This is a genomic window from Pseudoramibacter faecis, from assembly GCF_036289405.1.
Classification (GTDB): domain Bacteria; phylum Bacillota; class Clostridia; order Eubacteriales; family Eubacteriaceae; genus Pseudoramibacter; species Pseudoramibacter faecis.
Genome location: NZ_JAYFFI010000001.1, coordinates 115,344 through 346,029 on the forward strand (window position 1 = coordinate 115,344; position 230,686 = coordinate 346,029).

At 53.7% G+C, this 230,686-nt stretch carries 201 protein-coding genes, 6 tRNA genes, 1 other RNA gene, 1 riboswitch and 1 other annotated feature (1 of these 210 running past the window's edge); of the genes, 42 read left to right on the plus strand and 166 right to left on the minus strand.

Features of this window, described 5'->3' with window-relative positions; translation table 11 throughout:
- Positions 1-12: 12 nt before the first annotated feature.
- The 23 genes from V3C63_RS00550 to hslO form a co-directional block, all read right to left on the minus strand.
- Positions 13-591 (minus strand): lysophospholipid acyltransferase family protein, encoded by a 579-nt coding sequence (locus tag V3C63_RS00550; RefSeq protein WP_329885872.1) that lies wholly within the window; start codon positions 589-591, stop codon positions 13-15.
- On the minus strand, positions 591-1,244 hold the full coding sequence (gene cmk, locus V3C63_RS00555) for a (d)CMP kinase (RefSeq protein ID WP_329885873.1): 654 nt from the start codon (positions 1,242-1,244) through the stop codon (positions 591-593). Before cmk ends, V3C63_RS00550 begins: the two co-directional genes overlap by 1 nt.
- A gap of 1 nt (position 1,245) precedes the next feature.
- On the minus strand, positions 1,246-2,469 hold the full coding sequence (locus V3C63_RS00560) for a BaiN/RdsA family NAD(P)/FAD-dependent oxidoreductase (RefSeq protein WP_329885874.1): 1,224 nt from the start codon (positions 2,467-2,469) through the stop codon (positions 1,246-1,248).
- 35 nt (positions 2,470-2,504) lie between these two features.
- On the minus strand, positions 2,505-3,077 hold the full coding sequence (gene mnmM, locus V3C63_RS00565) for a tRNA 5-(aminomethyl)-2-thiouridylate-methyltransferase MnmM (RefSeq protein WP_329885875.1): 573 nt from the start codon (positions 3,075-3,077) through the stop codon (positions 2,505-2,507).
- The gene (locus V3C63_RS00570; protein WP_329885876.1) at positions 3,070-3,810 is read right to left on the minus strand and encodes a pseudouridine synthase; all 741 of its coding nucleotides are present in this window, start codon (positions 3,808-3,810) and stop codon (positions 3,070-3,072) included. Before V3C63_RS00570 ends, mnmM begins: the two co-directional genes overlap by 8 nt.
- The gene (gene scpB / locus V3C63_RS00575; RefSeq protein ID WP_329885877.1) at positions 3,807-4,388 is read right to left on the minus strand and encodes an SMC-Scp complex subunit ScpB; all 582 of its coding nucleotides are present in this window, start codon (positions 4,386-4,388) and stop codon (positions 3,807-3,809) included. The genes V3C63_RS00570 and scpB overlap by 4 nt, the downstream gene beginning before the upstream one ends.
- The gene (locus tag V3C63_RS00580; protein WP_329885878.1) at positions 4,381-5,118 is read right to left on the minus strand and encodes a segregation and condensation protein A; all 738 of its coding nucleotides are present in this window, start codon (positions 5,116-5,118) and stop codon (positions 4,381-4,383) included. Before V3C63_RS00580 ends, scpB begins: the two co-directional genes overlap by 8 nt.
- A gap of 3 nt (positions 5,119-5,121) precedes the next feature.
- Positions 5,122-5,763: a site-2 protease family protein gene (locus tag V3C63_RS00585; protein ID WP_329885879.1), complete on the minus strand. Its 642-nt coding sequence runs from the start codon at positions 5,761-5,763 to the stop codon at positions 5,122-5,124.
- A gap of 3 nt (positions 5,764-5,766) precedes the next feature.
- On the minus strand, positions 5,767-7,035 hold the full coding sequence (gene lysA / locus V3C63_RS00590; RefSeq protein ID WP_329885880.1) for a diaminopimelate decarboxylase: 1,269 nt from the start codon (positions 7,033-7,035) through the stop codon (positions 5,767-5,769).
- Positions 7,036-7,154: 119 nt separating this feature from the next.
- Positions 7,155-7,682, minus strand: a complete 528-nt coding sequence (locus V3C63_RS00595; RefSeq protein WP_329885881.1) for an NUDIX hydrolase — start codon at positions 7,680-7,682, stop codon at positions 7,155-7,157.
- A gap of 9 nt (positions 7,683-7,691) precedes the next feature.
- Complete coding sequence (gene nrdR, locus V3C63_RS00600; protein WP_329885882.1) at positions 7,692-8,144, minus strand: transcriptional regulator NrdR; 453 nt, start codon at positions 8,142-8,144, stop codon at positions 7,692-7,694.
- A gap of 3 nt (positions 8,145-8,147) precedes the next feature.
- Positions 8,148-9,248 (minus strand): cell division protein FtsZ, encoded by a 1,101-nt coding sequence (gene ftsZ / locus V3C63_RS00605; protein ID WP_329885883.1) that lies wholly within the window; start codon positions 9,246-9,248, stop codon positions 8,148-8,150.
- Positions 9,249-9,481: 233 nt separating this feature from the next.
- Positions 9,482-10,264, minus strand: coding sequence for a cell division protein FtsQ/DivIB (locus V3C63_RS00610; RefSeq protein WP_329885884.1), 783 nt, complete (start codon positions 10,262-10,264; stop codon positions 9,482-9,484).
- Between the two features lie 33 nt (positions 10,265-10,297).
- Complete coding sequence (gene murG / locus V3C63_RS00615) at positions 10,298-11,407, minus strand: undecaprenyldiphospho-muramoylpentapeptide beta-N-acetylglucosaminyltransferase (protein WP_329885885.1); 1,110 nt, start codon at positions 11,405-11,407, stop codon at positions 10,298-10,300.
- Positions 11,404-12,534: an FtsW/RodA/SpoVE family cell cycle protein gene (locus V3C63_RS00620; RefSeq protein WP_329885886.1), complete on the minus strand. Its 1,131-nt coding sequence runs from the start codon at positions 12,532-12,534 to the stop codon at positions 11,404-11,406. The genes murG and V3C63_RS00620 overlap by 4 nt, the downstream gene beginning before the upstream one ends.
- Before the next feature lie 62 nt (positions 12,535-12,596).
- The gene (murD, locus tag V3C63_RS00625) at positions 12,597-13,970 is read right to left on the minus strand and encodes a UDP-N-acetylmuramoyl-L-alanine--D-glutamate ligase (protein WP_329885888.1); all 1,374 of its coding nucleotides are present in this window, start codon (positions 13,968-13,970) and stop codon (positions 12,597-12,599) included.
- A 33-nt stretch (positions 13,971-14,003) separates the two neighbouring features.
- On the minus strand, positions 14,004-14,969 hold the full coding sequence (mraY, locus tag V3C63_RS00630; RefSeq protein WP_329885889.1) for a phospho-N-acetylmuramoyl-pentapeptide-transferase: 966 nt from the start codon (positions 14,967-14,969) through the stop codon (positions 14,004-14,006).
- Complete coding sequence (locus V3C63_RS00635; RefSeq protein WP_329885890.1) at positions 14,966-16,402, minus strand: UDP-N-acetylmuramoyl-tripeptide--D-alanyl-D-alanine ligase; 1,437 nt, start codon at positions 16,400-16,402, stop codon at positions 14,966-14,968. The genes mraY and V3C63_RS00635 overlap by 4 nt, the downstream gene beginning before the upstream one ends.
- A 35-nt stretch (positions 16,403-16,437) precedes the next feature.
- On the minus strand, positions 16,438-18,873 hold the full coding sequence (locus V3C63_RS00640) for a penicillin-binding transpeptidase domain-containing protein (RefSeq protein WP_329885891.1): 2,436 nt from the start codon (positions 18,871-18,873) through the stop codon (positions 16,438-16,440).
- Between the two features lie 10 nt (positions 18,874-18,883).
- Entirely contained in the window at positions 18,884-19,270 is a 387-nt protein-coding gene (locus tag V3C63_RS00645; protein ID WP_329885892.1) for a septum formation initiator family protein, read from the minus strand.
- 124 nt (positions 19,271-19,394) lie between these two features.
- Positions 19,395-20,339, minus strand: coding sequence for a 16S rRNA (cytosine(1402)-N(4))-methyltransferase RsmH (gene rsmH / locus V3C63_RS00650; RefSeq protein WP_329885893.1), 945 nt, complete (start codon positions 20,337-20,339; stop codon positions 19,395-19,397).
- A gap of 10 nt (positions 20,340-20,349) precedes the next feature.
- Positions 20,350-20,778: a division/cell wall cluster transcriptional repressor MraZ gene (gene mraZ, locus V3C63_RS00655; protein ID WP_006598491.1), complete on the minus strand. Its 429-nt coding sequence runs from the start codon at positions 20,776-20,778 to the stop codon at positions 20,350-20,352.
- Positions 20,779-20,925: 147 nt separating this feature from the next.
- Positions 20,926-21,837 carry an Hsp33 family molecular chaperone HslO gene (gene hslO / locus V3C63_RS00660; protein WP_329885894.1) on the minus strand — a complete coding sequence of 304 codons (912 nt, stop codon included), beginning with the start codon at positions 21,835-21,837 and terminating at the stop codon, positions 20,926-20,928.
- Between the two features lie 240 nt (positions 21,838-22,077).
- Here hslO and V3C63_RS00665 point away from each other — a divergent pair, with 240 nt between their 5' ends.
- Positions 22,078-23,421, plus strand: a complete 1,344-nt coding sequence (locus V3C63_RS00665; protein ID WP_329885895.1) for an MATE family efflux transporter — start codon at positions 22,078-22,080, stop codon at positions 23,419-23,421.
- A gap of 71 nt (positions 23,422-23,492) precedes the next feature.
- Here the strand turns inward: V3C63_RS00665 and V3C63_RS00670 are convergent, their stop codons facing one another.
- The 33 genes from V3C63_RS00670 to V3C63_RS00830 form a co-directional block, all read right to left on the minus strand.
- On the minus strand, positions 23,493-23,855 hold the full coding sequence (locus V3C63_RS00670; RefSeq protein WP_329885896.1) for a VOC family protein: 363 nt from the start codon (positions 23,853-23,855) through the stop codon (positions 23,493-23,495).
- Positions 23,856-24,113: 258 nt separating this feature from the next.
- Complete coding sequence (locus V3C63_RS00675; RefSeq protein WP_329885897.1) at positions 24,114-25,652, minus strand: LTA synthase family protein; 1,539 nt, start codon at positions 25,650-25,652, stop codon at positions 24,114-24,116.
- Complete coding sequence (locus V3C63_RS00680; RefSeq protein WP_329885898.1) at positions 25,633-26,241, minus strand: hypothetical protein; 609 nt, start codon at positions 26,239-26,241, stop codon at positions 25,633-25,635. Before V3C63_RS00680 ends, V3C63_RS00675 begins: the two co-directional genes overlap by 20 nt.
- 111 nt (positions 26,242-26,352) lie before the next feature.
- A complete protein-coding gene (locus tag V3C63_RS00685) occupies positions 26,353-27,447 on the minus strand; it encodes a hypothetical protein (RefSeq protein ID WP_329886255.1) in 1,095 nt (364 codons plus the stop codon).
- Between the two features lie 148 nt (positions 27,448-27,595).
- Positions 27,596-28,186 carry a ComEA family DNA-binding protein gene (locus V3C63_RS00690; RefSeq protein ID WP_329885899.1) on the minus strand — a complete coding sequence of 197 codons (591 nt, stop codon included), beginning with the start codon at positions 28,184-28,186 and terminating at the stop codon, positions 27,596-27,598.
- 130 nt (positions 28,187-28,316) lie between these two features.
- Entirely contained in the window at positions 28,317-29,558 is a 1,242-nt protein-coding gene (locus V3C63_RS00695; RefSeq protein WP_329885900.1) for a DUF1015 domain-containing protein, read from the minus strand.
- Positions 29,559-29,567: 9 nt separating this feature from the next.
- A complete protein-coding gene (locus tag V3C63_RS00700; protein WP_329885901.1) occupies positions 29,568-30,737 on the minus strand; it encodes a phosphoglycerate dehydrogenase in 1,170 nt (389 codons plus the stop codon).
- A gap of 150 nt (positions 30,738-30,887) precedes the next feature.
- Positions 30,888-31,979, minus strand: a complete 1,092-nt coding sequence (gene serC / locus V3C63_RS00705) for a 3-phosphoserine/phosphohydroxythreonine transaminase (protein WP_329885902.1) — start codon at positions 31,977-31,979, stop codon at positions 30,888-30,890.
- Positions 31,980-32,207: 228 nt separating this feature from the next.
- Entirely contained in the window at positions 32,208-33,575 is a 1,368-nt protein-coding gene (gene mgtE, locus V3C63_RS00710) for a magnesium transporter (RefSeq protein WP_329885903.1), read from the minus strand.
- 146 nt (positions 33,576-33,721) lie between these two features.
- Positions 33,722-34,417 (minus strand): YoaK family protein, encoded by a 696-nt coding sequence (locus V3C63_RS00715; protein WP_329885904.1) that lies wholly within the window; start codon positions 34,415-34,417, stop codon positions 33,722-33,724.
- A 227-nt stretch (positions 34,418-34,644) separates the two neighbouring features.
- Entirely contained in the window at positions 34,645-35,367 is a 723-nt protein-coding gene (locus V3C63_RS00720; RefSeq protein WP_329885905.1) for a GntR family transcriptional regulator, read from the minus strand.
- Between the two features lie 376 nt (positions 35,368-35,743).
- Positions 35,744-36,895: an iron-containing alcohol dehydrogenase gene (locus tag V3C63_RS00725; RefSeq protein WP_329885906.1), complete on the minus strand. Its 1,152-nt coding sequence runs from the start codon at positions 36,893-36,895 to the stop codon at positions 35,744-35,746.
- A 28-nt stretch (positions 36,896-36,923) separates the two neighbouring features.
- Entirely contained in the window at positions 36,924-38,501 is a 1,578-nt protein-coding gene (locus V3C63_RS00730) for an FGGY-family carbohydrate kinase (protein WP_329885907.1), read from the minus strand.
- A 79-nt stretch (positions 38,502-38,580) separates the two neighbouring features.
- Complete coding sequence (deoC, locus tag V3C63_RS00735; RefSeq protein WP_329885908.1) at positions 38,581-39,273, minus strand: deoxyribose-phosphate aldolase; 693 nt, start codon at positions 39,271-39,273, stop codon at positions 38,581-38,583.
- Between the two features lie 174 nt (positions 39,274-39,447).
- A complete protein-coding gene (gene deoC / locus V3C63_RS00740) occupies positions 39,448-40,161 on the minus strand; it encodes a deoxyribose-phosphate aldolase (RefSeq protein WP_329885909.1) in 714 nt (237 codons plus the stop codon).
- Position 40,162: 1 nt separating this feature from the next.
- A complete protein-coding gene (locus V3C63_RS00745) occupies positions 40,163-40,498 on the minus strand; it encodes a hypothetical protein (RefSeq protein WP_329885910.1) in 336 nt (111 codons plus the stop codon).
- An 86-nt stretch (positions 40,499-40,584) separates the two neighbouring features.
- On the minus strand, positions 40,585-40,743 hold the full coding sequence (locus V3C63_RS00750; RefSeq protein WP_329885911.1) for a hypothetical protein: 159 nt from the start codon (positions 40,741-40,743) through the stop codon (positions 40,585-40,587).
- Between the two features lie 211 nt (positions 40,744-40,954).
- Complete coding sequence (locus V3C63_RS00755) at positions 40,955-41,896, minus strand: transketolase family protein (protein ID WP_329885913.1); 942 nt, start codon at positions 41,894-41,896, stop codon at positions 40,955-40,957.
- Positions 41,893-42,750 (minus strand): transketolase, encoded by an 858-nt coding sequence (locus V3C63_RS00760; protein ID WP_329885914.1) that lies wholly within the window; start codon positions 42,748-42,750, stop codon positions 41,893-41,895. Before V3C63_RS00760 ends, V3C63_RS00755 begins: the two co-directional genes overlap by 4 nt.
- A gap of 1 nt (position 42,751) precedes the next feature.
- Positions 42,752-44,050: a transaldolase family protein gene (locus tag V3C63_RS00765; RefSeq protein ID WP_329885915.1), complete on the minus strand. Its 1,299-nt coding sequence runs from the start codon at positions 44,048-44,050 to the stop codon at positions 42,752-42,754.
- Between the two features lie 123 nt (positions 44,051-44,173).
- Positions 44,174-45,700 carry a xylulokinase gene (locus tag V3C63_RS00770; RefSeq protein ID WP_329885916.1) on the minus strand — a complete coding sequence of 509 codons (1,527 nt, stop codon included), beginning with the start codon at positions 45,698-45,700 and terminating at the stop codon, positions 44,174-44,176.
- A gap of 38 nt (positions 45,701-45,738) precedes the next feature.
- On the minus strand, positions 45,739-46,461 hold the full coding sequence (deoC, locus tag V3C63_RS00775; RefSeq protein WP_329885917.1) for a deoxyribose-phosphate aldolase: 723 nt from the start codon (positions 46,459-46,461) through the stop codon (positions 45,739-45,741).
- A gap of 17 nt (positions 46,462-46,478) precedes the next feature.
- Positions 46,479-47,213 (minus strand): deoxyribose-phosphate aldolase, encoded by a 735-nt coding sequence (gene deoC / locus V3C63_RS00780; RefSeq protein ID WP_329885918.1) that lies wholly within the window; start codon positions 47,211-47,213, stop codon positions 46,479-46,481.
- A gap of 100 nt (positions 47,214-47,313) precedes the next feature.
- The gene (locus V3C63_RS00785) at positions 47,314-47,979 is read right to left on the minus strand and encodes an HAD family hydrolase (RefSeq protein ID WP_329885919.1); all 666 of its coding nucleotides are present in this window, start codon (positions 47,977-47,979) and stop codon (positions 47,314-47,316) included.
- Between the two features lie 13 nt (positions 47,980-47,992).
- Positions 47,993-49,768 carry a ketose-bisphosphate aldolase gene (locus tag V3C63_RS00790; protein ID WP_329885920.1) on the minus strand — a complete coding sequence of 592 codons (1,776 nt, stop codon included), beginning with the start codon at positions 49,766-49,768 and terminating at the stop codon, positions 47,993-47,995.
- Between the two features lie 237 nt (positions 49,769-50,005).
- Positions 50,006-51,106, minus strand: coding sequence for a glycerol dehydrogenase (locus V3C63_RS00795; RefSeq protein ID WP_329885921.1), 1,101 nt, complete (start codon positions 51,104-51,106; stop codon positions 50,006-50,008).
- Positions 51,107-51,319: 213 nt separating this feature from the next.
- Positions 51,320-51,396, minus strand: a tRNA-Arg gene (locus V3C63_RS00800).
- Between the two features lie 54 nt (positions 51,397-51,450).
- Positions 51,451-52,230 carry a prolipoprotein diacylglyceryl transferase gene (gene lgt, locus V3C63_RS00805; protein ID WP_329885922.1) on the minus strand — a complete coding sequence of 260 codons (780 nt, stop codon included), beginning with the start codon at positions 52,228-52,230 and terminating at the stop codon, positions 51,451-51,453.
- Complete coding sequence (gene recN, locus V3C63_RS00810; protein ID WP_329885923.1) at positions 52,227-53,945, minus strand: DNA repair protein RecN; 1,719 nt, start codon at positions 53,943-53,945, stop codon at positions 52,227-52,229. Before recN ends, lgt begins: the two co-directional genes overlap by 4 nt.
- 40 nt (positions 53,946-53,985) lie before the next feature.
- Positions 53,986-54,444 (minus strand): arginine repressor, encoded by a 459-nt coding sequence (locus V3C63_RS00815; RefSeq protein WP_329885924.1) that lies wholly within the window; start codon positions 54,442-54,444, stop codon positions 53,986-53,988.
- Between the two features lie 42 nt (positions 54,445-54,486).
- Positions 54,487-55,371, minus strand: coding sequence for an NAD(+)/NADH kinase (locus tag V3C63_RS00820; RefSeq protein ID WP_329885925.1), 885 nt, complete (start codon positions 55,369-55,371; stop codon positions 54,487-54,489).
- Positions 55,372-55,393: 22 nt separating this feature from the next.
- Entirely contained in the window at positions 55,394-56,266 is an 873-nt protein-coding gene (locus V3C63_RS00825) for a TlyA family RNA methyltransferase (RefSeq protein ID WP_329885926.1), read from the minus strand.
- Positions 56,266-56,907, minus strand: a complete 642-nt coding sequence (locus V3C63_RS00830) for a hypothetical protein (protein WP_329885927.1) — start codon at positions 56,905-56,907, stop codon at positions 56,266-56,268. The genes V3C63_RS00825 and V3C63_RS00830 overlap by 1 nt, the downstream gene beginning before the upstream one ends.
- Positions 56,908-57,823: 916 nt before the next feature.
- Between V3C63_RS00830 and pyrE the strand changes: the two genes are divergently transcribed.
- On the plus strand, positions 57,824-58,492 hold the full coding sequence (gene pyrE / locus V3C63_RS00835; protein ID WP_329885928.1) for an orotate phosphoribosyltransferase: 669 nt from the start codon (positions 57,824-57,826) through the stop codon (positions 58,490-58,492).
- A 73-nt stretch (positions 58,493-58,565) separates the two neighbouring features.
- Here the strand turns inward: pyrE and prfB are convergent, their stop codons facing one another.
- The 4 genes from prfB to hpf all read right to left on the minus strand — a co-directional run bounded on the left by prfB (position 58,566) and on the right by hpf (position 64,941).
- Positions 58,566-59,675, minus strand: a complete 1,110-nt coding sequence (gene prfB / locus V3C63_RS00840) for a peptide chain release factor 2 (protein ID WP_329885929.1) — start codon at positions 59,673-59,675, stop codon at positions 58,566-58,568.
- Between the two features lie 20 nt (positions 59,676-59,695).
- Positions 59,696-62,197: a preprotein translocase subunit SecA gene (gene secA, locus V3C63_RS00845; RefSeq protein WP_329885930.1), complete on the minus strand. Its 2,502-nt coding sequence runs from the start codon at positions 62,195-62,197 to the stop codon at positions 59,696-59,698.
- Between the two features lie 194 nt (positions 62,198-62,391).
- Complete coding sequence (locus V3C63_RS00850) at positions 62,392-64,197, minus strand: DUF5317 family protein (RefSeq protein WP_329885931.1); 1,806 nt, start codon at positions 64,195-64,197, stop codon at positions 62,392-62,394.
- A gap of 207 nt (positions 64,198-64,404) precedes the next feature.
- Positions 64,405-64,941 carry a ribosome hibernation-promoting factor, HPF/YfiA family gene (hpf, locus tag V3C63_RS00855; RefSeq protein WP_040639929.1) on the minus strand — a complete coding sequence of 179 codons (537 nt, stop codon included), beginning with the start codon at positions 64,939-64,941 and terminating at the stop codon, positions 64,405-64,407.
- Positions 64,942-65,342: 401 nt separating this feature from the next.
- On the opposite strand from hpf, the gene V3C63_RS00860 reads away from it, so the two are divergent.
- Complete coding sequence (locus V3C63_RS00860; RefSeq protein ID WP_329885933.1) at positions 65,343-66,563, plus strand: LCP family protein; 1,221 nt, start codon at positions 65,343-65,345, stop codon at positions 66,561-66,563.
- A gap of 55 nt (positions 66,564-66,618) precedes the next feature.
- Here V3C63_RS00860 and V3C63_RS00865 read toward each other — a convergent pair whose 3' ends face one another.
- The 6 genes from V3C63_RS00865 to V3C63_RS00885 form a co-directional block, all read right to left on the minus strand.
- Positions 66,619-66,900, minus strand: a complete 282-nt coding sequence (locus tag V3C63_RS00865) for an integrase core domain-containing protein (RefSeq protein WP_329885934.1) — start codon at positions 66,898-66,900, stop codon at positions 66,619-66,621.
- A 45-nt stretch (positions 66,901-66,945) separates the two neighbouring features.
- Entirely contained in the window at positions 66,946-67,143 is a 198-nt protein-coding gene (locus V3C63_RS11900) for a hypothetical protein (protein ID WP_483434121.1), read from the minus strand.
- A gap of 628 nt (positions 67,144-67,771) precedes the next feature.
- The gene (locus tag V3C63_RS00870; RefSeq protein WP_329885935.1) at positions 67,772-68,416 is read right to left on the minus strand and encodes a BMC domain-containing protein; all 645 of its coding nucleotides are present in this window, start codon (positions 68,414-68,416) and stop codon (positions 67,772-67,774) included.
- A 48-nt stretch (positions 68,417-68,464) separates the two neighbouring features.
- Positions 68,465-69,352 carry a 16S rRNA (adenine(1518)-N(6)/adenine(1519)-N(6))-dimethyltransferase RsmA gene (gene rsmA / locus V3C63_RS00875; protein WP_329885936.1) on the minus strand — a complete coding sequence of 296 codons (888 nt, stop codon included), beginning with the start codon at positions 69,350-69,352 and terminating at the stop codon, positions 68,465-68,467.
- Entirely contained in the window at positions 69,349-70,590 is a 1,242-nt protein-coding gene (locus V3C63_RS00880) for a CCA tRNA nucleotidyltransferase (protein ID WP_329885937.1), read from the minus strand. The genes rsmA and V3C63_RS00880 overlap by 4 nt, the downstream gene beginning before the upstream one ends.
- Positions 70,583-71,272: an HAD hydrolase-like protein gene (locus tag V3C63_RS00885; RefSeq protein ID WP_329885938.1), complete on the minus strand. Its 690-nt coding sequence runs from the start codon at positions 71,270-71,272 to the stop codon at positions 70,583-70,585. Before V3C63_RS00885 ends, V3C63_RS00880 begins: the two co-directional genes overlap by 8 nt.
- A gap of 293 nt (positions 71,273-71,565) precedes the next feature.
- Between V3C63_RS00885 and V3C63_RS00890 the strand changes: the two genes are divergently transcribed.
- The 9 genes from V3C63_RS00890 to hisIE are packed head-to-tail and all read left to right on the plus strand — an operon-like array spanning position 71,566 to position 79,256.
- The gene (locus V3C63_RS00890; protein WP_329885939.1) at positions 71,566-72,831 is read left to right on the plus strand and encodes an ATP phosphoribosyltransferase regulatory subunit; all 1,266 of its coding nucleotides are present in this window, start codon (positions 71,566-71,568) and stop codon (positions 72,829-72,831) included.
- Position 72,832: 1 nt separating this feature from the next.
- Positions 72,833-73,474 (plus strand): ATP phosphoribosyltransferase, encoded by a 642-nt coding sequence (gene hisG / locus V3C63_RS00895; protein ID WP_329885940.1) that lies wholly within the window; start codon positions 72,833-72,835, stop codon positions 73,472-73,474.
- A 30-nt stretch (positions 73,475-73,504) separates the two neighbouring features.
- Positions 73,505-74,794 (plus strand): histidinol dehydrogenase, encoded by a 1,290-nt coding sequence (gene hisD / locus V3C63_RS00900; protein ID WP_329885941.1) that lies wholly within the window; start codon positions 73,505-73,507, stop codon positions 74,792-74,794.
- The gene (hisC, locus tag V3C63_RS00905) at positions 74,795-75,868 is read left to right on the plus strand and encodes a histidinol-phosphate transaminase (protein WP_329885942.1); all 1,074 of its coding nucleotides are present in this window, start codon (positions 74,795-74,797) and stop codon (positions 75,866-75,868) included. It begins immediately after the preceding gene.
- Positions 75,865-76,452, plus strand: a complete 588-nt coding sequence (hisB, locus tag V3C63_RS00910) for an imidazoleglycerol-phosphate dehydratase HisB (RefSeq protein WP_329885943.1) — start codon at positions 75,865-75,867, stop codon at positions 76,450-76,452. Before hisC ends, hisB begins: the two co-directional genes overlap by 4 nt.
- On the plus strand, positions 76,449-77,063 hold the full coding sequence (gene hisH / locus V3C63_RS00915; protein WP_329885944.1) for an imidazole glycerol phosphate synthase subunit HisH: 615 nt from the start codon (positions 76,449-76,451) through the stop codon (positions 77,061-77,063). Before hisB ends, hisH begins: the two co-directional genes overlap by 4 nt.
- Entirely contained in the window at positions 77,060-77,767 is a 708-nt protein-coding gene (hisA, locus tag V3C63_RS00920) for a 1-(5-phosphoribosyl)-5-[(5-phosphoribosylamino)methylideneamino]imidazole-4-carboxamide isomerase (RefSeq protein ID WP_329885945.1), read from the plus strand. The genes hisH and hisA overlap by 4 nt, the downstream gene beginning before the upstream one ends.
- A gap of 9 nt (positions 77,768-77,776) precedes the next feature.
- The gene (gene hisF / locus V3C63_RS00925; RefSeq protein ID WP_329885946.1) at positions 77,777-78,538 is read left to right on the plus strand and encodes an imidazole glycerol phosphate synthase subunit HisF; all 762 of its coding nucleotides are present in this window, start codon (positions 77,777-77,779) and stop codon (positions 78,536-78,538) included.
- Positions 78,539-78,563: 25 nt separating this feature from the next.
- Complete coding sequence (gene hisIE, locus V3C63_RS00930) at positions 78,564-79,256, plus strand: bifunctional phosphoribosyl-AMP cyclohydrolase/phosphoribosyl-ATP diphosphatase HisIE (protein WP_329885947.1); 693 nt, start codon at positions 78,564-78,566, stop codon at positions 79,254-79,256.
- A 63-nt stretch (positions 79,257-79,319) separates the two neighbouring features.
- On the opposite strand, the gene V3C63_RS00935 is transcribed toward hisIE, so the two are convergent.
- From V3C63_RS00935 to V3C63_RS00945, 3 genes are all read right to left on the minus strand, one after another.
- Positions 79,320-80,063 (minus strand): arginase family protein, encoded by a 744-nt coding sequence (locus V3C63_RS00935; protein ID WP_329885948.1) that lies wholly within the window; start codon positions 80,061-80,063, stop codon positions 79,320-79,322.
- Between the two features lie 45 nt (positions 80,064-80,108).
- Positions 80,109-81,512 carry an RsmF rRNA methyltransferase first C-terminal domain-containing protein gene (locus tag V3C63_RS00940; protein WP_329885949.1) on the minus strand — a complete coding sequence of 468 codons (1,404 nt, stop codon included), beginning with the start codon at positions 81,510-81,512 and terminating at the stop codon, positions 80,109-80,111.
- Positions 81,513-81,579: 67 nt separating this feature from the next.
- Positions 81,580-82,695, minus strand: coding sequence for a PIN/TRAM domain-containing protein (locus V3C63_RS00945; protein WP_329885950.1), 1,116 nt, complete (start codon positions 82,693-82,695; stop codon positions 81,580-81,582).
- Between the two features lie 346 nt (positions 82,696-83,041).
- On the opposite strand from V3C63_RS00945, the gene glmS reads away from it, so the two are divergent.
- A complete protein-coding gene (gene glmS / locus V3C63_RS00950) occupies positions 83,042-84,868 on the plus strand; it encodes a glutamine--fructose-6-phosphate transaminase (isomerizing) (RefSeq protein ID WP_329885951.1) in 1,827 nt (608 codons plus the stop codon).
- 167 nt (positions 84,869-85,035) lie between these two features.
- Here glmS and V3C63_RS00955 read toward each other — a convergent pair whose 3' ends face one another.
- Complete coding sequence (locus tag V3C63_RS00955) at positions 85,036-85,812, minus strand: DeoR/GlpR family DNA-binding transcription regulator (RefSeq protein WP_329885952.1); 777 nt, start codon at positions 85,810-85,812, stop codon at positions 85,036-85,038.
- 286 nt (positions 85,813-86,098) lie between these two features.
- On the opposite strand from V3C63_RS00955, the gene V3C63_RS00960 reads away from it, so the two are divergent.
- Both V3C63_RS00960 and V3C63_RS00965 read left to right on the plus strand, forming a co-directional pair.
- Complete coding sequence (locus V3C63_RS00960; protein WP_329885953.1) at positions 86,099-88,000, plus strand: PTS mannitol transporter subunit IICBA; 1,902 nt, start codon at positions 86,099-86,101, stop codon at positions 87,998-88,000.
- A 122-nt stretch (positions 88,001-88,122) separates the two neighbouring features.
- Positions 88,123-89,409: a zinc-binding dehydrogenase gene (locus V3C63_RS00965; RefSeq protein WP_329885954.1), complete on the plus strand. Its 1,287-nt coding sequence runs from the start codon at positions 88,123-88,125 to the stop codon at positions 89,407-89,409.
- 209 nt (positions 89,410-89,618) lie between these two features.
- Here the strand turns inward: V3C63_RS00965 and V3C63_RS00970 are convergent, their stop codons facing one another.
- Both V3C63_RS00970 and V3C63_RS00975 read right to left on the minus strand, forming a co-directional pair.
- The gene (locus V3C63_RS00970; protein ID WP_329885955.1) at positions 89,619-90,098 is read right to left on the minus strand and encodes a CarD family transcriptional regulator; all 480 of its coding nucleotides are present in this window, start codon (positions 90,096-90,098) and stop codon (positions 89,619-89,621) included.
- Positions 90,099-90,239: 141 nt separating this feature from the next.
- Complete coding sequence (locus V3C63_RS00975; protein WP_329886256.1) at positions 90,240-92,180, minus strand: Tex family protein; 1,941 nt, start codon at positions 92,178-92,180, stop codon at positions 90,240-90,242.
- Between the two features lie 161 nt (positions 92,181-92,341).
- On the opposite strand from V3C63_RS00975, the gene V3C63_RS00980 reads away from it, so the two are divergent.
- The 6 genes from V3C63_RS00980 to V3C63_RS01005 all read left to right on the plus strand — a co-directional run bounded on the left by V3C63_RS00980 (position 92,342) and on the right by V3C63_RS01005 (position 97,912).
- Entirely contained in the window at positions 92,342-93,232 is an 891-nt protein-coding gene (locus tag V3C63_RS00980; protein WP_329885956.1) for a DegV family protein, read from the plus strand.
- Positions 93,233-93,383: 151 nt separating this feature from the next.
- Positions 93,384-93,830 carry an RrF2 family transcriptional regulator gene (locus V3C63_RS00985; protein ID WP_329885957.1) on the plus strand — a complete coding sequence of 149 codons (447 nt, stop codon included), beginning with the start codon at positions 93,384-93,386 and terminating at the stop codon, positions 93,828-93,830.
- Positions 93,831-94,569: 739 nt separating this feature from the next.
- A complete protein-coding gene (locus V3C63_RS00990; RefSeq protein ID WP_329885958.1) occupies positions 94,570-95,103 on the plus strand; it encodes an RNA polymerase sigma factor in 534 nt (177 codons plus the stop codon).
- Entirely contained in the window at positions 95,100-95,858 is a 759-nt protein-coding gene (locus V3C63_RS00995) for a hypothetical protein (RefSeq protein WP_329885959.1), read from the plus strand. The genes V3C63_RS00990 and V3C63_RS00995 overlap by 4 nt, the downstream gene beginning before the upstream one ends.
- Entirely contained in the window at positions 95,839-96,723 is an 885-nt protein-coding gene (locus V3C63_RS01000; protein ID WP_329885960.1) for an ABC transporter ATP-binding protein, read from the plus strand. The genes V3C63_RS00995 and V3C63_RS01000 overlap by 20 nt, the downstream gene beginning before the upstream one ends.
- On the plus strand, positions 96,713-97,912 hold the full coding sequence (locus V3C63_RS01005) for an ABC transporter permease (RefSeq protein ID WP_329886257.1): 1,200 nt from the start codon (positions 96,713-96,715) through the stop codon (positions 97,910-97,912). The genes V3C63_RS01000 and V3C63_RS01005 overlap by 11 nt, the downstream gene beginning before the upstream one ends.
- 139 nt (positions 97,913-98,051) lie before the next feature.
- Here the strand turns inward: V3C63_RS01005 and V3C63_RS01010 are convergent, their stop codons facing one another.
- The 24 genes from V3C63_RS01010 to spoVG all read right to left on the minus strand — a co-directional run bounded on the left by V3C63_RS01010 (position 98,052) and on the right by spoVG (position 120,121).
- A complete protein-coding gene (locus V3C63_RS01010; RefSeq protein WP_329885961.1) occupies positions 98,052-99,536 on the minus strand; it encodes a UDP-N-acetylmuramoyl-L-alanyl-D-glutamate--2,6-diaminopimelate ligase in 1,485 nt (494 codons plus the stop codon).
- A gap of 37 nt (positions 99,537-99,573) precedes the next feature.
- Positions 99,574-100,338, minus strand: coding sequence for a hypothetical protein (locus V3C63_RS01015; RefSeq protein ID WP_329885962.1), 765 nt, complete (start codon positions 100,336-100,338; stop codon positions 99,574-99,576).
- Positions 100,331-101,299 (minus strand): tRNA dihydrouridine synthase DusB, encoded by a 969-nt coding sequence (gene dusB / locus V3C63_RS01020; protein WP_329885963.1) that lies wholly within the window; start codon positions 101,297-101,299, stop codon positions 100,331-100,333. The genes V3C63_RS01015 and dusB overlap by 8 nt, the downstream gene beginning before the upstream one ends.
- A 2-nt stretch (positions 101,300-101,301) precedes the next feature.
- Positions 101,302-102,090 (minus strand): type III pantothenate kinase, encoded by a 789-nt coding sequence (locus tag V3C63_RS01025; protein ID WP_329885964.1) that lies wholly within the window; start codon positions 102,088-102,090, stop codon positions 101,302-101,304.
- 9 nt (positions 102,091-102,099) lie between these two features.
- Positions 102,100-102,513 carry a thioesterase family protein gene (locus tag V3C63_RS01030; RefSeq protein WP_329885965.1) on the minus strand — a complete coding sequence of 138 codons (414 nt, stop codon included), beginning with the start codon at positions 102,511-102,513 and terminating at the stop codon, positions 102,100-102,102.
- Positions 102,514-102,567: 54 nt separating this feature from the next.
- A complete protein-coding gene (gene ftsH, locus V3C63_RS01035) occupies positions 102,568-104,613 on the minus strand; it encodes an ATP-dependent zinc metalloprotease FtsH (protein ID WP_425355311.1) in 2,046 nt (681 codons plus the stop codon).
- A gap of 55 nt (positions 104,614-104,668) precedes the next feature.
- The gene (hpt, locus tag V3C63_RS01040) at positions 104,669-105,205 is read right to left on the minus strand and encodes a hypoxanthine phosphoribosyltransferase (protein ID WP_329885966.1); all 537 of its coding nucleotides are present in this window, start codon (positions 105,203-105,205) and stop codon (positions 104,669-104,671) included.
- Positions 105,195-106,655, minus strand: coding sequence for a tRNA lysidine(34) synthetase TilS (gene tilS / locus V3C63_RS01045; protein WP_329885967.1), 1,461 nt, complete (start codon positions 106,653-106,655; stop codon positions 105,195-105,197). The genes hpt and tilS overlap by 11 nt, the downstream gene beginning before the upstream one ends.
- 80 nt (positions 106,656-106,735) lie before the next feature.
- Positions 106,736-106,810: transfer RNA gene (locus V3C63_RS01050), tRNA-Glu, on the minus strand.
- Positions 106,811-106,826: 16 nt separating this feature from the next.
- Positions 106,827-106,903 (minus strand) — tRNA-Met (locus tag V3C63_RS01055).
- Between the two features lie 8 nt (positions 106,904-106,911).
- Positions 106,912-106,988: transfer RNA gene (locus tag V3C63_RS01060), tRNA-Met, on the minus strand.
- A gap of 25 nt (positions 106,989-107,013) precedes the next feature.
- Positions 107,014-107,102, minus strand: a tRNA-Leu gene (locus tag V3C63_RS01065).
- Between the two features lie 83 nt (positions 107,103-107,185).
- The gene (locus V3C63_RS01070) at positions 107,186-108,127 is read right to left on the minus strand and encodes a Ppx/GppA phosphatase family protein (RefSeq protein WP_329885968.1); all 942 of its coding nucleotides are present in this window, start codon (positions 108,125-108,127) and stop codon (positions 107,186-107,188) included.
- Positions 108,127-108,594: a septum formation initiator family protein gene (locus V3C63_RS01075; RefSeq protein ID WP_329885969.1), complete on the minus strand. Its 468-nt coding sequence runs from the start codon at positions 108,592-108,594 to the stop codon at positions 108,127-108,129. Before V3C63_RS01075 ends, V3C63_RS01070 begins: the two co-directional genes overlap by 1 nt.
- 59 nt (positions 108,595-108,653) lie before the next feature.
- Positions 108,654-108,896, minus strand: a complete 243-nt coding sequence (locus V3C63_RS01080) for an RNA-binding S4 domain-containing protein (RefSeq protein ID WP_329885970.1) — start codon at positions 108,894-108,896, stop codon at positions 108,654-108,656.
- A gap of 81 nt (positions 108,897-108,977) precedes the next feature.
- Positions 108,978-109,253 carry an HU family DNA-binding protein gene (locus V3C63_RS01085; protein ID WP_329885971.1) on the minus strand — a complete coding sequence of 92 codons (276 nt, stop codon included), beginning with the start codon at positions 109,251-109,253 and terminating at the stop codon, positions 108,978-108,980.
- Positions 109,254-109,363: 110 nt separating this feature from the next.
- Positions 109,364-110,218 (minus strand): nucleoside triphosphate pyrophosphohydrolase, encoded by an 855-nt coding sequence (mazG, locus tag V3C63_RS01090; protein WP_329885972.1) that lies wholly within the window; start codon positions 110,216-110,218, stop codon positions 109,364-109,366.
- Positions 110,215-111,861, minus strand: coding sequence for a putative polysaccharide biosynthesis protein (locus tag V3C63_RS01095; RefSeq protein WP_329885973.1), 1,647 nt, complete (start codon positions 111,859-111,861; stop codon positions 110,215-110,217). The genes mazG and V3C63_RS01095 overlap by 4 nt, the downstream gene beginning before the upstream one ends.
- A gap of 18 nt (positions 111,862-111,879) precedes the next feature.
- Positions 111,880-113,409 carry a peptidyl-prolyl cis-trans isomerase gene (locus V3C63_RS01100; RefSeq protein WP_329885974.1) on the minus strand — a complete coding sequence of 510 codons (1,530 nt, stop codon included), beginning with the start codon at positions 113,407-113,409 and terminating at the stop codon, positions 111,880-111,882.
- A 93-nt stretch (positions 113,410-113,502) separates the two neighbouring features.
- The gene (gene mfd / locus V3C63_RS01105) at positions 113,503-116,937 is read right to left on the minus strand and encodes a transcription-repair coupling factor (RefSeq protein WP_329885975.1); all 3,435 of its coding nucleotides are present in this window, start codon (positions 116,935-116,937) and stop codon (positions 113,503-113,505) included.
- 25 nt (positions 116,938-116,962) lie between these two features.
- Entirely contained in the window at positions 116,963-117,529 is a 567-nt protein-coding gene (pth, locus tag V3C63_RS01110) for an aminoacyl-tRNA hydrolase (RefSeq protein WP_329885976.1), read from the minus strand.
- Complete coding sequence (locus tag V3C63_RS01115; protein ID WP_329886259.1) at positions 117,529-118,488, minus strand: ribose-phosphate diphosphokinase; 960 nt, start codon at positions 118,486-118,488, stop codon at positions 117,529-117,531. Before V3C63_RS01115 ends, pth begins: the two co-directional genes overlap by 1 nt.
- 48 nt (positions 118,489-118,536) lie before the next feature.
- Positions 118,537-119,559 carry a bifunctional UDP-N-acetylglucosamine diphosphorylase/glucosamine-1-phosphate N-acetyltransferase GlmU gene (locus tag V3C63_RS01120; protein WP_329885977.1) on the minus strand — a complete coding sequence of 341 codons (1,023 nt, stop codon included), beginning with the start codon at positions 119,557-119,559 and terminating at the stop codon, positions 118,537-118,539.
- Positions 119,560-119,788: 229 nt separating this feature from the next.
- Entirely contained in the window at positions 119,789-120,121 is a 333-nt protein-coding gene (gene spoVG, locus V3C63_RS01125) for a septation regulator SpoVG (protein ID WP_329885978.1), read from the minus strand.
- Positions 120,122-120,322: 201 nt separating this feature from the next.
- Between spoVG and murC the strand changes: the two genes are divergently transcribed.
- Complete coding sequence (murC, locus tag V3C63_RS01130; RefSeq protein WP_329885979.1) at positions 120,323-121,786, plus strand: UDP-N-acetylmuramate--L-alanine ligase; 1,464 nt, start codon at positions 120,323-120,325, stop codon at positions 121,784-121,786.
- Complete coding sequence (locus V3C63_RS01135; RefSeq protein ID WP_329885980.1) at positions 121,786-123,045, plus strand: patatin-like phospholipase family protein; 1,260 nt, start codon at positions 121,786-121,788, stop codon at positions 123,043-123,045. Before murC ends, V3C63_RS01135 begins: the two co-directional genes overlap by 1 nt.
- 101 nt (positions 123,046-123,146) lie before the next feature.
- On the opposite strand, the gene addA is transcribed toward V3C63_RS01135, so the two are convergent.
- Both addA and V3C63_RS01145 read right to left on the minus strand, forming a co-directional pair.
- The gene (gene addA / locus V3C63_RS01140; RefSeq protein WP_329885981.1) at positions 123,147-126,689 is read right to left on the minus strand and encodes a helicase-exonuclease AddAB subunit AddA; all 3,543 of its coding nucleotides are present in this window, start codon (positions 126,687-126,689) and stop codon (positions 123,147-123,149) included.
- Positions 126,673-130,005, minus strand: a complete 3,333-nt coding sequence (locus tag V3C63_RS01145) for a PD-(D/E)XK nuclease family protein (protein ID WP_329885982.1) — start codon at positions 130,003-130,005, stop codon at positions 126,673-126,675. The genes addA and V3C63_RS01145 overlap by 17 nt, the downstream gene beginning before the upstream one ends.
- Before the next feature lie 397 nt (positions 130,006-130,402).
- Between V3C63_RS01145 and V3C63_RS01150 the strand changes: the two genes are divergently transcribed.
- Positions 130,403-131,116, plus strand: a complete 714-nt coding sequence (locus tag V3C63_RS01150; RefSeq protein ID WP_329885983.1) for an MIP/aquaporin family protein — start codon at positions 130,403-130,405, stop codon at positions 131,114-131,116.
- Positions 131,117-131,393: 277 nt separating this feature from the next.
- On the opposite strand, the gene V3C63_RS01155 is transcribed toward V3C63_RS01150, so the two are convergent.
- The 6 genes from V3C63_RS01155 to V3C63_RS01180 all read right to left on the minus strand — a co-directional run bounded on the left by V3C63_RS01155 (position 131,394) and on the right by V3C63_RS01180 (position 136,041).
- On the minus strand, positions 131,394-131,735 hold the full coding sequence (locus V3C63_RS01155) for a hypothetical protein (protein ID WP_329886270.1): 342 nt from the start codon (positions 131,733-131,735) through the stop codon (positions 131,394-131,396).
- Positions 131,681-131,806: a hypothetical protein gene (locus tag V3C63_RS01160; protein WP_329885984.1), complete on the minus strand. Its 126-nt coding sequence runs from the start codon at positions 131,804-131,806 to the stop codon at positions 131,681-131,683. The genes V3C63_RS01155 and V3C63_RS01160 overlap by 55 nt, the downstream gene beginning before the upstream one ends.
- On the minus strand, positions 131,794-132,258 hold the full coding sequence (locus V3C63_RS01165) for an apurinic/apyrimidinic endonuclease family protein (protein ID WP_329885985.1): 465 nt from the start codon (positions 132,256-132,258) through the stop codon (positions 131,794-131,796). The genes V3C63_RS01160 and V3C63_RS01165 overlap by 13 nt, the downstream gene beginning before the upstream one ends.
- Complete coding sequence (gene mtnA / locus V3C63_RS01170) at positions 132,248-133,276, minus strand: S-methyl-5-thioribose-1-phosphate isomerase (RefSeq protein ID WP_329885986.1); 1,029 nt, start codon at positions 133,274-133,276, stop codon at positions 132,248-132,250. The genes V3C63_RS01165 and mtnA overlap by 11 nt, the downstream gene beginning before the upstream one ends.
- Positions 133,276-134,034, minus strand: a complete 759-nt coding sequence (locus V3C63_RS01175) for an MTAP family purine nucleoside phosphorylase (protein WP_329885987.1) — start codon at positions 134,032-134,034, stop codon at positions 133,276-133,278. The genes mtnA and V3C63_RS01175 overlap by 1 nt, the downstream gene beginning before the upstream one ends.
- A gap of 81 nt (positions 134,035-134,115) precedes the next feature.
- A complete protein-coding gene (locus V3C63_RS01180) occupies positions 134,116-136,041 on the minus strand; it encodes a DUF2284 domain-containing protein (protein ID WP_329885988.1) in 1,926 nt (641 codons plus the stop codon).
- Positions 136,042-136,431: 390 nt separating this feature from the next.
- On the opposite strand from V3C63_RS01180, the gene V3C63_RS01185 reads away from it, so the two are divergent.
- Together V3C63_RS01185 and V3C63_RS01190 are read left to right on the plus strand one after the other, a co-directional pair.
- The gene (locus tag V3C63_RS01185; RefSeq protein ID WP_329885989.1) at positions 136,432-137,124 is read left to right on the plus strand and encodes an iron-sulfur cluster assembly scaffold protein; all 693 of its coding nucleotides are present in this window, start codon (positions 136,432-136,434) and stop codon (positions 137,122-137,124) included.
- A gap of 11 nt (positions 137,125-137,135) precedes the next feature.
- Positions 137,136-138,134, plus strand: a complete 999-nt coding sequence (locus tag V3C63_RS01190; RefSeq protein WP_329885990.1) for a GGGtGRT protein — start codon at positions 137,136-137,138, stop codon at positions 138,132-138,134.
- Between the two features lie 110 nt (positions 138,135-138,244).
- On the opposite strand, the gene V3C63_RS01195 is transcribed toward V3C63_RS01190, so the two are convergent.
- From V3C63_RS01195 to allE, 10 genes are all read right to left on the minus strand, one after another.
- Positions 138,245-139,075, minus strand: a complete 831-nt coding sequence (locus tag V3C63_RS01195) for a FadR/GntR family transcriptional regulator (protein WP_329885991.1) — start codon at positions 139,073-139,075, stop codon at positions 138,245-138,247.
- A gap of 320 nt (positions 139,076-139,395) precedes the next feature.
- Positions 139,396-140,640, minus strand: a complete 1,245-nt coding sequence (locus V3C63_RS01200) for a M20 family metallo-hydrolase (protein ID WP_329885992.1) — start codon at positions 140,638-140,640, stop codon at positions 139,396-139,398.
- Positions 140,589-140,849 (minus strand): hypothetical protein, encoded by a 261-nt coding sequence (locus tag V3C63_RS01205; RefSeq protein ID WP_329885993.1) that lies wholly within the window; start codon positions 140,847-140,849, stop codon positions 140,589-140,591. Before V3C63_RS01205 ends, V3C63_RS01200 begins: the two co-directional genes overlap by 52 nt.
- Entirely contained in the window at positions 140,846-142,105 is a 1,260-nt protein-coding gene (locus tag V3C63_RS01210; RefSeq protein WP_329885994.1) for a dicarboxylate/amino acid:cation symporter, read from the minus strand. The genes V3C63_RS01205 and V3C63_RS01210 overlap by 4 nt, the downstream gene beginning before the upstream one ends.
- 137 nt (positions 142,106-142,242) lie before the next feature.
- Positions 142,243-142,446 (minus strand): hypothetical protein, encoded by a 204-nt coding sequence (locus tag V3C63_RS01215; RefSeq protein WP_329885995.1) that lies wholly within the window; start codon positions 142,444-142,446, stop codon positions 142,243-142,245.
- A 21-nt stretch (positions 142,447-142,467) separates the two neighbouring features.
- On the minus strand, positions 142,468-144,042 hold the full coding sequence (locus tag V3C63_RS01220) for an L-lactate permease (RefSeq protein WP_425355312.1): 1,575 nt from the start codon (positions 144,040-144,042) through the stop codon (positions 142,468-142,470).
- 80 nt (positions 144,043-144,122) lie between these two features.
- Complete coding sequence (gene arcC / locus V3C63_RS01225) at positions 144,123-145,058, minus strand: carbamate kinase (protein ID WP_329885996.1); 936 nt, start codon at positions 145,056-145,058, stop codon at positions 144,123-144,125.
- Between the two features lie 63 nt (positions 145,059-145,121).
- A complete protein-coding gene (locus tag V3C63_RS01230; RefSeq protein ID WP_329885997.1) occupies positions 145,122-148,139 on the minus strand; it encodes a bifunctional FdrA/YlbE family protein in 3,018 nt (1,005 codons plus the stop codon).
- A gap of 61 nt (positions 148,140-148,200) precedes the next feature.
- Positions 148,201-149,253, minus strand: a complete 1,053-nt coding sequence (allD, locus tag V3C63_RS01235; protein ID WP_329885998.1) for an ureidoglycolate dehydrogenase — start codon at positions 149,251-149,253, stop codon at positions 148,201-148,203.
- A 105-nt stretch (positions 149,254-149,358) separates the two neighbouring features.
- Positions 149,359-150,147 (minus strand): (S)-ureidoglycine aminohydrolase, encoded by a 789-nt coding sequence (allE, locus tag V3C63_RS01240; protein WP_329885999.1) that lies wholly within the window; start codon positions 150,145-150,147, stop codon positions 149,359-149,361.
- 243 nt (positions 150,148-150,390) lie between these two features.
- Between allE and V3C63_RS01245 the strand changes: the two genes are divergently transcribed.
- Positions 150,391-151,242, plus strand: a complete 852-nt coding sequence (locus V3C63_RS01245) for an alpha/beta hydrolase (protein ID WP_329886000.1) — start codon at positions 150,391-150,393, stop codon at positions 151,240-151,242.
- A 125-nt stretch (positions 151,243-151,367) separates the two neighbouring features.
- Here V3C63_RS01245 and V3C63_RS01250 read toward each other — a convergent pair whose 3' ends face one another.
- From V3C63_RS01250 to allB (V3C63_RS01265), 4 genes are read right to left on the minus strand one after another with little or no spacing between them, the layout of a single operon-like run.
- Positions 151,368-152,738, minus strand: coding sequence for an NCS1 family transporter (locus V3C63_RS01250; protein WP_329886001.1), 1,371 nt, complete (start codon positions 152,736-152,738; stop codon positions 151,368-151,370).
- 19 nt (positions 152,739-152,757) lie between these two features.
- A complete protein-coding gene (gene allB, locus V3C63_RS01255) occupies positions 152,758-154,167 on the minus strand; it encodes an allantoinase AllB (RefSeq protein ID WP_329886002.1) in 1,410 nt (469 codons plus the stop codon).
- A gap of 38 nt (positions 154,168-154,205) precedes the next feature.
- Positions 154,206-155,567: an NCS1 family transporter gene (locus V3C63_RS01260; RefSeq protein ID WP_329886003.1), complete on the minus strand. Its 1,362-nt coding sequence runs from the start codon at positions 155,565-155,567 to the stop codon at positions 154,206-154,208.
- Positions 155,568-155,596: 29 nt separating this feature from the next.
- Positions 155,597-156,970 carry an allantoinase AllB gene (allB, locus tag V3C63_RS01265; RefSeq protein WP_329886004.1) on the minus strand — a complete coding sequence of 458 codons (1,374 nt, stop codon included), beginning with the start codon at positions 156,968-156,970 and terminating at the stop codon, positions 155,597-155,599.
- A gap of 241 nt (positions 156,971-157,211) precedes the next feature.
- On the opposite strand from allB (V3C63_RS01265), the gene V3C63_RS01270 reads away from it, so the two are divergent.
- Both V3C63_RS01270 and V3C63_RS01275 read left to right on the plus strand, forming a co-directional pair.
- Positions 157,212-158,081 carry an oxamate carbamoyltransferase subunit AllH family protein gene (locus V3C63_RS01270; protein WP_329886005.1) on the plus strand — a complete coding sequence of 290 codons (870 nt, stop codon included), beginning with the start codon at positions 157,212-157,214 and terminating at the stop codon, positions 158,079-158,081.
- Between the two features lie 75 nt (positions 158,082-158,156).
- A complete protein-coding gene (locus V3C63_RS01275; RefSeq protein WP_329886006.1) occupies positions 158,157-158,687 on the plus strand; it encodes a nitroreductase family protein in 531 nt (176 codons plus the stop codon).
- 438 nt (positions 158,688-159,125) lie between these two features.
- On the opposite strand, the gene V3C63_RS01280 is transcribed toward V3C63_RS01275, so the two are convergent.
- Positions 159,126-160,493, minus strand: a complete 1,368-nt coding sequence (locus V3C63_RS01280) for a B12-binding domain-containing radical SAM protein (RefSeq protein WP_329886007.1) — start codon at positions 160,491-160,493, stop codon at positions 159,126-159,128.
- 134 nt (positions 160,494-160,627) lie between these two features.
- Here V3C63_RS01280 and V3C63_RS01285 point away from each other — a divergent pair, with 134 nt between their 5' ends.
- On the plus strand, positions 160,628-161,212 hold the full coding sequence (locus V3C63_RS01285) for a TetR/AcrR family transcriptional regulator (protein WP_329886008.1): 585 nt from the start codon (positions 160,628-160,630) through the stop codon (positions 161,210-161,212).
- Positions 161,213-161,311: 99 nt separating this feature from the next.
- On the opposite strand, the gene cysK is transcribed toward V3C63_RS01285, so the two are convergent.
- The 3 genes from cysK to V3C63_RS01300 all read right to left on the minus strand — a co-directional run bounded on the left by cysK (position 161,312) and on the right by V3C63_RS01300 (position 165,585).
- On the minus strand, positions 161,312-162,232 hold the full coding sequence (cysK, locus tag V3C63_RS01290; RefSeq protein ID WP_329886009.1) for a cysteine synthase A: 921 nt from the start codon (positions 162,230-162,232) through the stop codon (positions 161,312-161,314).
- A 71-nt stretch (positions 162,233-162,303) separates the two neighbouring features.
- Positions 162,304-163,584, minus strand: a complete 1,281-nt coding sequence (locus V3C63_RS01295; RefSeq protein ID WP_329886010.1) for an O-acetylhomoserine aminocarboxypropyltransferase/cysteine synthase family protein — start codon at positions 163,582-163,584, stop codon at positions 162,304-162,306.
- 360 nt (positions 163,585-163,944) lie between these two features.
- Positions 163,945-165,585, minus strand: coding sequence for a malolactic enzyme (locus V3C63_RS01300; RefSeq protein ID WP_329886011.1), 1,641 nt, complete (start codon positions 165,583-165,585; stop codon positions 163,945-163,947).
- 140 nt (positions 165,586-165,725) lie between these two features.
- Between V3C63_RS01300 and V3C63_RS01305 the strand changes: the two genes are divergently transcribed.
- Positions 165,726-166,616 (plus strand): LysR family transcriptional regulator, encoded by an 891-nt coding sequence (locus V3C63_RS01305; protein ID WP_329886012.1) that lies wholly within the window; start codon positions 165,726-165,728, stop codon positions 166,614-166,616.
- Positions 166,617-166,652: 36 nt separating this feature from the next.
- On the opposite strand, the gene V3C63_RS11695 is transcribed toward V3C63_RS01305, so the two are convergent.
- The 7 genes from V3C63_RS11695 to rny all read right to left on the minus strand — a co-directional run bounded on the left by V3C63_RS11695 (position 166,653) and on the right by rny (position 173,228).
- The gene (locus V3C63_RS11695; RefSeq protein WP_425355313.1) at positions 166,653-166,922 is read right to left on the minus strand and encodes a hypothetical protein; all 270 of its coding nucleotides are present in this window, start codon (positions 166,920-166,922) and stop codon (positions 166,653-166,655) included.
- On the minus strand, positions 166,895-167,356 hold the full coding sequence (locus V3C63_RS01310) for a flavodoxin family protein (RefSeq protein ID WP_425355314.1): 462 nt from the start codon (positions 167,354-167,356) through the stop codon (positions 166,895-166,897). The genes V3C63_RS11695 and V3C63_RS01310 overlap by 28 nt, the downstream gene beginning before the upstream one ends.
- A gap of 72 nt (positions 167,357-167,428) precedes the next feature.
- A complete protein-coding gene (gene purB, locus V3C63_RS01315; protein ID WP_329886013.1) occupies positions 167,429-168,862 on the minus strand; it encodes an adenylosuccinate lyase in 1,434 nt (477 codons plus the stop codon).
- A gap of 22 nt (positions 168,863-168,884) precedes the next feature.
- Complete coding sequence (upp, locus tag V3C63_RS01320) at positions 168,885-169,559, minus strand: uracil phosphoribosyltransferase (protein WP_329886014.1); 675 nt, start codon at positions 169,557-169,559, stop codon at positions 168,885-168,887.
- A gap of 64 nt (positions 169,560-169,623) precedes the next feature.
- Positions 169,624-170,832 (minus strand): pyridoxal phosphate-dependent aminotransferase, encoded by a 1,209-nt coding sequence (locus V3C63_RS01325; protein WP_329886015.1) that lies wholly within the window; start codon positions 170,830-170,832, stop codon positions 169,624-169,626.
- Positions 170,829-171,641: a TIGR00282 family metallophosphoesterase gene (locus V3C63_RS01330; RefSeq protein WP_329886016.1), complete on the minus strand. Its 813-nt coding sequence runs from the start codon at positions 171,639-171,641 to the stop codon at positions 170,829-170,831. The genes V3C63_RS01325 and V3C63_RS01330 overlap by 4 nt, the downstream gene beginning before the upstream one ends.
- Positions 171,642-171,695: 54 nt before the next feature.
- Complete coding sequence (gene rny / locus V3C63_RS01335; protein ID WP_329886017.1) at positions 171,696-173,228, minus strand: ribonuclease Y; 1,533 nt, start codon at positions 173,226-173,228, stop codon at positions 171,696-171,698.
- A 414-nt stretch (positions 173,229-173,642) separates the two neighbouring features.
- On the opposite strand from rny, the gene V3C63_RS01340 reads away from it, so the two are divergent.
- Together V3C63_RS01340 and V3C63_RS01345 are read left to right on the plus strand one after the other, a co-directional pair.
- Positions 173,643-174,560: a DMT family transporter gene (locus V3C63_RS01340; RefSeq protein ID WP_329886018.1), complete on the plus strand. Its 918-nt coding sequence runs from the start codon at positions 173,643-173,645 to the stop codon at positions 174,558-174,560.
- A gap of 51 nt (positions 174,561-174,611) precedes the next feature.
- A complete protein-coding gene (locus tag V3C63_RS01345; RefSeq protein WP_329886019.1) occupies positions 174,612-175,259 on the plus strand; it encodes a hypothetical protein in 648 nt (215 codons plus the stop codon).
- Here the strand turns inward: V3C63_RS01345 and V3C63_RS01350 are convergent.
- The 3 genes from V3C63_RS01350 to V3C63_RS01360 are packed head-to-tail and all read right to left on the minus strand — an operon-like array spanning position 175,213 to position 177,585.
- The gene (locus V3C63_RS01350; RefSeq protein ID WP_329886020.1) at positions 175,213-175,668 is read right to left on the minus strand and encodes an acyl-CoA thioesterase; all 456 of its coding nucleotides are present in this window, start codon (positions 175,666-175,668) and stop codon (positions 175,213-175,215) included. The two genes, V3C63_RS01345 and V3C63_RS01350, sit on opposite strands and share 47 nt — an antisense overlap.
- Positions 175,665-176,180, minus strand: a complete 516-nt coding sequence (locus tag V3C63_RS01355) for a pyridoxamine 5'-phosphate oxidase family protein (protein WP_329886021.1) — start codon at positions 176,178-176,180, stop codon at positions 175,665-175,667. The genes V3C63_RS01350 and V3C63_RS01355 overlap by 4 nt, the downstream gene beginning before the upstream one ends.
- Before the next feature lies 1 nt (position 176,181).
- Complete coding sequence (locus tag V3C63_RS01360) at positions 176,182-177,585, minus strand: AMMECR1 domain-containing protein (RefSeq protein ID WP_329886022.1); 1,404 nt, start codon at positions 177,583-177,585, stop codon at positions 176,182-176,184.
- A 164-nt stretch (positions 177,586-177,749) separates the two neighbouring features.
- Between V3C63_RS01360 and V3C63_RS01365 the strand changes: the two genes are divergently transcribed.
- Both V3C63_RS01365 and msrB read left to right on the plus strand, forming a co-directional pair.
- Positions 177,750-178,766 (plus strand): hypothetical protein, encoded by a 1,017-nt coding sequence (locus V3C63_RS01365; RefSeq protein WP_329886023.1) that lies wholly within the window; start codon positions 177,750-177,752, stop codon positions 178,764-178,766.
- A gap of 48 nt (positions 178,767-178,814) precedes the next feature.
- Positions 178,815-179,759 carry a peptide-methionine (R)-S-oxide reductase MsrB gene (msrB, locus tag V3C63_RS01370; protein WP_329886024.1) on the plus strand — a complete coding sequence of 315 codons (945 nt, stop codon included), beginning with the start codon at positions 178,815-178,817 and terminating at the stop codon, positions 179,757-179,759.
- A 125-nt stretch (positions 179,760-179,884) separates the two neighbouring features.
- Here the strand turns inward: msrB and V3C63_RS01375 are convergent, their stop codons facing one another.
- The 17 genes from V3C63_RS01375 to V3C63_RS01450 form a co-directional block, all read right to left on the minus strand.
- The gene (locus tag V3C63_RS01375; protein ID WP_329886025.1) at positions 179,885-181,120 is read right to left on the minus strand and encodes a phenylacetate--CoA ligase family protein; all 1,236 of its coding nucleotides are present in this window, start codon (positions 181,118-181,120) and stop codon (positions 179,885-179,887) included.
- Between the two features lie 50 nt (positions 181,121-181,170).
- Positions 181,171-181,396, minus strand: a binding site (T-box leader).
- Positions 181,397-181,557: 161 nt separating this feature from the next.
- Positions 181,558-181,656, minus strand: coding sequence for a hypothetical protein (locus tag V3C63_RS11700; protein ID WP_425355325.1), 99 nt, complete (start codon positions 181,654-181,656; stop codon positions 181,558-181,560).
- Between the two features lie 40 nt (positions 181,657-181,696).
- A complete protein-coding gene (locus V3C63_RS11705) occupies positions 181,697-182,065 on the minus strand; it encodes a 4'-phosphopantetheinyl transferase family protein (protein WP_425355315.1) in 369 nt (122 codons plus the stop codon).
- A 20-nt stretch (positions 182,066-182,085) separates the two neighbouring features.
- Positions 182,086-183,597 (minus strand): class I adenylate-forming enzyme family protein, encoded by a 1,512-nt coding sequence (locus V3C63_RS01385; protein WP_329886027.1) that lies wholly within the window; start codon positions 183,595-183,597, stop codon positions 182,086-182,088.
- A gap of 61 nt (positions 183,598-183,658) precedes the next feature.
- Positions 183,659-185,905 carry an ABC transporter permease gene (locus tag V3C63_RS01390; protein ID WP_329886028.1) on the minus strand — a complete coding sequence of 749 codons (2,247 nt, stop codon included), beginning with the start codon at positions 185,903-185,905 and terminating at the stop codon, positions 183,659-183,661.
- An 18-nt stretch (positions 185,906-185,923) separates the two neighbouring features.
- Positions 185,924-186,622 carry an ABC transporter ATP-binding protein gene (locus tag V3C63_RS01395; RefSeq protein WP_329886029.1) on the minus strand — a complete coding sequence of 233 codons (699 nt, stop codon included), beginning with the start codon at positions 186,620-186,622 and terminating at the stop codon, positions 185,924-185,926.
- A gap of 63 nt (positions 186,623-186,685) precedes the next feature.
- Positions 186,686-196,363, minus strand: coding sequence for a non-ribosomal peptide synthetase (locus V3C63_RS01400; protein WP_329886030.1), 9,678 nt, complete (start codon positions 196,361-196,363; stop codon positions 186,686-186,688).
- Positions 196,360-197,079: a thioesterase II family protein gene (locus tag V3C63_RS01405; RefSeq protein WP_329886031.1), complete on the minus strand. Its 720-nt coding sequence runs from the start codon at positions 197,077-197,079 to the stop codon at positions 196,360-196,362. The genes V3C63_RS01400 and V3C63_RS01405 overlap by 4 nt, the downstream gene beginning before the upstream one ends.
- The gene (locus V3C63_RS01410) at positions 197,076-198,377 is read right to left on the minus strand and encodes a class I adenylate-forming enzyme family protein (RefSeq protein WP_329886032.1); all 1,302 of its coding nucleotides are present in this window, start codon (positions 198,375-198,377) and stop codon (positions 197,076-197,078) included. The genes V3C63_RS01405 and V3C63_RS01410 overlap by 4 nt, the downstream gene beginning before the upstream one ends.
- Before the next feature lie 14 nt (positions 198,378-198,391).
- The gene (locus V3C63_RS01415; protein ID WP_329886033.1) at positions 198,392-199,687 is read right to left on the minus strand and encodes a radical SAM protein; all 1,296 of its coding nucleotides are present in this window, start codon (positions 199,685-199,687) and stop codon (positions 198,392-198,394) included.
- The gene (locus V3C63_RS01420) at positions 199,680-200,522 is read right to left on the minus strand and encodes a thioesterase II family protein (protein WP_329886034.1); all 843 of its coding nucleotides are present in this window, start codon (positions 200,520-200,522) and stop codon (positions 199,680-199,682) included. Before V3C63_RS01420 ends, V3C63_RS01415 begins: the two co-directional genes overlap by 8 nt.
- Positions 200,519-200,758, minus strand: coding sequence for a hypothetical protein (locus V3C63_RS01425; RefSeq protein ID WP_329886035.1), 240 nt, complete (start codon positions 200,756-200,758; stop codon positions 200,519-200,521). Before V3C63_RS01425 ends, V3C63_RS01420 begins: the two co-directional genes overlap by 4 nt.
- A complete protein-coding gene (locus V3C63_RS01430) occupies positions 200,759-200,998 on the minus strand; it encodes an acyl carrier protein (RefSeq protein ID WP_329886036.1) in 240 nt (79 codons plus the stop codon). It abuts the gene before it with no gap.
- Positions 200,999-201,601: 603 nt separating this feature from the next.
- Complete coding sequence (locus tag V3C63_RS01435) at positions 201,602-203,773, minus strand: ATP-dependent helicase (protein ID WP_329886037.1); 2,172 nt, start codon at positions 203,771-203,773, stop codon at positions 201,602-201,604.
- 106 nt (positions 203,774-203,879) lie between these two features.
- Complete coding sequence (locus V3C63_RS01440; protein ID WP_329886038.1) at positions 203,880-205,049, minus strand: 1-propanol dehydrogenase PduQ; 1,170 nt, start codon at positions 205,047-205,049, stop codon at positions 203,880-203,882.
- Positions 205,050-205,268: 219 nt separating this feature from the next.
- Positions 205,269-205,536, minus strand: an RNA gene (gene ffs, locus V3C63_RS01445) — signal recognition particle sRNA large type.
- A gap of 46 nt (positions 205,537-205,582) precedes the next feature.
- Positions 205,583-206,251, minus strand: a complete 669-nt coding sequence (locus V3C63_RS01450) for an NUDIX hydrolase (protein WP_329886039.1) — start codon at positions 206,249-206,251, stop codon at positions 205,583-205,585.
- Between the two features lie 130 nt (positions 206,252-206,381).
- Here V3C63_RS01450 and V3C63_RS01455 point away from each other — a divergent pair, with 130 nt between their 5' ends.
- Positions 206,382-206,756, plus strand: coding sequence for a desulfoferrodoxin family protein (locus tag V3C63_RS01455; RefSeq protein ID WP_425355316.1), 375 nt, complete (start codon positions 206,382-206,384; stop codon positions 206,754-206,756).
- Positions 206,757-206,898: 142 nt separating this feature from the next.
- On the opposite strand, the gene V3C63_RS01460 is transcribed toward V3C63_RS01455, so the two are convergent.
- Together V3C63_RS01460 and V3C63_RS01465 are read right to left on the minus strand one after the other, a co-directional pair.
- A complete protein-coding gene (locus V3C63_RS01460) occupies positions 206,899-208,569 on the minus strand; it encodes a DEAD/DEAH box helicase (RefSeq protein ID WP_329886040.1) in 1,671 nt (556 codons plus the stop codon).
- A 109-nt stretch (positions 208,570-208,678) separates the two neighbouring features.
- Positions 208,679-209,338 carry an ECF transporter S component gene (locus tag V3C63_RS01465; protein WP_329886041.1) on the minus strand — a complete coding sequence of 220 codons (660 nt, stop codon included), beginning with the start codon at positions 209,336-209,338 and terminating at the stop codon, positions 208,679-208,681.
- 289 nt (positions 209,339-209,627) lie between these two features.
- Between V3C63_RS01465 and V3C63_RS01470 the strand changes: the two genes are divergently transcribed.
- Positions 209,628-210,878 (plus strand): glycosyltransferase family 2 protein, encoded by a 1,251-nt coding sequence (locus tag V3C63_RS01470; protein ID WP_329886042.1) that lies wholly within the window; start codon positions 209,628-209,630, stop codon positions 210,876-210,878.
- Between the two features lie 193 nt (positions 210,879-211,071).
- On the opposite strand, the gene V3C63_RS01475 is transcribed toward V3C63_RS01470, so the two are convergent.
- A complete protein-coding gene (locus V3C63_RS01475) occupies positions 211,072-212,610 on the minus strand; it encodes an ICP22 family protein (RefSeq protein ID WP_329886043.1) in 1,539 nt (512 codons plus the stop codon).
- A gap of 230 nt (positions 212,611-212,840) precedes the next feature.
- On the minus strand, positions 212,841-213,068 hold the full coding sequence (locus tag V3C63_RS01480; RefSeq protein ID WP_329886044.1) for a hypothetical protein: 228 nt from the start codon (positions 213,066-213,068) through the stop codon (positions 212,841-212,843).
- 185 nt (positions 213,069-213,253) lie between these two features.
- On the opposite strand from V3C63_RS01480, the gene V3C63_RS01485 reads away from it, so the two are divergent.
- A complete protein-coding gene (locus V3C63_RS01485) occupies positions 213,254-214,279 on the plus strand; it encodes an LCP family protein (protein ID WP_329886045.1) in 1,026 nt (341 codons plus the stop codon).
- A gap of 61 nt (positions 214,280-214,340) precedes the next feature.
- Here the strand turns inward: V3C63_RS01485 and V3C63_RS01490 are convergent, their stop codons facing one another.
- The 9 genes from V3C63_RS01490 to V3C63_RS01530 form a co-directional block, all read right to left on the minus strand.
- The gene (locus V3C63_RS01490) at positions 214,341-214,895 is read right to left on the minus strand and encodes a DUF3793 family protein (protein WP_329886046.1); all 555 of its coding nucleotides are present in this window, start codon (positions 214,893-214,895) and stop codon (positions 214,341-214,343) included.
- 36 nt (positions 214,896-214,931) lie between these two features.
- On the minus strand, positions 214,932-215,363 hold the full coding sequence (locus V3C63_RS01495) for a flavodoxin (protein ID WP_329886047.1): 432 nt from the start codon (positions 215,361-215,363) through the stop codon (positions 214,932-214,934).
- Between the two features lie 229 nt (positions 215,364-215,592).
- Positions 215,593-217,683: a heavy metal translocating P-type ATPase gene (locus tag V3C63_RS01500; protein ID WP_329886048.1), complete on the minus strand. Its 2,091-nt coding sequence runs from the start codon at positions 217,681-217,683 to the stop codon at positions 215,593-215,595.
- Positions 217,684-217,692: 9 nt separating this feature from the next.
- Positions 217,693-217,971: a DUF6110 family protein gene (locus V3C63_RS01505; RefSeq protein WP_329886049.1), complete on the minus strand. Its 279-nt coding sequence runs from the start codon at positions 217,969-217,971 to the stop codon at positions 217,693-217,695.
- 280 nt (positions 217,972-218,251) lie between these two features.
- Complete coding sequence (locus V3C63_RS01510) at positions 218,252-218,461, minus strand: FeoA family protein (protein WP_040639942.1); 210 nt, start codon at positions 218,459-218,461, stop codon at positions 218,252-218,254.
- Between the two features lie 454 nt (positions 218,462-218,915).
- Complete coding sequence (locus tag V3C63_RS01515; protein ID WP_329886050.1) at positions 218,916-219,125, minus strand: FeoB-associated Cys-rich membrane protein; 210 nt, start codon at positions 219,123-219,125, stop codon at positions 218,916-218,918.
- Positions 219,126-219,127: 2 nt separating this feature from the next.
- Positions 219,128-221,281, minus strand: a complete 2,154-nt coding sequence (feoB, locus tag V3C63_RS01520) for a ferrous iron transport protein B (RefSeq protein WP_329886051.1) — start codon at positions 221,279-221,281, stop codon at positions 219,128-219,130.
- A 45-nt stretch (positions 221,282-221,326) separates the two neighbouring features.
- Positions 221,327-221,548 carry a FeoA family protein gene (locus V3C63_RS01525; protein ID WP_006598659.1) on the minus strand — a complete coding sequence of 74 codons (222 nt, stop codon included), beginning with the start codon at positions 221,546-221,548 and terminating at the stop codon, positions 221,327-221,329.
- Positions 221,549-222,105: 557 nt separating this feature from the next.
- A riboswitch (cobalamin riboswitch) is annotated at positions 222,106-222,291 on the minus strand.
- Positions 222,292-222,332: 41 nt separating this feature from the next.
- Positions 222,333-223,070, minus strand: coding sequence for an NAD-dependent protein deacylase (locus tag V3C63_RS01530; protein WP_329886052.1), 738 nt, complete (start codon positions 223,068-223,070; stop codon positions 222,333-222,335).
- Positions 223,071-223,211: 141 nt separating this feature from the next.
- Here V3C63_RS01530 and V3C63_RS01535 point away from each other — a divergent pair, with 141 nt between their 5' ends.
- Positions 223,212-223,430, plus strand: a complete 219-nt coding sequence (locus tag V3C63_RS01535; RefSeq protein ID WP_329886053.1) for an RDAC family protein — start codon at positions 223,212-223,214, stop codon at positions 223,428-223,430.
- Between the two features lie 166 nt (positions 223,431-223,596).
- Here V3C63_RS01535 and V3C63_RS01540 read toward each other — a convergent pair whose 3' ends face one another.
- From V3C63_RS01540 to V3C63_RS01550, 3 genes are all read right to left on the minus strand, one after another.
- The gene (locus tag V3C63_RS01540) at positions 223,597-224,370 is read right to left on the minus strand and encodes a zinc ribbon domain-containing protein (RefSeq protein WP_329886054.1); all 774 of its coding nucleotides are present in this window, start codon (positions 224,368-224,370) and stop codon (positions 223,597-223,599) included.
- Between the two features lie 496 nt (positions 224,371-224,866).
- Positions 224,867-225,463, minus strand: coding sequence for a nitroreductase family protein (locus V3C63_RS01545; protein WP_329886055.1), 597 nt, complete (start codon positions 225,461-225,463; stop codon positions 224,867-224,869).
- A gap of 24 nt (positions 225,464-225,487) precedes the next feature.
- Entirely contained in the window at positions 225,488-226,399 is a 912-nt protein-coding gene (locus tag V3C63_RS01550; RefSeq protein WP_329886056.1) for an HAD family hydrolase, read from the minus strand.
- Positions 226,400-226,575: 176 nt separating this feature from the next.
- On the opposite strand from V3C63_RS01550, the gene V3C63_RS01555 reads away from it, so the two are divergent.
- The 3 genes from V3C63_RS01555 (at position 226,576) to V3C63_RS01565 (ending at position 229,943) form a co-directional block, all read left to right on the plus strand.
- A tRNA-Ala gene (locus V3C63_RS01555) sits at positions 226,576-226,651 on the plus strand.
- A 475-nt stretch (positions 226,652-227,126) separates the two neighbouring features.
- Positions 227,127-228,482, plus strand: a complete 1,356-nt coding sequence (gene trkA, locus V3C63_RS01560) for a Trk system potassium transporter TrkA (protein WP_329886057.1) — start codon at positions 227,127-227,129, stop codon at positions 228,480-228,482.
- A 9-nt stretch (positions 228,483-228,491) separates the two neighbouring features.
- Entirely contained in the window at positions 228,492-229,943 is a 1,452-nt protein-coding gene (locus V3C63_RS01565; protein WP_329886058.1) for a TrkH family potassium uptake protein, read from the plus strand.
- A 73-nt stretch (positions 229,944-230,016) separates the two neighbouring features.
- Here the strand turns inward: V3C63_RS01565 and csm6 are convergent, their stop codons facing one another.
- Positions 230,017-230,686 carry the 3' end of a type III-A CRISPR-associated CARF protein Csm6 gene (gene csm6, locus V3C63_RS01570; RefSeq protein ID WP_329886059.1) on the minus strand. 740 nt of this gene lie beyond the right edge of the window, so 670 of the gene's 1,410 nt are visible here — the last part of the coding sequence; the start codon falls outside the window, past its right edge; its stop codon occupies positions 230,017-230,019.

Below are 230,686 nucleotides of genomic sequence, written 5' to 3' on the forward strand. Positions count from 1 at the left end.
AACAAAAAATATTCAAAGCGAATAAATCTGCGCCATGATATGTTCACCGACCGCTTCACTTTCCTCCGAACGCATTTTTTTGTCATAATATTCGCTGAGCCAAATGGGTTCTCCGATCGTCACCTTCACTTTTCCGCGCCATTTGTATTCGCCGGTAATGTGGATCGGCAAAATCGGCGCGCGGGTCTTCTGGGCGAAGACGATAAAACCGTCAGCCGGTTTGACCTTCTGCCCTTGCTTGACGCGGGTGCCCTCCGGAAAGATTCCGATTTGCTCGTCGTTGCGCAAATACCCCAGCGTGGTCTTGAGCGTCTCCACCGAAACGTGATGGCGGTCCACCGGGAAAACGTGCACTTTGGTTAAAATCCAGCTCACAAAGCGGCCGGAAAAAATTTCTTTTTTGGCCATCCAGTGAATCGGGCGGCGAATCGGAAAAACGGTATCGATCAGCAGCGGGTCGTACCAATACGTATGGTTGGCGCACACCACGGCACGCCCGCTCTTCGGGATGTTCTCCCGCCCCTCAACGCTCACATTGATCCAGCACCAATTGACCAGACGAAAAAGCCAATGCGCAATCCGGTAAATCATCAACAATCCTCCCCGATAGCTTTTAAAATCGTCGCGCACACGTCGGGAATATCCAACCCGGTCGTGTCTATCCGGACGGCGTCGTCGCAGCAGACAAGAGGACCGACCTCCCGATGGGCATCGTTATAGTCTCGCTGCGCGATGTCCACTTCAATGGCCGCCAACGTTTTGTCGCCCAGCTGACTTTTTTCCTTTAATTCGTCGAAACGGCGTTTAGCACGCTCTTCCACGGTGGCGTCCAGATAAAACTTATAATCGGCTTCAGGCAATACCACCGACCCAATATCCCGGCCGTCCATGATCACGTCGGTATCTCCGGCGATTTTTTGCTGCTGAGCCACCAAAAGCGCGCGCACTTCGGGAATCGCCGCCACCTTCGAGGTGAAACGGCTTACTTCGGGGTCCCGAATCGCCGTGGTCACGTCTTCGCCGTTTAAAAAAACTTGCTGGCCTTCAAAACGAATAACCGCCGTCTCGGTCAACGCCGCCACCGCCGCCGTATCGTCAAAATCAAGCCGATGGCTCAATGCCGCGTAGGTAATGGCGCGATACATCGCACCGGTATCCAAATACACAATGTTCAGCTGCGCTGCCACCATCTTCGCAATGGTGCTTTTGCCGGCCCCCGCCGGCCCGTCAATGGCTATTTGCATGCTACTCTCTCCGTGTTCCCGCCGCAAAGCCCGTGCTCGCGGCAATTTGAATATTAAAGCCACCGGTGAACCCGTCGACATCGATCATCTCCCCGGCAAAATAAAGGCCGGCGATCCGTTTAGAAGCCATGGTTTTAGGATTGATCTCCGCGGTGGATACCCCGCCGGCCGTCACAATCGCCGTATTGGGATCATAAAAACCCCGAATGGTAAGGGGCAGATGTTTTAACACCGCCGTTAAGGATTTGCGTTCAACCCGACTGATCTGGTTGATTTTTTTATCGCCGACGACACCCGCCGCCGCCAAAATCACGGGGATCATCCGCTTGGGCAAAAGCGCTTTCAGGGTGTGATCGATTTGACGGTTTTTGAATTGATCAAAATCCCGCAACAGCCTGGCATCCAACTGCGCTTCGGTCAGTGCCGGTTTGAGATCCAGCACCACTCGATAGCGCTCCGGCGCTTCGTCCATCAGTGCCGAAAACGTCAAAATCAACGGGCCGGAAAGTCCAAAATGAGTCATCAGCACTTCGCCGCGCAATTTGGTCTGGAGCCGCTCTCCGCAATAAAGCGCCGCCTCAATGTTTTTAAGTGTCAGCCCCTGAAGGACCTTTAGCCAGGTTTCTTTGATCTCTATCCCCACAAGGGATGGCCTGCAGGGCGCCAGGGTATGACCCAGCCGCTCGGCTTCCCGCAAGCCCCAGCCGTCGGACCCTGTCGAGCGATAGCTCAGTCCGCCGGTGGCCATCACAACCTTGTCGGCTGCCAGTGTCTCGCCGCCGACCAGCGCCACCCCGACGGCCCGGTCCGCCGCCACCAAAATCGCCGTCACCTCGGCATGCAGGCGCACATCCACCTGGGCCGCCCCCAGCGCTTTGCCAAAGGCGCGGATAATATCGCTGGATTTGTCGCTCACCGGGAACACCCGATTGCCCCGCTCCACCTTGAGCGGGCAGCCCTGGGACTCGATCAGCGCCATCAGGTCCCAGTGACTGAACCCCGCGATGGCCGAATACATGAACCGGGCGTTGTGCACCACATTGTCGAGAAAAGTGTGCTCGTCGCAATCGTTGGTCAGATTGCAGCGTCCCTTTCCCGTGATATACAGTTTTTTGCCGAGCTTTTCGTTTTTTTCAAGCAGAGTCACCGAATCTCCGCTTTTCGCCGCGGCCAGGGCCGCCGTCATGCCGGCCGGCCCGCCGCCGATTACGATTGTCTTTTTCATATGGAGCCATTATATCACAGGGGCGGCCGATCCGCTCATCCTTTTTTGCGGATCACATAGGCCACCGGCGCCCCGTGATGATTCTCGACACTGAAGCGATAGGCCTCAAAACGGCGATCGAGCGCCCGCACCCATCCGGCCACGCCCTCGGCCTCCGCGCAGCCAGAGGCGTGCGCATAGGCGCAAATCGTCAGGATTCCGCCCTCGGCCAGCACCTTCGCCGCCGCGGTCAGCGCGGTCATCGTCGTTTCCCGCCGGGTCACCACAGCGGGATCGCCCCCGGGAAAATAGCCGAGATTAAACATCGCCGCGCGAATCTGGGCATCGCGAACGATCGCCGGCACCGCCCCCAAAGTCTCGTGCCCCTGATGATACCAATGCACCGGCCCCGCCCATTGGCGTTCGGCCAGTTTGTCCCGGGCCATCATGAGTGCCGCTTCCTGAATATCAAAGCCGTATACCCGGCCAGTCACCCCAACGGCTTCGGCCAGAAAACAGGTGTCTTCACCGGTGCCCACCGTCGCGTCAAGGGCACTGTCCCCGGGGATGAGCACCTCGGCCACACAGGCGCGCACAAAATCCGTCTGTCTGCGAAAATGCTCAAGCATCGGCTTCCCCCTGAACTTCCCGGCGCAATTTTGCCACTTCATCCGGGCGCAGATGCCGCCATTCCCCCGGTTTGAGGGTGTCGTCCGCAATGTCGCCGATGGCCGTTCGCCGCAGCGCCACCACCGGGTGGCCCACCGCCGCGCACATCTTGCGAATCTGACGCTTTTTGCCTTCGTGAAGGGCAATGGACAGCCGTGTGGAGCCCCGCTTGTGCTGCAGCACGGTCACTTCCGCCGGTTGGGTTCGGTAGGTTTTTGTGCCTGCATCGTCCAGCGGGATCGCAACCCCTTCGCGCAGCGCCGCCAATGCCGGCGCCGTCACCCGGCCCTTCACCACCGCCTCATAAACCTTGCCAAGATGATAACTGGGGTGGGTCAGCCGAAAGGTGAGATCCCCATCGTTGGTCAAAATCAAAAGCCCCTCCGTATCCTTGTCGAGGCGACCGATGGCATAAAGCCGCGCGTCCGCCGCCACCAAATCGAGAATCTTGCGCTCGGCGTGGGCATCTTCGCTGGTGGTCACCACTCCCCTGGGCTTGTTGAGCAGAAGATAGACTTTTGTCTCCGGCGCGATGGGCTTCCCATCCACGAGCACCGTATCCCCAGGCCGCACCTGCTGCCCCAGAGTGTCGATCACGACCCCATTAACGCGCACCCGTCCGGCGGCAATTATCGCCTCGGATCTGCGGCGGGAGGCCACCCCGCATTGGGCCATGTATTTTTGAAGTCTCATGCATCCTCCTGTGTTTCGGCCGGCGCTTCCTCTTCTTCCGGCACTTTAAAATCAGCTACCGGCGGCAAATCGTCCAGGCCCTCAATGTCCAACGCTTTTAGAAAGGCCGGCGTCGTCACATAAAAAAAAGGCCGCCCCGGCGCTTCCTTTCGCCCTGCTTCGGCAATGAGCTCGTGATCCAGAAGATTTTTGATGGAGCTCGCCGAAGAAACCCCGCGAATCCGCTCGACATCCACCCGGGTTACCGGCTGCTGATAGGCGATGATTGCCAGGGTTTCCATCGCCGCCCGGGACAGCGCCCCGTTTTTACCGAAGTGCTGGACCTTTTTGATTACCGGATACAGCGAAGGTTTGGTCGAAAGCTGCCAGCTGTCCCCGACGCGCGCCAGCCGCAGCCCACGGTCTGCCTCGCCGTAGCGCGCCTGAAGCGCCGCAAGATACCCCAGGATCTCTTCCTCGGTCAGGCCCACCGCATCGGCCAGCGCCGAAGTCGCCACGGCGTCGCCACAGGCAAAAAGAATGCCTTCCAGCCAGCCGAAAATCGGCGCTTCAAAATCATTGTGATTGAGTTCATCCATAGGGTTCCCTCCGATTGCCAATTAAAATATCCGCAAACTGCCGGCGCTGCTGTGCCGTGATGCGCCCCGTTTTAAACAGTTCCAATACCGCCAAAAAGGATGTCACCACTTCCCCGGTTTGATGGTCGCGCACAATCCGCGAAAAAGCGACCGATTGCCGCGGGGCACCGGTCAATGCGGTCTCAATGCGCGCAATTTGCTCCTCGGTGGTGTAAAGGTCCTGGACGAGCTTCGTCTGGGGCACATCTTTAAAGGAATGATCTTCCCGCCACCGGTCTATCAGGCGCCGATAACCGGCGGCCAGAGCTCCGGCCTCGACGCGCACCGCCTTTTCTTCCGCAGTCAGCGGCAGATACATCGGATCCCGATACACCGCCCCGCTGTAACGGGCGAGCTCCCGTTCCAGATAAAAACTGGCTGCTTTATAAAGCTGATAAGCTGCCAGCTGCTGCATCAACAGCGCTTCTGAATCTTCTTCTTCCGCTGTTTCGGTCTCTTGCCGCGGCAAAAGGCGCTTGGCTTTAAGGGCGATCAGGCGGGACGCCATCACGATAAACGCACTGGCAACACTTAAATCCATTGCCTGCCAACTCCGAATCGTTTCCAGATACTGGGTGGTGATGGTCGAAATGGACACATCATAAATGTCCATTTCGTTTTTTCGGATCAGAGTCAAAAGCAAATCCATCGGTCCCTCGAAATCATTGATATGCACCTGATAACTCTGCACAGTTCACCCCAGGATCCATAAAAAAATAGGATTTAAAATCGCGCCGTAAAGATTCAGAATCCCGCTGACAATCGGCGTGATGACGGCGCCGAAAACCCCGGTGAACATCAAAATTAAAAGCACCCAATAGCCGTAATGGGAAAACGCCGCATAGCGCCGCTGTGTTTCATAGGGTAAAAACTCCCGAAGCACCTGGGATCCGTCCAGCGGCGGAATCGGAATTAAATTGAAAATACCGAACATCACGTTGTACAGATAAATGTTCTGCAGGATCAGCTGCAAAATCATATTGTTTAGCGGCAGGCACGCGTCATAGGCTGCCATTCCGATAAAACCCAGAAAGAGATTTGTCAGACAGCCCGAAAGGGCCACCGCGATCATTCCCTTGCGCCGGTCTTTAAAATTGTCGGGGTTGACCGGCACCGGCTTGGCCCAGCCAAAGCGAACGAAAATCAGCGCCAGCAACCCGATGGGATCAATGTGTTTGAGCGGATTAAGGGTCAATCGGCCGGCCAATTTCGGCGTGTCATCGCCCATGGCTTCAGCGGCATAGCCGTGGGCCGCTTCGTGAAAACAGATCGCGATGAGAATGCCCGGAATCGAAAAGATTAGATTTAAAAAATAGTCGCTTGAAAAATGAAACATTGTCTATAACCATTCCGGAACCCGGTCAAAGCGCAGGAGTTCCTCATCCGTTTCTCGCTCGACGATCACCGCATCCCGATCGCCGGACAACAGCACCACCGCCGGCCGCCCAAAGCGGTTGTAAACGCTGGCCATCGTGTAATTGTAGGCCCCGGTGTTGGTCACCATCAGGGTGTCGTCCACTGTCGGCTGATTGAGCGGCATTTCCGCGATAAGCTGATCGTTTTCGCAGGCGCGTCCGCTGATCCGGCAGAGTTCCGGCCGCTCCTCCGTCTTGCCGTTGCAGATAAATGCTTCGTATTGCGCCCCGTAGAGGGCCGGCCGCGGATTGTCGTTCATACCGCCATCAATCGCCACGTACTTGCGAATCCCGGGGATGGTTTTCACCGTTCCCACCGTATAAAGGGTTACCCCCGCTTCACAGGCGATAAACCGACCGGGCTCCACCACTAGTTTCGGGCAGGCGATTTTGTTTTCATCGCACCAATTTCTGACATGGCTGACCATCCGCGGAATGTATTTTAGGGTATCAAAGCTTTCATCGCCGGTCAGATAGGGGATGCCGAAGCCGCCGCCGAGATTGAGATCCGTCAGCGGCACTCCGTCTTCAAGCAGGGCCTTGTAGAGTTTTAACATGCGATCCGCTGCCAAAACAAAGGGCTTATCGTCCACAATCTGCGAACCGATATGACAATGCAGCCCATCGACAGTTATGCCGCGCATCTGCGATGCCTTGCGCACCACGGCCTTCGCCTGCTGATAGGGAATCCCAAATTTGGAATCCTCTGTCCCGGTCTGGATCAGCTCATGGGTATGGGCCTCCACGCCGGGCGAAATGCGAAACATGACGGCGATTTCTGCCCCGGTTTCTGCCTGAATCGTTTCAAGGCGGGCCAGTTCATCCTCGCTGTCGACAACAATGTGCCCGACCCCATGTTCAACCGCATAGCGCAGTTCGTCCACACGCTTGTTATTGCCGTGAAAACAAACGCGTTCCGCCGGGAATCCCGCTTTTAAAGCGGTCATGATTTCCCCGCGGGAGACCGCGTCCAGCGAAACGCCTTCCGAAGCGATAATCCGGCACATCGCCAGGTTGATAAAGGCCTTCCCCGCATAATTGATATCGTAAGCCGCGCCGGTCAGATTAAACGCCTTTTTGATCGCCTTAATGCGACCGCGGATCATATCTTCGCTCATCACATAGAGTGGGGTTCCGTATTTTTTTGCCAGGGCAACCGTATCAAATCCTGCAAATGTTAAATTCTCTGCCATGTGTTAACTCCTCGTCATCGATTTATTTGTGTGAATTCGCCACAATCATGGCCGTAACGCAATAGAAAATAAGAGGTGATCTGTGGCCGTTTCGACGCCATCGATCACCTCAATAATGTTTAAGAATGTGAGAAATAATAACCTAAGGCGCAAACGGTTTTTGCGTCTGTAAAATACTGTTTGTCGTAAAGTGCACGGACCGTTTGAATAGGCAAGCGAACCACCTCAATAAATTCATCGTCATCGGCTTCAAGCGATTGATGCTCAAGCTGCGTGGCAATAAAAAGAAAGGTCTCTTCATCGCAGCAACCGGGTGTCGGCCAGACTTTACCGCAGGGAATTAACACTGTCGGTTTCAGTCCAATTTCCTCCTGCAATTCACGCGTACCGGTCATCTCCGGTGTCTCTTTGCCTTCCATCAAACCAGCCGGAATCTCCAGCAGATAATCTTCAATCGCGGAGCGATATTGCTTGACAAAAAGCATCGTGTCACCATCAACCGGCAATACACCAACACCGTTGCGATGTTTAACGATTTCCCGCTTGGCCAATTTGCCGTTGGGCAGCTTGACGGTGTTCAACTTTAAATCGAGAATTTTCCCCGCGTAAAGCACTTCCGATGTGACGATTTTCTCTTCATTATCCAAAGGACCTCCTCATTCGGCCATGAGCTTATCCAGTTCACTTTTAAAAGTTTCGACGTCTTTGAACTCGCGATACACGGACGCAAAGCGTACATAAGCCACTTGGTCAATCTTCTTGAGCTCATCCATCACCCGCTCGCCGATATAAATGGATGATACTTCTTTGTCTTCAATCTGATACAATTCCCGTTCCAGATTGTCAACCAGCTTTTCAATCGTCGCAATGGCAACCGGACGTTTTTCACAGGACTTGATGATCCCATTGTAAATTTTATTGCGGTCATAGGCTTCCCGCTGTCCGCTTTTTTTCACAACAATGAGCGGAATGTTTTCAATCCGCTCATAGGTCGTGAATCTTTTTTTACAATGTTCACATTCCCGTCGGCGTCGAATCATCGTGTTGTCATCGGCAGGTCTGGAATCAATGACTTTGCTGCCGTCGTAATTGCAAAACGGGCACTTCATACCTTAGTCTTCTTTATTTAAAAACGTCGGAATGGTGAACAGATCTTTCGAATCGTTTCTGGCCGGCTGTACGTTTCTGTTCGGCTGTTTCTGAGCACGCTGCTGGGACTGGGTGCCTTCTTTGATCGCCTTTAATTCTTCGCTTTCTTCTGCCGGCAAAAATCCGGTTGCAATCACCGTGATCTGGATTTCGTCGCCCATGCTTTCATCGATGGTAGCCCCAAAGATTACGTTAGCGTCTTCGTCACAGGCTTCGCGGGCGATAGTTGCCGCTTTATCCACTTCAAACAGGGAAAGATCATCACCAGCTGTGATATTGAGCAGCACACCGGTTGCCCCGTTGATTTCGGTTTCGAGCAGGGGGCTCAGAATCGCTTCCTTGGCAGCTTCTTCCGCTCGGTTTTCGCCGGTGGCGCGGCCAACACCCATGTGCGCCAGGCCCGCATCCTGCATGATGGTTTTCACATCGGCAAAGTCAAGGCTGACAAGACCCGGCATAGAGATCAAATCAGAGATGCTCTTAACCCCCTGGAGCAGAACGTCATCCGCCAGCTTAAAGGCTTCTCTTAACGAGGTGGATTTATCTGCCATCCGCAGCAAACGGTCATTTGGAATAGTTACCAATGCATCGACGTTATCTTGAAGGAAGTCACAGGCAATTTGCGCATTGCGCATGCGAACCCGCCCCTCGAAAGAGAATGGTTTCGTCACAACGCCAATGGTCAAAATACCCATTTCCTGCGCAATTTTAGCAATAATCGGTGCAGCACCGGAGCCAGTGCCGCCGCCCATGCCAGCCGTTACGAAAAGCAGGTCCGTACCCTGAATGACTTCGGCAATGGCATCTCGGCTTTCCTCCGCGGAGCGCTGCCCCATTTCCGGGTTTCCGCCGGCACCCAGACCGCCGGTTGTTTTTTCGCCGATTTGCAGACGCTTTTCTGCCAATGTCAGGGCAAGCGCCTGATTGTCCGTATTGATCGAAACAAAATCCACGCCCTTCAACCCGGATTCAATCATGCGGTTAACGGCATTATTGCCGCCGCCGCCAATGCCGACAACACGAATTTGAGCAAAATTATCGTTGTAGTTGTCCAGTTCTATCACTTTACTTCCTCCTGGTTCTCACATCTATATTGCTTATTTTAATGGGTTTGCTTTATTTTCTCATGGTTTATACCGTTTTATTGTATCGTTTTCTACTGGATATTTCAAGCGCGTAAACAATTTTTACAGTATTCTTTTTTTATAATAACCCTTCTTTTTTAACTTTGCAATACAGCAAGATTTTTTTTGCATTTTTTATGAATGTTTTTGCATTTTTGTGCCACACAACCTAACTAACGATTCCTGACAATTGGATAAGGGCCGGTTGTCAAATCTACGTTCATATTGCTTTGCTTCTGAGAAAACAATGTTTGAATATAATCCATGTGCTTCTGCAGATTCCCGACGCCAACCACCTCGACATTGAGATTCGATTTGGTAATGATTCGATAGGTATTGTCCGACGTATAGGCCACTTCGGATACCTTTGTCAACATGCCACCGGCTTCCAAAGTCTTTAGAATAGCAAACGCTTCATCTTGCCTGCGCCAGGGTGCAAGCGACAAGGTCTCGCCCGCACGATAACGTCCCTTCAACGTCAAACCCGAGAGCAAAGGCACATTCGTGTTGCTCAAATAAGGCGACGTCATCACCACTTTCCGCCGATTGCTGACGTAATAAATCTGCGATCCATCGTTGATGGCGCACAAAATCGGCATCTCTTTCACATCGACAACCAGCGTATCTGGAAACGCCCGAACGATGGCAACGCTTCGCACGTGAAGACTATCTTTGATGTTGGCCGCCAACTCGTTGAGATTGACCGTTAGAATGTTCTGACCGATGACCGTCGCCGCTTGATCCTTCACGCTCTGGTCATCAATGGTGACGTTACCCCGAATCTTGATGTTGCGAATGGTCAAATCCACAGGCCGCACCGTCCCGGAAAGCCAGTAACCGCCAACGCCCAAAATAGTGCCTAACACAATCATGATAAGCAGAATACGCAAAAACCGCTTGCGTTTGCTTTTTTTTAAACGCTTGGCAATACGCGCTCGTTTTGGGTCCTCTGCCACCGGCTCACCCCCCTTCACCATTTTGCGCGGTGCCTACTCGCCCATCAGAGCGAGCGCCTTTTCAACAATGCGTTCATCTGCATCCAGTTTTGCGTAGGCCAGTGCCTTTTGGGCCATCGCCTGACGCTTGTCCGCATCGCCGATCAGCGTCTCAGCTGCCGCGATCAATCTTTCACCGCTCAGATCCTTTTCCTCGATGACGACGGCCGCCCCGGCTCTCGCCATGGCCACCGCGTTAAATTTCTGATGATCTCCTGCCGCATAGGGATACGGGATCAAAATGCACGGCGTCCCGGACGCAGCCATTTCTGCAATGGAGGAGGCTCCGGAGCGCCCGATGATCAGATCCGCCGCCCCTATTAATGTCGGCATCTCGTTGGAATAGGCCAGCAAGTGGCAGTTGGTGCCATCGCCCCAGGGAATATGATCGGCATCCAGTGCCCGCGTCATCGCTTCCCATTGCTTCTTTCCTGTCAGTTGGTAAAGCTGAACCTGCGGCCGACCCGCGTAATGCGCCATCACCGCGCGCATCGCGCCATTGATCGCGACCGCACCCTGGCTGCCGCCCATAGCCAACACCATGACGGTGTCATCAGCCAGTCCCAGTCGCTCCCGCATCACCTGCCGGTCGATATGTTTAAAATCATCCCTCACTGGATTCCCGCAAAGCACGGTTTTTCCCGCCGGGAAATAGGCCGCCGCTTCTTCAAAAGTCAATGCGACACAATCGGCCGTCTTGGCTGCCATACGGTTGGATTTTCCCGGATAGGCATTTTGTTCGTGGATCAGCGTCGGCACTTTCATTCTCGCCGCTTCCCGCAGCAGAATCCCGGAGGTAAACCCGCCGGTACCGATTACCAGCTGCGGCTGGTACGCCTTGATAAGCCTCCGCGAATCCAGCGCGCTGAGCAGGATATTTTTAACCGCAATCGCCTTTTTAATCAAGCCGCGTTGAAAGCCGCTGGCGTTAATAAACGCCATCGGATAACCGTATCGGGGAACGATATCCTTTTCCATTCCCACGTGCGATCCCACAAAGGTGATCTCGACATCCGGCCGATGCTTTTTCAGGCAGGCCGCAATGGCCAAACCCGGATAAATGTGACCGCCGGTTCCCCCGGCTGCAATGAGCACGCTTTTCATTTTTGACCTCTTTTCGTTCGCCGCCGATCCCTTCGCCGGCGTTTCCCCGAATGCATTCCTCGCGAAAGATTGACAATCGGCCCGACCATCATGAACAAAATGACCATGGAGGTGCCGCCGGCGCTGATAAAAGGCAATGCCATGCCCGTTACCGGCATAATGGATGTGGCCACACCGATGTTCACAATCACTTGAAAGCCCAGCAAAGCGATGACCGAGCTGGTGTATAGATAACCGAATTCATCCTTTGAGCTATTGGCGATTTTAACGCCGCGATACAAAATATAGCCGAAGAGAATAAGCAGCAACACGCAGCCGATCAGGCCGCACTCTTCGCCGATATTCGCAAAGATAAAATCGTTCTGCAGCTCGGGCAGAAAAAGCAGCTTTTGTTTGCCGTTGCCCAGGCCCCGGCCGAAGATCCCGCCGGAACCAATGGCCAGAAGTGACTGGGAAATCTGATAATTGAGGCCGTTCTGCCCGAAAAAGACGTTCAATCGCTCCATTCGCCAGGGTTCTTTAATCAACAACGCGCCAATCCCCGCGCCCATCATCGCGATATAGGGCAGAAAAAAGCGGAAGGGAATCCCGCCGAAAAACATCACGAAGAGCATCGCGACCCCGATGGCCATCGCCGCGGACAATGACGGCTCAATTGCGGCCAAGACACAGATCACGAGCATCGGCACGATGCAGTACAAAGTATATTTCGAAAAGCTCTTCTTAATCTCCGGCTTTTGCGAGATCACCGTGCTTAAATACAAAACGCCGGTGAATTTCGCAAACTCCGAGGGCTGAAAGGTTATAAATCCCAAGGAAATCCATCGCTTAGCGCCGTTCACCTCCATGCCGGCGACCAAAACCGCCGCCAGCAGCAAAATCGCAACGATGAGAAGCGTACAGGCCAGCCTGAAATTATTCCACCTGCGGTAATCCCTTCGGCTTACCAGCCACATCACAAAAATCCCAAGAACCACGAAAAAGGCTTGCTTGAGAAAAAGCGACAGCCCGCTGCTGCTCTCCACACTCGACGTGTACATACTGGCCGAGAAAACCATGAGCAAACCAAAGCCACTCAAAATCAGCAACGCGGTCACAAAATATTTATCCGGCTGGCGGCTTCCCATGCCTGCCTCCTTCAGTGAATGCATCGATTGTCAACGACACGCCGATGAACAGTGCTTCCATCTCATCCGCGGACCAATCGCTTAAATAGATTGCCTCGGTCTTCGTAATCCGCAAACATATCCCAGCTGGCACAGGCCGGCGAAAGCAGCACCGTATCCCCCGGCGCGGCCGCCGCCTTAGCCTTAGCCACCGCTTCCGGATAGTCTGCCACAAGCGAATAATCTTTAAAGCCTGCCGCCTCCGCCGCCTCCGCCATGGCCTTGGCTGTATCCCCGATGAGCAGCAGCTTCTTGACCTTTGCCATTACAAGCTGCATCATCTGGGTGTAGTCTTCCTGTTTATCGTAGCCGCCGGCGATGAGAATCGTCGGCTTCGTCATGGCGTTAAGCGCCGTGATGGCCGCGTCGGTATTCGTCCCCTTGGAGTCGTTGATATAATCCACGCCGCCAATGGTCGCCACAAACTCCTGACGGTGTTCTACGCCTTTAAACGCCCTGAGCGTTTCCTGGATGATGGCCAGCGGCACCCCCATAAAATACGCCAGGCCGATCGCCGCCATGGCGTTCATCACATTGTGCGGTCCTTTAATGCCCAGCGCTTCCGTCGTAATCACGGCCGTATCCTGATCGGCGTCCGTGCCCTCCGCAATCATCAGTGTCTGATCCTTCAGGTAAACTCCTTTTTCCGGCCGTGCTTTCAGGCTGAACCAGATTTTCCGAGACGGGGCCTTTCCAGCGTAGCGCACCACGTCTGCATCGTCCGCATTGACCACCAGAATATCTTCTGCCGACTGATTTTCAAAAATGCGGGCCTTTGCCGCATAGTAATTTTCCAGGGTACCATGCCGGTTGAGGTGGTCCGGTGCCAGATTCAAAATCGCCGCTGCTTTCGGCGCAAAGGTATCGATGGTTTCCAGCTGAAAGCTGGAGAGCTCGCTGACAAAAAGATCCGCCGCCGTGGAGGTACGCACATGCTTGGATACGGCTTCGCCAATATTCCCCACGATATACACATGGGCATAGCGGGGATCCTGCTCGAAAATTTTGCCCGTCAATGTGGTCGTGGTGGTTTTGCCGTTGGTCCCCGTAATCCCCACAAAGGGCGTATCCGTCAGGCGATAAGCCATTTCCACCTCGCTGATCACCGGGATTCCCCTGCGATAAGCCTCCTGGATGGCCGGAATCGTCAGCGGCACGCCGGGACTCGGCACCACGGCATCGACACCGGCAAGGGCTTTTTTCGGCAACTGACGGCCCAAAAGGCAGGTCAGATGGGTTTTGGGCAACGCTTCAAAAGGTTCCAAAAAATTTTCCGAAGCCGAAAGCGTCTCAAAATCCTTCGTATCTGTTAAAATCACCGCACTGCCTGCGGCCAACAGGACCCCGGCCACCGCGACGCCTGTCCTCTCGGCGCCAATCACCAAAATTGTTTTCACGCTGCTACCTCGCTATTCAAATGGATTTCCTGCTTACATTGCCAAAAACGCAACGCACACACAGAAAATCGTCACAATCCAAAACACAGCCACCACTCGGGTTTCCTTCCACCCGGACAATTCAAAATGATGGTGGATCGGTGTCATTTTAAAAATGCGCTTGCCGTGAGTCGTCTTGAAATAGGCCACCTGCATTACAACCGAGAGCGCCTCGGCCACGTAAATCAGGCCCGCAATGAGCACAAAGAGCTGCATGTGCAGCATAATCGCCGAGACGATGACCGCCGCGCCCAATGCCATCGAGCCGGTATCCCCCATGAAGATGTCCGCCGGATTGGAATTCCAGCGCAGAAATCCAAGACACGCGCCGACCACTGCACCGCCGAACGCCGCCGATTCGGGCCGTTCGAACATCACGGCAACTATCATAAAAAAAGTTGTCGCAAAGGCAGTCACGCCGGCACAAAGGCCGTCCAATCCGTCGCTGAGGTTGACCGCGTTGGTCATGGCCACGACGGCGATAAAGGTAAAGGGATAAAACCAAAGGCCAAAATCGACTGTCGTCCCGCTGAAGGGAATGATCATCGTCGTGCCGATCACCGCATCGGTCCCTGCGTGCCAGGCGATCACCGCCGCCGCCACAAATTGCATCACCAGCTTCTGCCATGCCCGAAGACCAAGATTGTGTTTCTTCGTGACTTTAATAAAGTCGTCGATGAAACCGATGGCCCCAAAGGCGATCATGCTGATCAGCGGAAAGAACACCCGCTGGCCTACCACAAAGGCAAAAACAATCATCGCAACGAGAATGCCCAATTGAATCATCAAACCGCCCATGGTCGGCGTGCCGGATTTTTTTTGGTGGCTCTTGGGTCCCTCTTCGCGGATCGCCTGTCCGAAATTCAACTTGTGGAGCACCGGCAAAAAATGCCAGGTGCCGATCCACACCACCAAAAAGCTGACGATCAGCGAAACCACTGCATAACGCATATCATTCATTGATTTATTTTCCTTCCCCCAGGCTCTTCCTGCCCGCCGGTTTTAATCCTGTCGATGATGCGGTCCAGCGAAAGGCTGTGGGACGCTTTGATCAGCACCGTATCACCCGTCTGTGCTATCTCTCCAAGAATCTGTGCGGCCGCATCCACCGTCTCCGCCGCGACCGCCGGATGATTGGGTGCCGCGCTGCGCGCGCCCGCGCAAAGGGCCTCAGCCCATTCTCCCACGCCGATGACCGCATCCATGTGGGTGCCGGCGTATTCACCAACGGCGCGATGCTGCGCTTCCGCATGCTCGCCGATTTCAAGCATATCGCCCAAAACTGCAATCTTGCGTCCTTTCGCTACGGCGCAAACCGTATCCATCGCGGCACGCATGGATTCCGGATTGGCGTTGTACGCGTCGTTGACAAAGTGCAGCCCGCCGGCTGCCACCATCTGCATGCGGTTGCCGCTGGGCTCAAAAGCGTCGAGTCCCGCTTGAACGGCAACGTCGTCGAGATGATAGTATCGACCGATCCAAATGGCCATCAGACAATTATACACATTGTGAATCCCCGGCAACTTAAAATGAAAGGACACGCCGTCGGCTTCAAAATGCAGCCCCGACAGATCCTCGCGGATTGCTTCCGCTTTGAGATCCACAGCCGGCTCTCGAATCCCCACGCGCACCACCCGATACGCCTCGCCGGCAATCCTGCGCAGATAGGGATCGTCACCGTTAATCAGGGCGATGTCATCCTTCCCCATGGTGCCGAAGATTTCCATCTTGGCTTTGAGGGTGTTCTCCTTCGAGCCCAAATTCTCCAAATGCGCGGAGCCAATGTTGGTGATCACGCCGATATGGGGGCGCACCTCGCCGATGGACCGGGCGATCTCTCCCAGATGGTTCATCCCCATCTCGACCACAGCCGCTTCATGGGCCGGTGTTAGCTGAAACAAGGTCAGCGGGACTCCCACTTCATTGTTGAAATTGCCCTGGGTTTTCATCGTCTGGTACCCCATCGACAGCACCGAAGCGATCAAATCCTTGGTGGTCGTCTTGCCGGCAGACCCGGTCACCGCCACGACCGGAATATCATAACGCGCGCGGTTTGCCGCCGCCAGCGCCCGCATCGCTTCAAAGGTATCCGCAACGCCGACGATGCCCGCATCGATCTTCCCCTGCCATGCCGGCAGGTGATCGCTGTCGCACAGAACCGCCGCTGCGCCGTTCGCACACGCCGCATCGATAAAGCCGTGCCCGTCGTTGTGCTCCCCGATGATCGGGATATACAAATCTCCCAGTTTGACTTGGCGGCTGTCGGTCACAATGCCGCAAATCGCTGCACCCGGATGCACGATCTTGCCCTGTGTGATCGCCGCCACGGTCTCGACCGACCAGGACTCAAATGCCATTTCGTTTGTTTTCTTTTGATTTGTTGTTTTGACCATTATCCTTGCTTTCTGCCTCTGATGATTTAGATCATTCAGGATTGTTCAAAGGTTACCGTGATTTCCGTCTGCCGGTTGACTCTCGTCCCCGCCTTCGGATTTTGCGTTTTTGCAAAGCCTGAACCTTTGATTTTAAGCTTGAGTTTCAGTCCTGTCAACACTTCGTTGGCTTCCTGCACATTCATTCCGCTCAAATCCGGTACGGTGACCTGATTGCTTTGATCGCTTTGCCTGGTCCCGGTTTCGAGCGCCATCACCGTTTTGCCATCATAAATCGATTTGGCTTTAAGGCTTTGGGCCGTGACGATATTGCCTTTGCTCTCGTTGTCTACCCGGTATTTAATGCCTTTTTCGTCCAGGATCTGCTTCGCGAAGGCCAGCTCCTGTCCTTCCAGATCCGGAACCCTGACCGCATTCTTTTGCAGTTGACTTTTGCCCTTGCCGCTGGGATCCATATAATCGGCCGTCTGCCGCAAAATTTTAATACCAGCCGGCGCCGCCGCCTGAGCCCCAAAAGCACCGGACTGCGCTTCATCAACCACGACGATGGTCGCATACCGCGGATTGTTTACCGGTGTAAATCCGAAGAATGACGTCACATATTTCGTGTGCGAATAGGTGCCGTTTTCCACTTTCTGGGCCGTTCCCGTTTTGCCGCCGATGCTGTAATTGCCGGCAATGGCTGCAAGCTCCGGATTGCCGGTGACCACCTTCTCCATGATTTTGCGCATTTCTTTAGAAGTTGCCCTGGAAATGATCTGCTTGGACGACCCCTGAGAGCGGTTGGAACGGATGCCGTTGTTCTTCGTCGACACGACTGTCGGTTGACGATATCGGCCGTTGTTGATCACGCAGTTCAGGGCGCTGATCAGCTGGATTGGTGTCGTCATCAATCCCTGACCAAAAGACAAGTTAGAATAATCCAACAGGTTGATCTTTTGATCTTCCTGAAACACCCGGGTCATGATGCCGCTTTCTTCACCCGTTAATTCAATCCCTGTTTTCTTGCCGAAGCCGTAATCGTAGGCGTAACGATAAAACAGATTCGGATCAAGCTTTTGAATGATCTGCACCAGTCCCGGATTGCAGGAATTCGAAACCGCATCTGCCGCGGTCTCGACACCGTGAACCGCCGTGCAATTGACGCGCACACCGCCCACCATGATATAACCGTTGCAAGTCACCTTGGCATTTGGCGAAATCGCGCCTTCTTCAAAAGCCGAAGATGCCGTGATCGGCTTGAACGTCGAACCGGGCTCATAGGTAAAGTTAACAGCCGGATTGTTCCACATCGCGTTGAGCTTGTCGCTTTTGGACTTGCCCTTCAACTGATCACTGTAATTTTTCACGTAGGCTTTGTTTAGCTTATTGGGATTGTTCAAATTATAATCCGGCTTGGTGGCCATGGCCAGAATCTCACCGGTTTTGACATCGATCACGACCGCCATACCCCGCTTGGCTTTATACGCTTTAATCTGTTCGTTCAGTGCCTTTTCCGCAATGGTCTGGATATTGCTGTCGATCGTCAGCACCAGATCCTTTCCCTTTTTCGCCTTTTTCACAATTTTAGTCTGGGATGGAATGGTATTGCCCGATGCATCTTTTTGAAAATAAGCCACGCCGTTTTCCCCTGAAAGCCACACGTCATAGGTCCTTTCCACCCCGCTGACGCCATGATAACTCTGATCAGTAAAGCCAAGCACATAGGAAGCAAAATTGCCGTTGGTGTAATAGCGTCGGCTGTCGTCGACCAATTCGACCCCGTTGGTGCTCAGTACATTGCCATTTTCATCTTTTGTCGTCATATCCTCGAGAATTTTTTTCGCTAAAGAATTGTCAACCTTAGACTGGACGAGCACCGCCGAATTTTCTTTTTGCGTCAGATAAGCGTAGGCCTTCTTCTCTGTCAGATTGTCAAACATCGCCGCCAGTGATTTTGCAACGGTATCCGGATCATCAATTCGGCGGGGATACACATAGAGCGTCCCGGATTGATACATAATGCCGCCGCGATCTAATCGTCTGGCTTTTCTGCCCTGAGAAGCATTTACCCCGGTTTTGATCGTCACCGCATCATTTTCCTTTTGGTTGATCTTTTTCTCAAGACTTTCCCGACTCACCGAAAGTTTAGTGCTCAACTCGTCAATGAGTTTTTCCTTGTGCTTTACATCCCTTGGGACGATGTGCACTGCCTTAGCTGTTGAGTTCTGGGCGAGGATGTTCATATTGCGATCATAAATATTGCCGCGAGATGCTTGGATATCCACCTCATCCACCAATTGATCCACCTGCCTCGCATATTGATCCGTCGCGTCGAAAACCTGCAGGTAAATCAGCCGCGCCACGATGATCAGAAAGCCAAGGGTAAAAACGCCGATTACCAGCATCATGCGCCGATTGCGAATACGCTTACTCTGGCGGTTGTCTGCCTTATTTATTTTTTTTGATTGTTTGCTTCGAAAAAGCCCCATTGATTGCCTCTCATTGCTGCATTCGGTTCATCCAACGCGCCAAATAACCGCCAATGCCCTTTGCATTGGCGAGTTGATCCGATTTTTTCATCACAATATAAACATATTGTTTGGCCGTTGGCTCTGTCATACCGTATTTGCGCGCTTTTGCTTCGATGGCTGCCAAATTCCGCGAACTGATGATTTTGCCTTCCAGGCTGTCATTAACCGATTGCTGTTCTTTCACTTGAGACTGCAAGGCGCGCACGTCTCCATCCAGCGACGTGATTGCCGCCTGCTGAAGCAAAACACCGAAACATGCCGCAAAAAAAATGACAATGCCAAACCGCGCCAGTGAGCGCTGCCGCTTGGCCCTTTGCCGGCGCGCGCCCGGCCGCACCGATGCCCCGGCGTACATCCGCTGGTCTCTTTCGGCCTCTCCTCCGCGGGAGAGGCGCCGTTTACGCCGTGAGCGCGAAGCTTCTATTTGATTTTTTTTTCGACGCTGTCTCATTTCGCGCTCTCTTTCTGAATACTCCGATTTAAATGCGTTCGGCAATTCTTAATTTGGCACTTCTCGCCCGGCGGTTGGCTGCAAGTTCTGTCTCGCTCGGCACAATGGGTTTACGCGTAATCTTTTTAATCGTCGGCACCCGGTCGCAAACGCATTGCGGCAGCTCCGGCGGACAGATACAGGGATCTGCCTGTTCGGCAAACAGACGTTTAACCAGCCGATCTTCCAACGAATGGAATGTGATCACACAGATGCGCCCACCGGGATTCAGGCGATCGATGGCCGCCTTCAGCGCGTCGTTCAAAATACGCAGCTCCCCGTTCACCTCGATGCGCAGTGCCTGAAAAGTTTTCTTGGCCGGATGACCCTTGCGCTTGAGCTTTTCCGGATACACCGCCTTGATGATCTCCGCCAGCCGGAGGGTCCGCGTGATCGGCGCCTGCGCCCGGGCCTTCACAATGGCGGCCGCAACCCGGCCGGACAATTTTTCTTCGCCGTATTCCCAAAGAATCCGTTTTAAATCCTCCTGGGAATAGGTGTTGACCACCTTTTCGGCTGTCATCAGACGGCTGCGATCCATCCGCATATCAAGCGGTCCGTCATGGTGATACGAAAATCCCCGCTCCGCCTGATCAAATTGAAAGGAAGAGACCCCCAAATCGAAAAGAAAACCGTCGGCCTTCTTGATCCCGGCATGATCCAACACCGTTTCGAGATCGGCAAAATTATTCCTGGCAAAAATTTGATGGCAGCGCTGCGAACGCAGCCGCGTTTCGGCTCGGGATAACGCATATTGATCCTGATCGATGCCGATCAGCGTGCCTTGATGGCCCAGCGCGCGGCAAATGGCTTCTGAATGACCGCCGCCGCCCAAAGTGCAGTCCACATAAATGCCTCCCGGCACAATGCCAAGCCCTGCGACCGCTTCGTCGCGCAGCACCGTGATGTGCTTTCCCTGATTGTCTTCGTTCATCGCATACCTTCTAAATGCCCAAATCGGCCATCGCATCGGCCAAATTGGCAGCCGTCGCTTCGTTATAGGCCTGCCATTTCGCCTTATCCCAGATTTCAATGCGTTTGGTAACCCCAACGATCACCACATTTTTTCGAAGGCTTGCAAAGTCCCGCAACCCCTGCGGAATCCCGACGCGCCCTTGTTTATCCATGGCGCAGGCCGCCGCTCCGGCATAGAAAAACCGCGTGAAAGCGCGGGCTTTCTTGTCAGCCAGCGGCAATGCACTCAGTTTTTCCTGAAGCACCTGCCACTCGCCTTCCGGGAACCCAAATAAACAGCCGTCAAGTCCCCGCGTAATCACAAAGGTCTCGCCGAGAAAATCCCGAAATTTCGGCGGAACGATCAGGCGCCCTTTGTCGTCAATATTATAGGTATATTCGCCAAAAATTGCGTCCATCGTCGCCTCCCTTCGCAATTTTTACCACATTATACCACATTCCCCCACCACTGCACAAAACTTAAAGGATTTTCTGAACTTCCTCTGTTCTTTTCGCCAGCAGCCCAACAAAAAAATCCGATCCCGCGAAGGAATCGGATTTTTCATTTATGCCAACTTATCGTGAATATGCAGACGATCAAAGCGGCCGGCGTCGCGAATGGCTTTGAGCGCGTCCACTGTGAAATAATAGACCTCGCCGCAAAAATGACATTTGACCTCGATGGTCTCACCGTCGGCAATCATTGCATCCATCTCCTTCTTGCCAATGGCCGCCAACGCCCGGGACACTTTCTCCTGATCGCAATCGCAATAAAAAGTCACCGGCAGCCGATCGCTCATCACCAGATCCATTTCGCCCAAAATGATTTTTAACATTGCTTCGGGGCTCATGCCCTTGGCCATCATGGCCGTGATGCTCTCGATTTCCGCAATTTTTTGCTCCAGACGGGTGATCACCTCGTCCGGGATGTCCGGCATCAATTGGATGATGAAGCCCCCTGCCGTCTTCACCGAACAATCCGGATTGATGAGCACGCCCAGGCCGACCGCCGAAGGGGTTTGTTCTGAGATATTGTAATAATAGGCCAGATCTTCAGCGATTTCTCCTGTCAGCAGTTTGCAGTTGCCGTTATAGGGCTCTTTCAGCCCCAAATCGCGGATGACCCGCAAGGTGCCTTTACCGATGGCGCCGCCGACATCCAGCTTGCCTTGGGCGTTAAGCGGCAGATCCACTGACGGATTGCCGGCATAGCCCTTCACCCGGCCGTGACTGTCCGCCGTAACGGTCAGTCCGTGAGCCGGGCCGTCCCCGTTGATCTGCAGGGTCAGCACATCCCGGTCCCCTTTCATCATGGCGCCCATCATGGCGCCGGCCGAAAGCAGCCGCCCCAAGGCCGCCGTCATCACCGGCGACGTCTGATGACGGGTGCGGGCTTCCTCCACCGTTTCCGCCGCACTGACGGCAAAAGCGCGGATATGCGCGTCTGCCGCTGTTCCCATAACCATATAATCTGACATTATCTGCCTCACTTTCTAATTTTCTGTTTATAATTTCGCACCTTATCTGCGATCTGTTTTAAAAAGAATGTGCTGTTTATTCTACCACGCTTCCTCCATCGCGACAACGCTCATTTACATGCCGATGTTTTGAATCCCTTCTGCTTTTACATCAGCGTTTGAATCCGCTCTCCTTTTATATTAAAATTGAAGCGCCATTTTCACATGCTCTCAAAACCAACACGCGTCAGGAGGTTTCCCATGCGTAAAGATCTCACTCAAGGCGGCGTTCACCGCAACCTTATTTTTTTCTCCCTGCCCTATTTGCTCGCCTGCTTTCTTCAAACCTTTTATGGCATGGCCGATCTTTTCATTGCCGGTCAGTTTAACGGTGCCGCGATTATCTCCGCCGTTTCCATCGGTTCCCAGGTGATGCATATGCTCACGGTGATCATCGTCGGATTGGCCATGGGCACGACCATCGTCATCGGCCGCGCCGTCGGCGCGAAAAACGACCGGGCTTTAACGGCAGCCGTCGGGACGAGCATCGCCTGTTTTGCGGCCTTCTCCCTGCTTTTAACCGCCGTGCTGATGTTGGACGTTTCGCCGATTTTAACGCTTTTGTCCACCCCGCCGGAAGCCGCCGCCGAAGCGCGGCACTACCTGCTGATCTGCTTTGCCGGCATTCCGTTTATCACGGCCTACAACGTCCTCAGCAGCATCTTTCGCGGCATGGGCGACGCCAAAAGTCCCATGATTTTTGTGGGCATCGCCGGGGTAATTAACATGGTGATGGATTACCTGCTGATCGGCCCGATGCAAATGGGCGCTGCCGGTGCGGCTCTGGCCACGGTGCTCTCCCAGGCTGTCTCTGTGTGCTTTGCCTTGGCCGCCTTGCGCCGCTTTGACCTGAACATCGTCCTCCATCGGCGCGATCTGCGCATCGACCGGTCATCCTTTCGCACCCTCTTTGCTATCGGTGTCCCCGTCGCTTTGCAGGACGGCTTTGTGCAAATTGCTTTTTTATTCATCACGGTGATTGCCAACCAACGGGGCGTCAACGCGGCGGCGGCCGTCGGCATCGTCGAGAAAATCATCTCCTTTCTCTTTCTGGTGCCGTCGGCCATGCTCTCGGCCATCTCGGCCATCGTCGCCCAGAATGCCGGCGCCGGCCAACATCGGCGCGGCCGGCAAACCCTCTTTGCCGCCATGCTCATCGCCGTAAGCTTTGGTCTTGCCGTCAGCGTGATCGTTCAATGGCAGGCGGTAGCGATTCTTAGCCTCTTTATCCGAAGCGATGCCGCTGTCATCACCATGGGCGCCGATTATTTCCGATCTTATGTTTTTGACTGCATCTTTGCCGCCATCCATTTTTGTTTTTCCGGTTATTTTTGTGCTTACGGCAAATCACTGCTGTCTTTTGTGCAAAACGCAGTTTCTGTGATCATCGTCCGCGTCCCGGGGGCCTATCTCGCCACGCGCTATTTCCCCCGCTCTCTTTATCCGATGGGATGGGCCGCACCACTGGGTTCTTTGCTCTCGGCAGTTCTCTGCGTAATTTTTTTCATCGCCTTTCGGCAACATTGGTCCCGGGATATTCCTTAATAAATGGGTTCAAAAAGCCAACAAAAAACCACGATGGTTCAGCAATCGTGGTTTTTATCGTTTGGGATCATCTAACCCTTTCGGACTTCTTCCAAAATCTGCACGGTGTAACCGTCCGGATCCCGGGTAAAGGCAAAACGAACGTGAGGACCGGGAGAAATAATCTCCTCAAAACTCACGCCTTGATCTTTGAGCGCTGCCATCGCCTCGTCCAAATCATCCGTTTTAAGACCGACGGAAAGCCCCGCGCCATTGCCCGCCGACACGCCGTCGCCGACCAGCTCTAACCGCGGCTGATCGTTCTCGCCGAGCATCGCGATCTCGGTGCCGTGCGCCGAAAAACGACTGATCATCGGCAATCCCATTAACACATGATAAAATCGCAGCGACGTTTCTAAATCAGCTACATGAATCGTCATCAAATTTAACTTCATTCTTCTCCCTCTTTTTCTTCACGATTTATCTCCGCGGTATCACAAAGCGATTCTTGCCATCTGTTTTGGGCAAAAAATAAAGACATCGGTATGAGTGCAGCATACCGACGCCTACTCGAACAACCTGTGGCTATTCACATGATATTTCTCTTCATAAGTTATCTTATCACCTGGTTTCGCAGTTGTTCAAGATTAACACTTTATATTTCCCCGCTTTTTAAGGGTTCAGACCATGCTAACTTTATTGCCCGTTCAAATTTAATAGAAGTGACGCATATAATAAGTTGACTTCTTGGCTAATTCTTTGTTGAACTGGTTAAATCCCAATGTTTCAGCCAAGGTTTTCTGATTTGAAAACAGGTTGGCGCCCAGTCCGAGACGATTGCCCTTGATCCGATACCCCATGCTCGCCAGTGTCGTCGGCAGCATATCCATCGGCGTAAAAATGCGGTTCTTGAGATTGAGAGGCTCCCCTGTATCGCGCGCTCCGTTGATGATGCAGTTGTAAACCGTCCGATCGTAATAGGAAATTCCGGCCACCAAGTCATTGTCCATTCGGGGATGATCACCCACGATCACAATCACTGTATTGGGATACCAACTTTGCTGCTTGGCCCAATTCACGAAATTGTAAACCTGACGGTCGGCGCAATCCACCGCATCAGCCGCCTGACTGCCGTAACGGCGGTAGCAATTCTGGCAGAGATAGCCGTGGGGAAAATGGGTATCCGCCGTCAGCATTGTAAGATTAAAAGGCTTATTCTTAGCCGCCAGTGCCGTCGCTTCAATCTTTGCATATTCGTAGAGTTTTGCATCTTCATATCCCCACCACACATGATAATCCTTTGGAATATAGCCACGCTTTTTGGCGGTTTTCAGATCAAAAATCGCATATTTTCCATGATTTTTAAAATAAGTGCTGCGCCCGGCAAAACTCGAATCCGAACCGCAGAGGAATTCTTGATTATAGCCTTTTTTCTGCAAAATATCGCCCAAACTTGTAATTCCCGAAGCAAAGGTTTTTCGCTCGTTCATGCTGTTGCCGTTCGTCGGAAGGGCATAGGGCACCCCGCTGGTCTGAGCAAAGAGCGACCCCATTGTCCAGCCCGTTCCCGTTGTGTTGTGAAAGCCGCCCAGCTGATTGCCGTCGGAAAACGAAACGTTCTCATTGGCCAGCGCCGTCAAGTTGGGAATATAATTCGCGTAGGGCTGGGCTCCGCCAACCGACTGAGAGGCATAGGTCGTTTCCATGCTCTCCATATAAATATAAATAACATTTTTTTTGGTTTTGCCGTCAGTGGAAATACTTGTCCGTTTGGGATCAACATAATATTTTTCGTAAATCTTCGTTCGCTGATTGGCTTTTCGGACATATTGAGTAATGCCAAGACTCTTATCCAAATACTGCCAGGCCCCGCTCAGCAGTATAACCGCGCCAACTGTCAGCAACAACCGATACACATAGATCAAATTGATCCGCAGTTTGTGCCGGCCAAACGGCCATGTCAGTCTCACCTCGATTTTCGACAATACGCGAAAATCCAGCACGATCAAAACGACGGCCACCACGGCTGCCGTGATAATCTGCGGCAGGCAAAAAATCACAGCGCGCGAAAAGAAATGAGTGTTTGCCCCCTTCATCGGCGATGTCACAGTAAAAATAATTTGTTCAATCTTGACGCCAAAAGTCTTATTAAGCCAATCTGTAGCCCGATAACTGATCATGGCGACCATCCAGATCAGCGTGATCAATACATAAAAAGCGATTTTGCCGATTTTAGCCCAAAATTGTTTCATCTTCTGCCGATTTATCTGCTTTTGGATCTGTCTCGACCGCTTCGCCATCCGCATAATCCCCTTTCCTGTCTTCCTCGCCCGACTGATTTTTTTCCGCAGACTTCTCCGGCACTGACTCCCCGACATCCTGGAACACATCCGCCCGCGGCTGAACCGACGAACCTTCATTCTTCAATTGATCAATGCTTTTCTTTTTTTCCAATCGCGCTCCTCGTTTCCGAGCGTTAATTTCAACCCGAACACCACTGTATTTTCCAAAAATTTCTCCCACAAAGGGCAACAAAACAGCGCTGCCGATGGCAATGATCAAATAGCGAATGTCCGAAATCTCAATCGTCCATTTCACTCCCTTGGCAATTTGCCAAATCACAAAATGTGTCACCAACAGATTGCACACAGCCATAATCCCATAAATTCGAATAGATTCGCCAATCGATACGTCATGCCCCAAACGATGAAGAAAAATTTCCCATGCGATGAAGGGAACTAAAAACAAAATGATAAATTGTGTCATTGTGCTGCCTTTCTGTATGTATTTAAAGCTTGGATCAAGTCCATTTATTATACCCACCGTGTTCAAATTATTCAAATTGAATACTTAAGACTCAATACGCATATTTTTATGCATTTTTTGTCTAATTTAAAAAGAGCGCAGCACATGCGCTGCGCTCTTTTTGACATAATTACCTATTTCCCAATTTTAATTATTCTTATCATCCTTCAAATCGCTATACGCCACCAGGCCATTAAAGGCATTGTCCAACACCGTTTTTTGATCCGCCGAAATATTTCCTTCAGAGACATTGTAGATCATAATGACGTTATATTTCCCGAAGAAGAGATAGCCATTGATCTGGGCATTCCCTCTGCTCATCTTAAGGCTATATGCTTTTCCGGAAGCAATCGGACTTTTGACAGCGTTCATTTCCACCTGCATCCCATCGAATGCTTTTTGCATTGCTCTTTCGAAATACTGCTTAAACGCCGCATCTGAGAAATTTTGAGTGCTGCTGCTAATGTATCTGCGCGCAATGAGCAGATTCTGAGCCGAAGAGGCACTGCCGCCCGGCCCATAGAACGTCACATTCGACGTTGTTCGAGTGGTATCCATGCGCCAGTCTGATGGAATCGGCACCGTGTAAGAGCCGGAGAGAACGCGTTTGGTAGTCGGTGGATTCTGCGTGTATTTCTTGGCGGCCTTCTTCGCTTTCTTGCTATTCCAATACACTTTAACCTGGTAATACTGCGACATCTCGTCAACGGTTGCTTGGGTTTTGTCATTCGCCGTATTGTTCGCGATATTGATCATGCCCATAACATAATTGGTCGTTTTTTTATCCTTGCTGACAATCTTTGTCAAAAACTCCGTGCGACACACGCTATAATATCCGTTGTCATATTGGGGAAGAACCTGAAAACCTGTGCGATAGCAGGTATTTCCGTCTTCCGTTTTTTTGATTTTGCCCAAGGTATCGACCGCCGCGTTGAGATTCGGCGCCGCCATGGAACCATGTTTTTGTAGATAGGCCTTTATACCACCGGCAGAATTCACGTAAGCGGCATCGACGCTGCGCAGATTCAACGAAGTTCCGTTAGCCGACGCACTCAAATAATTTCCTGAAGCTGATTTGCTGCCATCTTTCGGAATAAATACCTGCAATTTTTTGCCGGTCTTCAGTTCCAGCGATGATTCCTCCAATCGCCTAAACTGATCGTAATCTTTCACCTCGGTGCCAAGCGTTGGTGCTTTGCCACAGGCAGTGAGCCATGCGCCTAAAACCATGCAAGCCGCCATTAATGCCACAATGCTGCGCTGTTTTAATGTTTTTATCCTCATCATCTAAGCCTCTTTCTCTGCCAATTCCAATCATATCCAAATTTTTACTTAAATTTAAACGAATTAACTTTAGAAGGAATTCTTTACTATAATATTCATTCTTTTGTCAGACACTGATCCGATCCTTTAGCTGCTCGTATAGTTTATCCCCGATGCGATTGACCTCCTTAATTTCTTCCGTTGAGCTAAATGGGCCGTTTTTCGTGCGATAGTCGATAATATTCTGAGCCAGCACTTCACCAATGCCCGGCAATGTCATGAGCGTTTCCTTCGACGCTGTGTTGATATTGACAATCGCCGTTCCTGTCGTATTCTGATTCGCCGTTTGAGCCGATGCGCTTCGATTGGGCACCGTGAGCTTCTGGCCGTCCTTAACTTTTTCCGCCAAATTGAGGGCATTAACATCGCCCTCTGCCGTTGCCCCGCCGGCTGCCTTAATCGCATCATTCACCCGGGCGTCCGGCGACAGACGGTATAATCCCGGACGATTGACCGCCCCGGCAACATGCACCATTATTTTCGACGTCGCGGCACGCCCTTTTTTCTGAGATGTCTGCGAGATCTCTGAGTTGCTGAGCACTTTTTCGTTGGCCTGTTTCAGCTTAATCCAGAAACTGCCGATCACCAATACGGCAACCATCGCGACAGCCATCAAGAGCATTATTTGTTTTCTTCGCCGTTTGCTTTCGGACTTCATGACTGCCTCCCCGTAAAAGTCATTGTACAAATGTTTACAGTTTCATTTATTATATCACGAGATCGCATCCGATAGTGATTTTTTCAAAAAATAAAAAATCCCGAGACAACTCCCGGGATCAATGATTGATTTATGACAATTTGTGAATAAACAACCCGCTGCGCAACTTAGGCTCAAACCAGGTAGACTTGGGCGGCATCAGCATCCCTGCATCCGCAATGGCCATCAGCTCGGCGATCGACGTCGGATACAGGGCAAAGGCCACGTGCATATCGGTGGCCACCCGACGTTTGAGCTCGGCCAGACCGCGAATCCCGCCGACAAAATCGATGCGCGCATCGGTTCGGGGATCCCCGATGCCCAAAATCGGGGCCAGCAAATTTTCCTGCAAAATCGACACGTCCAGGCTTTTCACCGGGTCTTCGGAATCGTAGGTACCGGCCTTGGCACGCAGGCGATACCAGGTGCTCTCCAAAAGCATGGTAAATGTCGCCTTGGCGTCCGGCGCTGCGGCTTTTTCCCCCAGACGCTTAATATTAAAATCCCTTTCGATCGCCGCAAGAAATTCCGCCTCCGACAGGCCGTTCAAATCCTTCACAACGCGATTGTAATCCATGATGGACAGGTCGCTATCGGGGAAAATCACCGACAAAAAAAAGTTAAAGGGCTCTTCCCCTGTATAGCCGGGATGTGCTTCCCGTCGCATTTGCGCTACTTTAACGGCCGAAGCCGCCCGGTGATGACCATCGGCAATATAGAGCGCAGGAACAGCTGCGAATTGATCGATCAGCGCGTCAATCGCCGCCGCATCGTCAATGATCCACACCCGATGGCGCACTCCGTCATCGGCCACAAAATCGACGGCAGCCTCCATCTTTTTTACTTGATCCGTCAACGCCGCAATGGCCTTCTGATGCCGATAGGTCAAAAAGATCGGACCGGTATTGGCGTTGCAGGCATCCACGTGACGGATGCGGTCCTGCTCTTTGTCCGCCCGGGTCAGCTCGTGCTTCTTGATCGTTCCGTTCAAATATTCGTCGACGGCGGTGCAGGCGACAATGCCCGTCTGGCTGCGGCCGTTCATTGTCAGCTCGTAAAGATATAGGCAAGGGGTCTCGTCCTGGATCAGCACCTGCCGTGAGATGAGTCGCTCGAGGTTGATCTTAGCCTTGCGGTACACCGCCGGATCGTAAAGATCGATGCGCTCGTCCATCGTGGTCTCGGGCCGGTCCACCCGCAAAAAGGAATCGCACCGGCCCCGAGCCGCCGCCCGCGCCTCCGCTCGATTATAAACATCGTAGGGCAGCGCCGCGACAGCCGCTGCTTTCTCCGGCGCCGGCCGCAGCGCTTTAAAGGCTTTAATGGTCGCCATGATCGCTCCTTATTTCACCAGGCGCACACGAGTCACGCCTTCAATCGCTTTAAGGTCGGCAATGGCCTGATCGGTCACTTCCGAATCGACGTCTATCATCGTGTAGGCAAACTGGCCTTTATTTTTGTTCGTCATGTTGGCAATGTTGATGTTGTCTTTAGCCAGCACCGCCGTGATACCCGCGATCATGTTCGGCACGTTGTGATGGGCCACCGTGATGCGGTGTGCGCTCTCGCAGATGCCCATGTTGCAGTCGGGATAATTGACCGAGTTGACAATATTCCCGTTTTCCAGAAATTCGCGCATGGAGTCAATCACCATGGAAGCGCAGTTTTCCTCGCTTTCCGGTGTGGACGCTCCCAGATGCGGAATGTTGATCACGTGCTTCATGGCAAAGGTTTTGTTGCTCGGAAAGTCCGTCACGTAGGCCGCGAGACGGCCGTTTTCGAGAGCTTCGGTCAGCGCGTCTTCATCCACCAAGCCGCCGCGGGCCAAATTGATCAGCCGCAGGCTCGGCTTACAAATCTTGAGCAGATCGGCATTCACGTAGTTTTCGGTTTCCTTCATGAAGGGAACATGAATCGAAATATAGTCGCAGTTCTGGAAAAGGGTTTCCAGACTGGAGGCCCGTTTGACTTTTCTGCTTAGCCCCCAGGCGTGTTTAATGGAGATAAATGGGTCGAACCCGTAAACCTTCATGCCGAAATCCACGGCCATGTTGGCAACCAGCACCCCGATTGCCCCCAGGCCGATAACGCCCATCTTTTTCTTATACAATTCAGGCCCTGCAAATTGCTTCTTGCCTTTTTCCACCGCGGCGGCGATATCCGTATCCCCGCTGAGGTTTTTCGTCCATTCGATCCCTTCCACCACTTTTCTGGAAGAGATGAGCATGGCCGTGGCCACCATTTCCTTCACGGCATTGGCGTTGGCCCCCGGCGCGTTGCAAACCACGATACCCGCTTCGGCGCAGCGATCGAGTGGAATGTTATTGACACCGGCGCCCGCTCGGCCGATAAAGCTCAGGCTTTCCGGCAGGTCCATATCGTGCATTTTGGCACTGCGCACCAAAATGCCGTCCGGCTGCTCCGATCCGTCCCCATCGACGATATAAGCGTCGGTTAATTGCTTGAGGCCTCGCTTGGAAATGTTATTCAGGGTCTTGATTTGATATTTCATTTTTTACCTTTCATAATGCCGCAGCAAATTCGGCCAACTTCGATACTACCCCGAACTTTACTGCGCGCGTAATGGTGAGCCGGCTGCTCCGGCTCTGATGCTTCAACAGGCTGTCTGTGAATCCTCGGCGTTTAAGATGGCGTAACCGGCTTATCGATGCGCCATTTCAAAACGTTTCATGAAATCGATCAGCGCGTCGACGCCGGCCATAGGCATGGCGTTATAAATGGACGCCCGCATCCCGCCGACCGTACGGTGACCTTTGAGGTTTTCGAGGCCGGCCGCCTTGGATTCCTTCACGAACTGGGCGTCGAGATCGGCATCGCCGGTCACAAAAGGCACATTCATCAGCGAACGGTCTTCCGGCACCACCGTGCCCCTGAAAAGTTTGGAATTATCCAAGAAGTCATAAAGTTTAGCTGCTTTTTCTTTGTTGATGACTTCCATTGCCGGCACCCCGCCGAGCTCCTTGAGCCACTTATAAACCAAACCGCAGATATAAATGCTGTAACACGGCGGCGTGTTATAACAGGAATCTTTGTCGGCGTGAATCTGATAGTCGAGCATCGTCGGAATATCCGCCGCGGCGTGGCCCAGCAGATCCTTGCGAATAATCACCGCGACAACCCCGGCCGGGCCCATGTTCTTCTGCGCGCCGGCAAAGATCAATCCAAATTTGGACACGTCATAGACTTCCGACAAAATATTGGACGACATGTCCGCTACCAGCGGCACGTTTGCCGGCACGGTTGGCAGGCTGTCCGGGCGAAAGCGCGTGCCGTAAATCGTGTTGTTCACACAGATATACAGATAATCGATATCGTCGCGCATTAAGGACGCATTAAACTTCGGAATATAAGTGTAGGTTTTATCTTCCGAAGAGGCGATCACCTTGGCGTCGCCAACCTTCACCGCTTCCTGATAGGCCTTTTTCGCCCAGTTCCCCGTTTGAATATAATCCGCCCGGTGATGGTCCGTCATCAGATTCAGCGGAATCATCGAAAACTGCGTCGAACCGCCGCCCTGCAGGAACAGGATCTCATAATTATCCGGCACCTGCATCAATTCCTTATAATCCGCCTTTGTCTGCGCCAGGATGTCCGCAAAAGCTGCCGAACGATGGCTCATCTCCATCACGGACATGCCGGCATCGCCGTAGCAAAGCATTTCCTTTTGCGCGGTTTCGAGCACTTCCACCGGCAAAGCAGACGGACCGGCAGAAAAGTTGTAAACTCTTTCCACAATTTACCTCCTGATGAATTTTGAATCATGTAAAGTTACAAACAAGAACATTATAATCATAAGGTTTGTTTTTTTCAATGCGGTAAAGTGTTATTTTTAGCCAAAGATCGGTATTTTTGAGCGGTGCCTTTCCTTTTGCTTTTAATAAAAAACATGCAAAAGCAGAACAATGATGTCCATCCGAACGGATACGAAAAAAGATCCTCCGAAGAGGATCTTAATTACGCGTCACACCAGCAACGGCAAAAATAATTTGGCCAGTCCCAGAAAGATAAAAAAGCCGCAGGTATCCGTCATCGTCGTCAAAAAAATAGAAGAAGACAACGCCGGATCCTGACCGATCTTTTCCAAAACCAATGGGATCAGATAGCCCGAAACGCCGGCGATCACCAAATTGCCAATCATGGCCATCACCACCACCATGCCCAGATAAATGTTGTGATATCGGAAATAAATGATGATCCCGGTGATCAGGCCGATCGCTGCGCCGTTGAGCGCGCCCAAAGCGATCTCTTTAAATACCAGGGGCCAATCGTCTTTCAAATTGATCTCGCCGAGGGTGATGCCCCGAATCGCTACCGAAAGCGTCTGGGAGCCGGCATTTCCCCCCATCCCGGAAACGATGGTCATCACCGAAGCCAACGCCGCCACCCGGGCGATCACCGAATCGAACATGGCGATGGCCGACGCCGCGATAAAGGCCGTGATCAAATTGACGCAAAGCCAGGGCAAACGCCGCTTGATAGAAACGCCGATTTCTCCGCCGATTTCTTCCTCGCCGGAAACGCCCCCCATGTGAAGGATATCTTCCGTCTGTTCTTCCACCATGACGTCCATGATGTCGTCGGCCGTGACAATTCCGAGCAGCGATTTGCGGCGGTTGACCACCGCGAGTGCCGTCAAATCGTATTTGCGCACGACCTGTGCCGTTTCCTCCTGATCGAGCAGCGGATCCACCGTCACCACGTTGGGATCCATGATGTCTTCAAGCAAGGTCGCGGGATCTTCCGAAAGAATATCCCGGAGATCGGCCCAGCCCACCAGCTGCCGTTTGCGGTTGAGCACAAAAATCGTCTCGATGACTTCGGTTTTCGGGGCGATCTCCCGGATTTTCATCAAAGCCTGCACCACGGTCAGATCCTGATACAAGGCGATATATTCCGTGGTCATCAGGCCGCCGGCCGTATTGTCTTCGTATCCCAGGAGCACCTGGAGCTCTCTGGAATCGCTGGCCTTCATCATATTGAGCAGACGCTTGCGGCTGTCGATGGGCAGATCGCCCAGGATATCCGCAATTTCGTCATTCGGCATGAAGGAAAAAATCCGAATGATATCCGAATAGGCCAGCTGATGGACCACCCGCGCCTGCAATTCGTCGTCGGCATCTTCGAGCACGTCCGCCAGGAATTCTTTATCATCCTGATTAAAAAACCACTTCAGATCTTCGTCATCGATGGCGTCGTCGTCGAGCACAGCCACAATGTCGGCCGAGTGCATGATTTCATCCAGCCACTCCGTGTTGATGGGTTCCCGGCTTTTAATGCGTTCTAACAGGGCTTCGTGCTGTTCTAATTGTTTTTGTTCTTCACTGGCCATGGCACCCTCCGACAACCGTTAATCTTGTTACTTCGCCACTAAACTTCCCGTGCTTTCTTAAGATTATCTTTGCCTATTATAACAGAAATTCCCGAACGGCGTCACCCTTTTAAAAACAGTTTTCGTCAAAGTTCTCCAAGCCTTCGTCATCGGTCGATATGACCATGTGTTTCTAAAGGTTCGACCAGCAGCATCAGGTAGACCACGACGAGCACTGCCACCGCAAAGGGCATCGCCAGACGCCCGAATGCGGCCGTCAACCGAAAAGACCCCACCACCCCGAACACAAAACAGGCGATGATGCCGAAATAGCGCAGGGACTTTTTGGCCTGACCGCGGTCGTGGCTGCGCATCGCCCGATACAGCGTATCCACCCCGCTGCGCAAATTCCCGGTGCACATGGTCGTCGCGAAGGCGCCGCCCCGCAGCCGCCGAAAGCTCTGAACCTGCATGCTCGATACGAAAGCGATCATCACATTGGCCACCAGGTTCCAGCCGTCACTTTGGGGAATAAAGGTCACACCCAGCAAAACGACGGCTTCCAGGACGATGATGATCTGGCGCCAATGCAAAAGGGAGATTTCGCGCGCGGTGTGCTCCTCGTGGATCCATTTGGCCACCAGGATGCCCAGCGCATACACGCTGATGGGCAGCAGATAGCGCAGAGCCCGGGGCCCGTTACCCTGGGCGAGGTTGAGCCCCATCAGCACGATATTGCCGGTTTCCGCTGTTGCAAAGACCTGGCCGCGGGTCACATAGCTGTAAGCATCCAAAAATCCGCCGACCATCGCCAGAAGCGCCCCCAGCCGAAAGGTCTCCGAGATCCGTTCGTCCGCTTTCATGATGCAACTCCTTTCCGATACGTGTGATGGATCTGCATCGCTATTTTAATCCATGCACATTCCACTTTTAAGCACTTTTCGCGTGATGCTTGCGCTTGCGGGATTGGCAAACTTTTTTCATGGTACGCTACTTGCCCGCGCTTGTCAAATGAGCTTTGATCCGACAAAGAAAAAAGACCCCGAAGGAGCCTTCTATCCTAATGATGTATTTAAAAACCGAACGATCCTTATGATTCATAAGTGAGTTTTATCTTGATTTTATCTCCCTTGAAAATAACTTTTGTATATTCGAAAGGAAGACCATCGCTGGAATAAATTACATCTCTCAGAAGCAATAATGGTCTATCTTTTTTCGTATTCAATAGCTTGGCTTCCTCGCTTGAAGCCGAAACCGATTCTAAAGTTTCATCAACCCGCTTCCTTTGCAATCCATACTCTTCATTTAAAATGACACACAGTTGCTCTTTTTCTAAATTTTCTTTCGTTAACTGAAAACTGTATTTAGGGCTGACATAGGAAATATGAATACTAATTGGCTCGTTTCTTATATAGCGAACCCTTTTTATTTTATATACTAAATCATATGGTTGCAATTTGAGGCGCTTGGTAACCGTTTGATTACCCTTTTCTGTTTTGATTTCAATAATTTTTGTTGAAATCTCATAGCCCATTTTTTCTAATTGCTCGCGGATGCCGATATAGGCCGGACTCAATGTTTCAATTTTTTCAGAAACAAAAGTCCCTTTCCCTTGAACCCGATATAACCATCCTTCACGAACCAGTTCAGTTAGAACAGAGCGCACCGTCATCCTGCTAAGCCCGTACATACTGCTTAACTCATTTTCTGAAGGGATTTTTTCATCAGGTCCCCATTTTCCTGACTCAATCGCATCTTCTAAAATTTCACGTAATTGCTGATGTAATGGCTTAGGATCATTTCTATCTAACATTTTTCTATCCTTATTGTAATATAATAGTGTCTTATTTAATTAAAGCATATTGTATTTTAACGAAAAAATAAAGTCAAGCACACAATATGCGGTTTGACTTTACCATAAATTTATCTTTCCTGCGCCGATTGTAAAATCAAGTTAGACGACTGAATTTAAGTTGGATAGAGTTCCTGCTCTCTTTGGATTATATTATAAAAAGAAAATGACAACTTTATTTATGCAGCAGCATCATATAACTCTATATACCTAACATTGTTGAAAATAAAAAATGCAATCTCTCCCAGAAAAAGCTTTCAGTTCATAAAGGGTCGCTTTAGAAAATTAATGATCACACAGAACCAGATTCATACGATTCTGTGTGACCATCGTCACATTACATGATCTCTTTCATAAAGGAGATTAATTCATCGTCAGAGAGCTGAACCGGATTATTATTCATGCTGGTCCCGCGGCTTCCAAGAGCCACCTCTGGTATTTCTTCTTCAGGCACATTCAAGAATTTATAATCTTTTTCAATCCCGATTGCCTCATTTAGATCAAATAGGAATTCAATCGCGGCCGTGGTGCCTTCGCCGGGCTTTATAAACTTCTTATTTGTCAGAGCCTCTCCAATTCTATCCATTTTTTCCGAGCAGGCTTTTGCATTCAGACGAACAACATGCGGCAGCGAAATCCCGCAAGCCATACCATGCGGCAGGTGATAACGAATTCCTACAGCCATGCCAAATCCATGAGCTGCACCAAGTCCGGAATTGGCAAACGCCATACCGCCGATTAATGCAGCAGCTGACATACCTTCACGTGCTTCTATATCACTGCCGTCTTTATATGCGCGCTCTAAATATCTGCCTGCCAGCTCGATTCCTTTTAGTGCGAGTCCATCGCTGATTGGTTTTGCACGCAACGTTGTGTACGCTTCTATCAGATGAGTCAGGGCATCGATACCAGAGCTTGCAGTAACAGAAGGCGGACATTCTATCGTAAGAAGTGGATCAACAATTGTGATTGTCGCAACCATCTTGTCATCTCGCATGGATCGTTTGAAGCCTTGTGTTTTGGAACCAAGCACTGCGTTTTTGGTGACCTCGCTTCCTGTACCTGCGGTTGTCGGGATGGCCACAAAGGGGACGGGCTGCTTTTCAACCTTCTTTCCTTTTCCAACCACCTCAAGGTAATCAATAGAAGGCGTTCCGTTGGTAATCAGTGCCGCAGTGGCTTTTCCCACGTCAATGGTGCTTCCGCCTCCTAATGAAATGACCGCATCGCAATTTTGTTCCCCGGCAAAAGTTGCCACCTCATCCACAAGATCAACCGTAGGTTCCCCTGTAACATCACTAAATACAGTATATGTCGCTCCGATTTCCTCTATTTGTTTTGTCAAAGTCTTCATCGCTTCTTTTCTAGAAAAAAACGGATCAACAACCACAAGAAATTTGCTTCCCAGACCTTTAATATTTTCTCCCACCTCGTTGATCGCACCTTGTTTGAAAACTATCTTGTTTGACGTATAAAAAGCAAAATCCATAAATACTGCCTTCTTTCAAAAAAATGCATTATTCTTCAAAATATTGATCCTGATACCGTTTGATCGCAGGAAATACCCGTTTCGATAGATCTTCATAGATGTGTGTGTATATTTCATAAAGCTTCGCATATCGTTCTACATTTTCTGAAATTGGTTCAAGGTAATAATCAACTTGAACCATATTATCAATCGCTTCATGAATATCCTTGTATACACCTGCCCCGATTGCTGCAAACATTGCTGCTCCAAGAGCGGTGGTTTCTTCACATTTTATGGTCTCGATTTTTTTGTTATAAACATCCGCTTGAATCTGATTCCATAACCGTGACTTTGCTCCGCCGCCAACTGTTCGCAATGTTTCTGTTACAAAACCGAGCGTGCGGTCTGCCTCATCAATCATCGATTTCATCTCATAACAAACACCTTCAAGAATAGATCGTGCAATATCATTTTTGTTATGGGAGAAAGATAAACCAGTAAAGGTTGCTCGTCCATTTCCATCAAATCGAGGGCAGTCACAGCCATCAAGCCAGGGAGTATACATAACTCCGTTGGATCCGACTGGAGATTTTTCCGCCATCTCGCCAATCAGCTTATATACGCTCTTGTCTGTCATATCTGCAAAAGCCTGCTCTGTCTGGCAAAAGACATCCTTATACCATCGCTGCGAGGATGCACCGGAATTGGAAGACCCCTCTACCTGCCAGTGTCCTGTTCCAGCATGTCCCATGATGGAAATCTTTCCGTCCGGATGACGCACAGGTTTAGAGCTATAAGCGTGAATTACACCTGCTGTTCCAAGAACACCGGAGATCATACCATCCCTTGCGACACCGGCCCCAACTGCGGCGCATCTTTGGTCCCCGGCGCCGCAGTAAACCGGCGTACCTTCAAGGAGTCCGGTAAGATCAGAAACATTTTTCGTCACGGTTCCAACAAAATCGCCCGGATCCTTTCGTCCTGGATATTTGTTGATATCAATGTCATAAATCTCGGCACGCCTTGGATCAAGTTCAAAAATATCATTATTGGACAACTTAGTGTAAGTCAGACCGGGCTTATCATCCCAGTATTCCTCTGTATTTCCTGTAAACGCACTGATCATGACCGCTTCCAAACCGATAAATTTATAGGTTTTCGCATAAACTTCAGGCATATTTTTCTTGATCCAGAGAAACTTCGGTGTGGTTGCCAGAGGGCCAAAAGGATACCCCGTAAAGTTATAATCTTCTATCTCGCCAATTCCGTTTTCGGCCAGTTTCTGCCTCATATAAGGGAACATTTCCTCTCCCCGAAAGTCATTCCAAAGAATGGAACGGCTCAGGTAATTACCTTCTCTGTCAACAGGAACAAAGGAACAGCACATATGGGTGAAGGAAACGCCTATAATATCTTTTGGATCAACCCCAGAATTTTGTACCGCAAATTTTGTTGAAGTATATAGGAGTTCTACCACTTCTGCTGTATCCTGTTCAACAAATCCGGGACGTGGAAAGTATGTAGGCGTATCGAAATATCCCATTCCCATAATATTACCCTTTATATCAAAAACAACCGCTTTTGTGCCAGTTGTCCCTATATCTACGGCAACAATATATTTTTTCATAATTACCTCCAATCACCTCATTCATTATATAATTTCAAAACGCCGTGATTTTGTATATTGCAATCAGAATAACGCGGTATTAACCGATTTCTTGGAGATATTCTTCATATGCAGCTACAAGCTTGCCTGCGCTTCTGGTGCCAATAAGGCTTACGCCCAGATGATCAAACATATACATGGCCGCCGGGAGAGTAAAGGTTCTTGGAACTCCCGAAACCTTAATCTTTGTATCTTTAGAAAGATTCGCCTTCATGATCTTAACTTGTGAGATATCGGGAAATGCCTGACTTCCCGTTGCCGTTTTAACATAAGTTACTCCGGCTTCACAACAGATCTTTGTCAAATCTGCGATTTCCTGATCGGTAAGGAATCCCACTTCAAAAATCAGTTTGGTGTCACAGTTAGCCGGTTTACAAATCTCTACAAACTTTCTAATTTCGTTTTCAACCAGTTGGTAGTTATGGTCTCTCACCGCTCCAATGTTAACTACCATGTCACAGGCGGTGCACCCCAGTTCAACCATCTTTTCAAGTTCGAAATACTTACATTCTGAAATACAGGCTCCATAAGGAAACCCGATTACAGCGCTTGGTCCGACGCCAGTCCCTTCCAATTCACACTTTGCCAGCGCAGCCCATGTCGAATTGACATTAACCGAATTCACCTGATACTTGGCAGCTGTCTGGCATGCCTCTACGATATCCTTTTCCCGTGTATTCGGAGCCAGCAGGGCGAGATCAAAATGCTTCGCAAATTCTTTTACCGTCATCATTTTCATTATCTCCTTTTCTTAAATAATTATATATAAATGAATAAGGCCAATGAGGATGCTGACAAAAGCTGAACATCGTTAAAGCTCCAAAAGAAATGAACGGTGTATCCTAGGGAACCAGTGCAAGAAGCATCCATAATATTAATGACTTGACGCGCGTTCAGGATATAAAGATCACAATTTGCGTTCTTTTTCCGCTAAATATTTTTTATATTGATCGATTAATTGGATCGCACTTCTTGTCCCTATCAGCTCAACGCCAAGCTCAATCATCCGCAGACATGCGGCTAGCTGAAATTGCCGCGGAATCCCGGAAAATTTCATTTTGGCGCCATTGGCCATATAATCTTTCATGATTTGGAGCTGGTGTTCATTTGGCAGAATATTCGCGCCCGTTCCCGTTTTTACATAATCTACACCGCACTGACAAGCAGTCCTTGCCGCCACTGCGATTTCTTTATCCGTTAATGTTCCAATTTCAAGAATCGTTTTGCACAGAACGTTACGATTGTGACATTTCTCGACTTGCCCCCGGATTTCTTTTTCTACCAGATCAATATTCCCATCTTTAAGCGCTCCGATGTTGATAACCATATCGATCGCCGTCGCGCCATTTTTCAAAGCGTCGTCGATTTCCGCCATTTTCATCTCGGAAGTCAATGTCCCGTACGGAAAGGAAATCGCTGCTCCCACTTTCACATCGCTGCCTTCAAGCGCTTCCGCAACAACGCTTGTCCAGCATGGCGTCGTATAAAAGGCTGCAATATTGTATTCTCTCGCTTGTCTGCATCCCTCGCGAATGGCTTCTTCCTGCGTTTCCGGTGCTAAAATGGCCATGTCGAATACTTTCGCAAATCTTTCAGCAGACATTGTTTTCAGATCAATCATTTTATTTCATCTCCCTAATATCACTATGCCCCTGCATATTCGGGGACAATGCCGATTGCCCGCATTTATCGAGCGCGTCGATAATTTCCGGGGCCGCTCTTGTTCCGATCAATTCCGCGCCAGCCATAATAAAGCAATGGGCGTTTTGCGGCCGGGGGAATTTTATTCCCGCTACTTTTAATTTGATATCTGTCCCTTCAAGCGTTTGCTTCATGATTAAGAACTGATCCATCGATGGGCCGTCAAATTGTCCGCTTGCTGTTTTGGCGTAATCAATTCCAATTTCCGCAACCAATTCACAGGCAATTCTAATTTCTTCGTCTATATAAGAAGGCAACTTCCAAAATATATTTTGTCAATGCATCTCCCGCCGCCTCTTTAAATAACCGCAGTTCTTCTTTGATAACGTCGTATTTCCCTTCTTTATAAAGCGCCGACATTCATAACCGTATCGACGGAGCGCGCGCCGAGCTTGATCGCTTCTTCTGTCTCAAAGGCCTTGACAGGAGGGGTGGAACTTCCAAAGGGAAAATTGATTGCTGCGGCCGGCAATACATCACTGCCTTTTAATTCTTCCTTCATAACCGGGAACCAAAACTGACTGGAGGCATAAAAAGCAGCACAGTTGTCTTTAACGGCATCCCTGCATCCTTGACGAATATCTTTTTCATCCGTGTTCTTTGACAGAACAGAATAATCAAAAAGCTTTCCGATATTATCTTTGGTGTATTTTGATCAATCGACCATTGCCTTTCTCCTTCTCTCATCGTAAAATACTATTTTACTTATTTTCTTATCGACTCATAAAATCTTTAATGTGTTGAATAATCCCCTCCTCATCCAGCTCGTAATACGACAAAACATCATTGTACGGTCCGTTCGTCGCATAGCATTTAGGGATCCCGTGACGGCGCACCGAAACATCCGGTTCTTCGCTAAGCAGCTCTGTTACAAGCGTCCCCAGTCCGCCGTCTTGATAGTGCTCTTCCACGATCAAAACACGCTTTGTTTTCCGCGCCGACTTGAGTATCAATTCTCGATCCAAAGGATAAACAGTCGGGAGGCCAATGTGTTCAACATGAATATGGCCGCCTTTAAGGGTTTTCTCTGCTCTCATCACATACTCGGTCATGCTTCCTGTCGAAATAACCGTTATTTCCGCTCCTTCGCAGATCAATCGCCCTTTCCCTATCTCAAATGAATTGGTATCTTCAAACAAAACCGGTATCGGGGGATTGCCTATCCGCATGTAAACAGGGCCATCGTATGCCAACATTGCTTTCGCGGCTTCTCTGATTTCATTCGGATCCTGAGGCGCCAGGATAACCACGTCCGGAATCATTCTCACGATTGCAAAATCTTCTAAACCGTGATGCGTCGGCCCCAGGTCCGAATAGGTGATCCCGCTGTTTCGCCCTACGATTTTAATGTTTTGATGCATATACCCCACATCGTTTCGAAACATTTCATAGGGGCGACAGGTAACAAAGGACGCGATGGCGCAAAATACAAGAATAAAGCCGCCTGCCGCCATTCCCGCTGCCATCCCGATGGTCCCCTGCTCAGCGATGCCGCATTCGAAATACCGATCCGGACATGCCGTCATAAAATCTGTAAATCCCGAGCTCTTTCCACTATCCGAAGAAAATAACACAATGCGTTCATCCTGTTTTGCAATTGCTGAAACGGACGATCCAAAAACCTTTCTGGGATCATAATATTCTCCAATTTTCATGAAACGGCCTCATAAATTTTTTCTTGATATGAAAGTTTTGCCCTCAGAATCATTTCGCATTGTTCTAATTCTTTCTGGGATGGCTTCCAAAAATGAGAAGACGTTTTGCCTTCTTGCGTTGGAATCCCTTTGGCTTTAACTGTTTTTGCAAAGACAATACTCGGTTTCCCTGCTTCAAAGGGCAGCTTCTTTAACACATCGAGAATTTGTCGCATATCATTGCCATCGATCTCATGAACGGCCCACCCAAACGATTCAAACTTGGCCATAACCGGCTGCATACTAAGAACATCCTCTACGGAGCCGCTGATCTGCAGGCCATTGTAATCAACGAACAGAATCAAATTATCCAATTTGAATTTAGCCGCCTGTGCCGCCGCTTCCCAATTAGAACCTTCGGGCAATTCGCCATCACCCATCATCGCGAAAACACGGCTTTTATCCTTCCGAAGCTTTGAAGAGGCTGCCATGCCATTCGCAATTGCCAGCCCGTGCCCTAATGCGCCCGTGTTCGCTTCTATTCCGGGTAATTTTTGCATGTTCGGATGACCCGGGATCACAGAATTCAAATGGCCGTAAGTATCTAAAATCTGTTTATCGAAAAATCCTTTTTCAGCCAGCACAGCGTATTGCGCCAGGCACTTATGCCCCGCAGACAACACAAAACGATCCCGATCGGATTGATCCGGCATATTCGGATCGATATTCATCTCTGAAAAATAAAGGGCCGTCATGATATCCATCGCAGACAAGGCACCGCCAAGATGACCGTGTCCGCTTGACTTTAACATCCGGATCACATTCAAGCGACATCTTGTTGCGAAACATTCAAGCGCTATTGCCGAGATGCCCATCTTACTTTTCTCCATTAGCCGCGTTCATAAACCGTCTTTGGTAAGAAACCACCTGATTGGCGCTGGCAAAGCGTGCCAGATAATTGGGTTCAGCCGTCAAAACGACGCGTCCTGACATATCTCTGAATTCATCAGAGGCCAACAGCTTGTCAATATCCGGATAATTATCAGCGCCCTCCATGCTGCAAATAATCAATCTGGTACCATCCAAGTTGCTCTGTCTTAACCAGCGCAGATTATGTCTGACCCCGTCGAGGCCGTCTGAACCTTCTTTTGATTCGAAGGAGCGCTGCTTCAAAATCGTTTGCGCGTCTTCTCTGACCTCTTCCAGACCGACGACATCCTTAGCTGAATAATAATCCTTGTCGATCATGAACGTTCGCAGCGCTTCCAGATATTTCACATTCCGGCTGCTGTCAAACAGACTGAGATATTTTTCCATTTCCTGTGATTGCATCAACCGATGGCGGATAAAGGAGTTGATAAAATATGGTTTTGCCTGAAGGGCCAGCGCCGTTTGCCATGTTTCAAACATCAAAGTGAAATTAACCCGATATCCATGTTCTTTGAGCATCAGCGCTAATCGATGGCCCCTAAAGGCATCCGCCGTCCCAGGCTGTGAATACCTTGTGTCTAATTTTTTATCCCCTGTGAGCAATTGGTTAACATTGTCCTTATTAACCGGTCCGGTGTGAGGCACTTTAATGACAACGCGATACTCAGAAAGCATTTCCTTGAATTTTTCTGCCTCTTCCAAAATTTCCGAATCGCTTTTGCCAAAGGGATCATTCAGTTCGACAGAAATATCGGCTCCCGACCCTAGAATTCTCCCTATCTCTGCCATCACTTCGTCTCTGGTTTTAAAACGACGATCGATATTGGCTTTTGGATTATTAATAAACAAATCGTAAATAATGCCAGGATTGCAGGTTAAATTGGCAAGAATATCTTTAATCGGTTCTATTTCATATGGATTGGCACTATCCGCTGAAAAAAGCAAATTGGTCGGTCTTTTTCGGTTGTTTTTGTCATAGGAAATATCTCTTGCTAAATCAGCTAAGAGAACATGGTCTTTGATCTGATAGCGCAGCTTGAAGCCAGCAGGTGTTTCGCTCTTCGGCATATCAAACGTACGAATCACTTTTTTAAAATTATCCGTTACACCAATATATTCGACTAATGCCCTTATCCGGGAAATATCCTCATCATCAATGGGTTGTGTCAGAAAATGATGGACATATTCCTCTTCACCCCGAGCAATCTGTAAATTTAAATCTTTAACTTGATAATAAACATTCATTCTTCTTGATCTCCAAATCTTGTCTTCTCTTTTTTAATGGTCCATATCTGTTTATACAAGTATTTTTTTGAAAATGTGGTTGGGATCATGATCCCAACCACCGCTCAAAAATAATATAACTGTTTAAAACACTCGACTGTCAAGCGCCTCGTATACTTTTGCGAATTTTTCATGTGCCTTGTCGTAGGCTTCAAAATTATCTGTATTCGGCGTATATTCTTCTTTAATTTTAACGGCTCTTTGCGATGCATCATGAACGTCATTATAGGCGCCGACGCCTACACCCGCATACATTGCCGCACCTAGGCAGCCGGATTCACTGGCTTCCAAGATTAAAATCGGACAATTAGACATATCTGCCAGCATTTGACTCCATAACGGCGACTTTGCGGCTCCGCCTGTCAGGCGAATGCTGTTAATGTCAATTCCGGCTGCCTGTTCCGCTTTAACAATGTCCAGCATTTCAAAACTAATGCCTTCCATTACAGATCGGGCGATATCCGCTTTTGTTGTCCCTAAAGACATCCCGACAAATGTTCCTCTCGCACGATCGTTTAATTTTTCTCCTGCAGCTCCCTGTAAATACGGCAAGAAAGTGATGCCATTGGCGCCAATCGGAACGCGCTCGATTTGATGGTTGATAACCTCATAGGGGTCCATATTCACGCCCGCCGCGGATCCCACGATTTTTTCAAGATCGCAGAAAGTATCCCGATACCAGCGATAACTGGATGCCGATGTGTTGGAAAACGCTTCAATCGTATAATTTCCGACGCCATGATTTCCCTTCACAACCAGTTTTCCCTTCGGGTCCCTGATGTTTTTATCGGAAATCACGAAACAGGATCCAAAGGTTCCCATTACCATCACGGCCGTTCCGTCATCTACCCCTCCGGAGCCGAAGGTGTTGCAATTCTGGTCATGAGCGCCCATGCAAACCGGTGTTCCCTCCGGCAAACCTGTTAACTTTGAAATTTCGGCGTTAACGCAGGCGACCACTTTTCCTGGCCCTGCAATAATTTTTGCCCTTTTGCTCAAGGGAATGCCGACAATATCATGAATCTTTTTCGACCACTGATCCGTATTAATGTCCATCATGCCTTCGCGACTGGCCGAAGAAAAATCCGTATAATAATCATCTGCGCCTAACTGCTTTAAAAAATAATCCTGATGCGTTGAAAACAGGGCCGTTTTATCCCAGTTTTCCGGTTCGTTCTGCTTGAGCCAGATCAGCTTCAAAATGCTGAAAACAAATCCGATCGGGTCGCCTGTAATTTGATAATGCTCTTTTCTGGTAATATATTTTGTGTACCATTCAAGTTCTTTGTCAGCACCTCTCAAATCCTGCCAACCGACAAAGGGCCTGATCAGCTTTTCATCTTGATCCAGCATGCCAATGACAGAACCCTGCGATGAAAGGCCCACCCCTAAAATATCTTTTGGCTGAATGCCTGACTTCTCAATAGCTGTCTTGCAAGTCGCATACAACGCAGGCGTAATATCCTCCGGAATTTGTTCCACCCAGCCTTCATGGGGATAATAACAAGGATATTCTCTGTAATCACTGCCAACCAATTTCCCTTCGAGATCAAACACACAGACTTTGCATCCGGTCGTTCCGGCGTCCATGCCCACTAAATATTTACCCATTTTCTCCTCACTTCTTCTTCAATGATTAAATATCCGTTTTATTTACCCGCGTAAGCCGGAATAATCCCGATCTCTCTCAAATCGTCCACCGCGTCCAGGATTGCCGGCGCCGCTCTCGATCCGATCAGTTCCGCTCCGGCTAAAATAAAACAGAAAGCATTTTGAGGTCTTGGCGCTTTTACGCCGGCCACTTTCACTTTCGTTTTGCTCCCCCTAACCGCATCGGCCATCCGCTTGACTTCCATTATGTCGGGGCCTTCATACTGTCCCGTCGATGTCTTAACCCAATCGATGCCAGCTTCCGCAACCAACTGACAAGCCGTTGTGATTTCTTCTTTGGTCAAGCAACACGTTTCAATAATCATCTTTGTCATGACGCCTTGAGCCGCACGGACATAATCATTGAATTCCGCCTTGATTTTGTCATATTTCCTATCTTTTAAATCCCCGACATTCATAACATTATCTAAAACAGTGGCTCCCTTTTTAACAGCTTCTTCCGTTTCAAAGGCCTTCACAGCACTCGACTGCTGGCCAAAAGGGAAACCGATTGCCGCGCCGACCATGATGTCGGTTCCTTTTAGTTCTTCCGCAACGATGGGTGTCCATTCTGAGGATGAAAAGCAAAAGGCCTTGCAATTATATTCAATCGCTTCTTTGCAGCCTCTTCTGATTTCTGCTTCTGTCGTTTGTTTTGGCAATACGGAATAATCGAATAGCTTCCCCATATCCCATTTTGTCATTTTAGATAAATCGACCATAACGTTCCCTCGCAATTTTATTCACTTTCTGACGGTCCTTCATATGCCGGAATCATCCCGATTTTTCTCATGGTGTCCAATGCATCAATAATCTCCGGCGCCGCTCTCGATCCGATCAGTTCCGCACCCGCTAATAAAAAGGCGTATGCATTTTGCGGCCGCGGATATTTGACGCCGGAAACTTTTACCTTTGTTTTGCTATCTTTTAGTGTGTCAACCATGACGAGAACCTGTTCCATTGTCATGCCGTTATATTGACCTGATGATGACTTCGCCCAATCAATGTCTGCTTCGGCAATCAGTTTACACGCCGTTGCGATTTCTTCATCGGTCAACATCTCTGCTTCAATAATCATTTTTGTCATGACTGGGCCAGACGCTTTTTTAAAGTCTTTAAACTCCTGAAGCACTTGGTCATACTTTTTATCTTTCAGTGCCCCCACGTTCATACAGCAATCCAATACGGTAGCGCCCACGCGAACAGCTTCTTCTGCTTCAAAACACTTAACGGCGCTTGTTTGCTGCCCGAAAGGAAAACCCACCGCTGCGCCAACGAGCAAATTGGTCCCCCTTAGCTCTTCCGCAACAACTTTAGTCCAATATGAAGAAGAGAAACAAAAGGCCTTGCAATTATATTCGATCGCTTTTTTACACTCTTTCCGAATAACATCTTCCGTTGTATCTTTAGGCAGAATTGCATAGTCAAAGTGTTTCCCTAAATCATGTTTTGTCATATGTTTCCAATCGATCATAATTTTTCCCCTTTTTATATTGCTCTGTCATGACAGTTTGATTATCTCTATTATACCATCATGTATATACATGTCAATATAATAATTAAACTATTTCATTTTATTTGATCGCTCTTTTTATCTCGGTTATATCGTCTATTAAATATAACGGCGTGAGATTTTGTAACACGTTCTTTTCGCCATATCCATAAGTCACCATGCAGACATCAATCCCCGCATTTTTTCCTGTCAAGTAATCCGTCTTCGTATCACCGACAAGAATCGCCTCCGTTTTGTTGCATCCATAAAAATCTAATATTTTTAAAATGCAGTCCGGGTCGGGCTTGGGCTTGTCCACATCATCCGCAGTCACGATCACATCGAAATATTTCATCAAATCGAATTTTCGAAAAATTTTTTCTGTCGCACTTCGGATTTTAAATGTCGCAACCGCCAGATGCTTATTTTGTTGTTTATAACCGTCTAGAATATCGACGACGCCAGGATAAACCTTTGATGTGTCTGCACAATGCGCCGTGTAATATTCTGAAAAAAGAGGTAATAACTCAAAATCGATCAGCTCTGACTTATCTGCCCCCAAAGCTCTAAGCAGAATATTTCTGGCACCGCCGCCTATACAGCCTCTGATGAATTCATACGGCTTTTCTTCAAACTGATATTTTTTTATAATATATTGAACCGTCTTTACCAAATCCGGACAGGTATCAACGAGTGTACCGTCCAGATCAAAAATAATGTAAGGATATTGTTGATGTGATTCTTTCATTTTGATCCTCTTCTTAAAGTTTTGATAACAGCTCATTATTTGAAAAATATTCATAGGTAATGCCGCATTCGCCAATATCGCGAACTTTTTGGTCCGTTCTTTTATAATCGGCATGATAATCCGAACCGCCAGAGATAATTTTCACACGATTTGAATAATCCCTTTTGACCTTTTGGATGATTTCCTCTTTTGTCAGCTCTCCGCCATACGTTGTTTTATCATAGGTATACGATGCTTCAATGCCGTCCAAGCCTTCTGCGATCAGCGAATCGGTAAAGTCGTCCCGACTCATTTTTCTATCATCCACTCTGACGACGTCATCAATCAAATAAGGGTGCGCAAGAATCGCGATGCCGCCGACCTCATGAATCAATCGAATGATTTCGACTGCTGACGGCTTTTTCCGTTTGATGCTGTATTCCGGGTTATTTCTGCAAAGCAGTTTTGCCTCAATCCAGGTATCCGTATAGCCCTTTTCCGCCATCAAATTAAAAATAATCTTTTTCTGAACATCTTCCGGCTTCCTGGGTATACCGCCATAATTCAGCACTTCGTCCCAAGCGACGGGCATTCCCTTCTCAGTCAGCAGTTCCGTCAACTGATAATAAGAATCGATTTTACTTTGGACAATTTTTCGGTTCATGTCTAAAATTTTTTGATGACGGAAATCACAGCCTAACGCAACAATATGAACATCATCGACGAGCGTTTCACAGGAAAATTCAATTCCGGGAATAAATTGAATCCCTTTTGTTTTTGCATAAGCAACCGGATCTACCATAATGCCATCGACTTCAATCTTTTGAGGCGGAATCACATCATGATCTGTCAATGCCAAAACTTTCACCCCTCGTTTGGCCGCATTGTCTATTAATTCCCGAGGTGTGTCGCCACCGTCGGAACGTATAGAATGGGTGTGCAAATCCACCGCGTAAGGCGCGCGATCCATTTGACTGAATAATCTGATATGCTTTCTCGCCACCTCTTTCACACCATCTCCGACAAACGCATCTAGCTTGAGCGGATCATTTTCCTGCGGATTTTCATCCATGTATTTCCGCATCCCCTGACAATATGCGATTTTAATCGCGGTTGATATGTTTACTTTGGCCGCCCCGGATTCAATCATCCGGTCGAACATCTCCGCTGATAGTCCCGTTCCCCCGTGTAAAACAAGGGGAACCGGCGAAAACGCATTGATATCCTGCATCAGCTTATAATTTAAATTAATTTCACCTTTGTAAACACCATGAGCGGTTCCGACAGCGGGAGCCAATGCATCAACCCCTGTCTCCGTCATGAATTTTTTACAATCTTTTGGATTTGCAAATGCACCGCCGTCCTTTTTCACGACGATATCATCTTCAACACCGACGATCGCTCCGAGTTCCCCTTCCACCGTTGCGTTACGCTTGTGCGCGTAATCCGCAATAATTTTTGTGTTCGCAATATTTTCTTCCAGGGATAATTGCGAACCATCATACATGACTGATGACCATCCGGCATCGATGCATTTTTTCGTATATTCAATATCCCGAGAATGATCCAAGTGAATGGCCACATTAATTTTTGCATTTTGAGCAAGCGGCTTTAAAATATCCATTAATTCTTTTGCGCCAAATACTTTGACCGTTTTGACTGAAGTCTGCAAAATAACATCCTGTTTTAAATCCTCAGCTGTTTCAACAACTGCTTTTGCAGTCAATTCATTTACGATATTAAATGCGCCAACCGCGTAATGATTTTTTTTCGCCTTTTCAAGCATTGTTTTCATATTAACGTATGTCATTTTTGACTCCTTTCATTAAAAACAAACTTCCTGTTATCTATATACTAGTATAGACAAGTAACCATGAAAATAAAGGTCATTTTTTGTTGACGAACTAGACTTTTTTGCATCCTTTACATTTTTTATTCACTATTTTTGATGCCATATAAATAACGATTATTGATAACGTAAAATTGCGCGCACAAAAAAGGCCCCCGAAGGAGCCTCCTGATCTTATAGGTGATGAACAGCCGGACATTAATCCTCTTTCAGATAATAGGTGCCCAGCGCATCGGCTGCGATAATGGCCGCCGCCAGGCTTTCCGGTGTCACTTCAAAGGGCATGTTCCCCATTGTGTCCTCCGGCGCGCAGGCCAGCTTGGCCACTTCCATGATTTTTTTTTCGTTCACTTCCTTCACGCCAAGCCCTTCGAGATTGACCGGCAGCCCCAGCGTCGTGCAGAAGTCGAGCACTTCATCCAATTCGTCTTCCGAACGGTTTTCCAACACGAGCTGCACCAACGTCCCAAAGGCCACCTTTTCCCCGTGGTACATTTCGTGGGTTTCCGGCAGGGCGGTAAAGCCGTTGTGGATGGCATGAGCCGCCGCCAGACCGCCGCTTTCAAAGCCGACACCGCTCAGGAAGGTATTCGCTTCGATCACGTTTTCCACCGCGGCGGTGCACACGTGATTTTCAATCGCGAGCTTGGCTTTGAGCCCGTCCGCCATCAGGATGTCAAAGCAGAGCCGCGCCAGATTGATGGCCGAATTAGTCACGTGGCCGCCGCTCATCACAGTGGACTGGCTGTCACAGGTCGCCTGGGCTTCAAAATAAGTCGCCAGCGCATCCCCCATCCCGGCGACAAAAAGACGGACCGGCGCCTGTTTGATGATATCCGTGTCCATGATGACCATTTCCGGATTCTTCGGCAGGACCAAATACGCTTCGAAGACGCTGTCTTCCGTATAAACCACGGACAGGGCCGAGCAGGGCGCATCCGTCGAGGCGATGGACGGCGCCACGATCACCGGCAGTTTCTCATAATGCGCAACGGCTTTCGCGGTGTCGCAAACTTTCCCGCCGCCGATCCCGACAACCACATCCAGGCCTTCATCCTGAACCACTTTGCGCAGACGATCGATTTCGGCGTTGCAGCATTCTCCGCCGAAAGGTTCGGACACATATTTTAAGCCGGCCGCTTCAAACCCGGCCTTTAGATTATCGTTTTGTGTGCGCATCATGGTGCCGGACAATACCGCCAATGCCCCTTTGCCGAAAGTCGCGACGTAAGCCGGCAGCTTTTGCAGCTCCCCGGCGCCCTGGATGTATTTCCCCGGCGCCTGAATCATTTTTTCCATGGTTTCTCTCCTCCCAAAACAATACACGTGCTGCCAATCATATATCGACATTATTTTAACAAGTCTTTTTTCGTTTTGCAAATGTTTTCTGTCTTTTTATCATTATTTCCACATCGACCATTGAACTGCTGCAATCCTGCTTTTTATGCTCCTGTTTTCAAAATCGGACACAAAAAAATCCAGGATGTTTCCCTGGATTAAGTGATCCTAAAATGGTGCGCTCGAGCCGATTCGAACGGCCGGCACATGGCTTCGGAGACCATTGCTCTATCCAACTGAGCTACGAGCGCAAATTTTACGCTCATTATTATAATATACGCCCCGGGCAAATGCAAGCGCGATTTTCAAATCGGCCGGCGGCTCAGATCATCATCGCGACGGCGCAGCCAGATCAAGCCGACGGCCCCGACCACAATCAGCGCAAGGCTCGTCAGCTGGGCTGTGCGCAGTCCGAAAAGCATCAGGCTGTCGGTGCGCAAACCCTCGATAAAGAAGCGCCCGACGGAATAGCCGATAAGATAAACGAAGAGCAATTCTCCTCGATTTCTCTGGAGCCGCCGTTCGAAAATAAAAATTAAAAACAAAAAGACGAACACATCCCAGATGGATTCGTAAAGAAAAGTGGGATGCACCTTCACAAGGCCCATCACCGGATCGTCCACCGTGATGGCCCAGGGCAAATGCGTCACCGTCCCGTGGGCCTCCTGATTGAAAAAATTGCCCCAACGGCCGATGGCCTGCCCCAGGGGCAGCGCCGGAATCACCGTGTCGGCCAGATCCCGGAAGACGATTTTTTTCACCCGGCAAAAAATCACGCCAACGAGAACGCCAACCAAAATCCCGCCGTGGATCGCCAGCCCCCCGTGCCAGATCGCAACGATCTCCGACGGGTTGCCGCGATAATAATTCCATTCAAAAATTACATACCACAGGCGTGCGCCGACCACCACACCGGGGATCAGCGCCAGAAAAAAATCGGTCACGTCGTCCGGCGAAATGCCTGTGCGTCTGCAGCGCCGCCAGGCAATCACCATGTCGAGCATCAGCGCACCGGCGATGAGAATGCCATACCAGCGCACCGTGATCCCGCCGAACTGAAAAGCGATCGGATTGGGCTGACTCATGACTCGTCCTCCTGTTTTTGTTCTTTTTTTTGCGCCCGCGCCAAAGCCAGCATCTCCTCTGCGTGGGTACCGGCCGAAGCCGTGACGGCCGCGCCGGAAAGCATCCGCGCGAGTTCGTCCCGGCTTTCCGACGGCGACAGCGCATCAAAGGCCACCTGAGTCGACTTTTCGTCCGCGCTTTTAACCACCTGAAAATGTGCATCGGCCATCGCCGTGATCTGCGGCAGATGGGTGATGCAGATTACCTGACGTTTCCGGGAGAGCGCCATGATTTTTTCCGCCACGGTCTGGGCCGTCCGGCCGGAGATGCCCGTGTCGATTTCGTCAAAAATCATGGTTTCCATGCGGTCGAGCTCCCCAAAGATACACTTGATCGCCAGCATGATGCGTGAGATTTCCCCGCCGCTGGCCACTTCCTTCAGCGGACGCAGGGGCGTTCCCGGATTCACCGCGATCTGAAAGGTGATGGTGTCGCTGCCCCAGGGCGAGATGATTTTCTCATCCTTTTCGATTTCAATTTTAAACCGGGCCCGGTTCATGGCGAGATCGGCCAACTCTCCCTCGATGGCGCCGGAAAGGGTTTCCGCCGCGCGCAGGCGCTCTGCATGCAGCATGGCCGCCGTTTCCCGATAGTCCTTCCAGAGGGTTTTATATTCGTGCTTCATCGCAATCAGACGATCGTCATGATGGGCCAGGTCGTCCAATTCTTCGGCCAGCTGCTCGCCGTAGGCCACGATTTCCTCAACCGTCGCCCCGTATTTGCGCCGCAACCCTTCGATAAGTGCGAGCCGCTGCTCCACCGATTCGAGCCGTTTGGGATCAAAGGCCATATCTGACAGGTAAACGCCCAGTTCGCCGGATAAATCTCCGAGGCCGTCCAGCGCATCCTTCACCGTCTGCCGATAGGGCGCAAAGGTCTCGTCGATTGCCGCCAGTCTGGCCAGGCGCTCCTGCAGTCTGGCCAAATTTTCCAGCGCACCGGCACTTTCGCCATCGTCGCCGTCGAGCAGGCTCCGGGCCTCCCCGGCCAGCGAAAAGAGCATTTCCCCGTTCTCCAGAATGCGCTGCTCCTTCTCCAGAGCGACGTCTGCCGCCGGGTCCAGATGCGCCTCGCGAATTTCCGCCAGCTCGAAAGCGATCATTTCCTTGCGGCGTTCAATCTCCCGGGCATCCTTTTCCTGAGCGCGGATGGTCTTCGACAAGGTTTTGAGCTTATCGGCCTGCTGCCTCGTTTTAAGCAGCAGCGCCGCCACCGGCGTGCCGCCCCAGGCGTCAAGCAGCCGCCTTTGGGCCTCGCTTTGAAAAAGGGAGTTGTTTTCATGCTGACTGTGAATATCCACCAGATCCCGGCCCAGAGTCTTTAGCTGAGCCACGGTCATCGCGTAGCCGTTGACACGGCACACATTGTGCCCGCTGCGGCTGATGGATCGGGTGAGGATCAGTTCATCGTCCGGTGTGGCAATGGCCATCTCGGCCAGATGCTTGTGCACGGCGCTGTTTTGATCGAAGCTGAACACCCCCTGCACTGACATACGGTCAGCGCCCTGGCGAATATTCTGTTTATTGGCCCGCTGGCCGAGAATCAGCGTCAGCGCATCGATCACGATGGATTTCCCGGCGCCGGTTTCCCCGGTGATCACATTGAGATGGCGGTCCCAGTTGATATCCAGTTGCTCGATCAGCGCATAATTGGTTATCGATATCCGTTTTAACACAGCGCCCTCCTTTCGCGGCCTCCGCGCCTCTTGATGGCCTTTACTGCGGCTGCTTCATCAGTTTCCGGAAGCGATCCGCCACATGGAGCACATCCTTCTCGTTGCGCACCGCCACAAAAATGGTATCGTCCCCGGCAATGGTCCCCACGATTTCCGGCCACTCCAAACCGTCGATGGCGATAGCCGCCGCCTGCCCCATGGCCGGCAGGGTGTGAATCACCACCAGAAAGGCCGCGGTATCCACCGTCAGTACCGACTCGCGAAACACGGCCTTGACCCGCTCGTCGTAAAGATTGGTGCGGTCGCGCATCGAAGCATATTGCTGGCGGCCGCGGCTGCCCCCCACTTTGATTAGCCCGAGCTCTTTGATATCTCGGGAGACGGTCGCCTGGGTCACTTCAAAGCCTGCGCGTTTCAGATGCTCGGCCAGTTCCTCCTGGGTTTCAACATCGTTTTGTTCAATAATTTCCAAAATTTTCGATTGTCTCGAAATTTTCATCTTTGCGTTTTCTCCCCTGGTTCTCTCGTGTCGGTCAATTTATTAATGATCCGTTAATTTACGGCGCAGCTGCTTGAAAAAGCTCATATTTCCAAACAAGATCAAATTGGTTTTATAGGGGGCGCGGGTGATGCGGACGCGCCCCCGCCGATTGATCGACAGCGAAACCTGCCCGTCGGCACACACATCGATACCGTGATTGCGTCCGGAAAAGCTGATGTCCACCACGGCGCGTCCCGGTAATACATAAGCGCGGTCGTGCAGCCGGTGCGGGCAGATGGGATTGATGAGCATGATGTTGGCCCGGGGATCAGCCACCGGCCCCCCGGCCGAAAGCGAATAGGCGGTCGAGCCCGTCGGTGTCGCGACGATCAGTCCGTCGGCATAAAAGGTATCCACCAACTCGCCGTCCACCGCTACCGTCAAATCGATCATCCGGATCCCCGCCGCTTTGATCACCACGTCGTTGAGCGCGCTCTGCTTTTCGACGGTCCCGTCCTCCCGGGTCACCTGACTTTCGAGGAGCATGCGCTGGTCCAATTGGTAGTCGCCTTTGCACAAACGCGCTAAAATCGCCTCACAGGATTCCGCGTCGCCTTCCGTTAAAAACCCGAGCTTGCCGAGATTGATGCCGCAAATCGGCGTTTCATACGCGCCGACTTGTCGCGCCACACCGAGCAACGTCCCGTCCCCGCCGAGGGTCACGATGCAGTCCGGCCGGGAGAAAAAGGTATCCTTGGGAACCCCCGCTACACCGGCAAGCTCTCCCAATTCCGTCAGCTGGCGCTGAAGCATCATCGTTTTGACGCCCCGATCGCCCAGATAGGCCACGCATCGCCTGGCCATTGCCACCGAAGTCTGCTTATCAAAATTAATATAAATGCCGATTTCCTCAATTTTAACGCCCGGCACGTTTTTGTGTCTCATTTGCTTTTCTGCTGATTCCAATCTATTTTGTCTCCTCGGATTCTCCGTTTTGATAATGGCTGTGTGCACGCGCCACCAACGCCTCGATGGCGGCCGCCCCGCTCACCGTTTCGTCATGCACCACCTCGGCCGCCGACGCCTCTTTTCGGGCCAGACATAAAAATTCAATATTGCCCTTGGGCCCGCGGATCGGCGAATAGTCGAGCCCCGCCACCGAAAATCCCGCCGCCTCAATGCCGACGGCGGTCTGCGCGATCGCTTCCCGGTGAACGGCCGGATCCCGAACGACCCCATGCTTGCCCACCTTTTCCTTGCCGACTTCAAACTGGGGCTTGATCAGCCAAATGCCCAGCGCCCCCGGCTTCACACAGCGGTCAGTCGCCGGCATCATTTTGAGCATCGAGATAAAAGACACATCCATCACCGAGCCGTCGGCGGGGGCATCGAGTCCCGGCAGCGTGCCCGGCTCGGCGTAGCGAAAATTCGTCCGCTCCAGGCAAACCACCCGGGAATCGTTGCGCAGTTTCCAGTCAAACTGGCCGTAGCCCACATCCACCGCGATCACCCTGGCCGCGCCGTTTTGCAGCAGGCAATCCGTAAATCCGCCGGTGGACGCGCCGATGTCGAGAAACGTCTTGCCCGCCACCGGAAAATCGAATACGCGAAGCCCCCGCGCGAGCTTAAGCCCGCCCCGGCTGACAAAGGGAATCGCATCGCCCTTAACCGTCACCTGATGCTTCCCGAGCATCACGCTCACCTGGTCGCCGGCCTTGGTATGCACCTGGCCGTCCACACGGACAAGGCCGGCCATGATGGCCTTCTTGCCCCTTTCCCGGGTATCGAAAAATCCAAGCTTCACCAACATTTTATCCAATCGCTCTTTGTGTTTGCTCATTAATTTTTCCTGTTCACCAAATTCTGGACGGCCGCGATGGGACCGGCGATCGCGCTGACGATGGCCGTTCCGTTTTTCATGGCCACATCCTTGCCGATGGCTTTGCCGCCGACGGTGAGACAGGCCACCGACGCGGCGATGATTAACCCGACGAAGGACGAATCCGCCAAGCCGTAAAACCGCACCAGCTGTGCCGTGATCGATACGGAAATCCCGCCGGACACCACGCCGCAGATGTCCCCGATCACATCGTTGCACACCGAGGATACCTTCGCCGCATTCTTCACAAGCCACACGGCCGTTTTGGCTCCCCTTCTTTTACGGGCTGCCATCGCGTTAAAAGGCTCCAGACTCACAGAAGCCACAGCAATGCCCACAACGTCCGTCGCGATGCCCAGGGCGATAATCGCGATCAAAATCACAAACGAGATCAACAGATTGGCGTTCGACAGCACCGTGTCCGACAGATAAGTGATCACCATGGTCGAACAAAATGTACCGACGCCCACCAGGGCAATCCATCGCCGATGGGCCTTGGCCTCCTGCTCCTTGCGCGTTATTTTTTTAGCATTTGTTCTGGCCTGTGTCTCCCCCGGTTCTTCCGGCGCGTTTTGACGAGACCTTCGCTTCATTTCGCTCATATTTTTTGACAAGCTCCTCTATCCGGGGCATCGACTCTGTCCATCTTTGCCGCCCATGCATAAAAAGCCGCATAAAAATTCATTTTCGATTTCTATTATAACGTAAATTAAAGCCGACGCAAACGGGCGCAACAAAAAAGGACCATGCCGCATGCATAATCCTTTTGCAAGATGACGGTGCCGCGAGTAAACTTTGCAACATAGGTCCAGCAGGGTTTCCCAAAAGCTGACCGGCCTGTCGCCGGGCCGACGGTTTCCCTCTACAGCTTTTCCGCCTCGTTTCCGAAAGCGGGGCTGGATTGCCACTGAGTGTGCACTATAATCCCCACAGCATCTCTTGCGAGCAGCCTAGGCGTTTTCCGCGGCGGCGCTTTTCGATCCTTAGCCTCTTTTGCAGAAGGGGTTTCGGATGCAATATTTCTGGAAAATCGGGCCCTGATTCCCCAAAAACTGTCAATCCATCCACCCGAACCACTCAAGGCAGGCTACGCTGGTTCAAAATCTTTCCGGGCCACAACAGGCCCTGACTCATTCCCAGGTTTTCCCCCGACTCACAGTCTGCGGCTTGCTGCGAAAAGCATCGCTGGATTGTTACACCGCAGATGTGGCATCGTGGTCTCCACGGAAGCAGGGTCGAGGCCTACATGCCATTGCAGGTTGCCCCATCTTCCTTAACCCCCTGGCGAAACCCTCGACTGGGCGTCAAAGGCAACCCCAAGGGACTTCATCGATATGCCCTTCGACGGATTTTTAGGCCCGCCCTGGTGATCGAAAGCCCCGACTAGGATACTGTGTCATCTCCCGCGCATTATACCACAAACGGCCGGTTTTGGCGCCGCCCGCGTTGCATTTTTAACGCCCTTAGGGTATCATTAAGAAAATTTGACGGCACTGCCGCCATCCAAAGGAGCATCCCATGAACTACAAAGAAGCCTTTATCGAATTGATGGTCCGCTCGGGGGTTTTAACCTTCGGCGACTTCGTCACCAAGAGCGGTCGCAAAACGCCGTATTTTGTGAATACCGGCAACTACAAAACATCGGAGCAAATCGCCAAGCTCGGCCAGTATTACGCCGCCTGCATCAAAGATCACCTGGACGGCATCGATTTTCTTTACGGCCCGGCCTACAAGGGCATTCCGCTGGTGATCGCCGCGGCGGCCTCGCTCTACCGCGACCACCATGTGACCATCCCCTATTGCTTCAACCGCAAGGAAGCCAAGGATCACGGCGAAGGCGGCCAAATCATCGGCTACCGCCCGCAAAACGGCGATACGGCCATGATCATCGAAGACGTGATCACCGCCGGCACCTCGGTCAAAGAGTCGGTGCCGCTGCTCACGTCCCTGGCCGAGGACATGAAGGTTGCCCGTTTGATTATCGCCGTCGACCGCATGGAAAAGGGCGACGGCGGCAAGACGGCCATTCAGGAAATCGCCGACCGTTTCGGCATCACCACCACCCCCATCGTCACGATCAAAGAAATCGTCGCCTGTTTGCACAACCGCGAAGTGGACGGCCGCATCGTGATCGACGACGCCATGAAGGCCCGCATCGAAGATCACCTTGCCCAATACGGCGCCTAAACAAAAAGCCGCACCAAAAAAAGAATCGCCGGCATCACGCCGACGATTCTTTTTTGATTGCTTGACGGCCCTGTTAAGTCGCGCTGGCATCCGCCGCTTCCTTGCGCAGCTCCGCGTTCATAAAGCGATCGAGGTCGCCGTCCATCACCGTTTGGATATTGCCCACTTCCACCCCGGTGCGGTGGTCCTTCACCATCGTGTAGGGATGAAACACATAGGAACGGATCTGGGAGCCCCAGGCGATTTGCGAATAGTCGCCCACAACGTCCTCCAGCTTTTCCTTTTGTTCCTGCTCCATGATTTCCACCAGTTTGGATTTGAGCATGTTCATCGCCACTTCCCGATTCTGGTGCTGACTGCGCTCGTTCTGACACTGCACCACCACGCCGGTGGGGAGGTGGGTGATGCGGATGGCCGAAGACGTCTTGTTGACGTGCTGGCCGCCGGCCCCGCTGGAGCGATAGGTATCCACGCGGATGTCGTCCGGATTGATCTCGATTTCCACCGAATCGTCCACCTCCGGCGTCACGTCGAGGGATGCAAACGAGGTGTGGCGCCGGCCGGAAGAATCGAAAGGCGAAATGCGCACCAGCCGGTGCACGCCGCGCTCCGTCTTCAGATAGCCGTAGGCGTTGATGCCCTCGATGAGCAGGGTCGCGCTCTTGATCCCGGCAATATCCCCGGGCTGGTAGTCCAGCTGCTTGATTTTATAGCCCTTGTCCTCCGCCCAACGGGTGTACATCCGCAGCAGCATCGACGCCCAATCGTGGGATTCGGTGCCGCCGGCCCCCGGATGCAAAGAGATGATAGCATTGCTGCTGTCATATTCACCGGAGAGCAGCATCTCCAGCTTGAAGCCTTCGAACTTTTCCTGAAAGGCCGTGAGCATCTGCTCGAGCTCGTCCAGGCCTTCGCCCTCTTCCGCCAGCTCATACATCACCGCCACGTCGTCGAGTTCTTCTTTGACCTCGTCGTAGCGGCTGCGCTTGCGTTTTAAAATCGTCTGCTCCTTGAGCACCTTCTGTGCGTTTTTCTGGTCGCTCCAAAACGCCGGATCTTCACTTTGCGTTTGCAGTTCTGCCAGCCGTTCATCGATCACCGGCAGATCCATGGATTTGCCCAGAGCGGTCAGCTCCGCGTCCATGCCGGTGATCGCCTGCTTCGCTTCGTATAAATCGATCAATGCTTTTTCCTTTCTGGGCCTTAGGCATATCGCCCGTGACAATTTTTATATTTTTTTCCGCTGCCGCAGGGACAAGGGTCGTTGCGGCCAATTTTTTTATCCCGATGGATGGTCTGCTGCTTTTCGTCCTGTCCTTCAATCTGGGATTCGTTGGTGTGCATCGTCGCCTGCTGCCGGCGCGCCTGGGGCGACACCTTGATCTGCACGTTATAGATATATTTGACGGTCTCTTCCTGGATGGCGGCGTTCATCTCTTCAAACATAGTGAAGCCCTCTTTGGTGTATTCCACCACCGGATCGTTCTGACCAAAGGCCCGCAGCCCGATTCCCTGCCGCAGCTGGTCCATGTCGTCGATGTGAAGCATCCACGCCGCATCCACCGCGCGCAGAAGAATCATCCGTTCCATGTCCTGCATCTCGTCGTCGCCGAGCAGATTGACCTTCGCCTGATAGTTTTCGTCACAAAGTGCGCGCAGACCGGCTTTCAAATCCTCAACGCTACTGTTTTCATCGACCTTCAAGCGATCGACCGGCAAAAACTCGCCGAAGTATTTTTTAATCTTGTCCACGTTCCAGTCGGCATAGGCCGGGCCGGCGCTGGTGTACATATTCACGTAATCGTCGATCAGATCGTCCGTCATCTTGCGGATCTGGTCGTGCATATTCTTGCCGTCGAGCACTTCCTGCCGCTGGGCGTAAATGATCTCCCGCTGCCGGTTCATCACATTGTCGTACTGCAGCACGTTCTTCCGGATGTCAAAATTGCGGGCCTCCACTTTTTTCTGGGCATTTTCGATGCCGCGGGTGAGCATCTTGGAATCCAGCGGCGTGTCTTCGTCCATGCCGAGGGTTTCCACCATGCCCTGAATGCGGTCCGAGCCGAAAATGCGCATCAAATCGTCTTCGAGGGACACAAAAAACTGGGTCGAACCCGGATCCCCCTGCCGCCCCGAACGGCCGCGCAGCTGATTGTCGATACGGCGGGACTCGTGGCGTTCGGTCCCGAGGATGTGCAGCCCGCCGAGCTCGGCGACGCCGTCCCCCAGCACAATGTCCGTCCCGCGGCCGGCCATATTGGTGGAGATAGTCACCGCGCCACGCTGACCGGCCTTGGCGATGATCTCCGCTTCCTTTTCAAGGTATTTCGCGTTGAGCACGTTGTGCTTGATGCCTTCCCGCTTGAGGTATTTGCTCAAGAGCTCAGACTTCTCGATAGAAATCGTCCCGATCAAAACCGGCTGACCAGTGGCATGCCGCCGCTTCACATCCGCCGTAACCGCCCGGAATTTCCCTTCCTCCGATTTATAGACCACATCGTTGAGGTCCTCGCGGATCATGGGTTTGTTGGTAGGAATCGTCACCACGTTCAGGTTATAAATCGTGTTGAACTCTTCCTCTTCGGTTTTGGCCGTCCCGGTCATCCCCGAAAGTTTGTTGAACATCCGAAAATAATTCTGGAAGGTGATGGTCGCCATGGTCCGGGATTCCCGGTTCACGGTAACGTGTTCCTTGGCCTCGATGGCCTGATGCAGACCGTTGGAATAACGCCGTCCCGGCATCTGGCGCCCGGTGAATTCGTCAATGATGATGATTTCGCCGTCTTTCACAATGTAATCCACGTCCTTGGTCATCAGCACGTTGGCATGAAGCGCCTGCTCAATGTTGTGCATGACATCCATATTGTCGGCGTCAGCCAGATTGTCGAGACTAAAGAATTTTTCCGCCTTGGCAATCCCTGAAGTTGTCAGCGTCGCGGCCTTCTCTTTTTCGTCTCTATCGTAGTCCTCGGGCTTCAGGCTTTTGGCAAAGGCATCGGCCACTTTATAAAGATCGGTGCTTTTGTCGCCGCTGCCTGAGATAATCAGCGGCGTTCGGGCTTCGTCGATAAGCACCGAGTCCACTTCGTCGATAATAGCGTAATTGAGATCGCGCTGCACCTGCTCGGATTTTTCGACCACCATGTTGTCCCGCAAATAATCAAACCCGAATTCATTGTTGGTTCCATAGGTAATATCGGCGTTATAGGCGGCGATCTTATCTTCAAAGCTCATATCGTGAATAACCAGCCCGACGGAAAGCCCCAAAAATTGGTGGATCTTGCCCATCCATTCGCTGTCGCGCCTGGCCAGATAATCGTTGACCGTCACAATGAAAACCCCTTTGCCCGTCAGTGCGTTAAGGTAGGCCGGCAGCGTTGCAACCAGGGTTTTCCCTTCACCGGTTTTCATTTCGGCGATATCCCCGTGATGCAGCACCATGCCCCCGATGAGCTGCACCGGGAAGTGACGCATGTTCACCGTGCGGTCGGCCGCTTCCCGCACCGTCGCAAAGGCTTCCACCAAAAGGTCGTCCAACGTTTCACCCTGTGCCAGGCGCTCTTTAAATTCCACGGTTTTATGTTTGAGCGCCTCATCCGAAAGCGCCTTGTATTTATCTTCAAGGGCGACGATCTGATCCGCCGCCTTCTGCAATTTTTTAACTTCTTTCTTGCTGGGGTCAAACAGATTTTCCAAAAATCCCATGTTTCAATACTCCAATCCCTTTCGATTCATTCACACGGCTGTCGCCACTCGCCGGCGCCGATAGCCTTCATTGTATGGTTATTTTCACTAAGCTATTAGTATATCATATTTTTGAAAAGGCTTTTTATTTTTTTCAGTCAAATGATAGGCAATCAAAAAAGGGCTGCTGTTCAGCCCTTTTTCTTAAATTTATCTTATTCTTTCGTTTCTTTTTTCTTCCGCCAGAATGAAACGGTTCGGCCTTCTACATTAATCTCGACTTTTTCAAATCCGGCTTTTTCCCTTTCGGCATCGGCCGAAGCCTCCTGAGTCGCTTTTTGTGTTCTTCTGTGGTCTGCTGCCGAAGTCGCTGGTTTTTCCGGCGCGCGAAGTCCCGCACGGCTGTGTTCTTTCTTCAAGCGCTGACGCTCTTCTTCTGAAGAATGAAAGGGATGTTTTGTATCTCTTTCCCTCAGGTGCTCGCCACTGCGTTTGCCTCGCTGGCGCAGCGCTTCGGTTTCCTTGGAGACTTGCTGCCAGACGCTCAGCATCTGTTTTTCGTTATCCCGAGAAGCATCCGTCATCTGCGCGGCCTGTTCATTGCTGTACTTGCGGTATGGGTTAATCTTCTGTTCTCTGGTTCGTTTGGGATTCGCCGCCGTTTTTTCCACCGGCTGCCACGAGGGCTTCTTCTGTTCTGCTGGCGCCGGGGTTTCTTCAATCACTTTGTCTTTTTCAGAAAGACGATCTTGACGGAAATACGTCGGTTCTTGATGTTGATCACTCATTTGCTCTTCCTCCTCCATCATCTGCGGCTGACTATCCGGTAATGTACTGGTTTCCGCCACAACGGATTGTTTTTGGGGTGTCGGTTCTGATCCCGGCGCAGTTTCCACATCGCCAAAGGCCAATCGCCCTTTTTCACGTTCAGCATAAAACGACTGGGTAAAAAAGCCGCTTTCGGCAAAATCATCTTCTTCATCGCGTTCCGATTGAATCGGCTCCTTTTCGCCCCCGATCGGCCGGGTGTCATAGCGTCCAAGATCCTTCAATGCGGTGAAAACCCGGGTGTCATCCGAGTCGGCCGCTGGTTCCGGCGTTTTGATCACATTTTTTTGCCCATGGCTGCGAATCTGATTCAAAAGTTCCGGTGATAGGTCCGGCAAAGTAGCGGTAGCCTCCGGCGCGTCCTCCGCCGGCTTTTCCGATGCGTCTGATGAATCTTCAGAGATCGGCGCATCCGCCTCCTTTGCTTCGGAGGGTTCTTCCGCCGGCTCCGAAGGACGCTCGGTCTCTTCCATCGTGAACAATTCGGCGGAATTATCCTGCAACCAATCCAACGGCTCGGTTTCATAACCGGTCTTTTCTTTATCTGGCAAATGATCCATCTCGTCCGGCGCAAAGATATAATCTTCGGTGCCGAATTCTGTGTCATCTAAAAACGAATCCTCTTCGGCAGGCTGCGCATTCATGCGGTATTGAACCCAGCCGATAATCCCGACAAAAGTCAGCGCGCTGCCGATCGAAAAACCGCCGATACCGCCATAAAACCCGGCGATCTTACCCAGGTAAGGGATCGACACATTAATGCCCAGCATCCAAAGCGTCGTGGTCGACTGAGAAACCACACTGTAAACTGCATTGGTGCCTTTGGAGATTGAGGTAACCAGATGATTGTTTCCCAACGCCTGAACGATATTCGAAGCCACCGGCATCTTGCCGCCATTAATAAAGGAAGCGATAAAGTTTGCCGTCGTTCCTACCGTCATCAAAATGGTCCAGAGATCATCAAAGTTAAAAATCAGTGTGATTAAAATCAAAATATAGCTGACAAAGTTGACAATGGTGGCCACGCCTGTCGCCGCACCCAAATAAAACCACAGGTGTAATCCCAACTGCAGCACGATACCCATCAGCCCCAAAGGCCAAAGTGAAACTTTTTTACTGAAAATCCGTCTGACAGAGCCGCCGCGGACCATCCCGAGGATCAATCCCAATATCATGGCGCATATTATAAACATCGATAACCACCTTCAGTCTGAAATTTTTTCGAAATTTTTTATTGTACATTTGCTTCTGTTATTGCCAATTTCGCTCGTTTCTCTTCCGCATTTCCGCGAAGATAAACTAAGATTAATTTTAAATCAAATGGTGTCTGATGTCAATTCATCCCAATCTACCCGCCCACAAAAATACCCGCCGGAACAGGCGGGTAGAATCATCTGACATTAAAGCGTCGGTTCAATGAGGCCGAAGTTGCCGTCATGACGGCGGTACACCACGTTGACATCATCGGTTTCCGCATTGAGAAAGACAAAAAAATCGTGTTCAAGCAAATCCATTTGCATCGTCGCTTCGTCCACCGACATGGGTTTAATGGCAAATTTTTTAGTTCTAACCACTTTGGGCACATCGACGCTTTCTGCATCTTCTTCATCTTCAAACGCATCAAAGATCAATTTAGGCGCTTCATTGGCATAGCGTTTCTGAAGTTTGGTCTTGTATTTGCGCAGCTGCCCTTCCAGTTTGTCGACAACCGCTTCGATGGAGCTTTTCATGTCGTCGCTCCATTCTTCAGCCCGCAGGATGGTTTTGCCCAGCGGAATGGTCACCTCAAGCATCTGACCATTTTTATCTTTGCTGAAAGTGGCGTAAATTTCTGTTTCCTTATCAAAATAGCGGTCAAACTTTTGAAATTTTTTCTTCAGGATGTCTTTCAAGCCTTCCGATACATGCATGTTTTTGCCATAGATCGTAAATTTCATAATGATAGTCCTCCCGGTCATTATTCGCCGCCCTGCCAACCGCATGCAAAAGCGGCGCCAAATCTTTTGATTTGGTTACGCTTTCATTATAGCATAGTCCGGCGCCATTTGCACTCTTCTTTGCCAAATTTTATTTGCACTCTCTCAAAAGACATCGCTGGCCCATAGGACGCACGCGTCTTCGATCCCCGCCGTTCTTCAGTCTGATGCACATTCATTGTTCTCCCGATCTTAAGCTTGGCTTTCTCGAACTCCCATGCTCGTCGCGGATTATCATTCTTTTTTAAAGTTCTTGCCGCCGCTGCGCACTTGTATGGTATAATATCATCACTTATTTTATAAAAATCAATTTTGTGCATCTGCGCAGATAAATTTCAAATTTCAATCGTGAAAGGAATCCCATGACTTTAAAACGAAAATTTCTGGCCGTCTTTCTGGCTTTCGTTATGGTGGTCGTTGGCAGCGGCGTCATTTATATTTTTAGAGTTCGCGCTAAAATCTCCGGTGATAATCTCGATTCCAGCAAACTCAGTGTCGCTAAACTGCCGAGCGGCGTCACCAATTACGCCGTTTTTGGCATCGACGGCCGAAGCGACGTCGAGGGCAATCGTTCCGACGCCATCATGATTTTGTCCGTCAATTACAAAACCGGGGAAATCACGATAACGTCGGTCATGCGCGATCTCATGGCGCGCATTCCGGCCAGTCGCAAAAACAACATGACCTATGAAAAAATCAACGCCGCTTATAGCTACGGCGGTGCGGCTTTGGCCATTAAAACTCTAAATGAAAATTTTGACTTGAACATCGAGGATTACATTTCGATTAATTTTGACTGCATGATGGAAATGGTCAACGCGGTTGGCGGCATCACAGTTAATATCACAGACGAACGCGTGCTGAAATACACCAACGAGGCCATCGACATGGTCAATGGCACCGAACATACCAACGCGGCTCATCTTCAAATGGGGAAAAATCACTTAAACGGCGCTCAGGCACTGGGCTATTCCCGCAACCGTCACTCCGACGATGATTTCGGCCGGACGGAACGCCAGCGGGAAGTCGTGCAGAAAATCTTAAAAAAGGCGAGCAAAATTGATACCTTCACCGCGCTAAAATTATTTTCCAAAGTTTACCCTTATATCACAACGTCGATGTCCAACGCGGAAATGACCCAGTTTCTGCAGGGCTATCTGCAGACCGACAAAAAAACTTTTGTAAGTCAGCGCATTCCCTTTGAGAATTACTATGCAACACCCACACTGAACGGCATTTCCTATGTGGTACCTAAGACGCTTTATGACACGGCGGTTCAACTGCACAAATCCATCTATGGCAGCAACGTCAATTACACTCCGTCCGCAACGCTGAACACCATCAGTGACGGCATTGTCAGCCGCACCGGCTATGGTACCTATCACGGTTCCGGTGCTTCGACTTCGGGTAATCCTTCCCCTTCCGGCGGCAGCACGTCAAATTACAATAGCTCAGCTCCTAACCGCAGTTACCGCACCCGCAGATATCGTTCTTCCACTGGAACGGCACCATCCCGTTCGGCCGGCGCCGCTGCATCAACGCCAAATACAAGCGCATCGTCGGCAAGTCGATCTCAAAATTAAGCCTAAAAAAACGCCTTTCGGTGAACTAGTCAACAAAAGTAGACAGTGTAAAAAACTATCCAAAGCCCAGTTCAGTTCTGAATTGAACAGGGCTTTTGTACTGCAACGCATAGGCAGGCCGCTCGTTATTGTAATAATCTACAAATGAGGCAGCCATTTCAGCTGCCGTCTCATATCTCTTGTGCCAGCCTTCCGAATAGATTTCACACTTTATCCATCCATTGATGGCCTCTATGACAGGATTGTCTGTTGGCGTTCCTGCTCGTGACATTGATCGAATTTCGTATTTAATGCCTTTATGTCTGATCACCGTCATGTCTGAAGCAATGAGTTTCATTGGCGCCGATGCGTTCCAACGGCCACGCACAATATTGGCGAATCGCTAATATTCTTGTCCCATCATCGGCTTGCGCCAATTGTAGTGTCTTACCCTGGCCCTTATGCCTGCATCTTTACAGCATTTGTGAGCGAGATTGTCTGAGAATAACCTCCCCGTTTCATCTCGAACCATCTTAGCCAGTCGGTGATATCCGTAAGACCGGTGTCTGTGATGGGCATTCCTTAACAATTCTGTCAGCACATCCCGGTCAACTTCATACCTGTTCTTGGTCTCTTTACGAGCCGCCTACTTGTAGTCGCCAGATCGATTAACGTCCATTTCTCTGCACAACTCTGTTATTGGGTATTCATCTTTAAGCGCGTCTACTATTTGAAATTCAAGTCTTTTAAAATAACGAACGCCTTGTCGGCACCAACTCCTTTCGCGATGTAACCTTTTTTAACCGTTCATTCTCAATCTGAAGTTTCTCAACCATGAGCAACAGTCTCTCTTCTTCGGTCAGTTTTTTGCTCGTATGCAATGCTGCAAATTTGTTTCCCGGATGACGCTTATCAGGATTAAGTGCATTTACGTCGCCGTTACGATACTTTTTAACCCAACCGTCTAATGTTCCGAATGGAATCCCTTGCTACTTTGCCAATGTTTTCACCGGATAACCTTCTTCCTCGCACATCAGCACATAGCGTCATCTCTCTTCGTTAGTCCATTTTCTGTTTTTGCCGCCTTTTTTCCGACCTATTAATCATCACACCTCCAATGAAATCATACCATGAAAATAAAGTAGACATGTTTTTTTAACATGTCTACTTTTATCTTATTAGTTCACCCTTCGGCGTTCTTTTTTATTTCCTGCAATATCAGATTCTTTTTAATATTCGATCGGTTCGCTGACCAAGTCAAAAATCGCTTCTTTAAAGGCGCTCACGGCCGTTTCGCACTGTGCCTGGCGCCCGGTTAAAATGGCCCCGCTCATATTGGATTCGGTCGGGCGGCTCCAAAAGCGCACCACATCCACGTTAGCCTGGGTCAGTGCCTCATCGATGCCGACGGCACCATGCATCGCCGGCGCGATCAAATAAGCGATGGATGATCCCTGCTTCAGTTTGTAGGCCTTCGCGAAATAGCTGCCGATACGCGATACGCATTGGGCGTAAATCAGCGTGCTGTCGTCGTCGGAAATGCTGTAGCAGGTCGATGCCTTTTCGGTGAACTCCCGCACATAGCGCAGGCCGCGCTCCACATCGGAAACCATCGGCCCGGAGAGCACCCCGAACACCTGGCCGTCGTTAAATTTGCCGCAACCGCCGTAGGTGGTGTAAATCTGGGCGACCTGCACATTGGATTTTTTGGTCGCATCATCCGCCGCCACATAGCCCACGCCGTCGCAGGCGGTGGTGAACAGGCCGATATCGATGTGCCCGTCCGGCAGATGATATTGTTCGAGCATGCAGTCTTCCACATCGGTCAGCAGCCGATTGGCCACAAATTTCCCGTGGACTAAATCTCCGATCATCTTGGGATCCTCCTTTTTCCGTTCAGCGCTGTTTTATGTGATTTTATTTTAGCATGCATCCGGCGACTTTTCAAGCGCGATTAGCGCGTTGGCCAGCGCGCAAAACGCCGCGCCGTCAAGCTTCTCTGCCCGAACTTTCGGATCGATGCCGGCCGCTGCCATCGCCGCGAGCAACTGATCCTTGGCATAGGCCGTGTTGGTGGTCAGGCTGTTGATTAATGTCTTGCGCCGATTCATGAACGCGGCCTTCACCACGCGAAAAAACTGAGCCGGATCCGTCGGCGCATAGGGCGGCGCCGCTTTTCTCATCGCGATAACAATGGAATCCACTTTGGGCCGGGGCATGAACACCGTCGCCGGCACCGTAAAGGCGATTTCCGGCCGGGCATAATACTGGCAGGCGATGCTCAGCGAGCTGTAAATTTTGCCGCCGGGATCAGCACAAATGCGCTCGCCCACTTCCTTCTGCACGAGAAAAACCATCTGCGCCAGCGTCACCCCGCTAGGCCACTGGGTTTCAAGCAACTGCATGATGATGGGCGTCGTGATGTAATAGGGCAAATTCGCCACTACCTTCAGGCTTGTCGCGTCCGGCGCCGCCTCAGCCACCAGAGTGGCCAAATCGGTTTTGAGCACATCCGCATTCATCACGTGCACATTCTCGCAATCGGCCAAGGTCTCGCCCAGCACCGGAATGAGTTTCTGATCGATTTCGACGGCAATCACCTGTCCGGCCCGCGCCGAGAGTTCCCGGGTCAGCGTGCCGATGCCGGGGCCGACCTCAATCACGGTGTCCGCCGACGTCAAATCGCCTGCTGTCGCAACCTTGTCTAAAATATGGTCGTCGATTAAAAAATTTTGGCCGAAGCGCTTGTTAAAGTGCAGCTCGTGGCGCTGCATCAGCGCTTCAACCGTCGTCGGTGAGGTCAGTTTCATTCGCTATCCTTTTCTGTTTCCTTACGGGCGGCTTCGGTCAACACCGCGCGCAGGGCCTCGGGTGTATTGTCCGCCGGCCGGCGATACACGTGGTGCAAAAGCAGGGTCAGGCTGCGGCCGATGGCCGCGCCGCTAAGGCCCATCGCCTTTAAATTCGCCGCGGACAGCGCGAGCTCCGAGCGCACGATCGGCTGATGTTCCTGCACAATCCGCGCATAGCACGCTCGATTGGCCGCCGCCCGCCGCTGATCCGCCGCCGCCCCAGCCAGCGCCTGCTGAAGGGCCAGCAGCTTTTCAAACGACGGCCTGCCGAGATCGGCCAAGGCCGATTTGAACGCAACAATGTCCGCAGCGGCCGAGATCTGCTGCCGCTCGCCATATCGCTCGGCCGCCCGCACCATCGCCCTGGGCAAGGCCAGCGGCTTCAGCACTTCGGAAATCGCGCTTTCGTCGGTCAGTAGAAACGCCAGCCGCACCGCCGGATCCTCCGGCAGGGCGTCCATGACGGCCTCATCGCCTTCCAAAGGCATCCGGGCGCGGCCGATTCCCAAACGCCGAATCAAGTCCGCCCAAAGACCGCTTGCTGTTAAAAGCATCATCCCCCGGCCGAAATGCGGACCGGTTAAAAGCTTTCGCCACTCGCTGCCGATGCGTTCGCAGCTCACGCCCGCCGTGTCGGCATCCGCTGTAAGCGCGTGCCAGGTCTCCGCTTCGACGGCAAACCCTTTGATCGTCGCCAGCCGCACACAGCGCCACTTGCGCAGCCTGTCCTCGGCAAAGCGCGTCTTCGGGTCGCCGATGCAGCGCAGACGCCGCGCCTTTAAATCCGAAAAGCCGCCCACATAATCCAGCACGACGCCGCGGCGGTCCATCAATAGACCGTTCACCGTGAAATCCCGGCGCAAGACATCCTCCCGGGCCGAAGTGCCGAAAACCACCCGATCCGGATGACGCCCGTCGCCGTAATTTTTGTCGGCGCGGAAGGTCGTGATCTCAAACCACCGGCCATCCAGCTGCACCCCGATCGTGCCAAAGCGCGCGCCGGCCGTCGCAACTTGCGCCCCGGGCAGCGCGCGCGAAAACAATGCCTGCATCGCCTCCGGCCTGGCGTCGGTGGTGAGATCCATATCCGTCGGCACCGAGCCGAGCAGCGCATCCCGCACCGCGCCGCCGACCAGATACAACGCGTACCCTGCACCTTCGAAGTAATCGAAGAGCCGTTCCAGCGCGTCACGCATCGCCGATCACCATCCGTCTGAGGATTTCCGCCTCGAGACTCCGGGCGTTGTGTGACTTCACGATGTCGATGATCGCCTCGAGGGTGTCCACCTCGTAGGTGGGGTGCGCCCGGGCAAGGGACGTCCGGGTGTTGTAGCCCCAATCGACGGCTGCCACATCGATGCCCGCCCGGCGGCAGGCCCGAATGTCCCGCACTTCATCCCCGACGTAAAGCATCTCCGACGGGCGGATATGCAACTGTCGGCACAGGCACAGCAGCCTGCGGTCCTTGCCGAAGAACGCGGCGCATTTTAAAAAATCAAAACAGGCGTTCAGATCATAGCGCGTTAAAAACGCGTGGACATTCTTCGCCGTGTTGGAGGTGAGGATGCCGCAAAAGAGCGTCCAGCGCCGCAGCTCGGACAAAAAATCACCTAGTTGATCGTGGAAAGGCATGATCTCATCCTGACGAGCCGCGAGCTGCTTACCGCCGTATCGGATCAGCTTCCCCAGTCGCCGCAACGGAATGTGCAGATGCCTCAGCACATCGGCCATGGCCATCTCTTTAATCGCACCGATCGCTTCCGGCTCGACGGTTTCCAATCGATAGCGCCGGGCCATTTCGTTGTAGACTTTAAGCATAAGGGCTTCCGTATCTGCCAGTGTGCCGTCGAAATCAAAACACACACATTTATAAGTCATGGCTGAAGCCCCCTTTCGTTAAGCTCGTCTCGCCGCCGATTTGTCTTAATTGTCCAACAGGATTGATCAATTTTCAATAAAAATCTTTATTTTATGATAAAATAAACTAAAAAATACGCAGAAAGCAATGCCCATTCTCTCGCACCATTCTGGCGCAACACAGCTTCAGAAGTTCTGCATCCGAGAATTTCAGGCGTATTAAATTCAATACATCCGTTGACCCCGCGCGTAACCCATGATAAGATAAGGGCATCGCTTTATTACGCTACTGTATAAAACAACGAGGAGACTTTATGCTGACCAATTACACCATCGAGGGATTCGAGAACATCCAGTATCAGGGTTTTCGATCGTTAGCCGCCATCGAAGCCAGGCTAAAAAAACTTTATCAGTCCTACGGTTACCATCAGATTTCAATCCCGACCTTTGAATCCTTCGATCAATTTATCACCGACAACACCATCCCGGGCGATGAGCTCTTTAAGTTCATCAGCCGCAAGGGCAAAGTGCTGGCCCTCAAGCCCGACGCCACCCTTTCCGTGGCGCGCATGGCGGCCATCAACCACCACGACCCCGGGGAAATTATCAAATTTTTCTATCAAACCAATATTTATCGTCACTTTTCCGCTCCCAGCGACGTCAAAAAAGAAATCACCCAAATGGGTGTTGAATTTTTCGGCGACACCGCGCCGGAATGCGATGGCGAAATCATCGCGCTGGCCATCGAGTCACTGCGGGCCAACAGCATCGCGGACATTCAAATCGATATGGGGCATGTGGGCTATATCAATTATCTGTTGGATGAGCTCGCCCTTTCCGAGAGCGACCGCACCGCGCTGATCAGCCTCATCGACAATAAAAACATCGGCGACATCCGCGCCTTCCTGGACGCGCGCGAATGCGATCCTGCCATTGCCGAGATCGTGCTGCAACTGCCCCGGCTTTACGGAAAACCGAGGGAAACCTTTGAGCGGATGCGCACCCTCTGTGTGAACGACCAAATGCGGGCGGTGGTCGCAAATCTGCAGGCCATTTACCGCCATCTCGAGGTGGTGGGCCTGGCCGATGCCGTCACCTTTGATCTCGGCTTCACCAACGCGATGCATTATTATTCCGATCTCGTGTTCAAGGCCTACGTCGGCAGCTGGGGCGCGCCCATCATCGACGGCGGCCGCTACGACCATCTGAGCCAAAAATTCGGTATCGATCGGCCGGCCTGCGGCTTTGCTGTCGACCTGCTGGGCCTGATGGACTTTATGGATCAGCACGGCCTGCTCGACGATGCGCCGGAGCCACACCGCGTCATCGTCTATGCCGAAAACGCAAAGCCCCGGGCCTTTGCCCTCGCCGCCGATTGGCGCCGTCAGGGACTCCCGGTGGAAATCTTTTGCACCGCCGCGGATCTGCCGGAGCAAGCCATCGTCGCCCTGCGATCCCAGCAGCTTTACCGCGACAGCTATTTCTACGCGATCACCGCCGACGGTCTCTTTCAATTCAAAAATAATCGGCTGATGCCGATTGAGGCCTTTAATGCGGCTGAAACCCGGCAAGGAGAATAACATGATTCAAAAAGAAAATGCCAAATTAAAAATGGCGCTGGCCAAGGGGCGCGTCGCCAACAAAACCATCGATCGGCTCAAGGAGATCGGCTATATTTTCCCCGACTACGCCAAGGACAGCCGCAAGCTCATCTTTACCGACACCACGGACACCATCGAATTTTTTCTCGTCAAGTCACCGGATGTCGGCACCTATGTCGAAAAGGGCGCCGCCGATATCGGTATCGTCGGCCGGGATGTGCTTTTGGAGCACCCCGCCAATGTGTACGAGCTGCTCAACCTCAACATCGGCCTGTGCCGCATGTGTGTCGCCGGTTTTGCGGGCACCAAAATTCAATACAACCGCAAACTTACCGTGGGCACCAAATACCCTCATATCGCCAAAACTTATTTCAACCGGCTGGATCAGCCGGCGGATCTGATCACGATCAACGGCTCGGTAGAGCTCGGCCCCATCCTCGGTCTGTGCGACTGCATCGTCGACATCGTTGAAAGCGGCAGCACCCTTCGGGAAAACGGGCTCGTCGTGCTCGAGACGCTGTTTGAAATCAGCTCCCGGCTCATCGTCAATCAGGTCAGCTTAAAAACCAAAAGCCAAGCCATCGACCCCATCATTCAGAAATTCGAGACGCTGGCCCTTTAGCCCGTCCCGCCGTTTTCAGGAGAGAACACCATGCAAAAATTAACCTATCGGGACAGCCTCGGCCAGCTGGACCGCCTTTTAAAACGAAATAAAGCCGATAATCAAAGCATTCGCGACAGCGTGCTCGCTATCATCGATCGCGTCAAGGCCGAGGGCGACGCCGCCCTGCGCGCGCTGACCGCCCAATTCGACGGCTGCAACGTCGCTGATCTGAAGGTCAGTGCCGAAGAAATCAACGAGGCCTTCGCCGCAGCCGACCCGAAACTCGTCGCCGCCATCGAAAAAGCGGCGGACAATATCCGCGCCTTTCACAAAAAACAACTCGAGACCACCTGGACCTACGAGCCGGCGCCGGGGATCACCCTGGGCCAGCACATCACACCCATCGAGCGGGTCGGCGTGTACGTGCCCGGCGGCAAAGCCGCCTATCCCTCCACCGTGTTGATGGACACCATCCCCGCCGTCGTCGCCGGTGTGGATTCTATCGCCATGGTCACCCCGCCGGGCAAAGACGGCCAGATCGACCCGAATATTCTCTGCGCGGCCAAAATTGCCAGCGTGACGGAAATTTACAAAGTCGGCGGCGCCCAGGCCATCGCGGCGCTGGCCCACGGCACCGAAACCATCGCGCCGGTGCACAAAATCGTCGGACCGGGCAATATTTTTGTCGCTACCGCCAAGAAGGAAGTCTTTGGCAAAGTGGCCATCGACATGATTGCCGGTCCCAGCGAAGTGCTCGTGCTTTGCGACGGCTCTGCCGATCCGGCATGGATCGCCGCCGACCTGCTCTCCCAGGCCGAACACGACGAGATGGCCATGCCCATTCTCGTGACCACCGACGACGCCTTTGCCGACGCCGTGATCGATGAGGTCTATCGCCAGATCAAGGCCGATCTGCGCCGCAAAACCATCGCCAAAAGCGCTGTCGATCATTTCGGCTTTGTCTTCGTTTGCGACGATTTGGACGAAGCTTTTGAGCTGGCCGGCCGCGTCGCTCCCGAACACATGGAGCTGGCACTGCCCGACGCCAAAGCCTATCTCAACCGGGTACAGAACGCCGGCGCCATCTTCCTCGGCAACTACTCGCCGGAGCCCCTCGGCGATTATTTCGCCGGCCCCAACCACACCCTGCCCACTTCCGGCACGGCAAAATTCTCCTCGCCGCTCGGCACCTACGACTTTATCAAGCGCTCGAGCATCATCGAATACGGCGAGGCCAATCTGCGTGCCGTCGCCGACGACATCGTCACCTTTGCCGAAGCCGAAGGCCTTGACGCCCACGCCAAATCCATCGAAAGAAGATTCAGAAAGAAGGTTTAAATGATGGACTACACCGCCAAACTTACCCGCCCCTGTGTCCGGGTCCTCGAAGCCTATCAGGTGGTCCCGCCGAATTACAAAATTATTTTAAACGCCAACGAAAATCCCTATGATTTTCCCGACGCCCTCAAAGAAGCTTTTTGCCAGCGCATGATGGCCACCGCTTTCAACCGTTACCCCGATCCCACGGCGGCCGCCGTGCGCGAGGAGCTTTTCGCCTACACCGGCGTCGCCGCTGATCAGATCGTTGTGGGCTGCGGCTCGGACGAAATCATGGCCATGCTCGGACAGACCTTTATCGCTCCCGGCGATGTGGTAGTCGGCCACGCCCCCGGCTTTTCGATGTACGAAATCTGGAGCGTCATCGCCGGCGGTCAGTTTATCTGGGTGCCGGACAACGCCGCCTATTACCACAACGTCGAGGGCATCATCAACACTGCAAAAGAAAACAACGCCAAACTCATCTATTTGTGCTCGCCCAATAACCCGACAGGCGGTCTCTTCCCCCGCCACGACGTGATCCAGATCCTCGAGGAGACGGACGCCCTGGTGGTGCTCGACGAAGCCTATATCGAATTTAAAAGTCCGGATGATTCCCTGGCCCGCCTGGTCGACAGCTACGGCAATCTGCTCGTGATGCGCACCCTCTCCAAGGCTTTCGGTCTCGCGGGAATCCGCTGCGGCTACTGCCTCGGGCCGAAGCCGCTCATCGACATGATGAATAAAGTCAAATCGCCCTATAACCTCAACAAGCTCACCCAGGAAGCGGCCCTCATCGGCCTTCAAAACCGCAATCGGCTTCTCGCCCGGGTGAAAACCCTCAACGCGGAACGCCACCGGGTTTACCGGGCGCTGCTCGCCTTTGATCTCGGCCGGGTGTTCCCGACCGCCGCCAATTTTATTTATTTTGAGACGCCCCGCGGCGGCGCCATCGAAAAAGCCATGCGCAAACGCAGTATCCTGGTGAAAACCTTCGGCGCGACAGACGACCGCCTCACGCCTTTCCGACTGACCATCGGCGCTCCGGAAGAAAACGACGCCGTGCTTGACGCCATCGCGGAGGCCCTGCAATGAGCCGATCCGCCACCCTCAGCCGGGAAACCAAGGAAACCCGAATCGCCCTGACCCTCGATCTCGACGGCAGCGGCTGCTCCGACATCCATTCGTCGGTGCCTTTTTTCGATCACATGCTCACCCTCTTCGCAGCCCACGGCCGGTTCGACCTCACCGTAAACGCCGAAGGCGACGGCGCCGACAACCACCACGTCATCGAGGATCTGGGGATCCTCATGGGGCAGGCCTTCGCCCGGGCGCTGGGCGACAAGGCCGGCATCGCCCGCTACGCCACCGAATTTCTCCCGATGGACGAATCCCTTTGCCGCATCAACATCGATATCAGCGGTCGGGCGTATCTCGTCTGGGACGTCACCCTGACCCGGGAAATGATCGGCGATTTCGAAACGGAAATGCTCCGGGAGTTCTTCATCGCCTTTGCCCACAACGCCGCCATGACCATTCACGTGGCCTCCCTTTACGGCATGAACAACCACCACATCGTGGAGGGCATCTTCAAGGGATTTGGCCGCGCGCTCAAAACGGCGGTCGCCATCGACCCGACCGTTCGTGGCATTCCCAGCACGAAAGGGGTGATCGCATGACCGTCGCCATTATCGACTACGATGTCGGCAATCTGAAGAATGTGCACACCGCCCTTCAGGACGTGGCCCTCGACGCGGTGATCACCCGGGATCCCGCGGTGATCGACGATGCCTCGGCCATCGTGCTGCCCGGGGTCGGCGCCTTCGCCGACGCTATGGCCCATCTCGAACGGTTTTCCCTTGACGAACCGCTCAAGCGCAGCGTCGCGGGGGGCAAACCGCTGCTCGGCATCTGTCTGGGCATGCAACTGCTCTTCGACGAGAGCGAGGAGGACGGCCGCTGGCCGGGACTCGGCCTGATTCCCGGACGGGTCGTGCGCTTTGACACGCCGCAGCTCAAGGTGCCCCACATGGGCTGGAACAACCTAAACGTTCATCGGGAGGATCCCATCGCCCGGAGCATCACCTGTGAAGATTATGTTTATTTTGTGCATTCCTATTACGCAGTGCCGAAGGATTTCGACGCTCACGTCGTGGCCTACGCGGATTACGGCGTGCGCGTGCCGGCCATCGTCCGCAAGGATAACGTCATCGGCATGCAATTTCACCCCGAAAAGAGCAGCGGCGTCGGCACCCGCCTGCTCACTAATTTCAAGGAGGTTCTCTCATGATTGTTTTCCCAGCCATCGATATTAAAGACGGTCAATGCGTGCGCCTCAAGCAGGGCGTCAAGGAAGATCAGACCGTCTATTTCAAAGATCCGGTGGCCGTCGCCAAACGCTTCGAGGCCGACGGCGCCGAATACCTGCACCTGGTGGATCTCGACGGCGCCTTTGACGGCGAGCCCAAAAACCTGTCCGTCGTTAAGGCCATCGTCGACGCCGTGCATATTCCCGTCGAGCTCGGCGGCGGCATCCGCACCGAGACCATCGCCGATATGTATATCGACATCGGGGTGTCCCGCATCATCATCGGCACCCAGGCCATCAAGGATTTCCGCTTCATCGAGCACCTCATCGCCAAATACGACGACAAAGTCTGCGTGTCCATCGACGCGAGAGACGGCATCGTGCGCACCGAGGGCTGGACGGAGAACAGCAACATCGAAGCGCTGGAGCTCGCCACCCGGCTGGAAAAAATCGGCCTGTCCACCCTGGTTTACACCGATATCGCCAAGGACGGCATGATGGGCGGCCCGAATTTTGACGTGTTAGCGCTCCTCAACCAAAACCTGAACATGAACATCATCGCTTCCGGCGGCATCGCCGGTCCCGAGCATCTGGAGCGTCTGGCCGCCATGGGGCTTTACGGCGCGATCTCCGGCAAGGCAATCTATGAGGGGGCCATCGATCTGAAGGCCTATCTCGGCAAATAGGAGGCATCCGTGCTCACCAAACGCATCATCCCCTGCCTCGATGTGGATCACGGGCGGGTGGTCAAAGGCCAAAAATTCAAAAACATTCGGGATGTTGACGATCCCGTGGCCCTCGGCCGCACTTATTCCGAACAAGGGGCCGACGAACTGGTATTTTACGATATCACAGCCAGTTACGAAGAACGAGACATCTTTTTAAATATTGTCGAAAAGGTGGCCGGGGCCATCCGCATCCCCTTTACCATCGGGGGCGGCATCAGTACTGCCGAAGATTTTCGCAGAGTGCTCATGGCCGGGGCCGACAAGGTCTCTGTTAACAGCGCCGCGGTGAAAAACCCGCAGCTCATCATGGACGCGGCACGGCGCTTCGGCAACCAATGCGTGGTGCTCTCCATCGACGCCAAACGCAACGCCGCCGGCAGCTGGGATGTTTACACCAAGGGCGGCCGCGAAAACACCGGCATCGACGCCATCGCCTGGGCGAAGCAGGGGCAGGATCTCGGCGCCGGGGAAATTTGCATCAACTCCATCGATACCGACGGCGTCAAGGACGGCTACGACCTCGCGCTCAACCGCATTCTCGCCGAAACGCTAACCATTCCCGTCATCGCTTCCGGCGGGGCGGGCAAAATGGCCGATTTCGCCGAGGTGCTCGAAATCGGCGCCGACGCAGCGCTGGCGGCCTCCGTCTTCCATTACCAGGAAATCGCCATCCCCGACCTCAAGCATTACCTCGCCGACCGCGATCTGCCCATGCGCACCCAACGCTGACCGCCATCCATTCAGAAAGGCTTTTATGTCAAACTTAAAACCCATCACCGACCCTTCCACCGTCGATTTCCGCTTTAACAATCAGGGACTGATCCCCGCGATTCTCCAGGACTACCACACCCGGGAAATCCTGATGATGGCCTGGATGAATGCCAAGTCCCTGGCCCTGACCCTCGAAACCGGCAACGCGACCTTCTTCAGCCGCAGCCGATCCACCTTGTGGACCAAAGGCGAAACGTCCGGGCATTTTCAGAAGGTCGTCGCCATCGACTACGACTGCGACGCGGACACCCTACTTTTACAGGTTAACCCCATCGGCCCCGCCTGCCACACCGGCCACCGTTCCTGCTTTTACCGCCGCCTGGCCGCCGACGAGGCCCTGGCCCGGGGCAACAGCGACATCCTCGCGGAGCTTGCCGCCCAGATCGAAGACCGCAAGGCCCGCCCCGTCGAAGGCTCCTACACCAATTATTTGTTCCACGAGGGCATCGATAAAATCTGCAAAAAAGTCGGCGAGGAAGCCACCGAGACCGTCATCGCCGCAAAGAATGGCGATCCGGACGAGCTCGTCAGTGAGGCCGCCGATCTGCTCTATCACCTGACGGTGCTGCTCAACCATCAGGGCACGAGTTTTGACGCGGTGTATGAAAAGCTCGCCGCCCGCCATCAAACCCGGCGCCGAGACGAATACGACGATCACGGCAAAATCAAAAAATAAAACGCGATCAACACTCAAAAAAACCTGAGACAGAAGGTCTCAGGTTTTTTGATGGCCGTGCGCTTACGCCATCAGCGTCTGCATCAGTGCGCGGTTGACGGCATCGCTTTGAACGATCTGTTTTCCCCTGGCGTTTTCCGGCGGCTCCCCGCAGATATCCGCCCCTAAAATCGGCAGCGCACGCGTCAGTCGGCGAATAGCTGCCGTCAGCGTCGTAAGCACCATCGTTCCCTGGTCCCAATTGGTGGTGAGCATCGCCGGCGACAGCACATCCTTGTCCACCGAGAGATAAACGGGACAGCCGTCGGCAATGACCGGATCGAGCGCCGCCCCGTCGTTCAGGCAGGTAATCCGTGCCGCCGTGTTTTCGGACAGATGCGCGGGATCCGCCAGAAGTGCCTGCTGATCCCGGCCTGCGCCTATCAAAAACACCCGGTTTAAAAACGAATGGTCCCGCAGCGCCTCGCGCAGCCAGGAGCCGCAGCTCAGCAAAGAGCCAAACCGCGGCCGCCTGGCGTCCACATGATGATCGAACACCACCAGGTTAAAGGGCCGGCGGATGGTTTCGGTCCAGAAATAGCTCAGATAATGATAGTTGCCGTTGTCCAGAAAATGCAGCCCCCGGCGTCCCGCCGTGTGCATTCGGCGGCGCAGGCAGGCTGCTGCTGCCGGATCGCAATAGCCGTAGGTGCCGGGTATCCCGCTGCAGTCAAGCCAATAAAACGTCCGATCGCCATAAAAATATTCCCGCCGATAAACCCCGGTGAAGTTCATCAGGGTCAATCCGGGCCGTTTCCGCCATTTCATCGCACCCGCCTCTTTTCTTTCGCGCATTTCGCGCCGCGCTCCGCGCTATTTTTTCATGATCCGCAGACCCTTAGGATAATGGTTTTTGATGACGCCATCGCTGGCCTTGCCCCAGCCGAGGGGATATCCCTGCCAGGTGACCGCCGTCCAGCCCTCGAAGCCCGCGCAGCGCAGCGGTGCTCCCTTCAGATATGCAAAGGCCTCGTCGGCGCTTGTCACTTCGTGGCGCCGGCCTCCGTTTTCGGGCATCAGCGCCATCGCCAAGGCATGGGCCGGCTCGAAGCGGCCGGTTTTAAAAATGCCCAGCGGAAGCCCGAAGCGCAGCATTTTAAGGCCCTCGAGCGGCCGCGGTGCAAGTCCCTCCGGCGCGGCAAAAAGCTTATCTCCCACCTGCCAGAGATCCCTCTCCGGAAGAGACAGCGCTGTTTCTTTTAAAAACCGATGAAAATCGGCTCGTTCTTTTTTGGCCGGCCGTGTCCAAATGGACCGCCGCTTCTTATTTTTGTTTCTGAGAACGGGCACGGCGGCATTTTCCGCGTCGCGAAGCTTGCGCATCTTGGCCACAAAGTGCCCCTCTCCTGCCGCGTGATTCGGCATGATGCGCAGGGTGCCAGCCACCTGCCCCTCGCCGGTCGCCGTCCATTCCGGCCGGCCGTGATCCGTCAGTTCTGGCAACGCCAGCGGCACCACTTCGTAACGATCCGTCGCGATCAGCCGCTCGACGATCTGCTCATTCTCTTCCGGAGAAAAGGTGCAGGTCGAATAAACTAGCTCCCCGCCGGGAGCCAGCAGCTGATCCACCGTTTTGAGGATCTCCCATTGTCTGGCCGCGCATTGGGTCACCCGCTCGGGCCGCCACTCGGTGAGCACGGCGGGATCCTTGCGAAACATTCCCTCGCCGGAACACGGCGCATCCACCAGAATTTTATTAAAATATCCGGCAAAGCCCGCCACCAATTTATCCGGTGCGGCACTTAAAATCACGCTGTTAGCAATGCCCATGCGCTCCATATTGGATGCCAGCACGGCACTGCGGTTTTTAACAATCTCGTTGGAAACAAGCACGCCGCGCCCAGCAAGCTTGCAGGCCAGCTGGGTGCTCTTTCCCCCCGGCGCCGCGCATAGATCCAGCACCCGATCGCCTGGCTCTGCTCCCAGGGCCTCCGCCGGGGCCATGGCCGTGGGCTCCTGCACATAATAAAGTCCTGCATAATAGCCTACCTGCTTGCCGGGGCGCACATCGCCACCGATATAAAACCCGGTGGGACACCAGGGAACGGCCTCCGTTTCAAAGGGGAAAAGCGACCGCATTCGCCCGTTGTCCGCCTTGAGCGTATTGGTCCGAATGCCTTTATAGGCGGGACGATTATAGCTGTCAGCCAAGGCAGCAAAGGCTTCCGGCCCCATCAACCCGCGCATTTTATCAGCAAAAGCTTCCGGTAAATTCATGGCGTTCTCCTGTCTTTCGGATTTAAAAAAAGCCGGCAAGCGGCTTTTTGAATACCCGGCAAAGCCGTTAAACGTCTTTGCTGGGTTTGGCAAAAATCATACGACCGGCAGCCGTTTGCAGCACACTGGTGACGGTCACGGCAATGTGCTCGCCGATGTGACGTTTGCCGTTTTCCACGACGATCATCGTGCCGTCGTCCAAGTAGGCCACAGCCTGACCGCTTTCCTTTCCGTTTTTAACCGGATGGACCTGCATGGCTTCGCCGGGAAGCACCACCGGCTTCACCGCATTGGCCAACTCGTTAATGTTGAGCACCTGAACGCCGCGGACCGTCGCCACCTTGTTGAGGTTGTAATCGTTGGTGAGAATCTTATACTTCTTTTCCTTGCCCATGCAGACCAATTTATCGTCCACGCCGGTCAGGTCGTCGTAATCCTCTTCAGAAACGCGGATCATCTCGTCAAATTCGTTTTGCATCTTTTTGACAATGTCGAGACCGCGGCGGCCCCGGGCGCGCTTCAGATCGTCGCCGTTATCCGCCAAAAGCTGCAGCTCCGCCAGCACAAACACCGGCACGATCACCGGCCCTTCCAAGAAACCGGAACGCATGATGTCATAAATCCGGCCGTCGATGATCACCGACGTATCCAGAATTTTAATTTCCGGTTCCAGAGCATTGGTTTTTCTGCGGCTGAGTTTGCGCGTGAGACTGCTGCCCACATTGACGCTTCGCATCTGCCGAAAAGCGTCGATAAATTCGTCGCGCTTGCGCACGGGAATCGCCACCCCAAGATAGGCCATCAGCACGTAAACCACGACGGTCAGCACGCTGGCCAGCCATTTGACGGGAATTTGCGCGATGGGCACCGAGATGAGCATCGCGATGAGCAAACCGATCACAAGCCCGCCGATCCCGAGCACGACATCTGCCATTCGCACTTCTTCCAGACTTTTCTCGACCGCTTTTGAAATGGCTTTGCCCATTTTGACAATCAGCGAAAAAATAAAATAAAAAATGAGGCCAAAAATAGCAACAGCGCCGATCGTCACAAGCCAGCGATGCATATCCGTCGTCGCCATTTTTTGCGGCAGCCAGCGGTGCACAATCGCCGCGTTTCCCAGCACATAGCCGATAATCATTCCGAATAGCGTGCAAATCCCTTTTAAAACTTTGTGCAGCATGATTTCACCTCCTTTCATAGAATGCTCATTTTTATTATAACATGCCTTCAAAGGCCTCGCCACTTTTGTATGATTTATTTGTCCAGGCCCTGCGTGAAGGATGTGCCGAGCGTCCATCTCTGCGGCGGCGCGGTCCGGCAAACACATTGCGGCCGAATCGCTGCCGCACCAATAAGCCTGGCCGGGAATTAATAACTTCTGAATGCCTTGAAATCGAAATATTAAATACCATATTTTTTGGGATTTTATAATAAACAGCTTGCGTTTTATTGCGGAACGATTATAATAATCTCGAATAAAAATTGTGCATCATGAGCAGGTTATTATAAAGAAAGCAGGTAAAACCATGTGTGGTATTGTTGGATATATCGGTGACAAACAGGCGCAAAGTATTTTAACCTCCGGCCTGGCAAAGCTCGAATACCGCGGTTACGATTCCGCGGGCGTTGCCGTCTTGAATGACGACCATCAAATTCAGGTTGAAAAGAAAAAAGGGCGGTTGTCGAATCTTGAAGCGGTCCTGAAAGACCATCCGCTGCGCGGAACGGCCGGTATCGGCCATACGCGCTGGGCGACCCACGGCGAACCGTCGGACGCCAACGCCCATCCCCACCTGGCCAATGACGGGAAAATCGCGGTTGTGCACAACGGCATTATCGAAAACTACATTGAATTAAAAGAAAAACTCATCGCAGCGGGCCATCGCTTTGTGTCGGATACCGATACCGAAGTGATCGCTCATCTGCTGGGCTTGCTGTACGACGGGAATCTTGTCGACGCAGTGGTCAAAGCTGTGAAGGAAATGAAGGGGTCGTATTCCCTGGGCATTATGTGCGCGGACGAGCCGGACAAAATCATCGCCGTGCGCAAAAACAGCCCGCTCATCGTCGGACTCGGGGAAGGCGAGAACTTCATCGCGTCGGATATTCCGGCGATTCTCGATAAAACGCGCGACGTTTATTTATTAGACGACGATGAAATCGCGGTTTTGACGAAGGACGACATCCGGGTCGTCGACCGCTATGGCGAAACGGTCGGCAAGCAGATCTTCAAAGTGACCTGGGAACCGGGGGATGCGGAAAAAGGCGGCTACGCGCATTTCATGCTCAAGGAAATCAACGAACAGCCGAAGGCGATCCGCGACTGCCTGACCGGCCGCCTGTTGATGGATCACATTCAACTCGACGACGTGATGATCACAAAAGAAGATCTGGAAAATATTGACCACATTCAGATTGTCGCCTGCGGCACCGCATACCACGCCGGCCTCATCGGCAAATATTATATTGAAAAATACGCGCGCATTCCGGTGGAAGCGGAAACGGGCAGCGAATACCGCTATAAACATCCGATTGTCACAGACCGCACGATGCTCATTGTGCTCTCGCAGTCCGGCGAAACGGCCGACACGCTTGCGGCCATTCGCCTGGCGAAGACTGCCGGCGCCCGCGTCGTCGCGGTGACCAATGTGGTCGGCTCGTCCGTCGCCAGAGAAGCCAGCGACGTGCTCTACACGAATGCAGGCCCGGAAATCGCGGTGGCTTCAACCAAGGCCTACGTCACACAGATCGCCTGCATGCTGATGTTTGCGCTGCATATCAGCCGCCTGACGGGCACCCTTTCCGATGAAAAATACGCGGCATTGGCCAAAGCCTTCAGCGATGCCCCGGCACGCATCGAACAGACGCTCAAGCAGCCGGACCGTTTGAAAGAACTGGCGCTCCAGCACTTCAAGGTACACGATGCCTACTTCATCGGCCGCGGCATCGACGCCATCACCTGCATGGAGGGATCGCTGAAGATGAAAGAAGTGTCTTATATTCATTCGGATGCCTATCAGGCCGGCGAACTCAAACACGGTCCGATTGCGCTGATCGAGCCGGGGACGCTCATCATCGCGCTGTGCACACAAGACGACGTGTTTGAAAAGACGCTGTCAAACATCAAGGAAGTCAAATCCCGCGGCGCGTACGTGCTGGCGATTGCGCAGGCACATCATCAGGAGCTCGCGTCCGAAGTCGACGAGGCTTTCTTCATTCCCGACGAGCAGGAAGACATCGCCGCCATGAATGCGGTGGTTTATCTTCAGCTGTTCGCCTATTATCTCGCCGTGGCGCGCGGCTGCGACGTGGATAAACCGAAAAATTTGGCCAAAAGCGTGACGGTTGAATGACGGCGCATTCTGATGGCGTCAGCGATCAGCCCAACGCACCTCAGCTGCCGTTATCCCGTGATTAGCCGGTAACATCGAGCAAGAACAGCTGGCAGCAAGCCGCGAATAACAAAAATGCTATCCCGTCAAATGACGGGATAGCATTTATTTTTTTAATGATATTGGCGTTACTCCGGCTTTTTCGCCGTCGCGTCGATGACCTGCGCCGCATCTTCCACGATCGCGCGCAGGGTCTCGACATGATAGCCGGCGGTGATAATACCGTCGACGTCCCGCCAGTCCGCATAGGAAAACTGGGCGGTCGTCGTGCATTTGGTGCTGTCCGCGACGACGTAGGTCCTCTTCGCCGCGTGCAGCATCCAGGCCTTCACGCTCGACTCGTCATAGGAGACGGTCGTCGGGCCGTTCTGGTGTTTGAACCCGTCCGAACCCAGAAACGCGATATCCGCGCAGATGTTTTTAAATCGGTCGAGCACCCAGCCGCCGATCAGCGCGTGGGAGCTTCTTCGAATTTTACCGCCGCAGAGAAAAACCTGATGCTCGGATTCAGACAGCAGCGTCGCCGCGTCGAGGGAATTCGTGATGATGGTCAGCCCCTGTTTGATGGTGAGCTGTTTGGCGATGGCGCTGGTCGTGCTGCCGGCGTCGAGCAGGATCACGTCGTGTTTGTGAATGAGGCTCATCGCTTTCGCGGCGATTTCCGCTTTTTCCTCCGCGTGGACCCATTCTTTTTCGTTGAGCGGTTTTTCCACCGCGCCGATCTTTGGAATGGCACCGCCGTAATTTTTCTCGGCGATGCCCATTTCTTCCAAATAAATAATGTCCTTGCGGATCGTTTCGGTTGACACGCCAAAGTGCTCGGCCATTTCGCCGACTTTGACGCTGCCTTCCCGGATTAAAATCTGCGCCATGCGGTTGCGTCGGTCCGCGGTTAAATTTGCCATATGACTGCTCACTTTCTATCGTTCGTCATGCATCTGAGGATGAACCGTTCAACTTGCGATTCATTGGATCCATCGCTTTTTTGATTTAATAACAACGCTATTTTAGCATAATCCCAATAAACCGCAAGAAAAAATTTTGAATTTTTTTCGGAAAACGCTTGACGCCCAATCAACACCATGCTATATTATACCCAAAAGCAACAAAGCGCAACCAAAAACGATCAGAAAGGTTGCGGGTTAAGGCATCTTGTGTAAAATCTTTTATATCAGAGCAGGAGGATAACTGATGAAAGAGAAAGTGCAATCGTTCGGAAGATTTTTATCCGGCATGGTGATGCCGAATATCGGTGCCTTTATCGCATGGGGGTTAATGGCAGCGCTGTTTATTGACACGGGCTGGCTGCCGAATAAGCTGTTAAATACCATCGTCGGACCGTTTTTAAGCTACGCACTGCCGCTTCTCATCGCGTATACCGGCGGCAAAATGGTCGGCGGACAGCGCGGCGCGGTCATGGGCGCGATTGCCACGATGGGCGTGATCCAGTCCAATCCGGACACGACCATGCTCATGGGCGCGATGGTCATGGGGCCGCTCGCCGGCTGGATCATCAAACAATTCGATCGAGCGGTCGACGGTAAAATCAAACCGGGCTTTGAAATGCTCGTCAACAACTTCTCGGTCGGCATTATCGGGATGCTGCTTGCGATTGCCGGCTACTATATTTTCGGACCGGTTATGGCGGGACTCCTTGCCATTTTGCAGGCCGGTGCCGACGTGCTCGTCAAACACAGCCTGCTGCCGCTCGTTTCGGTTTTCGTTGAACCGGCAAAGGTTTTGTTCTTAAACAACGCGATCAACCACGGCATCTTCACCCCGCTCGGCGCGGAGGAAGTCAAGGCGGCCGGCAAGTCGATTTTCTACATGATCGAAACCAATCCGGGCCCGGGCACCGGCGTGCTTCTCGCCTACTGGCTCTTCTCGAAAGACAAGGCGACAAAAGATTCCGCACCGGGCGCGTTGATTGTTCACCTGCTCGGCGGAATTCACGAAATCTCATTCCCATACATCCTGATGAACCCGATTCTACTGCTGGCAACCATCGGCGGCAGCTTCGCGGCAATGATATACAACACTTTGTTTCACCTCGGTTTAAACGGGCCGGCCTCACCGGGTTCTATCATCGCATTCGTCGGCATGGCGCCGAAGGGATCCACCTTTGCGGTCCTGCTTTCGGCTGTCATTGCGGCGGCCGTCTCGTTTGCCATTGCGACGCCGATTATCCGGCTTACCAGCGCTAAGGGCAGCCTCGACGAAGCGAAAGACCAGATGAGCGATATGAAGGCCTCTGCCAAGGGCCTCATGCCGGAAGGCGCGGACGTCGATCTAAGAACGCTGGATCAGATCGTATTCGCTTGCGACGCCGGCATGGGTTCTTCGGCCATGGGAGCGGCGGTGATGCAGCGCAAGCTTGAAGAAGCGGGCTTCGGCAATATCCAGGTCACGCATTCGTCGGTTTCTGAAATTCCGGACGGCGCCAAGTTCATCATCTGCCACAAGGATCTTGCAGAGCGCGCCGTCAAGAGCGCACCGCAGGCCAGGCTCGTCACCATCACGAATTTCATGAACGCGCCGGAATACGACGCAGTCATCGCGGAAATCATCCAGTCCCGCAAAAACCGGCCGAGCGACAATCAGCCGGCAGCAGAAAATCCGGCAAAACAGACCGAAGCGAACGATGATGCGCAAGCGGATCACGAAGATTACAAAGGCGGCGTGCTGATCAAAAAGAACATCCGCCTCAATCGCCCGGCCCAGACAAAAGAAGCCATCATTCGCGACATCGGAAAAGTGTTTTACGACGGCGGCTACACCACCGAAAAATACACCGAGGCCATGCTCGAAAAAGAAAAAGTCTTTAACACGGCCATCGGCAACAACCTCGCGATTCCCCACGGCATCGAAGGCATGACCGGCGAAATCCTGAATTCCGGCCTCGTCATCTTCTCCTATCCGGACGGCGTGGATTGGGGCGACGGCCAGAACGTCAAACTCGTCATCGGGATCGCATCGGTCGGCGATGAACACGTCGACAAGCTGGCCAAAATCGCAGCGGCCTGCAGCACCGAGGAAGCCGTCGACAAAATCCTGGCGATGGGCGTTGACGACGTGTACGATTTGTTTAAATAACTGAATGCCGAACGCGAAAGCGATCCGCGCCATTCATTGCCGCTGCGGCTTCCCCGCCAGCCGCAAGGCGCGAACAAAATCAATCAAAAGCGTTTTAAAGAATTAAGAAAGAAGGATGAATCATGGGACAGAAAACCAAAGCGGTCAGACTTTACGGTACGATGGATTTGCGGCTGGAAGAATTCGAGCTGCCGGAAATCAAGGACGATGAAATCTTAGCGAAAATTTACAGCGACAGCATCTGCATGTCGACCTATAAACTGGCCAAACAGGGCAAAAATCACAAACGCTGCCCGCAAAACGTCGAGACCCATCCGGTCATCATGGGCCACGAATTTGCCGGCGTCATCGTCAAGGTCGGAAAAAAATGGCAGGATCAGTTCAAGCCGGGCATGCGCTTCGCCCAGCAGCCGGCCTTAAACTACAAGGGCAGCATGGATTCTCCGGGCTACTCCTACGAATTTTTCGGCGGCGATACCGAATACTGCATCTTCCCGCCCGAAGCGATGGAAGTCGGCGCGCTCATGCCCTTTGACGGCGACAGCTTCTACAAGGCGTCCCTCGGCGAACCGCTGTCCTGTTCCATCGGCGCTTTCCACGCCATGTATCACACGAAGCAGGCGAACTACCACCACGAGATGGGTCTGAAGGAAAACGGCAACGTCATCATCATGGGCGGCTGCGGACCGATGGGCCTTGGCGCTGTGGCATACGGCACGGTCTGCCAGTACCATCCGAAGCGCATCGTGGTCACCGATGTGGACGATGCGAAAATCGCCCGCGCCAAGGAAGTCATGCCGGCGGAAAAGGCGGCGGAAAACGGCGTCGAGCTGGTTTACGTCAACACCGCAAAGATGAACGACCCCAAAAAAGGCCTGATGGACATCTCCGAAGGCCACGGCTACGACGACGCGTTTATCTATGTGCCGATTCCGGCGGTCGCCACGCTCTGCAATGCCGTGCTCGCCTATGACGGCTGCATGAACTTCTTCTCCGGCCCGCAGGATAAGACCTTTTCCGCGACGGTCAATCTCTACGACTGCCATTACAACGCCACCCACATCATGGGCACCACCGGCGGCAATAACGACGACATGATTGAAGCGAACGATCTCGCCGCCAAAGACATCATCGATCCGGCCATCATGGTCACCCATGTCGGCGGCATTGATTCTATCGCGGAAACGACAATGAACCTGCCGGATATCCCGGGCGGCAAAAAGTTGGCTTACACGCAGTTCGACATGCCGATGACCGCCATTGAAGATTTCGGCAAACTCGGCAAAAAAGACCCCTTCTTCAAAGAACTGGATGCCTGCTGCAAGGCACACCGCGGTCTGTGGAATCCGGAAGCCGAACGCATGATCTTCAAGCATTTCGGTGTGAAGATCTTCGGCGAAGATAAATGAGAAAATTTAGCATCCAATCATGATCATTTAATCCCTCAATTTTGCAAAGCCCGTGATTTCACGGGCTTTTGCCATTGTCGAAAAAGCCCGCATCAAGCATCGCCGTGCATCGTCAAAAAAAGAAAAAACCGCATCCGACTTCTTCGGATACGGTTTGTCTAAGGTCCACCGCCTGCGCTGTGTACAGATGTTCGTCTTGAATTTTTAATTTACATCGCCACGGTTTTCTCGATGATTTTACTGGCTTCTTCTTTTTCTTTGCCGTCGATGAGCATCATTTCGCTAATCAAAAAATTTTTGGCCGTCATCAGCATTTTTTTATCCCCGCTGGAAAGACCCTTGCGCCGATCCAGCAGCATGAGATTGCGCGTGACCTTCGCCACATCAATGATATCGCCGGACTTCATCTGGTCCATATTATCCTGGTATCTTTTGGACCAATTGGAAGTCATTTTATCCTCCGGCTGGCTCAGCACCTGCAGCATGGCTTCCAGATCCTGATGCGTCGGAATCTCCCGAAGGCCCACTTCCTCCGCTTTATCAACCGGAATTAAAATTTCCATGCCTTCGGCCGCGATGGTCACCTCGTAATACATTTGTGTTTTCTCGAAAATATCCATTTCCTGAATATTCTTGATCACACCGGCCCCATGCATGGGATAAACGATTTTATCACCGATATTATACATCCTCTCGCACTCCTCCAAATTTCTGTTCTCATTATAGCATAAAGGCTGAGTGCGTGTAAAATCTAAATTTTACAAAACCACTTTACTGTTGTCAAGCTTTTTAAGATTTCTTTTTTTATCCGTCTCGTGCCGCTTGGCTGCTCAGAGCAGCATGGTCAGCGCGATCCGGCTGCGCGGCTTATCCACCGAAAGCACCTTCACCGTCACCACATCGCCCACCGCCAACACGTCCGCCGGGTGTTTGATATAGCGATCTGAAATCTGAGAGATATGCACCAGTCCGTCCTGATGCACGCCGATGTCCACAAAAGCGCCGAAATCCACCACGTTGCGCACGGTGCCCTTGAGTGCCATATCCGGCTCCAGGTCGTTCAGGCTGAGCACATCCTGCTTGAGGATCGGCGCCGGCGCCTCATCCCGGGGATCACGGCCCGGCTTGCACAGCTCCGCAATCATATCCCGCAGGGTCGGCTCCCCGATGCCGAGCTCCCGGGCCGTGGCTTTCACGTCCACCCGGTGCAGGATTTTTGTCGTTGCCCGGATGCGCGCCGGTTTTAAATCTGCCGGCGTCAGGGAAAGCCGGTCCATCAGGGCGCGGGCCGCCGGATAGGATTCCGGATGGATGCCGGTATTGTCCAGCACATCCTCGCCGTCTGTGATGCGCAGGAAACCGGCGCACTGCTCGTAGGCCTTGGGGCCGAGCCCCTTCACCTTCAAAACCGCCTTCCGGCTCACAAATCGGCCATTGGCCTCCCGATAAGCCACGATGTTGTCGGCCATGGTGCCAGTGATGCCCGCCACATATTTGAGCAATGCCGGCGAAGCGCGGTTGATGTCGACGCCCACCAGGTTGACCGCGTCCTCCACCACATTGGCCAGCGCCTCGGAAAGGGCTTTTTGATTCACATCGTGCTGATACTGGCCGACGCCAATGTGCTCCGGCTCGATTTTAACCAGCTCCGACAGCGGATCCTGCAGGCGCCCCCCGATGGAAATCGCCCCCCGCAGCGACACATCCACCTCCGGATATTCCGCCGCGGCCAGGGGCGAGGCCGAATAAATCGACGCCCCCGCCTCGGAGACGATGCAGTACTGCACCCTGCGCGGACAGCCCTTGAGGGTTTCGGCGATGAATTGCTCGCTCTCCCGGGAGGCCGTGCCGTTGCCAATGGCGATCATATCGATCTGATAGCGATCGATCAGCGCCAGGATGACGCAGCGGGATTCCGCGATTTTCTGCCGGGGCTTGGTGGGATAAACCTTGGCCGTGGCCAGAAGAGTCCCCATGGGATCGAGTACGGCGATTTTGCAGCCGTTGCGATACCCGGGGTCAAAGCCCATGGTCACCTTCTCCCGAAAGGGTCTTGTCAGCAGCAGCTTCTTAAGATTCATGCCAAAGGCCCGGATGGCCGACGCTTCGGCCCGCTCCTTCATCCCGGCGCGGATTTCCCGCTCCACCGCCGGAAAAATCAGCCGTTTATAAGCGTCGGCCGCGGCCTGGGCCAGATGCCCGCAGTCCGAGCCGGCACCCTTCGGCATTACCTGATGGATGAGCCAGGGCAGGATGAACTCCGTCAGCGCGTCCACCTTCACAGTGATCACTTTTTCCTTTTCCGCGCGGTTCATGGCCAAAATGCGGTGATTCGCCATGGCGCCAAGCCCTTCGCTGTGATCGTAATAATTGGTGTAAGGCGTTTTTTCCCCGGCAAAGGCTTTGGTGACCGCCGTGTGAATCCGCGCATTCTCTGCGATATAGCGACGGATATAGCCGCGGTAGCCCGCATTTTCAGCGATCGTTTCCGCGACGATATCCCGGGCGCCGGCCAGGGCCGTTTCGGCGTCCGCCACCGCATCATTCACAAAATGCCCGGCAGCCGCCGCCAGGGCCTCGTCCTTTTCGCCGGCGGCCATCCGCGCCGCCAGCGGCGCAAGCCCCTGCTCCTTAGCCGCCATCGCCCGGGTCCGGCGCTTTTTCTTAAAGGGCAGGTAAAGATCCTCCGCCGCCTGGAGCGTCTCGGCGCCTTCGATGGCCGCGGCCAGTTCCGGCGTGAGCTTAAACCGCTGGGATAGAGTCTGAATCATATCTGTCAAAATGTCACCTCTTAAAATTTGGTGCCTGTTATTTTATCATTTTGCCCCGGTACCCGCAAGAAAGTCCGGCCCGAGCCGTATTGTCAAAATCAAGGCACCGTGATAAAATAAGAATCAATTTTAACGCTAACGAACGTATTGAGGAGGTTTCAATGGGCATTCAATTCATCACCGACTCCATGTGTGACGTGGATGAAGCCATCCTGCACCGATATCCTTTTGAAATTCTGCCGATTCCCATCACCATCGGCGATAAAACTTTTTTTGACGGCATCGACATCACCCCGGACATGATCATCGACGCGGTCACTGCGCATCCGGACGCATTCCCGAAGACGTCCCAGGTGCAGACCGTCGCCTATCAGGAGGCCTTCGAAAAACATCTTAAGCGCGGCGACGATATCATCTATCTTGCCCTGTCCAGTGGCCTGTCCGGCACCTTTCAAACCGCGTCTCTTATCGCCTCCCAGCTTTTAGAAAATTATCCCGACCGCAAAATTGCCGTCGTCGATTCCCTCTGCGCCACCACGGGCATGATGCTCATCCTGCACCAGGGGCTCAAGCTCGGCAAACTGGGACGCCCTTTTGAAGAGATTGTCGACACGATGACCTCTCTCGCGCGCCATGTCAACATTTATTTTCTCGTCGGCGACATCAAATGGCTGGCCAAGGGCGGGCGCGTCGGCAAAAATGTCGCGCTGATCGGCGACATGCTCAAGATCAAACCCATTTTGTATTTCCAGGACGGACGCATTTTGGCCTATGAAAAAATTCGCGGTCAGAAAAAAGCCGAACGCCGCCTTTTTGAGCTGGTCGACCAAAAAATGCCTGATAAACATCAATGTGTCGGCTTTATCGAAAGCAAAGCGCCGGAGCTTCAGGAAAAGGCGCGGAAAGTGCTCACGAAAGACCTTGGCGTGAAGAACTTTATCGTGCCTCAGGCCGGTGCTGGCGCGGCCTTAACCGTCCATATCGGTCCCAGATGCCTGGGCATTATGTTTTTCGATGCGCTGCCCGATAATTACATCAACGTGACGCCATAACGGGATATTCACTGCGCAAGCTTCCATCCAAACGGGGATTTCCCCGTTTTTTTATTGTACTTTTTTTCATCTTTATCGGATAAATGGTTGACGAAAACCCATCGCTATTTTATAATGCATATAGTATTAATATGTTATTAGAGGTAAGATTATGCGCATTTCTGCAAAAGGCCGTTACGGCATCGCGTCGATGATTGAATTATCCTGGATGAGCCGGGAGGGCCACCATGTCCCTGTGGCAACCCTCGCGGAAAATCTCGGCATCTCCAAAATATATTTAGAACAAATTTTTTCTCTGCTCAAGCGGGGCGGCCTTGTCGCCTCCATCAAAGGAGCTCAGGGCGGCTATCACCTGGCGAAGTCGGCGTCGAAAATCAACGTTTACGAGATTTTAAAGGCGCTGGAGCAGATTCTGTTCGAACCCACCGAATCCTCCGTCGATGAGAAATCGCCGGCCATTGAATCGGTGATGCAAGAGGGCGTGTTTCGCCCGCTGGACACTGCCATCAAAACTCTGCTTGTTAAAATCCGGCTCTCCGATTTGCTGGAGGATTATATCAACCAGAAAAATCAGAATAATTTTATGTTTTATATTTAGACGCGACAACCCCCGCTTCCCAATTGGGAGGCGGGGGTTTTTTTGATACATCCACCTTCAAGCATTAATTTAAATTATTTTATTAATAAAATTTACAACCTTCTCCTTCTTCATCAACACAAAGTGAAACACCGAAACGGTTAAGCGGATCCTTTTAAACGAATAATACAAAAAGATACCCACCGCAAAAAATTACACAGTCGATTTTCTGGCAAAGAAAACCATGATCGACAAAGGCAGCTGTCCTTAATACAACATCGAAAGGGATCGCGATGCCATCATCAACCCAGACGCGTTCAAGATGATACAGCCGAAATTCACAACAAGCGCTCCCGCTGCCAGTCCGCCGAGAATTACCTCTCAATTCTGAAAAGCCGGAATAAAACCATCACTGACATCACTTCCACGGCGTAGTGGGATTCGTAACGGTCTAGAGCAAAAATGATATCCGGTTCACTTTTAAGAACGAAAATCAGGGACCTAAAATTAGGAAAAGAAATGTATTTACAGCGTCAGCAATCACCTTGATGCTGTTTTATCATCTTTTGATATTCGCCCCTTTAACTCGCACGTGATAAAATATATTAACAGAATCCTTATCACCTGCTGCATAAATCCCGTTTCCTTGCCCGCAAGTGGCACTCGATCCATAAATTTTATATTTTTCTATCCCAATCCTATCTTTTTGCCACGCTGAGTCGTTTTATCTTATAGAAAGATGTTTGAAGGAGTCAATCAATTGGACGCAGACTTTATCCTGATACAGCGTATGCGGCACGGCGATAACGCCGCATTTGACCTGTTTATAAATAAATATTACGCTGATATCCTGCGATATTGTCTACACCACTGCTGCGACAAAGAGACCGCAAAAGACCTCACGCAGGAGACCTTTATGAAATTTTTCGAGCGATTCAGCAAGTACACACACAAGGGAAAAGCAAAAAATTATCTCTATGTCATCGCATCAAACAAATATCGGGACCATTACAAAAAGATGAAGGAGCAGCCTTTTAATTCTGAAAGTCTCACGGTACTGCTTGAACAGGAGGCGCAGCCTCCGGATGATCTAAATCTTGCGATCACGATTCATGAATATCTCCGGAAACTGCCAGATGAATTCACGGAAGTGCTTGTACTCCGCTATTATCAGGATTTAAAACTCTCCGAGATTGCGGAAATCCTCGATATCGGACAACCACTTGTAAAGTATCGCCTGAAACGGGGTAAGGAAATTCTTGAGAAAATGCTGCACGACGGAGGTATAGAATGAACGTCGAAAAAATGCTGAAAGAAAGCAGAATTCCCGCCTGCGCAGATGAGAGCACTGTGCGGGAGACTATTAGAAAATCAAAGGAAAGTTTCATAAAAGGAGAAAACAGACAACCTCTGTCTTACCCGGCGTTCCTGCTCGGACAATTCCGCATGATCCAAAAACGCTGGTGGTTGCTACAGTTTGCTCTGCTCGTCTTCGCCGGGCATCTGTTGGCGGCTGAGACGGATCTGGTTTACATCCGCAGGAGCCTTGGCGTGTATGCAACATTGTTTGTCGTCCTTCTGATACCAGAGCTTTGGAAAAACCTCACGAACCGTTGCCTAGAAGTGGAAGGCGCATCCTTTTACTCCCTGCGCCAGGTCTATGCGGCAAGAATTCTTTTATTCGGCATGGTGGATGCATCTCTTTTGACCATGTTCGGCGGAAGCGTATGCGGGATATGCGGATTCGCCTTTGCCGATCTTGCCATTCAATTCCTGCTCCCGATCATCCTTACGGCAGGAATATGCTTTGTCGTATTTGGCTTGCAACGCAGAAATATGCTGACAGTGATTGCCCCTTGCGTTCTGTGGGCCATCATCTGGTGGGCCGTCATCGCGGATGACCAGATTTATTCTGCAATTCTATATCCCTCATGGGCGGGTGTCCTTACGGCTTCGTGCCTGTTCCTGTTGTTTACCCTGCACCATGTCTTGAAAAGCTGTCACTATTGCATGGAAAGGAGTTCTTCATATGGAATTGTCTCTGAATAACCTTACAAAAAAATATGGTGATGTTACCGCCGTAAACGGGCTGAACCTGACAATGAAATCCGGGATCTACGGCCTGCTTGGCGTAAATGGTGCTGGAAAAACTACGCTGATCCGGATGATCTGTACGCTTGTCCGGCCTACATCCGGATCGGTCGTCTGTGACGGGAAAGATATCTTCCAAATGGGCAGCAGATACCGAAGTTTCATTGGATACCTCCCGCAGGATTTTGGCTATTACCCCGACCTGACGGTATGGGACTATCTAATGTATATTTCCTCCATCAAGGGACTGCAGCCGGTCACAGCGAAAAGCCTGGCAGAAATGCTTCTTGAACAGGTCAGCTTGAAAGACAAGAAAAAAACAAAAATGCGCAATTTGTCCGGCGGGATGGTGCGGCGCGTCGGTATCGCCCAAGCGTTACTGAACAATCCTAAAATCCTGATTCTGGACGAGCCGACTGCCGGACTGGACCCGAACGAACGGATACGCTTCCGGAACCTAATTAGCGAACTGAGCAGCAACAGGCTTGTCCTTCTATCAACGCATATCGTCTCGGACGTAGAGTTTGTTGCAAACAAAATTATTCTGATGAATAAGGGTGAAATTTTCTGTGCCGGGACGTCGGAAGATATCCTCTCGTCAATCGAGGGCAAGGTATGGCGGTGCATCGTTCCGAGAAACTGGGTCAAAAAATGTGAGCAGTCCTTTCTCGTGGCGAATACCAAAACGGTGCCGCAGGGCGCGGAGCTTCGCATCCTCTCCGGTAAGCCGCCAATGAAAGGAGCGGTCCCGGAGCCGGCGACGCTTGAAGATGCTTTTCTTTATTATTTTGGAGAAAAAGGCAGTGACCATCATGATGCTTAAATATGAAATACGGAAAATTCTATACAAACGTTTAAACCGCATTCTGCTCATTGCCATTCTTTTACTATCGGTCGTTTTCAGCGCTTTCGCCATTGGAAGTTTTAACTATGTCGACCAAAACGGTGTGACACATCAAGGGCCGACCGCTGCCCGATCGTTGATAGCGGATAAAAATCGCTGGAAAGGCAAACTGACACCTGATGTGATTGCAAAAATCGTAGATACGGACCACGCCGTTTCCGGACTTTCAAGCAATACGGATTCCGATAAGGCATACGGCAAAGACATCCAATCCTATGAGGACATCGTGTCTTCTGCAAGCCTTATGCTAAACGGGGAAAGAAGCGACAATACGGATGACTACGCCATTTTGTCCGCGAACCATTCGCAGATTAAGTCTATCTATGAAACTTATGTGCGAAATCTTAAGTTGAACGCAGAGGAATATGGCAAAACACCAAAAGGGAAGGAATTTCTACTAACGAAATATCAGAAAATTGAGATGCCTCTGAATTATGAAGCACCAGACTCCTGGAGCACGATGATGCTGTACGCAACGACATTCAGTCTGATTCTCGTCGTGATTATAGGATTCCTGACGGCAGGCATCTTCTCCGAAGAGTATAGCTGCAAGGCTGACGCGGTATTTTTCACCTCACGCTGCGGAAGAAATGCGGCGGTCCGAAATAAAATTCTCGCGGGACTTATCATTGCCACAATAGTGTACTGGATTGGCATCCTTCTACTGTCCGCCATTTGTTTTACCGTGATGGGCACGAGCGGATCCGGCACGTTGTATCAACTGAGTTATCCCTACAGCGTCTATGTGCTGACACATGCCCAGGTCTATGGTGTCATCCTATTATGCGGGTATGTGGCAAGCCTCCTATCTGCATCGATCACCATGTTGACTGCCGCGAAAATGCGCTCCATGCACCTAGCAGTCTGCCTGCCCTTCCTGCTTTTCTTCGTTTCGCCGTTCATCGGAAGGGCTTTGCCGTTTACCACGTTTTTCAGCCTGACGCCTGATCAGCTAACCAACATCATGAACTGCTCACGGATTCCGTATATTTACCAATTCGGAGAGATTGCATTTCGCCAGATTCCGTTCATCACAGTACTCTACCTCGTCATTGCCCTGTGCCTGCTGCCATTCGCCTACAACGCATATCGAAGGGTCGCGGTTTAACAATAAGAAAATGCAAGTCTCATTTATTTGTCACATTCGGATACTATACACAGGAATACAAGAATGAATTTGTCAAGCCATTGCCACACAAAAAACCCGGACACCGTCCGGGTTTTCTTTCGTTCATTCTTTCTCTTCTTCACTTCCCGATCTGCTCCTGCTCGATCACGTCCAGAATCACAGCCTTTTCGTAATACGGGCGGACGCCGTTACGGCTGGTCTCCGTTTTTTCGTGGCCCTTGCCGGCGAAGATCACCACGTCATCCTTTTCCGCATGGGTCAGGGCGTAAACCGTCGCCTCCCGCCGGTCCGCAATGCGGGTGTATTGATCTGTGATCGGGCGCACCGCGGCTTCGATATCGTCGAGGATGGCCTCCGGATCCTCGCTGCGGGAATTATCCGAGGTGAGCACGGAGAAATCCGCCTCCTTTGCCGCGATTGCTCCCATCAGCGGGCGCTTGCCGTGGTCGCGGTCACCGCCGCAGCCAAACACGGCGATCACCCGGCCCCGCGCCAGCTCCTTCACCGTTTTAAGGAGATTTTCCAGAGCATCCGGCGTGTGGGCATAGTCCACAACGATATCAAAATCCAAATCGGTCTTGATGCGCTCCATTCGGCCCTCCACCACCGGGGCGTCGGCCAGGGCCGCTTTGATGGTGGCCCAGCCGATGCCCTGTTCTTTGGCGGCGATGACGGTGCCCACGGCATTATAAACCATGAAGCGGCCCAGCACATCCAGAAAAATGGTTTCTGTTTCATCGCCGGCCTGCAGGGTGAAGGTGCTGCCGCCGGTGGTGCAGTCGACGGCCGAAAGCCGGTAATCTGCCGCCGGATCTTCGCCGTAGGTGATAATTTTTAAATCCGGATGGCGCTCATGGATGCGGCTGATGAGCTTTTTGCCCCAAGGATCGTCTCTATTCACGATCGCGGCCTTTTCCGTCTGGTCGAAGAGCAGCGCCTTGGCCTCAAAATAGGCTTCAAAGGTTTTGTGGTAATCCAGGTGGTCCTGGGTTAGGTTCGTGAAGATCGCGTAATCAAAATGCACGTCCGACAGGCGGTCGAGATCAAGGGCCTGGGACGAGGCTTCCATCACCAGATCCGAACAGCCGGCCGCCACCGCCTCGGCGATAAACGCCTGGGTGTCCCGCGATTCGGAGGTGGTGCGGCCTTTGTTATCCAAAATGGCATCGCCGATTTGGTTGTCGATGGTGCCCATCCGCGCGTATTTTTTACCCGCGGCGCGCAAAATCCCGGTGAGAAAATAAGTCGAGCTGGTCTTGCCGTTGGTGCCGGTGATCCCGGTGATGGTGATCTTCTCTGAAGGGCGTCCAAAGAACCGGCTGGCGATATGCCCGAGCAGTTTGCGGCAGTCCGTCACCTTGAGATATACCACGTCGTCGTGATAGCGGGCGAGGTCAGCCTGATGCACGATCACCGCCGCCCCTTGGTCGATCGCCGCCTCCACAAAGCGATGGCCGTCGGTGGCAAAGCCGAAGATCGCCACGAACATGGCCCCCGGCCCCACCCGGCGCGAGTCATAGGCCACATCGGTGATGTCCGCGACAAGATCGCCGTTTCGCACTTCCAAAATTTCCTCTTCTGTTAACAGGTCGCGATAATTCATCTTCTCCCCCTCGTCGTCAAATTTAAAATTAGTCCCATTATACCTTAATTTCGTCTGAGCGTCCACCGGCCGCATCGCGGATCAGCGCAAGCCCCGCCGCTTCGCAGTCGGCCATACTGAAGGTTTTGGCTTCAGAGCTCTTCAGATATTCAAAATAACTGCGGCTGCGCGCCATCGAAAAGGTTTGCGCCCGGGCAGCCAGCGCGCGAAACACGGGCCCCGCCGTGGCAAAACCCGACGCGTCCGGGAAATAATCCAGATCGATGTCCAAAATGAGCGGCCGGTTTCGGGGCAAGGCATCGAGATCAAACCCCGCCGCGGCAAACATCCCGTCGGACAGATCGCCGAAATGCACTTCGGGCACCCGATAATGATGGCCGCTGGCGTATTCGTGGCGCGCCATGCAATTGATCATGTGATAATCCGCGAGAACACCCAGGGCCATCGCCGTGTTGATCTGCTCATCGTTGTGCATGAGCGGCATCTGCGCCAGCAAGCTCCCCCCGTCCTCCGGATCGATTTGCGCAAGTCGTCTGGCGCTGTATTTTTGAGTGAGCGCCTCGGCGTTCGTCGGATCTCTCGCGACGGCCTTCTGGTAGCTCGCAAGCCAGAAGGGCGGATCCGTATCCGGGTGAAAGTCGATGCTCACCAGCACCGCCGGGGTGCGAGTCGTCTGCCAGAGCGCCGCCCAAAGCAAAATCGCGTATTGATGGTCGTCCACCACGCCGATGATCCGCCCGTCCGGAAGGCGTTCCTGCCGGAAATGCTGCGCCGCCCGCCAATCGTTTGTCCGCTCAGCCATCAAGCGCTCCGCGATAGGTCTCGAGCAAAGCGATCAGCGCCTCTCCTGTGGAAAGCGCGAAAATCTGCCGGCGCAGCGCCGCGGAGCCCGGCATCCCCCGGGTGTAAGCCACGAGCTGTTTGCGCATTTCCACCATGGGCCCCACCTGTTCGGCCATCGCCGTCACCAAATGCACGTGATCGATGGCGGCCCGAAGCTTTTCGTCAGCGCTTGGGGGCGTTGCCGCCTCACCGGCCAGGGCCTGCTTCATTTCCCGGAAAATAAAGGGGTTACCAATGGCGCCGCGCCCCACCATCAGCCCGTCGGCCCCCGTCGCCGCACGGGCCGCCACCGCGGCCTCAGGGCTGTCGATGTCACCGTTGGCGATCACCGGCAGGCTCACGGCCGCCTTGACCTCGGCAATGGCCGGCCAATCGGCCGTCCCGGTATAAAACGCTTCCCGGGTGCGCCCGTGCACCGTCAACACATCGGCGCCGGCAGCCTCGATGCGCTTGGCCGCCTCTGCCGCCACCCGATGCCCGGCGTCCCAGCCCAGGCGGATCTTCACGTGGACGGGCTTGGCGCTCACGGCCTTCATCCGGCGGACGATGGCCTCGAGCCGGGGCAAATCTCTCAACAGCGCCGCGCCGTCGCCGTTTTTTACGATCTTCGGCGCCGGGCAGCCGGCGTTAAAATCGATAAAGGCAAAGGGCGTCGCGTTTACCTGCTCGGCCACCACCTGCCCGATAATCGCCGGATCCGAGCCGAAAAGCTGGATGCCCGCCGGCGATTCTTCCGGGCAGGTCGCCATGAGCTTCGCCGTTTTTTTGTCGCGGTAAAAAAACCCCTTCGCGGAAATCATCTCGGTGGTTACCGCGTCGGCGCCGTATTTTTTAGCCATTAAACGAAAAGGCAGGTTGGAATAACCTGCCAGCGGCGCCAGCATCAGCGGCACCTGTTGTTGATTTGTTGTTGTGTTCATCCTCATCTGTGTTTTCTTCGGGCATCTGCGTTTTTGTCGTGGATGATCTTCAGCCCTTTGAGGGTCAGCTTCGGATCGAAGATATCGATGCCGTCCACCTCCTGAAGAAACATGCGCCCGTAGCCGCCGGTGGCGACGACCTTCATGTCCGGCTCGCCGGTCTCCTCGCGCATCTGCCCGATGATGTGACTGACCTGGCCGATATAGCCGTATACCAAACCGGCCTGCATATTGGTGACGGTGTCCTTGGCCAGGATGCTTCTGGGCTTTTGGATGGCGATACTCGGCAGCTGAGCGGCGTTGCGGAACAATGCGTCCGCCGAAATCTGGATGCCCGGTGTCATCACGCCGGCACAAAGGGCCCCGTCCCGATTGACGTAATCGTAGGTCGTGGCCGTGCCGAAATCCAGCACGAGCACCGGCCCCCCGTAAAGCTGATAAGCTGCCACCGCATCGACAATGCGGTCCGCGCCGACTTCCGTGGGATCGCTGGTTAAAATGGGCATCCCTGTTTTAATGCCCGGGCCGACCGTCATCGGCGCCATCTGAAACACTTTTTTAATGCCGTTGGTCATCGAGTGCATGATGTTCGGCACCACGGACGCCACCACAATCGCCGTGACATCCTGAACATTCAGATCGTCCGTTTGAAAGAACCCGCGGAAAGCCACGGCAAATTCGTCTGAGGTGCGCGGCGTCTTGGTCATCAACCGCCAGGAGCAAATCAGCTCATCGTCTTCAAAGGCACCAACCTCTGTGTTAGTATTGCCGACGTCCACCACTAATATCATTTTGAACTCCTATTGGTTCTTTTTGTCCTGAACCTTCTGCATGAATCGCGCCTTATTGACAATAAAGCGGGTATGGGTGCCGCCGGCAATCTGCTGCACGGTGTCGTAGGCCTCAATGCTAAAGACGAGCTTGCGCCCCTCGATGACGTCGAGGTGCACCTTCACGCGAACCTTCATCCCCACCGGCGTCGGCGCCATGTGATCAAGGTTGATGTTGGCGCCCACCGTCGTCTCTTCTTCCGGCAGCCAAAGATCGGCCATTTCGTAAGCGGCATTTTCGATCCAAGCGGCCAGTGCCGGCGTCGCCAGCACATCCAAGCCGCCGCTGCCGACCACGCGGGCTGTCAACTCCCGGGTCACGGTATTGTCTTTTTCCATCTCCATGCCGGATCTTAATTTATTGGATATCTGTTCTTGTGTCATGAATGCATTCCATTCCTTTCTGATTTGAGGATGCTGTTTCTCGGCGCTGTCGCTTTACGACGGGCTGTTTGTTTCTTCTTCAGAGGCTGTCGGCTGGACCGGGACCTCCGACGATACTCCGGCTTTCGCCGTTTCCGGACTTTCGGATGTTTCAGAAGCGTCAGCCGTTTCCGTCGCAGGATTAACGGCTTCCGGTTTCAGAGCCGCCGCTGTCTGTCCGTCCGATGTTTGATTGTCGGATCCATCGGCTGCCGGCCGTTCCGATTCGTCCGGCTTAGCGTCTGCCGCTTCTTTTGGCAGCAGCACACCGTTCGCCTCGTACATCTGAGCGAATTCCTCGCCGGTTAAGGTGCTCACCTTCAGGAGCTGCTCGGCAACGCCGGTCAGCGTATCCTGCTTGTCGGTGAGGATTTGGCAGGCCCGTTCGTAAGCGGTTTCGACGATATTGCGGATTTCCTTATCGATCACCGCCGCGACTTCTTCACTGTAATTGCGAGTCCGTCCCAGATCCCGGCCGAGGAAAACTTCCCCGCCGTCGTTGTTGCCGAAGGTCATCGGGCCGAGGTGTTTGCTCATGCCCCACTCGGTGACCATCTTGCGGGCGATCTCCGTCGCGCGTTCGATGTCGTTGGAAGCTCCGGTGCAGATATCCTCCAGGGCGACCTTTTCCGCCGCGCGCCCGCCGAGAAGCCCGGCGATTTTATCGAGCAGCTTGCCCTTGGACATATGCTGGCTGTCGTCTGTCGGCAGCGAGATCGTATAGCCGGCGGCCATCCCCCGGGGAATAATCGAAATCTCGTGGACCTCTTCCCCATTGTCCAGATAACGCATCACGATGGCATGCCCCGCTTCGTGATAGGCCGTGACGCGCTGGTCGCTTTCCTCCACGACACGGCTTTTCTTTTCCGGCCCGGCGATGACGCGCTTGATGGCTTCTTCCAGCTCCGCCATCGTGATCATGCGCATCTTTTTGCGGGCGGCCAAAAGCGCCGCCTCGTTCATCAGGTTTTCAAGATCCGCCCCGGTAAAGCCCGGCGTGCCTTTGGCAAGCACTTCCAGATCCACCGCCGAATCCAGCGGTTTGTTCTTGCGGTAAATGCTGAGGATTTCCTTTCGGCCCTTCACATCCGGCGTGCCGACGGTCACCTGACGGTCGAAACGCCCCGGTCTTAGGAGCGCCGGATCCAGAATATCCGGGCGGTTGGTGGCCGCAATGATAATGATACCTTCGTTCACGCCGAAGCCGTCCATTTCCACCAAAAGCTGGTTGAGAGTCTGTTCCCGTTCGTCGTGGCCGCCGCCGAGGCCCGCGCCCCGATGACGCCCCACGGCGTCAATCTCGTCGATAAAAATGATGCAGGGCGCACTTTTCTTCGCGCTGTCGAAAAGATCCCGCACGCGGGATGCCCCCACCCCGACAAACATTTCCACAAAGTCCGAACCGGAGATAATAAAGAAGGGCACGCCCGCTTCTCCGGCCACAGCCCGGGCAAGCAGCGTTTTACCGGTGCCGGGAGGTCCGACGAGCAACACCCCTTTGGGCACCCGGGCGCCGAGGCTTCGGTATCTATCTGGCGCCTTCAGAAAGTCGACGATCTCAGCCAGCTCTTCCTTCTCCTCATCGGCGCCGGCCACATCCTTAAAGGTCGCTTTTTTATCGGAGGGCGACTGCATCCGGGCCCGGCTTTTGCCAAAGCTCATCACATTGCCGCTGCCGCCGCCCTGGCGCATCATCATGACCAAAAAGACGACGAGCAGCACCACCAGAATGACCGAAGGGATCAGTGAGACCCACCAACTTTGATCCTTGGCGATCTCCACCTTCATCTTCGGGTTCTTGATGATGTAATTGCTCAAAATGGTATCAATGGTATATTCCGGAACGATGCTTTCAAAAGATTTACCGCTCGTCAATTTCCCGGTAGCCTTTGTCCCGTTGATTTTAATTTCCGCTACTTTTCTGCTGTTGATGTTCGTCACCAGTTCCGAATACGTCAAATTTTTGACCTCGGACTTCATCGGGTTTAAAAAAGATACGGCCGCGATGATGATGACCAGGATCAACAAATAAAATCCGATCATTCGAATATATTTCTTCAAATGAATCTGCTCCTTTCCTGCAAAATCTTTCCAATATTGCGCCGACGCTTTGATCTCAGTTGTAAATTTCTCTTTTTAGAATGCCGATATAGGGCAAATTGCGATAGCACTGATTATAATCCAGACCATAGCCCACCACAAATTCGTCGGGAACCTGAAAACCGCAGTAATCCACATCGATATCGACCACCCGCCGCTCCGGTTTATCGAGCAGGGTAGCAATCTTCAGGCTGCTGACGTTCTTGCCAAGCAAAGTTTCCTTGAGGGCGCGCAATGTCCGGCCGGAATCCACGATGTCCTCGACGATGAGCACGTTCTTCCCCTCGGCGGCAAGCATGGCTTCGTCCGGCAGCTGAACCTCTCCCGAGCTCTGGGTGTCGGCAAAGTAACTGGCCGCGTGCATGAACGCCACCTCCACCGGTATACTGACACTTCGGACCAGATCGGCAAAAAATACAAAACTTCCTCGCAAAATGCACAGCGCAAGCAAAGGCTTATCCCGATAGTCTGCCGTAATGCTCCGGCCCAGTTCCCGGATTCTTGTGCGCAGTTGTTCTTCCGTCAGCAATACTTTCTCAATATCAGCCAGCAATGATCTTCTCCCATCTTAATGTGAATTTTGTCTGTGTTTGATCACTCACTTGGTAGGCTGGGTCCTGGTAGAAGCCCAAAATGGCCACAACGCGATTTTCTTCCGCCAAAATCGGCAAGGTATCCCGCAGATCGCGGTCGATGCGACGCGCCATCAAAAATTTTTTAAGCTTTTGACGGCCGACGCCGGCCAGCACAACCCAATCTCCCGGACTTCTGCCGCGAAGCACCAGATCGCTTTTAATTTTACCATAATCAAACGCAATTTCATTAACAAATTTGTATTTATGACAATTTTTTGTCCCTTTGCCGCTTTCTGCCATTTCAATCCGCACCTGAAAGCAAAAACCGGACGCGCTGTCGTAAATCCGCTGGGAGCGCCGCAGGGCATAAACGCCGCGAAAGGGCTTTGGCCGCCACTGACCGCCGCGGGAAAAAATCAGTCGGTCATAGCGCCGGCGCACCTGTAGATGATGAGGCAGATCCAGATCCCAGGTGGTCGCCGGCGCGGTGAGCTTCTCCTGCAGCAGCCGCACATGGCGCGCCTCGAAATCGACGGCCGTTTGGGCCGCCTCGGCCATCACCCGATTTAAAAGGGCTCCCTGCACCGCCGCGGGCAGTGCGCGCCATTCGGGCAGATCCACCTCGGTCCCGCAGTCCGTCGGCGTCACGCAGCGCTCACGGGCCGTCTCCAGGATTGCCCCCTGTGCATCGCACCAGTCTGCCGCCTGCTCGGCGAAGGCCCCGATGTGTGCCACCGCCCGGGCGTTGCAGGCCGTCAGCACCGGCATCACCTGATGCCGCAGTCGGTTGCGCATAAACGCGTCGGAGGCGTTGGTCGCGTCCTCCACGTGGGGCAGCTGCTGTGCCGCGGCATAGGCCTCGATCGCCTCCCGGCGCACCTGAAGAAAGGGCCGCACGAACGCTCCGGCTACCGGCCGCATCCCGGCCGCCCCCCGAATGCCCGCGCCGCGGATCAAATGCATCAGCACCGTCTCGGCCTGATCGTCCAGATGATGGGCCAGGGCGATTTTGGCCGCGCCCGTCTGCCGCTGCCAGCGCTCAAAACATCGGCGCCGCGCCAAGCGTCCCGCCGTCTCGAGACTGATTTTTCGCTCTTTGGCCATCAGCGGCACATCCGCCGCCGCCGTGAGCACGGGAATGCTGTGATCCGCACACCACCGCGCCACAAAGGTTTGGTCGCCCTCGGCCGCCTCCCCGCGAATCCGATGATTGACATGCCCCGCCATCACCGCAATGCCCAGCGCATCGGCGTGGGTCCATAAAAAATGCAGCAGCGCCATGGAGTCGATGCCACCGGAAACCCCGACGAGCACCCGATCCCCCGGTTCAAACATCTGATGGACTCGGATGGTTTTTAAAACGTCGCCGCAAAACGCCCGCACCCCCGCGGGCCTGGCAGAAGACGCGAACGCATGTGAATGGGACACATGGGACCTCCTTTTGCAAATACCTGACTGAAAAATGGTAAAAAAAAACCTGAAGCTACTGCTCCAGGTAAATCGTCAAATGGTGACCCGTGGGAGAATCGAACTCCCGTTATCGCCGTGAAAGGGCGATGTCTTAACCGCTTGACCAACGGGCCACGCTGTGGAAAATAATGGTAGCGGCGAACGGGGTCGAACCGCTGACACTACGGGTATGAACCGTATGCTCTAGCCAACTGAGCTACGCCGCCATAAAAAATGGTTGCGGGGACAGGATTTGAACCTATGACCTCCGGGTTATGAGCCCGACGAGCTACCAAACTGCTCCACCCCGCGACGAATAATACTGACATCATTAAAATGGTGCCGGAGACCGGAATCGAACCGGTACGATCGAAAAGGATCGCAGGATTTTAAGTCCTGTGCGTCTGCCAGTTCCGCCACTCCGGCGATCACTTTAACCATCCTCTCCAAAGGACAAGAATTAGTATACGCTTTGTCCCTGTCCTTGTCAACTCTTTTTTTATTTTATTTTAACCCCCGCCGCGCCGCCGCATCAAAAGCGCCGCGCCCTCCAGATTGTCGTTGTCGCAGATCACCAGCGCATCCTGACGGCAGGCCTTCATCACGGCTTTAAGGATGGCCGTGCCGGCCAAAATAATATCGGCCCGACCGGGCGCCAGCCCCGCTATTTTTTTGCGCGCCGCCAGGGGCACCGCCGCCAGTTTTGCCTGCAAAGCCTCGACATCGGCCGCGCTCAGCCGACTCAGGTGCACAGCGTCCCGATCGTAGTCGGTCAGCCGCTGTCTGATCGCCGTCAGGGTGGTCACCGTGCCGCCGATGCCTACCAGCTGATAAGGCGCCGACAAATCATAGGCCGGCAGCGCTTCGCTCAGCATCGCCGCCGTCGCCTCTTCAACCGCGCCCATTGCCTCGCGGCTCGGCGGATCGGCTGTCAGCCATTTTTCCGTGGCCCGGACACAGCCCATATTTAGGCTCATAGCTGTCTCGATTTGGCTGTTCGCGCCCAGAATGAGTTCGGTGCTGCCGCCCCCGATATCGCAGATGAATATGCGGCTGTCAAAACATTGGGAGACGCCGGCAAAACCATAGGCTGCTTCTGTTTCCCCGTCGATCACCTGCACGTTTACCCCGGTTTCGCGAAGGGCCGCCTTGCAAAAATCCGCCCCGTTTTCGGCATCGCGCACGGCGCTGGTCGCAAAAGCCGCGATCGCCGGCAGAGCCACCCCCTGAACTGTCGCCCGGGCGACAAAATCACGCAGGGCCTTCAGATTGCGCGCGATGGCCCCGTCCGCCAGACGGCCGGTGCGATCGACGCCTTCGCCCATCCGGGTATATTGCACCCATTTGCCCGTCCGCTGCAGAGTGCCGGCCGCGTCAAACCGGTAAATCAGCAGGCGCATGGAGTTGGTCCCGATATCGATCACGGCCTGAAGGGTGTTTTCCGCTGCCATTAATTCCGATCCTCCTCATTGTGCGTTTGGGTTTCGGCCTGCTCTTGATCAGCTTTCGCCTTCTCCGCCCTTTTCTTCTTGGCCTTCTGTGCCTTGGCCTCCGCCTCGGTCTTCGCGCGGATGATGATCTTTTCCTCGGGATAATACAGGTTGAGATTCTTGTGCGCGATGTATTCCGTGTAATGGCGGGTGTTGATCTGCCGAATCTCTTCATCCAAACGAATCTTTCTTGTTTTTTCCTGCTGGAGCTGCGCTGTTAAATCTCTTTTCTGCCCCATCAGGCGAAAAATTTGCACAAAGCGCGAACCGTAGAGCCAGAGAAAAAGCGCCACGACCACCCCCACGCTGAGAACCGTCGCCCGATTGCGGTAAAACCACCGTTCAGCCCGGGATGTGCCGTTGCGCGTTCTTTTTTTTCGCCGACGGCCAGCCGGTTTGTCGGAATTTGATTGCTGCTTTTGCGCCATGCCTTTCTCCTTTTGCTCCATCCCTTTCGGCACCGGCCTTCATCTCGATCAGCGCCGCTTCATTCCATCACGCGGTAAAGGGAGTCGGCCATGTCCTTCGGTACGTGATCCGGCACGGCGAGGATTTCAACCCTTTGCACGCCGCTGCCAAAGCTCAGCGTCAGAATATCGCCGACTTTCACCTGGGTGCCGGCCTTCGCGGCCTGCCCGTTAACCGCGATGCGCCCGCTGTCACACGCCGCTTTGCTCACCGTTCTTCGTTTGATGAGCCGGCTGTTTTTCAAAAATTTATCTACGCGCATAGCGCCCCTCCTGCTCCGTTGGTATTCGCATTCAGCATAAAATAAAAGCCGGAGCATCACCCCGGCTTCGTTTCGGTCGAATTATTTATTCAGCGCGTCCTTAAAGGCTTTGCCCGCTTTGAAAGCCGGCGCATCGGAAGCCTTGATTTCGATGGGCTCTTTGGTTCTCGGATTCAGGCCCTGTCTTGCCGCTCTGTGGCGCACATCAAAGGTCCCGAAACCAACCAGCGACACCTTGTCGCCTCTCTGCAATGTTTCGACGATGATATCGGTAAAAGCGGTCAGCGCCTTTTCCGCATCTTTTTTTGGCAAACCGGTCTTTTCTGCCATTGCAGCAACCAATTCAGACTTATTCATACTGTCCCTCCATACATGTTATTTTCAAAATAAATAGTTTTCTCTATTATACGCATGAATGCGCATAAACACAAGCTTTTTCTTGCACTTTTCAGGTATTGATCAAAAAGTTACTGCTCCGGATCGCCGCCTTTCGCCTTGATGCTTTGCCGCAAAGCCTCGAGCTGCGCCGCCGCGTATTCGCCCGGCTGTTTCTCCTGGCGCGCCGCCAATGCTTCCATTTTCTTCAGGCGTCCGGCGAATTTGGCATTGCTCTTTCGCAGCACCAACTCCGGCTGGAAGCCGCAAAGCCGCACCACGTTCACGGCGGCCAAAAGCAGATCGCCCAGTTCTTCTTCCAAATGAGCGCGGTCGCCCGAGCCCGCCGCCTCGGCCACTTCATCGCTTTCCTCCCGGACTTTGGCCAGCGCCGGCGCCGGATCCCGCCAGTCAAAGCCCGCCTTGCCGGCCTTGGCCAAAAGCTTTTCCGCCTGCATCAGCGCCGTGAAGCCCCGGGGGATGCGGTCGAGCTCTTCTGACAGCGTCGCCGTTTGCTTTTCGTCCCGCTTGAGCGCCTCCCAATCGACAGCCTCGACCCGAGCATCCCCGAAAACGTGGGGATGACGATGAATCATCTTTCGGTTGATCCTTGAGAGCACATCGCCGATATCAAAGCCTTCCGATTCCCGCCCGAGCTGCGCATGAAACGCCACCTGAAAGAGCACGTCGCCCAGCTCCTCAATCAGGTTGTCCCGATCTTCGCTTTCGATGGCGTCAAGCACCTCATAGCATTCTTCCAGCAAATAACGCGTTAAGGAAATATGCGTCTGTACCTTGTCCCAAGGGCAGCCGTTTTCCGAGCGCAAAGCCGCCATGATCGCGACGAGCGTTTCAAAGCGGCGGGGATCCATCGCCAGACAAGCCTTAGGATCACTAACGGGCAGCCGATATTCTGTTGCCTCTGAATGCTTCAAATCTTTTGTCATGCTTTAAACACCCTCTGCCGCCAATACAGCAGCTTCCGATAAAGAGGAACAATCCGGCGATGACCGGGCAGCACCGTGATCTCTTCGTCGCTGATCGCTCCCGTCAGGATAATCATCACCGCATACACCGCCACCGCCGCCGCAAAGGCAATCATCATTGCCAGAAAATTGCCGATCACCCCCAAAAGACACCGGTAAACCAGCGATGTGATAACGCCCATCACCGCGGTCGCAATCAGCGGCTTCACCACCGTCCGGCGCCACGAAATACGCACGCCGGTAAAACGCTTCACGCAGATGTAGTTGGCGACCGTCAGATAAATAAAGGTCAACATATAGTCCAGCCCCATGCCGTAGATATTGATCGCCGGAATGCTCATAGCAATCCAGCCGGTAACCGAAAACACGATGATCCCCAGTCCCAGCGTGATCAGCGGCACGCGAAAATGGTCAATGGACTGCAGAATGCTTTGAAAAATATTGGAGAGCATCATGAACATCGTCGCGTAGGCAAAAACCCGGAGCATCCCCGGGCCATATTTCGATCCCGGAAAGAGCAAATTGAAAATCCCCTTCGAAAGCACCGACATCCCCACGCAGCAGGGCAGCCCGACGAGAATCACAATGCGGATGGCCAAATCAATTTTGTGGTTCGTCGTCACCCTATCCCTCAGCGCGAAGGATTCAGAAATCGCCGGAATCATGGCCACCGCCAAATTGGCCGAGATGATGAGCGGCACATTCACCAGGGTATCCACATTGGTAAAGTCGCCGAACATCATCGTAGCCGTGTGCGCATTGATGCCCGCCACCGCCAGCCGCGGCACATAAATAAAGGAATTGATCGTCGCAAAAAGCGACACGATCACCGAAGTGAGGGTCACCGGCACGGCGATCACCACCAGCCGTCTCAGCAGGCGCTGCCAGCTCCGCGGCTTCTTGCGCGTCGTGCACTCAAGCTTCGCCCCATAGGTATCCATGAAGATCCAAAAGATTGCCGCCAGCATCACCGCCGCGACCATCCCGCCGGCCGTCGCGCCAAAAATCGCGCCGCCGACACCCCTCCCGATATCATGACGGATTCCCGTCACATAAAACCAGCACAGCAGGATGCCCAGAAACACCCGCACGACCTGCTCGACGATCTGGGAGATCGCCGTCGGCGTCATAATCTGAAAGCCCTGAAAAAATCCTCGAAAGGCTGAGCAAACGGAAATGATGAACGGGGCCGGCGCAATGGCAATGATGGCGCTGTAGCTTTCCGGCGGCCAGTGAGCGATGCGGATGATAAAGCGCGCGCCAAAGCCCAGAAACAAGCTGGAAACGCCGCCGAGCACCAACAGAGCAGCCATCGAGACGTGAAACACGTCTTTTGCGCCGCGATAATCACCCACGGCCGTGCTTTCTGAAACCATCTTTGAAATCGCGACGGGAACCCCCACCGTCGACACCATGAGCAGCATGTTGTAAATATTGGTGACATTGCCGTAAATGCCATTGCCGAAGCTGCCGACCAGGCGATAAAGTGGTACCTTGTAAAAAAGGCCGAGGAGGCGGGACAAAACGCCTGCCGCCGCCAAAATGGTCGCCCCTTTTAAAAAATTGCTCGTTTTTTTCGCTTCATTCGATTGATTGTTACTCACCGATCGCCTCTGTCCATTTTAAATGCGCTTTTCGTATGTTTTAACGTGAAGTTCCTTTTTGAGCTGGTCAACATAATCCGTCGTAAGATCTTTGATTTCGTCGTCCACATCCACTTTGACATCCTGAAGGTCTTTGATCCGCTTCTGATACGCTTTCTTCGATTCATTCTGCTGGATGGTCTGCGTAATGGCCGCCTTGTGATTTTTCCAGGAATCCTTCTTTTTGGTTTTGTCGTACACAAAGATCACGTGATAGCCATTGGCGGTTTTAACCGGACCGACCGCCGTGTTTTTTGATGCGCTAAAGGCCGCCTTGGAAAAAGCCGGCACCATGCGGGTGCTTTTAAACGCCCCCAGATCCATCGATTCCAAAATCTTTTTATTGGTTTTGGTCGAATATTTGCGCATTAGTTTTTCAAAGGCTGCCTTGGTTTTGATCTCCTCGGCTTCCTTCGCGATTTTTTTCGCCAGGGTCGGATCCTTCGTCAGGATATGGCAGGCCGACACCGTCTTAGGGTTATAAGTCGATTCGTGATTTTCGTAATATTCCTTCACGTCCTGATTCGAAACCTTCACATCCTTGGCCAGCGCCGAACGAATCGCCGCCTGCGCCGCTCTCCCCTTAGCTTCTTCCCTTTGATATTTGCGGAAAATGGACGCCGTCATCCCATAATTCTGAAGATACGAATCCAGCGTGCTGTCCTTGGGAAAATACATCTTCAGCGTCATGTTGAGGAGCTTTTGCTGCGCCGCGACCGCATCGCTCGAAATCTTAATGTGGTGATCCTTACAGTACTGAATCATGCCGCGATAGGTGCCGATGGTTTTAAAAACCGACCGATTGATCCTCTTCCGGGTGACTTCATCCGTCGCCGGGGCCGATCCGGTAGACGCATATGTCGATAACACCTTGCCGACATAATAATAGTAGTATTCGCCGTGGGTCACCTTCTCTTTGTCAGCGGTGCCGACGGATTTGTCCAAGAAGCGATACGGATGCTTCTTCAACTGTTTTTTATAAGCAGTCAGTGCCTTCGAGGCATATTCGGTCGTCACAGTATTGTCCTGCATGAACTGCGCGAACAATTTGTCATTGGTCGAATAATTTTTCAAAATCCCCGCGTATTTCTTGGCCGCCTGTTTTTTAACCGCCTGATAGGTGATGGCGCCCGTTTTCTTCGCCGAAGCTTCGTTCACCTTCAATTTGTCTTTCCTGGCCTTGGCCGCCAGCACCTGATTTTGAATCACCGCATCAAAGGTGTTCTTCTGCAAATCTTTCAGATCCGAGCCGGTGGGCATGGTCTGGCCGTTCACCGCGTAATAAATGGCCGTATTGGCCATCGTGTTGCTATAAACCGCCTTGGTAAGCTGCTTGCCGTTAATGGTGGCAATCACCTGCGCCCGATCTCTTTTAGGATTGACGGTGACCAGCGCGCATCCTGAAACGAGCGCGCCCACCAGTCCCAGACAAACCGCCGCCGTGAGCGTCCTGCCGATGATCGCGGCCGGCCGTCCCGATTGCTTTGGATTTTTTTTTATCCCTTGCATATTTTCTCCTTTAAGCTCTAAAGTCATTCTGCCGAACCGCCGGCAGGCGGTCCGCCATCTTAAGATGCTAACATTCTACCACATCTTTCGCTTTTACTGTATTTTCTTAAAGAATTCCATCAGATGATCCAGCATTTTGGCCTGGATACGCCCGCCAAGGGCGATGGACCACACCTTATCCCGGTGTCTGTCCGCCTTGAACTTGACGCCGAAGCGCGCAAAGAGCAACTGCACCACATCGCCGGCGGGCATGGGAACCGGCTTCGCTTCGTCGAAAAAGAGCAGCACCCGGTCGCGCTGCTGGCGAAGCTCGGTCACATTGCAGGCCTCGGCCATGCGCCCGACCACCGACAGCTTAAGCAAATTGCGCACGCTGGCCGGCACCGGGCCGAAACGATCCTCGAGGGCAGCCGTCATCCCGGCCAGATCATCCTCGTTGGCGAGGGCAGCGATTTTTTTATAGATATCGTATTTCACGACCTCGCTGTCGATATAAGTCTCCGGAATATAGGCGTCGAGCTCCAGGTTGATTTTAACCGGCTCCTTCTCGGCCGCCGCTTTCGGCAGATGGCCGGTGTGCTCGGCGATGGTCTCTTCCAGAATGCGGCAGTACATTTCGTAACCGATGCTGAAAAGATGCCCCGACTGCTCGGAGCCGAGGATATTGCCGGCTCCGCGGATTTCCAGATCGCGCATCGCCACTTTAAAGCCCGATCCGAAAGCCGTGAAATCCTTGATGGCCTTCAGCCGTTTCTGGGCGACGTCCGACAGGGCCCTGCGCTTGTAAAGAATATAGCAGAATGCCTGATTGCTCGAACGGCCGACCCGCCCCCGCAGTTGATACAGCTGGGAGAGGCCCATGGCGTCGCCGTCGTCAACGATCATTGTGTTGGCGTTGCGCACATCGAGCCCCGACTCGACGATGGCTGTCGTCACCAGCACATCGTAGCTTCTGTCGACAAAGGCTTCCATAATTTTTTCGAGCGTCTCCCCACTCATCTGCCCATGAGCCGTCGCCACCCGGGCGCCGGGAACCATCCGTCGCACCCGATCGGCCCGCTCGTTCAGATCCTTGATGCGGTTGTGCACGAAATACACCTGGCCGCCCCGGCGGATTTCCCGGGCGATGGCATCGCCGACCACCACCGCGTTGTCGCGCATTACATAGGTGCGCACCGGCCGGCGGCCCACCGGCGGCTCGGCAATCACGCTCATATCCCGGATGCCCGTCATCGACATGTGCAGCGTCCGGGGGATCGGCGTCGCCGAGAGGGTCAGCACATCGACGTTCTCCCGCAGACTCTTCAGCTTTTCTTTGGAACGCACTCCAAAGCGCTGCTCCTCATCCACGATCAAAAGGCCCAGATCCTTGAAACGCATGTCCTTGGAGAGCAGCCGGTGGGTGCCCACCACCACATCCACCCGGCCGGCGGCAAGATCAGCGAGGACGGCCTTTTGCTCCTTGGGCGTTCGGAAGCGGCTCATCACCTCCACGGTGATCGGGTAACGGGCAAAGCGCGCCCGCATCGTCCCGTAATGCTGCTGGGCCAGAATGGTGGTCGGCACCAGCAAGGCCACCTGCTTGCTGTCCATCACGGCTTTAAAGGCCGCCCGCAGTGCCACCTCGGTTTTGCCGTAGCCCACGTCGCCGCAAAGCAGCCGGTCCATGGGCACCGGCTTTTCCATATCCGCCTTGATCTCCTCGATGGCGCGCAGCTGATCGTCCGTCTCTTCATAGGGGAAGGCGTCCTCGAATGCCTGCTGCCAGGAGGTGTCTTTGCCAAAGGCGTAGCCGGGCCGGGACCGCCTTGCGGCATAAAGGGCGATCAGCTCGTCGGCCATGTCCTCCACGGCCTTCTTGGCCCTGGCCTTGGTTTTGGCCCAATCCGGCCGCCCCAGGGTATTCACTTTCGGCTTCCGATCTCCGCCGGTGCCGATATAAGCCTGGATCGAGCCCATCTGATCCACCGGCAGATAAAAACGGTCGTCCCCCCGATAGGCGATGACGATCATGTCCTTGGTGGTCTCGCCGATGGTCATCTTCTCGATGCCCTGATAAACGCCGATGCCGTGGATATCGTGCACCACATAATCCCCGGCGGACAGGCTTGTGAAGGTCTCGATTTTTTTGCCGGACGGCGTTTTTCGGCGGCGCTTTTTTCGCGCCGCCGGTTTAAAAATCTCCGACTGGCTGATAAACACCAGTTGCTCGGCCGGCAGCTCAAACCCTTCGGAGAATTCGCCCTGCACAAAATAAACTCCCGGCGTCGTGCCGTCGCTGTAAATGCCGAGGTTCTGCTCGCCGAGCAGCGTACGGACGGCCTTTTCGCCTCTGGCGCTCCGACAGCCAATGACGATGCGGTCGCGGTTCGCCAAGTGCTGCTTGAGCATATCGCAAAAATAAGGCACCCGCCCCACAAAGCTTTCGATACTGCGGGCATTCATATCAAACGTTTCGGCTCCATTGCCGCGCGCGGCCGCGAACAGGTTAACTTTGACCGTCGGCCGCCGGCCAAGCACTGCCGCAAGCGCATCGAGCTCCCAGAATTTCTCTCCCTCTTCCGGAAACAACTCGCCGGCATCGATCAGCGTCTCGAAATTCTTTCGGCTTTTTTCGAGGAAGGTCTCGGCCGCCGCAGCCGCCTGCTCCCACTCGTCCCAGAAAATCACGGCCTGCTTGCCCAGATAGCTTTCCAGGCTGCTGCGTTCGCCAGCGAAGGCCGAGAAGGTCTCGTCGTGTTCCATCGGCTCCGCCAGCAATCGATCGATCAACGCCGCATGAGCCGTGCCGCCATAACGCGCTGCCATCGTTTTAAGCAGCCGTTCCCGTTCTCCACGGCTTAAAATCGATTCGCGCACCGGCGCCATTTTAATGCGTTCCAATGCCCGTGCGCTGCGCTGGGTCGCCATGTCCATCTGCTTCAGGGATTCGAGCTCGTCGTCAAAGAAATCCGCGCGGACGCCGGTCGCTGCCCCGACGGGAAACACATCCACGATCTCGCCCCGTTTGGCATATTGGCCGGCGCTTTCCACCTGGCTAACCCGGATATAGCCCCGATCCGACAGCTGCGCCGCCAAATCGTCGGGCTCCAGCGTCATTCCCGGCTTGAGCGTTAAAAACCGCTTCTTAAGCGCCTGGCTTGCCGGCATTTTTTTAAGCAGGTTGCTCACCGAGGTGCAAATCACGTATTTGCGGCGCCACAGGAGCTGCTCGAGCACCTGCATCCGCTTTTCGGTGATCTCCCGGCTGTGCACATCCGAAAAATAATCGTGAATCGGTTCCTCGGGGAAGTATAGCACGTTATCCGGCGCCCACTGGGCCAGCCGCTCCGCCTTGGCCAGCGCCTCGCGGTCCGTCGCCGTAATATAAAGCAGATGACCCTTGGTCGCCTCCCGCAAATACAACGCCAAAAAACCTTTCAAACCGTCCTTGACGTTTGAAAGGTTAACCGATGCCCCCGCGCGCAGCCGTTCGACAATGCGGTGACTTTTCGTGGTGTCAAAAAAATCAAAAATTTTGCGATTCATATTGATCCCGTTCTTCTGCCAATGATCATCTGCGCACGTTCATGCGGTTCATCGCGAGATCCACGCCGTCGCTGACGATCATCGCTGCGGCTTTGGCCGCCTGCCCGACCGCCGCCCTCACCGCCTCGCCGTCGTCGCCGGAAAGACGGCTCAGCACATAATCGGCCAGATCCCAACCACGGGGGTTTTCGCCGATGCCGATGCGCACCCGGGGAAAGGCCGTCGTCCCCAGATGCCCGACCACCGAACGCATCCCGTTGTGGGTGCCGGCGCCGCCTTTTTGGCGAATCCGCAGCTGGCCGGGCGCCAGGTCCGCATCATCGTAAATCACAACGATCTGCTCGGAAGGCACCTTGTAGTAATCCGCCAGCGCGCGGACGCATTGCCCGCTCTCGTTCATAAAGGTCTGAGGCAAAACCAGCTTGACTTTTTCGGCACCCTCGCGATAATCGCCCGTCAGTCCGAAGTGCTCCGCCTTGTCCAGCTGCACTTGCTTAGCTTTGGCCAAAGCGTCAACCGCCATAAAGCCCACGTTATGCCTGGTGTCGGCATAGCGTGGGCCCGGATTTCCCAAACCGACGATTAAAAACATCAGGAGTAGCTCCCGGTAAACAGACGGCTGAGCGGTCTGCCCAGATGAATATAATCGATAGCCCGCCCGAAGGTCGCACCGGTGGACAGAATTTTGAGTTTGTCGATACGTTTTTTTTCGGGAATTTCGATGGTGTCCAGCGTCACTAGCTCTTCCAGGGCGGATTTCTCGATGCGCTCCATGGCCGGCCCGGAAAACACCCCATGGGTGCAGCCGGCGCGCACCGACTTCGCGCCCAGTTCCATAATGGCGTTGGCCCCGGTGGTAATGGTCCCCGCCGTATCGATCATATCGTCGATCATGATGCAGTTCTTGCCCTTGACTTCACCGATCACGCCCATGACCGCCGTTTCGTTCGGCTTGGGCCTTTCCTTGTCGATGATGGCAAAGGGCACCCCCAGGGCTCTCGCCAGTTTGCGCGTCCGCTTGACGGAGCCGGCATCCGGCGCCACCACGGCCATATCGTCCAGATTTTTCGACGCGAAATAATCGGCAATAATGCTGCCGCCGGCCAGATGATCCAGCGGGATATCAAAAAATCCCTGAATCTGATTGGAATGCAGATCCATGGTCAGCACCCGGTCCGCCCCGGCCGTGGTGATGAGATTGGCCACCAGTTTAGCGGTGATCGGATCCCGGGATTTGGCCTTGCGATCCTGCCGGGCATAGCCGAAGTAGGGCATCACGGCCGTGATGCGCCCGGCGGAGGCCCGCTTCAGGGCGTCGATTAAAATCAACAGCTCCATCAAATTGTCGTTGCAGGGATTGCTGGTCGATTGAATCACAAAGACATCCGCCCCGCGAACAGATTCATGAATGTTCAGACCGATCTCCCCGTCGCTGAAGTGCATCACTTCGGCATTGCACAAAGACACTTCCAAATAGGCCGCAATATCCCGGGCCAGCGGCTGATTGCCGTTTCCCGTGATCACTTTAATGCCGCTAAAATTGCCGTCCATCTTCCTTTTTACCTCCAAAACAACCTGCTGTTTTTCACGTGTTTCCAACTAATTTGATATTTCTGCGCTTGATTCCCGGACCGCCGCATAGGGGCCAACATGCTGCCCCGGAGCAATCGCAGCATGACTGACCATCGACAACATCACAACGGCGCCCTCGCCGATCACCGCTTCCGTCAAGCGGCTGCCGCTGCCGATCATCGCGTTCTCGCCGATGATCACCCGCCCCTCGGTGATCACGCCGGGTTCAATCACCGCGTCCCGGCCGATTTGGGTGTCGCAGCTCAAATAAGTGTTGACCGGATCCACAATGAGTGCGCCAGCATCCAGCCATTTTTGATTAATACGCCGCTGCATGATGGCCGCCGCCTCTGCCAGTTGCCCCTTTGAATTGACGGCCACAATATCCTCAAAGTTCGGCGTCGGGTAGGATCCCACGGTTTTGCCGGCCCGCCGCAGGATTTCGATGCTGTCCGTTAAATAATATTCACCCTGGGCGTTGTTCGGCCGAATCTCTATCAATGCTTCGCGCAGCGCCGCCGCGTCAAAGCAATACATCCCCGAGTTGATCTCAGAGATGGCCCGCTCTGCCGCGGATGCGTCCTTTTCCTCCACAATTTTCCGGAGTGCACCGCCGTCTTTGACAATACGGCCGTAGCCTGTCGGATCGTCAAAATGCGCCGTCAGCACCGTCGCGGCAAAGCCGCCGGCCTCGTGCGCCTCGATGAGTCCTCTCAGGGTTTCCGGGCGCACCAAAGGGGCGTCGCCCACCAAAATCAGCACATTGCCGTCAAAGTCTTCAATAAACGGCAGGGCCCGCGCCACCGCATGACCGGTGCCCAACTGCTCGGCCTGTTCAAACGTTTCAATCGCATCCGGCAGCGCGTCGCGCACTGCCTGCGCCTGATAGCCGACAATCACAGCGATCGCTTTAATCCCCGCCTGATGATTGGCGCGAATCACATGGTCCACCAGGGATCTGCCGCAGATGCGGTGCAGCACCTTCGCGTGCTTAGAGCGCATGCGCGTGCCCTTGCCCGCCGCGAGAATAATGGTTTTTGTCTCTTTCATTGCCACCGGCCTTCTTCTAAATTTGACGCTCATTCATATCGTAAAAACGTTTCGTCCATAGCATCATACCGTTAAATCACGCTCCTGTCCATAGGGTGAGGACGCAATTTTTGTTTTATCCCCCCAACTGAACGATTGGATATCCACGATAAAAAAGGAAGAGCTTTCGCCCTTCCCTGAAAATCAGACTTTTGATTTCTAACTGCACACTGCCATCGCCTTAAAGTTCCTAAAATGACGAGGTGTCATCTTCATAATCCACTTCCAATTCGATATCGTCGTCTTCAACTTCCGCTGCTTCCTGGTCGCATACCGCCTGTTGATAGGCTTCAAGCACCGCATCCTGCAATTCTTTTCGCATTTCGGATTTGATGGGATGGCAGATGTCTTTAAACTCCCCATCCGGCGTCTTCCGGCTCGGCATCGCAATAAAGAAACCGTTCTGTCCTTCAATCACCTTGATATCGTGCACAACAAACAGATCATCAAAGGTCACCGAGATGATACCACGCATTTTGCCATCTGGATAAATTTTTCGTACTCGAACGTCTGTAATCTCCATGATAATGTCTCCCCCTTTGGTCTTGGCAGTCTGTGATGCTGTTGCATATAGTTTAACATAAACCTTTACACTTTGAAATACTTTTCATCATTTTTTTGTGAATGATCGCCGCGACTGACGGCAACTGCGATTTGCTTTCAACTTTTATCACTGCTATAATAATTTCATCCATTATTTGAAACCTAAAGGAGCATTTTCAAGTTGGAACACAAAAAATTAGATATGAAAGCTCATTTGAAAGAAAAATTTGGCCGTCCAATCCAAAAAATTTATTTTATCGGCATTGGCGGCAGCAGCATGAGCGGACTCGCGCTTATCGCCATCGATCAGGGATTTGATGTGGCCGGATCCGACATCGTCTCCTCGAAGTACACCGAAAAACTCGCCGGCAAGGGCGCGACCATCCACATTGGTCAAAAGGCGGAAAACATCGGCGACGACGTCGACATGGCCGTCTTTACCGCCGCGGTTCACGAAGATAATCCGGAAATGATCCGCGCAAAAGCATTGGGTATTCCCCTCGTCGAGCGCTCGGACTATCTGGGCCTGCTCTCCCAGGTCTTTCCCAAAACCATCGGGGTTGCCGGCACCCACGGCAAGACCACGACATCATCCATGATCGCCACCCTGCTGCACTGCGCCGAAATGGATCCCTCCGTGAGCATCGGCGGCAATATCGGCGTCATCGGCGGCAACGCCACCCTGGGCAAGAGCGATTACCTGGTAATCGAATCCTGTGAATACGTCGATTCCTTCCTCAAAACGGAACATTTCATCGGCGTTATCACCAACATCGAAGAAGACCATCTTGATTATTTCAAGGGCGGCCTCAAGCAGATCAAACACTCCTTCCACGATTTCGGCAGCATTCTGCCGCCCGACGGTCTGATGATCGCCTACGGGGATTCTGACGATGTATTGGATGTGGTCGCCGATCTGGCCTGCTGGGTGATCACCTACGGCCTCAGCGACAAAAACGAATGGGTTGCCAGAAACATTACCTATAATGACGAAGGCAATCCCATCTTTGACGCTTATCACAACGGCACGCTTTACGGGCGCTTTGCCCTGCGCATTCCGGGACAGCACAATGTGCTTAACGCCATGGCCTGCATCGCCTGTGCCGATTATTTAAATATTCAGAAAGAAACGGTCGAGGAGGCGCTTGATCACTTCGGCGGTGCCAAGCGTCGGTTCGAATTTCGCGGAGCCGTCGGCGGCATCAACGTCTACGAGGACTATGCCCATCATCCGACGGAATTAAAGGTTGTGATTGACGCCTGCCTCAACCACGCCCACAACAAGCTGTGGGTGGTTTATCAGCCCCACTCCTACTCTCGGATTTATTATCTTTTCGACGAATTTGTCAAGTCCTTTGAAAAGGTGGACAAACTCGTCATCAGCGAGATTTATTCCAACCGAGAAACCAACGACTGGGATATTTTCCCGGAAGACCTGGCCAAGCGCATCAAACAAAATTACCAGGTACCCGTCGTGGTGATTTCTGAATTTACCGATATCGTCAAATTCCTAACCGACAATGTGGAAACCGACGATTTGGTGTTGGTGGCCGGCGCCGGCGACATCAACAAAGTGGCTTATATGCTCGTCGATGCTCTGCGTGAAAAATATCCCGACGCACCTTACAAAGCAGCGCAATCCTGATGGCTGCCACTCCAGAGAAAGAGGCGATCTGCCTCGTATTAAGCGGCGACACCCAAGGGCCCTACACCATGGGCGTCGCCCGGGCCATCCGCAGCCGAAATCTGCCCTTATCCCGAGTTGTCGGCTCAGGAGCCGGCACTTTAGCCGCGGCTTTTATCACTCAGGGGAAAGAAGCCCCGGCCCGGAATTTTTGGTGCAGCCCGCTGGCAGGGGCCATCGTTCACGCGGCAGAGGCCATGGCCAAACGCTATGTTCTGGAATGGGCGGCTCTTGATTTTGACGCGTTCCGCCAGGCCTATATCCGCGCCTGCCACGATCCTGAAATCAGCGCCCTGCGCCAGCAGTTGTCAATCTATCTTTCCGAAAAACGGCTGCGGCAGTCGCCGGTCGCACTTTCCTTCGTCACCATACATCCTGAAACCCTCCTGCCGATATCCTGTGAGCTGTCGGCCGTTCCCGAAGGACAATTCATTAACTACTTGTGGACCGGTTTGCTGATCCCGGTTTTTAAGACACTTCCCGACGGCCGTCGGACTTATCTCGAAGCTGGATTTTATAGCGTCATGCCGGCGGCACTGGCCTCAAAAGCGCCCGAGCCCCGCCTTGTCGCCGTCGATTTTGCAAGTGCGGACTTTCGCCGGGATCAGCGCCACCGACTGACGCTGATTCAGCACTCGGTTTATCTGGCGCCTTCGCCCGATTATGACACCGAGCGCTTCGCCCGGCAGGAAAGCCGAGGCAGCACCGACGCGCTAAAGGCCCTCGATTACCTTCTCGGCGATTTTTACAGCATCGACCCGGCCGGCGGCCATCGTTTTTTCGACGCGCTCACGGCTTTTCTCGGAACCCTGCCCGGGGATCCGGCTTTAAGGCGCGGCCTTCTGGCGGTTTTATCCCCGGCGGACGCCAGCCGGGAGGCCGTCGTCGGCGCCTTGATGGCCGAGCTGAATCACTCTGCTCTGCGCCGCGCCCCTCAAAAGATGGTTGCCCTGCTCGAGCTCACCGCCCGGGTGCTCGTCGTGCCGGCCGCCCCCGTTTACGCGCCGGACGCTTTGATTCTCGCGATTTTGGATGCCCTGAACACCGCCGTGCTCCGTGCGGCATCGTCCTTCGTGACCGAGGGCTTTGGCGCTTTATACGCCCGGCTGCTGCAGGCGCCGGATACCGTATCGACCGGCGATCTCACCCCGGAGATGCGCGTCGCCGCCGCCACGACCCTTTCGATTCAGGCCACCGCCGATCAGCTGATCCGTCCCTAAAACCGCACCGCGCCGAGGCGCGGTTTTTTCATGCTCTTTTCGCCCAAGCTTCCCCACGCAAAAAGCAGCCGTTTTTCACGCGGCTGCTTTTTAATTGTCAACTATTTTTCGGCCGGCGGCAGCTTCACCGCCTCGCCCATGGCGATAAACAGCAGGTATTTTTCGGCCACGGGCCGGCCGGTAATCGCCGCCAGCGCCTGCTCATAAAAATCAATCTGTGTCTGATAACGGACGACCAGCCGATCGCGGGCTTCCTGAGAATGCCAGCGATCGGTTTTGTAATCCAACAAAATCCATCGGCCGTCCTCGATAAAGCAGCAGTCGATCATCCCCTGGAGCAGCACCGTCTCTTCGCCGTAGACCGGATTGATGCGCTGCCCGGGCACAACGAGGTTAAAGGGCAGCTCCCGCCTGCAGGTGGTCGCCCGGAGCAGCCGTTTGCCGACGGGCGAGCCCATCAGCCACACCACCGGCCGCAGATCCAGCGCCTTCACCAGTTCCGCTTCCAAAATGCCAAGCTCGGCCAGCCGCGCCGCTTCCGCCCGCACCACCGCCGCGATTTGCGCCGCGTCGCCGCCGCAGGCGCGGACTTTATCCAGATCGATGCGCTGCAGCAGGGTGTGGATGCCCGTGCCCAATTCGCCGGGCAGCCAATGCCGGGGCCCGGCTTCCGCCATGAAGGCCGGCCGGGTGATGCGCTCGGGAATCTCGATGTGCCCCTCGGCCGGATCCTGCTGCTCGCGCAGGCGCTCGATCTCCGTGACGGACAATTTGGAGGGGGCCTGAGTCCGGGGCGCCGGATAATGCCAGGCCAGCCGCCGCACAACCTCCGCCCGAAGCGCCGCCGCATCCGTCTCGGCCGGCTTTTGCGCCGCGGCTTGGGGATGCAGGGGCTGATCCGCGCCTGCCGCGTCCAGCGCGATGGTCACCGCCGGGGTCACGCTGTTGCCCGGCCGCCCGGGATCATAAAGGGCAAGCATGATCCAATCCAAAAACGACGACTTGCCTTTCCCGAGGAAATAGGGCTCGCAGGGACGCTGCCATTTTTCCGTCGCCTTGCCCTGATCCTTTACCGTGCCGACGATGACGAGCTTTTCCATGGCACGGGTCATCGCGACATAGAGCAGGCGCATCTCCTCCGAAAGGGTCTCGGTCTTGCCCCGGGCCTGGGCCAGCGCACGGGCCAGTGTGTTGTGATACACGCCGGCTTCGGGATCGATCCACGTCGGGCAGATGCCGAGCTTTCGATGCAGCAGCACCTTGCCGCCGGTGTCTTGGATGTTAAACTGGTTGCCGGCCCCTGCCAGAAAGACCACGGGAAACTCCAGCCCCTTGCTCTTGTGGATCGTCATGATCCGAACGACGTCGTCGTTCTCGCTGAGCACCCCCGGCGGCGAATCGTCGAAGGACGCTTTGTCCATGCGCTCGACATAATCCACAAACTGAAAGACCCCCTTCAGGGTGTTGGCCTGATAGGTCTCTGCCCGGTCAAGCAGCGTCCGCAGATTTTTCTGCCGCTGCTCCCCGCCGGGAAGCGCTCCCACCGCGGTGTAATATCCCGTTTCCAGATAAAGCTGCCACAAAAAATCCGAGACGCTCATCGCAAAAGACTGCTGATGCCAGCGGGCCAACTGCACCAGAAACCCCGCCGCCTTCTCCCCGAGGGGCGAAGCCGTTTCGGCCATGGCTTCAAGGCTTTGATAAAAGGGGCGCGCCTTGGCTGCCACGCGAATGGCCGCCAGCTCCTCATCGGAAAAGCGGCCGACCGGCGAACGCATCACCGAGAGCAGCGGCAGATCCTGCCGGTAATTATCGATCACGCGGATCAGGTTGAGCACCACCGACACCTCAATGGCCGCGTAATAGGTCGCGCCGCCATCAAAATAGGTGGGAATGCCTTCGCCGGCAAAGATCCGGGCCACGGTCTCGCCTTTGCCGCCGCTGACGCTGCGCATCAGCACGCCGATGTCCCGGTAGCGAAGCGGCCGGCTCACGCCCTTCTTCCCCTCTTTCGCGTCTTTCGCGATAAAGATCTCCTGCCCCACCCATTGGTGGATGAGCCCGGCGATGTGGCGCGCTTCGGCTTCTGCCTTCTCCGCCGCGGAGCCGGTGAGCACCTGCACCGACACCGGGAGCAGCGGACGCCCCTCATCCGCCAGCCCGCAGACCAGCGCCGCGTTATCGTCATAGGCCACCTCTCCCAGCGCCGGCGACATGATGCGGGAAAACAGCGCGTTCACGCCGTCCACCACGCCCTGATCGCTTCGGAAATTGCGCCCAAGGGTCACAAGCTTCGAGGCCGGTGCCTGCCCGCTTTGATACTGACGGTATTTATCGATAAAAATCGTCGGATCCGCCTGGCGAAAGCGATAAATGCTCTGCTTCACGTCGCCGACCATAAAATAATTGTCCGGCCGGCGCACCCGGGCCAGAATGGCCTCCTGCACCTCGTTGGTGTCCTGATATTCGTCGACAAAAATATGAGCAAAGCGCTGCTGCAGGGTTTCGGCGATAGCGTCATTCGCCAGAATCGCCAGGGTGTCGCGCTCCACGTCGTGAAAATCGAGCACGTCCCGCTCGGCTTTCAGCTCGCGGTAGGCCGCCTCGAAATCCGCCGTTAAATCCAGAAGGGCCTGCATCGGCGCGGCCATCGCCCGATGATCCGCCAGCTGGCTTTTAAGATCGCCGATGACCAGCGCCTGAGCCTCCCCGACGGCTTTCTTGGCATCATTCCGCCAATTTTTTACGGCGTCGCTGAGAACCGCGTCTGCTTTTCTGTTCCCTTTATAAGTTGGAAACTTCATCCCGGTAAGCATGACCCGAAAACTTTCCCAGTCTGCATCCACCGCCGAGAGGGCATGGGCCACCATCGCGCGGTCCTCTGCCAGCTGGGCCGCTGTCTTTTCAAAACCCGAGACGCCGCCGAGCATTGCCCGGGCCGTATCCAGCAGGTGAGCTGCCGCCGTGAGGGCGGAGGTTGCCATGGCGTTCACGGCCTTGCGCCAGGGCGATGCCTCGAAGGCCGGGGCATCCATCGCAAGCCGATCAATCGCCGATCGCTGCCAGCCTTCCGGATCCTTGAGGGAGGTCAGAAACTGCCAAACGCGCAGCACGAGATTCTGCAGTCCCTCGTCGCCGCGGCTTGTGGTGTAGCGGTCCACCAAGTCGGAGAAAGGCGTGCGGCCGTTCTCCGGAATCTGCTGATAGCGTGTTTCGAACACGGCAGCCAGCGCCTCGTTTTGCAGCATGGCGAGCTCGGTTTCGTCGCCGATACGATAATTGGGATCCGCCCCAACTTCCTGAAAATATTCGCGCACCACCTCCCCGCAGAAGGCATGAATGGTCTCAATCGCCGCCATCGACAGCTTTTGAAGCGCCTCCGACAACCGCCGGCGCATTTTCGAATTCCGGGCTTCGGCGAGGGCTTTGGTCAGCTCCACGCTCAGCCGCTCCCGCATTTCGCCCGCCGCCGCCCGGGTGAAGGTGAGCACGAGCAGGCTGTCCACGCCGACGCCATCCTCGACGATCAACCGCCGGATCCGCTCGATCAGCAGGGCCGTTTTGCCCGAGCCCGCCGCAGCGGAGACCAATAAATTTTCGTGACGGCTCGCGATCGCGGCCTCTTGTTCAGGCGTCCATTGCATCGTTGTCCTCCTTTGGATTGTCGTCAAGCGCTTCTGCCTCGGCCACCAGCTGCTCCTTGCTGATGTCACCGTTCAGCCGGCGGCAGGCATCGCCGCTGATCTGCGCGTCATAGCCGCAGATGCTCTGATAAGCGCATCGGTCGCAGGCCATCGCGCCTTTCAGTTGATAGGGGCTGACGGCGATGTTTCCCGCGAGCATCGCCTCGGCACTTTGCTTCACCGACTGCCTGGCGTAATGCAAGAGCCCGTTAAACGCCGCGAGATCGTAACGCGACGCCTTGGAACCCTTGGCATAGACCGGCGATTTTTTGGCGCCGCTGTCGTCCAGCGCCTGCATTACCCGGGCGTCGTCCAAATAAATGCCGTTCATCCGGAAGGCCTCCAATTGTTCCCGCTGCACCGCCAGGGCGTCCCGGCTGTCGCTTTCCACCGCCGGATCGTCCACGTGAAAATAAAAGGCCCCGCCGGGCAGCGCTTTTTGCCCCTCACTCGAAAGCATTTGAAGGCTCGCATCCATATAGACCAACAGCTGCAGCGACAGCCCGTAATAAATTTCCGCCGGGCTTACCTCGCGGTTGCCGGTTTTATAATCGATGATTTTCACAAAGGTTTCCTCGCCGGCGCGGTAGGTGTCGATGCGGTCCACAATCCCCCGGACCGCCGCCTCGCCGCCCGCAAGGGGCAGCGGCGCGTCGAAAAACTGCTCGCCGCAGCGGAAGGTGAAGGCGCCCCGGGTCAGATGATCGCTGAGGGCAGCCAGCGTTTTCACCCCGACTCGGTGCAGTTTGCGCCCCTGATAACGGAATTTGCCGCTGCGGTTAAACACGTCGTGGCGGGCATGAGCCAGAAGATCCGCTAAAAACAAATTGACCAGCGCCGCCCGGTCGGCCGCCGGCAGAGCGTCGAGGGTCGTGCCCTGCTCCTCCGCCCACTTAAACAACCGCTCGATGAGGGCATGCATCACCTGCCCGATATCCGGCGGCGTCACTTCAAAGGGATCGATGGGCACGGGGCGCAGCCCATAATCCACAAAATAGGCAAAGGGGCAGGCGTTAAACCGCTCCACCCGGGACACGCTCACCTGCAGCGGCTGGTCGTAAAGGGCTGCGGCCGTCGCCGGCGCAATCCCGGGCCGATGAGGAAAGAACGCCGGCGCCGCATCGGCGCCCTTCGCCAGGGCGGCGCTGACGGCATCGGTCACCGGATCGGCCTCGCCCGCGCGCTTCAGCAGCAGGGTATTAACCGTTGCGGCGGTTCCCGTCACCCAATCGAGCGCCGCCTCTGCGTCGTCCGCCACCGCCGAATGCATCGGCAGCGTCGGGAAAATCAACTTCAGCTTTTGCACCAAATGCGACGGCCTCAGCGATTTGCCGTCGGCGTCGTTCATCGCGTAAGAGCAATACAGCGCGTCACTGACCCCGGACACCTGCATATAAAGCACATAGGCCTCCCGGGTCTGCAGATAGCGGCTGTCGTTTTGCAGGCCCACAATGCCCCGCTCCCGATCGGTAAGCACTGGAAAACGGTTGTGCTCTGCCGGAAGCATCCCTTCGTTGGCGCCGAGAATCATCAAAATCTTCGTGCCGTCGCTGCGGCTGCGCAGGGCATCCGTAATGGCGACCGCATCCCGCTGTTCCGGCAGCACGCCCACATGATAGGTCTCGATGCCGCTTTGAAGAATCTGGATAAAGGCCGCAATATCGCCGGTGTCGCTGCCCAGCGCCGTGTCAATTTGCTCGAAAACCGTCATCAACGTGTTCCAGATTTGGTTGTTGATGGCCGCCGTTTTGTAATCGCCGGCCGCCATAGCGGCATCCGCCCGAACGTCCAGTTGCTTTTGAACCTCGGTGGCCTCCAAAAACTGCACCAGCGCCCGCAGATACACGGCATAGACCGCCGGCTTCTCAAAGTTTCGAGACAGCGCAGTCAGCGGCGCGAGCAGGGTTTCCTTCGCCGCGTTGAGTGCCGCCAGATTCCAAAGCGTTTCTGCGCTGCGGCGCCCGTCCCGGGGATCGTTTTGTTCAAAGGGCTGCTGCCAGCGCCAGCCGGCAATGCCGAAAGCCTTGGCATAATTTTCCAGATCCATCGCCAAATCCCGGTCCAGCCCCGAAAAGGCCGTTTTCGCGTAAACCGTCACGCTGCTGCCTTCAAAATGATAACGCACGGCGTCGAGCGCGGCGAATAAAAAAGCGACCAGGGGATGCCCGGTGACCGGTTCGAGCCGATCGACAAAACTCGGGATTTCATACATGGCCAGAGCCCGGGCGATGCCTTCGCCCATGGTCTCCGGGCTGCCCACCAAAATAGTCATATCGCCGTAGCGGTAGCCCTGATCCCGGGTCCAGCTGACGATTTGCTGCGCAGCCTTTTCGGCCTCCTGCCAAAGATCGGTGCAGGCATGCAAAGATACCCGCGATGCCGCGCCATGATATGCCCGGGGCACGGCGGCAAACCATTCGTGCTCCAGGTGGGCCAGATCTGCAGCTGTCTTTTGATTGCCCCCGACCGTTTCGACTTCAAAGGGGCGATGCAGCGTTTCGGCCAGCGTCTGCATCCGCGCGCGAGTTTTGCGCGCAATCGCAAAGATCTCGCCATCGCCGGCCGCCGGATCCTCGTCCACCAGCAGAGTCATGGTCAGCGTCGACGCCCGGGCCGCAAGGGCCGCGATCACCTCAAAATCCTTTTCGGAAAAGGTATAAAACTTGTCAAGCCAAATCGACGCGTCCTTTAAAAAGGCGGTCTGACCGATTTTTTTGCACAGCAGCCGGGCTCGATCCACCTCGTCCAGACGATCCGCCCCCAGCGTCGCTTCATAGGCATCATAAATCGTGCCCGCGTCGGCGAGTTTACGCGAAAGCAGCGACGCCTCCGGCAGCGCGGCGCACTTTTGCTTCAGGGTCTCACCTTCGATATGGCTTTCCTTGAGTTCGCCGATAAAATCCTCCATATCGCGGAGAAACCCCCGCCGGCCGACGCTCTTCCCGTAAATCTGCAACGCGTCGCGACTGCTCAGAATGCTTTTGGTCAGCAGCATGCGCTGACCGTGACCGTCGATAAAGTGAGCGGTCGCCCCGCCAGCCTCCGAAAAGACGCGGGTAGCCAACCGGTCGAGACTCATCACCTCCGCGCCCATCAGGCCGCGCATGCCCGTCGCATCGATCAGGCCGCGCTCAGCGCTGTAGGTGAAGGATTCCGGCACGATCAAAAAACAGCGGTCCGCGCCGGCCATCAGCTTTTGGTGAATCTGCCGATAGACGATCTGCGTCTTTTGCCGGGCTGAACCGGCGCCCCGCCCCGTTATGAGTCGTATGGTCATCAAAACGCCCCCTATTTTTATGCTTGTCAATATGCGCGCCGCCTTCTTAAATGGGGCGGCGCATCTTTGTCCCATATCGTTTATTGATTATAACACAAAGTGCCGATGGTCATCGGCTGTCCGGCGCGTGTCAAGCGGCCGGCGAAACGTCATTTTATCGTCTATGCGTCAAATCCAGCCTATGCGATTCAAACCTGAAACGCTGGTTTTTTCCTGATTTGCGCCAAATTATTATCTCTATTTCAATTGAAAAGGCTTTACATTTACAAATGCTTAATGTATAATTAAGAGCGTGAAAGGGAATCGCAAACGACGTGCAACACGTCCTGGGAGGGAACGTGTTGCAGGGACAATGCAATTCTATTTTAACATCATTATTTTATAAGGGGGATGGACAATGATTCCATATTTATCCGAATTTATCGGTACCGCCATGCTCGTTCTCTTAGGGGACGGCGTTTGTTGCGGTCAAAATCTTGAAGGAACAAACTGGAAGGGCGCAGGCTCTGTTCATACGATCATCGGCTGGGGTCTCGCAGTTGGTCTGCCGGCTATGGCCTTTGGCGCACAGTCCGGTGCTCACTTCAATCCTGCTGTTACCCTCGGGATGGCCTGCATCGGCAACTTCGAATGGTCCATGGTTCCGGGCTATATCGTTTGCCAAATGCTCGGCGGCTTCGTCGGCGCTATCATCCTGTGGCTCTACTACAAACCGCAATTCGATGCGACCACCGATCCGGGTACTATCAAAGGGTGCTTCTGCACAGCTCCGAATATTAGAAACACGTTCTTTAACTTCTTATCAGAATTTATTGCGACATTCTTCCTGCTGTTCTTCATCCTGACGATTCCTGCTGCTGTCGGTGCTGCCGGTGCCGCCGCTTTCGTCGTTGACCTGATCATCATGTGCGTCGGCTATTCGCTGGGTGCCACCACTGGGTTCTCCATGAACGCAGCGCGTGACTTCTCGCCGCGTCTGGCCCATGCCATTCTGCCGATTCCGAACAAAGGCGATTCCGATTTTGGTTATGCCTGGAACGCAGCAATCACCCCGATCCTCGGCGGTATTTGCGGCGCTTTTGTCGGCCAGATGGTCGTTGGCTGGCTCTAAAGCCAACCTGACAGTTCAATCGCTGTCTTATCAGCTTTCGGTAAAATTTTATTATTGCGACCTTTCACACGCGGAAGACTGCTCGGTTTCCCGAGCAGCTTTTTTATTGGCGTCCTTTTCCTATTCACCTTGATCGCCGTTATTTTGGCGCAGCAAAAAGCCGACAGTCACCTGCCGGCTAAAATAAGGAAAAGAAATGAAATGTTCGAAGCGCTTGCCCCAAACAATTGACGTTGCTATTATAACCAAAAGCCAGTGGCGCTGCAAGCCCCGGCTTTTATTTTTTCGCTTTTTTCTGTCCCTTTATCCGAGACGGCTTTTGTTTAAAATCCACGATCAAACGGTTCACCTGATCGTGCGCCGCAAAACAGAAGTCCCGCGGATCCCGCTCCTGCCAAAAATGCGCCGCAATCAGTTCACAGGAAAGGACGTGCCAGCCAACGGCATCCAGCTGCGCCATCACATCCGACAGGGGCAAAAATCCTTCGCCGGGAATCCAATGCCGGTCCAGATGGCCGTCATTGTCTGAAAAATGCAGGGCCTTGAGGCGGCTGCCATAATCTTTTAGAATGCGCCCCTCCCGCAAGGCAGCATATAATCGTGGGACACGTCGTAGCACAGACCGAAACGGGGCGCGTCAATTTCGTCAAGCAGCCGCCGCAGTAAAAATTGCCGAGTCACGTTCTCCACCGCGATATTGACCCCGTATTTTTCGCCGGCGTCGGCCAGCTCCGAAAAAAGGCCCGTCCGTTATCAAAATCATAAGGGCCCAGCTCGAAATCGACGGTGTGCACCACGATCGCCGGCACTGCAAAACGGGCACAATCCGTCACATCACCGACAAGCCGATCGAGGTAGGCGCGGTTTTCGGATAACGGCCGCTCCCAAATGCGGCTGTATCCCATATAAGGCGCGTGAAAATTGGTGATGTCGAGATGATGGCGCGCCGCAAGCTCTGGGAAACGCTCCTTGGAGATGCGCGCCGGGGCCGTTTCGTCCTCCCAGGAGAGCATTACTTCATCAAAGCCGGCGTCGCGAATAGCCGCCAGCCGCTCCTCCATGGGCATAAAATAACCGAACCAGGCAAACATGCTGGTGGTCCAGTCCTGCGCCGGTTCGGTTTTCTTTGATTTATCCTTCATTTTTGAGTTTGGGAATGTGTTTAATATAGGGCGGATAAAGCACGCCCCTCTCCGTAATGATAGCTGAAACATTTTGGTGCGGCGTCACATCGAAGGCCGGATTTTCGAAGCGGATGCCCTCCGGCGCCGTCTGCACCCCGGCGAAGCGCCCCACTTCGCTAGGGTCGCGCTCCTCGATGACGATTTCGTCGCCGGTCATCATGTCAAAATCGATGGTCGAGGTCGGCGCCGCCACATAAAAGGGAATGCCGTGCTCCCCGGCGAGCACCGACACCGAATAGGTTCCGATTTTATTGGCCACATCGCCGTTTCGAGTGATGCGGTCCGCCCCGACGATCACCGCGTCGATCTTGCCCTGACGCATCATCCAACCCGCCATATTGTCGGTGATCAGGGTGACGGGAATGCCGTCTTTGTGGAGTTCGTAGGCCGTAAGCCTGGCCCCCTGCAAAAGCGGCCGGGTTTCGTCAGCATAAACCGAAATCTCCTTTCCGGCTTCGCAGGCCGCGCGAATCACCCCGAGAGCCGTGCCGTAATCCGCCGTGGCCAGGGCGCCGGCGTTGCAATGGGTGAGCACGGTATCCTTCGGATGCAAAAGCGCCGCTCCGGTTTTGCCCATGGCGCGGCACATGGCGATATCCTCGGTGCAAATGGCGTCCGCCTCGACCCTAAGCGCCGCGCAAGCATCCCGGCCGGCGTCCAGAGCCGCCTTCAGGCAAGCCTCCTGTCGGTCGACGGCCCAAAAAAGGTTGACCGCCGTCGGCCTTGTCGCCCGCAGCTCGTTGCAGGCCTGCCGCACCTGAGAGGCAAAATTCGGTTTGTGCTCGAATTCCCGGGCAGCCAAATATACGGCATAGCCTGCCGTCACGCCGATGGCCGGCGCTCCGCGCACCACCATGGTTACAATCGCATCGCAGACTTCGCGATAATCGGTGTAGCTGTGAATCACCTCCTCGGTCGGCAACCGGGTTTGGTCGATCAGTTTTAACGCTTCGTCTTTAAAATAAACCGGGCGCATTATTTTCTCCCGATTCTTTCAATCATCCGAAAGATGAGGGTCTTCATCTCTTCCGTGTTTTCAGCCAGCACCCGCATCACCATTTCATTGGTCACCGGCGGAATGTCGGGGTTGTCCTTAAGTCCGGCGTCGTAATCCGTCACCAGGGCGATATTGACCACCGGCAGATTTTTTTCCTGGCAGAGATAGGCCTCGGGATATTGGGTCATATTCACGAGATCGCCGCCGATCACCGAAAAATATTTGCTTTCGGCCTTGGTGGAAAAGCGCGGCCCGTTAATCACCACGGTGGTGCCGCCGTCGTGCATGGTATGCCCCATGCGCGCCCCTTCTTCCAGGGCATACTGACGCAGCCTTTCGTTGTAGGGCTCGGCGGAACTCAAATGCTCAACCTTCGGGCTTTCATAAAACGTGTCCCTGCGGCCGCCGGTCATATTGATGTACTGATCGGTAACCACAAAATCGCCGGGTTTGTAATCCTCCCGCAACGAGCCGACACAATTCGCCGAAATCACCGCTTTAACGCCGAGCTGCGCCATCGCGTCCACATTGGCACGGTAATTCACTTCGGCCGGGCTGTAGATATGCCCCTTGCCATGGCGCGGCATGAAGGCGACCTTCTTGCCGTTCACATCCAAAAGACTGATGGATTCCGAAGGCTTGCCGTAGGGCGTGTCTGCATCGACCCGCCGGTATTCGTTCCCTAATTCATAAAGTCCAGAGCCGCCGAACACACCAATATCTGCTGAATAATACATTGCACTGCTCCTTTTTATTGAATACGCAAATAGCGGCGACGCCCATCCGCCGCCGCTATTTGCTGCCATTTAACGACAATTTTAATAATTTTTCTTCTTGCGCCAGGCGCCCTTTTCATACTGATCGCCGTCGTTCAGTTCGGCTTTAAAGCCCAGCCACTTGTAACGGGTGTCGTCGTCGCCCTTTAGATCGTTGGGGTCCGCCGGCTCTTCAGAGGCCGGTACCTGCGCTGCCGGAGGTTCGGACGCGGCCGCTTCAGCGATCGGTGCCGCCTCCGAAGGCTCCGGAACGTCTTCGCAAATCACTTCCTGGACGGTTCCGTAAACCTCGGCTTCATCGGATTCATAAGCTGTCGTCTCGTAATCCGGGGCCGCAGGCTCTTCCGTTTCAGAGACCACGGCCTGGGCAATGGCCAATGCCGCCCCCAGCACATCCTGGGAGGCCTTTGGTTTGAGACGTGTCTTTTTCCTCGCCGGCTTGGGTTTCGCCACACGGCGTACTTTCTTGCAGACCTGCTGTTTGGGAGGTGTTTTTTCCTCCGGCTGGGACGCCGGCAAAACCGCCTCGGCAGTCGGCTCTAGCGTCCGCATCTCCGGCTTGGGCGCCGGTTGCATCGAAACTTGGGGCGGTATCGGCGGTTCCGGCGGGGCAGGATGGCTGCCCGGCGGATCGGAGAACACCGTTGCGCCCTCACTGCCCGGGGCCACATGCTCCTGATGCTGCTGTTTAGTCACGGCTCCCTGCAGGGTCTCTGCCAGCAGCTGCATCACTTGGGTATCTGAAGCCTCCGGCATGGCCTTGCGAATGGTGCACTCGAGCTCCTGGCGAATCATCGCCAACCGGTCGAACTGGATGTTATTTCCCTGGCTCACCTGGCTCTCATCAACCGACGCAGCGGTTTCTGCCGGCCGGATCGCCGGTTCTTCCGGTGCGGCAGCTTCTTCCGTCACGTTAAACTTGGGAATGGGCCGCTCGCGCATCAGGGCTTCCGCTTCCTCCACTGGCCGTTTAAAGCCGAGCCACTTGTATTTCGGCTCGTCGTTTTCGTCGGACGCCTCAGCGCCTTCCGCAGGCGGCAGGGGTTTTGGCGCCGCTTCCGGGACGTCAGGCGGCGGCGATGCGGCGACGCGATCCCCTTCGGGCAGTGCGTCGGCCGCGTATTCCGGCGGCGGGCCAGGAAACTCAGCATCATCCTGCGCCCAAGGCCGGCTTTTCACAAAATCTCCGGAGCTCAGCGAATTGTCTTTAAAGCCCAGCCAGCTGCCGTGATCGCCTTGCACGGCTTCCTTGGCCAAAAGCTCCTGGGTCTGATGGTCCAGCCAGCTGTCGAGCCGCTTGGCCTGGGGCGCGTCCTCTCCGCCTAAAATGGTCTGCCCCGCTTTGAGATAGCTCTTTTTCGCATCGGGAAAATAACTTTTAAGTTGCTGCATCGGGATTTTTTCGTTGATCATCACCCCCATCAGACAGGCGATTTTTTCCGGCAGGTGATTGTCCGACGGCCAGGATAGCAGCATGCCCACTTCAAACTTCGCAATGGAATCTGCGTCGAGTCCCAGCGATTCCATCGAGAACCGCATGAGCTCCGAATGGCGGCAGCGCTCATGATTCTGTTTCGCACATTTGATCCCCGCCGCTTCGCAGATGTTGCAATTCCCGGGGCGCAGAGTCATCGCGTTGGGATAATCCTTCTCAATTTCGAGCAGATCCCGCCAGCTTTCGGTATTCATGCGCGCCTGTACCTCTTCGATATAGTTTTTCGTGCGCACCACACCGGTGATGGTCTGCTTGTGCTCTTTGGGCACGGCGTATTCCCGCCCGACGACATAAAGGTATTGGAATTGCTCGAGCAGAAGTTTCTCGTTAAAGCCAAACTCGGGGCAGGACCAGAATTTATTATATTTTGAACATCTCAGGCATTTCCCCCGGGCTTTGCGCAGGGAAAAATAATTCTCGATGATATCATCCATCAAGAGCGGACCTGATGAAAATTTATGGGTGTATTCCATGGATTCACCTCTGGAATAGTCGGCCGCAGCCGCATTCAGCGTTCTTTGATGACGAAGCGATTTTATCGCCCACTTTAACCAACTTATATTATAGTGAATCGCGCGCCTGGACTCAACACAAGATTTTGTTCTTTAAGGGTAAGTTTTGCGTGTGCTCCACCCGCTTTTATTCTCTTTTATGATTATAACTTTTCTTAACGCGGGTGACATCCCCTTACATTTTTCCCGATCCAGATGCCTGAGCGCGCTTTTGGGACGACTCGCACTAACCGCATTAAAAAAGTAAAAAATGCAAATTTTATCTGAATTCTCATCTCTTTCAGGTATAATAAAGACGATGTTTTAACATCTATTGCACACGGCACTAAGAAGCTGAAAGGAGTATTGTGAATGGAATATTCTGTTGAAGTCAAAAACATGTGTCCCGTCGCCAGCAACGGCAACCACGGACCTGCCCCTATTCCCGAAGAGGGGAAATGGGTTCAGGCGAAAGAAATTAAAGATATCGCCGGCCTGACCCACGGGATCGGCTGGTGCGCGCCCCAGCAGGGTTGCTGCAAATTGACGCTGAACGTGAAGGAAGGCGTGATTCAGGAGGCGCTGGTCGAAACCATCGGCTGCTCCGGCATGACGCACTCCGCCGCGATGGCCTCCGAAATTCTGCCGGGCAAAACCATTTTGGAAGCTTTGAACACAGACCTCGTCTGCGACGCGATCAACACGGCGATGCGCGAGCTCTTCCTGCAGATTGTCTACGGCCGCACCCAGACCGCCTTCTCGGAAAACGGCATGCCCGTCGGCGCCGGCCTTGAAGATCTCGGCAAGGGGCTGCGCTCCCAGGTGGGCACGATGTATGGCACGCTGCCCAAAGGCCCGCGCTATCTCGAAATGGCCGAAGGCTATGTGACAAAGCTCGCCCTCAACAACCGCGACGAAATCGTCGGCTACGCCTATGTGAATCTGGGCGTGATGATGGCGGCGATCAAAAAAGGCGTCGATGCCAATGAAGCCCTCAAGCAGGCTTCCGGTCAGTACGGTCAGTTCGACAATGCTGCGAAAACCATCGACCCGCGTGAAGCGTAAGGAGGCAGAACATGGCTTTATTTGAAAGTTACGAAAGAAGAATCGACAAAATTAACCAGGTGCTCGCGGATAACGGCATCGCATCCCTGGAAGACGCCAAGAAAATCTGCGACGACAAGGGCGTCGATGTCGCCGACCTCGTCCGCGGCATCCAGACCATCTGTTTTGACAACGCCTGCTGGGCCTACACGATGGGCGCGGCGCTGGCTTTTAAGCGCGGGGTGACCACCGCCGAGGAAGCCGCTGCCGTTATCGGCAAAGGGCTGCAGGCCTTCACCATTCCCGGCTCCGTCGCCGAACAGCGCAAGGTCGGTCTGGGCCACGGCAATTTGGGCGCCATGCTCCTAAATGAAGACACCGAATGCTTCGCCTTCCTCGCTGGGCACGAATCCTTCGCCGCGGCCGAAGGGGCCATCGGCATCGCCCGCTCGGCCAACAAAGTCCGGCAAAAACCCCTGCGCGTCATCTTAAACGGGCTGGGCAAGGATGCGGCGCTCATCATCTCTCGCATCAACGGCTTTACCTATGTGAAGACCGACTACAATTATTTCACCGGCGAACTTAACGAAGTCGCCCGCACGGCTTATTCCGACGGGGAACGTGCGGCCGTCAACTGCTACGGCGCCAACGACGTGCGCGAAGGCGTCGCCATCATGCACAAAGAGGGCGTGGATGTCTCCATCACCGGCAACTCCACCAACCCGACTCGCTTTCAGCACCCGGTGGCCGGGACCTACAAAAAGGAATGCCTCGAACAGGGCAAGAAATATTTCTCGGTCGCTTCCGGCGGCGGCACCGGCCGGACCCTCCATCCGGACAACATGGCCGCCGGCCCCGCGTCCTACGGCATGACGGACACCATGGGCCGCATGCACTCCGACGCGCAATTTGCCGGTTCGTCCTCCGTTCCGGCCCACGTCGAAATGATGGGCCTGATCGGCATGGGCAACAACCCGATGGTCGGCGCCACGGTTGCCGTAGCCGTCGCGATCGAAGAAGCGAAAAAATAACGATCGGCTTTTTAGATCATATATATCAAAAGCTGACAGAAAAGACAAAAGAAGCCGTGACCGCGACAAAAAAGCCAGGAGTGCATCAAAGCTTCTGGCTTTTTTTGTCGTTATTGATAGTTATAACGTTCCAGGGAATTCTCCAGATGCCTGGCCATTGCGGCCGCAGCAGCATCCGGATCCTTCGCAATGATGGATCCGAAAATCTGTTTGTGTTCATTATAGATTGCCGTCATCTGCTCATCGTCGACCATTCCGGATTGACTGACCCGTTTCAAGAGGTTGCGAATGGTTTGGATCATGGCATAAATAATCGGATTTTCGGAGCAAACTGCAATGCAAATGTGAAAATTTAGATCGGCTTCAAGAAATTTTTGGTGATCCTTGGCGACATAAGCGTTATAAATCTCATTGCTGACAAGATACAACTTAGACAGGGCCGCTTCGTCATGAGATTGAGCTGCAAATCTGGCGGCGCCGACTTCGATGAGGTTGCGCACCTGCAAAATATTTTCAGTCTGGGGCCGATTGATAAAAAGAGACCACGAAAGCGGGATAATAAAAAAGTCGGATTCTTTTTGCGAGATAAACGTGCCTTGCCCCGGGCGGATGTCAATCATCCCCAGAACATTGAGCACCTTAAGCGCCTCTCTTACCGCCGAACGCCCCACGCCCATTTTGTTGGCCAGCTCCCGGTCTGAATCAATGCGGCTGCCCTTTTCAAGGGTGCCGTTGTAGATGCCGTCGGCAAAATGCATGGTCAGGCGATTCACAAGCTCACTGATATTGGCGCTCTCACGACTTTCCTTGGCCAAAAGTCTTTCTTCGATGTCCTTACCCAGCGTCACGGCAATTTCTTCGCTAAAGTCCGACGGCTCGACCGAAAAAATCGCCGCATCAATATCGAGTTTCTGACAGACTTTCGTTACGACTTCGCTCACGCGATCGCCGCCCTTACTCTCAAGATTTGAATACGTCGCGACGCTCATGGCAGGTTTTCCGTTTGGCTGCATCAAAAAAAAATTCAGAAATTCTTTTTGTGTCATGCGCAGATGTCGCCGCAGTGTTCGCATGTTCTTACGCCGATAATTTGGATTCATTTCTGATTTTGTCAAGTTTGTGTCCTCCCAATTGGTGCTCCTATTGTATCATTTCCTGCCTGTCTCTACACGATTTTGAAAAAGAAAAGGCACAAATTTTTTAAAATCTGTGCCTTAGCGACCTGCAGGCCTTTGTTTATTTTATCCTTCACGAATTGGATTTATTTTTCGTCCAAGAGTTTCTCGGCCAGGGCGACGATCAGATCGGTTGCCCGCGCCAAATCACTGTATTTGCTGAATTCCACCGGGGTATGGCTGCGGCCGTCCTTACTCGGAACAAAAACCATCGCCGTCGGCAGTTGCTGCCCGATCTCAAGCGAGTCGTGCCCCGCGCCGCTCGGCAGGTATTTATAATCATAGTCTTTGGCCTTGCAGCGATCTTCCATGACCTTCAGCATCTGTTCCGACATTGCCACCGGCTCAATCACCAATTTGGTATCCATTTCGTAACTGCTGCCGACGGCTGCGGTTTCACGATCCAAGGCAGCGCGGATACGTCTGACAATATCGTTGATATTGTCATTATTCATCGAGCGAATATCCACCGAAAACTCGCAGCTTTCCGCAACGATGTTCATCCCCGATGGCAAAACATGAATCACGCCCACCGTGGCCACGGTGCCATCTGCCTTTTCGCGGGCCCAGTCGGGAATTTTTGAAATCACCTTTGTCGCAGTTTCCACCGCGTCAATGCGCATGTCCATCGGCGTCGTTCCTGCGTGATCCGCCCGGCCGTGAACGGCTATCATATAACGCTGAATCCCCACAATGCCGGTGACCAGCCCAATGTCCTTCTTTTCCGCATCAAGTACCGGCCCTTGTTCGATATGCGCTTCAATCATATGCCCGATACTGCCGTCCGGCCATTTCGCATCTGTCACTTTTTCCGGGTCGAGGCCGTACGCCTGCATTGCTTCAGCAATGGCAATGCCGTCGGCATCTTTAAACCTTTTGGTGTAAGCCGCATCGCGATGCCCCAACATCGCGCCTGAGCCAAAATATCCGGTGCCAAAGCGCATCCCTTCCTCATCGCAAAAAGCGGCGACCACAAAATCCCGTTTAAAGGTTTTGCCGCTTTCCTGCAGCAGACGCGCGGCCTCCAGCGAACAGATCACACCGCCGATCCCGTCAAAATCTCCGCCGTTTACCACGGAATCATAATGGGAACCGCTCATCACGCAGGGCGCACCCGCCACCGTTCCCTTGATGCGGCCGAAAAGATTGCCGGCGGTATCTTCCCAAATTTCAAGCCCCGCATCAGTCATGATCTCCTTTAAATAGTCGACGGCTTCCCGCGCCTCTTTTGTAAAGGGCAGTCGGGTACAGCCGTTGCCCGGAGTCGCGGTAAAGCGTTTTAAATGTTCAAGATTTTCCGCAATTCTTCCTGTGCTTTTTTCAATTTCCATTTTTCCCCCCTGTGGTGATCTTCAAAAGCCGATAATCGTTTTTCTTTCTCATGCGTCATGCTTTCGGCTATTGCAAATCCTTCAGCTTCGCCGTCTTGACGGGTGCCTGAAATCGCCGCTTGAATCCAATAGCTTGTCGACCGAAGGCCCGCGCCGGCTCCATCTTTGCGATGGACTGAACCGCACCGCCGCTTGCTTTCATCGGTCACGCATAAACCGCGATCTTTTTCTCGTCGTATACGTCATGGTCCAGCTCGCCGAGCTTGGCAGAAACGAGCAATGCTACCAAAACGTCTACGTCGACGTTCATCAGCGTGCGAAACATTCCCGCAAACCAGTCGATGCCAATCAAAACCGCAATGCTGTCGATGGGCAATCCCAAAGATGTTGCCAAGAATGTATAAACAATCACCGAACCGCCGGGCACAGAGATGGTGCCCAGGCACATCAGAATTGACAGCAAACAGGCCATAAACATCTGATAGGGCGAGAGACTGATCTGCATGGACTGCGCCATGAAGAAAATAGCCGCCACATAACACTGCGCGGCGCCGCAGCTGTTCATCGACATGGTGATCGGACCGGTAAAGTCCGCAACGCGGCGGCTAACGCCGAATTTGGTGACCTCATCCTCCATCTTGGTGGGCAGGCAAATCGCACCGGACGTGGTCGTTACCGCCATGATGGACATCTTCGCGAATTTTTTAGGCATTTTGAGCAGACTGACTTTGGTCAGCGCGGCCGTCATCGGACAGAACAGCAAAAACTGAATCAAGTTACCAACCAGCAAAAGCCCGAGGAATTTTAACATCGGAATGATCACCGCAAAACCGATGGCGCCGGCCACATTAGCCAGCAGGCAGAAGATCCCGATCGGAGCAACCTTCATCACGATCTTAATGATCTCTGTGACAGTGCCGTTGACGCCCTTCATCCACCTCACCACCGTGTCGTTCCCGGACTGCCTGGAATAAATCCCCATCGCGGCACCAAAAAACAGGGCAAACACGATACAAGGAACCATGGCGCTTTCCGCCATCGAACTGATCACATTCGTGGGGACAAAGTTGAGTAACGTCGTCTGCAGGGACGTGTCCCCCACTTTTGCTTCGCTGATTTTTGCACCGTTCGCAATGTCGATGCCGACTCCAGGTTGAATCATCATAGAGAGCACGACGCCGAGGATCGCTGCCACAATCGTAAAGATAAAGATCCACTTGAAGGTGTGAAGCCCCATCTTCCCGGCATTCTTGCCATCCCCGCCGCCGACGGCACCCGACACCGCGGACATGACCAGAACGACAACGGACATCTGAATCAGGCGGATAAACATATCCCCGATAAACTTCAGATTGGCGCACCAGGGCCCCACCAAGGCGCCAAGGATAATTCCGCCGACCGTCGCAATTAAAATCTGTGCCGTCAACGACGCCGAAAGCTTTTTTAAAATTTGTTTGATTTGCATACTTCCCTCTCACATGGTGGCTGCAAAAATCGAATTGGCCGTTTCCCGGCTTCAGGTCCCGATGTGGAGCCCGAAGCTTTGGCGGCCTCCATCCGGCGTTTTTCACCGCCAAATGGGCAGCTTTGCCGGACAGGCCGTTATTTTTTCGGTTTTAATACAAAGGTGCGAACCGGCGATGACAGCAGGGCCAGAACAATCAGCCCGAGCCCGAAGGCACACACCGGTGTCGACATCAAATGCAGTCCGGTATGGATGACCACCGCTCCCAATAAAATGACCAGAAATGCCAGCGTCAGCTTTCCGGCTTCCGTCGCAAAAAATTTTTTTTCTCTTGAATGCATGGCGCGTTTTCCCTCCGGTTTTTACAGACCCAATAACGTCAAGACAAAGATCATCAGCCCGATCAATATCACCGCCGGGACCGCCACGATCAAAATCTTCTTGAGCACTTCGCCTTCTTTTCCAAGGATACCGGCTGTGGTTGTTCCCAAAATAATTTTACTGGGACTCACCGCCGCACCGATGGACGCGCCTGTTGTTTGGGCTGCGAGCACCAAGGCCGGACTGGCCTGCAGCAATTTGGCCGACGTCATTTGAAAACTGCCGAATAGGATGTTCGAGCTCATATTGCTCCCTGTCATGAATGTTCCCAGCAGTCCGACAAAGGGTGCCAGAATCAGATAGGCCTGACCCAAAATGCCCGAGATCCCTCTGGCCAGCACAATAGTCTGACCGGTGCCGCCCATAATTTTCGACATGATGACAAGCCCCACAACGGCGATGCCCGACGGCATGGTCATGCTCACGCTGTCGATAAAGATCTGCTTGATGCCGCCGCTTTTAATCCACCCGCGTCTTTTGTAATACACTAAGCCAACCATCGAAGACAAAAACAAGAATAAGCTCGCGTGGGTCAGGGGCGCAAAGGCGGAATAGGCTCCCACTGCCACATTCACATAGCGATAACCCGTCATCGTTCTGGGAAAGGCCAAACCTATTTTAAAGGCGCCGAAGACGTTGTGAATCGGCGGGATCAAGAGCACCACTAATGTTACCGCGGACAAAAAAATGTATGGAATAAAGGCTTGTATCAGCCCCATGCCTTCCGGAAGCGCTCCCTTTTCGGACGTTTTTGCCAGCCGGTTCATAATCGGCGAACCCTCCGTCCGCCACGGCTCACGGTAACTCTTTGTCCGCCCCAGGCCCATGATAACCGCCAGCGCGATCAGCGAGGGAAAAAAGCAACACAAGGTTGTGTTCACCTGGCTTAGCAGCAATTCGCCGCCGCCTTGAATCAAGGCCATGATCGTCACGGCTTTAAACCCCTTGCGTATGGCCCTCCCCTTACCATAAAACCAACAGATGATGAAACCCGTCGCAATGTTCCACAGCCAGATAAAAAGCGCCGTCCAAAATGCCGTTTTAAAATACAATGCGCTGCCGACGCTCAGTCCCGAAAAGCTGACCAATGAATCCCAAGCTGCCGCCAGCGTGCCAAAGGTATTGCCCCACGCCTGACTGATGAGCGGAATAATCACAGACCAAATCGGCGTGACGCCGATGCCGATGAGCAGCGGCGCTCCCACCGCCACTGGTACCCCAAAACCGGTAATGCCTTGTAAAAAACTTTCAAAAACCCATCCCATCGCAAGAACCTGCAGCAATTCATTCGGAAGGAGCCGGCGCATACCGCTGCGGATCACCGCAAATGCATTCGCTTCCTTTCCCACGTGATACATGAGGATGGCTGTCCAAACGATTAAAAGGATGATCAGCGCGTCCCAGATGCCTTTGGCAACTTCCGCGGCAATCAGAAAGACCCCCGCTTTGTAACCGGTCAGCCCCGTTATCACGGTAATCAACATGCCGACGGCTGACGCCTCGGCCGCTCCCCAATGGCATTTCACCATAAGCACGATCAGAATGATAATCGGCAAAAATGCCATTCCCCAAGTAAAAAAATTAACCGGTATATTCATATTGCTCCTTACTTTATCGCTTTGATAACTGCAAAAGATCAGGTATGGATGATAGTTCCCGTTTTCCCGGCAATGCCGTCTGTCGCCTTATCGAGTAAGGTAATTAATGCGCTCCGGCCTTCACCGGACGATGCAAAACGAATGCCCGCTTCGACCTTGGGTAGCATCGAACCCGGCATGAATTCGCCGGCTTGTGCATAAGACCTGGCTTCTTCAACGCTCATTTCAGACAGCCACCGCTGATTCGGTTTTCCAAAATGAATGGCCACTTTTTCCACCGCCGTCAAAATTACCAGGAAATCCGCGTCTAATTTTTCTGCCAGCAGCGCGCTGGCGTTGTCTTTATCGATCACGGCATTCACGCCTTCAAGCTTGCCATCTCGGTTGACCACCGGAATGCCGCCGCCGCCGCAAGTGATGACAATGTGCCCCGCTTCAACCAACGTTTGAATGGTTTTCAGTTCGCAAATGCGCTTGGCCGAAGGAGAAGGTACCACCATCCGGTAGCCGCGCCCCGCGTCTTCCATGCATTTAATCCCACGAGCCTCAAATTCTGAGGCCTCCTCTTCGGTCATAAAGCGACCGATGGGTTTCTGCGGATTTTCAAATGCGGGATCATCTGGATCAACTTCGATCTGCGACAGAATGGTCGACACTTTTTTATCCATCTTGCGACTGGCAAGCTCGTATTTGATGGCGTTTTGCAAGTCGATGCCGATATATCCCTGACTCATCGCCACACTCGATGGCAGCGGAATCTGTTTATAATCCGCCGATGTCAGCACCAAATCATCCATCGCTTTCTGAATCATGCCGATTTGCGGACCGTTTCCGTGGGTAATCACGATATTCAGATCCTGCGCCGCCAAATCCACGATGACTTTTGCTGTTTTGGCCACCGCAATGCGTTGTTCTTCTAAATTGTTGCCCAAGGCGTTCCCCCCGAGCGCAATCACAATGGTCTTCTTATTCATTTCCCTTCTCCTTAATTCGAAGGCTGCGGCCCCCTCCCTGCGGTCGCAGCCAATCTTCTCAGTTTAGCCTTGATAACCCAGTTTTTGCGCATACGCCAAAATGGCTTTCTTGAAGCAGTCGATCGGCGGATGAACCGTCCCGGCTCCAATTTGGCCAAATCCTGCAATTTTATGTGCAATCCCCGTATTGATCACCGGCGTTATATCTTTCTCAACCACCAATCTCGCATCAATTCCCAAACAGGTCCCTTTAAAATTCCAAGTCGGAATAATGTAGTTTGGATTATGTCCGATGGTGATCTCCGTCATTTCGTTGCTGGTGCGTAATGCATCTTCATAACCGCCGGCGCCGACAAAACGTGTCACCGCAGGCGCGGCAATCATGGCCATGCCGCCGACCCCAACGGTTTCCGTAATGGCCGAATCCCCGATATCCGGGCAGGCATCTTCTCCGTCGTATCCGGTAAAATAAAGTCCCTGCGGCGTATTAACGGGGCCGGTAAACCATTGGTCACCCATGCCGGCGATGCGAATCCCGAAATCAACACCGTTGCGGCACATAGCCGTGACCACCGTCCCTTCTGCAACGGTCCGGGCGCCGTCCATAATCGCCTTGCCGGAGGCCATCATGATGTTCAGGAAGAACTGATCGGTGTCCGCCAGGAATTTCATCACATCGTAACGGTCCTTTTCTGAAATATCCAGCTGGGTGATGATAGGAGCCATCTCCTTCAGGAATACCAGAGAAGCCGCAATATTGCGTTGATGAAATTCGTCTCCCATAGCAATCGCTTTGGCGATCATCGAATTGACGGCGAGGCCGTTTTCCCGGGTGCGCAGCGCGCGGCTCAGGGTCGGCCCGAGCACATCGCGCATCCAGCGCAACCGATCAACCACTTCTTCGGAATAAGCGCCAAAGCGAAGCACCTTGCCGATCCCTTCGTTCATCGTGCAGTATGCTTTATTGCCGTCCGCTTCGTTTTCAACTACCCAAAGCGGCATATTGGCCGTCGTGATCCCGCCCATCGGGCCGACGGCGTTCACATGATGGCAGGGGATAAATCGGATCTCGCCAGATTCCAGCAGTTTACGGGCATCTGTTTCGTTGTCCGCCCATTCTTCAAACAGCACCGCGCCGACACAGGAGCCCTGAACCGTCGGCGGCATCTGGGCGTAGTTAATCGGTGGGCCGGCGTGCAAAATGGTTTTTTCCCTCGTATTGAGTTCCGGAATCAACACCTTAGCAAGCTGATTGTCTTTCAGCACCGGCTGTGCCGCCACGATTTTTGCAATCATCCTCTGATTGGCGTCGTCAATGGTTGTTTCGTTTTCCCGATAATTGCGCAGAAAATTCAAAACGCTGATCATTTCAAGATCACCGCCAGCCGGAGGCGCCCAGTTAAATTGCACGGTCTTGCAGCCGAATTCTTCGCACACATCCGCAAAGCTTTTGAGCCCGATATTGATCACCCTGGGTTTGTTGTGGAGCATAGCCAGCATCTGTTCAGACGCTTCTCCCGGCATCGCATCGGTCACGGTTTTGTCGCGCACCGGCTTTTCCGGTTCGTCAAAATCGAGGCCGATCGACTGAATCGCCGCACGGCAGGCCAGCTTGTTGGTTTCGCAGACGATCACCCCGGCGTTTTTCAGCTTCTGAACCGCTTCATCATATCCCTGATAGTCGCGCCTCGTCCCGCAGACCGTCGTGACAAAGGTCACCTTCCGGTTTTCTGACGCAGCTTTTTCTTTCAGGGCAAGGATCGTTGGGATCAGCGCGCCGGCCATATCCCCATGGGAACCGTATCCCAGCATAATATCGAAGAGAATAACGCCAGTATCCGGATCATCGAGGGCTTCTTCCATACATTCAATGCGCTTGGCCGGATCAATCATCGGATGGGGGTGACCCTGGGTGTATACGTCATCTCCCAAATCGACCACGACGTGACCCAAAGTTTGCAGCATGTAACCTTCGGCCTTTTCCGGCGGAATTTTCAAATCCAAAGCGTCTTTGATCAACATAGCTGCTTCATTGGCCAACGTGCCGCCGGAATAATACGCTTTGATGGTCTTGCCCGCTTCCTTCGGGAAACAATCTTCTTTTGCAAGGGCCACTTCGCCTTCTGGCATCGTTTCGCCGCGCACCAGACTAACGGCCAACCGAGCCGCTTCGTCCAAGGTATAGCAATGATAAAAATCTTTTTCGTGATACGTCGGCTTTTCTCCAAGAAAGAGAGTAATAACTGGTTTCTTGCAGACGCTGAGCCGAGCCGAAATTTTTTCGCGGACAGCTTTTGCCGGCGGCTTGGACAAAACGATCATCACTTTGACGGCATCGTCCTTTTCCATGGCATCGATGGTATCCATCACGGTGATGCCACCGACTTCCGAGGCCAAGTCCCGGCCGCCGGTGCCGATGGCATTGGTGACCCCTTCACCCAGTCTGTCGATAATGCAAGTCAGTTCCTGAATGCCGGTTCCCGAAGCGCCGATAATGCCGATGCTCCCTTTTGAGACGCTGTTTGTAAATGCAATGGGAACCCCGTCAATAATACCGGTCCCGCAGTCCGGTCCCATCACGCAAAGGCCTTTTTTGTGCGCTTTTTCTTTGAGTGCCACCTCCTGATCGATAGTCACGTTGTCTGAGAACATAAAGACATTAAGCCCTTCGTCCAATGCGCGATCGGCTTCCAGTGCTGCATAGGCACCCGGGATGGAAATCACCGCCAAATCCGCATCCGGCAATTTCTCTTTCGCCCCTTCCCAGGACGATACACCCGCATCTTCTGCCCGGGCACGGTCATCCGTGGCTTGATTTTCAAAAAAGGCTTCCGTTTTTTCTTCCAACGCCGCCATTAACGCCGGATCGTCGACATCCGCGACGATAACCATATCGTTGGCTGTCGCTTCGTCAAGCTCCTCGGTTTGGAGACCTGCACGGGCAAAAATATCTTTGTTCGCCGGGGTCGCCATCATCACCTGAACCTTCTGAACGCCTTCCGTCGCCGTTAGGGCGTTCGTCAAAAGCATCAGGATTACCGAATCATGGTAGCTGCCCTTTTTGACAACCGTCTTTAGCATGGTTTTACCTCTTCGTTTTTGATTCTAATCGATGACCATCTCGCAAGCGGTTTGCCGACAACTATTCGGCAAAGCGATTTTTATGATCATAGCGATTGTAATGAACATCATCGCTTTTCAAATACGCCACGATATCATCGACAATTTCGATGCCGCCTTCTTCGTAGGCTTTTTTGCGGCGCAACTCTGCACGTTCACCCGGATAATAAACCTTGTCGTATCCCGGTGCCGGCGGCGTGGCGTTCAATTCGTCCATGGATTGTTTCATATCCCTTTCAAACGCTTCTTTGCCGCAGAAACGTTCCGGATCAATGACAATGTGCAGCTGCCCCAGATTTCTTCCTTCCGACAAATCGTGGTACATTGAGCTGACGTGTCCTCCAAAGGGTACCCCCATCAAAATCCCCGAAAAAATATCCACCATCATCATCAGACCATAACCTTTGGCGCCAGCAATGGGCAAAAGCGCATTAACCTTATTCGGATCCGTCACCGGTATACCTTTTTCATCAACGGCCCAGTCGTCGGGAATCAATTCTCCCCGGGAGCGTTTATCGAGAATTTTTCCCCAGGCTTGAACAGTTGTTGCCATATCAAATACCGCGATGCGGCCATCGGAAGCCGGCGCGGCAAAAGAGATCGGGTTGGTTCCGTAATATGGCTCCGTTCCCCCGAACGGCACCGCCATTGGATCCGACTGACACATGGAAATCGCCGCGAGTCCTTCTTTAGCTGCCATTTCCGTATAATAGCCAATGGAGCCACTGTGAGAGATATTGCGCATCCCGACAACGGCGATGCCGTTTTTCTTGGCCATTTCGATCGCATGTTCCATTGCCAACTTCGCCGCAACATAGCCAATGCCGTTGTCGCCTTCAAACACGCCGGAACAAGGGCCCGTTTCACGCCATTCGAACTTAGGATCTGTAGTGATCCCCCCTTTGGCAATCCGTTCGCTATAGTATTCTACACGAACCGATCCATGAGAATGATAGCCCCTTTCATCCGACCATGTCAGGATCTCCGCCGTCGTATCGGCATGATCTTCCCGTAGCCCCGCTTTAATGAATTTATTTTTCATCAGTGTTTTTAATTCCATTCTTGCCAAACGCATTTTGTCCTCCGCTTTAATCGTTTAAATAATCAATTGATAAAAAGCCCCGAACGATTCTATTTTCGGGGCCACTGCATCGGTGCTGCCGATCGTTGATTCAAATCCTTATAACTGGATGTCGCGATTGCAGTCTTTCGAATAGATATAGACGTAATCTTCCCGGCCGACAGCGTAGCAAGCCTGCGGACAATAGGAGTCCATAAAGACATAATCGCCCTTTTCAAGCGGCATCCAATCATTATCCAAATTGTACATGCCTTTGCCTTGAAGAAAATACATCCCATGCTGCTGCACATGTGTTTCCAAATAGCCGTGGGATGCTCCCGGTTCAAATTTCAAAATATGCATATTCATGTCAAAGCCCAAATCCTGTGCGGCCGGCAGGAGATCTTTACTCTGGCAATTGGTCATCCCTTCATAGTCCATATAATCGATATCATTAATATTGCCGACAACCGTGCGCGCGGTCTTGCCTTCCAGCGGAAGGTATCTTCTGCGGTAAATATAAAGCTTCGCTTCCGCGCCGCTTTTATTCTCAAAACACATCGGCCTGTCTTCCGGGCTGAACATATAGCCGCCTGCGCTGAGAACCGCGTCCTGATCCGCATTCCGGGCATTCACTTTCCCTTCAATAACAAACAGGAATGATTCGATGCCTTCGCCGCCGATTCCCTGCAGATTCTTTCCGTCGGCGTGTGCTGTCACCAGATAGTCTGCAAAGGTAGCACCAATTTCAGGGCAACCTAAAATAGTGGTGTCGCAATTTTCATAACCCGGGACGACATTTTTAACCAAGCCGTCCGGCTCCAGCACGACATAATTATTTTTTTTAACGATCGAGCGTGTGCTCAGCAATGAATCGCGATAGCCGGTTTGATTATTTAGGTATCCCATCTGAATTCCTCTCTTTCTGCATTTGAATCTATACATTAAAATACAATAGCTTTAATTATAGCTCTATAATGCCATGAACTCTTTGATTTTTCAACCATTTTTTAATTATTTTTATTTTTAGTGCTTATTTTCAACCAATTTTTTATTTTGTCTTGCATTCCCTTTCCGTTCTGTATTAAGATTAAGAAAAGGTCACAACGTTTTATCGCTTTTGTGTACATTCATTAAAATCAAGGAGTTCTTATGTTTCAAACGACGACCGTCTTATTTTCCGATACCACCTTTGAAAAGAAAGCAACCGTTTATGCTCCTGTTGGTGCTTCTCCCAAGGCCGTCCTGCTTTATTTTCACGGCGGCGGCCTGCTTTATGGCGAACGCAACGATTTGCCAGAATCCCATCTCCATGCACTGACTGACGCTGGATATGCCATTGTTGCTTTTGATTACCCCCTCGCACCATCTTCCAAAATCGACACCATTCTCGCCGATGTACGGGCCTCCATCACTTGCTATCTCAAGCAGCCTGAACATTTTCGTCTAACAGCACTGCCCTACTTCCTCTGGGGGCGCTCCGCCGGCGCTTATCTCGTTTTACTCGCCGCTGCACACACCCACTTCAAGCAGAACCCGGCGGGCATTCTTTCCTACTATGGCTACGGATTTTTCTGTGATCACTGGTACTGCAGCCCAAATGCTTATTATCAAAACTTGCCGGCCGTCTCGTCCGACTGCCTTTTAAGACTGCCGGAAACGCCTCATGCTTGCGGACCGATGGACAGTTTTTACAGCGCCTATGTTTATGCCAGGCAAAGCGGTACCTGGAAAGATCTGTTTTTTTCGGGCCGGGAGAAATTCTTCTTTCTCAATTATTCCCTGCGCACTTGCGATAGTTTGCCGGCGCCGCTTTTTGCCGTACACAGCACCGGCGATCCCGACGTGCCTTATGCCGAATTTACCGCTTTGTGCGAACGTTTCCTCCCTTCGCGTTTTATCGCCACAGGGGATGTTCACGATTTTGACCGCGATACTGAAAACCCGCAGACACGGCTGCTTTTAAAAGCCACCTTGAAATTTCTGGCAAAACGGCTCAATTGAACCCTCTATTGTGCAAATCCCGCCATCTCCGACTGCAATGCCGGATGATGACGGGTTTTTGTGTGTCGTATTCATCTTTTTAAAAATGCTGTTCCACACACCTGCGCGGGAGGCATCGCGCGCGATTATTCAAGCCGGGTTCCCTTTCTGAAATTTTGGCAGGACGGCATCTTTTTCATGCAAAAGTAATAGACCAATGCCGTCGGAATCGTGGCCGTCAAAAACGAAATATTGACGTTGATGATGCCGATGACCGCGCCGACCGCCGTCGCGATAATTGCAGCCTTATTTACGCCTTTGCGACTGCCCTCATCATCATACAAGTCGGCAAGCTGCGCTTGCGTAAAGCGGCGCTCGTGCAGAATATAAAAATCCGTGATCAGCACGGCAAAGATCGGGCCGAAAAACGCCGTATAAATCTTCACGAACAAATCCAGCCCCGCAGCAGAAGCGTCGTTGGTTAAAATCCAGGGGCAGGTGCAGATGGCCAGCACGCCGACCAGAATCACAGCCGTCCGGTGTTTCATTTTAAACGCATCCATAAAAGCGTAAGAGGGCGGAACCACATTAGAAGCCAAATTTGTCGTCATCTGCGCGAACAGAATAAAGCACAACGTGATGACCATTAAAAATTTATTGTCAACCATTTGGGCAAAAGCGTTAATCGGGTTGGCAATCCCCGTCGCCGTCGAGGCCATCGCCCCGATCAGCCCCAGCATGACCGTGGCCGGCACCATCGCCAAGAAATACGCCGCGCCACGCCTGCCGACTGAATAGCCTTGCTTGAGCTCTCGGGAATAGTCGCCCGCATTGAGCATAACTGTAGTGCTGTTGCCGAAAAAGGCGATACAGGCGGCTATAAAGGGCAGCCCCCAAGTCCCCTGGACGTTGGTCAGCCTCGTACTGATAACTGATCCGTACTGGGTGATACAGATATAAAACATGTAAAACATGGCCAGGACGATAACGGCACCGCCGATATTTTCCACCCATTTGATGCCCTGGAAGCCCTTCACCGAAAGAGCGATCTGCAGCGCCTGAAAAAGCAGGAAAAACAGCACGACGTTGCTGTAGCCAAACAGCGCGATGGCAATCTGATTGATCGCGCTGCCGCCCAGCCATGACTGAAAGCCGTACCAAACGATGGCTGGCAGACCGCGAATCATAACCGGGACAATGCTGCCCTTGGTACCGTAGGCACTTTTCAGCTGAATTGCATAGGGTGCGCCGGATCGATAGCTAAAGGCGTCGTTTAGGCAAATGCCAACAATTAACACCATCGATCCGATCAATACCGCGAGAAAAATCTGCAGAAGATTCAATCCCTTATCCAACTGAGCAGATCCCATCGTCAATGTCCCGATGGAGATACAGCCGCCGAGCCAGAGCATGAGATATGATGCCCATTTCATGCTGCGTTCTTCATCCTTTAATGGTTTTAAAGAAGCATTTTCCTTCTTAGCCGCCTGATCCCCATTCACTTTAATATCACTCATTTGCCCTCTCCTTTAACGTTTATTTTGAGTGCTTTGGCCGGATAAAAGTGCCGTGTCCTTTTCGCGCTTCGATATAGCTACCGTCTGCTGCCACCAATTCTCCGCGAATAAAGGTGTGCGTCGGCGCGCCTTTGCCGGTCAGGCCGTCAAAGCAGCTGACATGCCCTTTGGTATAAAGTTTTTCCTGATCGCAGCGCCAAGACTTGTCTGGATCAAGAATGACGATATCCGCGTCAAAGCCGATTTCAAACGCACCTTTTTGTCCGTAAAAACCGAAGATTTTAGCCGGATTGTAATCCATCACCCTGGCGATCAGCATCGGGCTGAGCCCCTTTTGGTGAACGGCCATGTCAAACATCATCGGCAGGAAGAACTGAATGGCATTCAAACCGCCCCACGCCTGCCAGATATCTTTGGTAGCGTTGTCTTTTTCTTCATCGGCCGCTGGGGAATGATCGCTGCCGACACAAGACAGTGTCCCGTCAAGAACGTAATCCCACAGATGATCCACATCTTCCTGTTCGCGCAGGGGCGGAGTGCATTTGGCCGGTCCGCCTTTTTCGAAAACAAAATCTTCGGTAAAGCCCAGATAATGCGGACAGGTTTCCGCCGTGATTGGCAGCCCCTCGTGCTGGGCATCCTTTACCGCCTGGGCCACCATGGGATGGCTCACATGGCAGATATGCACCCGACCGCCGGTGGCGCGGGCCATGTCAATCACATTTTTGGTCGCCACGTACTCTGTCCAGACATCGTGGGCATTCAGGAAGGCACGGATTTTTTCCGTCCGGCTTAACTCGGTTTGTGCCTTGGCTTCTTTTTCTCTTTCAAGCACCTGGCCGAATTCTTCACAATGGAAACCGCAGAGCGCATTGTAAGGCTTTAAGATTTCCAGCGCTTTGCGGATATTGCCGAGATTAACAGTCGGGAACAGCGGGCCGTTGGGGCAGGTAAACCCTTTGAAGGCCGCCACACCGCAGGCTTCCAGATCTTCAAGGTCCGCCATGTTGTTTTTCACCGAATCAAGTTTATCATCCAAATCGCCGACCAGGCCGCCCCACAGACCATAATCCACATAAGAATGCTTGCTGATTTTGGACAACTTCAAATCGAAAATTTCTTTGTTCATCAGCGACGGATCGTTATTCAGCGGCATATCGATCAGTGTGGTGCACCCGGCTGCCACCGCGGCGCGGGATGCGGTTTCGAAATCTTCACGATATTCAAATCCCGGCTCATTGAGGTGTGCATGGCAATCGATGATCCCCGGATAAACCAAATGTCCCTGGGCATCCACGGTTTCTTTCGCTTCCACCAGAGCACCCGGCGCAAAGAACGCCGCAAATTTTCCATCTTGCACCGCGATTTGCGCTTCAAACATCCGATCAGGTGTTACCAATCGGCCATTCGTAATTAATAAATCATACATCTTGGCTCCTTCTCTCTTTAAAAGCACAATAGACACCTTTAATCTTTTTCAAAAATGGTACCGATTTTGAACTTTTCACTTGTCGGCATCACCTTCATCAGAAAATAATAGACGACCCCCGTCGGAATCAAACTGATATACCACGATAAATCCATCACAAACAGCGAACACGCCGATCCGACGATGATCGCGATGACACCTGCCCAGTTGATCCCTTTGAATGGGCCTTCTTTATCGTAGAGCAAATTGACATCCAGCTTTGACTTTCTCAGCAGGTAATAATCCACCACCATCACGGCAAAAATCGGTCCGAGGAATGCGGAGTAAAAACGGGTAAACAAAGAGAGACCCGCGGCAGACTCCGCCGTAACCAATCGCCAGGGCATCACACAGATCGACAGCACGCCGACGAGAACCGTCGCCCAGGACCACTTCATGTTGAAAGATTCCACCAAGACGTAAGCCGGCGGCACAATATTATTCAGCACATTGGTCGTCACCTGCGCAAACGCAATGAAGAGCAGGGTTACAACGGTTAAGATTTTGCTGCCCATCGTAGTGGAAAATACCATAACCGGATCGGAGTTGCCCGTCGCAGCTGTCACCAGCAGGCCAATGAGGCCCATAAACATCGTCACTGGAAGGATGGCCACCGTATAAATGCTGCCGGTCTTCACCGGTCCGATTCGGCGCTGTTCATTGCGGCTGTAGTCTGACGCGTTGATGATCATCGTCGAATAAATGCCCAAAAACGAGGTAGTCGCTGCCCAAAAAGGCATCCCCCAGGTGCCTTTAATCCCCGAAAAGGCACTCCCGATTTCCACGGCAAACTGCGTTTTGACCACATAGAGCATATAGATCAAAATGGCGACAACAAAGATACAGGAAATATTTTCAAGCCATTTGATTTCTTTAAATCCGCGAATGGCCAAAGCCACCTGTAAAATAGTAAAGGCCACAAAAACCACTACCAGATGATCAAATCCGAAAAGCAACTTCAAACAACTGTTGATGGCGCCACCGCCAACCCAACTTTGATAACCGAACCAGACAATGGCTGGAATCCCGCGCAAAAATCCTGGAATTTTTAGTCCTGCAAGACCGAAACTGCTGCGCAGCTGAACGGTGAACGGCACCCCGTATTGATGGCCGCAGTTGCCGATCAGCACCAGACCGACAGCGATCACCAAGCAGCCGATGGTCATTGCCAAAATGGCCTGCGTCACCGTCAACACACCGATCAAACTCGCCCCCATGGAAAAAGTCCCGATGGACACGCATCCTCCCATAAAGCTCGCGCCATAAGACAGCGGATCCATGATGCGCTCTTCAGTCGGCCGCAAATCTTCATTGACGTCTTTGGCCAACGATTCTTTTAATTTTCGATTCTCTGTAATCATTTCACGCCTCCTCTCAATATCGCAATTCCTTAATGCAGTCGGGCAACCAATGCGCCGGTCCCCTTTTTTCCCACCAACTTTTGCTGCTTTGCCATTACATGGCCGCGCAGGATGGTACACACGGGCGCACCTTGACCCTTCATGCCCACAAATGCCGAAATCGGATTAACATAATATAAATCTTCCGCTCGAATCTCCCATTTCAAGTCCGGATCAATAATGACGAAATCCGCATCAAATCCGGGGCGGATATCGCCTTTTCGGCCATAAATCCCAAAAGCCTTCGCCGGGTTTTGCGCCATGGCTTTCGCCAGTACAACCGGCGAGATTTTCCGCTTGATCACCCCTTCGAAAAACACCGCCTGAACACAGCTTTGGATGCCGCTGATGCCGCCCCAAACGTCAAAGACGTTTTCGATCGGCCGCCCCAGGATCGCTTTGAATTTTTCGTCATAACTGCAAGGGGAGTGATCCGAAGCGATCCCGCTGAACGTGCCGTCCACAACGTAATCCCACAGCCGATTCCGTTCTTCGACGGTCCGGAGCGGCGGCGCACATTTAAACAACGCGCCATTTCTGACCACATCTTCATCGGTAAAGCTCAAATAGTGAGCACAGGTTTCAGCCGTCACATCAATCCCTGCCTGCTGGGCCTCTTTGATCTTTTGGGCAACGTCCGGGCTGCTCACATGGCAAATATGCACTTTACATCTCTTTTCCTTAGCCATTTCAATAATCGCCAAAGTCGCAACCATTTCAGAGGCAACCGTCCGCGAATCCAGGAAATCCCGCCAGGTTAGCCGTCCAGCTTTTTTCATATGGTTTTCCCGTTCCTTAATCATGCTGAAATCTTCGCAATGGAAACCCGCACGGCCATCAAACGCCCGAATAATTTCCATCGCCTCGTAGGCCTGACCGTAGCTCAGCGATGCATAATCCGGCGAAACGGGACCAATAAACGATTTAAAGGCCACACATCCGCCTTTATCCAGGTCTTTTAAGTCGTCAAAATTTGTCGGAATCAGCCCGCCCCAAAAGCAATAATCCGAGTACGCCTGAGATGATACCTTGGCTTCTTTAATGTTTAAAAGCTCACCGGTGGTCATTGCCGGCTCATTTTGCAGCGGCATATCCAGCACGGTGGTATAGCCCCCTGCGATGGCTGCCGCCGTTCCGTGTTCATAATCCTCCCGCCATTCATATCCCGGATCGTTGAGGTGGGCGTGCGTGTCAATGGCCCCCGGGAAAACATATTTACCCGCCGCATCGATGGTCTCTTTGGCTTCAACGGCAATTTCCGGTGCCAGAACAGCTGCTATTTTTTCGTCTTTGACAGCGATACCTCCTTCAAAGATTTCATCCCCTGTTACAATTTTTCCGCTTTTAATCCACAGATCATACATGGTATCCTCCTTCAAGTTGTAAATTATTCAACCAATTTTTACTTCCTTTGAGACAATTTTAATCGGTTTCTTACACAAAATCAAGGCGATAATTCATTTTTTTCTTCTAAATACCAATTCTGAAATAAATTGTAAAATTTTGGTTGACCGTATTTTATACATTTTTTACATTTTATGTTATAATAAATTCGTCACATTATCGGCATTCGCCGATGCCATCCCAATATGAAAGGGGTTTTCAATGTCAATCATCATTCATTCCCGAAGTGAATACCTCACGCCGTTTTTTTCCCGCCATTATGCTCAAGGTCATGTTCATTCGGTTTATCGCCATACCATCAACCTGGTGATGGATTCCCAGCTGATATCCTTGCAACCTTTGTCTTCCTCTTTTTCTCCCGTCACCCTCGCCGTGGCCGATGAAGATTTTAGCACCTTGGCCATCGCTCCCGGCACGGCTGTTCACCTCGCCGGCAACAAGCTGTGTTGCCAAACGACGAATCGTGCTCTTTCTTTCGATACTGCACGGTCCCATATCCTGCCTTCCTCTCTCAGCGCCTGTTACCCTTGCGACCCGCGTTTTTTATCTGCCATGGCCATGCACATTATCTCCCGGAGCAATGCTGACGGATTTGCCTCGCTCATTAACCGGTCATACGATCATACCGATCTAATCCTCGCGGCCGCCAAGGCGTTCCTTGTCAAAACGCAGCATCAGTTGGAAAACTGTCATCCCGCTGCTGCGGCCGAAACGCTTTCGCAAATAATCGGCTTGGGCATCGGCCTGACCCCCAGCGGCGACGATTTTTTATGCGGGGCGCTGGCTGCTCTGCGCGCTTGCAATCTCTGGCAGAGCCTCTTCAGCAGGTCTCTGCGTCAAATTCTGGCCTCGCGTCTTTCCCAGACCAATCCCATCAGTGCTGCATTCTTGCGCTGTGCCCTGCAAAGTCATTTCAGCCCGGCTGTTTTGCAATTTTTTTGCGATCCGCTGCCGCTCGATGATCAAACTATACAAAAACGTTTTGAAGCGATCGGCCATTCTTCCGGGATGGACACCTTATGCGGCATCTCCTTTGCACTATCTTTGGAGAGCAATGGCCATCTGCAATAAAAGATCGGTTTAATCCGGCATTCGACGTATAATAAAACTGTCAAAATCGATAAAAAGAAAGGAAGGACTAAACAAATGAATCCTCTGATGCAAACCATGAGTGCACGCCGCAGCGTTCGCCAATACAACGGACAGCCCGTCTGCGATGATGCCCTTGACGCCATTTTGCGCGCGGGCATGCTGGCACCAACCGGCAAGGGCATCCGACCCTACGACTTTATCGTCATCAAAAATGCGGCCACGCTGAAAAAATTAATCGGTTGTCGGGCCGGCGGTGCTAAAATGCTTGAAACCGCCAGTGCCGCGATCGCTGTACTAGGCGACGAAAATCGCTCAGACACCTGGATCGAGGATTGCTCCGTGAGCATGGGCTATATGCACTTAATGGCCTCTGAACTCGGACTTGGCAGTTGTTGGTTGCAGATCCGCCTGCGGCCTTCCAACACAGATGAGCTTTCTGCTGAAGCCTTTTCCCGCGGTCTCCTCGACTTCCCACAGAATGAACGGTTGGAAGCACTTCTCGTCCTAGGTCCCATCGATCAAGTTCCTACTCCGAATCAGCCGGACTTACTTCCGATGGATAAAGTTCACAAGGAAAAATGGTGATCGGCAGGCATTTACCTACCGATCACACCGAAATGGCCACCAATTTTGATTCTGTCACGCTTCCTGCCCATGTCATGGGACAGGATTTTTTTATTTTCCATCGACTGCGATGTAATAAAAAAGACCGTCTATCGGATGGTTTTTGAGCACTTGGCGTATGACGCCGCCTTTGAATCTTAGAAGCTGCCACCGATATCCGGGAGCAGGATGACGATGATTTTGATTAAATTTTTCGGCGTTTGTCCATGTGTTGCTTTGCGCCCCGGTTACCATCAAGATCGGTGCCGGCCGTGGCCGCATCTCCAACAATCCGCCCCGCATCCTTAAGCCCACGGATTGATCCATCAAAATAGCCCGTAGGGAATTTTCCCTACGGGCTATTTTGATCTTGGCAGCTCGCTCTTTCTATTGACACCTTGCAGCCTGCTTCCCCGTGGCTCAGGATGCCGGATTGAAGTGCCTGAGCCGGTAATACACGCTTGATTTGGCCATCCTCGACGCCGCGTGCGCGCCGAAGGCTCCCAGCCTGGCCAGCACCGCCAGGCCAAACCGGCGAAAACCGTACGCCTTTCCGAAAAGCTTTCCGATTTTCCAGCAGGATTTAAAGTCGTAAAACAGCTTGGCGGCCTGATAAAAGGCCTCCTGCAATTCCCACGGCGTCTCGTGTGCCGGCAGAAAGGTCACATTCATCATGTCGTAATCGCTCCAGCTTTTGCTGATGAGCCGTCCCTCCTGCTGCAGCTGCGCATAAACCGGCGTCCCCGGATAGGGCGTCAGGATCGCAGGCTGAAGCTGATAAGCCCGTATATCCTTTGCGAACTGCACCCCGGCCTGCATATCCGCCGGCGAATCCTCGTCAAGCCCCAGGACGAGACTGACGATCAGGCGGATCCGATGTCTTGCGCAGGCCGCTGCCGCCCTTCGGATATCTTCAATTCGCTGCCCCTTGTGGAGCCGGTCCAGCGCCTTTTGATTCAGCGATTCGATGCCGATCAGCACCCGCGTTAAATGCGCATCGTGCAGCAGCGTCAAAAGCGCTTCATCCTCTGCCAGATCAGTCCGCCCGAAAAAGAAGCTTTCTTTGAAGGTAAGCCCTTCCCGGATCATGCGCCGGCAGATTTCCTTGGCCCGTTCCTTATCCGCCGTGAAATTATCGTCCTCGAAATTCATGTAGCGAAATCCCATTCGTTTGTACATGCGGATTTCGGCCATTACATTATCGATGCTCCGCCTGCGGTAGGGGGCGAACATTCGCGACGTCGTGCAAAACGTGCATCGGAAAGGACAGCCGCGGCTCGAAATCACATTGGCCGCTTCGCAGGGCGTCCTCAAAATGCTGTAATCCGGAAAGGGAACCGTATCCAGGTCTTCAATCGGAATGCCCCGCACCAGCCGTTCGGTCCTGCGCCCTTCTACCACATCCAGGATGACCTTTTCGCCCTCGCCGACAATCACCTGATCCGCGTGCTGCAAAGCCTCTTCCGGAAGCGCCGTCGGATGCATGCCGCCCAGGATCACCCTTGCCCGCGTCCTCCGGTGAATCTGATCGGCGAGCGCATATCCGCGGAGTGCGTTGGACGTCATCAGAGAAAAACAGAAGATGTCCGTATCCTTCAGCAGCCGTCTGAGCGGAACCCGCCCGTTCAATTCTTCATACACCGCCGCATTGTGTCCCGCGCGCTTTAAAATACCGCCTAAAATCAACGGTCCGGTGATGGCATTGCTCTGCCCGTAAACCTTTCCGCCCCACCGGTAAGCCGGCATTCTCCGCAAGGCCGTTGCCGGAGTAATAAATACAATGTTCATTTTTATCCCTCCCACAAAACTGTTTTATGCAGACACTTGTATCTATTAAATTATAGCTGTATAATTTTTTAAAAACAAGGAACACTATTGCCGACATTGTATCGTTATGATGACAGAATAGGAGATTTTGTACGATGGACCGCAGAATTTTAAAGACCAAAAAGAGCTTGAAGGACGCTTTGCATGCGCTGCTGGCACAAAAGCCGCTTGAAAAGATTACCGTGACCGAAATTTGCGATGCGGCCAATACCGCCCGGCTGACCTTTTACAAATACTACGCCGATAAAACCAATCTTCTGGAGGACTGCTTTCACGACATGCAGATGGAAACCAAGCGGCGCTACGACGTTCTTCAAAAGAACAACGCGGACAAATCGTTTCACCAAAGTTTTGTCAATTTGATGGACGCCATCATGGACGTCGCCAGCCGGGACACGGCGACGATCGGCCAATTGTTCTCCAACGCCAATACTCTGCATATGTATTATCAATTTTTGATGGACAACCTTGCGCATTTTGAAATGGACAGCGGCCAAAAGGTTCATAGCAAATACGATATGAAGGCGCTGAATTCCTTTTTAGTCATGGGGCTTTGGGGCTTTGTTTATGCAAACGGCCCCGATTTTGACGAGAAACGCACGCGGCACAATGCCCGGATGCTGATCAACGATCTGATTAAAAGCGATCTTTTTAAATCGCCTCCCCGCGCCCGCCGATAAACCCGACTACGCACCCGACGCGCGGTTTTTTTCATGCCGCAAAAAAGACCACCCATCAGGTGGCCTTTGAGCGCTGACGTATGAATTCGTCTTTAAATCTTAGAGCATCGACAGGTAGCGGTCGCCGGTATCCGGGAGCAGCGCGACGATGGTCTTACCTTTATTTTCCGGGCGCTTTGCCAGCTGCAGCGCCGCCCAGACGGCGGCCCCGGAGGAGATGCCGGCGAGCACCCCTTCCGTCTTGGCGATTTTGCGCGTGGTGTCAAACGCGTCGTCGTTTTCGACGGTGATGATTTCGTCATAGATGTCCGTATTCAGGGTATCCGGCACAAAGCCCGCGCCGATGCCCTGGATTTTATGCGGTCCGCCGTGGCCTTCGGTGAGCACCGGGGAGCCGGCCGGTTCGACACCGACGATCGTGACGTCCGGCTTTTTCGCTTTCAAATATTCGCCAGCACCGGTCAGAGTTCCGCCGGTGCCGATGCCCGCGACGAAGATGTCCACGGCGCCGTCGGTGTCTTCCCAAATTTCCGGACCGGTGGTTTCACGGTGCGCCTTGGGGTTGGCCGGATTGACGAACTGGCCGGGGACAAAGCTGTCCGGGGTATCCTTCGTCAGCTCTTCCGCCTTAGCGATGGCGCCCTTCATGCCCGATGCGCCGTCGGTGAGCACCAGCTTCGCGCCGTAATCCTTGAGCAGGTTGCGCCGTTCGACAGACATGGTTTCCGGCATCGTGAGGATGACTTTGTAGCCCTTGGCCGCGGCCACCGCCGCGAGGCCGATGCCGGTGTTGCCGGAGGTCGGCTCGATGATGGTGGAACCGGGCTTTAACTGGCCCTTGGCCTCCGCGTCTTCAATCATCGCCTTGGCGATGCGGTCCTTCACGGAGCCGGCCGGATTGAAGTATTCCAGTTTGGCGAGCACTTTGGCGCCGACCTGTTCGGCCGCTTCGACGCGGGTCAGTTCGAGCAGCGGCGTTTTGCCGACGAGCTCTGTGAAACTTTTGTAAATTTTTGACATGATGTTCTCCTCGATTCAAATAAATTTTAAACAATATTATATCATCAACGGATTGGACTGCGGTCGATCGACTATTGAATGGCCACAAACGCAGTGTCGAAGGCTTCGAGCAAGTCGTCGATATTTTCGATGCCGATGGACAGCCGAATGGTGTTGGGATGGATGCCCTGATCCTCGAGTTCTTCCGCGGTGAGCTGAGAATGCGTGGTGGACGCCGGGTGAATCACCAGGGATTTCACGTCGGCCACGTTGGCCAACAGCGAGAAGATCGGCAGGTGATCGATGAATTTCTGCGCCGTCGCCGCGTCCCCTTGGATGTCGAAGGTGAAGATGGATCCGCCGCCGTTCGGGAAATATTTATCGTAGAATTCGTGGCCCGGCTCCCCTTCGATGGACGGATGGTGCACCGCCGCCACCTGGGGATGTCTGCTGAGGTAGTCCACGACCTTCAACGCGTTTTCGACGTGGCGTTCCACGCGAATCGACAGGGTTTCAAGCCCCTGCAGGAAGAGAAAAGCGTGGAAGGGCGACAGGGTCGCGCCCTCATCCCGAAGCAGAATCGCGCGGATATAGGTCACAAAGGCCGCCGGCGCAGTGGCCTGGGCGAAGCTGATGCCGCGGTAGGATGGGTTGGGATCCGAAATCCAGGGGTATCGGCCGGAAGCGGCCCAATCGAACTTGCCGCCTTCGACAACGACGCCGCCGATGGCCGTGCCGTGACCGCCGATAAATTTGGTCGCCGAATGCACGACGATATCCGCGCCCCATTCGAAGGGACGGATCAGGTAAGGGGTGGCAAAGGTGTTATCCACCACCAGCGGCAGACTGTGCCTGTGCGCAAGTTTCGCCCAAGCTTCAATATCGATGACGTTGCCGTTGGGGTTGCCCAGGCTCTCGATCAACAGGGCCTTGGTGCTATCGTCAATGGCCGCCTCCACCGCGTCGAGATCGTAGGGATCGAGCCATTTGCCGGTGATGCCGTAGTGCGGCAGGGTGTGGGCGAGCAGGTTGTAGGTGCCGCCGTAAATGGTCTTGGCGGCGACGATGTTCTCGCCCTGCTGGGCCAGCGCCTGAAGGGTGTAGGTGATGGCCGCGGCGCCGGAGGCCGTCGCAATCGCCGCGCTTCCGCCTTCTAAAGCCGCGATGCGTTTTTCAAAGACATCCTGGGTGGAGTTGGTGAGCCGGCCGTAAATATTGCCGGCATCCTTCAGGCCGAAGCGATCCGCCGCGTGCCGCGAATCGCGGAAAACATAAGAGGTGGTGGCGTAAATCGGCACCGCTCTGGCGTCCGAGGCCGGATCGGCCTGTTCTTGTCCGACGTGTAACTGCAGGGTTTCAAAACGATAAGGCATTTAATTACTCTCTTTCTTATATTTAAATGATGCATGATTTCTGATTTATCTGTACGGGTTCACGTGAAATGGGACAACATCGTCGCCCCTGCCCGCTCATGACGATCGAACACATTCGCCCACTATAAATATTTTTCAAGTCACGTTCCATCCGGAACCTCCAAAACAAATGACCTATCAAACCGATATTTGATGTTGTATTTATATTAAACCTATCTCTCTGCTATGTCAAGTATAAATTTGATTTTTTGATCGCGCCAAATATATTCTTGATGGCCCGATCCCGAAACAATGCGCAAAAAAACACGCGTCCGACGTCTTTTTAACGCCGCGCGCGTGCTGTTTAGGCCACGAGTGATTTTATACCAAAGGGCGATAGACCGGCCGCCAGATCAGACTTTCGACGGCAGCGGTCGCATCGCTTACCGGTCGCCGGTTGAGTCCCTGATCCATGGCGCGCCGAGCAACCGCCTCAGCGACTGCTTTTGAAAAAACGGTGAGTTCTGACACCGGCGGCAAGATGGCCGCACCTTTTTGATCCGGCTTGAGAAAAGCGCCCAGGGCGTGTGCAGCGGCAGAAATCATGTCATCCGTCACCAGTCCGGCGTCCACGGCCAAGCTGCCCAGTCCCAGGCCCGGATAGATCAACGCGTTATTGGCCTGCCCAATATCGTAGGTCACACCGTTATAAACCACCGGATCCGTCGGGATGCCGGTCGCCACCATCGCCCGCCCTCCGGACCAGCGAATCAAATCCTCGGCTTTGGCCTCTGCCAGTTCCGTGGGGTTACTTAAGGGGAAGATCACCGGATGTGCGCACCACGAGCTCATGCCCCGGACGATTTCTTCCGTGAAAGTCCCCGGCGTCGTCGACGTCCCGACGAGGATGCTCGGCCGCACGGCCATCACGGCGGCCGTCAGGGTGTTCAAAGCTTCCGGGTTGGCAAATTCGCTCCGTTTGCGGGCAAAGGGCTTTTGCTCCGGCGTCAAATCTTTCATGTCGTCAAACAAAAGCCCCGCCTTGTCGACCATGTAAAAGCGGCTGCGCGCCTTTTCTTCGGAAAGCCCCTGTGCGACCATTTCCTTATAAATGCGTTCGGCAATGCCGGCGCCCGCCGTTCCCGCGCCAAAGCACAGATAAACCTGATCGGTGAGTTTTTCGCCGGTGATCTTCATGGCGCCGAGAATCCCAGCCAAGGAAATGATGCCGGTGCCCTGGCAATCGTCATTAAATACGGGATAGGTCTTTTGATATTCCCGGAGAATGGCCGCCGCATTTTCGCGCCCGAAATCTTCAAAGTGCAGATATAATCCCGGGAAAAGTTTTTCCGCCGTCTGCACGAAGGCATCCACGAACTGCCGGTAGGGCGCGCCCTCGACGCGGCGGTGCCGATTGCCCAGATAAAGCGGGTCCTTGAGCAGCGATTCCCGGTTCGTCCCGCAGTCCAGCACCACCGGCAGCACCGTCGCCGGATCAATCCCGGCCGCCGCCGAATACACCATGAGTTTTCCCACTGCGATGTCGACGCCGTTAGCGCCCCAGTCGCCGATACCTAAAATGCCCTCGGCGTCCGTCACCACGATGAGCCGGATTTTTCGGCCGGCCGCCGCCTGATTGAGCGCCGTCTCGATTTGCTCCGGGCAATCGACGGACAAAAACGCCGCCCCCTGCGGGTTTGCAAATTGATGGCTGTACTGCTCGATGCTCTCGGCGATCACCGGATCGTAAACGATCGGCATCCACTCGGCCACGTGCTCACCGAAGACCCGGTAAAAAAGCGTCCGGTTGCTGTTGAAGACCGTCATCAAAAACCGCCGTTTTTCGATGGGCGACACCTTTGCCTGAAACTGCTCGTAGACGCGCCGCGCCTGGGTTTCGATGTCTTCAATCTGAGGCGGCAAAAGCCCTTCCAGGCCGAAAGCCTTGCGTTCCTCCCGGGTAAAAGCCGTTCCCTTGTTCAAATACGGATTGTTTAGCACCGCATAGCCTTTTTGATCCATCTGCTGACCTCCTCGAATCGGCATTGCCGTTTTTCTCAATGTATCACGACGGCCAAACAATAGTCAAGCTGCGATCATTTGATAAATATTTTTTATATGATGTGGTAAACTGTTATCATTATTTGCCAGGAGGCGCCCCCGTGAATTTCAAGGATATCCAATATTTTCTAAGCCTGACCGACACGCAAAGCTACACCAAGACCGCCGAGCGCTTTCATATCAGCCAGCCTTCCGTTTCCTATGCCGTCAAGCGGCTCGAACGCGAGCTCGGGACCACGCTGTTTCTTCGCAGCCAGTCGCACCGCCGCATCCAATTGACGGACAGCGGCCGCCTTTTCCGCACCTTTGCCCAGCTGGTCGTCGGCGAATACGCCCACGTTTTAAAGGGCATTGCCCGCCTGAACCACAAGCAGCTGGTTATCGGCCTGCCGAATATGGTCGCCTCGTCCTATATGACTCGCCTGTATCTCGCCTTTCAGGATTTAAAAATCGCCGATCAAATCGCCTACGTGAACGATTCGTCTCTCAAGCTTTTGAAAAAGATCCTGCGCGGGACGTTGGACATGGCGCTGATCAGCACCGTCTCGCCGATCGCCGCTCCCGAGCTGGCCTGTGAAACCCTGTCTGCCAGGGCTTTCGAAATTGCCGTCGCCAGAGATCACCCGCTGGCCGGGCGAAAAAGCATCACCCTTTCCGAAGCCGCCGACTACCCTTTCTTGTTGTTCAGCCCTGAAAGCCGGCATTATCAGGTTTTTCAGAAGATCATGGCCCGCAACCACCTGCATCCGACCATCGCGCACCAAAATCGGGACATCACCGTGCTGCACCAGATGGCGGCCGAGCATCTGGGCATTGCTTTTCTCGCGGAGATCGACCCGCTGACCCGCGCGAACGGCCGGTTGACCTATATCCCCATCGCAGACTCAGACATCCCCGAGCTGACCATCTGCGCGGTCTATCCCAAAGCCGCCATCCCTCGGCCCGAGATCCTCGCCGTCTTCCGCAACCTTTTCGGCACCGCAAAAAAATAACGCAGGATAACCCGCGTTAAATATCTGCCGGGCCGTTTATCCGCGCCGCCACGGCCGAGCGCTGCCGTCCCAGCCCTTCTCGTGCCAATAGGCAAGGTCGGCCGCATTCCAGCCGCGCCTTTGCAAAAACCGCATCAGGTTAAAAAACGCTTTGGTTTTCATCCCCGGATGCAGATGCTTTTGGTCGCGCTTGATCCTTTGGGCCAGCCGGGTGATCTCGCCTTCGATTTTGGTCTTGCGCCTGCCGTCGATCTCGGTCCATTTCGTCGCCCGCACGTTCAGGCCCCGGCGATAGGTTTTCGCCACGCCCAAAAAAACGTGCTGTGAGCCATATCCTGCAGGGTGCTTTTCGTGCCGGATCCCGCCGCCGTGGCAATGCACACCGCCTGCTTGCCAAACATCGCAGCCTCGGGCCGGTGCACCATCCACCGCCAGCCGTAATGGTCCAAAAAGGCCTTCATCGCGCCGGTCGCATGGTAGACATAAACCGGGCTCGCGAGGATGATCACATCCGCCGCATCCATCGCCGCCGTGATCGGAGCGAGTTTCTCGTAGTGCGGGCACAGCGTCTCCGACCGCATAAAGCACGCCGTGCACCCGGTGCAAAAATCGCCGAAATCCCGGGGCAGAAAAAATTCGGTTATCGTGCCGGCCTCTCCCGCTAATTTTTCGGCCAGCCGCCTTGCGATATGATAGGTCGAGCCGTGATGGCTCTGGCCGTGAATCAGTGCAATTTTCAAATTGTCCACCTTCTTTTTATTTTGCCGCATCCGGCCAAGCAAAAAGCCCCGCCTGTGCAGGGCTTTGATTCGTCAGACTTTTAAATCCACCTCGGATAAATCGATGGCGTCCGCGTTGGCCGCCAGCACCGGCTGAACTTCCTCCGCAAGAAAATCGGCGACCTGCTGGGGCGCCCGGCCGATATAAAGCGCCGGATCCAGGATGCCTGGAATTTCCTCCGCGGTGATCCCAAAGGAACCGTCCGCCACGATGCGTTCCATCAAATCGTTGGGCTTGCCCTCTTCTTTCACGGCGGCCCCGGCCTGCATCGAGAGCACGCGGATCTTTTCGTGCAGATCCTGACGGTCGCCCCCGCGCTTGACCCCTTCCATGATAATGTTTTCCGTCGCCATGAAGGGCAGCTCGTTCATGATGTGCTGGCGGATCACCTTGGGATAGACCACCAGCCCGCCGGTCACATTGTTGGCGATGCCGATGATGGCATCCACCGCGAGAAACGCTTCCGGAATGGCGATGCGCTTGTTGGCCGAGTCGTCCAGCGTGCGTTCAAACCATTGGTTCGCCTGGGTGACGGCCGGGTTGAGGCTGTCCACCATCACGTAGCGCGCCAGCGAACAAATGCGCTCGCTGCGCATCGGGTTGCGTTTGTAGGCCATAGCACTCGAGCCGATCTGGGTCTTCTCGAAAGGCTCTTCCACTTCCTTCAGATGCTGCAGCAGCCGGATATCCGTCGCAAACTTGGACAGGCTTTGGGCGATGCCGGAGAGCACCGCCAGCACCCGGGCGTCAAATTTGCGCGGATAGGTCTGCCCGGTCACGGCATACGTTTTGTCAAAGCCCATCTTCTTGGCCACCAGAACATCGAGCTGTTTGACCTTATCCGCGTCGTTGTCGAACAAATCCATGAAGCTCGCCTGGGTGCCGGTGGTGCCCTTGGCGCCGCGCAGCCGCACGGTCCCGATCAAATATTCCAGATCCGCGTAGTCCATCAAAAGATCCTGCAGCCAAAGGGTCGCCCGTTTGCCCACCGTCGTCAGCTGGGCCGGCTGGAAATGGGTGAAGCCCAGTGTCGGCAGCGCTTGATAGGTATCGGCAAACCGTGCCAGCCTGGCGATGAGGTTCACCAAAATCCTGCGGATGTGCCTTAACCCCTCGCGGTATTGGATGATGTCGGTATTGTCCCCCACATAGGCCGAGGTCGCCCCGAGATGGATGATGCCCCGGGCGCCCGGGCATTGGTCGCCATAGGTGTGCACATGGGCCATCACGTCGTGGCGCAGCTTCTTTTCGTATTTCGCGGCCAGCTCATAGTCGATGTCGTCCACTTTGGATTTTAATTCGGCAATCTGCTCGTCGCTGATGCGAAGGCCCAGCTCCTGCTCGGTCTCGGCCAGGGCCACCCAGAGGCGCCGCCAGGTCGAAAATTTGTTGTCGGCCGAAAAAATACGGCCGATTTTCTCGGATGCATAACGTTCAATCAGCGGATTTTCGTAAGTTGCTTTCATCATCGCTCCTTAAAATCAAAAATCAGTTCAACGTGCCGAAAATGCGATCCCCCGCATCCCCGAGCCCCGGAACAATGTATTTATGCGCGTCCAGATGGCTGTCGACGGCGCAGCAGTAAATCGGCACATCCGGATATTTGTCCGACAGGCGCGCGAGACCTTCCGGCGCCGTGAGAATCGCCGCCACCACAATATCTTCGCAGCCCTGCCGGTGCAGCAGATCGACGGTGTAATCGATCGAGCCGCCGGTGGCCAGCATCGGATCGATGATGATGCACTTGTGCCGGTGGATATCGCTGGGGAATTTCTGATAATAGGCGATAGGCGCGTGGGTCGTTTCATCCCGCTGGACGCCGACGTTCAGAATCTGCACGTCCGGATACACATCGGTAAAGCCGGAAACCATGCCGATGCCCGCCCGCAGAATCGGAACAATCGCCAAAGGCTGCTGCAAGTCGATGCGCTTTTGCAGCGTGTGGCACAGCGGGGTTTCGATTTCAACCGTTTTGGTCGGCAGGGTCGCCCCGATTTCATACGCGATAAAACCGCTGATTTCCTTCACAATTTCCCGGAATTTGCGATTGCCGGTCTTGGCCATGCGCAGCACGGTCAGCCGGTCAGTCACCAGCGGATTGGTGATGACGTGAACGTTCTCCGGAAGGGTGAAAGTTCTGCCGGAATCATCTGAATTTGCCATAAACGCCTCCATTTTGAATTCATTTTTTAATTATTATACTCGGGATGTCGGCCGCATTGCAACTTTATTTTCTGCAGCCAAACCCATTCAAAAACGTTTCGATGCGGTCAAAGCCCTTGTCGATGGTCGCACGGTCCACCGTATAGGCAAAGCGCACAAAGCCGTCGGCGCCGAACGCCTCCCCGGGAATCGTCACCACCTGCTTCGCCTCGAGCAGCTGCATCGAAAAATCATTGGCCGTATCAAAGGGATAGGCCGGGTCGGCCAGCAGCGGCCGCACGTCCACAAAAATATAAAAGGTGGCATCCGGCGGCAGGTAAGAAAGTCCCAGCGCATCCAGCCGGGCCGTCATGGTTTTGCGGCGCGCCGCGTACTCGGCGATCATCGGCGCGATCTTTCCCGCCTGCCCCCGCAGCGCCGCAATCCCGGCATGCTGGGAGATGGTGGACGGATGGGAGATGGTGTGCCCCTGGATTTTGTTCATCCCGGCGGCGATCCAGGCCGGTGCCGCCGCCCAGCCCAGCCGCCAGCCGGTCATCGCGAAGGTTTTGCTGAAGCCGTTAACAACGATCGTCCGCGCTTTAATCGCCTCGCCCAGCGCGGCGATGCTCACCGCCGCCACGTCAGGATCATACACAAAGGCTTCATAAATCTCGTCGGAAATCACCACGAGATCCGCCGCCACAATCACCTCCGCCAGCGCTGTCAGCTCCTCCTTGCGGTACACCTGTCCGGTGGGGTTCACCGGCGTGTTGAGCATCATGACCTTGGTGCGCGGCGTTACCGCTGCCATAATCTCCCTGGCCGTCATTTTAAAGCCATTTGCCGGATCGGTGTCCACAATCACCGGGACGCCCCCGGCAAGCTTAACCATCTCGGTGTAGCTCACCCAATAGGGCCGGGGCATGATGACCTCATCCCCCGGATCGAGCAGGGTCTGCAGGCTCACCGCCAGCGCGCTCTTCGCGCCGCTGGTCACCACGATGTCGGCCGGCGTATAATGCAGATGATTTTCCCCCTCGAGCTTGTCGCAGATGGCTTCCCGCAAGGCGTAGACCCCGGCCACCGCATCGTATTTGGTATAGCCCGCGTCGATGGCGGTCTTGGCCCCGTCCTTGATATAAGCAGGAGTGTCAAAATCCGGCTCGCCAGTGCCAAAGCGCACCACGTCCGCGCCGGCGGCGGTCAGCGCCGCAGTCTTTTCGGCCAGGGCCAACGTCAGCGAATCGCTGCAGTGGTCAATCTTTTCGGAACATTTTAATCGGGTGGTCATGCTTTCGCCTTTCTTTCGTCGTCTTCATCATCATAAATTTCGTAAATGCGCTCGATGCGGCTGGCCCGGCCGGTGCCCGGGTCCACGTCGATCACCACACCGCCGAGCTGCCAAGGTTTTTCCTTCTCGACTTCGTAGCGCGCCGGCATTTTGGTGGTCATCTGGTGGAGAATAATGTCTTTTTTCACGCCGATCACCCCGTTCAGCGGGCCGGTCATGCCCAGATCGGTAATCGTGGCCGTGCCGCCGGGCAAAATCCGCGCGTCCACCGTCTGCACATGGGTGTGGGTGCCGACCACCGCGCTCGCCTTTCCGTCGAGGTAATAGCCCATGGCAATTTTTTCACTGGTAGTCTCCGCGTGAAAATCCACCAGAAAAATATCGCTGTTCGCCCGAATCTCGGCCATCGCGGCATCAATGACCGCAAAGGGCGAGTCCAGCGCCTCCATAAAGGTCTGTCCCGACGCGTTGAGCACACAGGCCCGCGCCCCGTCCCAATCGTAAAAGGCGTAGCCCCGGCCGGGCGCATCCTTCGGATAATTCAGCGGCCGCACAATCTGCGGATAGCCGCCGATATAATCCGCGGTCTCCCGCTGCTTCCACACGTGGTTGCCCATAGTCAGCACGTCGATGTCCAGGGCGAGCAGCTGCTTGGCGTTTTTTTCTGTCAGGCCGTTGCCGCCGGAGGCGTTCTCGCCGTTCACTACAACGCGGTCCGCCCGAAAACGTTCCTTCAAATCGGCCAGATGCTCGCGAAGAACCGTGCGGCCCGGCCGCCCCACCACATCGCCGATCATCATAATTCTCATGCTCTTCTCCTCGTCTTATCAAAAAAGGAAGGGTCTCCCCTTCCTCGTTGCAATTTATTTGGCGTAATCCACCGCGCGGATTTCCCGGATCAGGTTGACCTTGACGTTGCCGGGATATTCCATTTCAGACTCGATCTTCTTGGCGATGTCCTTGGCCAAAAGATTCATCCCTTCGTCGTTGACATCTTCCGGCTTCACCATGACCCGCACCTCGCGGCCGGCCTGAATGGCAAAGGACTTCTCGACGCCTTCGAAGGAGGTCGCGATCTTTTCGAGGTCCTGAAGCCGCTGCACATAAGAGCCCAGGGTTTCTCTGCGGGCGCCCGGTCTTGCCGCCGAGATGGCGTCGGCCGCCTGCACCAGCACGGCTTCGATGGTTTGGGCCTCCACGTCGCCGTGGTGTGCTTCCACCGCGTGAATCACGGCCTTGCTTTCTTTATGCTTTTTCAGCACGTTCACGCCGATTTCCACGTGATTGCCTTCGACTTCGTGGTCGATGGATTTGCCGATGTCGTGGAGCAGGCCGGCACGCTTGGCGATTTTCACGTTGGCGTCGAGCTCCGCAGCCATCATGCCCGCGAGATAGGACACTTCGACGGAATGCCTGAGCACGTTCTGGCCGTAGCTGGTTCGGAATTTGAGCCGGCCCAGCAGCCTGACGATTTCCGGGTGCACGTTGTGAATCCCGGTGTCAAAGCAGGCCTGTTCGCCCATTTCTTTAATCTGGGCATCCAATTCCTTGCGGCATTTGTTTACGACTTCTTCGATGCGAGCCGGGTGGATGCGACCGTCGACAATCAGCCGTTCAAGCGCCATGCGGGCCACTTCCCGGCGAATCGGGTCAAAGCCGGAGAGCACCACCGCTTCCGGCGTATCGTCGATGATCAAATCGATCCCCGTCATCTTTTCGAGGGCGCGGATGTTGCGGCCCTCCCGGCCGATGATGCGCCCCTTCATTTCGTCGCTGGGCAGATTGACGACGGAAACCGTCGATTCCGCCACGTGATCCGCCGCGTAACGCTGGATGGACTGGGCGACAATTTCGTTGGCCTTTTTATTGGCGTCGGCTTTGGCCTCATCCTCGATGCGCTTGGCGAGAACCGCCGCGTCGGCCCGGGCTTCCCGGCTGACCTCTTCCATCAGCACATCCCTGGCTTCATCCCGGGACATGCCGGCCACTCGTTCGAGCTCCGCCATTTTTTCGTCCATCATGCCGGCGAGCTTTTTTTGCTTCTGATCGAGCTCTTTGCCGCGCCGGTCGAGCTTTTCCCGGCTTTTGTCCAGACTGGCGTTTTTCCGATCCAGATTTTCCTCTTTTTTCATCAGGCGATTTTCCATTTTCTGGAGCTCGCTGCGACGTTCGCGATTCTCCGCTTCGTGGGTTTCCTTGATTTGAATCGCTTCTTCTTTCGCATTGAACAGCATTTCTTTTTTCTGGGTTTCGCCTTCTCTAACCGCGTCTTCGACAATGCGCTTGGCCTCAGCCTCTGCTGAGCCGAGCTTGGCCTCCGACGTCATTTTTCGAATCATATAACCGGCGATCAGGGCAATCACAATGCCGACCGCCAGAATGATATTCACTATCATTGGTCGATGCCACCTCCTGTATTAAATTTTGTGTTGATTTATGCATTGATTTTTTTTACACAACTTCTGTTTTATTTTACCCTTAAATATTGCAAAGGTCAATAAAAGCAGCGACGCCGGCGAAAACTTTTCCATATGTTTTGCGCGCGGGCAGACCGCGGTTTTCGGCCGATGAGCCGTCGGGCATATCGGCATCCGGCCGGCACTCGGCGCGCGCTTTGTGCGTCGCCGGCGGGTGAAGTTCTTTTCTTAAACGGTCATTTTTTCTGCATTCATTTTTCTTGGATCATCCCGGCGCCGCTTGCAAACGGCCGAGGCTTCTGATAGAATGATCAGCGTTTTAACCGGCGGTTTCTGCGCCGCTGCCTACGACCCTCATGATTTCACACCCCTTTCGAAAGAAGATGATTGCCCATGTTGTTTCAGCGCTTCGCCGCGCGTATCCGGCAAAACGAACACGCGCTCGGCATCGTTTATATTGTCGCTTCTGCTTTCTGTTTTTCACTGATGAGCTTTTTCATCCGCCGCGCCGGCAATCTGCCCACCATGCAGAAGGCCTTTTTCCGCAATTTCGTCGCCTTGCTCGTGGCCACGGTCATGCTTTTGCGCACCCCGGAAAAATTTCACATGCAAAAGGGCAGCGGTTCTGGTCTTTTATTGCGTTCGTTTTTCGGCACCTGCGGCCTAATCGCCAATTTCTACGCCATCGACCGGCTCGGCCTCGCCGATGCGAATGTTCTCAACAAGATGGCGCCGTTCTTCGCCATCCTCGCCTCGGCCTTCATCCTGAACGAGAAGCCCAACCGCATCGAAGTGCTTTCGGTGATCGTCGCCTTTGCGGGCGCCCTTTTCGTGGTCAAGCCCACTGCGGGTCTGGCGAGCCTGCCGGCTTTAATCGGGCTTTTCGGCGGCTTCGGCGCCGGCACGGCCTACACCTTTGTGCGCAAGCTTGGCATGCACGGCGAGCGCGGCCCGATGATCGTCTTTTGCTTTTCGGCCTTTTCGGTGCTGATGTGCACCCCGATAATCGTTTTTCACTATGTGCCCATGACTCCGGGGCAGCTGGTCACGCTGCTGATCGGCGGAATCGCGGCGGCCGGCGGCCAGCTGACCGTCACCGCGGCCTACACCCACGCACCGGCTCGGGAAATCTCGGTTTTTGACTATGCTCAGGTGCTCTTCGCCGCTCTTTGGGGCTTTCTCTTCTTTGGGGAAGTCTCCGACGGTTACAGCATTATCGGCTACGTGCTGATCATCGGCACCGCTGTCGCCAAATGGCTTATCACCGTCCATTTGGCGCCGCGAAAAAAAGCACAGCAAAAAACGGCGTAACCGTTCGAGGCTTCGGCCCTTTTTTGTTACGCCGCCCAATGGAGGCTTACCATGTCTTTGTTATCCCAATGCGCGGCGGGCTATACCGCCCTGGCTGCCCAGAATCACCAGGTGGCCCTCGCCGCTGTGAACACGATCGTCTTTCTCGCGGGATTCGTCGGCTTCGGGCTGCTGATCCGCCTCGTCGCCGACGGCCTCACGGCGCTCCTCGGTCTGGCCATCGGCCGCGGGCCGGCTTATACCGTCCGCAACGTCATCACCTATCCGGGCGTCGTCCACCACGAGCTGGCCCACGCCCTGTTCGCCTGGATCACCGGCGCCCGCATCGAGCGCATCACCCTGCGCCCCGCCGGCGACACGCTGGGCTCCGTGCAATTCACGCCCCGGGGCGCCGCGCTTCGCCAATCGCTGCAGCTCACTCTGTCGGCCGTTGCACCGGTGGTCTGCGGCACATTAACGCTCACACTCTTGATGCCGCGGCTGCTCCCCTGGTGCCAAACGCTTTGGCAGCGCGCGCTCTGGGGCTATTTTACCGCGTCGGTCTTCTTTCACATGGATTTAAGCCCCCAGGATGTCCGCGTCGCGCTGCGGGGGCTGCCGCTTTGTGCGCTTTTGTTTTTTCTCATCACACTGGCGCTGCTGCTTTTCGGTATCAACGATCTGACGCTGATCCTTTCGGCGCTTCGGACAGGCTTTTAAGCAGGGCGTAAAAATCCGGCGCCGCCCGGTCGAGACGCACCGGCCGCCTCTCGGCGTCCACAAAACAATGCTCCGTCTCCCCGGCGAATATCCGGTGGCCGTCCTCCGCTTTCACCACGTCATAGCGCAGCCAGAAACGCAGACCCTTCAGCCGCGACAGCCGAACAGTGATCGCCACCTCGTCGGGGAAGGTCGTGCTCTCTTTGTATTCCCCGCTTAGCGCCAGCACCGGCGCGTCAAGTCCCGCCGCCGTCAGCCGGTCATAAGGCCAGCCCAGCTGGGCCAGCCAGTCGATGCGGGCTTCCTCCAGCCAGCGCACATAATTCGCGTGGTGGGTGATGCCCATGCCGTCCGTTTCGTAATAATGCACCCGCCGGCGGTAGGGTTTCATTTCGCTTCCCGTCCTCATGCTTTCACCGCCAAATGCTGACGGCTGCTGTAGCCCGCCTTTTGAAATTCGGAGAACAGCAGCTCGACCTGCGCCAATCGGATCTCCAGCAGATACAGGGGCGTCGGCAGTGCTTTAAACGCCGCCTCGCCGATGCCTCGCGCGGCGCAAAGGGTTCGATAGGTCGGCGACTCCGGATCGATCACCGATGCCGTCCCCGCAATCTGCACGCTGGCAAGCCTGCCCATGCCGGCATAGGGCTCGTACACCGCCGCTGCCACCCTGGCATTGCGCGCCAGGCCATCAAATTTATGACCGCCTTCTGTAAAAATATAAATCCTACCTTCATACCAAAGGTATTCAAGCAGCGTGCACCGAAGCCGATCGCCGCTTCCCGTGGCCAGCGCCAGCGTTTGATGCGCCGCTAAAAACGCGTCCAATTTCGCCTCGAGCTCAGCTCGGGGCATTTTTTGTTCCAGCGGCTCCGCCGCGGCTTTTTCATCCCAAAAACGGGCTGCCCTTTCAAAATCCATCTCACACCTCTTCCTCAAATGCTTCAAATCGGTGGGTTTCCACCGCAAAACGCTGCAAAAACAATTGATCGCCGCCGTCGGCGCGCTCGTCATCCGCCTCGTACCCGGGGATGCCGGCCCGGGCCTTCGCGGCCGCCACCTGCTCTGACGCCGTGGCAATGTCTCCCGTCCCCGGCAGCACCCATCCCCGGCGCAGTCCCTTTTCCGCCACCAGCCCGTCGTGCGCCGGGTCCAGCACGAAGGGGTCGTCCACATCTTCCGGCGCGCCAAACACGCTGACCGTCACCGCGAGCAGCGGCAATTCCCGACTTTCCACCGGAAAAAACCGCGGATCCTCACGCACCGCCGCGATGGCCTGGCGTGTGATCTCTTCCGCTAAGGTGGGCGCCGTGGGGCGCAGGGCACCGGCTTCCCCGCGCAGCTCGCCGTCTTTATCGACGCGGACCATCACACCGGCCATCTCCGTCAGCAGTCGCTTTTGGGCCCCGCCCGGCGCCAGGGTCTTCAGATACGCCGATGCATCCAGCTGTCTTCCTTCCCGCACCCAGACCTCGATGGCCGCCATCGCCAGGGACACAAAGGGATCCCCCGCTTGAAGCAGCCGCCGATGCCGCTCGGCCGCCGACTGTTCATAGCGATGCAGCAAACTTTCACAGGTCGAATCCGACGTCCTCAAGTCGTAATCGATCCAACCACTGAACTGCACCCGGGCGCTGGCCGTTTCCCGGGAGAAGACCGCGGTCTTTGTGCGAATGCCGTCCAGCGCACCCAGGGCCGCCACCCAGGCCGTCAGCCCCGAGACCTTGTGCTCATAGGCCCGGCGCGGCTGCCTGAGCAGGGCATAGAAATCCTGCGCCGCCACCGCATCGGTCAATTGCTCGGCCAGCGCCAGGCCGCCGCGATCGTCTTTGAGCTGCAGCGGGGTACACACCAGGATCACCGTATCCCGCGCCATCGTCTCGACGGCCCGGCGCAAGGCGCACCCCAGCTGACATTGGGTGTAAAGGCCCGCGTTCCCCACTTCCGCCGCCGCCAGACGATAATCCGGATAAGCCCGGTCGACCGCCGCGAGCACCGCCGCCATCGACCTGGGCAGCGTCGGATCAAGTTGCCAGCGCTTTACCGCCGTGTCATTTAAATACAAAGGTTCGCAGGCCAATGCGCTCAGGCAGTCCCGCCAGGCATCCATCAACGCGAGGTCGCTTCGCCTGGCCGGCCCTTCCGCATCCGCTGCCGTCAGCTTCGGGCGGTAATAAATCGTCAGCGCGCCGCCGGCGCCCCCCGCCGAAAGACACACGATGGTCTTCGGCCGAATCCGCGCGATCTGCCGCGCCAACGCTCTCAGTCCCTGCTGACCGGTTTTACCGCCGCTGACAGCCGTCAGCCCCACACCCTTTAAATACATCACATTCTCCTGTCGATTTTTATGCAAGCATTTGCTTTTTTATGCTACACTGAAATAAATAAACAAATCCCGCGGATTCTGTTTTCCGTTCGTCCTTTACGCTTATTATACACAAGATGCGCCCATTTTAAAACGATGGCCGCGCACCCCGAAAGGAGTTTCCCATGTCTGAAATGCTCTCTCATTATTTTTGTGCCCAGGATGCAAAAGCCGCCCTGTCCGACACCTCAACGCTCAAGGCCGCGATCGCCGCCCATCCGGATGCCTATAACCTCGGCGCCCAGGGGCCGGACTTTTTCTTTTACGATCTGCTGCCCGTGCCGGGGCGCCACAATTTTCACATCAAATACGGCAGCCTGATTCACGGCAACGCCGTCGACGCGTTCTTCACCACCGGATGGCGTGCCTGCCAGGCGCTGACCGGACATGCCCGGGAAACCGCCGCGGCGTATCTCGCCGGCTTCACCGTGCATCACTGCCTCGACAGCCAGGCTCATCCTTTTATTTATTACCACACCGGCCAGTATCAGCATGACAAGGCCACGCGCATTTTCGCCTATCTGCACAAATATTTTGAAGTGCTCCTCGACACGGCCTATCTGCAAAACGAATACCAGATGCTCGCCGTCGACTGCGACTTTAAAAAGTGTTTTGCCGCGACCCGGGAAACGCTGGCCGTGCTTGAGCCCCTCGTCATCCGCATCATGCGCAAGACCTTCGGCGCCCCGCTCCATCCCGGCGACGTGACGCTGGCCGTTCGCGGTGCGTGCGCCGTGGCGTCCCTCCTCGCAGATCCGAATGATCGCAAGAAAAAATGCCTGCGCCCCATCGAGCACCTCGTCCGCGAGGACCTGGCGCTTTCCCGCGCGCTCTATCCCCAGTACACCAACGAGCCGCTGGTGCTCAACCTCGCCCATGATCCCTGGCACCATCCGGTCACCGGAGAGGTCCGCAGCGAAAGCTACGTCGATTTGATGCACCGCGCCAAAAAGCGCGCCGTCGCCCGCTTCGAAAAGCTCGAAGCCATCGCCGCCGGGGATGCGCCCGTCGCCGCCGAGTCCATCCACAAGCTTTACGGCAACGCGTCCTACCTCACCGGCCTCGACCTCGATACGGATCAGACCATGCAGTATTTCGATATTATCTTCCTGAAGCACGCGCATCTGCTGAACGGGTTTTAAACTGCCGAATCCCGATGCGCCGCGTTTTAATTGAACGGAGGTCAAATCATGCAACAAATTTATCTTGCCGGCGGCTGTTTCTGGGGCGTCCAGAAGTTCTTCGATCAGTTTGACGGGGTGATCGCCACCGAAGCGGGCTATGCCAACGGCCCGAACGCCGCCCCCGGTTATCGGGAGGTCTGCGCGGGAAGCGGACACGCCGAAACGGTGCGCGTCAGCTATGATCCGCAGAAGATCAGCCTGACCTCCCTGCTGACCGACTATTTTAAAATCATCGACCCGCTAGCCGTGAACCGGCAGGGGGCCGACGTCGGCGTGCAGTACCGCACCGGCATCTACACTGCCGACCCTGAGCAGTTGCCCGAGATCCGGGCCGTGCTGGCCCGCGAGGAACAAAAGGCCGGCGCGCCGCTGGCCGTGGAGGTGCGCCCGCTGGAAAATTTCTTCCCCGCCGAGGCCGCCCATCAAAAATACCTGGAGAAAAACCCGAACGGCTACTGCCATATCCCCCGCGCCTTGTTTCGCCTCGGCAAAGAAAAACAAAACAAAAAACAGGAGGAAAGCGAGGCCGCCCTGCGGGCGCGCATCGGCGATCTGGCCTTTGACGTCACCCAAAATGCCGCCACCGAACCGCCCTTTACCGGCACTTACGACGATTTTTTTGAGCCGGGGCTTTACGTGGATGTGGTGAGCGGAGAACCTCTGTTCACCTCGCTGGATAAATACGATGCCGGCTGCGGCTGGCCGGCCTTCAGCCGCCCCATCACCCAGAACGCCGTCACCGAGCAAAAGGATACAAGCCACGGCCTGACGCGCACCGAAGTGCGCAGCCGCGGCGCCGATTCCCACCTGGGCCATGTGTTTAGCGACGGACCGCCGGCTTCTGGCGGGCTGCGCTACTGCATCAACGCCGCCGCCCTGCGCTTTGTTCCCTACGATGCGCTGGACGCCGAGGGTTACGGCACCTATAAAAAATGGTTTGAAGAGACGTGAGGCCGCCATCGTCCCGACTATTCACAAGACGGCCGATGCTTCCCTGTCGTGGCCCATCCAACCAAAAATCCCCCGGAAGGTTTTATCGCCTCCGGGGGATTTTTGCGTCTGTTGTCACTTCATTCTTATTCATTGCGCTCGTCGATGACCCGAGCCGTCTTTTTAGCGGAGCGAGGCAGCGAACCGATGCGTCCGGCCCGGGGTTTCACCGAGATGCCGATCATCGAGCGGAATTTTCCCGCCACGGCGGCCTCCGCCGCAGAAAGGCTCGCGCCGTCCTCCACTTCAAAGCGCAGATGCACCGTGTCGTGGCCGGCCTCGTTGGTGATGCGCACCTGATATTCCGAGCTCACCCCGGGCACCGTCTTGAGCAAATCCTCCACCTGCCGGGGATACATGTTCACCGCCTTCACCTTGAACATATCGTCGGTGCGTCCGAGGATCCGGTCGTGCCGCGGGAAGGGCGAGCCGCAGGGGCAGGGCCCGGGGATCAACCGGCTGATGTCGTGGGTGCGGTAACGCAAAAGCGGCGCGCCCTCCTTGCGCATCGTGGTGATCACCACCTCGCCGTATTCCCCGTCGGGGACGGGTTTTAAGGTGTCCGGATCAATGATTTCCATATAAATAAAATCGTCCCAATAGTGCAGGCCCACATGGTGATCGCAGTCGATGGAGATGCCCGGGCCATAGACCTCCGTCAAACCGTACACATCGTAAATCTCGATGCCCAGATCCGCTTTGATACGGCCGCGCATCTTGTCACCCCAGCGCTCGCTGCCGATGATGCCCTTCTTCAGCGCAATTTTGTCCCGCAGACCGCGCCGGCCGATTTCCTCGCCCAAAAGCAACGCATAAGACGAGGTGCTGGCCAGCACCGTCGTTTGCAGGTCCACCATCATCTTGAGCTGCTTCTCGGTGTTGCCTGGCCCCATGGGCACCACCATGGCGCCGAATTTTTCGGCCCCGGCCTGAAAGCCGATGCCCGCCGTCCACAGGCCGTAGCCCGGCGTGATCTGGATGCGGTCCCTCGGGGTCATCCCCATCATCTGATAGCATCGGGCGAACATCGTCGCCCAGTCGGCCACGTCCTTCGCCGTATAGGGAATGATCACCGGATCGCCCGTCGTTCCCGACGACGAGTGAATGCGCACGATCTGTTCGTCGGGCACCGCCTGAAGTCCCAAAGGATAAACCTTGCGCAGATCATCCTTCTCGCTAAAGGGCAGGGCTTCAAAATCGGCCATGGTTTTCACATCTCCGACCGCGACGCCGTGTTCTTCAAATATTTTCTGATAAAAGGGGCTGCACTCGGCCACCCGCTGCACGCAATCGATCAATTGCCGGATCGGTTTTGCTCTCATCAAAATCTCCTTTGTTTCGCTTTTTCGTCCATCAAAAAAACAGGCCCTGCCCATGGGACAAAAGCCTGACCTCTGCGGTACCACCCAAATTAACGCGCACGCGTTCCCTCGTTTTTGCGTGGTAACGGGCATTGCCGGCGCCGCCTACTGCCGGCATGCCGGGTTCGGGCCGCGTTCTCAGGGCCATTCGCCTGCGGGGGCTGCGCCGGCTTTCACCTGTCCCGGCTCGCTGAGGCACCCCCTTCGCGGGCTACTCTTCCTGATCATCACTTTTGGTTCGGCCCCAGCCTATCACGCTTGACCGTGAAAGTCAAGCGGCGATTCTTTGCGGATGAGCCCTCTCCCGAGTGCGCCGGCGCTCATTGCACATTCAAAGATCATGCGTCGGCCGAAAACGTAAATATCGATGGCCAACACGCCTGTCTACCATCCGATTCTCATGCTCTTATGACTGCATCATCGCGTCGAAAATGAATGCCGCGGGAGCGCAGCCCCATGCCGCAAAGCTTACTGTATGCCTCTTTTCGTGTCCAGATCCGTGTGAATGTCAGCGCGTCATCAACAATCATCTCATCTTCAGCCGTCGAAAAAACCGCGCGCTATGGACTGGCCGTCGGTGATTTTTTCAATATCCACACCGTTATTGCCGTTGCCAAAGTTGAAGACCGCGTATCTGCCGCTGTGAGACATACTAAACGCCTGAGCGCTGCGATTCGCATATAAATTTCCAAATGACGATTTTTTCAAAGACACATAATCCGTATCCGCTACATCGAAGAAATGCTTTATCAACACCCCTGCACAAAGGCCGCGTTTTTTATCCGCCTGATTTTTGAATTGCTCAATCTGTCCTTTATGCGCTGCCCATAATCCGAAATCCGGCGAAGCCTGCATGCCGTTTAAAAATAACGCCTCGGCAGAAAACGCGTTCGTGCAAAGGACCATACTAAAGAGGTGCCTTCACTTTATCTGTCTCTCAAGATCTTGTTTGTCGCCGTTTTGGGAAAAGGTGTCTCTCTGATAATATGCCGACAAAGCAGGCGGCTGAGCGGAAGCGTCAAATTCAGCTCGCGAATACATTTTTCAATCATGGCGGAGGCAGTGGCGCTGTCAAATGCCGGCGCCGGATAAATCTCTGCGGTCAGTTGATTATTCTGGCTGAACACAATGACTTCCTCAACCGCGTCACATGCCATCAGGCCGTTTTCATAATGTTCCGGCGAAATATTGACGCCGTTATCCATAATGATCAGGTTCTTTTTTCTCCCCGTCAGATATAGAAATCCGTCCGAATCCACATATCCAAGATCGCCGGTTTTAAACCATCCGTCAGGCGACAAAGCCTCTGCATTGGCTTTGTCGTCCTTATAATACCCTTTCATGACGTTTGGCCCTTTAATCCAGATTTCGTTGTTTTCAATGCGAATCTGTTCACCGCAGATAATTTTCCCGACCGAATACTTCTTAACATCTGCAATCGCGTTGGTGGCAATTTGCGGCGCGCATTCCGTCATGCCATAACCCACTCGAATTGTCACACCCATTTCTGAAAATATATCGATATAATCGGGTGGCAGATGAGCCCCGCCACAGACAATCTGTCTAAGATTTCCTCCTGTAACCAGATGCATGGCTTCTTTTTCAGAGACGCCCTTTTTCCTGGCCGTACTGGCGATCCAAAGCCGCAGCATTTTAACAATAATCGGCACGCAGGCAATGTGGGTGGGTTGCGCAAGAGCCAGATGCTCTGTCAAATGGGCAATCGTATCATTCAGATACAGGTTGCAGTGCAGATATAACGGAATCAGAAGTTCCACGACACATCCATACGCATGATAAAAAGGCAGCATGGAGAACATCGTCGCATTATACCATCGAAACTGACAATCTTCGCTGACGATGGCGGTGTTTGAAATCAAATTGCGATGTGTGAGCATGACTGCTTTGGGTTCACCGGAGGTGCCGGATGTAAAAAAAATACTGCACACATCCGCCTCTTCCGGCCTCTCAAAAATATTGGCGTCGCATCCATCAGCGATCGGGCTGCCTTTTTCAAAATCCGCCATGCACATCTTGAATTTAAACACATATCCCTGTTCCGCCATCGTCTGGATTTTTTCGATTGCTGTGCTGTCATAAATAACCGCATCGACATCCGCCTTGCGAAAAAGCTTTTGAAGATACGATGCGGGCAGAGTAGGATCTGTCAGCACGGTCACATTCTTTGTCATAGCCACCGCAAGATAGGCAACACACCAGCCAAAGGTTTTTTCTCCAACGAGGGCAATATGATGTCCGTTGCCGCAGGCGGCGATCCGTGCGGCATTTTTCTGTACCAGCTGTGCAAACTCGGCTGACGTGTGTAGCATACGTCGGCCTGAGCGCAGCTCTACAATTTTATGTTCCTGTCCGCAGGCTTTCGATTGTTCTGCAGCGAACCTTGCCAATTCGCCAACTATTTTAATTTTTTCACTCATCATTCTTTTCCTTATGTGCGGCGGAAGCACCGCCTGCAATCAGTGGTGTGATTTCATCTGGTCAGTCGCGATCGCGAATGATATCCTGCATCGGAATCCGGTTCACTCTTCTGCGCAAGCAAAGCTGAATGACCCCATAAATCACAAGCATGAACAGAAGGATCTCAATCTGTGTTGACAGGGCAAGATATTCCGGAATATGAACGTCGACGCCGGAAACCAGAAACGGGAAGATCCGTTTGACCACAAATGTTCCAATCCAAAGTGACAAAATCAGGGATACGATCACGGTTGCCGCGGCACTACCGAAATAGATCTGATGAATCTCATGTTTGTTGTAACCAAAAATCTTCAGTAAAGATATATCCATGGACGAGCGGTCGATCATCATCTTGAGAACGAGGTAGACCACGATTACAAAGATCAGCATTGCGACAAAATTGATAATCCCGATCATCGTCGCAGTATTATCGAGCTGTGCTTGTGCGGAGTTGATGACATCATCCTTTGTGATGGTATTGATCAGGCGGTTTTTCGGAATCGAAAGCTTCTGTTTTGAAAGGATTGTATTGTAAGCATTCGCATCGAGGTTAAATCGTTTGATCATGGCCGTTCGATCCATATAGGCAGTAAGCGCGCTCTTGTCGCCGGCAATACCAATGATTTTAAATGAATAGCGCTTCCCGCTCAACGAATCGGTCAGTGTTATTTTATCCCCTCGTTGCAGATTGAATTTATCAGCGGCACCCGGCGACAAAACAAGCTCATCCTTCGCCGTTTTCGGGAAGAATTTATAATATGGATGATTGTCCTGGTCTACACCCGAAACGACAACGGATAACGCGGAGTTCTTACCCGCGCTGTATTTCAGGGTTTTAGAAACCATGCGCTGAGTGTCTTTGGGCAAATCATCCGGAAGAGCTGTAACGAAGTACGTATTGTTATACGGCATCCGATCGGCCACGTGATCAATGTAATGTTGAAAGCTGTCATTCAGTGTAAATCCCATGACAAGAAACGATACAGCCAGAAGAATGCCAAAAAACATAATCAAATTCATCGACCGCTCCTTGAAAAACTGCCGGATACGGAAGGTATTAATATCGCCCAGCTTTTCCACGTTCAGAGGGTAATCATGTCCTTTTTCGTTTGGCCCGGCCGACAGCAGGACATTTGGCGATGCTTTCAGCCGTTTCGTGATAACGATAAAATTAACAATAAAGGTGATGGTCAGCGGAATCAATAAAGCATAAAGCATGACATAAAGCGGATAGCCGACTTTGATACTCGGCATGGAATATAGCGCAATCGAATCCGCCGAAAGCAGATCAAAAAAAACCGCATATCCGACCAGGATGCTTAAAACACTACCGATCGCCGTGATCACAAGCGGCAGGATGATATAATGCCTGCGAAGTTCGTTGACGGAAAATCCCGATGCGTAAAAAATCCCAATGACCTTTTTCTCTTTGTCGATCGTATGGGCTGTAAAAGTTGCCAGCACATAGGCCAAAAGAACCGTGAACAAAGCCCCGCAGACAAGCGACGCTTTACTCATCACGCCGCAGTCTTCCTGGTAAGCATTGATCCTGCTGTTGTCGGATCTTTGCGTATACGCTGTCAACGTTACCCCGAGCGCATTCAACTGATCCTTAAACTCGCGCTGCGTCTTCGCACCGTTTAACCTGAAACCGTAACAATAAACCGGTGGTGAACAGTCCTCGTCAAGATGATGGCTGAAATAATCGAAAGCTGCATCATTTAAAAAGGCGACGCTGAATTTCTGATGATCCGCACTGATATCCGAAACATTTTTCTTGACATAAGTATAATCCGGCACGCTGCCAATCCCGGAAATCGTGTAACTTTTCCCCGCCAGGGTTAGTTTGTCGCCAACTTGATAGCCGTTCTGCCTGGCATAATGCTGTTCGAGAACAAGCGCATCCGATGTCGCCGGCAAGCTCCCGGCATCAAGCGTCAGCTGGTCGATATGCTTTCGGATGCGAAACACCCTTAATTGACGATGACGACTGACCTTGACATCCGAATAAACCATTTTTTCGATGGTTATCCCGTCTTCTCTAATTTTGACCATATCGGCTTTGGCAAGCGGGGATAAGGTGGAGAACGAACCGTCTTCCAGCTTCGACGTTTTAAAATGATCTTCTATCGTTCTAACAATGCATTCATTGGATGCGCTGGCGCCCACGACAAAGGCAAAGCCAAAGACGATGAGCAATAAAAGCGCTGTATATCGCAGCCAGTTGGCTCTAAATTCTCTGATAATGCGTCGATTCATTATTTTCATGCTGATGATCCTTCCCGATTACCATTCGATGGCTTTTGCCGGCAGCCGGTTGTCAACCGTATAATCTGCTTTGACCGCACCGTCGCGCAGTTCAATCACCTGGCTGCACATCCGCTTAAAGGCAAGATTGTGGGTGACAAGCAAGATCGTCGTCCCATATGTTTGATTGATTTGTTCCAACAGTTCCAGCAGTTCTTTAGAGTTGTGATAATCCAAAGCACCCGTCGGCTCGTCACACAGCAGAAGACTGGGATTTTTGATCAGTGCCCGCGCGATGGCACAGCGCTGCTGCTGCCCGCCTGAGACCTGATGCGGAAATTTTTTTTCATGTTCGGCAATGCCAAGCTGAACCATTAGCTTCTCAGTGCTTAGCGGTTCTTTTGAAAGATATTTGCAAACCGCGATATTTTCACGAATCGTCAGATTGGAGACCAGATTATAGTATTGGAAAATGAATCCCAGTTTATCCCTTCGGTAGCAAGCAAGCCTTTTATCAGAAAATTCGGCAATATCTTCATTCTCGATCACCAGGCTGCCACTGTCGGCCCGCTCGATACCACCAATCAGATTGAGCAGAGTTGATTTGCCGGATCCACTTGGACCGACAATGCCGCAGATCGCGCCCTTTTCAACTTTTAAAGATACATTTTTTAAAACCTGCGTTCTGTTTTTCTTGTCGCCATAAAATTTACAGACATCTTTTAATTCTAAAAACATCGTATTGCTCCCTTGTTATTGCTTAAAACCGTGAATGCGCAGCGCCAGGCCGACCCGAAAAATTTAAATATAAGCTGTTTTTTCAGCATAGTGCATTGCCCGGGCAATCATCTCGTCCGAAACCGGACGCCAATTAAAGCCTAATTTTTTAAGCAGCCATTCCGTTTTCCACGTTGTAAGCTGCTTGGCATGTCGATTCAATAAGGCGATCATTTCGCAGTTATACAGGACATCCTGAATATACGGACGATAGATCTCGTCTTCAAAATGCCTTTCAAAAAATTCACATACCTCTGAAAAGTTCATCAGGCGAAGGTTCTTCGCGACCAGTCCGTGGCGAAATACTTCGCTCAGGTTGGCGCGGTTCGGGTTAACCATATGATAAACATCGTTTAGCGACACCCCTGACAAAATGATACGGGTCATGGCATCGGCAAGCTGGTCCACAAAGGTGATGTCGAATGAAAAATCGAGATCCGCCGGGGCAATGCCCATCTTTTTAAAGGCTCGGAAGAACATATAAGCCGTATTTTCAGCCATATTCCGTTGGAAATGCCCGCTGCTTGAATCAAACATAATTGATCCCGCACGATAAATATTGATATTCATTCCCTGCGTCTGACGTGCCTGCATGATTATTTTTTCCGCTTCAAATTTTGACCGCAGGTAATAATTTTTGAAAGTTTGCCCCCTATCGCAATCATACTCGGTAAAAAGCGTTCTGTTATCCCCATCGGGATAAGTGCCAAACATAATGCCATTGGAGGAAACATGGTGCACGGCCTTCGGGATCCCAGTCGAAGCGAATTGAATGATGTTGACAACCGAGCAGACATTCGTCTGATAAAACGCTTCATAGACGCCCTGATGCTTAACCATGGCGGCCGTATTAATCACGCAGGTAATCGTATTTGCGAGCTTATCATAACGTCCCGGCTTTAACCCGAAACGTGGTTGTGTGAAGTCGCCCGAAACCGCATGGATTCTTTGCGCCGCGGCCTTCGACTGGGCATCCCCGAAATAAAAACGATACCCTTCGGCAACGCGTTTTGCAGCTGCCGCATCATCCGCTGAACGCACAATAACCGTTATATCCTGAGGAATATTTCTCAGCAGTAATCTTAACAGGTAGCATCCGAGATAGCCCGTTGCCCCAAACAGCAGGATATTCTCATTTGATCCAGCAACATTCTCAAGTTTTAAATGCGCCATATCCTCCGATATTTTCTTTTCGTATTGCGCCCATTCATCTGCGGCATCGACTGGCGGTGTCACGGTCTGGCCGTCCATCCTGCCGTACAGCGCCGACAACTTTTCTCGAATGACACGACCATCCGATTGCATCTTGGCCGCAATATGCCGGATGTCTGGAGCTTCAAAAAACGCCGTCATCTCAAGGCTGTAGCGTTCGTTAATCTCGGCGATGGTTTTGATCGCTTTCAGGGAATCACCGCCGATAAGAAAGAAATCATCTGTCACGCCGAAATGCGTATGGCCAAGTTGTCTGCGCCAAAGTTCCCAGAGAAATTTTTCTTCCTGCGTTTCGGGCTGCGCGAATGCCGTGCCCTTTTTCTCTGGTTGCCTCGGCTGCGGCAAAGCTTTTAGATCGACTTTCTGATTGTAAGTCAGCGGGAATGCCCGAAGCTGCATCCAGGCCGATGGCATCATATAGGTCGGCAGCTTATCCCTGATTCGTTCCGTCTCGTCCTGAAGCTGAGTCTTATTGAGGTAACAGCTTACGGCTGGTTTCCCCGCAAGGATAATGTGCTCGCCAAACAGATCGCTTTCTATTTTGGCATCCGGGAAACAGGATACGGTCTCAAATCCGGCCGCTTTCAGAACCGATTCCCATTCTTTCGCATCGAGGGTCGGTGAATTTTTTTCAAGTCGGAAATCGTTAAAATCCGAATAGCCTTCAATCATCCGTGTTGACACCAACTGAATGAGGCTAGTTCTTGTCATTTCCTGAAGAACGAGAACGCCGCCTGGCTTAATCATGCTCGCTGCATATCCAAGCGATTTTTTGACATCCACCGCATCGTGCATGACATTGGCCGCGAGAATCACGTCATGCTGCTCATAGGGATACCCCTGTTCACACGGCGAACGATTAATGTCATAGTTCTGGTATTTCATAAACGAATAGGTCTTGAATTTCTCCCTGGCCGCATCCGTGAAGAAATCCGAGACGTCCGTGAATAGATATTCCCTGCAGCTTTCCTGTATCTTTTCGATCACACCGGCGCTGGTGGCACCCGTACCAGCTCCCAGCTCCATCACGCTGGCCGGTTCCCCCATCGCACCAACGTAACGCCCGATGACATCAACAGCCAGCTTGTTATAATAGGCCGAAATCTGATTGGATTTGTAAAGTTCCTCGGCGGCCGCCATTTTCCCATCCGGGAAAAGCAGCCGCAAGGCATCCACCTTGCCAAGAAGAATCTCTTTCAGATTTTCGCGGCATTGGCTGATGAATGTTATATCTCCAATGGCCGTCTGGATATCCTCAAGACTGACATGCCAGTCCTTAAGTGAGGATGCGTCATAAAGAAGGGAATAGCGCTGCCCGTCGCAATCCATAAAGCCTTCCCGTATCAATATGGCAAACCACTGACGCATCAGCTTGATGTATATCTTACGCACACCTGTTTGATCAAAGAAGGATGCCAATGTGAATGGTTGGGCGACACGGCCCTCAGCAATCAGCTCATAAATGACCTGTTTCATCTGATTGATTACTGACTGATCCGCCCTGCGCATATGGGCATCGTCGCCGCCTGTCATCAAGGTGCGAATCCCGTCGTTGCTTTGCGCACGTATTTGGTCGAATAATGATTCCGTCCGCCATATTTCCGGAGCGTTAACCGGCCGCACGGCGGGCTTGATGTATCCGGTCAGGCTGTTTTGCCCCTTGTCATACACGACGACTGCCCGCTCGATTTGACGGCTTTCCTCAAGTACATGCTCAATTTCTCCTGTTTCCACACGAAAACCATTGATCTTGATTTGATGGTCTTTACGTCCAAGAATATGAATGCAGCCATCGGCATCCGCTTTTCCCAGGTCCCCCGTGCGGTAGATTCTGCCGAAGCGCGGATGCATGTGAAAGGCTGTCTTCGTCAGTTCCGGGGCATTGCGATAGCCAAGCGCCACCCCTCTGCCGCCTATGCAGATTTCGCCAATCACCCCCTGCGGACAAAGCCGCATCATCTCATCCAGCACGTAACAGGTCTGATTGGACAAAGGGTACCCATAGGGGATATGTTGCGATCTGTCGTAATCCCTTGTGATCGGATATGCGATTGACCAAACCGCCGCTTCGGTCGCCCCTCCGAGGCTCCACACTTTCGCATTTGGCATTTTCTTCATGATTTTTTCCGGAAGCCCAGGCGGAATAAAATCCCCGCTTAACAAAACGGTTAGCACGGTATGATTCTGTTCTGTCATATGATCCACGATCAGTTCAGCCGTTGCAGGAACACAGTTGATGACCGTAACGCCTTGTTGTGTCAGCATTCGTGTCGTTTGACGAATATTTCTGGGATCTAAAACCACAACCAAATGCGCGTGTAGCAGAATCGATTCAAACAGATCAAACACTGAAAGGTCAAAGCAAAACGAAGTGATCACCGCAAAGACATCGCGGCTTGTCAGCTTCATGCGCTCACGCATGTCCAGCAATGTATTGACAATGGCGCTTTGTGAAATTTCCACCCCCTTCGGCGTGCCCGTGCTGCCGGAAGTATAGATGACATAGGCGAGATCGTCCGACGCCTCCTGCCCAGCTTTATCAGGAACTGCGACGATATCGTCTGTACCGATTCGCATGGTAAACCTGCATCCGCTTTGATTGATGATGGCCTGCTTTCGCAACATTGGATAATCTTGATCGAGCGGCACATAGGCTGCGCCGCTTCGGGCGATGGCAAGCAGGCGAACAACCGTCTCGAGGTCCTTTCTACATTCAACAGCAACCAACACGCCGGGTCCCGCGCCGCATCTTTGCAGTCTTGCCGCTAATTGCCCGGTTCTTTCGTCCAGTTCACGATAAGTCATGCTTCCGATGTCGTCAGAAATGGCAACAAGATCCGGCGCCTGTTTCAGCCCTGCCTCTATAAGCGCTTTCAGCGTCGATGCCCTGACCTGCGACTCGGTTGAATTATATCGACCGATCGCTTTGATAAATTCAGGAGTCGGCTGTAAAATCCCATCATCAGGCACGTCATCTGCGCCACTGCAAATCAGCGCTTCAAACTGTGCGAACATGCTTTTTATTTTTTCTGGCTCGAACAGCTCATCCACAAAGTCCCACGTAACGCTCAGGCCTTCACTATTTTCCATAACCTGGCAATCGAGATGCACCTGCGGGGTCTGGCTGACGCTGTAGCAGACCTCGCCAGGCGCCTTCTCGAAGCTTTTGCCGTGATCGTTGAAAAGCATGCTGGTAAAGACGACCGGCATCTTCGCTTTCTCCGGATCGGCCACGCGTTCCCTATAGTCGCGCATGACCCGGATGCCGTCATACCTGGCATGCCCGATGCTTTGAAGGATCTGCCGCTGGACGCGACGCACCTGATCCCAAAGCGATGCCTTCTCTAAAACAATGGGAACCAGCACAAGCGTGGTAAAGTCGCCGATAATGTGGTTGACATTGTCGCTTAGCGGCATTCTGTCAAACGTCGTAACATTGATGGTCATCGCCTGCGTTCCGGACCAGTATCCAAGCACCTTGCTGTACATCGTCAGCAAATAGGATGCCGCTGTCGTCTGATTTTCAGCGATCTGCGATAAAATCCACTGCCATTTTGTTTTCGAGATCAGCGTTCGCAACCGTTTGAAATGCGGATTTATAATCTCTGTTTCCGGTTTATCCGCAATGGGCGGTGCCGGGGCGAGATCCGGCATGATATGATGCCAGTATTCGGCGTCTTCGCGGTCAATCCCTTCCTTAAGGAGACTGCTGCGGCAGCAAACATAGTCGCGGAATGTAAATGCGTCACGATCCATGCACATCTTATTACCATAATACGCATCATAAAGCTGTCGTATCATAATCTGCATGCTCATGCCGTCTGCAATCAGCAGGTTAAAGTGCAGGAAAAGATAATGATCGCCGTCCGGCAACGCTATGGACTCCATTTCAAACATCGGGTAACGATGCGGATCAATCGGACTGCCCTCAAGCCTTTTCCGAATTGTGACAATATCATCATCGGAATGATATTGGTGTCTTCGAATAACAAATTCAGGATAATCGGCAAGAATCCGCTGTGTTCCGTTTTCACTAACCACAGCGTGAAGCATCGGCTGCTGTTTTATCACCTGATTCACGGCTCTTTGGAGCTGATCAATATCCCAGCTGGTCTTTAGCTCGTAATACGCCTGTGTCGTGATGCTTTCCATTCCCTGACTCTGCGAGCCACCCACCAAATAGGCAAGCTGTACCGATGTCAGCGGAAATGGGGCGTATGCGTTTGCTTCATCATGGGCATAGCTTTGCGCTGTATTGGCCACATCCGAGCTATCGATCAGTTCGGCAAGCGCTTTAACCGTGGCATGGGTCAGAAAATCGTTCAGCGATAGCTTATAACCATATTGCTTCTCCAGAATCGCGGTCATTCTGACCATCATGATGGAATCGCCGCCGATGGCAAACAGATTGTCGGTGACGCCAAAATTCTCTGTGCCGAGCATTTCTTGCCACACACCAAAAATACGCTGCTCTGTTTGAGTCTCAGGATGTTTATGCTCATTCTGGCCTTTCGCATGAGGCGAGGCGGCCGGCAGCATAGATTTGTTCACTTTCCCATTGCCCGTCAGCGGCAACTCGCCAAGCTGAATCAGATGAGCCGGCAGCATATAAGGCGGCAGCTTGCTGCTTATATTCTCTTTGAGTTGTGCCAATTCCGTCTCTGTCAGGAAGTTTCGCTTTGACCCGCGCATCCCCAAAATCAGGTGCTCGCCAAAAACGGATACCGCTGCGTTTCTTTGCGGAAAAGCCACCGCCTGTGCATAACCGGAGCGCTTCATCACCTGCTCCCACTCATCAGCCGCAATTAACGGCGCGCACGCCGCCACACGAAAATCCTCATAATGGTTGTAGCCCTCGATCATATGCGTGGAAACCATCTGAATGCGCGAATCCGTCGTCGTCTCAAGCATCGCCATCACACCGCCGGGTGCAAGCAGTTGGGTGGTCAGGGTCATAGCATGATCGACATCGCGGGCATCATGCATGACATTCGCCGCAATAACCACATCAAATGATTCGTATCCAAAGTGCTGTTCCGGAATCGTTTTGTCAATATCAAAAAGTCGATACTGCATAAACGGATACGATGAAAAATGCTTCTTGGCTTCGCTCAGAAAATATTGGGAAAGATCGGTAAAGGTATAGGCGATTTTGCCTTCCGGCAATCCGGCAAGCAATTCGACAATGCGCTGCGTGGTGCCGCCGACCCCTGCGCCAATTTCCAAAATGCGGACAGCGCCATCCGAACGACTTAACATGCTTTTAACAAGTTCAAAAACAGCCTTTGCCGCCAGCTCATTGAAATAGCGCGAAATGTCATTGCCGTGATAAATGGCTTCTGCCGCACTGAAATCGCCATCGGGGAACAAATAGGTCAATGCCTCTTTTTCCCCCTTGAGAATATCGATTCCGTATTTTATCGTATTAAGAAAAAAGGTGGGATTCCCGACTGCAGATGCGGCCTCGCGAATAAGGGCGTCCATTTCTGCATCGGAAACGTTCTGAAGCCGTGCCACACAGTAGCGATCGTGATCCGCATCGATGCTGCCGTCTTCTGCCAAATTTTTAAGCCATTGACGCATCAGCTTCGTATAACCAGGCTTGACAGCGCTGCGTCTGACCAGCAATTCAGGCGTAAAAAAATCGTCTCCCATCCCGCCTTCTTTGCATAACTGCAAAATGACCCGTTTCATATGCGCTGTCGCTGTTTTTTCTGCCAGCGCAACAAATTGATTAAATTCAGCCGCGTCCGGCGCTTCGACTTCACGACATCTATCGCATAGAAGCTGTAAGGTCTGGCCTGCTTCCTCCAGCAGAACGGTATGATTTTGCACGTGCGGCACAATATAACCTATCAGCTGTTTATGCAGGGCCGCCCCGCTGGCGATCACTACGGCGGAGCTGACCTTGTCCGAATCCATTAGTGCTTTTTCTACCTCACCTGTTTCCACGCGAAAGCCGTTGATTTTCACCTGGTCGTCCTTGCGCCCCAGGATACGAATAAAACCCTCGGATGTAAAAACGCCCAGATCCCCGGTGTTGTATAGCCTGCCATATTGATGATGCTGAATAAAGGCCGCCCTGGTCCTTTCAGCGTCATGATGATAACCCTTTGCAACACCTCGACCGCCGATGAATATCGTTCCTTTGACACCTGCCGGACATAATTGGAGGTTTTTATCCAGCACATAGCAAGTCTGATTCGCCAGCGGATAGCCGTAGGGAATGCTTTCGGTATATCGGACGCTCGCATCAATGGGATAGGCAATCGACCATATCGTTGCCTCCGTTGCGCCGCCAAGACTAAGCAGTTCGGCATTCGGGCAGATTCTGGCAAGCGCTTCCGGCAATGTCAGCGGAATAAAATCCCCACTCATCAGAACATGGCGTAGTGACTGATAGGTTTCCTCTTCACTTTGCTCTGTGATCAACTGAACAACGGAAGGAACGCCGTTGAGAATCGTGACCTGCTCTGCGTGAAGGACAGATTTAAGTGTGCGGATATCCCGGGCGTCGTCAGCAATATAGACACAAGCGCCGGAGGTAATGCCTGAAAATACGTCAAACACCGACAAATCAAAGCTAAATGCCGATACGTTGAGCAGAACGTCGTCGCTTCCAAGACCGAGTCGCGCATTCATATCAAAGATCGTATTGCAAAGTTGCCCGTGGGTGATCTCAACCCCCTTGGGCAGACCCGTGCTGCCTGAGGTATAGATGATATATGCGCTGCTGTCTGCCGTTACAGGAGCTGTGGCCTCATACGCCGACACGGGCGCGTCGTATAACTTTCCATCAAAAAAATCAGAATCAAAATAAAGGCCACACGCACATACGTCGCAAATATAGTTTACTCTATCGGCCGGATAATCCGGATGAATCGGAATATAAACACAGCCCGCGCGGATGACGCCAACGATATAGATCACTGTGCTGATCGAACGGTTTCCCTTGATCGCGATATGGCTTCCCGCCGGATATTCGACAAGGATTGCATTTTTAACGGCCTCTGAATAAATATCCAGCTCCTGAAAGGTTATGCTGCGGCGACTGTCTTTAAACGCCGTTTTATCCGCGAATTTTTTCAATGCATTTTCTATGGCCGGGATCATTGAAGCGTGCGGAAGCTCGGGCTGTTTCGTGGCGTTATAGGCCCCCACAGCTTCGACTGTTTTCGCATCCGGCGACAGGACAAGTCTTTGCCCGGATACCGCAAGCTGCTCAATCATTTTGATGTATTGTGAGAAGGCCAGCGTCATATTTTCTTCGCAGTAATAGCCGTCAAGATAATCCCACGTGATCTCAAGTTTGTTCTCAATTTCAAGCAACTGGCAATCAAGGCGCACCTGCGGCGTCTGACTGATGCTGTTCATCAGCCGGCCGATGCGCATCGGCATCCGATTGGCATCGGATTCATCGAGCATGCTTGTAAAAACAATATCAAAATGGTTTTCATGTTGCTGCTTGCGTTGACGACTGATGATCCGCTCCACCTCGAAGCCGTCGCAGCTACTATGGCGATAGGCTGCCATCAGTTCTTTCGTCACTTGATGCGCGCGAGAATAGATATTGGTTTGCGCAGTATTTTCATAAGGCAGAAGCATCAGGGACGTGAAATCGCCGACCACATCGAGGTATCTACCGCGCCTCGCACCACGGTTAGACATTGTCAGCGCAATCGTAAAGCGCTCATCGCCGCTCCAGTATGCAAGGACCTCACCGTAAAGCTCAAACAGCACCGATGTCAGAATTTCGTTATTTTTTCTGATTTGTCGCTTGATCATTTTCCATTGCTTCGGCAAAATCTGATGGATCAGCCTTTTGTACTGTTTCTTCTTTGGGACTTCCTCCGTATGAAGCAGATCCGGAGCAAAGCACAAATCCTCCGCTCTCGATTCCCAGTATTTTCTGTCACGCCGATATTTTTCGCTCTGTTTTATCTCGTTTTGCCACGCCGCATATTCGGCAAAACGCAAGTCGGGCTGAACAGACGGCAACTCGCCCCGTTCAATTGCGTCATAATAGTCCATGATGCTGTGGAAAACGAGAATCAGACTGCTTCCGTCCGCAATTAGCAGATCAAAACTGAAAAAAAGATAGGTCGCGCCATCCGGCGTCTTCGCTGCCTCTACACGAAACAGCGGCCACTGTTCAGGATCCATTTTCTCATGCGAAAGCACTGCACGCTTCCGACTGACAAACGCTTCCCATGCGGCATCATCAGACGCCGATAAATCATACCTTTGAATACGATAAGGCGCTGTTTCCTCGAGAATCTGCTGCGTGCCATTATCGTGAAACACGGTTCTGAGCATCGCGTGCCTGCGGATAGCGAGGTTTAACGCCCGCTCCAGCAGATCTGCATCCAAATTATTTTTAAATTCATAATACACATGCGCAGCCGTACCGCCGAGAACATAACGCTGGGACCGACCCATATAGTATGCAAGCTGTGCATTCGTCATCGGAAATGAAGTCCTGTTATTCATTCGCATGCTCCTTTTCCACCAGAGCACCGGCACGCCCGGTTAAGTAACTGGCTGATATATTCAATGACCGAATCGTTCTGAGCATTCATATAAAAGTGCCCACCTTCAAAGTATTTAACGCCGTAAAAATCTAATGCGCACTGTTTCCACGTCGTTAGATCAGTCTGCCTCACCTCCACATCATCCCTACCGCAGAGCACTGCAACAGCGTCAGGCTTTTCATTTTCGGCAAGCGGTTCGGGACGATAACTCTGTACAAGCCTGAGATCGCTTTGTACAATCGGGATGAAAAAATCCTCTGCCCGTAGATAACTAAATAATTCCACATCGCTTCCGCCCATCGACATGATATAATTCATCACATCAGCTCTTGAATCACAGTTAATCGCCACCCCTTCAAATTCATCAGGTGCGGCCTGCCCTGAAACGATCAGAAGGCGGACGCGGCCTTTTAGTCTGCGTGCGGCTTCATAAGCTACAAACGCACCCATGCTGTGGCCGAAAAGTATGCAGGGCTCATCATCTGCCAGAACCATGTCCAATTCTTTCATAATATAATCAGCAAACCCCTGCATATCACCGGGATATGGGGTATTCACCTTTTTTCCGCGCCCGGGATATTCGATCGGACAACATGTCACCGGTGCCTGAAGCCGCTGCAGAAAGCTGTAGTAATTGCCAAATCCGCCTGCATGTGGAAAACAGATCATTTTCATAAGGCAAACCCATCCTTCCATGATTTCAATTCCTGTGTGGAACGAATAAATCTTGCCGGAATTTCATATCCCGCAAGCCGCGTCTCGCAATATCGACGAAACGCCGCATCGGATATATCAAAATCCGCCGAATACCGGCAAATCAGATCGTAGGGTGGATTCTTAGAAATACTGACCACCGCCTTATGGATACCGTTGATGTCGCTAATGACGCTCTGGATGCGCTGTCTGCTGATTTTTTTACCGGCAATGATCATAACGTCGTCGGCACGGCCTGTTATGTGCACGCTTCCGGTTTTATCAATATATCCAACGTCGTTTGTAAAATATGCGTGGCCGTCAAGATTGTGAATGCCGGTTGCTTCGTCAACATAGGCGCCGGCCGAACCCGCCGTATCCACACAAATGACAGATTGTCCGTCTTTTTGAGCCACTGAGAATACAATATTCCCAATGGGTCTGCCTACATCCGTGCTGTCATCCCGGCACGTCCCGACAGCCAGGCTCCCAGCTTCGGAGCACCCGTACTGCTGAAGAACCGGCACGTCAAATTTTTTTGTCAGTTCCGCAGCGGTTTCAGCCGAAAGCCGGCCGCCTGAAGAAACGATCCTGCCTATTTTTTTTCCAAGTGTGTACTGCCCGCCGATGCGAAGCATGGCATCCAAGAAGTGCGGAACGCCATACAGGTAATCCACATGCATCCGCTCAGAGAGCTCCGCCACACGCCGCGGCAGCAGAATATCCGGCAATAGAATGGTGCCGCCGATTCTATCCGCCGCCAGCATAACGCATATAAAGCCAAAGGAATGATAAAATGGCACCGCCGGCAAAAAACGCTCTTCATGCTCTCCGTATCGCATATGGGTCAGGTACCGCTTAAGTTCTATATGGATTTGCTTTTCTGTGCGCAAAACCATTTTCGGCTCGCCGGTCGTTGCCGATGTCATCTGAAGTACCGAGCGAGCGGGTATTTCAAGCGCGACAGGATGCCGGCGGCGTTCAAGCTGGATCAATCCTTGATCCCACAGGGCCAACACGTCAGCCATCAGCGCGCCTGACCGCAATTTTTTTGCCGCCGGATAATCGCCGCTTACGAGCAGAACTGACGCCTGAAGATGCATTGCCGCATGATACAGCACATAGATGCCGATGGAAGTTTTACTTTGACAGCAGATTATCTGCTTCTCGCAAATGCCAAATTTTTCCATCTGATCGGCGGCCTTGCCAATCGCATCTAAAACAGACTGCTTCGGCACAGATTTTTCGCCAATATAAAAATTTGCCTTGTGATGCCTCATTTTCCCTCCGTTTCTCAATCATATTTAATAATGGACAGCTGCCCGTCAACAATCCTTCGCTCTACGTCATCGAGCAGGTCGTAGTATATATTGTCAACATATAACCTGCCCTTTTTTGTCAGGACATAGGCATCCGAAACTTCTGCCAACAGGCCGGCTTTCATGAGCTTACTAAGCTTCGGCAAGAACACCTCGCGATAGGCCGAATGTTCAAATTGAGACTTGTTGAGCCTGAGGACTTTCGGGAATCCGACGATTTGCATATAATTCATCTGCTGATCCGTCAAGACTTTTATCTGCGAATAAGATGGCGTCGGCAGGGTGACATACGCATGATACAGAGGATTGCGGTATTTGCATCGGCCTATCAGCCCGAAAGCCCCGGAACCGATCGCAAGGCAATTGCTGACATTGTCCTCCCCGCCGTAATAGGATGTTTCCATGATGATATCGCCGCGTTTGACAAAGCCATAGGATGTTTCCTGACAATAGCCACCTTCTTCCAGCATGGCCATATCTCGATCCATCATTGTGAGAAGCTCACTTGTCGACGGAAGCTGAACCGCGCCGTCTTTGATAGACGGTTCAAGTTTATTTTTCATCGGATACAAGTGGCTATAGTCGATGCCGCCTACATCAAGCCGCATGGCCGTTTTTAAATCCTGTTCGACGATCTGCTCCGGCGTCTGTTCAAATCCATAGTCAGGATAGCCATATAAAATATCGACAAATACGTTTATATTGTTTTTGTGGAGCGTTTCAAGGGTCCGATAGACTTCTTCAAGCGTTGCCTTGATTTCAAAAAAATCACGCAGCGGACGATAAAACGTCTGGACGCCTGTGCTGACACGCGTAATGTTTTCATTCAGCAAAAACGCGATCATTTCGGGTTGGTACAGCGATGTCGAGGATCCTTCCATATTGATCGCCGCATCCGGCAGCATGTCGTAGTTTTTTCGAATCACGGCAAGTATCCGGGCCAGAAGAAACGGCGGGATCAACGACGGCGTCCCGCCGCCGAAATGGATGTTGTTAATAGAAAATCCGTATTGGGAATAATATTCAAGCTCCGCAATGACCTTGTCCACGTACCCATTGATGGCATCAAGATTGTATTCCTTGTCGAATCCGCAAAAACGGCATTTCGAATCACAAAACGGGAAATGCACATAGAGCATCGCATCAGCGCCGCGATTCTCATCCAGTTCCTGCGCGAATGATTTTCTCAGCTCGGCAGAACTTCTGTCTCGGAGCAAATCAATATGCGGATAATAATATTGGTGCGGAAGCAATATTTTTTGATCAAACATAAATCTGCTCAATTCTCCTTTTGATAACCTTGATGGAGGCCGATGGCTCAAAGAATAGAAAAAGATGTTCGCCAGAAACTTGGATGATCTCAAAGGGCGCGTCGATAAACGCGCGCCATTTCTCAGGTTCCAAACGGCTCAGCAGATGATCGTCTTCGGCCCAGATCATCGTCGTCGGCACCTTGATCTTCCGAAACGGTTTCTCCGGCTTGTAACGGTGCAGCATGACAGAATCTGCATTGAAAATCCGGACGATGTTCGTTATTTCCCGGGCGAATCCATCCGGATTACGCACCGGCAGAGCATACTGATGAAGCATTTTTGCATATACGAACACATCGCTTTCCGATACAACGCCCCTTTTCTCAAATGCATAATCCGATACCGACTCGGAAAACAATTCCGTCTGCTCTGTTCCAGAATGCGTTTGCGTCCCCACAAGATAATGAATGATTTCCGTCAGATACTTTTTCGATTTTTCATTATAAAAAAGCGTCGCGCCATCTCCCTGGCTGTCAGGCGTTGCCCCGCTGACCAGAAAAAAATGCTTCGGCGGCGGCGCGCCATTTCTGTTTATTTCGCCATAAAGCTCATACGCGGCAATCGAGCCAAGGCAATAACCCAAAATCGCATAAGGCGTTTGAAGTCTTTTTTCTATCTGCCTGTAAAGATCCTTTGCCAGTAATTTCATATCAGAGATAAGGGCATCCCGGAAGCGCAGGCCTCTGCCGGGAAGTTCAACCGGACAGACCTCCACGTTGCCATCAAACATTTTTCGCCATTTAATAAACATCATCGCCGAAGCGGATGCCCCCGGAATACAGAATAAAATCATTTTGCAGGCACGTACCTTTCCACCATATTGACAAAATCATCCACGCCGCCGCCCGCCAGCTTCATCAGATCCTCATTTGCAAAGCGAATATCATACTTTTCTTCTATAACCGTTATCAATTCGATAAAACGCAATGAATTAAGATTGTCAAGATAACTCTGCGCATCGCAGGCAATCAGATCGGTATCCTGGGGAGCGGCAATTTTTAAAATAATTTCTTCGATTTCTTTCAGCATTTAATTCTCTTTCTTTCCCATCTCTTGTAATTTTTCCGCAACCATGGCAGTCATTTTTCTAACCGTGTCATTTGAATACAGATCTGTCGGAACTAGTCCGGCGTTAAACCTGTTATTAACGTCCTCGAGAATCATCATTGCGGTAATGGAATTTCCGCCGAGGTCAAAAAAATTTTCATCTGGTTCAATACGATCGATCTCGAGAATCCGGCACCATATTTTTGTAATCTCTTTTTCCATGCAACGCTCCTTTTTGTATTGAAATCCTAAATGGCCTCTATTATTAGCTTTATCTAACATTTGGCTTAAAAAAATATTGATCCATAAAAAACGAACGGTAATAATCCCAGCGGTTTTATTCAGTCGTCGCTCCTAAAGAGCCTCAAAATCCACATGGCAAGATGTGGTGAGTAAGGATGTTCAATGTTTAACAAGGCTAATTTCTGTAATTATATCAATAATTAACTCATATTAAAAGCAAAATGGTCCATGATTTTTAAAATATTTTTACCACTCAGACCGTGTCTCCCCCTCTGAAAAGATGTCGCGCACATTGATATATACCCCCAATATTGGACAAGCAGTAAGAGGGTATTTTTATGAAATACAGTTATGAATTCAAACGCAAATGTGTTGCATTGCACCGTCAGGGAAAGTGGGCCAAAACACCAGAAGGAATATAAGGAAGTGAGCTTTCACAGTCCCATTCGGGAGTGGATGGGCATTGCGGATGCGAAAGGACGGAAGCCTTAAAGCATAAAAAGCAAAATAAAGAATGGTCTTTTGCCCAGGATTCTGGGTGTATATCACTGACATGGGTTTTATATCTTTTGCCTGGCCGCATCATTGCCCTTTGCGGATGAGCCCCCGGGCCTCACAAAGGGCCAGGTCGATTTTCTTCTCGCCGGCCGTCTCGAAGCGCACCGCCGCGGCACCACCGGCCACCGACGCGATCTGTCCCCGGCCGAAACGCTTGTGGATCAGCACGTCGCCCGGATGCCAGCGCCGGCTGCGCGACGTCCCGCGCCGGCGCCGTTTTTCCCGGCGCATCTGTGCCAGATAGTCCGCGCCCAATTCCCCCAGGGTTTTGCGGCGCTTTTTCTTTGGCTGGGGCTTTTCTTTCTCGCCCATATAGCGGCGCACAAAGCGGGAAACCGCCGGCGCATCGAAGCCGCCCACCGAGACAAATTCGAGTTCCCGGCGGGCCCGGGTCGCCCCGACATAAAACAGACGCACCTCCTCGGCGAACAGCGCCCGCCCTTCCGGCGAATCCTCCAGCGCGGCCCGGGATGGAAATTCCCCCTCCACCGCATCGATCAGATATACCTTGTCGAACTCGAGGCCCTTGCTCGCGTGAATGGTCGAGAGGGTCACGCCGCCGGCGGGCTCGGATGCCTGCGACGAAACGATCTGTGCCAGCTCGTCCAGGCGGCCTAAAAACTGCGTCTGAGTTTGGGTGCGGCCGGCCAAAATCCGGATGATCTTCAGCTTCTGACGAATGCTTTCTTCCCGGTAGCCCCGCTCGATGCGAAACTGAAGATGCGCCTCGTAGCCCAACTTGTCCAAAATCAGGCGGATCCCCGGCCCCGGGGCCATCGTCTTCAGCCGGGCGAATCCCTTTTCCTCGGCGACGATTTTATCCGTCAGCCACTCGGGCAGCCCCGGCAGGGCCAGCAGCGCCTCAAACACGTTTTGTCCCGCCGGGGCCCGCATCACCGCCGCCATCTGCTGCCGCGAGAGGCCGCAATCCATTTTGTAATAAATACGTGCAAAGATCCCACGATCCGTCGGATCCTTGGCCAGGGCGAAGAAATCCCGAATGTCCAGCACCGTGAAATGGGAAAAAAACAGCGGCCGGTGCTCTTTAAGCTGGTAGCGCACACCCTCCCGCTCGAACAGATCCACCAGGGGCAGCGCCGACTCGTTGTTGCGGTACAAAATCGCCGTCTCCTTGCCTTCGTTGCGAACGGCCGCGAGCAAAAAGCGATGGCCTTCCTCGGCCGACTTCACCCATTGATGCACCGGCGGCACGCCTTTTGGGTTGTCCGTGACCATGTGTTTGGGCGTGCGCGCGCGATTGAGCGCGATAAACCGGTCCGACGCGGCGACGAGCTCGGCCGTGCTGCGGTGATTCGTTTCCATCAAAAGCACCTTTGCCTGGGGGTAATGGTCTTTAAAATGCAGCAGCATCTCCGGCGAGGCCCCGCGAAAGCCGTAGATGCTCTGATCTTCGTCACCCACCACAAAAAAATGGCCGTTTGGCCCGGTCAAAAGCCGCAGAATGGCCCACTGCAGCGGCGAGGTATCCTGGGCTTCGTCCAGATTGATGTAACGGTAGCGCCGGGCAAAAACCGCCCGCAGAGTTGGGTATTTTTTCATCAGGCTGTAGGCATAGCGCAAAATATCGTCGAAATCCATGACGCGCCGCCGTTTTTTAGCGGCTTCATAGCGCGCGAGGATCTGCGGGAAGTGCACCGCCTCCGGCATCAGCGCCGCGACAGCTTCCTCGTTCAGCATTTGATTCCGGGCCAGGGTCAGCGCCGATTCGATATCCGCCATATCGGCATCCGTCGGAAAGGTCCCGTGAATCTGTTTGTAAATCTCTCGGAGCACCGGCTGCGTCTGGTCGAGAACCTCGAAGGCCCGACGCCGGTATCGCCGCTCGTAGGTGCGGATCACCCTCAGCGCAAAGCTGTGAATCGTCGAGAAGCGAGGCCCCCCGCCGGCGTCTCCAAACAGCCGATGATACCGATTTGACAGATCCGCTGCCCCGGCCCGGGAGAAGGTCAGGCTCAGGATATGCTCCGCCGGGATCCCGCATGCCTGAATCATATAGGCCAGCCGGCAGATGATCACCGTGGTTTTGCCGCTGCCCGGCACGGCAAGCAGCAGCGTCGGCCCGTCCACCCGCGCGGCCGCCGCCATCTGCTGGGCGTTGAGAGCCAGGCCATGGCGCGCCAAAAAAGCCCCCAAATCGGGGCGCGGATGCTGGGTTGTCTTTCTTTGACGGCTCACGGCGTCACTCCTCGTTTTTTTAATCCTATTTTACACCAAATCGCCCCATTAAAAAAAGCCGATGATCAAAAAACGATCATTGGCTCCAAAATAGCTGCGAAAAAGACTAACGGCATCCGACGCCGGCATAAATCATGTCGACCACGGCGCCCATTTCGTCGCGGGTCGGCTGCACCGGATTGGTGGTCAGCGTGGCGTCCGCCATGGCACGGTCGATGAGTTTGTCCCGGACTTCCGCAAAATTGTCCGTATCGGCCTTGCTGGCTTTCAGACAGGTTGGAATGCCAAGCTTGCCGCAAAGCTCAAAGATCAGGCGAACAAAGGTCGCTGCCGCCGATGCTCCGGCATCCTGCGGCTCTCCGACGGATTCGAGCAAGCGCTTGTAAAGATATTCGGCGCGCTCGTCCTTGCCGTTAAAGGCGACGACATAGGGCAGCGCCATGGCGCAGGCCAGACCGTGGGGCAGGTGATACTGGGCGCCGATACCGTGAGCGATGGCATGCGCCATGCCGAGGCCGGAGCTGTTAAAGGCGATCCCCGCCATGCTCGACGCGATCTGCATGCTGGCTTTGTTATCGAGGTCGTGCCCATTTTCGTAGCTGGGCAGCAGGCTCTTGAAGACCAGTTCGCAGGCCTTGGCCGCATAGCAGCGCGAGAAGGGATTGTTGCCCGTCGACACGTAGGATTCCACCGCGTGGGTCAACACGTCAAGACCCGTGGCCGCCGTAGCCCCCGCCGGAACGGATTCAATCAGTTTCGGATCAAGGATGGCCGCGTCGGGCATCATGATGTCGTCGGTCAACGGGATTTTCGTCCCGGTTTTCTGGTCGGTAATCACGGCGTATTCCGTCACCTCCGAGCCGGTGCCGGCAGTGGTGGGAATGGCGATAAACTGCGGTTTGACAATGTATTCCCTGTCGGTGAACATCGCCTTGAAATGATAGGTATAATAAATGATCCCCTTGGCGGTATCGATGGATGAGCCGCCGCCCAGGGCGATCAGCACATCCGGGCGGTCCATCAGGATGTGGGTCAGGCCTTTTTCGACAATATCCGTGGAGGGATCCGGCTTCACATCCGGAAAGACATGGTATTCGATGCCCGCCGCATCAAGCACATCTGTCACCATCTTGAGCAGGCCGAATTGAACCATGCCCTCGTCGGTAACGATACAAACTTTTTGATAGCCCTGCTGGCCCAGCTTGGCGACTGAGCCAATGCCATACCATATTTTCGGCTTCACCTGAAACTGGCGAACCGTATCCATTTTGCTCATGATTTCCCCTTTTTATTTCAATTGTTTTATCGGTTTGATGGTATGAATCTCTTTGAGTCCTTTGTTAACCGCACAAAGGGATATTTTTATTATAGCAGGGGCCCCGTTGCCTGTGAATGGTCTGACAAATATTTAGCCAAAGAAGGTGCGTTTTTATCCTTTGCCGGCACCGTCCGTTTAAAAAACGGCATAAAAAAAGCGCCAAAGCGCCAAATAAAAACGCACACCCCGGGTTGATCAGCCGTGTTCAGACGTTACCCGGACAGTTTGCTCAGGTTAGAGAATTCTGCGGCACACAAGATTGCCTGTTTACTGCTGCTTCCTTCCGGACCTGACAGGGTTCGCAGGGTCTTATTGCGCAGGGTCCAACCATCAACGCCACTTATCCGGGGACAGGCTCCAAGCACCGCCACCTCCGCCGGGGAATTCAACCCTGCTACAGCGGATTGCAGGTTACAGAGCACCGCTACCTCTCCGTCTAGTGCGTCTGTTTATTTTATCGAATTTTGTTTCCCTTGTCAAGCGCCGTCTGCTCAGTCGATGCGAGGCTGCCAGCAGGGATCGGCCGCGGCGGCCAGACACCAGGCGATCATCTCCTCGCTGATTTTGTGGGTCAGCGGCGGCAGCGCGTCCGGTGTAAAAAAGGCCGCATCGGCCGTCTCGCTGTTCTCTGCGAAATGCCCGCCGTCCGTTTCGCAGAGCATAATGATTTTATACATCGAAAAGGGCGCCTCGTGGATGCTCTTCAGCCAGTCGTAGATCGCCACCAGCCGCGTTGCCCGGGCATTCAGTCCCGCTTCCTCGCGCACCTCTTTCTCGATATTTTGCTTGACAGACAGGCCCACATCCGCCCAGCCGCCGGGCAATGACCAGCGCCCGTCGTTGAGCTTTTCCTGCACGAGCAGGATTTTCCCGTCTTCCACCACCGCTCCCCGGACATCCACCTTCGGCGTTTGATAGCCGCTTTCGCCGGCAAACATTTTGCGCACGCGATCCGCCCCCGCCTGAGAATATTCGTTCATGATCTCCACCGATAAATCCCGCATCCGTTCATAGCGTTCGATATCGAAGGGATTTTTCGCATAGGCCAGGCCGCTTTGCGCCTCCGCCTGAAGGGTTCTGGCCCAGATCAACCATCTTTCCAGCCGCACTTGGTCCTGGCCGGCGGCATTCGGCCGCTTCGCGTTATTTTTTATCGTCATGGCGCACTCCTTTAAAATTTATTGTATCACGATTAAATTTTGAAATCAATTTCAAAAATCCTTTGACTTTTAAAAGGGCATCTTCTATAATGATTATAAATTAAATGATACACTGCTGAGGAGGAACACGATGAAAATTTATAAATGCACCAAATCCAACAAAATGGTTTATACGCTGATTGATGCTGACTGCACGCCGGAATGCTGCGGCGAACCCATGGCCGAACTGACGGCCAACACCACCGACGCTGCCACCGAAAAGCATGTGCCGGTGATCACCGCTAACGGCGCTGCCGTCGACGTGGTGGTCGGCTCTGTGGAACACCCGATGCTCGAAAAACACTATATTCAGTGGATCGCCATCGAAACCGAACAGGGCGTCCAGGTAAAATACCTGAAGCCCGGCGAAGCGCCGAAGGCCAGCTTTGCACTGACCGCCGGTGACAAACTCGTCGCCGCTTACGAATACTGCAACCTGCACGGCCTGTGGAAGGCTGAGGCATAAACGCTCCCCATTTCTAAAAAACCCCCAACGCTAAGGTTGGGGTTTTTTATTTTTTATCGTTGGACGTCAAGGGATTCTGCCGATGCCGGCCCAAAAGAAAACCCGCGGGCTCAAGATCTTGAGCCCGCGGTTTTTTTGCCGCTTAATGCCGGCGCTTGGCGCCCTTGCGGCGGCGTTTGCCGCCGAGCTTCTGCCCTGCGATTTCCACACCGACGCGCTTGCCGGCGATGGCCGCACCGTTCAGCTTGCGCACGACCTGGCCGGCCAGTGCCGAATCGATGGCTGCATAGGTGAAATGACCGTACATCGCAATCTCGCCCACAGCGCCGGAGGCAATGCCCGACTCCCCGCAAATCGCCCCGAGCACATCCCGCTTTTTGGCGCCGTCCTTTTTGCCCACACCGATGAAAACCTTCGTGGTTTCCGCCGGGCCGAAATAGGGGCGGCGTTTGCGCCGGGCGCCTTTCTCGGCTTCGCGCCGGCCGCGCTTTTCCTCCGTCAGCGCCAGGTTAATGTCCCGATCGTCATGCTTGAGGGACAGGTGTTCGCGCAGGAGCACCGCCGCCACATAGCGCATCTCGAACCCCTGCGCCGCCAGCTCATCCACCACCTGAAGATAGCGGGGCATATCGCTGTCGTCGTTCACCAATTCGCCAAAGCGAGTCTTGAAGGCGTCGATCCGGAGGTCGTTGATTTTATCCCGGGAAGGAATGGTCGCCGGCTCGATGGGTTTGTGGGTGTAGCGGGTGATTTTTTTCAGCCGGTACTGATCCCGTCTGCGGGCGAGGGTCAGCGACAGGCCGCTTTTGCCGGCGCGCCCGGTGCGCCCGATGCGGTGCACATAATATTCCTCGTTGTCCGGCACGTCGTAATTAAACACGATGTCCACGTCGTCCACGTCGATGCCCCGGGCCGCCACGTCCGTCGCCACCAAGATGGCCAGCCGCCCCTCGGTGAAGCGGCGCAGCACGGCAAGCCTGGCTTCCTGACGCATGTCACCGTGGATTTTATCCGCCGAATATCCCCGGTCCTGCAGGGCGTTGGTCAGCTCGTCCACGTATTTTTTCGTGTTGCAGAAAATCAGCGCCCGCCGCGGCCGGTACACGGCCAAAAGCCGGGTCAGGGCCTCGAACTTCTGCCCGTCCACAATGCCATAATAACGTTCCTCGATGCCTGCGGCCACCATGTTCTTCGGCGCGATGGCCACCGTTTCCGGATCGCGCTGATAGAGTCTGGCCATTTTGGTGATCGGGGCCGGCATCGTCGCCGAAAACAGCGCCGTCTGCACCGGATGGTCCACCCGATCCAAAATCGCCTCGATGTCTTCGCGAAAGCCCATATCGAGCATTTCGTCCGCTTCGTCGAGCACCACCATCTGCATCGCGTCGAAGCGCAGCGTTCCCCGCCGCAGGTGATCCATGATGCGCCCCGGCGTGCCGACGACGATCTGCGCGCCGCCCTTGAGGGCGTGGATCTGCTTCGGCATCGACGCGCCGCCAAACACGGCCGCAATGGCCACCCCCTCCGAGCAGGCCAAAAGTTTTTCAAATTCGCCGGCCACCTGGAGCGCCAGTTCCCGGGTCGGCAGCAGGATCAGCACCTGGGGCCGGCCCACTGCCGGGTCCACCTTCTGCACCGCCGGAATGGCAAAGGCCAGGGTCTTGCCCGTCCCCGTCTGGGAACGCCCGATAATGTCCTTGCCGGCCAAAAGTTTGGGGATGGCCTGTGTCTGAATGGCCGTCATCTCCGTAAAGCCCATTCGGGCCACCGCGTCCAATAATCGCCGATCCACCGCTAACGTGTTAAATTCCATAGATCCTTCTTTCATATTAATTTTTTCTTACCTTTCATTCGCGCTTGCCTCCGGGCATAAACGCAAAAGCGGCGGGCCTTTTAAAGCCCGCCTGACCTCAAAAACTGATTTATTTATTTTTCCGTTTGTTCTGTTTGAACAAAGTGAGCAATGCCTTGCCGATGATGGTCACCAAAACGGCCGAAATGATGGCCTCCGGCACCCCGTTGGCGCCAACTACCCCCATGATCAGTCCGAACACCGCCGCCATCGGCTGGTTGTTGGTCGCCGCGTATTGCCCGGCCAACAGCAGATAGATGCTGCCCATCACAAAGACGGTGTTGGTCATGGCGCCGGCAAAGCCGGTGATCGGCAGCGCCACAAACTGGTTAAGCTTTGTCTTTCTCAGACCCGTCCACAGCCAGCCGGCGATCACGCCGATCATGATGCGGCAGCCCACGGCGATCCAAATCGCCTTGACCGCTCCCGCCGGGCTGCTCGCCAGCGCCGGCGAAAAGGCAAAGCTCATCGCCGTCGGCGCGATGGTGTTGTTAATCATCGAGCAGATACCGAATACCGCTCCCAAAATACCGCCGGCCAGCGGCCCCAGCAGAATCGCTCCGATGATCACCGGGATCTGCAGGGTCGATGCCTTGATAAACGGCAGGGGGATGAGCCCCAGCGGCGTGAACGACATCACCAGAATAATGGCCGCGAGCAAGGCGATGGTCACCATCCAGCGCGTGTCGTGCGCCGGGCCGCGATTTTCAATACGGGATTGCGTCTGCATTTTTTACCTCCAACTGCCTCTTCTCCTTGCGCATCGGCGAGAATGAAGCGTCTGTCAACTCATCAAAAGCCTCTCAACCCTTCTTATCCTTGTCAAGAGATCTTCTGATTTTTCTATTTTAGCACAGACCCTCCGCTTTTTAAATCTTATTTTAAACTTTATCGCGCCGCCGAAAACCCGGGAATTCTTGCCATTTCCCGAGGATGATGCTAAAATGAAATGCAGAAAATTGCGGCCTTGCGCTGTGATTTTTTAACGCATAGGGAAAAGATGAAAGAACGAGGCGATTATGATTCAAAATTCTGTTTTAACCATGCTTTTCATTTTAGGCGTGCCCTTCACGCTTTACGGCGTGTATTTTCTCGTGATCGGGCTGATGGGGCTCCGGCGCCACCGGACCTATCCGGAATCCGCTCCAAAAAATCGTTTTGCCGCAGTTATCGCCGCCCGCAACGAGGCCGAGGTTATCGGCAATCTGATTGACTCGCTGCGGGACCAGGATTATCCCCGGGATCTGGTCGATACTTATGTGCTGCCGAATAATTGCACCGACAATACGGAAGCGGTGGCCCGGGCTCACGGTGCCAAAACCTACGCCTGCAGCCGCGCCGTGCGTTCCAAGGGCGCTGCCCTCGAGGAATTCTTCGACGCGATTCTTTTACAGAACGACAGCTATGACGGCTTTTGCGTCTTTGACGCCGACAACCTGGTCGATCCCCACTTCTTTTCCGGAATGAACAACGCCCTGTGCGCCGGCGAAGTCATGGCCCAGGGCTATCGCGAGGGCAAAAATCCAGTATCCTCCTGGGTGTCCGGCTCCCAGACGATTTTCTATTACACCATTGACCGCTTCCTCAATCTGGCGCGCACCCATTGCGGGCTGAGCGCCTTGCTCAACGGCACCGGCTTCATGATCGCTGCCGACGTTTTAAAGGACGGCGGTTTCCGCACCTTCACCCTGACGGAAGACATCGAATTCACGACCCAAAACATCATCAAGGGGCGTCGCGTCGCCTGGGTGCCGGAAGCCAAAATTTATGACGAAGTGCCGGAAACCTTCGGCGCCTCCTGGAAACAGCGGATGCGCTGGTCCACCGGCACCGTTCAATGCTTTACCCAATATGCGCCCCGGCTGTGGCACCAATTTTGCCAGACCAAGCGCTGGGCCTGCATGGACATGATTTTATATTTGGCGGCTCCCCTGGTGCAGGTTTTTCAGGCGATCTTTTCTGTCGTCACCTTTATCATCACGGCCATGCTTGCCATCAACCTGCAAAACTTTTCCGACTTGGAAACGACGGTTCTCTCCGGTATCGGCGGCGTTATCCTGACGGTTCTCTTTTCGCTCTGGTTGGTCAAGCTCGAAAAGCACCCTATTCATTTTGTGAAGCGGTCTGCTTTTGTCTCTTTCTGGTTCTGGCTGACGTCCTGGATGGTCATCAACGTGGCGTGCATCCTGCAACCGCTGACTACCTGGGAGCCCATTGCGCACACCCACAATATTCAACTCAAGCAGCTCCCAATGGAAAACGCCGAATAAACACAAAACGCTCACCAAGCACCGCGGCGGACGGTGCTTTTTTATTGCGCGTTTTTGGACGCCGTTCGCCTCGGCGACCGGCACGGCGCCGCGTCTTTTCTTGAATGCAAGCATTAAAACGCCCCGCGGCCGGACACGCTTTGGGTGCGCCGCGAGGCTTGCTTTGTGTTGATATTTTTATCATTTTAAAGACTCAGTTTGAATCGTTATGCGCTGCCATATAACGGCGGATCGCTTCCAGATCTTCCTCGCGGATAATGATCTCCGAATCCCCGTTGTCCAAGATCACTTCCCCCTCGGACACGTCCACGGCGTGTTTGCTTTCCGGCACGCGGCTGGCCGAAACCGTCCGTCTGTCCGCGCTGATATCGACTGAGGCCGGCCGTTTGGCCGCGGGTTCAGTCGGCGGGCAATTAAACAGCTGGGCGATGCGGATGAGCCCGTCGACGATCGCATCGTTTAAATGGTCCCGTTTGGTCACAAAGCTCAGCTGTCCGGCCAGATTGGCCCCCGCTTCGAGAATAGCCGGATCTGCCGTCTTCTGCGGCAGCCTGTACAGACTGTCGCAAAATGACCGTGTGACCGCCGCGAACGTTTCGCGGTCCGTCGCCGGATCGCTCACCATGTCAATAAATCGGTCCAGTTCGGCCTCCGCCTCGCTGATGTCTCCTGATACTGCCGCGGCTTCTTCAGGCGCCTCCACGGCAATCGGTTCCGGTGCGGCCACGGGTTTTTCAGGTTCTGCGGATATTTCAGCCGCCTCGGCAGATTCGACAGATTCCGCCGTTTCAAAATTGGCCTCGTTTCTAAAGACGCCCGCCGTTTCAGGCTCCTCTTTAAGGGCTGTGGGTTCCGGCGTTTCAAAAGAGCTGGACGCTTCAATGCCGTCAAAGGCGTCGCCCTCATCTTCGGGAGCGCTTTGCACTTTGGCGACCGTTTCCGGCTCAAACAGCGAATCCTCTTCTTCGAAAAGATCAACCGTTTCATCCTCCAAACCGCCGTCGAATCGAACGGCCTCTTCAGGCGCTTCCGTCTCCGATGCGCCGGCTGCCGCCGGCACTGCGGCCTCGTCTTCCCGCCCGGCGAAAAAACCGCCGATGCCGTCAAAGGCGTCGCCCTCATCTTCGGGGGCGCTTTGCGCTTTGGCGACCGTTTCCGGCTCAAACAGCGAATCCTCCTCTTCGAAAAGATCAACCGTTTCATCCTCCAAACCGCCGTCGAATCGAAATGCGGCATCGGACGTTATCGCCTCCGCCGTTTCATCCGGATCCGCTGCCTGCACAGCCGGCACGTCATCCTCGAGCACGGAGCCGCGCAGCAGCCAGTTCGGCTTTTTGGCCGTTTCATCCTCCGCTTCCGATTGTTTTTTCTGGCGTTTGCCCCAGAAAATGTGCACCGCGACGACGAGTGCAAAATCTGCCGCGGCCGTCATCAAAAGCAAACGAATCGAGATGCCGAAGGCCATCAGGTATTCCACCGCGATCACCACGAGTTCTGCCAGCAGGATGAACAATCCGGCGATCCAAAAACGTTTGGCAGCCCCGGTGAAGTCGGCCAAAGCCATGATGATCAGGCGAATGCCCGTCATAAATAATAAAATAATGATGAGGTCGCCGCGAATTTCAACGCCCTCCTTAATGCCGGACAGAGCGAGCATGCCGAAAACGGCAATCACAATCGCAACGCAGTCCAGAATAAAAAGACGCCCCAGTCCCTCTTCTTTGTGTGACATAATTTCTCCTTATTTGGCAAGTTTTAACGGTTCAAATCCGCCCGGCAGACCGCTGCCGAACACATTCCCGGATATTATTTAAATTGAAATCTGAAACTAAATTGTTTTTATTATATCAGAAGCCACCTGAAATGTATAATCCTACTTGTAATTTCGGCTAAATTTTCCGATTTAAACCCGTTTCTGTCCACAATATTGACAATTCATGATATAATAAGGGCCATTCTTTTTCAATACTTACTAGATTTGGAGTAATACAATTTTGGATCAACCACGCAAAAGAACTTCCCGTCAAGTCCGCAACGATCAGCCGGCTTCCCGGACGACCGGCACCGGACGCCGGCAAAAAACCGCGCAGACGCCGCCCCAACGCCCGGCTGCAGGCGATTACCGCCGGCCGGCTCCGCGGCGCACCAATGATGCCCCTGCCCGGCGCAAACGCCAGCGGCCGGCATCATCACGCGCGGTCTCCGGCCAACGGCCCCGTTCCCCGCGAAACACTTCACGGCCCGTCTCTGCCCAAGGCCGCAGGCCCCTGCCCAGGCGCGACGGGCAGCTTCCGCCGAACGGACGACGTCCGTCCCGCAGGCTGCCCCCCGCCAAACGCCGCCCTTCCTTTTTGAAGGCCCACCGGCGCGGCCTGTTGACCTTCCTTCTGATTTTGGTCGCCGCCATCGGCGTCGGCTATTTCCTATTGACGCGCACCAAGCCGCTGGTTTTTGCCAGCGACAAATACGGCATCAGCGCCGAGGCCGCAGCCCAGGCCCGCAGGCACCGCATCCGCAGCGTGCTGCTCCTCGGAACGGACGGCCGCAACAACGTCGACGGCTCCCGATCCGACACCCTCATGATTCTCTCCGGCGATTTTGAACATAAATCGCTGAAGATCAGCTCCATTCTCCGGGATTCCTATGTCTCGATTCCCGGCCACGGCTATGGCAAACTCAACGCGGCCTATTCCTACGGATCGGCCGGCGGCGCCGACGACGACCAAAAAATAGAAAACGGCGCCGCCCTGGCGCTCAAAACCGTCAACCGCAACTTCGACACCGCGATGACCGACTACGTCGTCGTCGACTTCACCTGCGTCATTAAAATGGTGGACGCCGTCGGCGGGGTCAAGGTCGACATTAAATCCGAGGCCGAACGCGAAAGTCTCAACGCCAATGTCGGCGACATCAACGCCAACGTCTCCGGCCACGCCGCTTCGGGTCCTGTCCGCGGCATCGGCGCCCAAAAACTCAACGGGGTTCAAGCCCTGGCCTATGCCCGCATCCGCCACGTGGGCAACGGCGATTTCGAACGCACCCAGCGTCAACGCGCCGTCCTCAATCAGGTTTTTGCAAAGGCCAAAAAACTCAGCCTGATCAAGCAGTATAAGCTTTATAAGGCCGTCAAGCCCTATGTCCACACCTCGATGTCCGGCCGCGAGATCTTCAAATATCTCTTCAATGTCGCACTGATCCGCGGCGCCGGCATCAAGCAGCAGCAGATTCCCGACAGCAACCTGGCCTCCGTGGGCATGCTCCGCGGTGTTTCCTATGTCTTCCCCAAGACGCTGGAAAACAATATCATCGCGCTGCACAACTTTATCTACGAAGAGGACTACACCCCTTCCGATGCGGCCACGAGCATCAGCGCGCACATCCGAAATGTCTGGCCTTATTAAAAGCATCGCGCGCGAAAACGCCCCGCCCGGTTAACCCGGACGGGGCGTTTTATGATGTGAATTATCCCACTGTCAGCCGATCCACGGTGAATCCGCTGCGGTAGCTTCTGCAAAAATGACGGGTGCAGGATTTATAGATCTGAAAGCGCTTTTGAGCTGAGACTTCGTCGCCGTATACCTTCCAGCAGCCCACGCATTTGCATTGGCGCCCGCGATGAACCACAAACCCGGCGACGTCCTCCAAAGGATAGCCTAAAAACAGGCCGATCTCGTGGGGAAAATGCGCTTCGGACTTCAACCGCGCTGTCAAATGGGCGATGAGCCGCTCCGGATCTGCTGCGGCGTCCGCCGGATAGCCGTAATGCGCCAGAAACCGACGCGCCGCCCGCGTGTCCAGATGGGCGCAAAGTGCCTTGGGACGATAAACGTAAATCAGCGCGCGGTCCCGGCTCCTGCGCAGACACCGCGCCCAGACCCCCTTGGGGCCCAGCACCGCATTCCAGCGCAAAATCACCCGATCCACTTCCGCCTTGCTGCCGCCGGCATTAAACAAGCTGCCGACTTTCAGGCCGGCCAGCGTCGGCGCACAATTACGAATCAGCTGAATATCCGACATGACTTTCTTTAACCTGGCGAATCGGCTGCAGCCCCCTTAAAGGGCTTTTGCCAGCGCTTCACCCAGGGCCTTGCATTCCGCCTTGCCCTCATCATCCGGGGTTTCGTTGCAGATCACGGAATCGGCCACGCGGTCGGCACCGGCATCGGCGCAATCGTCTTCCCAGGTGCGCATCCATTCGCCGTCCCCCCAGCCATAAGAGCCGAAGAGCACGATTTTCTTGCCGCTCAGGCTATCTTTCACGTCGTCGAACATCGGCTGCATTTCGGATTCTTCCAGCTGTTCGGCTCCCATCGACGGGCAACCGAAAGCGATGCCGTCAAATTCAGCCACCTTGCTGCTGTCAAAATCCGCCGCCTGAAAAACTTCGACCTCCGCGCCGCCGGCTTTGATGCCCGCTTCCACAGCGTCTGCCATAGCTTCCGTGTTGCCGGTGCCGCTCCAAAATACTAATGCTGCTTTACTCATTTTTTTCTTCCTTTCTCCAATGAAATTTATACCCTATGTTAGATTTTTCTAACAGAATAGGCTGATTAAAATAGCATTCCGAATCGCTCGATCTCGAAATGCCGCTCCCGCGCTTCGATTATTTAGTTTATACTAACTTTCTTAGTAAAATCTTGTCTTTCCCGAAAATCGGGAAAGACAAACGCTTTTTTTGGGATGGACACACTGGCGCGTCCGGATGCCGCACGGCTTAAGCCGCGTCATCCTTTAATACACTGGTCATATTGTACAGGCAGATGCCCACCGTGGATGAATTGTGCAAAATCGCAGCCAATCCCGGCATGAAGATGCCGAAAACCCCGCCGAAAATGATGGCCGTATTAAAGCCAACAATAAAACGGCGGTTGTTCGTCAGACGATTCATCAGCCGATTGGCCAATTGCTTGAGCACCACCAGCTGGTATAAATCGTCCTCGGAAATGGTCACGTCCGCTATTTCCCGGGCAATGTCCGCACCCTCTGCGATGGCGACGCCCACATCTGCCGCCGAAAGCGCCGGCGAATCGTTAATCCCGTCGCCGACCATCATCACCGTGCGGCCCTGCGTTTTTTCCGCCTCGACATAGCGGGCCTTGTCTTCCGGCAGCACCTCTGCGTGATATTCACTCAGGCCGGCTTTGGCCGCGATGGCTTTGGCCGTTCTTTCGCTGTCCCCCGTCATCATGACAATTTTGCCGACACCGGCCCCCTTGAGCCTGCCCACCACGTCGGGCACCTCTGCCCGCAGCGGATCCTCGATGCAGATGACCGCCGTCAGCTCGCCGTTGATCCCCAGATAAAGATGGGAATAATAGGGCGAGAGGCCGTCCAAAATAGCCTGGGCTTTTTCGCTGACGTGAATGGCTTCATCCTCGAGGACAAAGTGATGGCTGCCGATGACGACGCGCTCGCTGTCAATGGTTGAGGCAATGCCGTGAGCCACAATATATTCCACCTTGGAATGCATTTCCTCGTGGGTGATGCCCCGTTCCTCGGCGCCGCGAACCACCGCGTTCGCCATCGAATGAGGGAAATGCTCTTCCAAGCATGCCGCAATGCGCAGCATTTCCGTTTCAGAGCGGCCGTCGGTCACCACCACCTCTTTCAGCGTGGGGGTTGCTTTGGTGAGGGTTCCGGTTTTATCGAAAATGATCATGTCGGCCTTCGCAACATTCTCCAGGAACTTGCCGCCTTTCACCGTGATGTGATGGCTGCTGGCCTCCCGCATGCCGGAGAGCACCACAATAGGCACCGACAATTTGAGCGCACAGGAATAATCCACCATCAAAACGGAGACCGCCTTGGTGACGTTGCGGGTCAAAAGGCCCGTCAGCAAAGCTCCGGCAAAGGTGTAGGGCACCAGTCGATCCGCTAAGTTTTCGGCCCGGCCTTGGGCTTCGGATTTGAGCTTTTCCGAATCCTCAATCATTCCGATGATTTTTTCGTAGCGGGTTTCCCCCATCGCCGTCCTCACCCGGATGGTCAGGCTGCCTTCCTCCACGACGGTCCCGGCGTAAACCGTGCTTTCCGCTGCCTTGCGGACGGGAACCGATTCCCCGGTCATCGCCGCCTGGTTGACCATGGCCTCGCCGACAGCAACCGTTCCGTCCAGCGGAATCATCGAGCCGACTTCCACGCGGATCAGATCATCCACCTGAACCTCATCGATGTCGGTTTCCACACTGCTGCCGTCAGGCTGAACGGTCCAGACCTTTCCGACGTTTAACGCCATGGAATTGGCCAAATCGGAAACGGACTTTTTATAGGTCCATTCTTCGAGGATTTCGCCGATCTTCAGCAAAAAGCTCACCGAGCTTGCCGTTTTAAAATCCGCGGTAACAATAGCCGCAGTTAACGCCGACGCGTCGAGCACCTCCACCGTCGGCCCCTTGCCGCTAAAAAGGGCTTTAACCCCTTTGACGATATAGGGCAGCGCGTTGATCACGGCCAGCGCCTCGCGAATCCCCACGGGTAAAAACGCCCAGCGCAACACGCGGCCGGCCACGGCCGAGACCATTTTATCCCAATAGCGAGAGGAAATCTCGAGCCCGGAATCCGGCGCCTTTTCGATTAAAGCCTGGTTTGAAAGGTCAATGCCCTCAAGGGCGCGGATGACCCTTGCCCGATCCCCGTGATAAAACACGACGATATCGGCGGTGCGGATCATGATTTTGACGTCGTCAATCCCGTCGGTTCGCATGAGCACCCAGCGAATGGCGTCGGCCTCCCGAAAGCTGACGGGATAGGGCAGGCGCACCCGCATGCGGCCGCGAATGTCGTGGGCAATTAAAAACTTTTCCATCGCCCGCCCTTATTCGGCCGCTTCCGTCGTTTCTTCCTTTGTGTGAAGCCTTGCCGCCTTTTCGGCCGCTTTTCGTTCGTTCACTTCCTTGGCCTCGGCCACAACATCGCCGGCGCCGGACTGAACCTCCGCCACTTTGTCGAGCACGCAGTCTTTGGCGCGCAGCGCCGCCGCCGTGCAGACGGTATAAACCTTCTTGGCTTCCTTGCTGGCCAAAATGGCCAGCCCCGCCGTGCCGAATACTAAACCGCCTACAAAATAACCGATTTTTGTTTTGCTTACTTTCATGTCTTTCACCTGTTCTTATGAATTTCGGGCAACGCAATATTTTAAATGATGCCTTCTTTATTTGCTACATTCCCTGCGTTTTCTTTCCCGATGAAATTATATTAGCATCTGTTTGAATCCCTGTCAAAGCTTAGCTTCAACTGTTTTTTATCGGTTAAGGCTTCAGTTTTTTCTAACTAACCAAGGCGCAACTAGTTTTTCCGAATTATAATTTTAACATTACTTTTTAGTTGCCCATGGCAAACCGACCTTCTGTGAAAGCCGCCCGCTTGGGCCGCGATTAAACGATGATTTTATCCGCCATCGATTTGTCGATGGCGACGCGGCTTTCCTTGATCTGGACGATCAGATTGCCCCCCAGCTTCTGGATCGGCTTGACCGTCGCGCCGAGCACGAAGCCGAGATCATTCATGTGTTTGATCACTTCGTCTTTGCCGCGAATGAATTTAATTTGATATTCTGTGTTGAGATCAGCCAATGATAAAGGCATGTCTTCCTCCCGTTCCTCTTCATTTTCATGCGCACTTCTTCTTTTGATCTGGCAACGCGCGGTGTTAAACGGCGCCGCAAAACACTACAAACAAGAAAACTGCCAGCGTCCCCCGCATCATTTGTTCCGCCCGAAAATGCACTACTTTTTCGAGTTTCACATCAACAGGATCCGACTGACAGTCTTCTTTGCCGCAAACCACAACCGACTTCCCGGATCTATGGTAAATCTTTTTTCGGAAAATGGACGCCGGGCGAGCTGAAAGAAGAGGAACCGAATCGTTTCGGTATTAGATAACCCGGCCTCCCGCTGGAACTGCACTACTGAACCAGTTTTTGTTCCGGCTATGGCATTTGGCATTTGTCTTTCCCTAAATCATCAAAGAAGGAGGGCAGACCGTGAGGTCTGCGTTTATATATCATGTGGATTTTAACCACAGGGAAAGCTAATTCATTTAAGAAGCTTTCTTCTTTTGAGCGTAGCCGTCAAGCCACGCCCGCTGTTCCGGCGTCGGTCCGGAATGACATTCGCCATGACAGTTTCCTGTCGAGGCACAATCCCCACATTGGAGGTTCCCGCCGTTTTTCAGGGTTTTATGCAAAGACCGGACGGCAGCGGCTACCACCGCGAGAACAATGAGTCCGACGATAATGGTTCCAAGCATTTTTATGCCTCCGCTCTGGCCGCATCCAGAAGTTGCTTGTTCGGATCAGGTCTGAACAGCATGTAGCAGATCCCGACCACAACCGCAATGCCGATAACGGTCCAGAAATTGAATCCGACTTCACCGGATACCAGGCCGCCGATTTGATAGACGGCCATCGATACCAGATAGGCCAGGCCGCATTGATAGCCAATCGCGCCCCAAGTCCATTTGGCATTGCCCATTTCCCCTTTGATCGCGCCGATCGCTGCAAAGCAAGGTGCGCAGAGCAGGTTGAACACCATAAAGGAGAAGGCAGAAACCGAGGTGTAGTCTTTGGCAATGGCCGCCCACAGGGCCGCATTGCCAGCTTCCGCATCCGATGCGTGGTGGTAGAGAATCCCGAAGGTCCCGACCACGTTTTCTTTGGCCACAAGACCGGTAATGGCTGCAACAGCCGGTCGCCATGTACCCCAGCCCAGCGGAATAAACAGCCAGGCGATGCCGCGTCCCACAGTAGCCAGAACCGAGTGATCCATGTTGTCAACCATGCCGAAAGATCCGCCTTCAATGCCGAAGCCCTGAAGGAACCAGATGACGATGGTGGACAGCAAGATGATCGTCCCAGCTTTTTTGATAAAGTGGGACGCTCTTTCCCAGACGCTTCTGAGCACGTCGGAAACCCGCGGCCAGTGATAGGCCGGCAGTTCCATCACGAAGGGTGCCGGATCCCCGGCGAACGCCTTAGTCTTTTTCAGCATGATGCCCGATACGATGATCGCCGCAATTCCAATAAAATAGGCAGAAGTTGCTACCCAGCTGGAATTATGGAAAATCGCTCCGGCGATCAGCGCGATGATCGGCAACTTTGCTGAACACGGAATAAAGGTTGTCGTCATGACCGTCATGCGGCGGTCACGTTCGTTTTCAATGGTTCTAGATGCCATGACGCCCGGAACTCCGCAGCCGGTCCCGATGAGGATCGGAATGAAGGACTTGCCGGACAGACCGAATTTTCTAAACACCCGGTCCATGACAAAGGCGATGCGCGCCATGTAGCCGCAGCCTTCGAGGAAGGCCAAGAAAAGGAAGAGCACAGCCATCTGTGGCACAAAGCCGAGCACCGCACCGACCCCGGCGATGATCCCGTCGAGGATCAGGCTGGAGAGCCAGCCGGCGACGTGCGCCGATTTGAGCAGGCCTTCGACAGCGGGCGGAATGATGGTGCCGAACAGGGAATCGTTCACCCAGTCGGTGGCCATGGTCCCGACGGTCGAGATGGAGACGTAATATACGCCCCACATGACCAGAATAAAAATCGGCAGCCCGAGAATTCGATTGGTGACAATTTTGTCGATTTTATCGGAAACGGACAATTGCCCTTTGTTTTTCTTGACGTAAACATCGCGAACCCATTCGCCGATGATGCTGTAGCGCTCGCCGGTGATGATGGACTCGGCATCGTCGTCCATTTCCTTTTCACAGGCGGCGATATCGCCCTTGACGTGTTCCATCTTCGCCGCATCGAGATTCAGATGCGCCGTCGCCTTGGTATCGCCTTCAAAAATCTTGACGGCATACCAGCGTTGTTCTTCTTCCGGCAGGTCGTGAAGCAGGGCTTCTTCGATATGGGCCAGGGTGTGTTCCACCGCCCCTTCAAATTTGTGCTTCGGCAGGTATTTTTCACCCTTTTCCGCAATGGCCACGGCCTTTTCAATGAGTTCATTGACACCGGTGCCCTTCATGGCGGAAATCGGCACGACCGCGCAGCCCGTAATTCGAGACAGACCGTCAAAATCAATCTTGTCGCCGTTCTTCTCGACGATGTCCATCATGTTGATGGCGATGATAGTCGGGATGCCGCATTCCAGCACCTGGGTAGTCAGATAAAGGTTGCGTTCCAGGTTGCTCCCGTCGACGATGTTGATGATCGCGTCCGGTCTTTCCTGCACGATGTAGTCTCTGGCGATCACTTCTTCCAATGTGTAGGGCGAAAGGGAATAAATCCCCGGAAGGTCTGCTATGGTGACTTCTTTATGCCCCTTGAGCTTCCCTTCCTTTTTTTCAACTGTAACGCCCGGCCAATTGCCGACATATTGATTCGCCCCTGTTAAAGAATTGAATAAGGTCGTCTTCCCGGAGTTCGGGTTGCCGGCCAACGCAATAATTTTTGCCATTTGTTCTCCTATCCTAATAAGATTCGTTCAGTGCTTGACGAAGGCTTATAAAACTTCAACCATTTCGGCGTCCGCTTTTCTAAGACTGAGTTCATAATCGCGAACGGTGATTTCAATCGGATCGCCAAGGGGGGCAACCTTCCGAACATAAACTGCCTGTCCTTTGGTTAATCCCATATCCATGATCCGCCTTTTAATCGGGCCGGCTCCGTGGATTTTCTTGACCGTCGCGGTATCGCCTACCTGAACGTCTTTGAGTGTTGCCATGTGAATCCTCCTTCTTTATTCGGTATTATCGTGAAAGTTACCGGTTGTCGAACTCACATGCGCGCACACAAAATGAATGGATTAGAGCATTTATTAATCGCAAATGTTTGTTCGAACTCATCTAACCTTGATCTGAGTTTAGCACCTCTAACCCTCTACTGTCAACCCTTTCTAACATAAAAATGTATTTTTTATGTATTTTTTTATTTTAAAGGGCTGCTTATGTCAGCTTTTTCAAATTTAATTGTGCTAACCTTCGTATTGCGCTTCAACCGGCGCTTCCCGTTAGTTTGAATTTATTTTAAACAAGGTTTAGTTCTGGCATTTTCGTGTTCTTAATTTTGCATGGTTATTCAAAAACCACATAAAAAAGACAACGCCCGCAAACAGGCGTTGCCCTTCAAAGAGATGGATTCCATTCCCGCTTGGGGAAAGAGGAATGAATTAATGATGGTTAAATATGAAGATCCGTTCTTCAACCAACCAAAACCCTCTCCAAACGAACAGAGAAGATTGTAAGCAATTATCACAGTTCCAAAAGCCCTGAACCGGGGCTTTGCAGAACGGATCACTGTGCCGGTCTTCTGGCTTCACGATCTCATCCGACTCCCTTCCCATCGCGCCCAATCACAAACGACAGTGGTCATGAACCGGCTTTTCGCGTCACAGCTGCGATCACAGCACGGGAATCACACCCGTTTCCCAACTTCACAGGATCTTGCTCATATTTAACTGTTTATATTATAGGGGATCCAAATCGCAGTGTCAATTAAAGGTTTGAAATTTACAAGTCCGCGACCGCCTCGTCCATGACCTTGGCAATATCGTCCCGAATCACCAGCTCTGCCGCATTATCCGCCGCCGTTGCCGACTTGTTGATCTCCACCAGATGCCTGCCCCGAAAGTAGTGGATAAGCCCGGCCGCCGGATAAACGATGAGCGAGGTGCCTCCGACGATGAGGGTGTCGGCCTTCTCGATAGCGGCCACCGCCCCGTTAATCTGGGCTGAATCGAGGGCTTCCTCGTAAAGCACCACATCAGGCTTGACCGTCGCCCCACATTTTTCACATTTCGGCACGCCGGTTTGGGCCATGATCCACTTGTCGTCGTAAAAGGCGTGGCAATGGGTGCAATAATTTCTCAGCACCGATCCGTGCAGCTCAAAGACGATCTCGCTGCCGGCCTTTTGGTGCAGGCCGTCGATATTCTGGGTGACCACCGCCTTGAGCTTGCCCATCTGCTCGAGCTTGGCCAGGGCCTTGTGGCAGCCGTTGGGTTCGGCGTCCGGATAGATCATCTTGTTCCGGTAAAAATCGAAAAAATCCTCGGGATGGTTCACGAAAAAAGAATGGGAAACCATTTCCTCCGGCGAAAATTCAGCGTGCAGACGCTGGCTGTAGATCCCGCCGGCGCTGCGAAAATCCGGAATGCCCGACGCGGTGGAAACCCCGGCGCCCCCAAAAAACACGATGTTGTCGCTCGCTTTTAAAATGTCGGTTAATTGTTCAACTTCTTTTGGCATGGTGCTGCCTCCCTTTCCGACCGCGTGGCGATCGTTTTTTAACAGTATAGCGTCGGCGACTTAAATTTTGCGAAAGCTTGACCACGCCGGCGCTCGTCCTTTATAATGAGGGCTATCAAACGACCGAACGGAGGCAGACCCATGGCCGATTTCACCTTACTCGACGCGGCGGCACTGAGACGCATTTTAAAGGACCGCCTCGGCGTAGAACTGCACATTCACGACACCTGCGGCGACTTCTTTATGAGTCTGGACGCGCCCGACGACCGCGCGCTGGTCTTCATCAAAGCCTACATGGCCCGGGAAGGACACACGCTGACGGTCGATCCCGGCGGCACATCCTTTTCGGTTAAAGCATAAGACACCCGCCGGTGTCTTTTTTGATGCTCGGCGGCCAAACGATAGGGCTGCTGCATTTCACAGCCGCGATGCGCCGGCAGCTGACCGATTGAGCGATCTGTCAAAGCGACAAAAAAAGACCGGCATCAGCTGATGCCGGTCTTTTTTGTTTGCCGCTTTCCGCGGCTTATCGCAGGAAGCCGATCCCACGGACGATGGGCGCTTCCACTGCGCGGCTCTTGCACACCTGCACGAAGCAAATGAAGCGCACGATGAAGAGCACTAACGCAACGATCCCCAAAATGAGCAGCTGCAGCCCCAGGCCGGCCAGCATGCCGCCCATGCCGCCCAGCATACCGCTGGACGCACCGTAATAGCCATAACTGCTATAGCTGCTCGCCGAAGATATGGCCAGCCCGCCGCTGATCAGCGTGATCAGCCAGGTGACGACCAACGTGACCAGCGACACCAGAATGCTGAACACGTCGAGTTTGATCTCCTGACGAATGTGAAACCCGATATAGCTGGTGCGCGCGTCGCTCGCTCTGTCCGCCAGCAGTGCGATGATCAGTCCCGCCAGCGGGAACAGATAAATCATCATGCAGATCACCTTGTTGTCGGAAATTTCCTGGGGACCGTAGTCCGCTGTGTGATCATAGGGATTGCCGCTGCCGAAATTTCCCGGCGGTGCCGTATTTCCGCCGCCGGCCGGCCGCTTGGGCTGCGCCGGCGCTTCTTCCCAGCCGTCACTTACCCAATCGGCTCGCGGTGGCGCTTTGGGCCCGCGCTCAAACATCGGGCCGGGCCTTTCTGCCGCTTCAGCCTTGTCCGCCGCATCATTGGCTGCATCATTAATGGTCGCTTCCGCAGGATCCGATGACGGGCTCACCGGCTGACCGCAGTGGGTGCAAAACACCGCACCCGACATCAATTCTTTACCGCAATGGGAACAATACTTCATCTTCTGCCTCCTTTTTCCATTCGCTGATCATTTTTAAAATTCCATTTTATTATAAATTATATTTTAAACCTTTGCAATCATCAATTGACACTGATTTTGTTTTTTTGCAGCAAATATCCTTTTTTTCCTGTTTCGCACTGCGGCGCCAGACGCATAAAGACAGAGACGCCGCACGGGACGCCCTGTCTCTTGTTTGACCGATGATTATCTTTTAATCCCTGCGCGGTCTCCGACACGTTCGGGCTGCGCCGTTTTGCGTGAGGCGGCAGCGCAAAGGGCCGGCGTCCTTCCTCCCCGCGGCACCATCGACATGAAAAACCGCCTTCGCGAAAAATGAAGGTGGTTTATTTATCGGAAGAACGCGTCTGGCTATAACGCTCTTACTTTTCTTGGTATGGTATAAGGTCGAATCTATCATGCAACTGCAATCGTTTTAATTCAATGATTTCCGCCATCTTTTTTAAATTAATTGAGTATTTAGGTCTTTCCACGCTCGTCATTTATCCGTCCACCGGTCCCGCATCACAATCTCATCCACATCCCGCTTGGGCACAAAATAATCCCGGTTTGCGTCCAGATAATACTGCAGGCTGCCATCCGGCCCCGGCGTCACCACAGTCGAGCGATGGGTGGGATAGCCCAGGGCCACCACGCTGTGGACCGCCATGGGCCCGGGCAGTTCCAAAACCGCGGCCAGCGCCTCGCGGTCGATATTGTCCATGATGCAGCTGCCCACGCCGTGATGCCATGCGGCCAGGGTGAGGTTGGCCAGGGCGATACCCGCATCGGTATCCACCCACCGGCTTTTGCAGCTGCCGTCATAAATCAGTGCGACATACATCGTCGGCCGTTCGCCGGGCCTCGGGGTCCCCAGCGCTTTCGGCAGGGCCGCAGCAAAATGCACGTGGGGAAAAATCGCCGCCGCCTGCGCCCGGTCCGTCACAAAAATGGCCCGCAGCGGCTGCAAATTGCGCGCGCTGGAGGACAGGCGCAGCGCCTCGGCCATATCGGCCACCGCCTCGGCCGCCACCGGATGGCTTTCGTCAAATCGGCGATAGGTCCGCCGGGTTTGAAGTAACGCTATCAGATCCATGGGTTCTCCTTTCCTTCACGCAGTTCAGTCCAAATGCTTGGGCGCGCTGCCGGCGGCCTTCGCGATGCGGGCCGCTTCCTCGGTGCGGATCCGCTCGGCAAAGGCCGCAATCTTGTCGCACAGCCACATGTCCGCCGTTTCCCCCTCGGAATAATCCGCGGTGGCAAACATCTGAATGCGCCCGTCCATGCGCATCTGCTCCACCTGGTGGAGCGCCGCCGCATCGCCCCTGGGATACACGGCAAAGGTCGCGCCGCCGTTTTGATTCACCACGGAAAACGCCGGAATGTCGCTGGGCCCGTCGGCAATATAAATCATATTTTTAAAATGCACCCGGCGCAGCGCCTCCGGCAGCTTGGTGTTCACATCCACGCCGCTGACCTTGCCGACGCCTTTGTTGATCTCGAACAGCGCCCGGGTCTTGGTGGTGTTGTCGATGGTGTAGGCAATCTCACTGATGACCGGCGCGCCGTCGGCGTCCGCCGCTTCGATGAATTCGCAGCCCCAGACCCCGGCCACGTCCGCCATGACGGGCGTGCCCTTGATGATCTCGGTCAGGCCGGTGGAGATGATGTAGTGCTCCACGCGAATATCGACATCCTGATAGTCGGGATTCTCTTCGATGAGCGCGCGGGTTCGGGCAAAGATGCCCGGCACACCGGGATAAAACTTGAGCTTCCCGCCGTAGCCGCGCAGCTTCTCGTTGTTCAGCCCGGCAAACCGGCCGGCCTGGGCGTAGCGGATCATCTGATTGAGATAAATCGTGTCCGGATTGACCTTCACCCCCTGCGACTCCCGGTATTTTTCCGGCAGGGCGCTGGCTTCCTGCCAAAAGGCCTTCCCGTCCACGCCGTATTCCTCGAAAATCGGATCTTCCATATAACCGTCGATTAATGTCTTGTCAAAATCCCAGACCAGGGCAATGATATTGGCCATCGCAATCGCCTCCTCATCGTTTTTGGCCATTATACCACAGCGCGGCGGCCGTTTTTTGCCGGACATCAAAAAACGGCGTGCAGACCGCCCATCCGCACCGTCAAAATTCCGGCGATTATTTTGAATTTTGGCTTGACAATTCCGGGGCAAACGGCTATTATAATAAGGTCCTTCACGGGGGTGTGGCGCAGTTGGGAGCGCGTCTGAATGGCATTCAGAAGGCCAGGGGTTCAAGTCCCCTCATCTCCACCATTTGGCAAGGCAGCCGTCCGGATCGCCGGGCGGTTTTTTTATTGCCGCCGTTTAACAGCACAACCAAGAAACGCCGGAGGAGCTTTGCCTTCCGGCGCTTTTCGCGTCGCCGCGTCTTTCCGGGCCCGCTTCAAAAATCACGGTGACGTCTCCGGCCATCAGCTTTTTGCGGCCGCCCTCCAAATGACAACTCCCTTCGCCAGGTCCAAAATCCTCTCCCGCCGGCGCCAAGCTTATTCGAATGCATGGCCGGACCCCCGGACCCGACCGCGGACCTTTGATGGCTTCGCCCATGCATCCCCTTCCCGCCGTTTGACGCCCGCACCCGCTTCATTTTCCGCTCTCATCGCTTTTATCGCTCGCTCGCCTCCCTTCAAAAAACTTTTCCAGCGTTCTCGTTTGCTATGCTATAATAAATCCGATTTAAAAGTAACGGCGGCGCGCCGCCCGAGAAAAGGAAAGCGAAAGAAGAGGCATGCAAATTATCATTGTCGGCTGCGGGAAGGTCGGAAAGACTTTGACCGCTCACCTTTCAAAGGAAGACAACAACGTCACCATCATCGACACCAACCCGGAGAGGGTCCGCGAGGCAGCCAACGTTTACGACGTCATGGGTATTGCAGGCAACGGCACGAGCTACGAGGTGCTGCAGGAGGCCGATATCCGGGGGACCGATATCCTCATCGCCGTGACCTACAGCGACGAGGTCAACCTGCTGTGCTGTGTGCTGGCCCGCCGGTTCTCCGAGTGCAAAACCATCGCCCGGGTGCGCGATCCGATTTACCTGAGAGACCGCGCCTATATCCAAAGGGCGTTGGGCCTATCGATGACGATCAACCCCGAATACGCCGCTGCCCGGGAAATCTCCCGGCTGCTGCGATTTCCCACCGCCATCGATATCAGCAGCTTCTCCAAGGGGCGCATCGAGATGTACCGCTTCAAGACGCCGGCGGCGGGCCCCCTCGTCGGCCGTGCGGTCAAGGATGTGCCGCTGCTGCGCCAGGATGTGCTCGTGTGCTGCCTCGAACGGAACGGTCAGGTGACCATCCCCGACGGCAGCACCTGCATCCAGGCCGGCGATGTGCTCTCGGTGGTGCTGCCGCCGGACCGCGCCTCGGACTTTTTCCACCGCATCGGCTTTAAAACCAACGCCGTCAAAAACGCAATGATCGTCGGCTGCAGCGAAACGGCCTATTATCTGGCGCAGATGCTCACCAAAACGGGCATCGGCGTCAAAATCATCGAGCAAAACCGCGCCCGCTGCGAAGCGCTGTGCGAAAAACTGCCCGCCGCCGCGATTATCAACGCCGACGGCAGCGACGAAAACGTCCTGCGGGAAGAGCATCTTTCCGATATGGACGCGCTGATCGCCAGCACCGGCATCGACGAAGAGAACATCATCCTCTCCCTTTACGCGATGAACAAAGTCAAGAAAAAGGTGATCACCAAGATTAGCCACCTGGATTTTAACGAGGTGATCGCGAGCCTTTCGCTGGATTCCATCGTCAATCCCAAGCGCATCACCGCAGAATCCATCCTGCGCTATGTGCGGGCCATGGCCAATTCGGTGGGCAGCAATGTGGAGCGGCTTTACAAGCTGGCCGACGGCCGGGCCGAAGCCATGGAATTCACCATCAAATCGGGCAGCCGCCTGACCCACATCCCCTTCCGCGAGCTGCGCATCAAGCCGGACACTCTGGTCGCGGGCATCATCCGTCGCGATCATTTCGTGATTCCCGGCGGCGAAGACACCCTGATGCCCGGGGATTCTGCCGTCGTGGTCACCACCAACAGCGGCTTCCGGGACATCGCCGATATTCTTCTGAATTAGGAGGCCGCCGTGAATTTCCCAATGATTCGCTACATGCTCAGCGTGGTGCTTCGGGTGGAGGGGCTGCTCTTTACCCTGCCGCTTATCACCGCGGCCGTCTACCGCGAATGGGCCGTCGCCCCGGTTTATCTCGCGCTGCTCGCCGTCTGCGCGGCGATCGGCCAGCTGTTCTCCAAAAAGCCGAAGGACATGGCGCTCTATCAAAAGGACGGCTATGTCATCGTCGCCTTTGCCTGGATTTTGCTCAGCCTGGTGGGGGCGCTGCCCTTTGTGCTCACCGGCGAGATCCACGGCTATGTCGACGCGCTGTTTGAAATCACCTCCGGCTTCACCACCACCGGTTCGTCGATCTTGAAGGATGTGGAAGTCCTGACCCACGCGAGCCTGTTTTGGCGCAGCTTTTCCCACTGGATCGGCGGCATGGGCGTGCTGGTGTTCATCCTGATGCTGATGCCCGGCGAGGGCGGCACCCACATGAACCTGATGCGCGCCGAAAGCCCGGGGCCCAACGTCTCCAAGTTTGTGCCCCACGTCCGGGGGACGGCCGCCATCCTTTACAAACTTTATATCGGCATCACGCTGGTGCAGATCGCCCTGCTGCTCGTCTTCGGCATGCCGCTGTTCGACACGCTGTGCATCACCTTCGGCACCGCCGGCACCGGGGGCTTCGGCATTTTAAGCGCCAGCTGCGCGGATTATACCGCCGCCCAGCAATGGATCGTCGCCGTTTTTATGATCCTTTTCGGCATGAACTTCAATTTTTACTATCTGATTTTTTACCAGCGCAAGGTCCAGCCGGCGTTTCGCATGCAGGAGATTCAGGGCTATCTGGCCATCATCGGAGCGGCCATCGTCTTCGTCACCGCCCAGCTGATGTGCCAGACCGGCTTTTACCGCCGCTTTCCCGACGCACTGCGCGCCGCGACCTTTCAGGTTGGCAGCATCATCACCACCACGGGCTATTCCACCGCGAATTTCGACCTGTGGCCGGCCGCCTCAAAATGGATTCTCGTGCTTCTGATGTTCATCGGGGCCTGTGCCGGCTCCACCGGCGGGGGCATCAAGGTCTCCCGGGTCATCATCCTGCTCAAGACCATCAAGAAGGAGCTCTTCACCCTGACCCATCCCCGGGCGGTGCGCAAGACGATGTTCGACGGGCACGCGGTGCCCCACGAGGTGCTGCGCGCCATCAACGTCTTTCTCGCGGCCTATTTGATAATCTTTTGCCTCTCGGTGTTTGCCGTCAGCCTCGACGGCTTCTCGCTGGAGACCAATTTTACCGCGGTAGCCGCCACGATCAACAACATCGGGCCGGGGCTTGCCGGGGTCGGCCCCGCCAAAAGCTTTGCGGCTTTCGGCGCCTTCAGCAAGCTGGTGCTCACCTTTGACATGCTCGTCGGCCGGCTGGAGCTTTTTCCCGTGCTCATGCTCTTCATGCCCGCCACCTGGCGCAAATCCTGAGCCCGTGACAATGCGAAATCCAAAAATACCGGCAGCTCTCGCTGCCGGTATTTTTATGCCCGGGATTGTTCTTTTAATTTCCGGCGTCAACGGCGCAAATAATCGCCCGATTCATCGCGTGATACGAATCCCAATCCGCGTCTTTGATGGGATAGCCGGTACCATCGAACAGGCGTTTGATTAATTTTAATATTTCGTCGGTCGTCAGGCCCGTCCGCTGCTCGATCGCCTCCTCGGTGACGGAGACCATCTCATGAGCCGAGTCGTTGCGAATGGCTTCCTCCACCTCGCGAATGCGCGCGGCCGTATCTCGGATATCGCGGTTATCACAAAAAGCCTCAATCAATTTTAACAAATGATCAGAACCGATATTTTTACCCGAAAACCCTTTGCGATAACCGTCCTGCAAAGCGGAATAAACCGCTTGATCTTTTTCTAATTTTTTCATATCCCATCGGCGGCTCTCAGTTTTGCCATATCGCCTTTCTCTTTCTTTCCGGGACAACCCTTCTTCCCCGCATTTGCGTTTCACCCATCCGGGAAAATCCCGATAGGCATATTGATTCACATCGATTTTGCATTGATCGCGCAAAATCTGCTCGAACAAATCGACGATCAGCGGCGTCAAAGCGCGGCAAAAATCCACATATTCCCTGCGGTCCTTTTTAATCCAAAGCAGCAAGGCATATTCGAAGGATTTTCGCGCGTCGCTGCCTTTTACCGGCGTGACATCCATGCCGGTT

Bases quoted from the DNA above. Each gene is read 5' to 3' on its own strand.
- V3C63_RS00550 (WP_329885872.1), bottom strand. From the start codon at position 591: ATGATTTACCGGATTGCGCATTGGCTTTTTCGTCTGGTCAATTGGTGC.
- cmk (WP_329885873.1), bottom strand. From the start codon at position 1,244: ATGCAAATAGCCATTGACGGGCCGGCGGGGGCCGGCAAAAGCACCATT.
- V3C63_RS00560 (WP_329885874.1), bottom strand. From the start codon at position 2,469: ATGAAAAAGACAATCGTAATCGGCGGCGGGCCGGCCGGCATGACGGCG.
- mnmM (WP_329885875.1), bottom strand. From the start codon at position 3,077: ATGCTTGAGCATTTTCGCAGACAGACGGATTTTGTGCGCGCCTGTGTG.
- V3C63_RS00570 (WP_329885876.1), bottom strand. From the start codon at position 3,810: ATGAGACTTCAAAAATACATGGCCCAATGCGGGGTGGCCTCCCGCCGC.
- scpB (WP_329885877.1), bottom strand. From the start codon at position 4,388: ATGGATGAACTCAATCACAATGATTTTGAAGCGCCGATTTTCGGCTGG.
- V3C63_RS00585 (WP_329885879.1), bottom strand. From the start codon at position 5,763: ATGTTTCATTTTTCAAGCGACTATTTTTTAAATCTAATCTTTTCGATT.
- lysA (WP_329885880.1), bottom strand. From the start codon at position 7,035: ATGGCAGAGAATTTAACATTTGCAGGATTTGATACGGTTGCCCTGGCA.
- nrdR (WP_329885882.1), bottom strand. From the start codon at position 8,144: ATGAAGTGCCCGTTTTGCAATTACGACGGCAGCAAAGTCATTGATTCC.
- murG (WP_329885885.1), bottom strand. From the start codon at position 11,407: ATGAAAAGCGTGCTCATTGCAGCCGGGGGAACCGGCGGTCACATTTAT.
- V3C63_RS00620 (WP_329885886.1), bottom strand. From the start codon at position 12,534: ATGGGAAGCCGCCAGCCGGATAAATATTTTGTGACCGCGTTGCTGATT.
- mraY (WP_329885889.1), bottom strand. From the start codon at position 14,969: ATGAATGATATGCGTTATGCAGTGGTTTCGCTGATCGTCAGCTTTTTG.
- V3C63_RS00635 (WP_329885890.1), bottom strand. From the start codon at position 16,402: ATGGTCAAAACAACAAATCAAAAGAAAACAAACGAAATGGCATTTGAG.
- V3C63_RS00640 (WP_329885891.1), bottom strand. From the start codon at position 18,873: ATGGGGCTTTTTCGAAGCAAACAATCAAAAAAAATAAATAAGGCAGAC.
- V3C63_RS00645 (WP_329885892.1), bottom strand. From the start codon at position 19,270: ATGTACGCCGGGGCATCGGTGCGGCCGGGCGCGCGCCGGCAAAGGGCC.
- rsmH (WP_329885893.1), bottom strand. From the start codon at position 20,339: ATGAACGAAGACAATCAGGGAAAGCACATCACGGTGCTGCGCGACGAA.
- mraZ (WP_006598491.1), bottom strand. From the start codon at position 20,778: ATGGACGCAATTTTTGGCGAATATACCTATAATATTGACGACAAAGGG.
- hslO (WP_329885894.1), bottom strand. From the start codon at position 21,837: ATGTCAGATTATATGGTTATGGGAACAGCGGCAGACGCGCATATCCGC.
- V3C63_RS00665 (WP_329885895.1), top strand. From the start codon at position 22,078: ATGCGTAAAGATCTCACTCAAGGCGGCGTTCACCGCAACCTTATTTTT.
- V3C63_RS00670 (WP_329885896.1), bottom strand. From the start codon at position 23,855: ATGAAGTTAAATTTGATGACGATTCATGTAGCTGATTTAGAAACGTCG.
- V3C63_RS00675 (WP_329885897.1), bottom strand. From the start codon at position 25,652: ATGAAACAATTTTGGGCTAAAATCGGCAAAATCGCTTTTTATGTATTG.
- V3C63_RS00685 (WP_329886255.1), bottom strand. From the start codon at position 27,447: ATGGCGGCTTGCATGGTTTTAGGCGCATGGCTCACTGCCTGTGGCAAA.
- V3C63_RS00690 (WP_329885899.1), bottom strand. From the start codon at position 28,186: ATGAAGTCCGAAAGCAAACGGCGAAGAAAACAAATAATGCTCTTGATG.
- V3C63_RS00695 (WP_329885900.1), bottom strand. From the start codon at position 29,558: ATGGCGACCATTAAAGCCTTTAAAGCGCTGCGGCCGGCGCCGGAGAAA.
- V3C63_RS00700 (WP_329885901.1), bottom strand. From the start codon at position 30,737: ATGAAATATCAAATCAAGACCCTGAATAACATTTCCAAGCGAGGCCTC.
- mgtE (WP_329885903.1), bottom strand. From the start codon at position 33,575: ATGGCCAGTGAAGAACAAAAACAATTAGAACAGCACGAAGCCCTGTTA.
- V3C63_RS00715 (WP_329885904.1), bottom strand. From the start codon at position 34,417: ATGAAAGCGGACGAACGGATCTCGGAGACCTTTCGGCTGGGGGCGCTT.
- V3C63_RS00720 (WP_329885905.1), bottom strand. From the start codon at position 35,367: ATGTTAGATAGAAATGATCCTAAGCCATTACATCAGCAATTACGTGAA.
- V3C63_RS00725 (WP_329885906.1), bottom strand. From the start codon at position 36,895: ATGGATTTTGCTTTTTATACGTCAAACAAGATAGTTTTCAAACAAGGT.
- V3C63_RS00730 (WP_329885907.1), bottom strand. From the start codon at position 38,501: ATGAAAAAATATATTGTTGCCGTAGATATAGGGACAACTGGCACAAAA.
- deoC (WP_329885908.1), bottom strand. From the start codon at position 39,273: ATGATGACGGTAAAAGAATTTGCGAAGCATTTTGATCTCGCCCTGCTG.
- deoC (WP_329885909.1), bottom strand. From the start codon at position 40,161: ATGATTGATCTGAAAACAATGTCTGCTGAAAGATTTGCGAAAGTATTC.
- V3C63_RS00750 (WP_329885911.1), bottom strand. From the start codon at position 40,743: ATGAAGGAAGAATTAAAAGGCAGTGATGTATTGCCGGCCGCAGCAATC.
- V3C63_RS00755 (WP_329885913.1), bottom strand. From the start codon at position 41,896: ATGAAAATTGGAGAATATTATGATCCCAGAAAGGTTTTTGGATCGTCC.
- V3C63_RS00760 (WP_329885914.1), bottom strand. From the start codon at position 42,750: ATGGGCATCTCGGCAATAGCGCTTGAATGTTTCGCAACAAGATGTCGC.
- V3C63_RS00765 (WP_329885915.1), bottom strand. From the start codon at position 44,050: ATGAATGTTTATTATCAAGTTAAAGATTTAAATTTACAGATTGCTCGG.
- V3C63_RS00770 (WP_329885916.1), bottom strand. From the start codon at position 45,700: ATGGGTAAATATTTAGTGGGCATGGACGCCGGAACGACCGGATGCAAA.
- deoC (WP_329885917.1), bottom strand. From the start codon at position 46,461: ATGGTCGATTTATCTAAAATGACAAAATGGGATATGGGGAAGCTATTC.
- deoC (WP_329885918.1), bottom strand. From the start codon at position 47,213: ATGATCGATTGGAAACATATGACAAAACATGATTTAGGGAAACACTTT.
- V3C63_RS00785 (WP_329885919.1), bottom strand. From the start codon at position 47,979: ATGAAAGAATCACATCAACAATATCCTTACATTATTTTTGATCTGGAC.
- V3C63_RS00790 (WP_329885920.1), bottom strand. From the start codon at position 49,768: ATGACATACGTTAATATGAAAACAATGCTTGAAAAGGCGAAAAAAAAT.
- V3C63_RS00795 (WP_329885921.1), bottom strand. From the start codon at position 51,106: ATGGAAAAAATGATTCAGGCGCCGGGGAAATACATCCAGGGCGCCGGG.
- lgt (WP_329885922.1), bottom strand. From the start codon at position 52,230: ATGAGTCAGCCCAATCCGATCGCTTTTCAGTTCGGCGGGATCACGGTG.
- V3C63_RS00815 (WP_329885924.1), bottom strand. From the start codon at position 54,444: ATGAAAATTTCGAGACAATCGAAAATTTTGGAAATTATTGAACAAAAC.
- V3C63_RS00820 (WP_329885925.1), bottom strand. From the start codon at position 55,371: ATGAGACACAAAAACGTGCCGGGCGTTAAAATTGAGGAAATCGGCATT.
- V3C63_RS00825 (WP_329885926.1), bottom strand. From the start codon at position 56,266: ATGAGCAAACACAAAGAGCGATTGGATAAAATGTTGGTGAAGCTTGGA.
- V3C63_RS00830 (WP_329885927.1), bottom strand. From the start codon at position 56,907: ATGAGCGAAATGAAGCGAAGGTCTCGTCAAAACGCGCCGGAAGAACCG.
- pyrE (WP_329885928.1), top strand. From the start codon at position 57,824: ATGAACTACAAAGAAGCCTTTATCGAATTGATGGTCCGCTCGGGGGTT.
- secA (WP_329885930.1), bottom strand. From the start codon at position 62,197: ATGGGATTTTTGGAAAATCTGTTTGACCCCAGCAAGAAAGAAGTTAAA.
- V3C63_RS00850 (WP_329885931.1), bottom strand. From the start codon at position 64,197: ATGTTTATAATATGCGCCATGATATTGGGATTGATCCTCGGGATGGTC.
- hpf (WP_040639929.1), bottom strand. From the start codon at position 64,941: ATGAAATTTACGATCTATGGCAAAAACATGCATGTATCGGAAGGCTTG.
- V3C63_RS00860 (WP_329885933.1), top strand. From the start codon at position 65,343: ATGACTTTAAAACGAAAATTTCTGGCCGTCTTTCTGGCTTTCGTTATG.
- V3C63_RS00865 (WP_329885934.1), bottom strand. From the start codon at position 66,900: ATGAAACTCATTGCTTCAGACATGACGGTGATCAGACATAAAGGCATT.
- V3C63_RS00870 (WP_329885935.1), bottom strand. From the start codon at position 68,416: ATGATCGGAGATTTAGTCCACGGGAAATTTGTGGCCAATCGGCTGCTG.
- rsmA (WP_329885936.1), bottom strand. From the start codon at position 69,352: ATGAAACTGACCTCACCGACGACGGTTGAAGCGCTGATGCAGCGCCAC.
- V3C63_RS00880 (WP_329885937.1), bottom strand. From the start codon at position 70,590: ATGCGTGACGCGCTGGAACGGCTCTTCGATTACTTCGAAGGTGCAGGG.
- V3C63_RS00885 (WP_329885938.1), bottom strand. From the start codon at position 71,272: ATGACTTATAAATGTGTGTGTTTTGATTTCGACGGCACACTGGCAGAT.
- V3C63_RS00890 (WP_329885939.1), top strand. From the start codon at position 71,566: ATGCTGACCAATTACACCATCGAGGGATTCGAGAACATCCAGTATCAG.
- hisG (WP_329885940.1), top strand. From the start codon at position 72,833: ATGATTCAAAAAGAAAATGCCAAATTAAAAATGGCGCTGGCCAAGGGG.
- hisD (WP_329885941.1), top strand. From the start codon at position 73,505: ATGCAAAAATTAACCTATCGGGACAGCCTCGGCCAGCTGGACCGCCTT.
- hisC (WP_329885942.1), top strand. From the start codon at position 74,795: ATGATGGACTACACCGCCAAACTTACCCGCCCCTGTGTCCGGGTCCTC.
- hisB (WP_329885943.1), top strand. From the start codon at position 75,865: ATGAGCCGATCCGCCACCCTCAGCCGGGAAACCAAGGAAACCCGAATC.
- hisH (WP_329885944.1), top strand. From the start codon at position 76,449: ATGACCGTCGCCATTATCGACTACGATGTCGGCAATCTGAAGAATGTG.
- hisA (WP_329885945.1), top strand. From the start codon at position 77,060: ATGATTGTTTTCCCAGCCATCGATATTAAAGACGGTCAATGCGTGCGC.
- hisIE (WP_329885947.1), top strand. From the start codon at position 78,564: ATGTCAAACTTAAAACCCATCACCGACCCTTCCACCGTCGATTTCCGC.
- V3C63_RS00935 (WP_329885948.1), bottom strand. From the start codon at position 80,063: ATGAAATGGCGGAAACGGCCCGGATTGACCCTGATGAACTTCACCGGG.
- V3C63_RS00940 (WP_329885949.1), bottom strand. From the start codon at position 81,512: ATGAATTTACCGGAAGCTTTTGCTGATAAAATGCGCGGGTTGATGGGG.
- V3C63_RS00945 (WP_329885950.1), bottom strand. From the start codon at position 82,695: ATGCTGCACAAAGTTTTAAAAGGGATTTGCACGCTATTCGGAATGATT.
- glmS (WP_329885951.1), top strand. From the start codon at position 83,042: ATGTGTGGTATTGTTGGATATATCGGTGACAAACAGGCGCAAAGTATT.
- V3C63_RS00955 (WP_329885952.1), bottom strand. From the start codon at position 85,812: ATGGCAAATTTAACCGCGGACCGACGCAACCGCATGGCGCAGATTTTA.
- V3C63_RS00960 (WP_329885953.1), top strand. From the start codon at position 86,099: ATGAAAGAGAAAGTGCAATCGTTCGGAAGATTTTTATCCGGCATGGTG.
- V3C63_RS00965 (WP_329885954.1), top strand. From the start codon at position 88,123: ATGGGACAGAAAACCAAAGCGGTCAGACTTTACGGTACGATGGATTTG.
- V3C63_RS00970 (WP_329885955.1), bottom strand. From the start codon at position 90,098: ATGTATAATATCGGTGATAAAATCGTTTATCCCATGCATGGGGCCGGT.
- V3C63_RS00975 (WP_329886256.1), bottom strand. From the start codon at position 92,180: ATGATTCAGACTCTATCCCAGCGGTTTAAGCTCACGCCGGAACTGGCC.
- V3C63_RS00980 (WP_329885956.1), top strand. From the start codon at position 92,342: ATGGGCATTCAATTCATCACCGACTCCATGTGTGACGTGGATGAAGCC.
- V3C63_RS00985 (WP_329885957.1), top strand. From the start codon at position 93,384: ATGCGCATTTCTGCAAAAGGCCGTTACGGCATCGCGTCGATGATTGAA.
- V3C63_RS00995 (WP_329885959.1), top strand. From the start codon at position 95,100: ATGAACGTCGAAAAAATGCTGAAAGAAAGCAGAATTCCCGCCTGCGCA.
- V3C63_RS01000 (WP_329885960.1), top strand. From the start codon at position 95,839: ATGGAATTGTCTCTGAATAACCTTACAAAAAAATATGGTGATGTTACC.
- V3C63_RS01005 (WP_329886257.1), top strand. From the start codon at position 96,713: ATGATGCTTAAATATGAAATACGGAAAATTCTATACAAACGTTTAAAC.
- V3C63_RS01010 (WP_329885961.1), bottom strand. From the start codon at position 99,536: ATGAATTATCGCGACCTGTTAACAGAAGAGGAAATTTTGGAAGTGCGA.
- V3C63_RS01015 (WP_329885962.1), bottom strand. From the start codon at position 100,338: ATGGCTGAGCGGACAAACGATTGGCGGGCGGCGCAGCATTTCCGGCAG.
- dusB (WP_329885963.1), bottom strand. From the start codon at position 101,299: ATGAACACAACAACAAATCAACAACAGGTGCCGCTGATGCTGGCGCCG.
- V3C63_RS01025 (WP_329885964.1), bottom strand. From the start codon at position 102,090: ATGATATTAGTGGTGGACGTCGGCAATACTAACACAGAGGTTGGTGCC.
- V3C63_RS01030 (WP_329885965.1), bottom strand. From the start codon at position 102,513: ATGACACAAGAACAGATATCCAATAAATTAAGATCCGGCATGGAGATG.
- V3C63_RS01070 (WP_329885968.1), bottom strand. From the start codon at position 108,127: ATGGCAGCGGAAAACACCCTTCAGGCCGTGATCGATATCGGGACCAAC.
- V3C63_RS01075 (WP_329885969.1), bottom strand. From the start codon at position 108,594: ATGGCGCAAAAGCAGCAATCAAATTCCGACAAACCGGCTGGCCGTCGG.
- V3C63_RS01080 (WP_329885970.1), bottom strand. From the start codon at position 108,896: ATGCGCGTAGATAAATTTTTGAAAAACAGCCGGCTCATCAAACGAAGA.
- V3C63_RS01085 (WP_329885971.1), bottom strand. From the start codon at position 109,253: ATGAATAAGTCTGAATTGGTTGCTGCAATGGCAGAAAAGACCGGTTTG.
- mazG (WP_329885972.1), bottom strand. From the start codon at position 110,218: ATGACAAAAGATTTGAAGCATTCAGAGGCAACAGAATATCGGCTGCCC.
- V3C63_RS01100 (WP_329885974.1), bottom strand. From the start codon at position 113,409: ATGCAAGGGATAAAAAAAAATCCAAAGCAATCGGGACGGCCGGCCGCG.
- mfd (WP_329885975.1), bottom strand. From the start codon at position 116,937: ATGAATCGCAAAATTTTTGATTTTTTTGACACCACGAAAAGTCACCGC.
- pth (WP_329885976.1), bottom strand. From the start codon at position 117,529: ATGTTTTTAATCGTCGGTTTGGGAAATCCGGGCCCACGCTATGCCGAC.
- V3C63_RS01115 (WP_329886259.1), bottom strand. From the start codon at position 118,488: ATGGACGGCAATTTTAGCGGCATTAAAGTGATCACGGGAAACGGCAAT.
- V3C63_RS01120 (WP_329885977.1), bottom strand. From the start codon at position 119,559: ATGAAAGAGACAAAAACCATTATTCTCGCGGCGGGCAAGGGCACGCGC.
- spoVG (WP_329885978.1), bottom strand. From the start codon at position 120,121: ATGGAGATTACAGACGTTCGAGTACGAAAAATTTATCCAGATGGCAAA.
- V3C63_RS01135 (WP_329885980.1), top strand. From the start codon at position 121,786: ATGGCTGCCACTCCAGAGAAAGAGGCGATCTGCCTCGTATTAAGCGGC.
- addA (WP_329885981.1), bottom strand. From the start codon at position 126,689: ATGCAATGGACGCCTGAACAAGAGGCCGCGATCGCGAGCCGTCACGAA.
- V3C63_RS01145 (WP_329885982.1), bottom strand. From the start codon at position 130,005: ATGACCATACGACTCATAACGGGGCGGGGCGCCGGTTCAGCCCGGCAA.
- V3C63_RS01150 (WP_329885983.1), top strand. From the start codon at position 130,403: ATGATTCCATATTTATCCGAATTTATCGGTACCGCCATGCTCGTTCTC.
- V3C63_RS01165 (WP_329885985.1), bottom strand. From the start codon at position 132,258: ATGAAGGATAAATCAAAGAAAACCGAACCGGCGCAGGACTGGACCACC.
- mtnA (WP_329885986.1), bottom strand. From the start codon at position 133,276: ATGCGCCCGGTTTATTTTAAAGACGAAGCGTTAAAACTGATCGACCAA.
- V3C63_RS01175 (WP_329885987.1), bottom strand. From the start codon at position 134,034: ATGTATTATTCAGCAGATATTGGTGTGTTCGGCGGCTCTGGACTTTAT.
- V3C63_RS01180 (WP_329885988.1), bottom strand. From the start codon at position 136,041: ATGGAATACACCCATAAATTTTCATCAGGTCCGCTCTTGATGGATGAT.
- V3C63_RS01185 (WP_329885989.1), top strand. From the start codon at position 136,432: ATGGAATATTCTGTTGAAGTCAAAAACATGTGTCCCGTCGCCAGCAAC.
- V3C63_RS01190 (WP_329885990.1), top strand. From the start codon at position 137,136: ATGGCTTTATTTGAAAGTTACGAAAGAAGAATCGACAAAATTAACCAG.
- V3C63_RS01200 (WP_329885992.1), bottom strand. From the start codon at position 140,640: ATGGAAATTGAAAAAAGCACAGGAAGAATTGCGGAAAATCTTGAACAT.
- V3C63_RS01210 (WP_329885994.1), bottom strand. From the start codon at position 142,105: ATGCAAATCAAACAAATTTTAAAAAAGCTTTCGGCGTCGTTGACGGCA.
- V3C63_RS01215 (WP_329885995.1), bottom strand. From the start codon at position 142,446: ATGCATTCAAGAGAAAAAAAATTTTTTGCGACGGAAGCCGGAAAGCTG.
- arcC (WP_329885996.1), bottom strand. From the start codon at position 145,058: ATGAATAAGAAGACCATTGTGATTGCGCTCGGGGGGAACGCCTTGGGC.
- V3C63_RS01230 (WP_329885997.1), bottom strand. From the start codon at position 148,139: ATGCTAAAGACGGTTGTCAAAAAGGGCAGCTACCATGATTCGGTAATC.
- allD (WP_329885998.1), bottom strand. From the start codon at position 149,253: ATGCGTTTGGCAAGAATGGAATTAAAAACACTGATGAAAAATAAATTC.
- allE (WP_329885999.1), bottom strand. From the start codon at position 150,147: ATGGGATACCTAAATAATCAAACCGGCTATCGCGATTCATTGCTGAGC.
- V3C63_RS01245 (WP_329886000.1), top strand. From the start codon at position 150,391: ATGTTTCAAACGACGACCGTCTTATTTTCCGATACCACCTTTGAAAAG.
- V3C63_RS01250 (WP_329886001.1), bottom strand. From the start codon at position 152,738: ATGAGTGATATTAAAGTGAATGGGGATCAGGCGGCTAAGAAGGAAAAT.
- allB (WP_329886002.1), bottom strand. From the start codon at position 154,167: ATGTATGATTTATTAATTACGAATGGCCGATTGGTAACACCTGATCGG.
- V3C63_RS01260 (WP_329886003.1), bottom strand. From the start codon at position 155,567: ATGATTACAGAGAATCGAAAATTAAAAGAATCGTTGGCCAAAGACGTC.
- allB (WP_329886004.1), bottom strand. From the start codon at position 156,970: ATGTATGATCTGTGGATTAAAAGCGGAAAAATTGTAACAGGGGATGAA.
- V3C63_RS01270 (WP_329886005.1), top strand. From the start codon at position 157,212: ATGTCAATCATCATTCATTCCCGAAGTGAATACCTCACGCCGTTTTTT.
- V3C63_RS01275 (WP_329886006.1), top strand. From the start codon at position 158,157: ATGAATCCTCTGATGCAAACCATGAGTGCACGCCGCAGCGTTCGCCAA.
- V3C63_RS01280 (WP_329886007.1), bottom strand. From the start codon at position 160,493: ATGAACATTGTATTTATTACTCCGGCAACGGCCTTGCGGAGAATGCCG.
- V3C63_RS01285 (WP_329886008.1), top strand. From the start codon at position 160,628: ATGGACCGCAGAATTTTAAAGACCAAAAAGAGCTTGAAGGACGCTTTG.
- cysK (WP_329886009.1), bottom strand. From the start codon at position 162,232: ATGTCAAAAATTTACAAAAGTTTCACAGAGCTCGTCGGCAAAACGCCG.
- V3C63_RS01295 (WP_329886010.1), bottom strand. From the start codon at position 163,584: ATGCCTTATCGTTTTGAAACCCTGCAGTTACACGTCGGACAAGAACAG.
- V3C63_RS01300 (WP_329886011.1), bottom strand. From the start codon at position 165,585: ATGGATCAAAAAGGCTATGCGGTGCTAAACAATCCGTATTTGAACAAG.
- purB (WP_329886013.1), bottom strand. From the start codon at position 168,862: ATGAAAGCAACTTACGAAAATCCGCTGATTGAACGTTATGCATCCGAG.
- upp (WP_329886014.1), bottom strand. From the start codon at position 169,559: ATGGCAAATTCAGATGATTCCGGCAGAACTTTCACCCTTCCGGAGAAC.
- V3C63_RS01325 (WP_329886015.1), bottom strand. From the start codon at position 170,832: ATGACCACCCGATTAAAATGTTCCGAAAAGATTGACCACTGCAGCGAT.
- V3C63_RS01330 (WP_329886016.1), bottom strand. From the start codon at position 171,641: ATGAGAATTATGATGATCGGCGATGTGGTGGGGCGGCCGGGCCGCACG.
- rny (WP_329886017.1), bottom strand. From the start codon at position 173,228: ATGATAGTGAATATCATTCTGGCGGTCGGCATTGTGATTGCCCTGATC.
- V3C63_RS01340 (WP_329886018.1), top strand. From the start codon at position 173,643: ATGTTGTTTCAGCGCTTCGCCGCGCGTATCCGGCAAAACGAACACGCG.
- V3C63_RS01345 (WP_329886019.1), top strand. From the start codon at position 174,612: ATGTCTTTGTTATCCCAATGCGCGGCGGGCTATACCGCCCTGGCTGCC.
- V3C63_RS01350 (WP_329886020.1), bottom strand. From the start codon at position 175,668: ATGAGGACGGGAAGCGAAATGAAACCCTACCGCCGGCGGGTGCATTAT.
- V3C63_RS01355 (WP_329886021.1), bottom strand. From the start codon at position 176,180: ATGGATTTTGAAAGGGCAGCCCGTTTTTGGGATGAAAAAGCCGCGGCG.
- V3C63_RS01360 (WP_329886022.1), bottom strand. From the start codon at position 177,585: ATGTATTTAAAGGGTGTGGGGCTGACGGCTGTCAGCGGCGGTAAAACC.
- V3C63_RS01365 (WP_329886023.1), top strand. From the start codon at position 177,750: ATGTCTGAAATGCTCTCTCATTATTTTTGTGCCCAGGATGCAAAAGCC.
- msrB (WP_329886024.1), top strand. From the start codon at position 178,815: ATGCAACAAATTTATCTTGCCGGCGGCTGTTTCTGGGGCGTCCAGAAG.
- V3C63_RS01375 (WP_329886025.1), bottom strand. From the start codon at position 181,120: ATGAGAGCAAAACCGATCCGGCAATTGATCGATTGCGTGCAGCGGGTG.
- V3C63_RS11705 (WP_425355315.1), bottom strand. From the start codon at position 182,065: ATGGTCCTTTGCACGAACGCGTTTTCTGCCGAGGCGTTATTTTTAAAC.
- V3C63_RS01385 (WP_329886027.1), bottom strand. From the start codon at position 183,597: ATGAGTGAAAAAATTAAAATAGTTGGCGAATTGGCAAGGTTCGCTGCA.
- V3C63_RS01390 (WP_329886028.1), bottom strand. From the start codon at position 185,905: ATGAAAATAATGAATCGACGCATTATCAGAGAATTTAGAGCCAACTGG.
- V3C63_RS01395 (WP_329886029.1), bottom strand. From the start codon at position 186,622: ATGTTTTTAGAATTAAAAGATGTCTGTAAATTTTATGGCGACAAGAAA.
- V3C63_RS01400 (WP_329886030.1), bottom strand. From the start codon at position 196,363: ATGAATAACAGGACTTCATTTCCGATGACGAATGCACAGCTTGCATAC.
- V3C63_RS01405 (WP_329886031.1), bottom strand. From the start codon at position 197,079: ATGAAAATGATCTGTTTTCCACATGCAGGCGGATTTGGCAATTACTAC.
- V3C63_RS01410 (WP_329886032.1), bottom strand. From the start codon at position 198,377: ATGAGGCATCACAAGGCAAATTTTTATATTGGCGAAAAATCTGTGCCG.
- V3C63_RS01415 (WP_329886033.1), bottom strand. From the start codon at position 199,687: ATGTTTGATCAAAAAATATTGCTTCCGCACCAATATTATTATCCGCAT.
- V3C63_RS01420 (WP_329886034.1), bottom strand. From the start codon at position 200,522: ATGATTTTATTCTGTATTCCGGGGGCATCCGCTTCGGCGATGATGTTT.
- V3C63_RS01425 (WP_329886035.1), bottom strand. From the start codon at position 200,758: ATGCTGAAAGAAATCGAAGAAATTATTTTAAAAATTGCCGCTCCCCAG.
- V3C63_RS01430 (WP_329886036.1), bottom strand. From the start codon at position 200,998: ATGGAAAAAGAGATTACAAAAATATGGTGCCGGATTCTCGAGATCGAT.
- V3C63_RS01440 (WP_329886038.1), bottom strand. From the start codon at position 205,049: ATGAGCAAAATGGATACGGTTCGCCAGTTTCAGGTGAAGCCGAAAATA.
- V3C63_RS01450 (WP_329886039.1), bottom strand. From the start codon at position 206,251: ATGACGATAAAAAATAACGCGAAGCGGCCGAATGCCGCCGGCCAGGAC.
- V3C63_RS01455 (WP_425355316.1), top strand. From the start codon at position 206,382: ATGAAAATTTATAAATGCACCAAATCCAACAAAATGGTTTATACGCTG.
- V3C63_RS01460 (WP_329886040.1), bottom strand. From the start codon at position 208,569: ATGGAATTTAACACGTTAGCGGTGGATCGGCGATTATTGGACGCGGTG.
- V3C63_RS01465 (WP_329886041.1), bottom strand. From the start codon at position 209,338: ATGCAGACGCAATCCCGTATTGAAAATCGCGGCCCGGCGCACGACACG.
- V3C63_RS01470 (WP_329886042.1), top strand. From the start codon at position 209,628: ATGATTCAAAATTCTGTTTTAACCATGCTTTTCATTTTAGGCGTGCCC.
- V3C63_RS01475 (WP_329886043.1), bottom strand. From the start codon at position 212,610: ATGTCACACAAAGAAGAGGGACTGGGGCGTCTTTTTATTCTGGACTGC.
- V3C63_RS01480 (WP_329886044.1), bottom strand. From the start codon at position 213,068: ATGATGCCGGCCGCTGGCGTTTGCGCCGGGCAGGGGCATCATTGGTGC.
- V3C63_RS01490 (WP_329886046.1), bottom strand. From the start codon at position 214,895: ATGTCGGATATTCAGCTGATTCGTAATTGTGCGCCGACGCTGGCCGGC.
- V3C63_RS01495 (WP_329886047.1), bottom strand. From the start codon at position 215,363: ATGAGTAAAGCAGCATTAGTATTTTGGAGCGGCACCGGCAACACGGAA.
- V3C63_RS01500 (WP_329886048.1), bottom strand. From the start codon at position 217,683: ATGGAAAAGTTTTTAATTGCCCACGACATTCGCGGCCGCATGCGGGTG.
- V3C63_RS01505 (WP_329886049.1), bottom strand. From the start codon at position 217,971: ATGAAAGTAAGCAAAACAAAAATCGGTTATTTTGTAGGCGGTTTAGTA.
- V3C63_RS01510 (WP_040639942.1), bottom strand. From the start codon at position 218,461: ATGCCTTTATCATTGGCTGATCTCAACACAGAATATCAAATTAAATTC.
- V3C63_RS01515 (WP_329886050.1), bottom strand. From the start codon at position 219,125: ATGCTTGGAACCATTATCGTCGGACTCATTGTTCTCGCGGTGGTAGCC.
- feoB (WP_329886051.1), bottom strand. From the start codon at position 221,281: ATGGCAAAAATTATTGCGTTGGCCGGCAACCCGAACTCCGGGAAGACG.
- V3C63_RS01525 (WP_006598659.1), bottom strand. From the start codon at position 221,548: ATGGCAACACTCAAAGACGTTCAGGTAGGCGATACCGCGACGGTCAAG.
- V3C63_RS01530 (WP_329886052.1), bottom strand. From the start codon at position 223,070: ATGCCAAAAGAAGTTGAACAATTAACCGACATTTTAAAAGCGAGCGAC.
- V3C63_RS01535 (WP_329886053.1), top strand. From the start codon at position 223,212: ATGGCCGATTTCACCTTACTCGACGCGGCGGCACTGAGACGCATTTTA.
- V3C63_RS01540 (WP_329886054.1), bottom strand. From the start codon at position 224,370: ATGAAGTATTGTTCCCATTGCGGTAAAGAATTGATGTCGGGTGCGGTG.
- V3C63_RS01545 (WP_329886055.1), bottom strand. From the start codon at position 225,463: ATGGATCTGATAGCGTTACTTCAAACCCGGCGGACCTATCGCCGATTT.
- V3C63_RS01550 (WP_329886056.1), bottom strand. From the start codon at position 226,399: ATGGCCAATATCATTGCCCTGGTCTGGGATTTTGACAAGACATTAATC.
- trkA (WP_329886057.1), top strand. From the start codon at position 227,127: ATGCAAATTATCATTGTCGGCTGCGGGAAGGTCGGAAAGACTTTGACC.